General features: G+C 49.4%; 235 protein-coding genes, 3 tRNA genes, 1 other RNA gene and 2 pseudogenes (1 of these 241 only partly in view). 135 read left to right on the top strand and 106 right to left on the bottom strand.

Annotated features, from left to right (window positions below; genetic code table 11):
• The 4 genes from hprK to ylqF form a co-directional block, all read left to right on the top strand.
• Positions 1-278: the 3' portion of an HPr(Ser) kinase/phosphatase gene (hprK, locus tag ACTHUF_RS07165; RefSeq protein ID WP_440407402.1), read on the top strand. Its footprint begins 685 nt before the window's first position; the window shows 278 of its 963 coding nt (coding positions 686-963); its start codon lies off the left edge, out of view; it ends in the stop codon at positions 276-278.
• Positions 259-1113 (top strand): RNase adapter RapZ, encoded by an 855-nt coding sequence (gene rapZ, locus ACTHUF_RS07160; protein WP_440407401.1) that lies wholly within the window; start codon positions 259-261, stop codon positions 1111-1113. Before hprK ends, rapZ begins: the two co-directional genes overlap by 20 nt.
• Positions 1114-1147: 34 nt before the next feature.
• On the top strand, positions 1148-1372 hold the full coding sequence (locus ACTHUF_RS07155; RefSeq protein WP_039862229.1) for a protocatechuate 3,4-dioxygenase: 225 nt from the start codon (positions 1148-1150) through the stop codon (positions 1370-1372).
• A 92-nt stretch (positions 1373-1464) separates the two neighbouring features.
• Complete coding sequence (gene ylqF, locus ACTHUF_RS07150) at positions 1465-2406, top strand: ribosome biogenesis GTPase YlqF (RefSeq protein ID WP_440407400.1); 942 nt, start codon at positions 1465-1467, stop codon at positions 2404-2406.
• A gap of 53 nt (positions 2407-2459) precedes the next feature.
• On the opposite strand, the gene ACTHUF_RS07145 is transcribed toward ylqF, so the two are convergent.
• The 8 genes from ACTHUF_RS07145 to ACTHUF_RS07110 form a co-directional block, all read right to left on the bottom strand.
• Entirely contained in the window at positions 2460-3053 is a 594-nt protein-coding gene (locus ACTHUF_RS07145; protein WP_070850692.1) for a LolA family protein, read from the bottom strand.
• Between the two features lie 58 nt (positions 3054-3111).
• Positions 3112-5334: an NADP-dependent isocitrate dehydrogenase gene (locus tag ACTHUF_RS07140; protein WP_315094627.1), complete on the bottom strand. Its 2223-nt coding sequence runs from the start codon at positions 5332-5334 to the stop codon at positions 3112-3114.
• Positions 5335-5506: 172 nt separating this feature from the next.
• Positions 5507-6709, bottom strand: coding sequence for a beta-ketoacyl-ACP synthase (locus ACTHUF_RS07135; protein ID WP_315094629.1), 1203 nt, complete (start codon positions 6707-6709; stop codon positions 5507-5509).
• A 3-nt stretch (positions 6710-6712) separates the two neighbouring features.
• On the bottom strand, positions 6713-7231 hold the full coding sequence (locus ACTHUF_RS07130; protein WP_315094631.1) for a hypothetical protein: 519 nt from the start codon (positions 7229-7231) through the stop codon (positions 6713-6715).
• A gap of 97 nt (positions 7232-7328) precedes the next feature.
• On the bottom strand, positions 7329-8567 hold the full coding sequence (locus ACTHUF_RS07125; protein ID WP_315094633.1) for an NAD(P)/FAD-dependent oxidoreductase: 1239 nt from the start codon (positions 8565-8567) through the stop codon (positions 7329-7331).
• A 133-nt stretch (positions 8568-8700) separates the two neighbouring features.
• Complete coding sequence (locus ACTHUF_RS07120; protein WP_440407399.1) at positions 8701-11019, bottom strand: MMPL family transporter; 2319 nt, start codon at positions 11017-11019, stop codon at positions 8701-8703.
• Positions 11020-11112: 93 nt separating this feature from the next.
• Positions 11113-11730, bottom strand: a complete 618-nt coding sequence (locus tag ACTHUF_RS07115) for a 4'-phosphopantetheinyl transferase superfamily protein (RefSeq protein WP_315094637.1) — start codon at positions 11728-11730, stop codon at positions 11113-11115.
• Between the two features lie 52 nt (positions 11731-11782).
• Positions 11783-12295, bottom strand: a complete 513-nt coding sequence (locus ACTHUF_RS07110; RefSeq protein WP_223168965.1) for a hypothetical protein — start codon at positions 12293-12295, stop codon at positions 11783-11785.
• Positions 12296-12494: 199 nt separating this feature from the next.
• On the opposite strand from ACTHUF_RS07110, the gene ACTHUF_RS07105 reads away from it, so the two are divergent.
• Together ACTHUF_RS07105 and ACTHUF_RS07100 are read left to right on the top strand one after the other, a co-directional pair.
• Positions 12495-12587, top strand: a tRNA-Ser gene (locus tag ACTHUF_RS07105).
• 80 nt (positions 12588-12667) lie between these two features.
• Positions 12668-13228: a pseudouridine synthase gene (locus ACTHUF_RS07100; protein WP_315094639.1), complete on the top strand. Its 561-nt coding sequence runs from the start codon at positions 12668-12670 to the stop codon at positions 13226-13228.
• Positions 13229-13283: 55 nt separating this feature from the next.
• Here the strand turns inward: ACTHUF_RS07100 and ACTHUF_RS07095 are convergent, their stop codons facing one another.
• Positions 13284-14090, bottom strand: a complete 807-nt coding sequence (locus ACTHUF_RS07095) for a DUF4198 domain-containing protein (protein WP_440407398.1) — start codon at positions 14088-14090, stop codon at positions 13284-13286.
• Positions 14091-14241: 151 nt separating this feature from the next.
• The gene (gene radA, locus ACTHUF_RS07090) at positions 14242-15618 is read right to left on the bottom strand and encodes a DNA repair protein RadA (RefSeq protein ID WP_003747343.1); all 1377 of its coding nucleotides are present in this window, start codon (positions 15616-15618) and stop codon (positions 14242-14244) included.
• A gap of 80 nt (positions 15619-15698) precedes the next feature.
• On the opposite strand from radA, the gene ACTHUF_RS07085 reads away from it, so the two are divergent.
• Genes ACTHUF_RS07085 through ACTHUF_RS07070 form a run of 4 tightly spaced genes read left to right on the top strand, consistent with a single transcriptional unit; the run spans position 15699 to position 20038 of the window.
• A complete protein-coding gene (locus tag ACTHUF_RS07085) occupies positions 15699-15941 on the top strand; it encodes a hypothetical protein (protein WP_172884820.1) in 243 nt (80 codons plus the stop codon).
• Positions 15942-15989: 48 nt separating this feature from the next.
• Positions 15990-17114: a DNA cytosine methyltransferase gene (locus ACTHUF_RS07080; RefSeq protein ID WP_315095132.1), complete on the top strand. Its 1125-nt coding sequence runs from the start codon at positions 15990-15992 to the stop codon at positions 17112-17114.
• A complete protein-coding gene (locus ACTHUF_RS07075; RefSeq protein ID WP_315095130.1) occupies positions 17111-18148 on the top strand; it encodes a restriction endonuclease PLD domain-containing protein in 1038 nt (345 codons plus the stop codon). Before ACTHUF_RS07080 ends, ACTHUF_RS07075 begins: the two co-directional genes overlap by 4 nt.
• The gene (locus ACTHUF_RS07070; protein ID WP_315095129.1) at positions 18149-20038 is read left to right on the top strand and encodes a Z1 domain-containing protein; all 1890 of its coding nucleotides are present in this window, start codon (positions 18149-18151) and stop codon (positions 20036-20038) included. It abuts the gene before it with no gap.
• Positions 20039-20107: 69 nt separating this feature from the next.
• On the opposite strand, the gene ACTHUF_RS07065 is transcribed toward ACTHUF_RS07070, so the two are convergent.
• Positions 20108-21580 (bottom strand): S41 family peptidase, encoded by a 1473-nt coding sequence (locus tag ACTHUF_RS07065; RefSeq protein WP_440407397.1) that lies wholly within the window; start codon positions 21578-21580, stop codon positions 20108-20110.
• 214 nt (positions 21581-21794) lie between these two features.
• Complete coding sequence (locus ACTHUF_RS07060) at positions 21795-23714, bottom strand: peptidoglycan DD-metalloendopeptidase family protein (protein ID WP_440407396.1); 1920 nt, start codon at positions 23712-23714, stop codon at positions 21795-21797.
• 173 nt (positions 23715-23887) lie between these two features.
• Here ACTHUF_RS07060 and ACTHUF_RS07055 point away from each other — a divergent pair, with 173 nt between their 5' ends.
• From ACTHUF_RS07055 to ACTHUF_RS07025, 7 genes are all read left to right on the top strand, one after another.
• Complete coding sequence (locus tag ACTHUF_RS07055; protein ID WP_440407395.1) at positions 23888-24433, top strand: CreA family protein; 546 nt, start codon at positions 23888-23890, stop codon at positions 24431-24433.
• 28 nt (positions 24434-24461) lie between these two features.
• Positions 24462-25010, top strand: a complete 549-nt coding sequence (locus tag ACTHUF_RS07050) for a YqgE/AlgH family protein (RefSeq protein ID WP_004520085.1) — start codon at positions 24462-24464, stop codon at positions 25008-25010.
• The gene (ruvX, locus tag ACTHUF_RS07045) at positions 25003-25458 is read left to right on the top strand and encodes a Holliday junction resolvase RuvX (protein WP_004520086.1); all 456 of its coding nucleotides are present in this window, start codon (positions 25003-25005) and stop codon (positions 25456-25458) included. Before ACTHUF_RS07050 ends, ruvX begins: the two co-directional genes overlap by 8 nt.
• A 163-nt stretch (positions 25459-25621) precedes the next feature.
• A complete protein-coding gene (locus ACTHUF_RS07040) occupies positions 25622-26044 on the top strand; it encodes a YidB family protein (RefSeq protein WP_440407394.1) in 423 nt (140 codons plus the stop codon).
• A 147-nt stretch (positions 26045-26191) separates the two neighbouring features.
• Entirely contained in the window at positions 26192-26740 is a 549-nt protein-coding gene (locus tag ACTHUF_RS07035; protein ID WP_003685141.1) for a carboxymuconolactone decarboxylase family protein, read from the top strand.
• A gap of 79 nt (positions 26741-26819) precedes the next feature.
• Positions 26820-27911 (top strand): acyl-CoA dehydrogenase family protein, encoded by a 1092-nt coding sequence (locus ACTHUF_RS07030; protein ID WP_440407393.1) that lies wholly within the window; start codon positions 26820-26822, stop codon positions 27909-27911.
• 84 nt (positions 27912-27995) lie between these two features.
• Complete coding sequence (locus ACTHUF_RS07025; protein WP_003747315.1) at positions 27996-28166, top strand: rubredoxin; 171 nt, start codon at positions 27996-27998, stop codon at positions 28164-28166.
• 63 nt (positions 28167-28229) lie between these two features.
• On the opposite strand, the gene dapC is transcribed toward ACTHUF_RS07025, so the two are convergent.
• The 4 genes from dapC to ACTHUF_RS07005 form a co-directional block, all read right to left on the bottom strand.
• The gene (gene dapC, locus ACTHUF_RS07020; RefSeq protein ID WP_315095118.1) at positions 28230-29417 is read right to left on the bottom strand and encodes a succinyldiaminopimelate transaminase; all 1188 of its coding nucleotides are present in this window, start codon (positions 29415-29417) and stop codon (positions 28230-28232) included.
• 120 nt (positions 29418-29537) lie between these two features.
• Positions 29538-30710, bottom strand: coding sequence for an NAD(P)H-dependent flavin oxidoreductase (locus tag ACTHUF_RS07015; protein ID WP_049348330.1), 1173 nt, complete (start codon positions 30708-30710; stop codon positions 29538-29540).
• A 340-nt stretch (positions 30711-31050) separates the two neighbouring features.
• Positions 31051-31731 (bottom strand): OmpA family protein, encoded by a 681-nt coding sequence (locus ACTHUF_RS07010; RefSeq protein WP_049348331.1) that lies wholly within the window; start codon positions 31729-31731, stop codon positions 31051-31053.
• A 218-nt stretch (positions 31732-31949) separates the two neighbouring features.
• Positions 31950-32825, bottom strand: a complete 876-nt coding sequence (locus ACTHUF_RS07005) for a YoaK family protein (RefSeq protein WP_003747306.1) — start codon at positions 32823-32825, stop codon at positions 31950-31952.
• A 160-nt stretch (positions 32826-32985) separates the two neighbouring features.
• Here ACTHUF_RS07005 and ACTHUF_RS07000 point away from each other — a divergent pair, with 160 nt between their 5' ends.
• The 4 genes from ACTHUF_RS07000 to ACTHUF_RS06985 all read left to right on the top strand — a co-directional run bounded on the left by ACTHUF_RS07000 (position 32986) and on the right by ACTHUF_RS06985 (position 38037).
• Positions 32986-33375 (top strand): hypothetical protein, encoded by a 390-nt coding sequence (locus ACTHUF_RS07000; protein WP_315095115.1) that lies wholly within the window; start codon positions 32986-32988, stop codon positions 33373-33375.
• Between the two features lie 123 nt (positions 33376-33498).
• Positions 33499-34425, top strand: coding sequence for a bifunctional riboflavin kinase/FAD synthetase (ribF, locus tag ACTHUF_RS06995; RefSeq protein ID WP_049348334.1), 927 nt, complete (start codon positions 33499-33501; stop codon positions 34423-34425).
• A 138-nt stretch (positions 34426-34563) separates the two neighbouring features.
• Positions 34564-37356 carry an isoleucine--tRNA ligase gene (gene ileS / locus ACTHUF_RS06990; protein WP_440407392.1) on the top strand — a complete coding sequence of 931 codons (2793 nt, stop codon included), beginning with the start codon at positions 34564-34566 and terminating at the stop codon, positions 37354-37356.
• A gap of 306 nt (positions 37357-37662) precedes the next feature.
• Positions 37663-38037 (top strand): DUF5071 domain-containing protein, encoded by a 375-nt coding sequence (locus tag ACTHUF_RS06985; RefSeq protein ID WP_315095110.1) that lies wholly within the window; start codon positions 37663-37665, stop codon positions 38035-38037.
• Between the two features lie 207 nt (positions 38038-38244).
• Here the strand turns inward: ACTHUF_RS06985 and ACTHUF_RS06980 are convergent, their stop codons facing one another.
• From ACTHUF_RS06980 to ACTHUF_RS06970, 3 genes are all read right to left on the bottom strand, one after another.
• Positions 38245-38637, bottom strand: coding sequence for an MliC family protein (locus ACTHUF_RS06980; protein ID WP_049348337.1), 393 nt, complete (start codon positions 38635-38637; stop codon positions 38245-38247).
• Between the two features lie 241 nt (positions 38638-38878).
• On the bottom strand, positions 38879-39004 hold the full coding sequence (gene ykgO / locus ACTHUF_RS06975; protein WP_003685279.1) for a type B 50S ribosomal protein L36: 126 nt from the start codon (positions 39002-39004) through the stop codon (positions 38879-38881).
• Positions 39004-39279, bottom strand: coding sequence for a type B 50S ribosomal protein L31 (locus ACTHUF_RS06970; protein WP_003747294.1), 276 nt, complete (start codon positions 39277-39279; stop codon positions 39004-39006). Before ACTHUF_RS06970 ends, ykgO begins: the two co-directional genes overlap by 1 nt.
• Positions 39280-39490: 211 nt before the next feature.
• Between ACTHUF_RS06970 and ACTHUF_RS06965 the strand changes: the two genes are divergently transcribed.
• Complete coding sequence (locus ACTHUF_RS06965; RefSeq protein WP_440407444.1) at positions 39491-40948, top strand: TrkH family potassium uptake protein; 1458 nt, start codon at positions 39491-39493, stop codon at positions 40946-40948.
• Positions 40949-41002: 54 nt separating this feature from the next.
• Here the strand turns inward: ACTHUF_RS06965 and galU are convergent, their stop codons facing one another.
• The 4 genes from galU to ampD form a co-directional block, all read right to left on the bottom strand.
• Positions 41003-41866 (bottom strand): UTP--glucose-1-phosphate uridylyltransferase GalU, encoded by an 864-nt coding sequence (gene galU, locus ACTHUF_RS06960; protein WP_315095102.1) that lies wholly within the window; start codon positions 41864-41866, stop codon positions 41003-41005.
• A 123-nt stretch (positions 41867-41989) separates the two neighbouring features.
• Positions 41990-44458, bottom strand: a complete 2469-nt coding sequence (gene ligA, locus ACTHUF_RS06955) for an NAD-dependent DNA ligase LigA (protein ID WP_315095100.1) — start codon at positions 44456-44458, stop codon at positions 41990-41992.
• A gap of 140 nt (positions 44459-44598) precedes the next feature.
• Positions 44599-45867, bottom strand: coding sequence for a cell division protein ZipA C-terminal FtsZ-binding domain-containing protein (locus ACTHUF_RS06950; RefSeq protein ID WP_188213858.1), 1269 nt, complete (start codon positions 45865-45867; stop codon positions 44599-44601).
• 177 nt (positions 45868-46044) lie between these two features.
• Entirely contained in the window at positions 46045-46611 is a 567-nt protein-coding gene (gene ampD, locus ACTHUF_RS06945; protein WP_315095097.1) for a 1,6-anhydro-N-acetylmuramyl-L-alanine amidase AmpD, read from the bottom strand.
• Between the two features lie 115 nt (positions 46612-46726).
• Here ampD and mltG point away from each other — a divergent pair, with 115 nt between their 5' ends.
• From mltG to ACTHUF_RS06930, 3 genes are all read left to right on the top strand, one after another.
• Complete coding sequence (mltG, locus tag ACTHUF_RS06940) at positions 46727-47722, top strand: endolytic transglycosylase MltG (protein WP_315095095.1); 996 nt, start codon at positions 46727-46729, stop codon at positions 47720-47722.
• 67 nt (positions 47723-47789) lie between these two features.
• Positions 47790-48416 carry a dTMP kinase gene (gene tmk, locus ACTHUF_RS06935; RefSeq protein ID WP_315095093.1) on the top strand — a complete coding sequence of 209 codons (627 nt, stop codon included), beginning with the start codon at positions 47790-47792 and terminating at the stop codon, positions 48414-48416.
• Between the two features lie 264 nt (positions 48417-48680).
• Positions 48681-49961 (top strand): malic enzyme-like NAD(P)-binding protein, encoded by a 1281-nt coding sequence (locus ACTHUF_RS06930; protein ID WP_003747281.1) that lies wholly within the window; start codon positions 48681-48683, stop codon positions 49959-49961.
• A gap of 301 nt (positions 49962-50262) precedes the next feature.
• Here the strand turns inward: ACTHUF_RS06930 and ACTHUF_RS06925 are convergent, their stop codons facing one another.
• The 7 genes from ACTHUF_RS06925 to ACTHUF_RS06895 form a co-directional block, all read right to left on the bottom strand.
• A complete protein-coding gene (locus ACTHUF_RS06925; protein WP_315095090.1) occupies positions 50263-51606 on the bottom strand; it encodes an aldehyde dehydrogenase family protein in 1344 nt (447 codons plus the stop codon).
• Positions 51607-51686: 80 nt separating this feature from the next.
• Positions 51687-52346, bottom strand: a complete 660-nt coding sequence (locus ACTHUF_RS06920; RefSeq protein WP_036490425.1) for a MarC family protein — start codon at positions 52344-52346, stop codon at positions 51687-51689.
• 1 nt (position 52347) lies between these two features.
• A complete protein-coding gene (rodA, locus tag ACTHUF_RS06915; RefSeq protein WP_315095088.1) occupies positions 52348-53499 on the bottom strand; it encodes a rod shape-determining protein RodA in 1152 nt (383 codons plus the stop codon).
• Positions 53492-55540 carry a penicillin-binding protein 2 gene (gene mrdA / locus ACTHUF_RS06910; protein WP_440407391.1) on the bottom strand — a complete coding sequence of 683 codons (2049 nt, stop codon included), beginning with the start codon at positions 55538-55540 and terminating at the stop codon, positions 53492-53494. Before mrdA ends, rodA begins: the two co-directional genes overlap by 8 nt.
• 4 nt (positions 55541-55544) lie before the next feature.
• Positions 55545-56045, bottom strand: a complete 501-nt coding sequence (gene mreD, locus ACTHUF_RS06905) for a rod shape-determining protein MreD (RefSeq protein WP_440407390.1) — start codon at positions 56043-56045, stop codon at positions 55545-55547.
• Positions 56046-56049: 4 nt separating this feature from the next.
• The gene (gene mreC, locus ACTHUF_RS06900; RefSeq protein WP_440407389.1) at positions 56050-56892 is read right to left on the bottom strand and encodes a rod shape-determining protein MreC; all 843 of its coding nucleotides are present in this window, start codon (positions 56890-56892) and stop codon (positions 56050-56052) included.
• 11 nt (positions 56893-56903) lie between these two features.
• The gene (locus ACTHUF_RS06895) at positions 56904-57941 is read right to left on the bottom strand and encodes a rod shape-determining protein (RefSeq protein ID WP_003747269.1); all 1038 of its coding nucleotides are present in this window, start codon (positions 57939-57941) and stop codon (positions 56904-56906) included.
• Positions 57942-58165: 224 nt separating this feature from the next.
• On the opposite strand from ACTHUF_RS06895, the gene gatC reads away from it, so the two are divergent.
• The 5 genes from gatC (at position 58166) to ACTHUF_RS06870 (ending at position 63388) form a co-directional block, all read left to right on the top strand.
• Entirely contained in the window at positions 58166-58456 is a 291-nt protein-coding gene (gene gatC, locus ACTHUF_RS06890; RefSeq protein WP_003685110.1) for an Asp-tRNA(Asn)/Glu-tRNA(Gln) amidotransferase subunit GatC, read from the top strand.
• Positions 58457-58606: 150 nt separating this feature from the next.
• Complete coding sequence (gatA, locus tag ACTHUF_RS06885) at positions 58607-60055, top strand: Asp-tRNA(Asn)/Glu-tRNA(Gln) amidotransferase subunit GatA (protein ID WP_440407388.1); 1449 nt, start codon at positions 58607-58609, stop codon at positions 60053-60055.
• 97 nt (positions 60056-60152) lie between these two features.
• Positions 60153-60773, top strand: a complete 621-nt coding sequence (locus ACTHUF_RS06880) for a trimeric intracellular cation channel family protein (RefSeq protein ID WP_188212171.1) — start codon at positions 60153-60155, stop codon at positions 60771-60773.
• A gap of 100 nt (positions 60774-60873) precedes the next feature.
• Positions 60874-62304 carry an Asp-tRNA(Asn)/Glu-tRNA(Gln) amidotransferase subunit GatB gene (gatB, locus tag ACTHUF_RS06875; protein ID WP_440407387.1) on the top strand — a complete coding sequence of 477 codons (1431 nt, stop codon included), beginning with the start codon at positions 60874-60876 and terminating at the stop codon, positions 62302-62304.
• A 79-nt stretch (positions 62305-62383) separates the two neighbouring features.
• Complete coding sequence (locus ACTHUF_RS06870) at positions 62384-63388, top strand: 2Fe-2S iron-sulfur cluster-binding protein (protein ID WP_315095074.1); 1005 nt, start codon at positions 62384-62386, stop codon at positions 63386-63388.
• A 243-nt stretch (positions 63389-63631) separates the two neighbouring features.
• On the opposite strand, the gene ACTHUF_RS06865 is transcribed toward ACTHUF_RS06870, so the two are convergent.
• Positions 63632-65743 (bottom strand): LysM peptidoglycan-binding domain-containing protein, encoded by a 2112-nt coding sequence (locus ACTHUF_RS06865; protein WP_315095072.1) that lies wholly within the window; start codon positions 65741-65743, stop codon positions 63632-63634.
• A 156-nt stretch (positions 65744-65899) separates the two neighbouring features.
• Here ACTHUF_RS06865 and ACTHUF_RS06860 point away from each other — a divergent pair, with 156 nt between their 5' ends.
• From ACTHUF_RS06860 to ACTHUF_RS06840, 5 genes are all read left to right on the top strand, one after another.
• Positions 65900-66559, top strand: coding sequence for a class I SAM-dependent methyltransferase (locus ACTHUF_RS06860; protein WP_315095070.1), 660 nt, complete (start codon positions 65900-65902; stop codon positions 66557-66559).
• Positions 66560-66603: 44 nt separating this feature from the next.
• Positions 66604-67431 carry a DNA-formamidopyrimidine glycosylase gene (gene mutM, locus ACTHUF_RS06855; protein WP_440407443.1) on the top strand — a complete coding sequence of 276 codons (828 nt, stop codon included), beginning with the start codon at positions 66604-66606 and terminating at the stop codon, positions 67429-67431.
• Positions 67432-67495: 64 nt separating this feature from the next.
• Complete coding sequence (locus ACTHUF_RS06850) at positions 67496-68281, top strand: 1-acylglycerol-3-phosphate O-acyltransferase (protein WP_440407386.1); 786 nt, start codon at positions 67496-67498, stop codon at positions 68279-68281.
• Positions 68282-68470: 189 nt separating this feature from the next.
• Positions 68471-69208 carry a redoxin family protein gene (locus ACTHUF_RS06845; protein ID WP_049348362.1) on the top strand — a complete coding sequence of 246 codons (738 nt, stop codon included), beginning with the start codon at positions 68471-68473 and terminating at the stop codon, positions 69206-69208.
• A gap of 252 nt (positions 69209-69460) precedes the next feature.
• Positions 69461-70867, top strand: coding sequence for a dihydrolipoyl dehydrogenase (locus ACTHUF_RS06840; protein WP_440407385.1), 1407 nt, complete (start codon positions 69461-69463; stop codon positions 70865-70867).
• 79 nt (positions 70868-70946) lie between these two features.
• On the opposite strand, the gene ACTHUF_RS06835 is transcribed toward ACTHUF_RS06840, so the two are convergent.
• Entirely contained in the window at positions 70947-72077 is a 1131-nt protein-coding gene (locus ACTHUF_RS06835) for a PilT/PilU family type 4a pilus ATPase (protein WP_036490451.1), read from the bottom strand.
• Between the two features lie 203 nt (positions 72078-72280).
• On the opposite strand from ACTHUF_RS06835, the gene ACTHUF_RS06830 reads away from it, so the two are divergent.
• The 3 genes from ACTHUF_RS06830 to lepB all read left to right on the top strand — a co-directional run bounded on the left by ACTHUF_RS06830 (position 72281) and on the right by lepB (position 75927).
• Positions 72281-72982: a 5'-methylthioadenosine/adenosylhomocysteine nucleosidase gene (locus ACTHUF_RS06830; protein ID WP_204788638.1), complete on the top strand. Its 702-nt coding sequence runs from the start codon at positions 72281-72283 to the stop codon at positions 72980-72982.
• A gap of 132 nt (positions 72983-73114) precedes the next feature.
• On the top strand, positions 73115-74908 hold the full coding sequence (gene lepA / locus ACTHUF_RS06825; RefSeq protein ID WP_036490455.1) for a translation elongation factor 4: 1794 nt from the start codon (positions 73115-73117) through the stop codon (positions 74906-74908).
• A complete protein-coding gene (gene lepB, locus ACTHUF_RS06820) occupies positions 74908-75927 on the top strand; it encodes a signal peptidase I (protein ID WP_036490457.1) in 1020 nt (339 codons plus the stop codon). The genes lepA and lepB overlap by 1 nt, the downstream gene beginning before the upstream one ends.
• Before the next feature lie 54 nt (positions 75928-75981).
• Here lepB and ACTHUF_RS06815 read toward each other — a convergent pair whose 3' ends face one another.
• Positions 75982-76860, bottom strand: coding sequence for a DMT family transporter (locus ACTHUF_RS06815; protein ID WP_152899923.1), 879 nt, complete (start codon positions 76858-76860; stop codon positions 75982-75984).
• Between the two features lie 236 nt (positions 76861-77096).
• On the opposite strand from ACTHUF_RS06815, the gene ACTHUF_RS06810 reads away from it, so the two are divergent.
• From ACTHUF_RS06810 to greB, 12 genes are all read left to right on the top strand, one after another.
• Positions 77097-77636 (top strand): gamma carbonic anhydrase family protein, encoded by a 540-nt coding sequence (locus ACTHUF_RS06810; protein WP_049348370.1) that lies wholly within the window; start codon positions 77097-77099, stop codon positions 77634-77636.
• Positions 77637-77650: 14 nt separating this feature from the next.
• Positions 77651-78250 (top strand): Maf family protein, encoded by a 600-nt coding sequence (locus ACTHUF_RS06805; RefSeq protein WP_315095059.1) that lies wholly within the window; start codon positions 77651-77653, stop codon positions 78248-78250.
• Positions 78251-78338: 88 nt separating this feature from the next.
• Positions 78339-79118 carry a 16S rRNA (adenine(1518)-N(6)/adenine(1519)-N(6))-dimethyltransferase RsmA gene (rsmA, locus tag ACTHUF_RS06800; protein WP_315095057.1) on the top strand — a complete coding sequence of 260 codons (780 nt, stop codon included), beginning with the start codon at positions 78339-78341 and terminating at the stop codon, positions 79116-79118.
• A gap of 7 nt (positions 79119-79125) precedes the next feature.
• The gene (locus tag ACTHUF_RS06795) at positions 79126-79449 is read left to right on the top strand and encodes a hypothetical protein (RefSeq protein ID WP_315095055.1); all 324 of its coding nucleotides are present in this window, start codon (positions 79126-79128) and stop codon (positions 79447-79449) included.
• The gene (locus ACTHUF_RS06790; RefSeq protein ID WP_003747231.1) at positions 79449-80177 is read left to right on the top strand and encodes an amino acid ABC transporter ATP-binding protein; all 729 of its coding nucleotides are present in this window, start codon (positions 79449-79451) and stop codon (positions 80175-80177) included. The genes ACTHUF_RS06795 and ACTHUF_RS06790 overlap by 1 nt, the downstream gene beginning before the upstream one ends.
• A 63-nt stretch (positions 80178-80240) precedes the next feature.
• Complete coding sequence (locus tag ACTHUF_RS06785; RefSeq protein WP_049322913.1) at positions 80241-80600, top strand: hypothetical protein; 360 nt, start codon at positions 80241-80243, stop codon at positions 80598-80600.
• A gap of 4 nt (positions 80601-80604) precedes the next feature.
• A complete protein-coding gene (locus ACTHUF_RS06780; RefSeq protein ID WP_315095053.1) occupies positions 80605-81057 on the top strand; it encodes a protein YgfX in 453 nt (150 codons plus the stop codon).
• 38 nt (positions 81058-81095) lie between these two features.
• Positions 81096-82379: a bifunctional tetrahydrofolate synthase/dihydrofolate synthase gene (gene folC, locus ACTHUF_RS06775; protein ID WP_315095051.1), complete on the top strand. Its 1284-nt coding sequence runs from the start codon at positions 81096-81098 to the stop codon at positions 82377-82379.
• 13 nt (positions 82380-82392) lie between these two features.
• The gene (ftsN, locus tag ACTHUF_RS06770; RefSeq protein ID WP_440407384.1) at positions 82393-83538 is read left to right on the top strand and encodes a cell division protein FtsN; all 1146 of its coding nucleotides are present in this window, start codon (positions 82393-82395) and stop codon (positions 83536-83538) included.
• The gene (locus ACTHUF_RS06765; protein ID WP_440407383.1) at positions 83531-84034 is read left to right on the top strand and encodes a CvpA family protein; all 504 of its coding nucleotides are present in this window, start codon (positions 83531-83533) and stop codon (positions 84032-84034) included. The genes ftsN and ACTHUF_RS06765 overlap by 8 nt, the downstream gene beginning before the upstream one ends.
• Positions 84035-84186: 152 nt before the next feature.
• Positions 84187-85731 carry an amidophosphoribosyltransferase gene (gene purF / locus ACTHUF_RS06760; protein WP_440407382.1) on the top strand — a complete coding sequence of 515 codons (1545 nt, stop codon included), beginning with the start codon at positions 84187-84189 and terminating at the stop codon, positions 85729-85731.
• Between the two features lie 74 nt (positions 85732-85805).
• Entirely contained in the window at positions 85806-86297 is a 492-nt protein-coding gene (greB, locus tag ACTHUF_RS06755; RefSeq protein ID WP_049322920.1) for a transcription elongation factor GreB, read from the top strand.
• Positions 86298-86374: 77 nt separating this feature from the next.
• Here greB and plsY read toward each other — a convergent pair whose 3' ends face one another.
• Entirely contained in the window at positions 86375-86986 is a 612-nt protein-coding gene (gene plsY / locus ACTHUF_RS06750) for a glycerol-3-phosphate 1-O-acyltransferase PlsY (protein ID WP_036490478.1), read from the bottom strand.
• Between the two features lie 57 nt (positions 86987-87043).
• Here plsY and folB point away from each other — a divergent pair, with 57 nt between their 5' ends.
• Positions 87044-87394 (top strand): dihydroneopterin aldolase, encoded by a 351-nt coding sequence (gene folB, locus ACTHUF_RS06745; protein WP_440407381.1) that lies wholly within the window; start codon positions 87044-87046, stop codon positions 87392-87394.
• Positions 87395-87467: 73 nt separating this feature from the next.
• A complete protein-coding gene (locus ACTHUF_RS06740; RefSeq protein WP_315095040.1) occupies positions 87468-88004 on the top strand; it encodes an NUDIX hydrolase in 537 nt (178 codons plus the stop codon).
• Positions 88005-88074: 70 nt separating this feature from the next.
• Here ACTHUF_RS06740 and ACTHUF_RS06735 read toward each other — a convergent pair whose 3' ends face one another.
• Positions 88075-88713: an alpha/beta hydrolase gene (locus ACTHUF_RS06735; RefSeq protein WP_315095038.1), complete on the bottom strand. Its 639-nt coding sequence runs from the start codon at positions 88711-88713 to the stop codon at positions 88075-88077.
• A 41-nt stretch (positions 88714-88754) separates the two neighbouring features.
• Complete coding sequence (locus ACTHUF_RS06730) at positions 88755-89549, bottom strand: polyamine aminopropyltransferase (protein WP_070695507.1); 795 nt, start codon at positions 89547-89549, stop codon at positions 88755-88757.
• Positions 89550-89765: 216 nt separating this feature from the next.
• Here ACTHUF_RS06730 and ACTHUF_RS06725 point away from each other — a divergent pair.
• The 7 genes from ACTHUF_RS06725 (at position 89766) to ACTHUF_RS06695 (ending at position 96428) form a co-directional block, all read left to right on the top strand.
• Positions 89766-89841: transfer RNA gene (locus ACTHUF_RS06725), tRNA-Thr, on the top strand.
• Between the two features lie 36 nt (positions 89842-89877).
• Positions 89878-89953: transfer RNA gene (locus ACTHUF_RS06720), tRNA-Thr, on the top strand.
• 127 nt (positions 89954-90080) lie between these two features.
• Entirely contained in the window at positions 90081-90872 is a 792-nt protein-coding gene (gene panB / locus ACTHUF_RS06715; RefSeq protein ID WP_004521070.1) for a 3-methyl-2-oxobutanoate hydroxymethyltransferase, read from the top strand.
• A gap of 119 nt (positions 90873-90991) precedes the next feature.
• Complete coding sequence (gene panC / locus ACTHUF_RS06710) at positions 90992-91828, top strand: pantoate--beta-alanine ligase (protein ID WP_004521071.1); 837 nt, start codon at positions 90992-90994, stop codon at positions 91826-91828.
• 68 nt (positions 91829-91896) lie between these two features.
• Positions 91897-92847 carry a DUF4424 family protein gene (locus tag ACTHUF_RS06705; protein ID WP_315093802.1) on the top strand — a complete coding sequence of 317 codons (951 nt, stop codon included), beginning with the start codon at positions 91897-91899 and terminating at the stop codon, positions 92845-92847.
• A gap of 97 nt (positions 92848-92944) precedes the next feature.
• Complete coding sequence (gene mutS, locus ACTHUF_RS06700) at positions 92945-95539, top strand: DNA mismatch repair protein MutS (protein ID WP_315093800.1); 2595 nt, start codon at positions 92945-92947, stop codon at positions 95537-95539.
• A gap of 37 nt (positions 95540-95576) precedes the next feature.
• Positions 95577-96428, top strand: coding sequence for a DUF5672 family protein (locus tag ACTHUF_RS06695; protein ID WP_315093798.1), 852 nt, complete (start codon positions 95577-95579; stop codon positions 96426-96428).
• A 43-nt stretch (positions 96429-96471) separates the two neighbouring features.
• On the opposite strand, the gene ACTHUF_RS06690 is transcribed toward ACTHUF_RS06695, so the two are convergent.
• Entirely contained in the window at positions 96472-97305 is an 834-nt protein-coding gene (locus tag ACTHUF_RS06690; protein ID WP_315093796.1) for a DUF4198 domain-containing protein, read from the bottom strand.
• 252 nt (positions 97306-97557) lie between these two features.
• Here ACTHUF_RS06690 and ACTHUF_RS06685 point away from each other — a divergent pair, with 252 nt between their 5' ends.
• From ACTHUF_RS06685 to ACTHUF_RS06675, 3 genes are all read left to right on the top strand, one after another.
• Positions 97558-98601, top strand: a complete 1044-nt coding sequence (locus ACTHUF_RS06685; RefSeq protein WP_210401072.1) for a sulfate ABC transporter substrate-binding protein — start codon at positions 97558-97560, stop codon at positions 98599-98601.
• Between the two features lie 77 nt (positions 98602-98678).
• Positions 98679-99737 (top strand): DNA polymerase IV, encoded by a 1059-nt coding sequence (dinB, locus tag ACTHUF_RS06680; RefSeq protein WP_440407380.1) that lies wholly within the window; start codon positions 98679-98681, stop codon positions 99735-99737.
• Positions 99738-99852: 115 nt separating this feature from the next.
• Positions 99853-100584: a phosphoadenylyl-sulfate reductase gene (locus ACTHUF_RS06675; RefSeq protein WP_440407379.1), complete on the top strand. Its 732-nt coding sequence runs from the start codon at positions 99853-99855 to the stop codon at positions 100582-100584.
• A gap of 59 nt (positions 100585-100643) precedes the next feature.
• Here the strand turns inward: ACTHUF_RS06675 and recB are convergent, their stop codons facing one another.
• From recB to ACTHUF_RS06655, 4 genes are all read right to left on the bottom strand, one after another.
• The gene (recB, locus tag ACTHUF_RS06670; protein WP_440407378.1) at positions 100644-104300 is read right to left on the bottom strand and encodes an exodeoxyribonuclease V subunit beta; all 3657 of its coding nucleotides are present in this window, start codon (positions 104298-104300) and stop codon (positions 100644-100646) included.
• Between the two features lie 144 nt (positions 104301-104444).
• Positions 104445-108203 (bottom strand): hemagglutinin repeat-containing protein, encoded by a 3759-nt coding sequence (locus tag ACTHUF_RS06665; RefSeq protein ID WP_440407377.1) that lies wholly within the window; start codon positions 108201-108203, stop codon positions 104445-104447.
• A 255-nt stretch (positions 108204-108458) separates the two neighbouring features.
• Positions 108459-110126 (bottom strand): ShlB/FhaC/HecB family hemolysin secretion/activation protein, encoded by a 1668-nt coding sequence (locus ACTHUF_RS06660; RefSeq protein WP_440407376.1) that lies wholly within the window; start codon positions 110124-110126, stop codon positions 108459-108461.
• 213 nt (positions 110127-110339) lie between these two features.
• Positions 110340-111248, bottom strand: coding sequence for a Dyp-type peroxidase (locus tag ACTHUF_RS06655; protein WP_315093785.1), 909 nt, complete (start codon positions 111246-111248; stop codon positions 110340-110342).
• A 103-nt stretch (positions 111249-111351) separates the two neighbouring features.
• Here ACTHUF_RS06655 and ACTHUF_RS06650 point away from each other — a divergent pair, with 103 nt between their 5' ends.
• Both ACTHUF_RS06650 and ACTHUF_RS06645 read left to right on the top strand, forming a co-directional pair.
• Positions 111352-112440 (top strand): metallophosphoesterase, encoded by a 1089-nt coding sequence (locus tag ACTHUF_RS06650; protein ID WP_440407375.1) that lies wholly within the window; start codon positions 111352-111354, stop codon positions 112438-112440.
• A 112-nt stretch (positions 112441-112552) separates the two neighbouring features.
• Entirely contained in the window at positions 112553-113173 is a 621-nt protein-coding gene (locus tag ACTHUF_RS06645; protein WP_440407374.1) for a LemA family protein, read from the top strand.
• A gap of 108 nt (positions 113174-113281) precedes the next feature.
• Here ACTHUF_RS06645 and ACTHUF_RS06640 read toward each other — a convergent pair whose 3' ends face one another.
• Genes ACTHUF_RS06640 through ACTHUF_RS06625 form a run of 4 tightly spaced genes read right to left on the bottom strand, consistent with a single transcriptional unit; the run spans position 113282 to position 117551 of the window.
• Positions 113282-114394, bottom strand: a complete 1113-nt coding sequence (locus ACTHUF_RS06640; RefSeq protein ID WP_440407373.1) for an SGNH/GDSL hydrolase family protein — start codon at positions 114392-114394, stop codon at positions 113282-113284.
• Positions 114391-115419 carry a peptidoglycan O-acetyltransferase PatB gene (gene patB, locus ACTHUF_RS06635; protein WP_315093781.1) on the bottom strand — a complete coding sequence of 343 codons (1029 nt, stop codon included), beginning with the start codon at positions 115417-115419 and terminating at the stop codon, positions 114391-114393. Before patB ends, ACTHUF_RS06640 begins: the two co-directional genes overlap by 4 nt.
• 10 nt (positions 115420-115429) lie before the next feature.
• Positions 115430-116866, bottom strand: coding sequence for an MBOAT family protein (locus ACTHUF_RS06630; protein ID WP_315093779.1), 1437 nt, complete (start codon positions 116864-116866; stop codon positions 115430-115432).
• A 46-nt stretch (positions 116867-116912) separates the two neighbouring features.
• Entirely contained in the window at positions 116913-117551 is a 639-nt protein-coding gene (locus tag ACTHUF_RS06625) for a DedA family protein (RefSeq protein ID WP_315093777.1), read from the bottom strand.
• 218 nt (positions 117552-117769) lie between these two features.
• Between ACTHUF_RS06625 and hda the strand changes: the two genes are divergently transcribed.
• From hda to ACTHUF_RS06605, 4 genes are all read left to right on the top strand, one after another.
• Positions 117770-118438, top strand: a complete 669-nt coding sequence (hda, locus tag ACTHUF_RS06620) for a DnaA regulatory inactivator Hda (protein WP_003682428.1) — start codon at positions 117770-117772, stop codon at positions 118436-118438.
• Positions 118435-119103, top strand: coding sequence for an HAD family hydrolase (locus ACTHUF_RS06615; protein ID WP_003747163.1), 669 nt, complete (start codon positions 118435-118437; stop codon positions 119101-119103). Before hda ends, ACTHUF_RS06615 begins: the two co-directional genes overlap by 4 nt.
• A gap of 59 nt (positions 119104-119162) precedes the next feature.
• Entirely contained in the window at positions 119163-119477 is a 315-nt protein-coding gene (locus ACTHUF_RS06610) for a TonB family protein (RefSeq protein ID WP_003747161.1), read from the top strand.
• Positions 119478-119634: 157 nt separating this feature from the next.
• Positions 119635-120420, top strand: coding sequence for an endonuclease/exonuclease/phosphatase family protein (locus tag ACTHUF_RS06605; RefSeq protein ID WP_049348663.1), 786 nt, complete (start codon positions 119635-119637; stop codon positions 120418-120420).
• A 167-nt stretch (positions 120421-120587) separates the two neighbouring features.
• Here ACTHUF_RS06605 and ssrA read toward each other — a convergent pair.
• From ssrA to ACTHUF_RS06590, 3 genes are all read right to left on the bottom strand, one after another.
• Positions 120588-120950, bottom strand: a transfer-messenger RNA (tmRNA) gene (ssrA, locus tag ACTHUF_RS06600).
• 112 nt (positions 120951-121062) lie between these two features.
• Complete coding sequence (locus tag ACTHUF_RS06595; protein WP_003747157.1) at positions 121063-122277, bottom strand: pyridoxal phosphate-dependent aminotransferase; 1215 nt, start codon at positions 122275-122277, stop codon at positions 121063-121065.
• 84 nt (positions 122278-122361) lie between these two features.
• Positions 122362-122577, bottom strand: coding sequence for a tautomerase family protein (locus tag ACTHUF_RS06590; RefSeq protein ID WP_003682441.1), 216 nt, complete (start codon positions 122575-122577; stop codon positions 122362-122364).
• A gap of 165 nt (positions 122578-122742) precedes the next feature.
• On the opposite strand from ACTHUF_RS06590, the gene ACTHUF_RS06585 reads away from it, so the two are divergent.
• Positions 122743-123342 carry an MlaC/ttg2D family ABC transporter substrate-binding protein gene (locus tag ACTHUF_RS06585; RefSeq protein ID WP_036491216.1) on the top strand — a complete coding sequence of 200 codons (600 nt, stop codon included), beginning with the start codon at positions 122743-122745 and terminating at the stop codon, positions 123340-123342.
• A 62-nt stretch (positions 123343-123404) separates the two neighbouring features.
• On the opposite strand, the gene efp is transcribed toward ACTHUF_RS06585, so the two are convergent.
• Genes efp through ACTHUF_RS06570 form a run of 3 tightly spaced genes read right to left on the bottom strand, consistent with a single transcriptional unit; the run spans position 123405 to position 125475 of the window.
• Positions 123405-123965 carry an elongation factor P gene (gene efp / locus ACTHUF_RS06580; RefSeq protein ID WP_036490530.1) on the bottom strand — a complete coding sequence of 187 codons (561 nt, stop codon included), beginning with the start codon at positions 123963-123965 and terminating at the stop codon, positions 123405-123407.
• 42 nt (positions 123966-124007) lie between these two features.
• Positions 124008-125165 carry an elongation factor P maturation arginine rhamnosyltransferase EarP gene (gene earP, locus ACTHUF_RS06575; RefSeq protein WP_315093770.1) on the bottom strand — a complete coding sequence of 386 codons (1158 nt, stop codon included), beginning with the start codon at positions 125163-125165 and terminating at the stop codon, positions 124008-124010.
• Between the two features lie 31 nt (positions 125166-125196).
• Positions 125197-125475, bottom strand: a complete 279-nt coding sequence (locus ACTHUF_RS06570; RefSeq protein WP_440407372.1) for a hypothetical protein — start codon at positions 125473-125475, stop codon at positions 125197-125199.
• A 102-nt stretch (positions 125476-125577) separates the two neighbouring features.
• Between ACTHUF_RS06570 and nadE the strand changes: the two genes are divergently transcribed.
• Positions 125578-126366 (top strand): NAD(+) synthase, encoded by a 789-nt coding sequence (nadE, locus tag ACTHUF_RS06565; protein ID WP_315093768.1) that lies wholly within the window; start codon positions 125578-125580, stop codon positions 126364-126366.
• Between the two features lie 68 nt (positions 126367-126434).
• Here nadE and ACTHUF_RS06560 read toward each other — a convergent pair whose 3' ends face one another.
• Positions 126435-126635, bottom strand: coding sequence for a protein MIGRI (locus ACTHUF_RS06560; protein ID WP_049348678.1), 201 nt, complete (start codon positions 126633-126635; stop codon positions 126435-126437).
• Between the two features lie 116 nt (positions 126636-126751).
• Between ACTHUF_RS06560 and metX the strand changes: the two genes are divergently transcribed.
• A complete protein-coding gene (metX, locus tag ACTHUF_RS06555; RefSeq protein ID WP_440407371.1) occupies positions 126752-127888 on the top strand; it encodes a homoserine O-succinyltransferase MetX in 1137 nt (378 codons plus the stop codon).
• The gene (gene metW / locus ACTHUF_RS06550; RefSeq protein ID WP_049322294.1) at positions 127888-128469 is read left to right on the top strand and encodes a methionine biosynthesis protein MetW; all 582 of its coding nucleotides are present in this window, start codon (positions 127888-127890) and stop codon (positions 128467-128469) included. The genes metX and metW overlap by 1 nt, the downstream gene beginning before the upstream one ends.
• A 92-nt stretch (positions 128470-128561) precedes the next feature.
• Here the strand turns inward: metW and ACTHUF_RS06545 are convergent, their stop codons facing one another.
• Entirely contained in the window at positions 128562-129026 is a 465-nt protein-coding gene (locus ACTHUF_RS06545; protein ID WP_036493856.1) for a low molecular weight protein-tyrosine-phosphatase, read from the bottom strand.
• Positions 129027-129111: 85 nt separating this feature from the next.
• Positions 129112-130212 (bottom strand): conjugal transfer protein, encoded by a 1101-nt coding sequence (locus ACTHUF_RS06540; protein WP_222571139.1) that lies wholly within the window; start codon positions 130210-130212, stop codon positions 129112-129114.
• 204 nt (positions 130213-130416) lie between these two features.
• On the opposite strand from ACTHUF_RS06540, the gene gloA reads away from it, so the two are divergent.
• On the top strand, positions 130417-130830 hold the full coding sequence (gene gloA / locus ACTHUF_RS06535) for a lactoylglutathione lyase (RefSeq protein WP_049348681.1): 414 nt from the start codon (positions 130417-130419) through the stop codon (positions 130828-130830).
• Between the two features lie 53 nt (positions 130831-130883).
• Here gloA and ACTHUF_RS06530 read toward each other — a convergent pair whose 3' ends face one another.
• Both ACTHUF_RS06530 and ACTHUF_RS06525 read right to left on the bottom strand, forming a co-directional pair.
• Positions 130884-131633 (bottom strand): lysophospholipid acyltransferase family protein, encoded by a 750-nt coding sequence (locus ACTHUF_RS06530; protein WP_063075462.1) that lies wholly within the window; start codon positions 131631-131633, stop codon positions 130884-130886.
• A 56-nt stretch (positions 131634-131689) separates the two neighbouring features.
• On the bottom strand, positions 131690-132445 hold the full coding sequence (locus ACTHUF_RS06525) for a GNAT family N-acetyltransferase (protein ID WP_004519852.1): 756 nt from the start codon (positions 132443-132445) through the stop codon (positions 131690-131692).
• A gap of 177 nt (positions 132446-132622) precedes the next feature.
• Here ACTHUF_RS06525 and ACTHUF_RS06520 point away from each other — a divergent pair, with 177 nt between their 5' ends.
• From ACTHUF_RS06520 to ACTHUF_RS06510, 3 genes are all read left to right on the top strand, one after another.
• On the top strand, positions 132623-133555 hold the full coding sequence (locus tag ACTHUF_RS06520) for an AEC family transporter (RefSeq protein WP_440407370.1): 933 nt from the start codon (positions 132623-132625) through the stop codon (positions 133553-133555).
• Between the two features lie 182 nt (positions 133556-133737).
• On the top strand, positions 133738-134211 hold the full coding sequence (gene dnrN, locus ACTHUF_RS06515) for an iron-sulfur cluster repair protein DnrN (RefSeq protein WP_049344701.1): 474 nt from the start codon (positions 133738-133740) through the stop codon (positions 134209-134211).
• A 157-nt stretch (positions 134212-134368) separates the two neighbouring features.
• A complete protein-coding gene (locus ACTHUF_RS06510) occupies positions 134369-135094 on the top strand; it encodes a hypothetical protein (RefSeq protein ID WP_440407369.1) in 726 nt (241 codons plus the stop codon).
• Between the two features lie 41 nt (positions 135095-135135).
• On the opposite strand, the gene ACTHUF_RS06505 is transcribed toward ACTHUF_RS06510, so the two are convergent.
• Positions 135136-136101 carry a tRNA dihydrouridine synthase gene (locus ACTHUF_RS06505; protein WP_049344699.1) on the bottom strand — a complete coding sequence of 322 codons (966 nt, stop codon included), beginning with the start codon at positions 136099-136101 and terminating at the stop codon, positions 135136-135138.
• An 83-nt stretch (positions 136102-136184) separates the two neighbouring features.
• Between ACTHUF_RS06505 and ACTHUF_RS06500 the strand changes: the two genes are divergently transcribed.
• Positions 136185-137759 carry a glycosyltransferase family 2 protein gene (locus ACTHUF_RS06500; RefSeq protein WP_440407368.1) on the top strand — a complete coding sequence of 525 codons (1575 nt, stop codon included), beginning with the start codon at positions 136185-136187 and terminating at the stop codon, positions 137757-137759.
• Positions 137760-137983: 224 nt separating this feature from the next.
• Positions 137984-139312: an anaerobic C4-dicarboxylate transporter family protein gene (locus ACTHUF_RS06495; protein ID WP_440407442.1), complete on the top strand. Its 1329-nt coding sequence runs from the start codon at positions 137984-137986 to the stop codon at positions 139310-139312.
• A gap of 69 nt (positions 139313-139381) precedes the next feature.
• Here ACTHUF_RS06495 and ACTHUF_RS06490 read toward each other — a convergent pair whose 3' ends face one another.
• Positions 139382-139807: a DUF4124 domain-containing protein gene (locus ACTHUF_RS06490; protein ID WP_219088671.1), complete on the bottom strand. Its 426-nt coding sequence runs from the start codon at positions 139805-139807 to the stop codon at positions 139382-139384.
• A gap of 189 nt (positions 139808-139996) precedes the next feature.
• Between ACTHUF_RS06490 and guaB the strand changes: the two genes are divergently transcribed.
• Positions 139997-141460 (top strand): IMP dehydrogenase, encoded by a 1464-nt coding sequence (guaB, locus tag ACTHUF_RS06485; RefSeq protein WP_036490563.1) that lies wholly within the window; start codon positions 139997-139999, stop codon positions 141458-141460.
• Between the two features lie 294 nt (positions 141461-141754).
• Positions 141755-142774, top strand: a complete 1020-nt coding sequence (waaF, locus tag ACTHUF_RS06480) for a lipopolysaccharide heptosyltransferase II (RefSeq protein ID WP_440407367.1) — start codon at positions 141755-141757, stop codon at positions 142772-142774.
• A gap of 140 nt (positions 142775-142914) precedes the next feature.
• Here waaF and ACTHUF_RS06475 read toward each other — a convergent pair whose 3' ends face one another.
• The 3 genes from ACTHUF_RS06475 to ACTHUF_RS06465 form a co-directional block, all read right to left on the bottom strand.
• Positions 142915-143889 carry a class 1 fructose-bisphosphatase gene (locus ACTHUF_RS06475; protein ID WP_440407366.1) on the bottom strand — a complete coding sequence of 325 codons (975 nt, stop codon included), beginning with the start codon at positions 143887-143889 and terminating at the stop codon, positions 142915-142917.
• 67 nt (positions 143890-143956) lie between these two features.
• Positions 143957-144310 carry a hypothetical protein gene (locus ACTHUF_RS06470; RefSeq protein WP_371460137.1) on the bottom strand — a complete coding sequence of 118 codons (354 nt, stop codon included), beginning with the start codon at positions 144308-144310 and terminating at the stop codon, positions 143957-143959.
• Between the two features lie 130 nt (positions 144311-144440).
• On the bottom strand, positions 144441-145286 hold the full coding sequence (locus ACTHUF_RS06465; RefSeq protein WP_315093740.1) for a 23S rRNA (adenine(2030)-N(6))-methyltransferase RlmJ: 846 nt from the start codon (positions 145284-145286) through the stop codon (positions 144441-144443).
• A 125-nt stretch (positions 145287-145411) separates the two neighbouring features.
• Between ACTHUF_RS06465 and ACTHUF_RS06460 the strand changes: the two genes are divergently transcribed.
• Both ACTHUF_RS06460 and ACTHUF_RS06455 read left to right on the top strand, forming a co-directional pair.
• Positions 145412-146026 (top strand): riboflavin synthase subunit alpha, encoded by a 615-nt coding sequence (locus tag ACTHUF_RS06460; protein ID WP_219088665.1) that lies wholly within the window; start codon positions 145412-145414, stop codon positions 146024-146026.
• A gap of 15 nt (positions 146027-146041) precedes the next feature.
• Positions 146042-146908, top strand: a complete 867-nt coding sequence (locus ACTHUF_RS06455; protein WP_315093737.1) for an ATP-binding protein — start codon at positions 146042-146044, stop codon at positions 146906-146908.
• Positions 146909-146972: 64 nt separating this feature from the next.
• Here the strand turns inward: ACTHUF_RS06455 and ACTHUF_RS06450 are convergent, their stop codons facing one another.
• The gene (locus tag ACTHUF_RS06450; RefSeq protein WP_440407365.1) at positions 146973-147401 is read right to left on the bottom strand and encodes a Spy/CpxP family protein refolding chaperone; all 429 of its coding nucleotides are present in this window, start codon (positions 147399-147401) and stop codon (positions 146973-146975) included.
• A gap of 278 nt (positions 147402-147679) precedes the next feature.
• On the opposite strand from ACTHUF_RS06450, the gene rpe reads away from it, so the two are divergent.
• Positions 147680-148360 carry a ribulose-phosphate 3-epimerase gene (rpe, locus tag ACTHUF_RS06445; RefSeq protein WP_049344691.1) on the top strand — a complete coding sequence of 227 codons (681 nt, stop codon included), beginning with the start codon at positions 147680-147682 and terminating at the stop codon, positions 148358-148360.
• Between the two features lie 104 nt (positions 148361-148464).
• On the opposite strand, the gene ACTHUF_RS06440 is transcribed toward rpe, so the two are convergent.
• Positions 148465-149847: a phosphomannomutase/phosphoglucomutase gene (locus ACTHUF_RS06440; protein WP_049344690.1), complete on the bottom strand. Its 1383-nt coding sequence runs from the start codon at positions 149845-149847 to the stop codon at positions 148465-148467.
• Between the two features lie 121 nt (positions 149848-149968).
• Complete coding sequence (gene ypfJ / locus ACTHUF_RS06435; protein WP_049344688.1) at positions 149969-150808, bottom strand: KPN_02809 family neutral zinc metallopeptidase; 840 nt, start codon at positions 150806-150808, stop codon at positions 149969-149971.
• A gap of 186 nt (positions 150809-150994) precedes the next feature.
• Between ypfJ and ACTHUF_RS06430 the strand changes: the two genes are divergently transcribed.
• On the top strand, positions 150995-151492 hold the full coding sequence (locus ACTHUF_RS06430) for a YbhB/YbcL family Raf kinase inhibitor-like protein (RefSeq protein WP_049344687.1): 498 nt from the start codon (positions 150995-150997) through the stop codon (positions 151490-151492).
• A gap of 79 nt (positions 151493-151571) precedes the next feature.
• Here the strand turns inward: ACTHUF_RS06430 and ACTHUF_RS06425 are convergent, their stop codons facing one another.
• From ACTHUF_RS06425 to ACTHUF_RS06415, 3 genes are all read right to left on the bottom strand, one after another.
• The gene (locus tag ACTHUF_RS06425; RefSeq protein WP_049344685.1) at positions 151572-152081 is read right to left on the bottom strand and encodes a peptidylprolyl isomerase; all 510 of its coding nucleotides are present in this window, start codon (positions 152079-152081) and stop codon (positions 151572-151574) included.
• Positions 152082-152197: 116 nt separating this feature from the next.
• Positions 152198-153616, bottom strand: coding sequence for an SLC13 family permease (locus ACTHUF_RS06420; RefSeq protein WP_049344683.1), 1419 nt, complete (start codon positions 153614-153616; stop codon positions 152198-152200).
• Positions 153617-153809: 193 nt separating this feature from the next.
• Entirely contained in the window at positions 153810-154982 is a 1173-nt protein-coding gene (locus ACTHUF_RS06415) for a sugar transporter (protein ID WP_049344681.1), read from the bottom strand.
• A 144-nt stretch (positions 154983-155126) separates the two neighbouring features.
• Here ACTHUF_RS06415 and ACTHUF_RS06410 point away from each other — a divergent pair, with 144 nt between their 5' ends.
• Positions 155127-155336 carry a heavy-metal-associated domain-containing protein gene (locus tag ACTHUF_RS06410; protein WP_049344680.1) on the top strand — a complete coding sequence of 70 codons (210 nt, stop codon included), beginning with the start codon at positions 155127-155129 and terminating at the stop codon, positions 155334-155336.
• Positions 155337-155582: 246 nt separating this feature from the next.
• Here the strand turns inward: ACTHUF_RS06410 and cueR are convergent, their stop codons facing one another.
• Entirely contained in the window at positions 155583-155975 is a 393-nt protein-coding gene (gene cueR, locus ACTHUF_RS06405) for a Cu(I)-responsive transcriptional regulator (RefSeq protein WP_070646861.1), read from the bottom strand.
• 147 nt (positions 155976-156122) lie between these two features.
• Between cueR and ACTHUF_RS06400 the strand changes: the two genes are divergently transcribed.
• From ACTHUF_RS06400 to ACTHUF_RS06375, 6 genes are all read left to right on the top strand, one after another.
• On the top strand, positions 156123-156332 hold the full coding sequence (locus tag ACTHUF_RS06400) for a heavy-metal-associated domain-containing protein (protein ID WP_003674677.1): 210 nt from the start codon (positions 156123-156125) through the stop codon (positions 156330-156332).
• Between the two features lie 99 nt (positions 156333-156431).
• The gene (locus tag ACTHUF_RS06395) at positions 156432-158594 is read left to right on the top strand and encodes a heavy metal translocating P-type ATPase (protein WP_440407364.1); all 2163 of its coding nucleotides are present in this window, start codon (positions 156432-156434) and stop codon (positions 158592-158594) included.
• 71 nt (positions 158595-158665) lie between these two features.
• On the top strand, positions 158666-159148 hold the full coding sequence (locus ACTHUF_RS06390) for a sel1 repeat family protein (protein ID WP_440407363.1): 483 nt from the start codon (positions 158666-158668) through the stop codon (positions 159146-159148).
• An 89-nt stretch (positions 159149-159237) separates the two neighbouring features.
• Positions 159238-159495: a hypothetical protein gene (locus ACTHUF_RS06385; RefSeq protein WP_049333330.1), complete on the top strand. Its 258-nt coding sequence runs from the start codon at positions 159238-159240 to the stop codon at positions 159493-159495.
• A 122-nt stretch (positions 159496-159617) separates the two neighbouring features.
• Positions 159618-160184: an SGNH/GDSL hydrolase family protein gene (locus ACTHUF_RS06380; protein ID WP_070460885.1), complete on the top strand. Its 567-nt coding sequence runs from the start codon at positions 159618-159620 to the stop codon at positions 160182-160184.
• Between the two features lie 116 nt (positions 160185-160300).
• Complete coding sequence (locus ACTHUF_RS06375; RefSeq protein WP_371460129.1) at positions 160301-160618, top strand: CsbD family protein; 318 nt, start codon at positions 160301-160303, stop codon at positions 160616-160618.
• A gap of 64 nt (positions 160619-160682) precedes the next feature.
• Here the strand turns inward: ACTHUF_RS06375 and trpD are convergent, their stop codons facing one another.
• Positions 160683-161711 (bottom strand): anthranilate phosphoribosyltransferase, encoded by a 1029-nt coding sequence (trpD, locus tag ACTHUF_RS06370; protein WP_107723128.1) that lies wholly within the window; start codon positions 161709-161711, stop codon positions 160683-160685.
• 86 nt (positions 161712-161797) lie between these two features.
• Positions 161798-162388 carry an aminodeoxychorismate/anthranilate synthase component II gene (locus ACTHUF_RS06365; protein WP_295848086.1) on the bottom strand — a complete coding sequence of 197 codons (591 nt, stop codon included), beginning with the start codon at positions 162386-162388 and terminating at the stop codon, positions 161798-161800.
• Positions 162389-162563: 175 nt separating this feature from the next.
• Here ACTHUF_RS06365 and ACTHUF_RS06360 point away from each other — a divergent pair, with 175 nt between their 5' ends.
• The 3 genes from ACTHUF_RS06360 to kdsA all read left to right on the top strand — a co-directional run bounded on the left by ACTHUF_RS06360 (position 162564) and on the right by kdsA (position 165484).
• Complete coding sequence (locus tag ACTHUF_RS06360) at positions 162564-164105, top strand: YdgA family protein (RefSeq protein ID WP_440407362.1); 1542 nt, start codon at positions 162564-162566, stop codon at positions 164103-164105.
• 78 nt (positions 164106-164183) lie between these two features.
• A complete protein-coding gene (gene panD / locus ACTHUF_RS06355; protein WP_003678944.1) occupies positions 164184-164567 on the top strand; it encodes an aspartate 1-decarboxylase in 384 nt (127 codons plus the stop codon).
• 74 nt (positions 164568-164641) lie between these two features.
• The gene (kdsA, locus tag ACTHUF_RS06350) at positions 164642-165484 is read left to right on the top strand and encodes a 3-deoxy-8-phosphooctulonate synthase (RefSeq protein WP_036472435.1); all 843 of its coding nucleotides are present in this window, start codon (positions 164642-164644) and stop codon (positions 165482-165484) included.
• Positions 165485-165541: 57 nt separating this feature from the next.
• On the opposite strand, the gene mutL is transcribed toward kdsA, so the two are convergent.
• The 10 genes from mutL to ACTHUF_RS06300 form a co-directional block, all read right to left on the bottom strand.
• Positions 165542-167518, bottom strand: coding sequence for a DNA mismatch repair endonuclease MutL (gene mutL, locus ACTHUF_RS06345; protein WP_440407361.1), 1977 nt, complete (start codon positions 167516-167518; stop codon positions 165542-165544).
• A 36-nt stretch (positions 167519-167554) separates the two neighbouring features.
• Complete coding sequence (locus tag ACTHUF_RS06340) at positions 167555-168037, bottom strand: GNAT family N-acetyltransferase (RefSeq protein WP_003747064.1); 483 nt, start codon at positions 168035-168037, stop codon at positions 167555-167557.
• Between the two features lie 72 nt (positions 168038-168109).
• Positions 168110-169246, bottom strand: a complete 1137-nt coding sequence (locus ACTHUF_RS06335; protein WP_440407360.1) for a 5-(carboxyamino)imidazole ribonucleotide synthase — start codon at positions 169244-169246, stop codon at positions 168110-168112.
• 82 nt (positions 169247-169328) lie between these two features.
• Positions 169329-169898, bottom strand: coding sequence for an RNA 2'-phosphotransferase (locus tag ACTHUF_RS06330; RefSeq protein ID WP_049322686.1), 570 nt, complete (start codon positions 169896-169898; stop codon positions 169329-169331).
• Between the two features lie 98 nt (positions 169899-169996).
• Entirely contained in the window at positions 169997-171409 is a 1413-nt protein-coding gene (locus ACTHUF_RS06325; protein ID WP_315093706.1) for a hypothetical protein, read from the bottom strand.
• Between the two features lie 3 nt (positions 171410-171412).
• Positions 171413-172036 carry a hypothetical protein gene (locus ACTHUF_RS06320; RefSeq protein WP_315093704.1) on the bottom strand — a complete coding sequence of 208 codons (624 nt, stop codon included), beginning with the start codon at positions 172034-172036 and terminating at the stop codon, positions 171413-171415.
• 9 nt (positions 172037-172045) lie between these two features.
• On the bottom strand, positions 172046-172234 hold the full coding sequence (locus ACTHUF_RS06315; RefSeq protein WP_440407359.1) for a hypothetical protein: 189 nt from the start codon (positions 172232-172234) through the stop codon (positions 172046-172048).
• Positions 172235-172372: 138 nt separating this feature from the next.
• Positions 172373-172996, bottom strand: coding sequence for a hypothetical protein (locus tag ACTHUF_RS06310; RefSeq protein WP_315093698.1), 624 nt, complete (start codon positions 172994-172996; stop codon positions 172373-172375).
• A 65-nt stretch (positions 172997-173061) separates the two neighbouring features.
• Positions 173062-174537, bottom strand: coding sequence for an anthranilate synthase component I (gene trpE, locus ACTHUF_RS06305; protein ID WP_315093696.1), 1476 nt, complete (start codon positions 174535-174537; stop codon positions 173062-173064).
• A gap of 135 nt (positions 174538-174672) precedes the next feature.
• Positions 174673-175050 (bottom strand): hypothetical protein, encoded by a 378-nt coding sequence (locus tag ACTHUF_RS06300; protein WP_315093694.1) that lies wholly within the window; start codon positions 175048-175050, stop codon positions 174673-174675.
• Positions 175051-175185: 135 nt separating this feature from the next.
• On the opposite strand from ACTHUF_RS06300, the gene ACTHUF_RS06295 reads away from it, so the two are divergent.
• Complete coding sequence (locus ACTHUF_RS06295) at positions 175186-175806, top strand: Smr/MutS family protein (RefSeq protein ID WP_036490614.1); 621 nt, start codon at positions 175186-175188, stop codon at positions 175804-175806.
• Between the two features lie 53 nt (positions 175807-175859).
• Here the strand turns inward: ACTHUF_RS06295 and ACTHUF_RS06290 are convergent, their stop codons facing one another.
• From ACTHUF_RS06290 to dnaB, 6 genes are all read right to left on the bottom strand, one after another.
• A complete protein-coding gene (locus ACTHUF_RS06290) occupies positions 175860-176348 on the bottom strand; it encodes a PilX family type IV pilin (RefSeq protein ID WP_315093692.1) in 489 nt (162 codons plus the stop codon).
• 4 nt (positions 176349-176352) lie between these two features.
• Positions 176353-176901, bottom strand: a complete 549-nt coding sequence (locus ACTHUF_RS06285) for a pilus assembly PilX family protein (protein WP_049322681.1) — start codon at positions 176899-176901, stop codon at positions 176353-176355.
• Positions 176880-177815 (bottom strand): PilW family protein, encoded by a 936-nt coding sequence (locus ACTHUF_RS06280; RefSeq protein WP_440407358.1) that lies wholly within the window; start codon positions 177813-177815, stop codon positions 176880-176882. Before ACTHUF_RS06280 ends, ACTHUF_RS06285 begins: the two co-directional genes overlap by 22 nt.
• A gap of 2 nt (positions 177816-177817) precedes the next feature.
• Positions 177818-178483 carry a type IV pilus modification protein PilV gene (gene pilV / locus ACTHUF_RS06275; protein ID WP_315093687.1) on the bottom strand — a complete coding sequence of 222 codons (666 nt, stop codon included), beginning with the start codon at positions 178481-178483 and terminating at the stop codon, positions 177818-177820.
• Positions 178484-178498: 15 nt separating this feature from the next.
• On the bottom strand, positions 178499-179164 hold the full coding sequence (locus ACTHUF_RS06270) for a GspH/FimT family pseudopilin (protein WP_315093685.1): 666 nt from the start codon (positions 179162-179164) through the stop codon (positions 178499-178501).
• 159 nt (positions 179165-179323) lie between these two features.
• Positions 179324-180730 (bottom strand): replicative DNA helicase, encoded by a 1407-nt coding sequence (gene dnaB, locus ACTHUF_RS06265; protein ID WP_036490624.1) that lies wholly within the window; start codon positions 180728-180730, stop codon positions 179324-179326.
• A 154-nt stretch (positions 180731-180884) separates the two neighbouring features.
• Between dnaB and ACTHUF_RS06260 the strand changes: the two genes are divergently transcribed.
• Complete coding sequence (locus tag ACTHUF_RS06260; RefSeq protein WP_003683473.1) at positions 180885-181466, top strand: superoxide dismutase; 582 nt, start codon at positions 180885-180887, stop codon at positions 181464-181466.
• A gap of 225 nt (positions 181467-181691) precedes the next feature.
• A complete protein-coding gene (locus ACTHUF_RS06255) occupies positions 181692-183233 on the top strand; it encodes an L-lactate MFS transporter (protein WP_440407357.1) in 1542 nt (513 codons plus the stop codon).
• A gap of 58 nt (positions 183234-183291) precedes the next feature.
• Here the strand turns inward: ACTHUF_RS06255 and ACTHUF_RS06250 are convergent, their stop codons facing one another.
• The 10 genes from ACTHUF_RS06250 to cmk form a co-directional block, all read right to left on the bottom strand.
• A complete protein-coding gene (locus ACTHUF_RS06250; protein ID WP_315093679.1) occupies positions 183292-184137 on the bottom strand; it encodes a DUF817 domain-containing protein in 846 nt (281 codons plus the stop codon).
• Between the two features lie 33 nt (positions 184138-184170).
• The gene (gene ispG / locus ACTHUF_RS06245) at positions 184171-185436 is read right to left on the bottom strand and encodes a flavodoxin-dependent (E)-4-hydroxy-3-methylbut-2-enyl-diphosphate synthase (protein ID WP_315093677.1); all 1266 of its coding nucleotides are present in this window, start codon (positions 185434-185436) and stop codon (positions 184171-184173) included.
• A gap of 1 nt (position 185437) precedes the next feature.
• Positions 185438-186322 carry a helix-turn-helix domain-containing protein gene (locus tag ACTHUF_RS06240; protein ID WP_315093675.1) on the bottom strand — a complete coding sequence of 295 codons (885 nt, stop codon included), beginning with the start codon at positions 186320-186322 and terminating at the stop codon, positions 185438-185440.
• The gene (gene pilW, locus ACTHUF_RS06235; RefSeq protein ID WP_003683469.1) at positions 186323-187078 is read right to left on the bottom strand and encodes a type IV pilus biogenesis/stability protein PilW; all 756 of its coding nucleotides are present in this window, start codon (positions 187076-187078) and stop codon (positions 186323-186325) included.
• Positions 187079-187086: 8 nt separating this feature from the next.
• On the bottom strand, positions 187087-188175 hold the full coding sequence (gene rlmN, locus ACTHUF_RS06230; protein ID WP_440407356.1) for a 23S rRNA (adenine(2503)-C(2))-methyltransferase RlmN: 1089 nt from the start codon (positions 188173-188175) through the stop codon (positions 187087-187089).
• Positions 188176-188347: 172 nt separating this feature from the next.
• On the bottom strand, positions 188348-188773 hold the full coding sequence (gene ndk, locus ACTHUF_RS06225) for a nucleoside-diphosphate kinase (protein ID WP_440407355.1): 426 nt from the start codon (positions 188771-188773) through the stop codon (positions 188348-188350).
• A 94-nt stretch (positions 188774-188867) separates the two neighbouring features.
• On the bottom strand, positions 188868-190004 hold the full coding sequence (gene zapE / locus ACTHUF_RS06220; RefSeq protein WP_440407354.1) for a cell division protein ZapE: 1137 nt from the start codon (positions 190002-190004) through the stop codon (positions 188868-188870).
• Positions 190005-190264: 260 nt separating this feature from the next.
• A complete protein-coding gene (locus ACTHUF_RS06215; protein WP_003678992.1) occupies positions 190265-190579 on the bottom strand; it encodes an integration host factor subunit beta in 315 nt (104 codons plus the stop codon).
• A 10-nt stretch (positions 190580-190589) separates the two neighbouring features.
• Positions 190590-192275: a 30S ribosomal protein S1 gene (gene rpsA / locus ACTHUF_RS06210; RefSeq protein WP_003678994.1), complete on the bottom strand. Its 1686-nt coding sequence runs from the start codon at positions 192273-192275 to the stop codon at positions 190590-190592.
• Positions 192276-192429: 154 nt separating this feature from the next.
• Positions 192430-193089 (bottom strand): (d)CMP kinase, encoded by a 660-nt coding sequence (gene cmk / locus ACTHUF_RS06205; RefSeq protein ID WP_440407353.1) that lies wholly within the window; start codon positions 193087-193089, stop codon positions 192430-192432.
• 216 nt (positions 193090-193305) lie between these two features.
• Here cmk and ruvB point away from each other — a divergent pair, with 216 nt between their 5' ends.
• The 7 genes from ruvB to ACTHUF_RS06170 all read left to right on the top strand — a co-directional run bounded on the left by ruvB (position 193306) and on the right by ACTHUF_RS06170 (position 198466).
• Positions 193306-194337, top strand: a complete 1032-nt coding sequence (gene ruvB / locus ACTHUF_RS06200; RefSeq protein ID WP_440407352.1) for a Holliday junction branch migration DNA helicase RuvB — start codon at positions 193306-193308, stop codon at positions 194335-194337.
• A 123-nt stretch (positions 194338-194460) separates the two neighbouring features.
• On the top strand, positions 194461-196368 hold the full coding sequence (locus tag ACTHUF_RS06195; RefSeq protein WP_315093664.1) for an ATP-binding cassette domain-containing protein: 1908 nt from the start codon (positions 194461-194463) through the stop codon (positions 196366-196368).
• 90 nt (positions 196369-196458) lie between these two features.
• Entirely contained in the window at positions 196459-196890 is a 432-nt protein-coding gene (locus ACTHUF_RS06190) for a type II toxin-antitoxin system RatA family toxin (RefSeq protein ID WP_003683270.1), read from the top strand.
• A complete protein-coding gene (locus ACTHUF_RS06185; RefSeq protein ID WP_049348046.1) occupies positions 196883-197155 on the top strand; it encodes an RnfH family protein in 273 nt (90 codons plus the stop codon). The genes ACTHUF_RS06190 and ACTHUF_RS06185 overlap by 8 nt, the downstream gene beginning before the upstream one ends.
• 54 nt (positions 197156-197209) lie before the next feature.
• Entirely contained in the window at positions 197210-197788 is a 579-nt protein-coding gene (gene pth / locus ACTHUF_RS06180) for an aminoacyl-tRNA hydrolase (RefSeq protein ID WP_003683307.1), read from the top strand.
• A 103-nt stretch (positions 197789-197891) separates the two neighbouring features.
• On the top strand, positions 197892-198101 hold the full coding sequence (locus ACTHUF_RS06175; RefSeq protein ID WP_070585485.1) for a dioxygenase: 210 nt from the start codon (positions 197892-197894) through the stop codon (positions 198099-198101).
• Positions 198098-198466 (top strand): VanZ family protein, encoded by a 369-nt coding sequence (locus ACTHUF_RS06170; RefSeq protein ID WP_440407351.1) that lies wholly within the window; start codon positions 198098-198100, stop codon positions 198464-198466. The genes ACTHUF_RS06175 and ACTHUF_RS06170 overlap by 4 nt, the downstream gene beginning before the upstream one ends.
• Positions 198467-198578: 112 nt before the next feature.
• On the opposite strand, the gene ACTHUF_RS06165 is transcribed toward ACTHUF_RS06170, so the two are convergent.
• The 7 genes from ACTHUF_RS06165 to dapA form a co-directional block, all read right to left on the bottom strand.
• Positions 198579-199163, bottom strand: a complete 585-nt coding sequence (locus ACTHUF_RS06165) for an opacity family porin (RefSeq protein WP_314575544.1) — start codon at positions 199161-199163, stop codon at positions 198579-198581.
• A gap of 135 nt (positions 199164-199298) precedes the next feature.
• Positions 199299-200474, bottom strand: coding sequence for a radical SAM family heme chaperone HemW (hemW, locus tag ACTHUF_RS06160; RefSeq protein ID WP_440407350.1), 1176 nt, complete (start codon positions 200472-200474; stop codon positions 199299-199301).
• Between the two features lie 94 nt (positions 200475-200568).
• Complete coding sequence (locus ACTHUF_RS06155) at positions 200569-200931, bottom strand: thioredoxin family protein (protein ID WP_440407349.1); 363 nt, start codon at positions 200929-200931, stop codon at positions 200569-200571.
• Positions 200932-200984: 53 nt separating this feature from the next.
• Positions 200985-201578 (bottom strand): RdgB/HAM1 family non-canonical purine NTP pyrophosphatase, encoded by a 594-nt coding sequence (gene rdgB, locus ACTHUF_RS06150; RefSeq protein WP_440407348.1) that lies wholly within the window; start codon positions 201576-201578, stop codon positions 200985-200987.
• Positions 201579-201587: 9 nt separating this feature from the next.
• Positions 201588-201818 (bottom strand): NGO_0222 family membrane protein, encoded by a 231-nt coding sequence (locus tag ACTHUF_RS06145; protein WP_036490655.1) that lies wholly within the window; start codon positions 201816-201818, stop codon positions 201588-201590.
• A gap of 120 nt (positions 201819-201938) precedes the next feature.
• Positions 201939-203069, bottom strand: a complete 1131-nt coding sequence (gene bamC, locus ACTHUF_RS06140) for an outer membrane protein assembly factor BamC (protein ID WP_003746991.1) — start codon at positions 203067-203069, stop codon at positions 201939-201941.
• A gap of 81 nt (positions 203070-203150) precedes the next feature.
• Entirely contained in the window at positions 203151-204026 is an 876-nt protein-coding gene (gene dapA, locus ACTHUF_RS06135; protein ID WP_440407347.1) for a 4-hydroxy-tetrahydrodipicolinate synthase, read from the bottom strand.
• Positions 204027-204361: 335 nt separating this feature from the next.
• On the opposite strand from dapA, the gene ACTHUF_RS06130 reads away from it, so the two are divergent.
• The 5 genes from ACTHUF_RS06130 (at position 204362) to ACTHUF_RS06110 (ending at position 210281) form a co-directional block, all read left to right on the top strand.
• Positions 204362-205753 carry a nucleobase:cation symporter-2 family protein gene (locus ACTHUF_RS06130; protein WP_440407346.1) on the top strand — a complete coding sequence of 464 codons (1392 nt, stop codon included), beginning with the start codon at positions 204362-204364 and terminating at the stop codon, positions 205751-205753.
• A 116-nt stretch (positions 205754-205869) separates the two neighbouring features.
• Entirely contained in the window at positions 205870-207012 is a 1143-nt protein-coding gene (locus ACTHUF_RS06125; protein WP_440407345.1) for a THUMP domain-containing class I SAM-dependent RNA methyltransferase, read from the top strand.
• A 288-nt stretch (positions 207013-207300) separates the two neighbouring features.
• Positions 207301-207810 (top strand): anaerobic ribonucleoside-triphosphate reductase activating protein, encoded by a 510-nt coding sequence (nrdG, locus tag ACTHUF_RS06120; protein ID WP_063075524.1) that lies wholly within the window; start codon positions 207301-207303, stop codon positions 207808-207810.
• 117 nt (positions 207811-207927) lie between these two features.
• Entirely contained in the window at positions 207928-209709 is a 1782-nt protein-coding gene (nrdD, locus tag ACTHUF_RS06115; protein WP_440407344.1) for an anaerobic ribonucleoside-triphosphate reductase, read from the top strand.
• 185 nt (positions 209710-209894) lie between these two features.
• The gene (locus ACTHUF_RS06110) at positions 209895-210281 is read left to right on the top strand and encodes a DUF5339 family protein (protein ID WP_440407343.1); all 387 of its coding nucleotides are present in this window, start codon (positions 209895-209897) and stop codon (positions 210279-210281) included.
• A gap of 284 nt (positions 210282-210565) precedes the next feature.
• Here the strand turns inward: ACTHUF_RS06110 and ACTHUF_RS06105 are convergent, their stop codons facing one another.
• From ACTHUF_RS06105 to ACTHUF_RS06095, 3 genes are all read right to left on the bottom strand, one after another.
• Entirely contained in the window at positions 210566-211018 is a 453-nt protein-coding gene (locus ACTHUF_RS06105; RefSeq protein ID WP_440407441.1) for an ATP-binding protein, read from the bottom strand.
• A 150-nt stretch (positions 211019-211168) separates the two neighbouring features.
• Positions 211169-211933, bottom strand: coding sequence for a S24 family peptidase (locus ACTHUF_RS06100; protein ID WP_239665344.1), 765 nt, complete (start codon positions 211931-211933; stop codon positions 211169-211171).
• 373 nt (positions 211934-212306) lie between these two features.
• Positions 212307-212765, bottom strand: coding sequence for a hypothetical protein (locus ACTHUF_RS06095; protein ID WP_049343900.1), 459 nt, complete (start codon positions 212763-212765; stop codon positions 212307-212309).
• A gap of 68 nt (positions 212766-212833) precedes the next feature.
• Between ACTHUF_RS06095 and ACTHUF_RS06090 the strand changes: the two genes are divergently transcribed.
• The 26 genes and pseudogenes from ACTHUF_RS06090 to ACTHUF_RS05965 form a co-directional block, all read left to right on the top strand.
• On the top strand, positions 212834-213091 hold the full coding sequence (locus tag ACTHUF_RS06090; protein WP_049226745.1) for a helix-turn-helix domain-containing protein: 258 nt from the start codon (positions 212834-212836) through the stop codon (positions 213089-213091).
• Positions 213088-215289, top strand: a complete 2202-nt coding sequence (locus tag ACTHUF_RS06085; protein WP_049343898.1) for a Mu transposase C-terminal domain-containing protein — start codon at positions 213088-213090, stop codon at positions 215287-215289. The genes ACTHUF_RS06090 and ACTHUF_RS06085 overlap by 4 nt, the downstream gene beginning before the upstream one ends.
• Positions 215290-215351: 62 nt before the next feature.
• Complete coding sequence (locus ACTHUF_RS06080; protein ID WP_049343896.1) at positions 215352-216071, top strand: AAA family ATPase; 720 nt, start codon at positions 215352-215354, stop codon at positions 216069-216071.
• Positions 216068-216637, top strand: a complete 570-nt coding sequence (locus tag ACTHUF_RS06075; protein ID WP_049343894.1) for a hypothetical protein — start codon at positions 216068-216070, stop codon at positions 216635-216637. The genes ACTHUF_RS06080 and ACTHUF_RS06075 overlap by 4 nt, the downstream gene beginning before the upstream one ends.
• On the top strand, positions 216630-216977 hold the full coding sequence (locus tag ACTHUF_RS06070) for a hypothetical protein (RefSeq protein ID WP_049343892.1): 348 nt from the start codon (positions 216630-216632) through the stop codon (positions 216975-216977). The genes ACTHUF_RS06075 and ACTHUF_RS06070 overlap by 8 nt, the downstream gene beginning before the upstream one ends.
• A gap of 1 nt (position 216978) precedes the next feature.
• Positions 216979-217221 carry a toxin PIN gene (locus tag ACTHUF_RS06065; protein WP_440407342.1) on the top strand — a complete coding sequence of 81 codons (243 nt, stop codon included), beginning with the start codon at positions 216979-216981 and terminating at the stop codon, positions 217219-217221.
• Between the two features lie 27 nt (positions 217222-217248).
• The gene (locus tag ACTHUF_RS06060) at positions 217249-217488 is read left to right on the top strand and encodes a hypothetical protein (RefSeq protein WP_049343822.1); all 240 of its coding nucleotides are present in this window, start codon (positions 217249-217251) and stop codon (positions 217486-217488) included.
• A 99-nt stretch (positions 217489-217587) separates the two neighbouring features.
• A complete protein-coding gene (locus ACTHUF_RS06055) occupies positions 217588-217743 on the top strand; it encodes a hypothetical protein (RefSeq protein WP_168162045.1) in 156 nt (51 codons plus the stop codon).
• On the top strand, positions 217740-217862 hold the full coding sequence (locus ACTHUF_RS06050; RefSeq protein WP_256388732.1) for a hypothetical protein: 123 nt from the start codon (positions 217740-217742) through the stop codon (positions 217860-217862). Before ACTHUF_RS06055 ends, ACTHUF_RS06050 begins: the two co-directional genes overlap by 4 nt.
• Positions 217863-217939: 77 nt before the next feature.
• Entirely contained in the window at positions 217940-218533 is a 594-nt protein-coding gene (locus ACTHUF_RS06045) for a DUF7168 domain-containing protein (protein ID WP_239665342.1), read from the top strand.
• An 85-nt stretch (positions 218534-218618) separates the two neighbouring features.
• The gene (locus tag ACTHUF_RS06040) at positions 218619-218786 is read left to right on the top strand and encodes a hypothetical protein (protein WP_168162675.1); all 168 of its coding nucleotides are present in this window, start codon (positions 218619-218621) and stop codon (positions 218784-218786) included.
• Positions 218786-219277 carry a methyltransferase domain-containing protein gene (locus ACTHUF_RS06035; RefSeq protein ID WP_049343824.1) on the top strand — a complete coding sequence of 164 codons (492 nt, stop codon included), beginning with the start codon at positions 218786-218788 and terminating at the stop codon, positions 219275-219277. Before ACTHUF_RS06040 ends, ACTHUF_RS06035 begins: the two co-directional genes overlap by 1 nt.
• Positions 219274-219471, top strand: coding sequence for a hypothetical protein (locus tag ACTHUF_RS06030; protein ID WP_049343825.1), 198 nt, complete (start codon positions 219274-219276; stop codon positions 219469-219471). Before ACTHUF_RS06035 ends, ACTHUF_RS06030 begins: the two co-directional genes overlap by 4 nt.
• Entirely contained in the window at positions 219468-219824 is a 357-nt protein-coding gene (locus tag ACTHUF_RS06025; RefSeq protein ID WP_049343826.1) for a hypothetical protein, read from the top strand. Before ACTHUF_RS06030 ends, ACTHUF_RS06025 begins: the two co-directional genes overlap by 4 nt.
• Positions 219821-220177 carry a hypothetical protein gene (locus tag ACTHUF_RS06020; protein ID WP_440407341.1) on the top strand — a complete coding sequence of 119 codons (357 nt, stop codon included), beginning with the start codon at positions 219821-219823 and terminating at the stop codon, positions 220175-220177. Before ACTHUF_RS06025 ends, ACTHUF_RS06020 begins: the two co-directional genes overlap by 4 nt.
• An 80-nt stretch (positions 220178-220257) precedes the next feature.
• Positions 220258-221085 carry a hypothetical protein gene (locus ACTHUF_RS06015; protein WP_049343829.1) on the top strand — a complete coding sequence of 276 codons (828 nt, stop codon included), beginning with the start codon at positions 220258-220260 and terminating at the stop codon, positions 221083-221085.
• 1 nt (position 221086) lies between these two features.
• The gene (locus ACTHUF_RS06010; protein ID WP_049343831.1) at positions 221087-221332 is read left to right on the top strand and encodes a hypothetical protein; all 246 of its coding nucleotides are present in this window, start codon (positions 221087-221089) and stop codon (positions 221330-221332) included.
• A gap of 15 nt (positions 221333-221347) precedes the next feature.
• A complete protein-coding gene (locus ACTHUF_RS06005) occupies positions 221348-221548 on the top strand; it encodes a hypothetical protein (RefSeq protein WP_049230751.1) in 201 nt (66 codons plus the stop codon).
• 11 nt (positions 221549-221559) lie between these two features.
• Positions 221560-221706, top strand: coding sequence for a hypothetical protein (locus ACTHUF_RS06000; protein WP_168162674.1), 147 nt, complete (start codon positions 221560-221562; stop codon positions 221704-221706).
• Positions 221699-222220: a host-nuclease inhibitor Gam family protein gene (locus ACTHUF_RS05995; RefSeq protein ID WP_049343832.1), complete on the top strand. Its 522-nt coding sequence runs from the start codon at positions 221699-221701 to the stop codon at positions 222218-222220. The genes ACTHUF_RS06000 and ACTHUF_RS05995 overlap by 8 nt, the downstream gene beginning before the upstream one ends.
• The gene (locus ACTHUF_RS05990; RefSeq protein ID WP_049343834.1) at positions 222220-222408 is read left to right on the top strand and encodes a hypothetical protein; all 189 of its coding nucleotides are present in this window, start codon (positions 222220-222222) and stop codon (positions 222406-222408) included. Before ACTHUF_RS05995 ends, ACTHUF_RS05990 begins: the two co-directional genes overlap by 1 nt.
• Positions 222408-222653 carry a hypothetical protein gene (locus ACTHUF_RS05985; protein WP_049343836.1) on the top strand — a complete coding sequence of 82 codons (246 nt, stop codon included), beginning with the start codon at positions 222408-222410 and terminating at the stop codon, positions 222651-222653. The genes ACTHUF_RS05990 and ACTHUF_RS05985 overlap by 1 nt, the downstream gene beginning before the upstream one ends.
• An 85-nt stretch (positions 222654-222738) precedes the next feature.
• Positions 222739-222990: pseudogene (locus tag ACTHUF_RS05980) on the top strand (HU family DNA-binding protein).
• A 223-nt stretch (positions 222991-223213) separates the two neighbouring features.
• Positions 223214-223612, top strand: coding sequence for a gp16 family protein (locus tag ACTHUF_RS05975; RefSeq protein WP_049343838.1), 399 nt, complete (start codon positions 223214-223216; stop codon positions 223610-223612).
• A 2-nt stretch (positions 223613-223614) separates the two neighbouring features.
• Positions 223615-224094, top strand: coding sequence for a Mor transcription activator family protein (locus ACTHUF_RS05970; protein ID WP_049343840.1), 480 nt, complete (start codon positions 223615-223617; stop codon positions 224092-224094).
• Positions 224095-224256: 162 nt separating this feature from the next.
• Positions 224257-224448, top strand: a pseudogene (locus tag ACTHUF_RS05965) (N-acetylmuramoyl-L-alanine amidase); the annotation flags it as partial.

Below are 224448 nucleotides of genomic sequence, written 5' to 3'. Positions count from 1 at the left end.
TCCAGCTGATTATCAATTTGGTTCCTGCCGACGACGGATACATGAAACAACTCGATCGATTGAGCATCCGTACCGAAACAGAATCTATCCTCAACGTCAGCGTCCGTTCCGTTACCCTGCCTGTTGCAATCGGTCGAAACTTAGCAGTATTGGTTGAAGCTGCGGTGCGCAATTACATCCTTCAATTGCGCGGCAAAGACAGCACCAAAGAATTCCTCGAACGCCATCAAACACAACTCAAAGAAAACGAACAAAACCATGAAAATCGTCCTGATTAGCGGCTTATCCGGCTCAGGAAAATCCGTAGCCCTCAAGCAGCTCGAAGATTTGGGCTATTACTGTGTCGATAACCTTCCTTTGGAAATGCTTCCGTCGTTGGTTTCGCTCCACATCGAACGTGCCGATGAAACCAAACTCGGTGTCAGCGTTGACATCCGTTCCGGTATCAATATTCAGGAAGCGCAAGAGCAAATCCAATATTTGCGTCAAGAAGGGCATCAAGTCGAAGTCCTCTTCATTGAAGCGGAAGAAGGCGTGTTGGTACGTCGCTTCTCGGAAACCCGTCGCTGCCATCCTTTGTCAGGCCATAATTTGACCTTGTTGGAAAGCCTGCAAAAAGAACGCGAATGGCTCTTTCCGCTGAAAGACATTGCATATTGCATCGATACGTCCAAAATGAACGCGCAGCAGCTGCGTTATGCCGTTCAACAATGGCTCAATATTGAACGTGTCGGTTTGCTGGTTATTCTTGAGTCCTTTGGTTTCAAATACGGCGTTCCCAATAATGCCGACTTTATGTTTGACATGCGCAGCCTGCCCAATCCGTATTACGATCCCGAGTTGCGCCCCTTTACCGGCATGGACAAACCCATTCAAGATTATTTGGACCAGCAGCCTTTGGTTCAAGAAATGGTTGATGATATTGAGCATTTCTTAAACCGCTGGCTGCCGCGCCTGCAGCAAGAGAGCCGCAGTTATGTCACAATCGCCATCGGTTGTACCGGCGGTCAGCACCGCTCCGTTTATGTTGTAGAAAAACTGGCCGAACGCCTCAAAGGCCGTTATGAACTCCTTGTCCGCCACCGTCAGGCACAAAGCTTGGCAGGACGCTAATTTGCCGTTTCAGACGGCCTCAAAGGAAGAAACCATGAAAAAAATCAGTCTGACTGCATTATCCCTGCTTATCTTGACCGCCTGCGCGACAGAGCCTGTTACTGCTTACCGTTGGCACCGTACCGGCGCGAGCGAAGCTGAAGTTTCCCGCCAAATCAATACCTGCAAATCGCAAGTCCAAAATGGAAATACATCCAAAACGTTTGAGCAATGTATGGATGAAGCAGGCTATTACAGCTACGAGCATGGCAATCTCTAAATCCTGATTGACCGATTATCCCAATACCGAGGCCGTCTGAAAAAAATGATTGTTCAGACGGCCTCAGATACGAATAGAAAGAATAAAAAGACATGGCTATCCAATGGTTTCCCGGCCACATGAACAAGGCAAAAAAAGCCATTGCCGAACGCATTAAAAGCGTTGATATGGTGATTGAGATGCTGGACGCGCGTATGCCTGCTTCCAGCGAAAACCCTTTGCTTGCCCAGTTGTCCAAAGGCAAGCCCAAACTGAAAATCTTAAACAAGCAAGACCTTGCCGATCCCGAGCGCACCAAAGTTTGGCTCGAACACTACAACAGCCGCCAAGATACCCGCGCCATTGCGCTGGATTCTTCCGAAACCGGCGCGCATGGCAAAATCACCCAAGCCTGCCGCTCTATGATTCCGCATCGCCAAGGTATCGAGAAGCCGTTGCGTGTCCTGATTTGCGGTATTCCTAACGTCGGCAAATCCACCTTGATTAACGGCATGATCGGCAAAAAATCTGCCAAAACCGGTAACGAACCCGGTATTACCAAAGCCGAACAGCGCCTTTTTCTTGCAGACGATTTCTGGCTTTACGATACACCAGGGATGTTGTGGCCAAAAATTATCGTTGAAGAAGGCGGCTACAACCTTGCAGCTGGCGGTGCAGTCGGACGCAACGCGCTGGACGAAGAAGAAGTGGCGCTTGAGCTTTTGGATTACCTCCGCCGCCATTATCTGGCCCTGTTGCAAGAGCGCTATCAAGCCGACAAAGATCCAAGCAGCCATTGGGACGATACTTCTTGGTTGGAGTGGATTGCCAAAAAACGCGGTGCGGTTTTGAGCGGCGGACGGATCAACTATCAAAAGGCTGCTGAAAATATCCTGACCGATTTCCGCGAAGGCAAAATCGGCAGAATCACGCTGGAAACGCCAAGCCAATGGGAAGCTTGGCTGAAAAAAGCCAGACAGAAAGAGGCTGAACTTAAGGCCATACGCGAAGCCAGAAAGGCGGAACGAAAAGGGCAGCAGCCTTCCGCCGATTAATACAAAAGGCCGTCTGAAATCTATTTTCAGACGGCCTTTTGTTGGGATGGCGATTAGAGGGCGGTACGGCTGAAGCTGTCCAGAGCTTTATCGGTTTGGATTTGGTTGAACTGCATGGTGGTTTTGTCGCCTTGCTTTTCGTCCAATTCGATTTTACGCACCAGCGTATCGCCGTTGATTTCGATACGGTTGAAGATTTGGCGGGTAATGGCGGTTTTCGGAGTCAGGGTCAACGTCCATTTTTTTTCGTTGCCGTTTAATTTCAAATCAAATTGTTTTTCCAAACCTTGGGTATTGCCGCCCAAAAGGTCGAGGAAAAGTTTGATTTGGCGGCTTTGGCCGTTGAGCTTGCTGGCATTTGGGTTGACCCATTGGTTGCCGTTCCATTGCATGATGCCGTCCGAACGCACGCGCAGGGTGGTTTCAAATGGTTTTTGCATTTTCCAGAGCAGGCCTTTTTGTGGGACAAGGGTAAAGCTGCCGCTGGTGGTCATGGGTTTGCTAAGGGATTTGAGCTGGCGTTGTTGGACAAAATTGCCTTGCACGTTTTGCGGCTTTTGCAGGGTTTGTGCCAATTCGGCAGGGGAAAATGCCCACAAAGCCGGAGCGCTGATGAGGAGAGTAAGAGAAAGAAAGGTTTTTTTCATTGTGTTTCCATAAGGTCTGAGGCCGTCTGAAAGTTCAGACGGCCTTTTATTGCTTTAATTATAAGGCTGACAATGCCTGATTAAAGGTTGCGCTCGGACGCATCGCTTGCGCGGCTTTTTCAGGATTGGCTGCGTAGTAGCCGCCGATGTCGACCGCTTTGCCTTGTACGGCAGAGAGTTCTTCAACGATTTTGGCTTCGTCGGCAGTCAAAGCGGCTGCCAATGGAGCAAATGCGGCTTTCAGTTCGGCATCTTTGTCTTGCGCTGCCAATTCTTGCGCCCAGTAGAGGGTGAGGTAGAAATGGCTGCCGCGGTTGTCGAGTTCGCCTGCTTTGCGTTTAGGCGATTTGTCGTTCAACAGCAGTTTTTCGGTGGCTGCATCCAAAGTGTCGGCGAGGACTTGGGCTTTGGTATTGCCGGTTTTTTGCGCCAGATGTTCAAACGATACGGCGAGCGCGAGGAATTCGCCCAAAGAGTCCCAGCGCAAGTGGTTTTCTTCGAGGAATTGTTGAACATGTTTCGGTGCGGAGCCGCCCGCGCCGGTCTCAAACATACCGCCGCCGTTCATCAATGGAACGATGGACAGCATTTTCGCGCTGGTACCCAGTTCCAAAATTGGGAACAAGTCGGTCAGGTAGTCGCGCAGGACGTTACCGGTTACGGAGATGGTGTCTTCGCCGTTTTTCAGACGACCCAAGCTGAATTTAGCGGCTTCTTCAGGAGCGAGGACGCGGATGTCGAGGCCGTCGGTATCCAGTTCGGCAAGGTAGGCTTTAACCTTGGCGAGCAGGCTCTTGTCGTGCGGACGGTTTTCGTCGAGCCAGAACACGGCTGGCGTGTTGCTCAGACGGGCGCGGTTGACGGCGAGTTGTACCCAGTCTTTAACCGGAGCGTCTTTGGTTTGGCACATACGCCAGATGTCGCCGGCTTCAACGTCGTGTTGCATCAGGACATTACCTGCTGCATCAATGACTTGAACTTGGCCGTCAGCTTCGATTTCAAAAGTTTTGTTGTGCGAACCGTATTCTTCGGCTGCTTGCGCCATCAGGCCGACGTTAGGAACGGTACCCATGGTTGTCGGGTCAAACGCGCCGTGTTCGCGGCAGAAGTCGATGGTTGCTTGATAAACGCCGGCGTAGCTGCTGTCGGGAATGACGGCTTTGGTGTCTTGCGCTTTGCCGTCTTTATCCCACATACGGCCGGAGTTGCGAATCATCGCAGGCATAGAAGCATCGACGATGACATCGCTAGGAACGTGCAGGTTGGTAATGCCTTTGTCGGAATCAACCATGGCCAAATCAGGGTTGGCAGCGTAAACGGCAGCGATTTCAGCTTCAACGGCGGCGCGGGTGTCCGCATCCAGTTTGTCCAGATTGGCCAGCAGGTTGCCGAAGCCGTTGTTGACGTTGACGCCGACGGCAGCCAGTTTGTCGCCGAATTTTTCAAAAACAGGCGCGAAGAATACTTTGACGGCGTGTCCGAAGATAATCGGGTCGGACACTTTCATCATGGTGGCTTTCATGTGCAGCGAGAACAATACGCCTTTTGCTTTTGCGTCTTTTACTTGCTCGGCAAGGAAGGCGAGCAGGGCTTTTTTGCTCATTACGGTTGCGTCGATGATTTCGCCGGCTTTCAGGGCAACAGGCTCGCGCAGCTCTTTTTTGTTGCCTTGTTTGTCGGTGAACACGACGGATACGGAAGTCGCTTCAGGTACGGTAACGGATTGTTCGTTATGGAAAAAGTCGCCGCTTTGCATGGTGGCAACGTGGGTTTTGGAGTCTTTTGTCCACGCGCCCATGCTGTGCGGATGTTTTTTGGCAAAGTTTTTCACTGCTTTAGGCGCGCGACGGTCGGAGTTGCCTTCACGCAGGACAGGGTTTACCGCGCTGCCTTTGATGCGGTCGTAGCGTTCGCGTACGGCTTTTTCTTCATCGGTTTGAGGGTCGGCAGGATAGTCGGGAACGGCAAAGCCTTTAGACTGCAATTCTTTAATCGCGGCAGTCAGTTGCGGTACGGACGCGCTGATGTTCGGCAGTTTGATCACGTTTGCATCGGGTTGTTTCACCAGTTCGCCCAATTCGGCAAGCGCATCAGGTACGCGTTGCGCTTCGGTCAGGTATTCTGGAAACGCCGCCAAAATACGGCCGGAGAGAGAGATGTCGCTGGTTTTGACATCAATATCGGCATGGCGGGTAAACGCCTGCACGATTGGCAACAGGGATTGAGTGGCCAATGCAGGAGCTTCGTCGGTGTAGGTATAGATAATGGTGGATTTAGTCATGGGATTATTCTCTATGTAGGTTAAGTTTTTCTTTTCGGGCACATCGCGAGAAGAAACGTGCTAAGCCTATTATGGCATATTTCGGCGGATTTGGTTGTTGTTTTGATGTTATTGTTTTTTAAGTTGCGGAAAAGAAAAAGGCCGTCTGAAAAGACGGCCTAAATATAAGGACTTATCCGATAATCAAAACAGCATTGCTGCCACCGAAGGCAAATGATGAGCTGGCGGCAATGCATTTTTCAAACGGCCAGCGGCTGTTTTCGTCGGTCAAAGCGATGTTGGGCAGCTCGGAATCGGGTACGTTGTCCCATTGTTGGGGCGGCAGTTTGCCTTCCGGATTGTATTGGCGGTTGGCCATCAACCAGGCAAACGCGGCTTCGATCGCACCGGCTGCACCCAAAGTATGACCGGTGGATGGCTTGGTTGAAGTGCAAAGGGTGTGGCTACCAAATACTTCGGCAACGGCTCGGCTTTCCATGCTGTCGTTGTGTTGCGTGCCGGTGCCGTGCAGATTGATCCAGCCGATGTCTTCCGCTTTCAAACCGGCTTTATCCAAAGCGGCCTGAAAAGATTGGGCTGCACCCAAACCGTCAGGGCGGGGCGAAGACATATGGTAGGCATCGCTGCTTGCGCCGTAGCCCAGCAACTGCATTTCGCCGTCAAAATCGGCATCGCGCGTCATCACGAAAAATGCGGCTGCTTCGCCGATATTGATGCCGTTGCGGTTGGCAGAAAAAGGCTTGGCGATGCCGTCTGAAAGCACTTCCAAAGAGGCAAAACCATTAATCGTCAGCGGAGAAAGCGTATCCGCGCCGCCGCAAATTACGGCATCACACAATCCGGCACGAAGCAATCGGGCTGCGCTGATGAGGGCGCGTGCGCCGGAAGTGCAGGCGGTGGAAACGGTATAGCGCAAGCCGTCCAAACCGTAAACTTGGGCGATAAATTCGGAGGGCGAAGCCATGGTGTGTTGCAGCTGTTTGAACGGAACATCCGTCCATGCACCACCTTGGACAACGTGTTGGAACAAAGGGATATTTTCGTCTGCGCCACTGGTGGACGTACCGGTAACGACAGCGACCCTTTCTTTGCCGTAACGGGCAATGGCCGTCTGAATCAGTCCGTCTATTTGCGAAAGCGCGTGCAGGATAAGCTGGTTGTTGCGGCTGCGGTGTGCTTCGGGGATGCTGTCGGGCAAGGGCATCAGGGTTTCTTTGACTGCACCGAAAGCATGCGTTTTGCCTTTTACCCATTGGTCTGAAAAAGTCAGGGGCGTGTTTTCAGACGGCGTGAGTAAGGCTTCGGCATGAACTTGCAAGCCGCTGCCCAATGCGCTGGTCAGTGCCGGACGGCTGAGATAAACAGGAGTATTCATGAATTAGTCTTCTGCAATCGGGCTGACCGTCCAGAAAGTTTGGTCGGGGAAGCCGATGAGGAATTGTTCGGAATGGTGGGCGACACACCACAAATCACGCTCGCGGTAGCTGAACACCGCGCCTTTGCCGTCAGGGCAGAAGCCTTGATGGGTGGCGTTTTGTTGGCGGGCTTCAGGATAAAGCGTGGCGGCGTGTTCAGCAGCCAAAAGCGGCAACAGGGCGGCAAACAGTCGGCGCGAAGTGGCACTGGGCATCACAAAGCCGTCATTTTTCCAACCTTTGGTGCTGACCGATTGACGTGATACCGGCGCGCCCAGTGCATCGGTTTGGACAAAGCGGATGCCGTCTGAATGAGGTTCGACTGCCAAGAGATTGGTTTGAACGGTTTGCCCCGCCGCATTGGTCTGCTCGAGTTTGAACCATTGGCCTTCTTTGGAAAGCGGCGGCAGCGTTTGCGGATGGGGGAGCGAAGTTGCGCATGCGGAAAGCAGTAGTGCGGCAAGCAAAGGGATAAATCGCATAAAGTTTTATCTATCGGTCAAAATATTTAATGATGAGGGTAGATTTTCAGACGGCCTGTTCCGTTTTCAGTCTAGGCCGTCTGAAAGGCATTTGTCCTTATTCTACCTTCAAATCGCCCACCAATGCGGCAAGCGTGGACAAGCGTTGCTCGGATTTTTCCACGAATGGATTGTTCGTGTCCCAAGCGTAGCCTGCCAAAATAGACGAAATCATGCGGCTGATTTCAGGGCTGCGGTTAGGCGCGTAGATGGCATTTTGAAAGCGGAAATCGTACCAACCGTTTACATAAGTGCGGAATGCGTTCACACCAATCATCAATTGGTCGGCAAATTCGGTTTGCCAATCGACGGCTTTGCCTTTGAGCTGTTTGCCCAACAAGTCGGCAGCCAGTTTGGCAGAGTGCAGGGCAATGGTTACGCCGGAGGAGAAGACGGGGTCGAGGAATTCGGCGGCGTTGCCCAAAAGGGCAAAATGTTTGCCGTACAAGGTTTTCACGTTGGCAGAGTAGCCTTGGATGGAGCGGAACGGGAAATCGTTTTCCCAAACGGCTTTATCTAAAATTTCCGCCAGCATCGGGCACTCGTATACAAATTTTTTCAACACGGCTTCTGATTCGCCGGCCAGTTTGTCGGGCGTGCCGACAACGCCGATGGAGCAGCGGTTGTCGCCGAAAGGAATCAGCCAAATCCAGACATCGCGATGTTCCGGATGCGTGTTGATCAGGATTTTGTTGCGGTCGAATTTCGGGCTGGTGATGTTGTCGTCGATATGCGTGAAGTGGGCTTGGCGCGAAGGCAGCTCGGACGGGCTTTCCAAGTCCAAAAGGCGGGGCAGGACGCGGCCGTAACCGCTGGCATCCAAAACGAATTTGGCGGTCAGTTCATAGTTTTCGCCTGTATCGGTCGCAACGCTCAAGCGTGCCACATCGCCGCTGTTGTCAAACGCGGTTACACCGTGTCCGAAGCGGACATCGACGCCTTGTTTTGCCGCTTCATCAATCAGGATTTTGTCGAAGATGCCGCGGCGCACTTGATAAATGGTGCCGGGGCCGTCTGAAAATTTTTCAGTAAAGTTGAAATCTGTGTAACGGCTGCCCCATGAAAACGCAGCGCCGTCTTTAAATTGAAAGCTGGGTTCGGCATGCACTGCGTCGGCAAAACCGGCTTCTTCCAACATTTCCATGCAATGCGGCAACAGGCTTTCGCCGATGACAAAGCGCGGGAAATGTTGTTTTTCCAATACGCAAACTTTAAAGCCTTGTTTGTTCAGCAAAGCAGAAGCAACCGAACCTGAAGGACCTGCGCCGATAACGGCAACGTCAAATTCTACGGACATTTGAAAATACCTTTGATTTTAATGATAAATAATGTTTAAACCAGTGTCTGAAGTTTTTCAGACGGCCTCTTACAACGTGATGATAGAAGTTGAAACAAAATATCGCCTTAATTTAATCGTCTTCATCTTATGTTTAATTTTTCAACAATGTGCCTGCCAGCCAAATATTGAATGCCACGCCGATGGTAACCGTCATGCCGAATGCGGCAACGGCGGGCGTGCTGCTGATGGCGAGCAGGGCAAAGGAAATGGCTGTCGTCGCGGCGGCAAGCAGCATACCGCCTAATTTTGCCGGCGCGCTGTGGTGTGCGGTGGCGGCATAGACGGCATAGTCCACGCCGATGGCGGATACTAAAAGCAGGCCGAACATGGCAAACAGGCTGACGGGAATGCCGGCCAAACCGAGTACGGCAACGGTGCAGATGGCGGCGGCCAGCGGCACGGCAAGGATTTTGCTGCCGCGTTTGAAACCGAACATTTTCCACAAAAGCAGCCATGCCAACGCATAGGAAGCCAGTTTCAACCATGCGGCCTGATTGCGCGTGTGGTGGAAAAGCTCGTTTAAGTGGGCGCGTTTGTCTGCCCAATGTACGCCGGAGACGTGTTGCACTGCGGCGCGTACGGCGGCTTCATCAGTCATGCCGTTCAAACGCACGACGGCAGCAAAACGGCCTGGTTCCACTTCGCCCAAATACAAGGAACGCCAAGCTTCTGCCAAATCGGTATTCAGGCCGTCCGAAAGCGACAATGGTTGCGTATCGGCAGCTTGAAGCAGGGCATCGCGCACGGTTTTGCGTGGAATACCGATTTCTGTGAGCGGTTTCCAGCTATCAGGCAACTTGGTCAATTCGCGCAGGCGGTTTTGCAGTTTTTGCTGTTCCGTTGTCGGCAGGATGAATTGGTCGGGCGATTGGATGCCGGAAAGTTTGCCTTGCGCGATTAAGGGCTGCAGGGCGTGGCCGAGTTCGGCGGTTTTCTTCAACAGGGCATCTTCGCTTTGTGCTTCGGCCACCAAATATTTGCCGCCAAAATCCGTGCCGCTCAACCGGCCGATTTGTTGTACTTCGGTCAACATCGCGGTCGGCATATTGACCCATTGACGGATGTCGTCACGCCAGTCGCTGCGCCACAGTCCGACTGCCAGCAAAATTCCGCCTACGATTAACCAGCCGCGTTTGTGCAGGCGGTTTTTCAGACGGCCTGACAAGGAATAGAGCTTTTCGGTTAATGCGGCAAAAGGCACGGTTTTGGCACGATAGCGGCGAAACAGCGGCGGCAGCCATAAAACGGTGGCACCAAACGCGCCAAATAAGGCAAAGCCTGAAAATACGGCGGTTTGGCGCAGTACAGGCAAAGGGGTAAACCACAGCAGCGCGTAGCCCAAGACGGTAATCGTCAGGCTGACGGCAAAGCTCGGCAAGACATGTTTTATTGCCGATTCGGCCTGCCAAACGGTCTTTTCAGACGGCCCGAATACCGAAGGAGCAAGCCAGTGCAACGGGAAATCCACCAACATACCCACCAAGCTGGTGCCGATGACGATGGTCAGGATATGCACTTCGCCGAAGGTTAATAATGCAACTGCCAATCCGGTCAACATGCCGGCTGCCAACGGCAAGGACAGCAAAAATACGCGGCCGCTGCGGAAGACCCACAACAGCAGCGCAAAGGTCAGCCCAAGTCCGACCATGCTCATCAGCCGGCTTTCTTTTTCTGCGGCTGCTTTGGATACGGCGGCGAACAATGCACCACCTGCGCTTAAGGTTTCTGCGCCATTTTCCGAAGCGATTTGACGGCTTTGCGCCATCAGCGGCAAGAGGGCATCGTTGCTGGAAAATTGATCTCCGCCGGCGATCCGTCCGCGTAAAAATACCCAAGTTTTGCCTTGGTCTTCGGCAAACAGCATGCCGTTGTCCATGTCCCACTGCAAACGGCTTTGCGGATTGGCTTTGTCGGCAACAAAGCGTCCAAAGCCCAGCCAGTCTTGTTCTAAAGACAAAGGGGAGGGGGCGGCAAAAGGATTGGCCGCGGCTTCTGCGCGCGCTTGAAAATAGGCTTTCGGCTGCTCAAACAGCAGGCGGATTTCGTCTTGCGGCAAAACGGCCAAGCCCAGTTTCTGCATATCCGCCCGCACTTTGTCCAAATTCGGCGTCATGCTGCTGTCGACTTGTTCAAATACGCCGCTCTTGCGCCATGCGTCGGCAATTTGTGAGGCCGTCTGAAAAGCAGTTTCGGCATCGGTACTGCCGGCAAGCAGGATGACTTGCGAATTGAGCTGCGCTTCTGCGGCTTTATTCGCAGCCGTCAGTAAGGCATCGGGTTGCTGCTCGCTTGGCAATAACGCGGTCAAATCGGTTTGAATGCGCGCTTGTGAAGCAAAGGCATAAACCAAAAACAGGGTAAGAAACAGGATAAGGGCAGTATAGAGGCGGTTTAGGAGGCGAAGATTCATCGTTCAGACGGCCTTTTGCAAATGCTGCTGTTGGTGTGTGGAATCAGTAAAAGTACAGTAAATTAAATCAGATTATTATTATTTTGTCAGTTATTAGATGGTTTGCCGGTTGGTTAAATCATTGGATTTGAGCGAACCGAAAAACTGCCATTGCAGGGCGACGGCTTTTCCCTGCCAAACGCAGGCAAGTGCCATCGTATCCGCCAAAATCGCGCTTGTGCCGTGCCAATCGGTTTGCTTTCCAGCGCGTAAACCGACGGGTTGTCCCAAATCGAAAATATAGCCGACCGATTTCATATCTGACGGGAAATCCAAATTTGCCGCTTTAATCAAGGCTTCTTTGAAACACCACAATCGGTAAAACGTTTCAGACGGCCAGTTTGCCGTTTCCAAAAAGTCTTGTTCTTCCTGCGTGCAGACCAAAGCCGACAGCGCTTTGAAATCGCGCGGGCGGATAAATTCGATATCGACACCGGCTGTTAAGGGATGAGGCGCACACAATAAAGCGGCAAAGCCTTGGCTGTGGCTCAGCGATACAGTCGGTAAATCGGTTTGCTGTTTTAATGCGCGGCTGACTTGCCAGTCTTGACGCTGCGCCAGTTGCGGCGTGGCAGCCAAACGTTGGCAATCGGCTGCGTTTAGAGAGGCATGGTCGTAGCAGGCGGCAAAAGACGGATCGGCCAGCAGGCAGTGAAGGGGTGTTGTATCCATAAAATAGAAAAATGCCAAACTTCATCTTGAAGTCCGGCATTTTTGACATTGCTTAGTGGAAGCTGCCTTTCAAGACCACACGGCTGTTGAATGTAGCGATGTGGCATTCGTACTCGTTACCGCCTTTGGTTACTTTGTCAAAGTAGCTAACCAGATGAACGGATTTGGCTTTTTTGCGATGTGCAGTGCTTTGGAAGCGTTTAACTGCGCTCAAGAACGCGCGTTGGCAGGTTTCATCAGGGGTTTTGCCGACTGAGTTGGAGATTTGACGGGAAGTCAAAGTCGCGCCGGATGTGCTGCCGTAGTGAACGCGGATGCTAGGATCCAAAGCGGATTTGGCTTCGGCAGAGTTCAAAGCGACATCGACTTTACACATATAAATATCGTTTTGACCTTTGCCATTGACTTTATGGCCTTCACCCATGCTGCGGCAGGCAGAACCGGCGGCAGTTGTTTTTTGAGTAGAAGTTTGAGAGGAGGAGGTAGATGGTTGGGAATTGCCGGATTGAGAGCAGGCGGCAAGCATCAGGGCGGATACGGCAACCAAAGCAGAAAAACGTAACATACGGACTCCTTTATAATAAGGGGTGTGAAAAAAGGTTTACAGAAAACAAAATCATTTTAACATATATGAAAGCCGTATAAAAATAGGATGATGCAAAAAATATTATATTTTTATTTAAATGATTTCATGGTGTTAAGAAAGTTTGGGGCGGTAATGCTTGACGGAGGAGGGCAGAGGGCGTATATTGCGGTCTTCCTTAGGAGTAATGGCTGAGAGGCTGAAGGCACTTCCCTGCTAAGGAAGCATGTGGGGTCAACCTGCATCGAGGGTTCGAATCCCTCTTACTCCGCCAAATATGAAAGACACCGTTTATACGGTGTCTTTTTTATTATCCGGGATTGCTTGAAATCTAAGGCCGTCTGAAAGTGTGAAATGAACGATTTGATTATTCTAAACAAGCCTTATGGCGTGATTTGCCAGTTTTCTGCACATGAAAAACATCCGTGCCTTAAGGATTTTGTCGAGAAACCGGGATTCTATCCGGCCGGACGATTGGATACGGACAGCGAGGGTTTGCTGCTGCTGACCAATAATGGCCGTTTGCAGGCGCAGATTGCCGACCCGAAATTCAAGCAGGTCAAAACTTATTGGGCGCAGGTGGAGGGTTCTCCTGATGAAGACAAATTGGATTTGTTGCGCCGTGGCGTAGATTTGGGCGATTTTGTCACCCGTCCGGCCGAGGTCAGGGTATTGGAAGAGGGCGAAGCGGATGTTTTATGGCCGCGCGTGCCGCCAATTCGCATGCGCAAATCCGTACCTGATTTTTGGGTGGAAATCAAAATTTCGGAAGGGAAAAACCGCCAAGTGCGAAGGATGACGGCGAAAGCAGGCTTTCCGTGTTTACGCTTGGTTCGCGTGGCAATAGGCCATCTGAATCTGTTTGATTTGAATTTGGAATTGGGACAATGGCAGTTTGCGCCGCATCGTCCTTAAATAGGATGAATAAAGGCCGTCTGAACTATTCAGACGGCCTTTTGTTATGGAAAAATCAATGATGTGAATGACCGATTTGGAAGGTCAAAGTAGTGTAGTTCGCCTGTTTTTGGCACACGCTTTGATCGGGGAAATCGGCTTTGTGTTCTACGCTGGCTTTCCAGAAACCTTGGCGCAATGGAATGATGCTGACTTCGCCTTTGTCATCGGTGGTGTAGGAGAAGGCTTGGGCTTCGGTTTTATGGGTTTTGCTGCGGTCGCTGGTGTCGAAGCCGTCAAATGTGGCGGTAACGGTGGCGTTCGGCAGCGGCTCGCCATTGAAGAGGACGCGGACTTTGAAGCGTTCGCCGACGTGGACGTTGGCAGGGTTGTCTAAAGGAACGATTTCCAAATGTTGGCCGACTTGTTTGGTGATGATGGCAGTATCTGCGCTTTCATGGCCGACATTGACGATGTTTTTACCAAACATACGGGTTTGTTCGCAATAGCTTGCATCAGGCATTTCTTTGATGCTTGCCTGCTTCCAGCCAGCGCTGTTTTTTGACCAGAAAGTCGGTTGGTATTCAGCGGTTACCAAGTAGCTGCCGTCTTTGACCGGCAATTTGCTGCGGTATTGGTAATTGTATGTGCCTTTTTGAATCATGTTTTCTTTGCCTTTTTCAGTCACCAGTTGCATGGGTTTGCTGAAAATGTGCAGGCGGTCTTTGGCGATCGGTTCAAGCTCCGGGAATTCGCCATAGCCCAATTCAGCTTCAAGGTATTCGCCGCCATGTGTGTGGGCGGTTTCAACCCAAACGCGGTGGGCGTGTGCGGTAGTGCTGAACAGGAAGGCGGATGCGATAAGCAAAGCAGTTTTTTTCAAGATTTCTCTCCGATTTTCGATGTGTAGAAAAGATAGAATAAAGTAGTTCGTTATAATATAACAAAATTATTTAAATTTAAAGAGAGGCCGTCTGAAAGTTTTCAGACGGCCTTTTAGATGATTGTTTTTTTAGGCGGATTATAGAAACGGTTTAGTCCCCGTCACGACAAACGTCAATCGCTTCCTGCAAACTGCTGACGCCGTAGATTTTTAGATTTGGAAACTCTTTGGCATTGCGCGGCATATTGGCTTTGGGGACGATGGCGCGTTTGAAGCCGAGTTTTTCCGCTTCTTTGAGCCGCTCTTGTCCGCGTGCGACAGGGCGGACTTCGCCGCTTAAGCCGATTTCGCCGAAAACCACGGTTTTTTCGGGCATGGGGCGGTTGCGGAAGCTGGAGAGCATGGCGAGGATGACGGCGAGGTCGGCGGCGGGTTCGCCGATTTTGACACCGCCGACGGCGTTGAGGAACACGTCTTGGTCGAAGCAGGCGATGCCACCGTGGCGGTTAAGGACGGCGAGCAGCATGGCGAGGCGGTTTTGTTCGAGGCCGACAGTGAGGCGTTTGGGGGTGAAGCCGTGCGCGTCATCGACCAATGCCTGAATTTCGACCAGAAGCGGGCGGCTGCCTTCTTGCGTGACCAAAACGCACGAGCCGGGCGTGTCGTCGCGGTAGCTGGCAAGGAAGATGGCGGACGGGTTGGACACGCCTTTCAAACCGTTTTCGGTCATGGCGAATACGCCCAGTTCGTTTGCCGCGCCGAAGCGGTTTTTGATGGCGCGTATCATGCGGTAGTTGGAATGTTGGTCGCCCTCGAAATACAGCACGGTATCGACCATGTGTTCCAGCACGCGCGGACCGGCAATCGCGCCGTCTTTGGTAACGTGTCCGACCAGTATCATGGCGATGCCCATTTGTTTCGCCATGCGCGTCAGTTGGGCGGCGCATTCGCGCACCTGCGACACGGAGCCGGGGGCGGAAGTGATTTGGTCGGAATACATGGTTTGGATGGAGTCGATAACGACGACTTCGGGCTGATGCTGTTTTAAGGCCGTCTGAATGGCTTCCATGCGGATTTCGGCAAGCAGGTTCACGCCTTCGGTGGGCAGTTCCAAACGTTGTGCGCGCAGGGCGACTTGTTGGGCGGATTCTTCGCCGGAAACGTACAGCACTTTACGGCTTTGCGCCATTTTGGCGATGGTTTGCAACAGTAATGTGGATTTGCCGATGCCGGGGTCGCCACCGAGCAGGATAACCGCTCCATCGACCAAACCGCCGCCCAATACGCGGTCAAGCTCGCCCATGCCGGTCGGATTGCGCGGCACTTCGGTGGCAGTAACGGCGGAGAGGGATTGGACGGTCGAAGTGTCCGCCGCCCAAGATTGGAAACGGGCGTTTTTCGGTTCGGGCGAAGCCAGGCTTTCCTGAAGCGTGTTCCACTCGCCGCAATGCGGGCATTTGCCCTGCCATTTCGGGGAAGTACCGCCGCATTCGGAACATTGGTAGATGGTTTTGGGGGCTTTTGCCATGGTGTTTTCCCTGTGGAATATTTGATGTGTGAAAAGGTCGTCTGAAAACAATCATATCGTTTTCAGACGACCTTGGGATTATGAATACTTTATTTATAATTTCAAGTATTCATCACTTGTTTAATGCAGCGGCATTTGCTGTTTTTTTGCGGCATAATAGGAAAAATTTACATGGAAGTTTTAGAAAAATGATTTTATTTCAAAATAACGATGGTAAGCTTGCCTTGCCTTGCCTTGCCTTGCCTTGCCTTGCCTTGCCTTGCCTTGCCTTGCCTTGCCTTGCCTTGCCTTGCCTTGCCTTGCCTTGCCTAGTTCTCTATTAAAATCCCTTCAAGGGTTTTTATCAAATCTATGCATAGGAGTGAAATCCTATGCCATCTAAACAAATCGCAAATTTTAATCCATCTGACAATAAACCCAGAATTCTATCTCTATTTTCAGGATGTGGAGGTTTGGATTTGGGTTTTCACCAAGCTGGTTATGAAACTGTTTGGGCGAACGATTTTTCCCATTGGGCTTGCGAAAGTTTCCGTAAAAATATCGGAGATGTCATCGTAGAAGGTGATATTGAACAAATTGATCCGAATGATCCAACTATTCCCGATTGCGACATCATTTTAGGCGGGTTCCCTTGTCAAGATTTTTCCATGATTTGGAAACAGCCGGGCTTAGAGGGTGAACGCGGCAATCTTTATAAAAGCTTTTTACGTTTTGTAAATGCAAAAAAACCGAAAGTTTTTGTTGCTGAGAATGTGAAAGGTTTGTTGACTGCCAACAAGAAAAAAGCCATCCAGCAAATTATTACCGACTTTGAAAATTGCGGTTATTACGTTCAGGCGAAGCTGTATAACTTTGCTGAATTTGGCGTACCTCAATTTCGTGAACGTGTGCTGATTGTCGGAGTACGTTTGGATACAGGATTTGATTTTCGCCATCCGGAACCGACACACAATGAAACTGGCGAAAATGGCTTAAAACCATATGTAACTGCTGGTCAAGCAATATCTAATATTCCACAAAATGTTAGTAATAATGAATTGCTGAAAATTAGTGATAAAACACGCCGTATGTTGGAATTAATTCCTGAAGGTGGAAATTTTACTGATATTCCTAAAGATCATCCTTTATATGTGAAAGGTATGATTAGCCACGTTTATCGTCGTATGCATCGGAACGAGCCATCAAAAACAATTATTGCAGCAGGTGGTGGTGGTACTTGGGGCTATCACTTCCCTGAACCGCGTGCTTTTACTAATAGAGAACGAGCAAGGCTTCAAAGTTTTCCTGATGATTTTGAGTTTGTCGGATCAACAACTGAAGTACGTCGCCAGATTGGTAATGCTGTTCCTCCTCAAGGTGTAGTTGAGCTAGCAAAGGCTATCTTACCAATTTTTTCAGGCAACTATAAAAAAGTAGATTTACATAAGAAATTGAAAGCAGAGAAGGATGTTTTATTTCATGACCGACTAAGCAAAATTCGAGGGGGAAAACAATGAATACAGTTTTTTCCAATATCGCCAATGCCAAAATTACTGAAAAATCGCTTAATGCAGTTTGGATGGATTTATTTAAATCAGCGGATGAAGTTTTGATGGTAACAGGTTATGTATCTAATGACGCAGTGGTTGAGCTACATAAAATTTTGGAGCTAAACGATCACATTCAAAAAATAGATTTATTGGTTGGAATGCATTATTTGGAAGGTTTTAGCCATTTGCAATATGACAGCTTATGTAAACTAAATGATTTTTTGCAACATGAGAAAAGAGGAGCTGTCTATGTTTCTCCTTTTGTGAAATTTCACGGAAAAATGTATTCCTTTAAAAATTATCAACAGATCAATGGGTTAATTGGTTCTGCTAACTTAACGTGTTTTTGGGATAGTACAGAACGTACTTATGAAACCATGTTACATTTGGACGGTAAGGTTGCACAGATGTTGCAGGCAGATATTCAAAATACCATTCATAAGTTAGGCAAAAATATCCAAGAAGTTGAGAGGCCGAGTACATTTATTGAACATAACAGTCATTTAGAAAATTGTTTGGGGGTACAAAAAATTGTACCAGAAAAGATTCGGCAACTATTTGCCCAAAAGTCAGAATATCATTTCTCAATTCCGGCTAAAACCGAAGAAAAAAGTAATTTGAATGTATTTTTTGGAGAAGGTCGACGAGATAAACGGGGGTTTGTCAAACCACGACCCTGGTATGAAGTAGAGTTGATTGTATCCAAAGACATCACTTCACAAGAAGGTTATCCGATTCTGAAGTCTTTTACAGTTATTACTGATGATGGTTGGCAATTTCAATGTAAGACATCGGGAGATTATTCCAAAAATTTCCGCTCAGAAAATGATTTGAAAACACTTGGCAAATGGATTAAAGGTCGTTTGGAAAATCGTGGTTGTCTGCAAAATAACGAGAAGATTACGCATGAAACCTTACGCCAATACGGTAACGATCATTTTGAGTTCCGTTCAACCGACAATCCTGATGTTTGGCTGCTCTCATTTAAGGGGAAAAACTAAATGTTGCAAACCTACTTGAATCAATTGACCCCACCTAAATTAGCTGATTCTGTTAAAAATACCGTTGATGGTTTTATGGGGAAATTATCACAAACCGAACCGAAAATTGCTCAAAATGTTTTATTGCTGGGCAATGTTCAAAGTGGCAAAACGGCACAGGTTTTGGGTGTATTAAGTGCGTTGGCTGATGATGGCGACCACAAAGTTTTTTTGTATCTTACTACTGACAGCGTAGATTTACAGGAACAAACAGTCAAGCGCGCCGAAGCTAATCTGAAAAATTTTATTGTGTTGTCTGAAAATGATGACCGAAGTTTTATGCAGGTAATGAAGGCAAATAATCCCATATTGGTCGTGATTAAAAAGAATGCCCGTGTATTGAAACGTTGGCGTAATTTGTTTGCCAGTCAAAGTAGCCTGAAAGGCTATCCTTTGGTTATTGTGGACGATGAAGCCGATGCAGCCAGCCTAAATACTAATGCTGATAAGCCGGATAAAGATGTCAGTACTATCAATAAACTGCTAAATGACATTAAGAATTCCTGTTGTCAAAGCTTATTTATTCAGTTGACCGCCACGCCTCAATCGCTTTTATTGCAACATGAAGAATCTGATTGGCAACCCGAATTTATCCATTTCTTTGAAGCCGGTGAAAAATACATCGGTGGCAACTTTGTCTTCTCTGATCCTCCAAGCTATATCGTTCGCTTCATTGACGGTGAATTGGACGATATGAAAGATGCGAGTGGTGAAATTGCCGAAGGGGTAAAACAGGCATTGCACAGTTTTCTGCTTACTTGTGCAGAGTTTGCTTTATGCGGTAAAACCAATTGTAATTTTGCTTTACATCCAAGTTATAAAATCCAAGACCATCAAGCCTTCTCTCAAAAAATCCAAGCCTTTTTGAATGATTTGGTACAAGCGATTAATAGCGGGGAGAATCTTGCAGACAGCTTTAAAGAAGACTATTTGGATTTACAAAAGACTAAGCCTGATATTCATCATTTTGAGGAAATTTATGAAAAACTAACAGAACTTTTAGAAAATAAGCAAATTTATACTCTCGTCGTTAACTCGCAGACAGAATCAGATTTTGATTTAGAAAGAGGCTTTAACATTATTATTGGTGGGAATGTGATTGGACGAGGCTTAACTATTCCAAAACTACAAACGGTTTATTATAGTCGCACTGCTAAAAAACCGAATGCAGATACTTTCTGGCAACATTCGCGTATTTTTGGATATGACCGTGATAAATCATTATTACGGCTTTATATTCCGTTTGATGTCTATTACTTCTTTGTACAACTCAATCAAGCAAATAATCTGATTATTGAGCAGGCAAAAAATTCAGACGGCAATATTCAGGTTATTTATCCGAAAAATATCAATCCGACTCGAAAAAATGTATTGAAATTCGACAGTATCAATCAAATTGTGGGTGGTGTGAATTATTTTCCACTTCACCCAAACGAGGATAATTTGTCGGAGATTAACAAGATTTTGCCTTCTATTTTGAAAGATGAAATTCAATCTGATTTATATCAAATAGATATAGAAGATTTATTCTTGGTTCTAGATAAATTGGGTCATTATGTCCCAGATGACTGGAATAAGGAAAAATTTATTGCTGGTGTAGAAGCATTAAAGGCACAACGTCCAAGTTTTAAAACTTACGTTTTGATCAAAACAGGACGTAAACTTTCTCGAGCAACTGGCACAATGCTTTCAGAAGACGACCGTAAATTAGGAGAAAAATATCCCAATGATTTATTCCTTACACTTTATCAAGTAGTAGGAAATAAAGACAAAGGTTGGCAGGGAGAAGATTTTTGGTTGCCTAACATTAAGTTGCCATATAAGGGACTGGTGTATTGGGGAGTGAAATAACATAGAAAAGGTCGTCTGAAAACAATCATATCGTTTTCAGACGACCTTTTTTATTGAGAAATAGCAGGTTTATTTCTTACTGTCTTTATCCGCATCTTTTTTCGGTGCAGGTTTTTTCGCTGCCAAACCCAAAGATTTTTGCCATTCGGCTGGATTTTTCACTAAGTCCAAGGCTTTACGGAGCTGATCGTCTTTGGCCGGATTGGGAATGCGGCGGCTGGAGATGTCTTCGTCTTTGTCTTTTTTGGACTTGTCTTTATCGGCTTTGGTTTCTGTGTTGGCAGGCGTTTCGTTGCTGCTGTTGACGTCTTGGCCGCCCAGCGGATTGCCGATATGGCCGACCAAGTCGGCTTCGCGGCTTTCAAAGGCGCGGTCTTTGTCTTTGACTTCAACGTCGGGGACAATGCCTTGCGCCTGAATCGAGCGGTCGTTCGGCGTGTAGTACAGCGCGGTGGTCAGTTTGACTGCGCTGCCGCCGGAAAGCGGAATCAGGGTTTGAACTGAGCCTTTGCCGAAACTTTGTGTGCCGACGACGACGGCGCGTTTGTGGTCTTGCAATGCGCCGGCAACGATTTCGGAAGCGGAGGCCGAGCCTGCGTTAATCAGGACGGTCATAGGAATGGTTTTCAGCTCGGCAGGTAATCCGGCCAACGGGTCTTTGCTGCTGGTGGTGATGTAGTCTTCGGCAGTTGCTTTGAGAACCATGCCTTCTTTTTTGTTGCGGCCTTTGGTGCTGACAACGGTTACGTCAGGTTGCAGGAAGGCTGCGGATACGCCGACTGCGCCATTGAGCAGGCCGCCCGGGTCGTCGCGCAAGTCGAGGATGATGCCTTTGAGCGGGCCTTTGTTTTCTTTGACAAGGGCTTGTGCGGCTTCGTTGAGCGCGGCAACGGTGCGCTCTTGGAATTGGGAGACGCGGATGTAGCCGTAGTCTTTTTCAAGCAGATGGTGGCGCACGCTTTTGACTTTGATGATGGCGCGGGTCAGGTTGACGACGATGGGTTTGTCGGCATTTTTGCGTGAAAGGGTCAGGGTAATTTTGGTACCCGGTTTGCCACGCATTTTTTTGACGGCTTCGCTGACGGTCAGGCCGCGCGTAGAGGTATTGTCGATTTTGACGATGAAGTCGCCGCTTTTCACGCCGGCGCGTTCTGCCGGCGTGTCTTCAATCGGGGCAACGACTTTGACGAAGCCGTCTTCTTGTCCGATTTCCATGCCCAGGCCGCCGAATTCGCCGCTGGTGGATTCTTTCATTTCGGCATAGCCTTTTTTGTCCATGTACTCGGAATGCGGATCGAGATCGGACACCATGCCTTTCATTGCGCCTTCAAAAAGCTCGGCGTCGGGTTTGTCTTGGTAATAGTTGGCTTTGATTTGGCCGTACACTTCTGCCATGGTGCGGATGGTCTGCACGGGCAGGGCCTCGTTGTCTTTTTTGTCTTTTTCGGCGGCAAAACTTTGTACACTCAGACTGAGGGCGATGCCGCTAAATGCGCCGAGAGTGTAGATTGCAACTTTTTTCAAAGTGGATTTTGTTGACATTCGTTTGACTTTCTTTTTGTGTACGGTAAGCAAAGTGTTTTTTGTTTTCTCTGAACCCGTTGACTTTATGTGATTTAAACGCTCGGAACAATAAGTTTAAGGTAAAAGTTTGTTGTTTAATGTGCTAAACAGGCGTGAAAATCGTGTTTTATTGTAGTTTATGATGAAAATTCAGACGGCCTGGAGGGAAAATTCACTCAGGCCGTCTGAAGCATCAGTTAATCCATGAAAGCGGATTCATGACTTGTCCGTTGTAGCGGACTTCAAGGTAAAGGCCGGTTTCGCCCGACGGCAAAGTGCCGCTGGTGCCAATCTTGCTGCCGGCATTGACGGCGTAGTTTTGGGCGATGTCAATTTCACTCAAACCAGAGTAAATGCTGACATAGCCGTCGCCGTGGTCGAGAACGACTACTTTGCCGTAGCCTTCAAGCTCGCCGGCAAAAGTAACTGTGCCTGAGGCAATGCTGCTGACCGGGGCCGGAACGGTATTGTAGAACACGCCTTTCCAAACTTCGCCATCGCCGCGGTCTTGACCGAACAGGCCTGCCAATGTGCCGTTGACCGGTTTTTTCAGACGGCCTTGCATACGGCTGAAGCTGTTGGCGTTGCTGACGGTCAAGCCTTGGGTATTTGGGGCTTGCAGTTTCATGTCTTCGTCAGTCAGCGTGGACATGGCGGCGCGTTCGGCCTCGGCTTTTTGTTGGGCGGCAGCCTGCTCTTTGCGGGCTTTTTCGGCGGCGGCCAAACGGGCTTCGGCGGCTTTTTTACGCGCTTCGGCTTCGGCTTTGCGTTGCTCGGCTTTGCGTTTTTCCAAATCTTTCAAGAGATTGTTGAGGCGCTGCTCGTTTTCTCTGTGGTTGATTTTCTTTTGCGCTTCTTTGGCCATCTGCGCGTTTTGACGGCGGCTTTCGGCTTGTTCGGCGGTATTAGTTACGCCTTGTTGACGCAATGAAGCTTGGATATTGGCTTGCAGTTTTTTCAGGTATGCCAATTCATTGTTGATTTTTTGCTCTTGCGCTGCCAGCTCTTTTTGTTGTTTTTCCAAGTCTCTCATGACTTGGTCGTTGGCGTTGTTGATATAACGCGTGTAACGCAGGAAGCGGGTTTTTTGACCGGCATCGGCGTTTTTCAGGAAGAGGGCGACCGCGTTGGGCTGGCTGTTTTTATAGTTGCCGGACACAAAGCGCGAAATTTGGGCGCGCGTGTTGGACACTTCGGCTTTCAACTGGTTGGCATCGGCATTGAGTTTTTGGAATTTTTCCCAAGCGTCGCGTTGTTTGCGGTTGATGCCGGAGAGGTTGTTGCGTGTTTGTTGCAGCTGTTTGAGCGTGGCATTGACATGGATAATGAAACCCTCGTTGCGTTTGGCAAAGGATTTCTTGCTTTCCATCTCGTTGGCGGCGGCAGTCACGGCTGCTTTGAAATCGTTGTCGGCTGAAGAGACGGCTTTAGGCTCAGCTTTAGGCTCATCTTTTTTGTTTTGCTCTTTGGCTTTTATGTCTTTTTTAGCGTCTTTTTTATCTTCAACAGCTTTTTTGGCAGGCTCTTTGGCTTTGGTTTCTTTGGTATCGGCCTTTTTGTCTTCGGCTGCTTTTTTTACTGGTTCTTTGGATTGACGCTCTTTTTTATCCTCAGCCGCTTTTTTAGTAGGCTCTTTGGTTTTGGTTTCTTTAGATTCTGCTTTTTTTACAGGTTCTTTGGCTTTACTGTCTTTTTTATCTTCAACAGGTTTTTTGTCTTGTTCTTTGGCTTTGCCGGGTTTTGCGGCTGCGGCTTTTTTGTCTTTGGCTGTTTCTTTAGGCTCTTCGGCTTTGCGGTTGGCCTTTTTATTGTCGGCAGCGGCTTCGGCGGCTTTAGCCGGTTTGTTTTTGGCTGAAGCGCGTTCGTTTTTGTCGGCGGTTTCCTTCTCTTTGGAGGCTTTGGCTTTAACCGCTTTTTTGTCTTCCTCTTTTTCTTTTACTGCTTGTTTTTTTGGGGTTTCTTTTTTGACATCCGCCTTGGCGGCTTCTTTCTCTTTTTTCACGGGCGCAGCTTTTTTGACGACGGCCGCTTTTTCTTTCGGCGCGTCTTTGGCAGCATAGGTTGGCAGGGAGAAGCTGAGCAACAGGGCGAGGATGAGGGGTTTGTAACGCATGGTTCGATCTTGCTATTAAAGTAGGAACAATAGGACGGATTATACTGTCTGTCAGGCCGTCTGAAAATAATATTGGGTTGCAATATGGACGAACGGTCTTATATAGTAATGATGGAGTAGGCGGATATGATTCCGCCTGTCTGGAAACTGACAGTCTGCATTGACAGGATATTATGAAAAAATATTTATTAGTAGTGTTGGGTGCCATGGTTTTGGCGGCTTGCGGTAACGATACCGATAAAATCGGACGCGCCAGTACGGTGTTTCATATGTTGGGTAAAAACGACCGTATTGAAGTGGAAGGCTTTGACGATCCTGATGTGCAGGGGGTTGCCTGCTATATTTCGTACGCGAAAAAAGGCGGTTTGAAAGAAACGGTCAATCTGGAAGAAGATGCCAGCGATGCATCGGTTTCCTGCGTGCAAAGTGCGGAAGTCATCCGTTATAACGAGTCTGAAGTTTTGAAACCGCGACAAGTGTTCAAACGCAGCGCCAGCATGGCATTTAAGAGCCAGCAGATTATCCGCTACTACGACCCGAAACGTAAGTCTTTCGCTTATTTGGTGTACAGCGATAAAATCGTTCAAGGCTCGCCGAAAAACTCTTTGAGCGCGGTATCGTGTTTTGCCCATGCGAAAACCGATACGCCGGTACCGGCAGGCGGCGCGGTTTACGGTGCGTGCGTGGTGGACGCGCCGGTTGCCGATGGACAAAAATAATAAAATCAGCTTAATAGATTAAAAGAATATGAATTTAGCCAACCATTTCCTGATTGCCATGCCTCATATGGATGATCCGTTTTTTACGGATACGGTCATTTATGTGTGCGAACACGATGAAGAAGGTGCGCTGGGCATCATCATCAACAAACCTTCGCCGATTACCATGGACATGATTTTCGCCGCCGCCGACCGCAATATCCCGTTGCGTCTGCAACATGAAAACGTGATGATGGGCGGGCCGGTTCAGATTGAGCGCGGCTATGTCGTGCATACGCCGATCGGCCGCTGGCAAAACAGCATGGTGGTAACCGATAACGTCGCGCTAACTTCTTCGCGCGATGTGATTGAAAACCTGTCTAAAGAAGGTGCGGTGGACAAGGCTTTGATCAGTATTGGTTATTCGAAATGGGGCAAAGGGCAGTTGGAGCGCGAGCTGGCAGAAAATGTTTGGCTGACCGTGCCTGCGGACGAGCATATTCTTTTTGATGTGCCTTACGAACTCCGTTATGCCGCCGCTTTTGAAAAATTGGGTATCAATCCGAACGCCTTGGTTTCAGGAGTCGGCCATGCCTGATGCACCAAAAGGTACGGTTTTGGCCTTTGACTTCGGCGAGGCGCGTATTGGCGTGGCGCAGGGCGATGCCGAGTTGGGTATGACCCATCCACTGGCGACGATAACCGGCAACAGCAATGATGAAAAATTCGAAGCCATTGCCAAGCTGGTCAAAGAATGGCAACCCAAGTATTTTGTGGTCGGTCTGCCGACGCATACCGACGGCACGGAGCATGAGCTGACCCGTTTGAGCCGCAAGTTTGGCCGCCGTTTGCACGGACGTTTTAACTTGCCGGTTTATTGGGTGGACGAAAGGATGTCTTCCCTATACGCTGAAAGTCTGCTTGCAGAAGCCCAAGTGTTTGGCCGAAAACAAAAATCCGTACTTGACCAAGTAGCGGCGCAGGCGATTTTGCAAGGATTTTTTGAAGGTGGGGCGGCCGAGTATTTCAATGGCCGCGAAGAATAGCATTATTCATTATAAAGGCCGTCTGAAACTTGGTTTCAGACGGCCTTTGTTTTGTTACGGCTTTGGGATAAAAGAAGTTTAGTTTGGTTAATCCTGATTTTTTTCGGCATAAATTTTGCTACACTCCGTTCTCTTTTTTAGACACAAATACAAGGAAAAAGTCATGGCACTCATGGACAATCTTTTGAATGCGGCTACTCAAATGTTGGGTGGCAACAGCGGAAACGGCGCACAAGGTTCTCTGACCGATATGGCGATGGATTTGGTGAAACAACAAGGCGGCGTGGGCAACCTGATCAACCAACTGCAACAAGGCGGTTTGGGCGATGCCCTGAGCAGTTGGGTTTCCAATCAATCCAGCAACCTGCCAGTGTCCGGCAGCGACCTGCAAAATGCTTTAGGCAGCGATACAGTAAACCAAATCGCGCAAAAATTCGGCGTAGATGCCGCTCAAGCAGGCGATTTGTTGGCAAAAGTATTGCCTGACTTGGTCGATAAAGCCACGCCTAACGGCACGGCTCAAGATGCGGATGGCTTCGGCTTGGACGACATCGCTTCTATGCTGCTGAAAAACTTTATGAAATAATGAGTTGAATCATTTGATAAGGCCGTCTGAATCCGTCAGACGGCCTTATAACTTTTGGTTCGCGGTAAATAACCAATAAGTCTTTTTCTGATGGAGACGGATGGCTTATCATGCCCACTTCGTTTTATTACAAAAAAGGTCATAAAGATGTCACGTTTAACCATACACACAGTTGAAACCGCTCCTGAAGCTGCTAAACCACGCATTGAAGCCGTATTGAAAAACAACGGCTTTATTCCTAACCTGATCGGCGTTTTGGCCAATGCGCCTGAAGCTTTGGCGTTTTATCAAGAAGTTGGCAAGCTGAATGCGGCCAACAGCCTGACTGACGGCGAAGTTGAAGTTGTCCAAATCATCGCCGCCCGTACTAATGAATGCGGTTTCTGCGTTGCCGGCCACACCAAACTGGCTACCCTGAAAAAACTGCTGTCCGAACAATCCATCAAAGCCGCACGCGCATTGGCTGCAGGCGAGTTTGACGATGCCAAACTGGGTGCTTTGGCGACATTCACCCAAGCCGTTATGGCGAAAAAAGGCGCGGTATCCGACGACGAGCTGAAAGCTTTCTTCGATGCAGGCTACAACCAACAGCAAGCCGTTGAAGTCGTCATGGGCGTTGCTTTGGCAACCTTGTGCAACTACGTCAACAACCTTGCCAAAACTGAAATCAACCCTGAATTGCAGGCATTTGCCTAATCTCATCAAAGGCCGTCTGAAAATTCAGACGGCCTTTCTTAAAAGAACTCAATATCGCCAAAATATCCAGAGGAAAAAAATGACACGCGAAGCTTTACTGAACAATGTTGCCGAACTCGTTAAAAGCAAATTAAAACCATTAGTGGACGACATCGACCGCAAGGGACTGTACCCAAAAGAATTTATGCTGGAATTGGGCAAAATCGGCGGTTTTGCCGCGGCCGGTACGGTTGAAGAAGGCGGCAACGGTTTGGGTTTGGCAACGCAAATCGCCGTATTGCGCGAAATCGGTAAAGAATGCGGCGCAACTTCGTTCAGCGCATGGTGTCAGGCGGCTTGCGCGTGGTATCTGCACCAATCTCCTAACCAAGCGGTCAAAGACAAATATTTGGCCGATATTCTGCAGGGCAAAGTTTTGGCCGGTACGGGCATGTCCAATACCGTCAAACACCTTGCCGGTATCGAAAAACACAACCTGCAAGCCGAACGTGTCGAAGGCGGCTACAAAATCAACGGCGCTTTGCCTTGGGTATCCAATATCGGCGAAGACCATATTTGGGCAAATACCGCCCAAATCGGCGACAGCTATGTGATGTTTATCACCGGCGGCCAATGGGAAGGCGTTACCCTGCAAAACTGCCCTGAGTTCTGCGGTTTGGAAGGCACGCGCACTTACAGCCTGAATTTTAAAGACGTGTTTATTCCCGATGAAGATGTGATTGCTACGACTGAGCAGTTCCAGTCTTATATCCCGACCATTAAAGCCGGTTTCATTCTGCTGCAAATGGGTATTGGCGCCGGTGTGATTGACGGTGCACTCGGCATTATCCGCATGGCCAATGTGGTGAACGCAGAAGTGAACTCATACCTCGACCACAGTTACGATGAATTGAAAGCCGCTTTGGACGGCGCATGGGCGGAAACCGAACGTCTTGCCGATGAAGCGTGGAACAACAAACCCGATACGCTGGCAACCTTGAAACTGCGTGAAGCGGCTGCCGTATTGGCACTGAACGCCACTCAATCTGCCGCATTGCATGCAGGCGCGAAAGGTTATCTGATGCGCAGTCCGGCGCAACGCCGCGTCCGCGAGGCCATGTTTGTCGCCATCGTAACACCGGCCATCAAACACCTGCGCAAAGAAATCGCCGCTTTGGAAGCAGCGCAATAAATTCAAAATATCAACAATAAGACACACGAAAGGCCGTCTGAAAATACGGTTTCAGACGGCCTTTAAAAATGGAAGGAACACCAAATGGCTCAATATATGTGCGGCCCTTGCGGCTGGATTTACGATGAAGATGTCGGCGACCCCGAACACGGCCTGCCGGCAGGTACCAAGTTCGAAGACATCCCCGACGACTGGAAATGCCCTGAATGCGGCGTAGGTAAAGAAGATTTCTACCTTCTGGACTTCACCATATAAATTATCCGATTATTTAATAAAAAGGCCGTCTGAAGTTTCAGACGGCCTTTGTTTGCTTAATCGTCAGCGGTAGAGCGAAACAATGGTTTCAGCCGCTTTGACACAGCTTTCCACGTCGGCAACCAAAGCGATGCGGACGTAGCCTTCGCCCGGATTGCCTTGCTCGGTATCGCGGGCGAGGAAGCGGCCGGGCAACACTTGGATGGCGGCTTTCTGCCACAGGTTGCGCGTGAATGCCAAGTCGTCGCCGTCGGGAACTTTCAGCCAAATGTAGAACGATGCGTCTGGCAGTTTGACATCGAATGCCTGTTGCAAAATCGGAATGACGCGGTCGAATTTTTCTTGGTAGAGGCGGCGGTTGGCAATGACGTGTTCTTCGTCGTTCCAGGCGGCAATGCTGGCGCGTTGGACCGGAATGCTCATTGCGCTGCCGTGGTAGGTGCGGTAGAGCAGGAAGTTTTTGAGCAACTCGGCATCGCCTGCGACAAAGCCGGAACGCAAACCGGGGACGTTGGAGCGTTTGGACAGGCTGGTGAACATAATAATGTTGTGCGTGCCGCGACCTAATTGCGCCGCAGCCTGTAAGCCGCCGATCGGTTTGTTGTCGTCAAAATAAATTTCGGAATAGCATTCGTCAGAGGCAATAACGAAGCCGTATTTGTCTTGCAAATCAAAAATTTCTTTCCAGTCTTCTAATTGCAGGACGCTGCCGCTCGGATTGTTGGGCGAGCAGACAATCAGGACTTTGGTGCGCTGCCATACGTCTTCAGACAGGCTGCTCCAATCGGGGTTGAAGCTGGGTGCCGGACAGTTGGCAAAATGGATTTCGCCGCCGCCCAAAATAGTCGCGCCTTCGTAAATTTGATAGAAAGGATTGGGACTGATAACGACCGGTTTGGGGCCGTCTGAAGCCGGATTTAAAACGGTTTGGATAAAAGAGAACAATGCTTCCCGGCTGCCCAATACGGGCAGGATTTCATTGTCGGGATTGAGGCTCAAACCATCATAACGGCGGGCAACCCATTCGGCGCAGGCTTGGCGCAGTTCGGGCAGGCCTACGGTCAGCGGATATTTTTCCAGTTCGTGCAGGGAGGCGGTCAGCGCGTCGGTGATGACTTTGGGCGTCGGGTGTTTCGGCTCGCCGATTTGCAGATGGATGGGCGTTACGCCTGCGGGTGCGTCAATGCCTTGCATGGCTTCACGCAAGCGGGCGAAAGGATAGGGTTTGAGATGGTTCAATAATGGGTTCATGATGTTTCTGCCGATAAATTCAGGCAATAATCTTAGCATTTTTTAGATGGATTGGGACAAAAAGGCCGTCTGAAAACAGGGTTGAATGCTTTTCAGACGGCCTTTTGAGTGTTGATACGTTTATTTGGCAGGGATGGCAGGCAAGGAACCGTTTAAGAGATATTGAATGGTTTCTTGAACCGTACGGATGGCGTTGCCAAAAGGCAGCGGGTCTTTACCGCGGAAAAACAGGCCTTTATCGACTTCGCCACGGAATGCGGCGGAAAGTTGGATGTCGATACAGAATTGACCGGCTTTGGCCAAACCGTCGCGCAAACCGCAGCTGGTCAGGCAGTTCAGGCCTTGGGTGCAACGGCGCGGATCGTTTTTGGCGTTGGCTTGCAATTTGGCTTCGCGTTTGATGTAGCTGTCGAGGAATTTGGTGCGCACGCCGCGTGCAGGCAAACCGGCGACAGACATGAATTCAACCACTTTTTCGGTTTCCGCACCAGCCAGGGTTTTTTTGAAGTTGATGTGGGCATCGCCTTCCTCGGTTACGGCAAATGCGGTACCGATTTGGACGGCGGATGCGCCCCAGTTTTTCAAGGCTGTTTTGACTTTTTCAAAGTTTGCCATACCGCCGGCGAGTACCAACGGGATTTTTTCGCTTTCCAAACCTAAGTTTTTGAATACTTCAAATGTCTCTTCAATGACGCGTTTGAACTCGAATTTGGCATCGTTCACGCCGTCAACGGTTGCCGCACCCAAGTGGCCGGCCGCGTGGGCAGGGTGTTCGATAACGATGGCATCGGGCAAAACGCCTTTTTTCATCCAACGTTTCAAAACGATATTGATACCGCGTGATTCGGACAAGATAGGGAAAAGGGCGACATCTTTGTGGTAGCCTTCGGCCATTTCCGGCAAGTCCAAAGGCAAACCTGCGCCCATTACAATCGCGTCCGCACCGGATTCGCAGGCCTGGCGGACATAGGCGGCATGGTCTTTAACCGCTTTCATGACGTTGACGGCAATCATGCCTTTGCCTTCTGAATCGGCTTTGGCTTTTTTGATTTCGCGGTCAAGCGCAATGCAGTTGAGGCGGGTGTATTTTTCTTCGCTGGAATTGATTTTCGATTCGGCCAGCAAATCTTCATGCAAGTGGCGCAAATCGACGCTGGCGATGGTACCTACGCCGTTTTCGCGTGCAACCGCGCTGGAGAGTTTTGATGCGGAAACGCCTACACCCATGCCACCCTGTACGACGGGAATCAGTGATTTGTCACGGATAATCAATGGGTCAAAGTTGTTTTGCATGAATGCTCCTTCATAGATTCTGGGTGGTGTCGTCTGAAATCCTATGAAATGAAAGGGATAACGGACTGATGTGTGTATAAATTCGGTGTGTTTTAGCCGCCGTTTTTCAGACGGCATGAGGCATGTTTTTAAAATTTTAGGAATTATACTCTAAGTTAATGTAAAAATTAGAGTATTAATACAGTTTTTTTAAAGAAAAAATTGAAAAGTCTTGTTAATAAAGGAATAAATTTTATGATGGATTGGATTGCGGAGGAGAAATTGCAAACAAAATCTACAAAGAAAAAGGCCGTCTGAAATTTCAGACGGCCTTAAGTATGGGAATCAGATAGAGGTCGGATTACATTTGTTTTTTAGCGGCATCGATGGCGCGTTGGTCAGGGTTGATCAAGATTTCAACGCGGCGGTTTTGTGCGCGGCCTTCAATAGTGGCGTTGGAAGCGATGGGTTGACGGGAACCGTAACCGAAAGTGCTCAAACGGGTGCTGCTTACGCCGCGGGATTGCAGGAAGGTGGCAACAGATTCGGCGCGGTTGCGAGACAATGGCTCGTTAATGGCGTCGTTACCAGTGTTGTCGGTGTGGCCGTTGATGGTCAAAGTCGTATCAGGATATTGAACCAAAGTTTGTGCAGCGGCAGACAAAGCGCTTTGAGCTTGGCCGCTCAGGGCCGCGCTGCCGGTGGCGAAGGTTACGTTTTCAGGCATAACCAGCTTGATTTGGTTGCCTTGGCGTTCGACTTCGATGTTGGTGTTGGCCAGGCTTTGACGCAGTTTTTTCTCTTGGTAGTCCATGTAACCGCCGATACCGGCACCTACTGCACCACAAGCCAATGCGGAGTTACGCGCGCCTTTGCCGCCGTGGGTCAGCGCACCGACGATGCCGCAAACGGCCGCACCGCCCAAGCCGTACATGGCGGTTTTGCTGGCGGATTGTTGGCCGGTAACAGGATCGGTCACACAGCCGGTGAGCGCCAAAGGAATTGCAGTGGCAATAACGGTCAGGGGTTTCAAGAATTTCATGTCGTATCCTCTTTTTAGATGACGGCTCGGGCCGTCTGAAAAAAATGAATAAAAACCGCGTGGGTCATTACGGATTTATGATACCCAATATCCGAAACGCAAAAGAATGGGTTTAACCCGATATTACGAAAATATTTGCCAGTTAACATAATTCTGAAGCATTTCTGCATTTTTCTAGTAGCTTGGCCGTTTTGCCGCGAAATAACAAGCAAAGTTTTTTACAGTTTCTTCCGTTTTTTCTGCTTGCGGCGATACCAGTTGACGAATGCCCATTTCAATCTGACCTTGACATCATATCCCACTGAACCTGCACCCAGTATAAGCAAAACGGCGGAAACGGGCAGGGCGAAATGATGGCCGACCAGATGATAACCCCATGCGCCAACCACGCCGCCCAGCAAAAACGACAGCATCAAGCCGCTTAAAAGCCACATTTTCGGTTTGTTGACGCGGACGTGCGGCAGGCGCGGATGATGCTGTTTGGAGTAATAAAGCGCGCGTGAGATTTCAATGCCCAAGTCGGTCGCCGTGCCGGTCATGTGGGTGGAACGGATGGCGCCGCCGGAAAGAAGCGTGATAACCGTATTGTGCATGCCCATAATAAAACACAATAAAAACAATGCTAAAGACGGCATAATAAAATCAGAGCCGCCAAAATCCCACTCCATCGCAGCAATACCGAACCAACCGAATATCAACAGATAAACTGCTTCCAGCCACATGGAAAACCCAAAGCTGCCACGGAAACGCATCTGTTGCGTCCATAAAATCACCCAACCCGAATGCGCGGCACCGGCAACAAAACACAACACGCTGATGAAAGTTACTGCGGCAGACCACCAGTCTTGGAGATACAGTACATCAGCCAAAAGAGACATGGAGCCGGTTACGTGGGAAATATAGCGCGCAAAAGCAAAGAATCCCCCCGCATTAATCGCACCGGCAAGAAAGGCCATGATGTAGCCCAGCCGTCTGAAACGGGCATCGGAAATATTGTGTTCGTGCAGATACGGGCGGTCCGCCTGCCAAAACGGAGGCGTGTGTTGCCTGTGGTGGCGCAATCTGTAGGAGTGGGGCGGTTTGTCAGCGTTCATTGAGTGGGTTTGGAGTTAAACATTCATACAGGGTGTATTTTATATGCAACTGTCTGCCGATAAGAACAAATAATCTAAAGTGTTCCCAAGTTGCCACACTTGCCCATTACACAATGAGGGCGTACATTAATAGAAAGATATAAACATAAGGAAACATCCGATGAATCCTATCCGTCTGACCTTATTGTTTGGCGCCGTTACATTGCTGGCCGCCTGCGCCACCACGCCCGAGCAAAAAGCCGCACGCGCCCAAGCGCAGAAACGCTATGAGCAGGATCTTCAAGTCAATCTTGCCGCACAATGCGATCAGGAAATAGCCGCGCTGATCCGCCGCAAATTTGACGAAGAAGGCAAACCCGGTGTGGCAACTGCGGAACAAAAAGCCTTCCGCCTCAAATATATCGACAAAGTTTCCGACCCGATGTTCCAAGCCTGCTACAAAATGGCATGGCAAAACTATATTTCCCAAGAGCAGCTGCGCGAAGCCCGCTACTATCGCTATTACGACGATTGGGGTTATCCGTTTGGCCGTTATCCTTGGTGGTGGTAAAGCATTAACAAACCTCAGGGCCGTCTGAAAGCATATATTTATTGGTTTCAGACGGCCTAAGGTTTATTGAAACGGCAATAACGTTTACAATAACCGCCTATTCAAACACACTACCCACCACCCATGAACATCTGGCTTGGACAGCGACACCCGCCCCAATTTCCGCAAGGAGCCGCCGTAACCATCGGCAACTTCGACGGCGTACACCTCGGGCACAAACATATCCTGCAAAAACTCAAACGAGAGGCAGACCGGCGCGGTCTGCCTGTTGTCGTTGTTATTTTTGAGCCTCAGCCCAAAGAGTTTTTTGCGCGTAAAGCCGGGAAAAAGCTGCCTTACCGCATTAGTCCGCTGCGTACCAAATTGCGCCTTTTGCGTGAAACCGGCTGCGTGGATGCTGTTTGGGTTTTGCGCTTTAACCAAACTTTCTCCGAGATGAGCGCACAAGTGTTTATCGACCGGCTTTTGCGAAAAACGCTCAATACGCGTTATCTGCTGATTGGCGATGATTTCCGTTTCGGTGCGGGTCGGGAAGGCTGTTTCGAACTTTTGGCACAACAGCCCGATATGCAAACCGAGTGCACACCGTCCGTTATCGTTGAAGACATCCGCACCAGCAGTACCGCCGTCCGCCAAGCCCTTTCAGACGGCAAGTTGGAATACGCCAAAAAACTGTTGGGGCACGATTACGTGTTAAGCGGCAAGGTCAAGCACGGGCAAAAGCTCGGCCGCACCATCAACGCGCCTACCGCCAACGTCCAGCTTCCCCCGTATCATTATGCGCTAAGCGGCGTATTTGTCGTCGAAGCAGACGGCGCATTCGGTACGCGCCGAGGCGTGGCCAGCTTTGGTTTTAACCCCACTGTCAGCAACAATCGTTCGCAAAAGTTGGAAGTCCACCTGTTCGATTTCAACGGCGATTTGTACGGCCAGCGCATCTTCGTCCGCTTCCTGCACAAACTGCGTGACGAGAAAAAATTTGAAAGTATCGAAGCATTGAAAACCCAAATTTTGCAAGATATGGAAGATGCAAAGGTTTGGAAACCATAGAAACGCTTCTATACGCTTATAAAATCAAGACAATTGGGCTACAATAAGTCCTTTGAATTCTTTCAGACGGCCTGTTCTTTTTAAAATGAGCAATCAGGCCGTCTGAAACCGAAATACCGCAACAATAGAGATTAGAAAATGACCGATTACAGTAAAACCGTAAACCTGCTCGAAAGCCCGTTTCCAATGCGCGGCAATCTTGCCAAGCGCGAGCCTGCATGGCTGAAAAGCTGGTACGAGCAAAAACGCTACCAAAAACTGCGCGAAATCGCCAAAGGCCGTCCGAAATTCATTCTGCACGACGGTCCTCCGTATGCCAACGGCGACATCCACATCGGTCATGCCGTCAACAAAATCCTCAAAGACATCATTATCCGCAGCAAAACCCAAGCCGGTTTTGATGCGCCTTATGTACCGGGTTGGGACTGCCATGGCCTGCCCATCGAAGTGATGGTAGAAAAGCTGCACGGCAAAGACATGCCCAAAGCCCGTTTCCGCGAATTGTGCCGTGAATACGCCGCCGAACAGATTGCCCGTCAGAAAAAAGACTTTATCCGCTTGGGCGTGTTGGGCGATTGGGACAATCCTTACCTGACCATGGATTTCAAGACCGAGGCCGATACCGTGCGTATGCTCGGTGAAATCTACAAATCGGGCTATCTATACCGTGGCGCGAAACCGGTTCAGTTCTGCTTGGACTGCGGTTCTTCACTGGCGGAAGCGGAAGTGGAATACAAAGACAAAGTATCGCCTGCGATTGACGTTGCCTATCCGTTTAAAGACACTGCCGCGCTTGCCGCCGCATTCGGTTTGCCAGGTATCGAAGGCACAGCGTTTGCCGTCATCTGGACAACCACGCCTTGGACGCTACCTGCGAGCCAAGCTGTTTCAGCCGGCGCAGACGTGGTGTATCAACTGATTGATACGCCTAAAGGCAAATTGGTATTGGCGAAAGATTTGGCAGAAGACGCGCTCAAACGCTACGATTTTGCTTCAGACGACCTCAACGTCCTTGCTGAAACCACCGGCGACAAGCTGGAAAACCTGCACATGAACCATCCGTTCCTCGAACGCGATATCCTCATGCTCAACGGCGAACACGTTACCACCGATGCCGGTACCGGCTTGGTGCACACCGCCCCCGCTCACGGTTTGGAGGACTACGCCGTCTGCAACAAATACGGCATCGAGCTTTACAACCCTGTCAACGCCGAAGGCCGATACATCAGCGAAACGCCGCGCGTCGCAGGCATGAGCGTTTGGGAAGCGAATCCCGTCATCCTGCAATGGCTGGAAGAAACCGGCAACCTTTTGGCAAGCAACAAAATCGAACACAGCTATGCCCACTGCTGGCGCCACAAAACCCCGCTGATTTACCGCGCGACGGGTCAATGGTTTGTCGGTATGGATAAAGCGGGAAGCGACGGCAAAACCCTGCGCGACAAAGCCATCAAAGCCGTGGACGACACCGAATTCTTCCCGTCTTGGGGTCGCGCGCGCTTGGAAGCCATGATCGAAGGCCGTCCTGACTGGGTGGTTTCGCGCCAACGCTATTGGGGTACACCGATGACTTTCTTCGTCCACAAAGAAACGGGCGAGCTGCATCCGAACTCTGCCGAGCTTTTGGAGAAAGTAGCACAACGCATCGAAGAAAAAGGCATCGAAGCATGGTTCTCACTCGATAAAAGCGAATTATTGAGCGCGGAAGATTGCGAAAACTACGACAAACTTTCCGACACGATGGACGTATGGTTCGACTCCGGCTCGACCCATTATTCTGTCTTGAAACAGCGTAAAGAATTAGACTGGCCTGCCGACCTCTACCTCGAAGGCAGCGACCAACACCGCGGCTGGTTCCAATCCTCCATGCTGACCGGCTGCGCCTCTTCAATGGGACGCGCCCCGTACAAACAGCTCCTGACCCACGGTTTTGTGGTTGACCAAAACGGCCGCAAAATGTCGAAATCCATCGGCAATGTTGTTGCACCGCAAGAAGTCTATAATGAGTTCGGCGCCGACATCCTGCGCCTGTGGGCGGCATCTACCGATTACAGCGGTGAATTGGCGATTTCCAAAGAAATCCTCAAACGCGTCACCGAAAGCTACCGCCGTATCCGCAACACTTTGAGCTTCCTGTTTGCCAACCTCAGCGACTTCAATCCTATTGAAGATGCCGTGCAACAGGCAGACATGGTGGAAATCGACCGCTATGCCTTGGTATTGGCACGTCAGCTGCAAGAGCGTCTGGCAGGCGACTTCTATCCGCGCTATGCCTTCCACTTTGCTGTAAAAGACATTGTTTCTTTCTGTTCGGAGGATTTGGGCGCGTTCTACCTTGACATCCTGAAAGACCGCCTCTATACCACCAAAGCCGACAGCCACGCCCGCCGCAGCGCGCAAACCGCCCTGTACCACATCACGCGCAGCCTGGTTCTCTTGATTGCACCGATTTTGTGCTTCACCGGCGAAGAAGCGTGGGACATCATCGGCGGCGGCGAAGAAGACAGCGTCCTCTTCCACACATGGCATGAGTTCCCACCAATCAACGAAAAAGCTGAAGCCGAACTGGTGAAAAAATGGACGGCAATCCGCGAAGCCCGCGAAGCCGTAACCGCCGCCATCGAGCCTTTGCGTACAGACAAAACCGTTGGCTCTTCATTGCAAGCAGAAGCCGAAATTACGGCTCCAGAAGAAATTGCCGACTATCTGAACACTTTGGGCGAAGAATTGCGTTTTGCTTTGCTGGTGTCTAAAGTCGAAGTGAAAGTAGGCGATGAACTTACCGTTACCGCCAAAGCCAGCGATGGTGAAAAATGCGAACGCTGCTGGCACTATACCCACGATGTGGGCGCAGTTGCAGGCCATGAAATCATCTGTAAACGTTGTGCCGACAACGTTGACGGTAAAGGCGAAGACAGACATTACGCTTAATTGTTTGGTCTAAGATAAAGGCCGTCTGAAAACTTTGGAAATAGGTTTTCAGACGGCCTTTGTTTATTGAATCTGTTTCGTATAGCGAATAGATTTTGAAGGGTAATTGGAATTTGTGATTTAGGTAAAATGCAGGATAGGGTTTCAAGTTATTGCAGGGTAGGAGTTTAATTGCACAAAATAACTCTTACGTCAGGGAGAATTTGTTGAGGATATAGGAATGACTCATAATCATGTGTCTATAATTAAGATCAATCATTACAATTCCTTTGTTTGAAAGTCTTTAATAAAACAATGAGGTATCATATGCGCCCTAAAGATAAGTTTGACATCAAGGCTTGCAAAAGGATCAAGGAGTGCAACGATGAGGAATTAATTGAGATGGGAGAATGGCTCTCTGGGTGGTTGGGAGATGCCAACTTTCCTATTTTTAGCGAAATTGTTGAAATCTTTGTAGAAAGACAAGATACATTACTTCCATTCGTTTCAAATATTTTTTACTCAAATGATAGTATATGCATTTATTGGGTTTTACTTGAACTTTATCCAAAATTATCCTATCAAAACCAAGTAACCTTAGCTATTGATTTGGAACATTGTCTTCATAATATTTCAGAAAAATTAACTTTGGATGAAGATGATGAGAACCTTAAAGAAATCTTGGAAAAAGTTTTAAATTAAGTTAGATACATATTTAATGATTTTGAAATAATGTTTTGTCGGAGAAGGTGCCTTTCAAAGGGTCTTACTTATTCGATGTATTTTGAACCTTCAAATAGCCTCATATTTACATTTTGTCCTTAAACGAACTTTCGTTTTATCCGATATAAAAAGCCGTCTGAAACAAGTTTTCAGACGGCCTTTAGCTATTCTATTTTTAAGTAGAAATTAGCGGGCAGAGCAAGAAGTTTCTACTTTGTTGCCGTATGGGTCAGTGAAGCCGAAGAATGCTTCGCTGCCTTTTTGATGCCATTCAGCGCCTTTGCCGAACAGGCCTTGGTTGGCAACATAGCGTTCGCCTGAACCTGCAACGGCAGAAGACAGGGTGGCAACTTTGTCGTCAAGGCGCAATTCAACTTGATCGGTGCTCAGGTTGCGGACTTGTACAGACAGGCCGTTTTCGCAGCTGAATGATTGAACACGGGCATCATGATCATGTGCACGGCCGTGGTCATGATTGTGTTCGTGACGGTGACCATGGTCATGTTGATGGGCTTCGGGTGCGGCGCAGGCAGCGAGGCTCATGGCGGCGGCAATTGCAAGCAGGGCTTTTACTTTCATTTTTGACTCCTATGGTCAGTGTTGAAGGGAGAATGTAGCGGCATGTTATAAATATCTTTATGGCTTCACAATAGGGATAACCATTATTTACTTTTTCTTCCTGTTTTTGGGAGTATGGCAGGATTTTTTGTAGTTTTGATATGAATGATTAATGCCGTTTGAAAAAAAGCCGCACTTGCGCTAGAGGTAAACGAAAGTGCGGAAAATTCAGAGAGTTACATTGAAATATGGGTTGGGCCGCCTAACGCTGGCGTGCTTTAAAGCGTGGGTTGCTCTTGCAAATAACGTACACTTTGCCTTTTCGGCGGACAATTTGGCAGTCGCGGTGTCGTTTTTTTGCAGTTTTCAGGGATGAGAGGACTTGCATCATTTATCCTTTCTGAAAGAAGACATCATGGATTGGTAACGTTGGTTGAACTTGCTGGCGCGGCCTTCGATATTGACATTGCGTTGTTTGCCTGTGTACACGGGGTGGGACGCGGAAGAAGTATCAAGCGAAAAGAGGGGGTACTCTATGCCGTCTTTCCAAACCATGGTTTTGCCGTGGGTATTGGCGCATGAACGGATGAGCCATCCTTGGTCTGCGCCGCTGTCGTAAAACAGGACGGTACGATAGTTGTCCGGGTGAATATCGGGTTTCATTTCTTTCTCCAGTGAATGTTATGGTATAACATTATACTCCTAGAAAAAGAGCAGACAAGTGTTTTTTGTTTTTCTTTATCACGGGATTGCGGCATTTTGATAAAATATGCGGTTTCAGACGGCCTTTTTTTATGAGGCCGTCTGAAACATTTTGTTTTCTGATGATAGGAATATGATGTATCTGCATAAGGGTTTCAGATTGGGTGGTGCGATAAGCAAGGTGATGCCGATTGTCCATGTATTGTCCAAGCTGGGGCTGTTGTTTTCATTGCTGTTGGCCGTGCCGACACTGATGTCGTATTTTTATCACGACAGCGCGTTTTTCGTATTTGCCTATACTGCTTTGACTGTGTTGCTGGTGTCGTGCGTAACGTGGGTGCTGACGCTGCGTTTCAACCGTGAATTGCGGCCGCGCGACGGATTTACCCTGGTACTGATGCTGTGGCTGGCTTTTGCTGTCGTGGCGGCGATGCCGATTTATTTCTATATGCCGTCCATAAGTTTTACCGATGCATTTTTTGAAGCGATGTCGGGGCTGACGACGACGGGTGCGACAGTGATTTCCGGCTTGGATACGCTGGCGCCGTCTGTAAACTTTTGGCGGCATATGCTCAACTGGCTCGGCGGCATGGGTATTATCGTGCTGGCTGTGGCGATTTTGCCGATGTTGGGCGTGGGGGGCACGCAGCTTTTCAAAGCCGAAATTCCGGGTATGGATAAAGAAAGCAAGATGGCTCCCCGTATTTCGCAAGTGGCCAAACGGCTATGGTTTGCTTATGCGCTGACAACTGCCGCTGCCTTTGTGTCCTTGCATATTGCCGGCATGGGCTGGTTTGACGCCTTATGCCATGCGATGTCGGCTGTGGCTTTAGGCGGTTTTTCAACGCATGATGACAGCGTTGCCTATTTTGATTCTGTAGCAGTCGAGTGGACGTTGATGTTTTTTACTGTCTGGGGCGGTATCAATTTTGCCAGCCATTTTACTGCGCTGGGCAACCGCTCTTGGCGGGTGTATTGGAAGGATGAAGAATGCCGCACCATGCTGCTGATTTTATCGGGCAGTATTTTGATTTCGGCATTGTATCTGTGGCAGCAGGACGTGTACCAAAGCCTTGGCGAAGCTTTGCGTTTTGTCAGCTTCAACTTTGTGTCCATCGGTTTGGCCAGCGGTTTCTCCAATGCTGACTTTGCACAATGGCCGCTGATTGTGTCGTTGTGGATGTTTTTCCTATCGAACGTCTTGGCAAGCTCAGGCTCTATGGGCGGCGGTATTAAAAATGTGCGCGCTTTGGTGTTGTTCAAATTCAGCTTGCGCGAGATGTTGATTTTGCTGCACCCGCGTGCGGTTCGTACGGTAAAGGTGAACAACAACTCCATTCCGGATCGTATGGCGCTGACCGTTATGTCGTTCATTTTTATTTACTTTATGACGGTCATCGTATTTAGCTTTTTACTGATGGCCGCAGGCTTGGACTTTTTATCCGCCTTCACGGCAGTCATCGCCTGTATTACCAATGCAGGGCCGGGCTTGGGTGCAGTCGGTCCGTCGCATAATTATGCCGCACTGAGCGATGTGCAGAAATGGCTGTGTGCGGCAGTGATGCTGTTGGGACGTTTGGAAATTTTTACTGTTTTAATTTTGTTTACTCCGGCATATTGGAAGAAATAAGTGTAGAAAAAGGCCGTCTGAAATTTCAGACGGCCTTTTTATAAATAGCTGAATTTAAGCGTATTGCTTGAGCAGTTCTTTAAATTGTTCGCCGGTTTCAGGGTGTTTCAAACCGTAAGCTACAGTCGCTTCAAGGTAACCCAATTTGCTGCCGCAGTCATAGCGCTTGCCTTCAAATGCGTGAGCCAAGACAAACTCATGATCAAGCAGGCGGGCGATACCGTCGGTCAGTTGGATTTCACCGCCGGCACCGCGCGGCAGGTTGGTCAACAAGTCAAAAATACGCGGGGTCAGGATGTAGCGGCCGACAACGGCGAGGTTGGAAGGCGCTTCTTCCGGTTTGGGTTTTTCAACGATGTTGATAATACGTTGATAGTTTTTCAGCTGCTCGACTTCGACGATACCGTAAGAACCGGTTTGGGAAGGATCGATGGTTTCAACGCCTAAAACGCTGTTGCCGCTTTGGTTGTACACGTCAACCATTTGTTTTAGCGCGCCTTTAGGCGTATCAATCAAATCGTCTGCCAAAATAACGGCAAAAGGCTCGTTACCAACGGCTGCCTGCGCGCACAATACGGCATGGCCCAAACCCAATGCTTCGGTTTGACGGATGTACATGCAGGTAATGTTGGAAGGCAGGATATCGCGAACATGCGCCAGCAGTTTGTCTTTTCGACGCAATTCCAATTCGGTTTCCAACTCGTATGCTTTGTCGAAGTGGTCTTCGATGCTGCGTTTGTTACGGCCGGTGATGAATACCATTTCGGTACAGCCGGCTTCAACCGCTTCTTCGACTGCATATTGAATCAGAGGTTTGTCCACGATAGGCAGCATTTCTTTGGGGCTGGCTTTGGTTGCAGGCAGGAAACGGGTGCCCATACCGGCAACAGGGAAGACGCATTTTTTAATGGGTTTCATATTATTATCCTATTTGATTAAGGGTTATACCCCAAAAGTGTAAAGGTGTAGTCGTATGTAGTAATAATACCACATGATAAAGTATCAGTCGGTTTAAAAGGCGGATTGCTCATAGATACTGTCTTATCTCAGCAACGTCAGTAATTCTTCTTCGCTCAATACGGCTATGCCCAGTGTTTGGGCTTTTTCCAATTTACTGCCTGCTGCTTCTCCGGCGACAACGTAGTCGGTTTTTTTGGATACGCTGCCGGAAACTTTACCGCCTGCGACTTCGATTATAGCTTGGGCTTGGTCGCGTTTGAGCGTGGGTAAAGTCCCTGTCAATACAAAGGTTTTACCTGCTACGGCCTCGTTAATGCCGTCTGAAATAGTTTCATCTTGAAGATTAGACAGTGTTTGTGCAAAGAAAGTTTTCATATTTTCAAGCAGGGCTGCGTTTTGCGGTTTGCTGCGCCAGGCTTGCCAATCGGCAGGCAACGCTTTGTCAGTTTGCAGACCTTCTATGCTTTGTCCGGCGAGTTCCCACAAGGCCAGTGCTTTGGTTTCGCTGATTTTAAAATCGGGCAGACGGGCAATCCAGCGTTGCGGCTCGGCATGGCGCAGCGGCGGGATGGTGACAGCCTGGCTTTGCGGGGCAACACCCACTTCCAGCAGCTCGTCTATCATCGCCTGTTGCGCTTCTTGGGCAAAAAAGTGGGCGATGGAGTGGGCAACCACCGTGCCGATATCGGGCAGGCAGGCGAGGATGGGTTCGGGTGCGCGGCGGACGTGTTCGAGCGTACCGAATGCCTGCGCCAGCGTTTTGGCGGTACGTTCGCCGACGTGACGGATGCCGAGGGCAAAGAGGAAGCGCGCAAGTTCGGGCGTTTTGCTGGCTTCTATGCCTGTAAGGATGTTTTCAGCCCATTTGGTCGGCTGTTTTTTATTGTTTTTGGCAAGCAGAGTATTGCCGGTCTCGCCTTCAAAGTCTCCAATCCCACTGTTTGATGGTTCTTCTTCACTAGCCGATGCTTTGTCCGCCATTTCCTTCATTTTTTGCAGGGTCGGAATATCGAGGTGGTAGAGGTCGGCGAAATGGCGGACGAGGTCTTGGGCGACAAGCTGCTCGATTTGTTTTTGACCGAGTCCGTCAATGTCCATGGCTTTGCGTGAGGCGAAGTGGATTAAACCTTGCGCGCGTTGTGCTTGGCAAAGCATACCTCCGCTGCACCGGGCAACCGCTTCGCCTTCTTCGCGTTCGATTTCGCTACGGCAGATAGGGCAATGGGTGGGCAGGCGGTAGGGTTTGTGAAGCGGTTTGACTTGGGTTTTAGAAGGTGTTTCGGCAAACAAATCGTCTTGCAGGCCGTCTGAAACGGAAATATTGGTTTCCTGCATTGGGCGGCGTTCGAAAATCACGCGGACTACCTCGGGAATCACGTCTCCGGCGCGGCGCACGACAACGGTATCGCCAACGCGTACGTCTTTTCGAGACACTTCATCTTGATTGTGCAGCGTAGCATTGGTAACGGTAACGCCGCCGACAAATACAGGTTGCAGGCGAGCAACCGGGGTTACTGCGCCGGTGCGCCCGATTTGTACATCAATGGCTTCGACAATGGTCAATGCTTCTTCGGCAGGGAATTTATGGGCAATGGCCCAGCGCGGCGCACGGGAGATGAAGCCGAGTTCGCGCTGTTGCGCCAAGCTGTTGACTTTGACGACCATGCCATCGATTTCGTATGGTAGAGTAGGGCGTTTTTGCTGCATTTGTTCGTAAAACGCCAATACTTCGCCGATATTTTTGAAACAGCCGAAATTGCCGTCGGGCAGGCTGAAGCTGAGTTCTTTACAATAGCTCAGCTCTTGCAGGTGTTCTTCCGCGACAAAACCGCCTTGTTGTCGGGCGATAGAATAGGGGAAGAAATGCAGTTTACGCTGTGCTGTAATGCGCGAATCGAGTTGGCGCAGGCTACCTGCGGCGGCATTGCGCGGATTGGCAAAAGGTTTTTGTCCGTTTTCAGCCTGTCGTGCGTTTAAGGCGGCAAAATCGGCTTTGAGCATCAGTACTTCGCCGCGTATTTCGATAAGCTCGGGAATATTTTCTCCATGCAGGCGCAGGGGAATGTTGGATACGGTTTTGACGTTTTGGGTAACGTCTTCGCCTGTGGTGCCGTCACCGCGCGTTGCCGCTTGAATCAATACGCCGTCGCGGTAGAGCAGGCTGATGGCCAGACCGTCAAATTTAGGTTCGATAACGTATTCCGGTTTTTCGCCGTTCAAACCGCCACGCACGCGCTCATCGAAAGCATACATTTCGGCATGGTCGAATACGCCGTTTTCATCTTGTGGCGAGAAGGCGTTGGTCAGCGACAGCATCGGTACTTCGTGGCGCACTTCGGCAAAGCCTGCCAAAGGCTCGCCGCCGACGCGCTGGGTCGGGCTGTCGGGCAGCTTGAGCTCGGGGTAGTTTCGTTCCAATGCTTCAAGCTCGCGGAACAATTTGTCGTATTCGGCGTCGGGTACGCTGGGCTCATCTAGGGTGTAGTATTCGTAGGCGTAGCGGTTGAGGAGGTCGGTCAGGTATTTGATACGTTGTGCGGTCGGATTCATGTGCAATCGAAATAGAGTTTTCAGACGGCCTGATGATAGAGAGGCCGTCTGAAAATCGATGAATATTGAAGATGAAGGGATTTTACCTGAAAAAAAGCGGATATGCCGTCATTGCATATCCGCTTTTTGATTGGGGAAATTTAGGAGAACAGGCGCAGGGCTTGTTTGCTGCCGGGTTTGAGGCCGACTTTAAGCATTTCTTCCTGACGGGCCAAAACGTAGTTGCGTACGTCTTTGAGCCATTGGGTGGAAACTTCTTCCATTTGGTCGTTAACCAAATCCAAGCTGAGTTGGCCGGAAAGTTTGACTGCCAAGTCCATGAATTTGTCGAAAGTTTTTTCGCCGGCCGGAACGTGCGGAATATCCAGCAGCATGCTGAAGCCACGGTAGGCTTGGTTGTCCAGCAAAGGATTGGTAAACGGTTTATTGTCCAAGGTATGGATGGAGAACAATTGAGGATTGTTGTTGTCGCCGAAGTGGAACGCGCCGTCTTCGCCCAATTTGAAACCGGTTTCTTCCACGGCGGCACGCAATTCTACGCCGCTGATATTGGAGTGGGAAACCAAGTGAATGGCGATGGTTTGGTCAACACGCGCACAGAATTGGTCGAGTGCTTGTGCGACTTCGGTGAACGCGTCCAAGTCGGTATGCAAAACTTTGCCGTCCATCAGTTGGGCAAAAGCATCAACCTGTTGGTCGAAGTGTTGCAACTCTTCACGCGCGGCCAAACCGTTGCGGCTGACAGCTTGCAGGCCCATGACGAAGCCTTGGTAGTAAACGCCCGGAATCGGCTCGGCAACACGGAAATGGTCGTCCATGGTGCAACCGATGATTTGGAAGCGGTGGGTAGCGGAAAGGCGCGGCAGGGCGTGCAATTCTTGGGCTTGTTTCAGGGAGATGTAGGCCATGTAGTCGAAGCGCGGGTCAAACCAAGGCAGCTCGACTTGAGACAATTCGTCCAGGCTGATCAATGGTACTTGTACTACAGGCTCGGCTGCGGTTTCTACTGGAGCAGAAGCGGCTTCGGCTGGGCTTACGGTAATTTCGTTGTTCAAGCCGATAACGGTGTGTTGGACTTTTTCTTCTGCGGAGAAGTCGTCTTCCACAGTCAGCTCGACATCGGTTTTAAGCTGGGCAGGGTGGGCCAGTTTGGCTTTGGCCGCGTAGATTTCATCTTGTTCCTGCAGGTTGCGCAATGCCTCTTCGTTTTTTTTGTTTTTCTTGATAAACAAACCTTGGCCGCCGGTTTCTTTGCTGTCGCGGACGTGTTTGGTTTTGCTGGTCAAAAGTGCGTCTTTATCGGAATGGCCGAATTGTTCGCGCACTTGTTTGCGGTATTGGTTTTCCTGGTACATGTTGTAACCGATGACCGCCAAAAGGGCGGCGAGGGCTAAGACGATGAAAATCATGGAGTAATCACTTTTTAAAAAGGCAGCATTCCGTCTTTTTCAGGGTGCGGAATCTTGCTGCGCGGGCAGTTCGTTGGAGCCGGACTTTATGCGTCCGAATGAATAGCTGAATTATAACGAAAATAAACGGTTGTGACAGCATTATGTCTGCCAATCAGTGTTCAGGCCGTCTGAAAGTTATCCGTGTCGGACGGGAAAACCTGCTTTTTGAAGACGAAACCAATCGAAGAAATGTCCGGGATCGGTTTTCCTGTCCGACGCGATGTCCTGATGACCGGTAACGGCCTGAATCGGATAATGTTCGGAAATGGCGGTCAACAAGGCTTGCAGGCTGGTGTATTGTGCTTCGGTAAAAAGCTCGAAATCGCAGCCTTCCAATTCAATACCGATGGAAAAGGCGTTGCATTTTTCTCTGCCTTGAAACGACGATATGCCTGCATGATAGGCCATGTCGTCGCAGGAAACGAATTGGACGGTTTCGCCTTCACGGCTGATGAAAAAATGGCTGGAGACGCGTAAGGTGTGGATGATGCTGAAGAAAGGATGCTCGTCAGGGTTGATTTGGTTGGTAAACAATTTTTCCACTGCCCCTGTGTTGTACTCAAAAGGAGGAAGGGAAATATTGTGGAGGACAACCAATGAGATGTCTTCATCCGGTTCGCGCGGGCTAAAATTGGGCGAATGAGTTTGGCGTGCATTCAGCCAACGGCCGTTTTGCCAAGTGTTTTTTGAAGGAGAATTCATGGTTTCAGACGGCCTTTCGGGATAGGAAAACATACGTTGGGGAATGCGGCAGGCTTAATATGCTTGTTTTCGGTTATACTGTCGCCCGACACGTTCACAAACCAAGAATCCTACCATGTTGAAAAAATTGTTGAAATGGCTGGCCGTATTTTTGACGGCATTTGCCGCCGTGGTTGCCGCATTGTTGTTTGTTCCGAAAAACAACGGCAAACCATACCGTATTACCGTTGCTAAGAATCAAGGTATCTCTTCTGTCAGCCGCAAACTGGCTCAAGACGGCATTGTTTATAACCGTTATGTGTTGGTAGCCGCCGCATATGTGATGGGCGTGCACAACCAACTCAATGCCGGCTCTTACCGCCTGTCTGCCAAAGTATCGGCTTGGGACATTTTAAAACGCATTAAAAAAGGCCGCCCTGATTCGGTCAGCGTGCAAATTCTAGAGGGCGCGCGGTTTGCCCAAATGCGCCGTATTATCGACAATACTGCCGATATTGCCCATGATACGCGCGGCTGGAGCGATGAAAAACTGATGGCCGAAGTAGCACCCGACGCTTTGAGCAGCAATCCCGAAGGACAGTTTTTCCCGGATAGTTACGAAATTGATGCCGGCGGCAGCGATCTTCAAATTTATAAAATCGCCTACCGTAAAATGCGGGAAAACCTGCAAGAAGCATGGGACGACCGTCAAAACGGCCTGCCTTATAAAAATCCGTACGAAATGCTGATTATGGCGAGTCTGATTGAAAAAGAAACCGCGCACGAAGACGACCGCGCCCATGTGGCCGCCGTATTCGTCAACCGCCTGAATATCGGCATGCGCCTGCAAACCGACCCGACTGTCATCTATGGTATGGGCGATGCGTATAAGGGCAGAATCCGCAAAGCCGACCTGCAACGCGATACGCCTTACAATACTTATACGCGCAGCGGTTTGACGCCGACGCCGATTGCGCTTCCCGGCAAGGCCGCGCTTGAGGCGGCGGGTCATCCATCTAATGAAAAATATCTGTATTTTGTCTCAAAAATGGATGGTACGGGCCTGAGCGAGTTCAGCCACAATCTTTCTGAACACAACGCCGCCGTACGCAAATATATTTTGAAGAAATAAACCGAATAGGCCGTCTGAAACATTTATAATTCCTGTTTCAGACGGCCTTTAGATTAACGATATCCATATGAAACCCAGATTTATTACCCTTGATGGCATAGACGGCGCAGGCAAATCCACCAACCTCGCCGTAATGAAAGCATGGTTTGAGAAACACAAGCTGCCCGTATTGTTTACGCGCGAACCGGGAGGCACGCCTGCCGGAGAGGCATTGCGCGAAATCCTGCTCAACCCTGCCACCCAAGTCAGCCTGCGCACCGAAACCCTGCTGATGTTTGCCGCCAGACAGCAACACTTGGAAACCGTCATTCTGCCTGCCCTGAAAAACGGCACGCATGTCGTTTCCGACCGCTTTACCGATGCAACGTTTGCCTATCAAGGCGGCGGGCGCGGCGTTCCCTTGCAAGATATTGCCACGCTTGAGCATTGGGTGCAGGGCGATTTCCGTCCCGATTTGACCTTGCTGTTGGATGTGCCTTTGGAAGTATCGATGGCGCGCATCAGCCAAACGCGCGAGAAAGACCGCTTCGAGCAAGAGGCAGCCGAGTTTTTCAATCGGGTGCGGGAAGTGTATTTGCAACGTGCTGCCAAACAGCCGGAACGATACGCCGTCATCGACAGCAGCCAAAGTCTGGACGCAGTCAAAACCCAGATTGAAACCGCGCTGGACAGTCATTTTGGATTGAATGTTTAAGTTTAAATAAAATGCCGTCTGAAAGAAGACTGATGTACCGAAGAAATATTATTACAGAAGTTTTTAGACATAAAACCGATTAAACCGAAACATCAAAACAAATGAAATAAATATAGGTATGCGCCACCGAAAGAACATGATAAAATTACGGCCTCTTACAAAGCCGGTCTGTTAACAAACCGACTTTAGAAGTTTAAATGTCTGAAGCAGCCCGTTTCAGACTTGTTCGCTGTAAAATCTCTCTCTCGCAAACAGGATCGACAAATGGAAAATTCATTAAAAGAAGCCGCCCTGCAGTTCCACGAATTCCCCGTGCCGGGCAAAATCTCCGTTACCCCAACCAAATCTCTGGCTACTTCTAAAGACTTGGCGTTGGCGTACTCTCCGGGCGTAGCCGCTCCTTGTATGGAAATCCATGCCGATCCTCAAAATGCCTACAAATACACCGCCAAAGGCAATTTGGTTGCCGTGATTTCCAACGGTACCGCAGTGTTGGGTTTGGGCAACATCGGCGCATTGGCCGGCAAACCTGTTATGGAAGGCAAAGGCGTATTGTTCAAAAAATTCGCTGGCGTTGACGTGTTTGACATCGAAATCGATGAAAAAGACCCGCAAAAACTGGTGGACATCATCGCTTCTTTGGAACCGACTTTCGGCGGTATCAACCTTGAAGACATTAAAGCGCCTGAGTGCTTCTACATCGAACGCGAATTGCGCAAACGTTGCAAAATCCCTGTATTCCACGACGACCAACACGGTACCGCCATCATTACCGCTGCCGCTGTACTGAACGCTTTGCGTTATACCGGCCGCAAAATCGAAGAAGCAACTTTGGTGTGCTCCGGCGCAGGTGCGGCCGCGATTGCCTGCTTGAACCAATTGCTGGATTTGGGTCTGAAACGCGAAAACGTGACCGTTTGCGACTCCAAAGGCGTGATTTACAAAACCCGCGAAGACAAAGACCGTATGGACGAGTCCAAACAGTTCTACGCCATTGAAGATAATGGCCAACGCGTATTGGCCGATGCCGTTAAAGGTAAAGACATCTTCTTGGGTCTGTCCGGCGCAAACCTGCTGACGCCTGAAATGCTGAACACCATGAACGAAAAACCAATCGTGTTCGCCATGGCAAACCCGAATCCGGAAATCCTGCCTCCGTTGGCAAAAGAAACCCGTCCGGATGTGGTCATCGGTACAGGCCGTTCAGACTTCCCGAACCAAGTGAACAACGTATTGTGCTTCCCATTCATCTTCCGTGGCGCATTGGATGTCGGCGCGACCACCATCAACGAAGAAATGAAACGCGCCTGCGTGTACGCTTTGGCTGATTTGGCGATGGAAGAGGTAACTGAAGAAGTGGTTGCCGCTTACGGTAAGAAATTTGAATTCGGTGCGGAATACCTGATTCCTACCCCATTCGATTCCCGCCTGTTGCCTCGCGTTGCTACAGCTACTGCTAAAGCAGCAATGGAAAGCGGCGTGGCTACCCGTCCAATCGCTGATTTGGATGCGTATGCTGCTAAACTGGCCGGTTTGAAATTGTAATCCGGTAAGTAGTATTTGATTGAAAATGCCGTCTGAAAGTTGTATTTCAGACGGCATTTTTGTTTATTGGGTATTTTATAGAGGGTTTAATGAAACGGCTGGAATGATGAACATGGTAAGCTGCCGATTCAAAATGGGTGTGGAAATATAAATTGCTTTCTAAGATAGGTTGCTTATTTTTGAGCTGCTTTGATTTTGCAGAATCGGTATGGGTTTTAAATACAACATTTTTGCCAGTCTTTAAAAAAACATCAGGCCGTCTGAAATTGGGTTTTCAGACGGCCTGAGTGAATGAAACGGTTTATTTTTGCCAATAGGTTTTAACGTTGACGAATTCGTACAGTCCGAATTCGGATAGCTCCCGTCCGTAGCCTGAAGCTTTGACGCCGCCAAAGGGGAGGCGCAAGTCGCTGCTGGTGTGGCGGTTGATAAAGACAGAGCCTGCTTGGATTTTTTCGGCGTATTTCCATGCATTTGCCGTGTTGGCTGTGTAGATGCAGGCGCCGAGGCCGAAGGGTGTGTCATTGGCAAGCGCAACGGCGTGATCCGGATTGTCGGCGCGTAAGATCATGGCAACCGGGCCGAAGACCTCTTCATGCCAAACGCGGCAGTTTGGATTGACTTGATCCAAGACGGTAGCCGGGTAAAACCAGCTTTGTCCATCAGGAATATAGCCGCCACTCAAGCATTGCGCGCCGTGTGCAACTGCATCTTGAACCTGCTCATGCACGTTTTGGCGCAGGTCTTGGCGGTGAAGCGGGGCAAGGGTGGTGTTTGGGTCTTTAGGGTTGCCGGTTTGCAGTTTGGCACACTCGGCAAGGAAGAGCGGGATAAATTGTTCGGCAATATCTTGGGTAACAATAATGCGTTTGGCGGCGTTGCAGGATTGTCCGGCATCGCGGAAGCGTGAATAGCAGGCGTCGATGGCGGCGCGTTGGAGATCGGCATCGGGCAGGATGATAAACGGATTGCTGCCGCCCAGTTCAAGGACGGTTTTTTTCAGATGTTTGCCTGCATGGGCGGCCAGCAGTCGGCCGGTATGGGTCGAACCGGTGAATGCCATGGCATCGGTATCTTCGATGGCTTTAAGCGTGTCTTCATGGTTTAACCATGCGCCGATAAGCGGCAAACCTTTGGGGACAAGGCTGAAGAGGGTTCCGCTGACGCGGGCGACACTGGGCGCAGGTTTGACCGCGCAGGCATTGCCGGCGCACAGGGCAGGGATGGCAAATCGTAAAATCTGCCAGACAGGATAGTTCCACGGCATGACTGCCAAAACAACGCCCAAAGGCTCGAAGCGGACTTGGCTGAGGCTGGCTTGGGTGGCGATGGTTTTATGGGAGAGCAGTTCGGGCGCGAGGCGGACGTAGTAGCGGATGAGCTCGATGGATTTGCTGATTTCGGCGCGGCATTCATGCAGGCAGCGGCCGACTTCTTCGCAAACCATTTCGGCGAGGCGTTCTTGGTTTTGGGTCAGGCTGTCGGCAAATTGCTGTAAGAGGGCGGTGCGATCGGTAATGCTTGATTGGGCGAAGGTTTGCTGAATGGCTTGGAGACGGTTTAATTCGTCGGTAAATTCGGTGTAGTTTTGTGCCGGTCGGTGGCAAATGGTTTCACCGGTAAAGACATGGGTGCTGTGAAACATGGTTGGGCTCCTTTGTTTTTATGTTTTTATGAGGCCGTCTGAAAATGTTTCAGACGGCCTTTTATTGTGATGATTGTACTTCAAGCGACCAGTTGGGGAAAAATAGATTTTAAGCCGGCAACAATAATCTCTACGGAAATGGCAGCAAGCATCATGCCCATGATGCGGTTGAGGATGGTCAGGCCGGTCGTGCCCAAGCGTTTGCTGATGCGTCCGGCAACGATCAGGATGAGATAGCAAATCAGGCTGACCAGAAAGCCGGAGATGATAATCAGGGCAATATCGCTGTAATTTTTGGCGGCAGAGGAGTAAATGATGACGGTAGAAATACCGCCGGGACCGATGGTAATCGGAATGGCAATGGGGACGACGGCAATGGCTTTTTCATTGCGGCGGACTTGTTGCGCATGGTGATGCTCTTCTGAATTGGGGTCGATTTTGGGCTTGGCCGGATTGTCGTTGCCGTTCATCAAGGAGATGGCAATCAGTAAAACCAAAATGCCGCCGCCGACTTGGAAAGAGCCTACGCTGATGCCGAGTACTTTCAATAAGATACCGCCGCTCAGTGCAAAGACGACAATCACGATGAAAACGGCTAATGCGGCAGTACGCGCAATTCTGCGTTTTTCTTTGGTGCTGTGGTCTTGCGTCAGGTCAAGATAAATCGAGAGTGCGCTGAAGGGGTTGATCAGTACAAGAAGTGCAACGAGAAGTTTGCCGATTTCTACACCTAATTCCATATTATTCCTTGCTTTCAGTCAGGTCGTCGTTGTCCATATTGCGACGGCGGAGGTTTTTATGTTCGTTGGCGATACCCATCAACAGGGCGAGCACCACCATGATGGAAAGCGTAGCCGTACCGCCGTAGCTGACCAAGGGGAGGGGGACGCCGACAACGGGCAAAATACCGCTGACCATGCCCATGTTTACAAAGGCGTAGCAGAAAAAGGTCATGGTCAATGCGCCTGCCAAAGTACGGCTGTAAAGGGATTGCGCTTGTGCGGCAATCCACAATCCGCGTGCCAAAATGATAAGGTAAACCAGCAGCAAAAGGACATTGCCGATCAGGCCGAACTCTTCGCCGAATACTGCGAAAATAAAGTCAGTCGTTGATTCGGGAATATAATCTAAATGTGTTTGCGTGCCGTTAAGCCAGCCCTTACCCCATACGCCGCCCGAGCCGATGGCAATCATGGATTGGATGATGTGGTAGCCTGCACCTAACGGGTCTTTGGTCGGGTCGAGCAGGGTGAGGACGCGGGTTTTCTGGTAGTCGTGCATGCCGTAGTTCCACAAGAGCGGCAGGGCGGCCACAAAGGCAATAATAGCGGCAAAAATGGCTTTCCAGGGCAATCCGGCAAAAAAGATGACAAAAATGCCCGAAGCCATAATCAGCGCGGCCGTACCGAGGTCGGGCTGCTTCAAAATCAGGGCGACAGGAACAAGAATCAGCACGAGGGCGACAATATAATGTATCCATTTCAGACGGCCTTCATAGCGTTGGAAATACCACGCGACAGTCATGGGAATACCGATTTTCATGATTTCGGAAGGTTGGATACGGGTAAAGCCAAGGCTCAGCCAACGGGTCGAACCGTTTACGGTAACGCCGGCAACTTCGACGCCAATCAGCAGCAATACGCCGACGATATAAACAGGCAGAGCAACTTTGGCAGCCGTTTGCGGCTTGAATACGGCAATAATCCATAAAAGGGCAAAGCCCAAAACGGTATGGATGGTTTTGTTTTCCAATTGGCCGAACTCTTGCCCGTCTGCAGAATAGAGCAGGAATAGGCTCATGATGTAGATGGCGAGCATGGCAAAAAACAGCCAAGGGTCAATCGGGGCTGCAATGGTGGATTTGAACGTTTTCCACGCTGATGTGTTATTCATGGTGAACCTCCGGCTGTGAGGCAGGGCTTGTCGGCGTCAGTCCGTAGGCAGATTGGAAAATACTGGTAATGGGCTGATGTTTATCAGTTTTTTCAGTTTTGGCCGAATCTGTTTCTAGGCCGTCTGAAAACTGTTGCGGCTTGACGTGAAGCATATAAAAATCAGTCATTTCACGGGCCAATGGCGCGGCATACGCACCCCAGCCGCCGTTTTCCAAAATAACGGCAATGGCGATTTCAGGTTTTTCCAATGGCGCAAACGAGATAAACCATGCGTGGTCGCGGTGTTGTTCGCGCAGGGCTGCGGCATTGTAGCGGCCGCCTTGTTTAATTTGTACGACTTGGGCCGTACCAGTTTTACCGCCCATTGTGTAAGCAAGTCCGCCACCGATACGGTGTGCCGTACCGCCCGGTTTCAATACCTTTTCCATTGCGCGTTTGACGTATTCGAAGTTGTCGGCTTTGAACGGAATTTGACGCTCAGGATTGGGGTTGATACGGGTAATTTTGCGCGCGCCGAAATCCAATATTTCTTTGACTAAATGCGGCTGATGGACAACACCGTTGTTGGCCAGAGATGCTGTCGCATGTGCCATTTGCAAAGGCGTGTAGGCATTGTAGCCTTGGCCGATACTGACGGAAACCATCTCGCCGGCACGCCATTCTTTGGCAGTCGGGTCGGAAGATTTGGCAAAGCGTTTGGCCTTCCATTCGCGGCTGGGCAAAACGCCTACATATTCACTAGGCAGGTCAATGCCGGTTTTTTGGCCGAAACCGAATTGCGCCAGATACGGAGAGGCTTTGTCGATACCCATTTCGTAACCCAAGCGGTAGAAGAAGGTATCTGAGGATACTTGAATGGCTTTGCTCAAGTTGGCAGAACCGTGACCGCTTCGGACAGAGTCGCGGAAAATATGGCGGCTGCCGGGTATGCTCCATGCGCCGGGAGCGGGGACGATGGTGTTTTGAGTGATTTTGCCGCTTTCCAACAAAGCCATGCCCATAAAGGGTTTGAATGTAGAGCCTGGCGGATAAAGGCCTTGGGTAACACGGTTGATCAAAGGCTTTTTCCAATCGTCATTCAGCATTTTCCAAGTATCGCTGTCGATGCCGTCAATAAAGAGGTTGGGATCGAAAGAAGGTTTGGAAACAAATGCCAAAACAGTACCGTCTTGCGGATTGATGGCCACCAATGCGCCACGGCGGTCGCCCAAGATTCGGTCGGCTTCCTGCTGCATACGGATATCCATCCCTAGGCGCAAGGTTTGCCCCATTTTGGACGGGACATTTTTCAATACACGGACGATATTGCCGTAAGCGTCTTTTTCGACTTCCTGATAGCCTGGAACGCCATGAAGCTGGTGCTCGTAATATTTTTCCAAGCCGGATTTACCGATATGCGTACTGCCGCGATAGAGGGCGGTCAGGCCTTCTTCTTCCAGCATTTCTTTGTCTTTATCGCTTATACGGCCGATATAGCCTAAGAAATGGGAGGTCAGCTTACCGTAAGGATATTCGCGGAATGTGCGTGAGTTGACCTCTACGCCTTTGAATTCGCGCAGATGTACAGACAAACGCGCAGCCTCTTCATCGGTCAGCCTGAGCTTGAGCGGGATGTTTTCAAATTTTCGATAGCTTTCGCGGTATTTTTTGAAGCGTTTTAAATCTGTCGGTGTGATATCGACGTATTTTTTCAATGCTTCAATGACATCTTCCATCTTGCCTTCGATGCGGCTAGGAATAACTTCAAGCGAAAAGACGGGATAGTTTTTGGCCAAAGGAACGCCGTTGATGTCGACGATTTCGCCGCGTACGGGCGGTGTTGGAATCAGGGTGATGCGGTTGCTCGATGCTTGGCCGGAAAACTCATTGTGTTGAGTCACTTGCAGGTAGAAGAACCGCGCCAGCAAAATGGAAAAGAAGATGACAATCAGGATAAAAGCAACGAGCAGGCGCAATAGGGCGTCGGCTTGTGCTGCCTGAGCGGAAGGTTTTTTGGTATGTTGACCACCGGAAAGACGGCGTGGAAGAATCGGTTTCATCTTTTCAGTGCGCGCGGTAAATACGGGTCACGATCAGCATCAGCTGGCTGAGTATCGGCCAAAGCAGTGCGCCGACAAATGGGGCAACAAAGCCTTGCAAAGTGATGACCTGATGATTGAGGAACAGACGGGCAGCAGTTAAAACGGCCTGATTGAGCAACAACGCAGCCAAGACAGCGGCCAATTGTATAATGTGGCCGTACAGCATGATTTGGCGGCGTCGGTTTAAGATGAAATAAGTCATCACGACGTAAGATAGGGCGTGCAAGCCCAAAGTCGCGGCGGTTGCGGCATCGACAATCAGACCGATGGCAAAAGCCAGTCCCATGCCTGCGCGTTGCGGCTGGTGCAATGCCCAATACAGCAGCATCAGTGCCGTCATTTCAGGCAGCCAGAAGAATCCGTCAAAGGAAAACGGCATAAAGTCCAGTATCATCATCACGATGAGACTGGCCGCCATGATGTGCAGCGGTACTGCACGGTAAGAATCGTCAAAATCGTTCATGAAATCAGCGTGGGGAAGAGGGGGCGGAAGAAAGTACCAAGACAAAACGGCTGCTGCGTAAAGCGGCCAAAGGCGTCAGTTGCGTATCGTAATAAGGCGTTCCCGATGCACGGACAACCTTGCTGACGGTTGCAACGGGAATCCCCGCCGGATAAGTACCGTCCAAACCGGAAGTCAGCAGAACATCGCCGGGTTTCAAGTCTGAGCCGGTTGGGAAATAGCGCAAATCCAAACCGTTGCCATTGCCGTATGCCAAATTGCGTTTGCCGGTGCGGCTGACGGCTACGGGGACAATGCTTTGTCCGCTTGAGATCAGCTCGATTTCCGCGCTTTGTGTATGGACTTGTGTCAACAGGCCGATCAAACCACTTTGATCGATGACCGCATCGCCAACTTTCAAGCCGTCTTGACTGCCTTTGCCGATAATCAGTCTTTCGGAAAGCGGATCTTTGCCATTGGAAATGACTTCTGCGCCGATAACATTGTGGATGCCTTTTTGTTGCAAATCGTACAGTTTTTTCAATTCGCGCAATTCATCGGTATTGACTTTATCCCGCTGCAAATCGATTTTCAGACGGCCATTTTCTTCCAAAAGCCGGCGGTTTTGTTCCAAAAGCTCGGATTTGGATTGGGAAAGATCGGCAAAATATTGATAAAGTTGAACGGGTTGATTGGCCAGCCATTGAGCAGGATAAAGCATGGGCATTACTGCCGCACGCACAGGCTGCATCAATGAAAAGCGATAATCAGCCACCATCAGACCGGCCGCCAGGGCGACATAAACGACAAAACGAGGCAACAGCTTAGGGCCTTTTGCCTCGTCAAAGCGCAAAGAAGAGCGTTCCATAGCCATCTACCTTATGGGTTTTCCGTAAACACGGTATCCCATTTGCCGATATAGTCCAAAGCCTTACCGGCGCCATAGGCGACGCAGTTCAGAGGCTGGTCGGCAATGCCGACGGGCAGTCCGGTTGCATCGGCCAAGACGGTATCGATACCGTGCAGAAGTGCACCGCCGCCGGTCAGCATAATGCCGCGGTCGGCGATGTCGCCGGCCAGTTCGGGCGGAGCTTGTTCCAAAGCCAGACGGACGGCGCGGATGATTTGATTTACCGTTTCACTCAATGCTTCACGGATTTCATTTGACGTAACCGCCAAGGATTTGGGCGTACCTTCGGCCAGATCACGGCCTTTAATGCGCATGGCTGTTTCGGTTTCAAAGCCCGAGGCCGAGCCGATTTGTTTCTTCAATTCTTCTGCCGTCGCTTCACCGATCAAGACACCGCGATGACGGCGCAGGTAATGGATGATGCTTTTATCGAATTCGTCGCCGGCTGCGCGGACAGAAGCGGAATAGGCCATACCGCCCAGTGAAAGAATACCGATCTCAGTCGTACCGCCGCCAATATCGACAATCATCGAACCTGCCGCATCTTCAATCGGCAAGCCCGCGCCCAAAGCGGCGGCCATCGGTTCTTCAATCAAATGCACGCTTGCCGCGCCGGCGGCAAATGCAGAATCCAAAATCGCTTTACGTTCCACTTGGGTAGAGCCGCCCGGAACACAGATAACCACACGGGGCGGAACCAAAGACCGTCCTTCGGTGGCTTTTTTAATCAACATACCCAGCATACGCTCGGTAATCACAAAATCGGCAATCACGCCGTCTTTCATCGGACGGACGATTTCGATATTGCGCGGCGCACGGCCCTGCATTTTTTTGGCTTCCGTACCAACCGCCATGATTTTACTTTTATTGCCCGCGCCGGATTGAATCGCAACCATGGACGGCTCATCCAAAACAATCCCTTTGCCGCGTACAAAAATCAACGTGTTGGCCGTGCCCAAGTCGATGGCAATATCATTAGAAAGAAAACGAGATAAAAGACGAAACATAGGATACCTGAAATTCCGGCCCAGCCCGGATGTGTTTAGCGTTATTTAAAATAAGAAAAACAGGTACACGGTTTAAGACGGATAAATACACCCTGAAAAGGCCGTCTGAATCAAAACACCATGCCAACCTGTTTGGTTTTCGGTTATAATTCTTCGCTTCATAGAAGACGAAATGCAATGATACCCCAAACCCAAGGTGCATTGCTATCAGACAAGGATTTTTTATGGCTTTAAGCTTAAATGATGTGGAAAAAATCGCAAAACTCTCGCGCCTCACTTTAACGGACGAAGAAAAAAACAAAACGCTTGCCGAGTTGAACGACATTTTCGCTATGGTTGAAAACATGCAAAGCGTCAATACCGACGGCATCGAACCCATGGCGCATCCGCACGAAGCCGCTTTGCGCCTGCGCGAAGATAAAGTGACTGAAACCGACCATGCCGCCGAATATCAGGCGGTTGCCCCCGAAGTGCGCAACCGTCTGTATATCGTTCCTCAAGTGATTGAAGAATAAGGTTTCAGACGGCCTTTGCTTATCGGCAAACCCCTATTGCAAGGCCGTCTGAAAGGATACTTTGTTCAGACGGCCCGATTTATTGATTTAAACGGATGTTTTCAATATCTGTTTTGAAAGCAAAAACTGTTTTATAGAAAGTACGGCACAATGACCGCTTACACGCTCAAACAAGCCAGCAGCCTGCTGCAATCCAAACAAATTTCCGCAGTCGAATTGGCGACCGAATATTTGGCCGCCATTGCTGCAAAAAACCCCGCCATCAACGGCTACGTTACCATCGATCAAGATAAGACCCTTGCTGAAGCCAAAGCAGCCGATGCGCGTATCGCGGCCGGTAATGCAACGGCTTTGACCGGTGTGCCGGTTGCTTACAAAGATATTTTCTGCCAAACAGGTTGGCGCAGTGCATGCAGTTCCAAAATGTTGGATAACTTTGTGTCTCCTTATACTGCCACTGTGGTGCAAAACCTGTTGGATGCCGGCATGGTTACTCTCGGCCGTACCAATATGGACGAATTTGCCATGGGCTCGACCAATGAGACTTCATTCTACGGCGCAACCAAAAACCCATGGAATTTTGAGCATGTTCCCGGCGGTTCGTCAGGCGGTTCGGCTGCCGTGATTGCGGCCCGTTTGGCACCGGCTGCCTTGGGTTCGGATACCGGCGGTTCTATCCGTCAGCCTGCATCGCATTGCGGTATTACCGGTATTAAGCCGACATACGGTACGGTTTCACGCTTCGGTATGGTTGCCTATGCTTCCAGCTTCGACCAAGCCGGCCCTATGGCGCAAACGGCCGAAGACTGTGCGATTTTGTTGAACGCCATGGCCAGCTTTGACGAGCGTGATTCCACCAGTTTGGAACGCGACAAAGAAGATTACACCCGTGATTTGGATAAGCCGCTCAAAGGTTTGAAAATCGGTTTGCCTAAAGAATATTTCGGCGAAGGCGCGGATGCCGATGTTCAGACGGCCTTGCAAAACGTGATCGATTTGCTTAAAGCCCAAGGCGCTGAGACTGTTGAAGTTTCGTTGCCGCAAACTTCATTGTCGATTCCTGCTTATTACGTTCTCGCCTCCGCTGAAGCAAGTACCAACTTGTCCCGTTTCGACGGCGTACGTTATGGTCATCGTGCAGCGCAATTCGGCGACTTGGAAGAAATGTACAGCAACACTCGTGCCGAAGGTTTCGGCAGCGAGGTCAAACGCCGTATCATGATCGGTACTTATGTATTGAGCCATGGTTACTACGATGCTTATTACCTGAAAGCGCAAAAACTGCGCCGTCTGGTTGCCAATGATTTTCAGACGGCCTTTGGTCAATGTGATTTCATTTTGGCACCGACTGCACCGACTGCTGCGCCGAAACTCGGCAGCGACATTCACGACCCTGTGCAAATGTACTTGTCCGATATTTACACCATCGCCGTGAACCTTGCCGGTTTACCTGCACTGACCCTGCCTGCCGGTTTCAGTACAAACGGTCTGCCGATTGGTGTGCAATTTATCGGTAATTATTTCTCCGAAGCCAAAATTTTGGGCGCCGCATATCAAGTTCAACTGAACAGCGATTGGCATACCAAAGCGCCGGAATAATGTTTTAGGGCTTTGATGGATTCAAGGCCGTCTGAAAATAAACCATAAAAAGCGCCTGAATCATTTAGGCGCTGCAAATTATAGATATTTAACAATCATGACAACCACCGACTTCATCCAAATCATTGGGACAGCCGCGTTTGCCATTTCCGGCTATTTGGTCGGCTACAACAAGCGATTGGATGTACTCGGTGTCGTCATTACTGCGTTACTGACGGCTGTCGGCGGCGGTATGATACGCGACGGCTTGGTCGGCCGGATTCCGCAGGTGTTTTTGCAAACCGATGCGCTGATTGTTGTGTTTGCCACACTGGCCATTGCATGGTTGGTAAGGGTGCAACGCTATCGCAGCACCTACTTGGCCGCTGCCTTTATTATTGCCGATGCCGTCGGTCTGGCTGCGTTCAGCATTACCGGCGCACAAATCGGCATGGCTTTGCAGCTTAATCTGTTCGGCGTTATTTCTTTGGCTTTTGTAACTGCTGTTGGAGGCGGTATTGCACGCGATATTTTGGTCAATGACGTGCCGATGATTTTGCGCACCGACCTTTACGGCAGCGTGGCCATTTTGATTGGCGGGCTGATTTATCTGTTCGGGCGTTTGGGCTGGATTAATATTTTTACGTTAAACCTGCTCTTTGCCGGCGGATTGTTGTTTCGCCTGACTGCATACCGGTTCCATTGGCAACTGCCCGGTTTCCAACGCCGCAGGAAATAAACTTATCTTACAGACGGCCTGTGATGGTTTTTTATTCAGGCCGCCTAAAAAACGAATCATTCATTTAACCGATTAACTTTTTTTCGACAGAAAGACCCTTATGACTTGGGAAACCGTAATCGGACTGGAAATCCACGTCCAACTCAACACCCAATCCAAAATCTTCAGCGGCGCATCCACTGCATTCGGTGCTGAACCTAATGCCCACGCCAGCGTGGTTGAGTGTGCGTTGCCAGGCGTATTGCCGGTAATGAACCGCGAAGTCGTCGAAAAAGCCATCAAACTCGGTTTGGCTTTGGATGCGAAAATCAATCAGAAAAACGTGTTCGACCGTAAAAACTATTTCTATCCTGATTTGCCGAAGGGCTATCAAATCAGTCAGTTGGATTTGCCGATTGTTGAGCATGGCAAATTGGAAATCGTAGTGGGCGACGAGGTCAAAACCATCAATGTTACCCGTGCGCACATGGAAGAAGATGCGGGTAAATCCGTACATGAAGGTTTGAACGGTGCAACCGGTATCGACTTAAACCGCGCCGGTACGCCTTTGTTGGAAGTTGTCTCCGAGCCTGAAATGCGCTCCGCAGCCGAAGCCGTGGCATACGCTAAAGCGTTGCACGGTTTGGTAACTTGGCTGGATATTTGCGACGGCAATATGGCGGAAGGCTCGTTCCGCGTCGATGCCAACGTTTCTGTACGTCCAAAAGGCCAGGCCGAGTTCGGTACGCGCCGTGAAATCAAAAACCTCAATTCTTTCCGCTTCTTGGAGCAAGCCATCAATTATGAAGTGGAAGCGCAAATCGAAATTTTGGAAGACGGCGGTAAAGTACAGCAGGCAACCATGCTGTTTGACCCTGAAAAAGGCGAAACCCGTGTGATGCGTTTGAAAGAAGATGCGCACGATTACCGCTATTTCCCAGATCCGGATTTGCTGCCGGTCATTATTTCAGACGGTCAATTGCAAAAGGCCAAAGAGCAAATGCCTGAGTTGCCGCATGAAATGGCGGCGCGTTTTGTTGCCGATTACGGCGTGTCCGACTATGATGCGCGCCTGTTGACTGCCAGCCGTGCTCAAGCTGCCTATTTTGAAGAAGCTGCCAAAGCCTGCGGCCAAGGTAAATTAACGGCGAACTGGATGAACGGCGAGCTTGCCGCTACCTTGAACAAAGAAGGTTTGGAATTGGCTGAAAGCCCGATTACGGCTTCACGTCTTGCCGAGTTGGTTGCTAAAGTCGCAGACGGAACATTGAGCAGCAAACTGGCGAAAAAAGCTTTTGAAGCGATGTGGGCTGAGCCTGAAGCAGGTATTGCCGAAATCATCGAAAAACACGGTTTGCAACAGATTACTGACACTGGCGCAATTGAAGCGATGGTGGATGAAGTGTTGGCAAACAATGCGAAAGCCATTGAGCAATTCCGTTCCGGTAATGAAAAAGCCTTAAATGCGATTGTCGGCCAAGTGATGAAAGCAAGTAAAGGCAAGGCTAATCCGGCTCAGGTTCAAGAGTTGATTAAAGCCAAATTGACTTGATAGATAGGATAGGCCGTCTGAAAACAGGTTTTATTTTCAGACGGCCTTTGTTTTTGATAATAAATTTATTCTAAATACCATGACACATACCATTACCTTACCAGACCAAACTACATTTACGGCGAATGAGGACGAAACTGTTCTTGCTGCCGCAACCCGTCAGAATTTAAATTTGCCTCATTCTTGCAAAAGCGGTGCCTGCGGGCAGTGTAAGGCCGAGTTGATTAGTGGCGAATTTGAAATGGGCAAGCATATTGATAAAGCCATCAGTGAAGAAGAAAAAGCGCAGGGCAAAGTGTTATTGTGCTGTACCACTGCGAAGAGCGACCTCAAAATCAATGTGCCGGGTTTTAATCAAAATGCTTTGCCGGTACGCACATTGCCGGCACGTATTGAAAGCATTGAAATCAAACACGATGTTGCTTTGCTCAAACTGGCTTTGCCTAAAGCGCCGCCATTTGCATTTTATGCCGGGCAATATATTGATTTGCTGCTTCCCGGCAATATCAGCCGCAGCTATTCAATCGCCAATTCGCCTGATCAAGAAGGCGTTTTGGAACTGCATATCCGCAAACGTGAAAACGGCGTATGCTCAGAAATGATTTTTGGGGCAGAGCCTAAAATCAAAGAAAAAGGCATTGTCCGTGTCAAAGGGCCATTGGGTGCATTCACTTTGCAACAAGACAGCAATAAACCGATGATTTTGTTGGCAACGGGTACAGGTTATGCCCCTATTCGCAGTATTTTGCTTGATTTGATTCGTCAGAATAGCGAGCGTCAGGTTCATTTTTACTGGGGAGCACGTCAACAGGCGGATCTGTATGCATTGGAAGAAGCTGAAGCATTAATAGGCCGTCTGAAAAATGCGAAATTCTCGCCGGTTCTTTCTAAGCCTGATTCCGAGTGGAAAGGGGAGAATGGCTATGTGCAAGATGTTGCTGCACAAAATTATCCTGATTTGGGCCAATATGAAGTTTATGCTTGCGGATCACCAGAGATGACCGAAAGTGCGCATGGTTTACTGACTCAAAAATGCGCTTTACCGGAAGATGCCTTTTTCTGTGATGCTTTTTCACCGGCATAGGAATATATTTTTTACGGAATTTATATGTTTGGATAAGGGTATTAAGCATAGAGTTTGACGACAATTCGTTTGAAGAAGAGAGTGTGTTTTTACACACTCTTTTTTTTATACAGTAATTTTCAAAAAATATTTTTATCTTAAAGAGAAGGCTATTCTGTTTGTCATCAAACATTAACTTGATTATCTATCATCAAGAAAAAGGCCGTCTGAATCTTTCAGACGGCCTTTGTTTTAAAGCTAATATTAGCTACCAATCAGTTTCAAACGTTGACCGGGAGATACAGTACGGGTATTGCGGTTCCAACGGCGGATATCGTTAATATCAACATTGAAACGGCTGGCGATGGTGTTCAGGGTATCGCCTTTGCGTACAGTGTAGGAAACGTTTTGAACCGGGTTGCTGCGGACTTTTGCCGGAGCGGCTGTAACACGGAGGATTTGGCCTTTTTTGATATTATTGCCTTTGATGTTGTTGGCAATAATCAAATCGGCTACGCTCAGGTTATAGCGTTTGGAGATGTTAAACAACGTATCGCCATCTGCCACACGGTGGGTACCCGCTGCAAGTGCTGCAGTTTGTGTGTTTTGCTGACCGCTTACACGGGCAAGGCGCGCATTGATACGGCGTTGTTGTTTAGCCATATTGGCTGCGATGCGTGCCGTGCGTGCGCTTTCGGCAGTAACAACAGTTTGAACTTGTTTATTTTCAGGAGTCGCTTCAGCAACAGTCGCTGCAGATTCCTCTACAGGTCGGCTTTGTACCAATGCCATCAGGTCGTCATGCTCTTCTTGCGCCGGCGCAGCGGCAACAGTTTCAGCTTCAGCAGTAAGGGCGACATTGTTTGAGGAGGCTACAGTCGGTGCGGTCAAGTCTGCAGGGATGGCTGATTTGGGCGCTTCTGCAACATTTTTAGCAACGGTCTCGGTAGTCGCATGGGTCATGGCTGTAACTGGGGCGGCCACTTCCACATTTGCAACTTGAGGTTGGGCTTTAGTTTCTGTTACCGCTACGGAATTAACGTTTTCAGCTTTGCTGCGTGCAATAAAGTCAACCGGTTTGCTGGATTGTGGAACAACAGGTGCAACAATATTGGTCACGGTATTTTGAGCGACTTTAACCGGTTCTACTGCGTTGGAAGCAATAATCGGAGACATGGCCGGCATATTGGATTGGTAAGTATCCGGCGTATTGTCTTTATCGATGAAGTTAATGATGTCCTGGCTTTGGCTTGCTGAATTTTTAGCCACCAAAATGCTGCGGCCTTCAGAAACGGCGTTACCGCTCAGGCCGTTGAGGCGTTTGAGTTCGGCAACGCTCATGCCGGTATCGTTAGCGATGGCATTCAGTTTTTTGTTGCCCAAAGAAGTATAAATATCCCAAGACATCAGGGTATCCGGGTTGGCATTGCGGTAGTTCTTTTCAAATGTGGAAACCGCAGCAACCGGCAACAACAGACGACGGTTGTTTTTAGGGATGAATACAGGCGCATTGAAACCCGGGTTGAGTGCCAACAATTCGCTTTCGCTGATGTTTGCAAAGCGGGCGATTGTGCTGTTATCAATAGGTTTGTCGATGCTGATAGATTTGAAATACGGCTGGTTGCTGATTTCGCTGATATTCATGCCGAAGGTCTGCGGATTGGCAACGATATTACGGACGGCCAAAAGTTTGGGAACGTAATTGCGTGTTTCGTTCGGCATACGCAGGTTTTCGTATGTCGGCTCCAAACCTTGCGCGCGGGCGCGGTTGACAGCGCGACCGACATTGCCTTCGCCCCAGTTGTAAGCGGCAAGCGCCAAAGACCAGTCGCCGAACATGCCGTGCAGGTATTGCAGGTAGTTCAATGCGGCATCGGTAGCGGCGTAAATATCGTGGCGGCCGTCATACAAAGGTGTTTTTTCCAAGCCAAAGTGGCGGCCGGTAGCCGGCATAAATTGCCACAGGCCGGATGCGCCGACGTGTGATTTGGCTTTGGTTACGAATGCGCTTTCAATGAAAGGCAGCAAAGCGATTTCGGCGGGCATATTGCGTTTTTTAACTTCATTGGCAATATGGTACATATAAGGTTTGCTGCGTGAGATGGTGCGGTCGAAATATGCGCTGTTTGCAGCAAATTTGTTTTCATGGCGGCGAACCAGTTCTGTGTTGACTTCGTTGATGCGGAAGTCTTTACGCAACGATGCCCATAAGCTGCCGGAGCCGAAGGTTTGTGCTTTGGCTTGGTCGAGCAGGGCGGAGTTGAGGCGCATCATGGCCATGCCGACTTGGTTGGGTGTAGCGTTTTGTGCGTAGGCTGTGGCGGAAACCGCCGACAGGCTTGAAACGGTCAGAGCGATGGTTTTTAGTTTTGCCATAGTAAATAAAGTTATCAAATATATAATAAAATTTCGTCTTTTTGATAGTATCGTTTCAGCATTTAAACGTCAAGTCGAGCAGGGAATTTGCTTGTGTGATGTGGCCGTGGTGTTAAAATTCTGTCACACAAGTCGGGATGCATAGGGGAGCCTTGAATGGAAGTTTTTTTTATGCAAACGCCAATGGGGCAATATCTTGCTCAAAAAGAGGCGGATTTTTTCAGACGGCATTTGCAGTATTTGAATAGGCAGGTGGCGGTTCAATTGGGCGGTGTATGGACTAGGCCGTCTGAAAACATGCTTGTAGTGCCGCGCGATGTGCGGATGGATGCTGAAATGTTGGCATTTGAAACGCATTCCGTGGATGTGTTATTGATGCCTCATCTTTTGGAAGTTTCATCTGCGGATTTGGTGTTGCAAGAGGCATTTAGGATATTAAAACCTGAGGGCAGGTTGATTTTGACGGGGTTCAACCCTAAATCTTTGTGGGGATTGAGCTCTTGGTTTGATGGGGAAAAGCTGCCTTTGAAATCTCAATGCTTGGCTTTGGCCGAGCTGAAACGAAAAATTGCGGATATTGGTTTTGAAATGGAATATGGGCAGTTTATGGATTATCTGCCTGCTGTGAATTCGCCTTCTGCTTTGAAGTTTTGGCGGTTTATGGAAAAGGCGGGGGATAGGTGGTGGCCGCAGTGTGCGGCGGTTTATGGGATGGTATTAACGAAACATTTGATTGGTGTCCATCCTTTGCCTGAATTGGAATCTGCATTTGATGGCAATACGGTTGCTTTAAGTACGGCACGTTTGGCCGAATAGTTTTCAGACGGCCTGTATATTAATGATAAATTTGGAGAATAATGATGCCTGAATTACCTGAGGTGGAAACGACTTTACGCGGGATAGAGCCGCATATTGATGGCAAAAAGATAGAAAAAGTCACTATCCGCCAGTTTAAATTGAGATGGCCTGTTCATCCCGACTTGGCGCAAATTTTGGCCGGCCGCAAAGTTTTGGCATGCAACCGGCGTGCGAAGTATTTGATTATTACTTTCGAAACGGGTATTTTACTTATTCATTTGGGCATGTCCGGCAGTTTGCGGATTTTTACTGCCGATGATGAACGTATTGCCACGCCGGATAAACACGATCATTTGGATTTTGTATTTGATGACGGTACTGTATTGCGTTATCACGACCCGCGTAAATTTGGTGCGGTATTGTGGTATGAGGGTATTGCCGAACATCATCCGCTTTTAGAAAAACTGGGGCCGGAGCCGCTCTCGGAGGCGTTTGATGCAAATTACCTGTATCAGAAATTGAAAACGCAGAAGCGTGCGGTCAAATTGGCGCTGATGGATAATGCGGTGGTGGTTGGCGTTGGCAATATTTATGCGAATGAAAGTCTGTTTAAGGCAGGTATTTCGCCATTGCGTCCGGCAAATAAGCTGACCAAGAAAGAATGTGCATTATTGGTGGAAACCATTAAAGCGATTCTGCTGAGGGCGATTGAAACGGGCGGCAGTACGCTGCGGGACTTTGTCAATAGCGATGGCAAAAGCGGCTATTTCCAGCAGGAATATACGGTCTATGGTCGCCACAATGAGCCTTGTGTCCAATGTGGCGGGTTGATTTTTAAAGAAACTTTGGGGCAGCGTGGAACATTTTATTGTCCAAATTGCCAGAAATAGTTTCAGATGGCCTTAAATGTCAGAGGCCGTCTGAAAATAATGAATACCATACAGAAGAAATTTTATGTCTAAACAAAAAGCTCCTTTTTTTAAACGACTGGGCAGGCTTTGCCGTTTGGCGGCTTGGTTGTTCCGAACCGGTCGGAATTTGCGTGCCATCGATGGCAATAATGCAGAGGAACGCAATCATGCGGTGGTTGTTTTGGGAAAAGGTGCGTTGGATGCTTTGGATATCGAATTGGAAATCGGTGTACCGCCTCAAGGAAATGTGAGCGGTACATTGGTAGTGGCCAACCATGTGTCTTGGTTGGATATTTTTGCCATGAGCGCCGTTTATCCGAGCAGTTTTATTGCCAAGCAGGAAATCAGCGGTTGGCCGGTTTTGGGAAAAATGGGTAAAAATGCCGGCACGGTGTTTATCAACCGCAATTCCCGCCGAGATATTGAGCCGATTAATCAGGCGATTTGCGCGGCATTGAAAGCAGGACAGAATGTCAGCTTTTTCCCTGAGGCGCGCACTTCTTCCGGCTTGGGTATTTTGCCGTTTAAAGCAGCCCTGTTTCAATCGGCAATTGATGCGAAAGCGCCGATTCAGGCAGTAACCTTGCGCTATTATGATGATGACGGACAACGGACGGACTTGCCGTCTTATGCGGAGGTAAACCTGTTTCAGTCTTTGTGGCGTATTGTTTCTATGAAGAAAATCCGTATCCGTTTGGATTTCTCGCCTCAGTACAAACCGACAGATATGCCGGATAAAGACCGCTATGCTTTGAAGGATATTGCGGAAACAGCCATCGGCGAAATTGTGGCTTCGGATTCGCCCGTTCAGCCTTTACCTAAAAAATAATTTCGGTCAGGTACTTGTTTTCTTTCAGATAGCCTTTATTTAATGATTCAGCTGTTTTCGGTTGGGTTAAATTGATAGTTTAATATAATTAATATTATTTGAACTATAAATTATACAAATCGATAGGCCTGCATTACAATACAAGCATTGATTTATTTCTCTAACCCGAATTTTTAAAGGAGCTTAAAAATGGCTTTGCAAGATCGTACCGGTCAAAAAGTACCTTCCGTAGTATTCCGCACTCGTGTCGGCGACACTTGGAAAGATGTTTCTACTGATGATTTGTTCAAAGGCAAAAAAGTAGTCGTGTTCTCTCTGCCTGGCGCATTTACTCCAACTTGCTCTTCTTCTCACCTGCCACGCTACAACGAATTGTTTGGCGCGTTCAAAGAAAACGGTGTTGACGCTATCTACTGCGTATCTGTAAACGACACTTTCGTTATGAACGCTTGGGCCGCTGAAGAAGAAGCTGACAACATCTACATGATCCCTGATGGCAACGGTGAATTCACTGAAGGCATGGGCATGTTGGTTGGCAAAGAAGACTTGGGCTTCGGCAAACGCTCTTGGCGTTACTCCATGCTGGTTAATGACGGCGTGATTGAAAAAATGTTTATCGAACCTGAAGAACCAGGCGATCCTTTCAAAGTGTCTGACGCTGACACTATGTTGAAATACATTGCTCCTGACTGGAAAGCTCAAGAATCTGTTGCCATCTTCACCAAACCTGGCTGCCAATTCTGTGCTAAAGCTAAAAAAGCTTTGCAAGACAAAGGCTTGTCTTACGAAGAAATCGTATTGGGTAAAGATGCAACTGTTACTTCCGTACGCGCTATTACCGGCAAGATGACTGCTCCTCAAGTATTCATCGGCGGCAAATACATCGGCGGCAGCGAAGACTTGGAAGCTTACTTGGCTAAAAACTAATTGCCTGTATGCTTGAGACGGTTTGAATAGGCCGTCTGAAAGATAAAATATAGAGTTATTCAGACGGCGTTTGCAAATCGGCGTTCTGAATAACTCTATATTTACAAGTAGAATTTGAGATTATTGTTTTAAATCGATATTTAGGTATTGACTATTGATTTTCAAATTTTGATAGTTTATGAAGTTTAGACCGTCTGAAAACGGATAACCTGATGGCAATATCGGTTTGGATAGAGACAGTAAGGATAAAATATGAAAAAGATTCAAGCAGATGTGGTGGTACTGGGCGGCGGTACAGCCGGTATGGGCGCATTTCGCAATGCCCGCCTTCATACAGACAATGTTTACCTGATTGAAAACAATGTATTCGGAACAACGTGTGCGCGTGTCGGCTGCATGCCGTCCAAATTGCTGATTGCGGCTGCAGAAGCGCGCCATCATGCTCTGCATACCGATCCGTTTGGCGTGCACTTGGATAAAGACAGCGTAACGGTAAACGGCGAAGAAGTCATGCACCGCGTGAAGTCCGAACGCGACCGTTTTGTCGGTTTTGTGGTCAGCGATGTAGAAGAGTGGCCTGCCGACAAGCGCATTATGGGTACGGCAAAATTTGTTGACGAACACACCGTCCAAATCGATGACCATACGCAAATTACTGCAAAAAGTTTTGTGATTGCCACCGGTTCGCGTCCTGTGATTTTCCCACAGTGGGAAGCTTTGGGCGATCGCTTGGTTGTAAACGATGATGTTTTCTCTTGGGATACTTTGCCTAAAAGCGTGGCCGTGTTCGGCCCCGGCGTTATCGGTTTAGAGTTGGGTCAGGCTTTGCACCGTTTGGGCGTGAAAGTTGAGATTTTCGGCGTAGGCGGAGCCATCGGCGGCATTTCCGACCCTGTTGTCGCTGAAGAAGCCAAAGCTGTGTTTGGCGAAGAGTTGGCTTTGCATCTGGATGCTAAAACCGAAGTCAAACTGGATGCGGAAGGCAATGTTGAAGTTCATTGGGAACAAGACGGCGAAAAAGGTGTGTTCGTTGCCGAATATATGCTGGCAGCCGTAGGCCGTCGTCCGAATGTGGATAATATCGGTTTGGAAAATCTGACTATCGAAAAAGATGCACGCGGCGTGCCTGTTGCTGATCCGCTGACCATGCAAACCAGCATTCCGCATATCTTTATCGCAGGCGATGCGTCCAATCAACTGCCTCTGCTGCACGAAGCTGCCGACCAAGGAAAAATTGCCGGCGACAATGCAGGCCGCTATCCGAATATCGGCGGTGGTTTGCGCCGCAGTGTAATCGGCGTGGTGTTCACCAATCCGCAAATTGCCTCTGTCGGCTTGAAATACGCGCAAGTTGCGGCGAAATATCAACCCGAAGAGTTTGTAATCGGCGAAGTTTCCTTCCGAAACCAAGGCCGCAGTCGCGTTATGTTGGTAAACAAAGGCCATATGCGTTTGTATGCCGAAAAAGCAACCGGTCGTTTCATTGGTGCGGAAGTTGTCGGCCCTGCTGCCGAACATTTGGCACACTTGATGGCTTGGGCGCATCAAATGAAAATGACGATTCCGCAAATGTTGGATATGCCGTTCTACCATCCGGTTATCGAGGAAGGTCTGCGCACTGCATTGCGTGATGCCGATGCAAAACTGAAACAGGCTTGATTATTTGATGGAATAAAGGCCGTCTGAAACCCGTAATGAGGTTTCAGACGGCCTTTTTTATACTTTGAAGCTTTTACTTTTAAATCAATTCTAAATCCGGGCCGGCATTTTGTGCGCGGCGGCTTCGTAATTGAATGTCTAGGCGCAAATCGTGTGCGGAGTCGGCATTTTTAATAGCGTCTTGATAGCTGATATCGCCGTTTTCATACAAATCATACAAGGCTTGGTCAAAAGTAATCATGCCCATGCCGGTTGATTTTTTCATCATTTCTTTGATGTTGTGGACTTCGCCTTTTCGAATCAAGTCGGCAATAATGGGCGAATTGAGCAAAACCTCGACAGCCGCTACGCGCCCCCGTCCGCCTTCACGGGGAATCAGGCGTTGTGAAATAAAGGCTTGCAGGTTGAGCGATAAATCGGTTAGCAATTGGTTACGGCGCTCTTCGGGGAAGAAGTTGATGATGCGGTCGAGCGCTTGGTTGGTACTGTTGGCGTGTAGCGTTGCCATACACAAATGGCCGGTTTCCGCGAAGGAAATGGCGTAGTCCATGGTCTCGCGGTCGCGGATTTCGCCAATCAGGATAACATCCGGCGCTTGGCGCAGGGTATTTTTCAGCGCAATCGGCCAATTTTCGGTATCTACGCCGATTTCGCGTTGGGTAATAATGCAGTTTTTGTGTTGGTGGATAAATTCAATCGGATCTTCGATAGTAATAATGTGGTCGAAGCTGTTTTCGTTTCGATAGTCGATAAGGGAAGCGAGGGAAGTGGACTTGCCCGAACCTGTACCGCCGACAAAAATAACCAGACCGCGTTTTCTGAGGGCGATGTCTTTCAGAATCGGCGGCAGATTGAGTGTTTCAAATTTCGGGATATTGCTGGTAATGGAGCGGAACACCAAAGCAGTTGCGCCGCGTTGAACCATGGCATTGACACGGAAGCGGCTGGTATCGGGCAGGCTGATGGCGAAATTGCATTCGTTGGTGGTAGAAAATTCTTCGATTTGTTTGGAAGACATAATCGAAAAAGCGATTTCCATACATTTTTCAGCGCTTAACGGCTCATCGGTTAGCCGCATGATTTTGCCATCCACTTTCATGGCCGGCGGGAAATTGGTGGTAATGAAAAGGTCGGAGCCTTTGTATTTGTTCATGTGGCGTAGCCAAGTGAACAATTCTTCTTTTGCGCCCGGAGTATTTTCGTCAAACATAAGAATTTAGATAGTTAATGTTAAGTTATTTTATTGAAAATAATTATAACAGAAGCAATCATTATTTGCTGTTTTGCCGCTAGAGCGGCTATCTGTTTTAAATTGAGTGTCGCGCTGGGAATATAGCAGATTTTTCAGCATCCCTGTGATTTTAAATTCTGCTGTTATAATGTTGCCCGATTAGTGAACGGAAAGGTAATGAGATGTCAGTACAAACAATTGCCGTGGTCGGCGCAATGGAACAGGAAATCGAGCTTTTGCGTGAAAGCATGGCAGATGTCAAGCATGTGTCCTTCGGTAAATTTTCGGCTTATGAAGGCGAATTGGCCGGAAAACGCATGGTTTTGGTTTTGAGCGGTATCGGTAAGGTCAATGCGGCGGTTTCGACTTCTTGGGTTATTCATCAGTTTGCACCGGATTGCGTCATCAATACCGGCAGCGCAGGCGGTTTGGGCAAAGGCCTGAAGGTTGGCGATGTGGTCATCGGCGAAACTGTGGCGCATCATGATGTTGATGTAACGGCTTTTGGTTATGTTTGGGGGCAAGTGCCGCAACTTCCTGCCGTGTTTGCATCGGATGCAAACTTGATTCGCCAAGCAGAAAAGGCGGCGCAAGTGTTTGAAGGTGCGGCCGTAACGCAAGGCCTGGTCGTCAGTGGCGACCGTTTTGTACACAGCAGCGAAGGTGTTGCGGAAATCCGCAGTCATTTCCCAGAAGTCAAAGCAGTGGAAATGGAAGCTGCGGCGATTGCGCAAACCTGTCATCAATTGGAAGTGCCTTTTGTGATTATTCGCGCGGTATCTGATTCGGCAGATGAGAAAGCGGACATCAGCTTTGAAGAGTTTTTGAAAACGGCTGCCGTCAGTTCGGCGAAGATGGTGACCGAGATTGTCAAATCGCTATAAAATCATGCAGAAGCGTTGAATTTCCGTTAGAATACGGAACGATTCAACCTTATTCTAAGGCCGTCTGAAAACCGAATCCCTGTTTTTTCAGACGGCCTTTCAGCCTTTAATTGCATTTATCTTAATAACAATATGAAAAACATACGGAATTTTTCCATCATTGCCCACATCGACCACGGTAAATCGACGCTTGCCGACCGTTTTATCCAATACTGCGGCGGCTTGGATTTGCGCGAAATGAGTACGCAGGTACTCGATTCCATGGACATCGAAAAAGAGCGCGGCATCACCATCAAAGCGCAGACCGCCGCGCTCAACTACAAAGCACGCGACGGGCAGGTATATCAACTCAACCTGATTGACACGCCGGGACACGTCGACTTCTCTTACGAAGTCTCCCGCTCGCTGTCCGCATGCGAAGGCGCGCTTTTGGTTGTTGACGCGTCGCAAGGCGTGGAAGCGCAAACCGTGGCGAACTGCTACACCGCGATTGATTTGGGCGTGGAAGTCGTGCCTGTCTTGAACAAAATCGATCTGCCCGCTGCCGACCCCGAACGCGTGGAACAGGAAATCGAAGACATCATCGGCATCGATGCCGTTGGTGCGGTGCAATGTTCAGCCAAAAGCGGCATCGGCGTGGAAGACGTTTTGGAAGAAATCGTTGCCAAAATCCCCGCACCGACCGGCGATGAAAACGCGCCGCTGCAAGCCGTTATCGTCGATTCGTGGTTTGACAACTACGTCGGCGTGGTCATGTTGATTCGTGTGAAAAACGGTACCATCAAGCTGAAAGACAAAGTGCGCTTTATGAGTACCAAGGCGGAAACTCAGGTTGAGCAACTGGGCGTATTCACGCCCAAATCGGTTCAGAAACAAGAACTCAAAGCCGGCGAAGTAGGCTTTTTGATTACCGGCGTGAAAGAATTGGGACAGGCAAAAGTCGGCGACACGGTTACATTGGTTGCCAACCCCGCTTCTGAGCCGCTGCCCGGTTTCCAAGAAGTGCAAAGCCAAGTATTTGCAGGCCTCTACCCCGTGGAAAGCCACGACTACGAAGCTCTGCGCGATGCTTTGGAAAAATTGCAGCTTAACGATGCTTCGTTGAAATTCGAGCCTGAAGTTTCCCAAGCATTGGGATTCGGCTTCCGCTGCGGTTTCTTGGGCTTGCTGCACTTGGAAATCGTGCAGGAACGCTTGGAGCGCGAGTTCGACATGGATTTGATTACCACCGCGCCGACGGTGGTTTATGAAGTCGTGTTGAAGAGCGGCGAAAAAATCGAAGTCGAAAACCCGTCTAAACTGCCCGACATCGGCAGCATCGAAACCATTCTCGAGCCGATTATTACCGCGACCATCCTCGTGCCGCAGGAATACGTCGGCAACGTCATGACTTTGTGTAACCAAAAGCGCGGCGTTCAGGTCAATATGCAGTATATGGGCCGTCAAGTCATGCTGACTTACGATTTGCCCATGAACGAAGTTGTGATGGACTTCTTTGACAAACTCAAATCCACTTCGCGCGGCTATGCCTCGTTGGACTACCATTTCAAAGAGTTCCAACCGTCTGATTTGATTAAGCTCGACATCATGGTCAACGGCGAAAAAGTCGATGCCCTGAGCCTGATTGTGCACCGTCAAAGCGCGGTTCACCGAGGCCGCGAACTGGCAGCGAAAATGCGCGAGCTGATTCCGCGCCAGATGTTCGACATCGCCGTCCAAGCCGCCATCGGCAGCCAGATTATCGCCCGCGAAAACGTCAAAGCCCTGCGTAAAAACGTTTTGGCGAAATGTTACGGCGGCGATATTACGCGTAAGAAAAAACTTCTCGAAAAACAAAAAGCAGGCAAACGCCGCATGAAACAAGTGGGCAACGTGGAAATCCCGCAAAGCGCATTCTTGGCGATTCTGCAAGTGAGTGATAAATAATGAGTATAAATCTGACTTTAGGCGCAATTGTTGTACTGTTGGCCGGCTTGGTTCTCAACTTCAAAAGCAGCAAAGAGCGTCAGGAAAACGGCGAATGGAGCTCCGGCCTGCAATGGAGTTATCTCCTGTGCATGGTCGGCGTATTCGGCATTTTGTCTGAATTTATGAGCTTTACCGCCGTATTGCTGGTGTTTGTCGTGTTTACCGGCATGGTTTGGGCAATCCATAAAGGCCGTCTGAAAAAAAGCGAGACCGGCGAAGACAATGCACATTTTACCGACTATATGGGCGGCTTTTTTCCCATCATCTTGGTTATCTTTGTATTGCGCAGCTTTATTGCCGAGCCGTTTCAAATTCCGTCCAGCTCCATGCGTCCGGGCTTGGTCAAAGGCGATTTTATCTTGGTAAACAAATTCTCTTACGGTATCCGCCTGCCAATTTTGAATAAGGTCATTATTCCTGTCGGCAATATTGCCCGAGGCGATGTCGTGGTGTTCAATTATCCGCTTCAGCCAGAGATGAATTACATCAAACGTATCGTCGGTATTCCGGGTGACGTTGTGGAATATCGTGATAAGGTTTTGACTGTTAACGGTGAAATTATTCCCGAAAAACCAAATGGTAATTATCAATACGCAGATGATACCGATCCGTCTATGATTCATACGCTTGAGCGTTTTCAGACGGCCTTGAACGGCAAAAACTTTGACGTGGTCAAAGAAGCCGGTCAGCCTTCCGTATCCATTGCCGTATTGAACAAATACACCTCCGAAGTGATGCCTGAAAGCAATTACTCGCTTGAAACAAGCGGTTTGGAAAATTGCGAATACGCAGAAGACGGCAATGGCTTTATCTGTAAAGTCCCAGAAGGCCGTTATTTCGCGATGGGTGACAACCGCGACAACAGCGCCGATTCTCGTTACTGGGGATTTGTTGATGACAAACTGATCGTCGGTAAAGCCTTCTTTGTTTGGATGAACTTTGGCGAACTCAGCCGTATCGGTACCAGCATCCAATAAGCAATAAACAGATTAAAAGGCCGTCTGAAATTTTTTAGACGGCCTTTTTTGTATCTATTTTTTGTCTTTTAACGAACCTAAATAAATTGCCAATAAAGTCAAAGTAGCGCCACTCCATTGGACGGTATTAATCGGTTTATCCAGCCAGAAATAATCGATTAACATAGCGGCGACTGGTTCGGAGAGCAGTAGGAGGCCGGTCAGTGACAAGGATAAAAGCGGGATGGCGTAAGCAATCAATGCCCAAGCGAAGCATTGCATAACGATGCCGTAGATGGAGACTAGAATCACATCGTTTAAAGTTTTGGGGTAAAGATGGGCGGCATCGAATAGCAATGATGGGATGACCAGTGCCATTGCTCCGCCTAAGCTTAAAATCATCATCAGTGGAAACAAACCGACTTTTTCCTGCTCATGGGTTTTGCGTACGAAAACCATAGACAGGGCCAGCATGGCGCCGGACACTACGCCGCTGACAAATCCCCATGCGGCGTTGTCGTTATGACCGAACTCCGGGCTGCCGATTAAGGCGACGCCTATGGTGGCCAATATCAAACTTAAAATTTGCAGGGCGCTTAGACGTTCCGAATAAAAGAAGAAGCCGATGGCGGCTAAAAAGAAAATCTGCAGGCTGTTGAGCAAGGTGGAAATGCCGGGGCCTACGGAGTGAATGCTTTCGTGCCAAAGGGCGAGGTCGAATGCGAGGAAAACGCCGGATAAGATTGCGTAGCCAACTGTTTTTCTTTTCGTGGGCATTTTTTGCCTGAAAAAACGCCCGAGCAAGAAGAATATAGGGGCGGCAATCAGCAAACGCCAGAATGCGATGGCGTAAGAGCCGACATCGACAAATTTGACGATCAAACTGCCCAAGCCGAAGACGACGCAGCCGACGACCAATAGGGGCGCTGCATAATTTCCCGAACGTGTCTCCATCGGCTTCTCCATCAATCAAATGAAGACGATTATTCCATAAAAGATGGATGAGGCGCTAATGATAAATAATGGTGAGCCAAGATAAATGTTTATGATGAAAGGCCGTCTGAAAGCTGTTTCAGACGGCCTTTTGATGATTTTCTGGATTGATTTAGTATGGTTATAGTATAAAATCGTTTTACGCCGTGTTTTCAGACGGCCTGATCAGTTTTGGTTTTGAGAAAAGGATATTGGAAATGGCAAACCCTATTCGTGCGTTTTTGGATTATGTGCCGTCGGTTGATGAGTCTTGTTTTATAGATGAGACTTCGGTTGTGATTGGCGAAGTGTCGCTGGCGGAAGATGTATCCGTTTGGCCTTATGCCGTATTACGCGGAGATGTGAACAGCATTTCTATCGGCAAGCGCAGTAATGTGCAGGACGGCAGCGTTTTGCATGTGTCGCATAAGAATGCGGCGAAGCCTGACGGTTCGCCTTTGATTATCGGCGATGATGTGACGATTGGGCATAAGGTCATGCTGCATGGCTGCCGAATTGGGAATCGTGTGTTGGTGGGCATGGGTTCGATTATTTTGGACGATACGGTTGTCGAAGATGATGTGATGATAGGCGCGGGTAGTTTGGTGCCGCCGCGCAAGCGTTTGGAAAGCGGTTTTTTATACGTCGGCTCGCCTGTGAAACAAGTGCGTCCGCTGACTGATGAGGAAAAGGCATTTTTGACGTATTCGGCTGCGCATTATGTCCGCCTGTCCGGACAGCATAAAATTTCAAAATAAGGAAAACCAATACAATGAACGCAATTTATCTGGCTTCAGGCAGTCCGCGCCGTCGTGAGATTTTGGAAAATTTGGGTTTCACGGTACACCGCCTCCCAGCGGATATTGATGAAACCCCTAAAGAAGGCGAAGCCGCGCTAGAGTATGTGCGCCGTATGGCCTGCGAGAAAAATCAGGCGGCGGTGGCGCAATGGTTTGCAGCTCATGATCAAGAGCCTGAGTTTGCTGTATTGACGGCGGATACGACGGTGGCGGATGGTGCAGTTATTTTGGGTAAACCGGAATCCGAGGCGGATGCGGTCGATATGCTGGAACGCTTGTCCGGACGGACGCATCAAGTGCTGACGGCTGTATGCGTTTACTGGCAAGGCGTGCGCCATGATGTGGTGCAGACGAGCGAAGTACGCTTTAAAACGTTGACGGCTGAGGAGATTGCAGCCTATGTTGCCAGCGGCGAGCCGATGGATAAGGCTGGTGCGTATGGGATTCAGGGTTTGAGCGGCGTATTTGTCGAGCATTTGCAGGGCAGTTTTACGGGCGTGATGGGTTTGCCGGTTTATGAGACCGCTCAGCTACTAAAATCTTTGGGTTTGGAAGCGCCGCCGTTTGCTTAAAATTAGGCAAATGCCGTCTGAAAGCGTGCCGACAAAAACGCCTGTTTCAGTTACAATACTGCCTTAAACAGCTTGCTTGAAGAAAGATATGAAAGAACATAAGGCCCGGAAACGCTTCGGGCAGAATTTTTTGCAGGATACGCGGATTATTAGCGACATTGTCAACGCGGTCAGACCGCAGCTCGATGATATTGTGATTGAAATCGGCCCGGGCTTGGCCGCCATTACCGAGCCTTTGGCGAAAAAACTCAATCGCCTGCATGTTTGCGAAATCGACCGCGACATCGTACGACGTCTGAAAACCTTGCCGTTTGCAGATAAATTGGTGATACACGAAGGCGATGTATTGCAGTTTGATTTCAACAGCATTGAAGGCAAGAAAAAAATTGTCGGCAACCTGCCGTACAATATTTCCACGCCGCTTTTGTTCCGATTGAGCGAAGTGGCAGACGATGTGATCGATATGCACTTTATGCTGCAAAAAGAAGTGGTCGAACGCATGGTGGCGCAGCCGAAAACCAACGACTATGGCCGTCTGGGCGTGATGCTGCAATATTTCTTCGATATGGAAATGTTGATTGAAGTACCGCCTGAGTCCTTTGATCCTGCGCCGAAAGTAGATTCGGCCGTCGTGCGCATGATTCCGGTGAAACACCGCATCGGTAAAGCGGAAGATTTTGAACACTTCGCCAAACTGGTGAAACTCGCTTTCCACCAACGCCGCAAAACCATACGCAATAATTTAAAGGAACTTGCCGGCGATGATGACTTGCAGGCAGTCGGTATCAATCCGCAGGACAGGGCAGAACACATTGCCGCTGAGAAATATGTGGAATTGAGCAATTATCTGGTTCAAAAGGCCGTCTGAAACAGTGATGGCAATTTTTAAGCAACCTCCTATTCAATGGGGGTTTCTAGGTGATTCATATTTGTGGCGCGAGTTGGCGCAGTATTTTTCCGGTAAGGATATGCCGACTGAGCGACATCGTTTTGAAGCAGCAATTATCGGCGCAGTTTGGGTATTGACCGGGCATCGTCTCGATAGGGAAGAGCAATTTAAAGTCAATCGGTACAATAAAGGCGGAACCTCCGGCGGCATAGTCAGTTGCCGCTTTTGGCTGGAAACGGCTATTCCTTTGCTTTGGCAGCGGCAAGCGCAACTCAAGCCCCGGAAATTTTGGCAGTTTGGAAAGAAATAATGATTAAATTCAAAAATGTACACAAACATTTTAAAGATTTGCACGTTATCAACGGCGTGAATCTGGAAGTCAAGCAAGGCGAAGTGGTCGTTGTATGCGGCCCTTCGGGCAGTGGCAAATCGACGCTGATTCGTACGGTAAACCAACTCGAGCGCATTGAAAGTGGCGAGATTTGGGTGGACGGCATCAATGTTGCCGATCCGAAAACCGATTTGAACAAAGTGCGCGAAGAAGTGGGCTTTGTGTTCCAAGGGTTCAATCTGTATCCGCATTTGACTGTCTTGGAAAACATTATTCTTTCTCCGATGAAAGTGAAAAACCAAAGCCGTGAAGAGGCGGAAAAGAAAGCAATGGAGCTTTTGGAACGCGTCGGCTTGGCGCATAAAAAAGACGCGCTGCCCGGCCAGCTTTCCGGCGGTCAACAGCAGCGTGTGGCGATTGCACGCGGTTTGGCGATGGAGCCGCGCGTGATGTTGTTTGACGAGCCGACTTCCGCTCTTGACCCTGAAATGGTCGGCGAAGTATTAAAAGTGATGAAAGACTTGGCGGAAAGCGGCATGACCATGATGTGTGTGACCCATGAGATGGGTTTTGCACGCGAAGTTGCCGACCGTGTGATTTTTGTCGATAAAGGCCAGATTCTGGAAGATGAAACGCCGGAAGAATTTTTTACCAATCCGAAACACGAGCGTGCCAAACAATTCCTGCAACAGGTGATGACACATTAAACTTAGGCCGTCTGAAATTTCAGACGGCATGATCGGTTTGAATGATTTTGAAAGTTGAAGATAATGTATTTTGTTGACCGTACTGCTGTCGTGCTGAAGCCGACCGCCCGTTTTTTGGAATGGTTGAAATCCTCCGATGAGAATATGCCCGATTTGACCATCGAGCAACTGCGCACCAACTGCTCCGTATTCCTGGTGCCGCAATTTGACGAACCCGAATCTGTCATTTCCTATTTTGACGAACGCTACCAGCAGATTTTTGAAGCCGAATTGGCAGGCTGGGACATCGATAAAAGCAAATGGCCGCAAGACATGAGCCTGAAGGCTTTTTGGGAATTTTTCGATACCGAAATCCATGATATGGTTTTGGATATGGAAGAGGCGGAATTGAACATTACGCCTGTTTTCGACAATATGATGTAAAGCCGTGCGAAGTTTTCAGACGGCCTTAAAGCCCTCGCGTTCTTTGAAAATTCTGATTGTCTTCTTACACTTTTCGGCGTTGGCCTTATGCCTTGCAGAGTTTTACGGCTGGATGATGTGGCTGGGTTTGGCGGCGTTGGCCGGCTGTTTTGCCTATGCTTGGCGCAGCGTTAATTTTCACACTCGAAATGCGGTCAGAAAAATCATTATCGACCGCCAATACCGTGCGACGGTTTACTTGAATGACGAGGAAGAGGGAAGAAGCGCGGTTTTGCAAGACAGCAGTATGTTGACGGTTTACGCTTTGTTTTTGCAATGGAATGTTGACGGAAAAATGATCAAACACTGCATCTTGCCCGATATGGCCGACCGCGATGCCTACCGCCGTCTGAAAGTATGGGCGCGCTGGTGTCGGGAAAAAGAAGACAAAGCAGAACTTGCGGCAGATATGGATTAAACGGCTGTTTCAGACGGCCTTTTGAAGCGATCAAAACAATGAAAACATTACAAGACTGGCTTTCTCATTTGGAGACTGCCCATAGTTCCGGCCTGATCGATATGGGTTTGGAACGCGTGGGAGAAGTGAAAAAACGCATGAATTTGGTGCCGCAGTGTCCTGTCGTCGTGGTGGCGGGTACCAATGGCAAAGGCTCCGTATGCGCTTATTTGTCGCATATTTATAAAGAAGCCGGTTTCAAAGTCGGTACGCTGACCAGTCCGCACCTTCTGCGTTACAACGAACGAATCGCCATCAACACTCAGCCTGTTTCAGACGACCAGATTGTTTCCTCATTTGAGCGCATCGAAGCGGCACGCGGTGAAATTTCGCTGACGTATTTTGAGTTTAATGCTTTGGCCGCCGTCGATATTTTCATGCGTGAAAATGTGGACGTAATGATTTTGGAAGTCGGTTTGGGCGGACGATTGGATGCCGTGAATGTATTCGATGGCGACTGTTCGGTCGTTACCAGCGTGGATTTGGATCATCAGGCATTTTTGGGCGATACCGTCGAGCAGGTCGGTTTTGAGAAAGCCGGGGTGTTCCGTAGCGGCAAACCAGCCGTGTGCGGCCAAAACCCTGCGCCTGAATCATTGGTCAAACACGCAGAAGAAATTGGCGCAAAACTGTTGATGGTCCAGCGAGATTTTGATTTTGCGTCAATGGAAAGCGTGCAGTGGAATTACCGCTTCCATCCGCAATCTTCAGACGGCCAAAGCCGTAACCGCAATTCCTTGCCGTTTCCTGCTTTGCGCGGTGCCTATCAGTTGTCCAATGCCGCGTGCGCACTGACTGTTTTAGAGTGTCTGAACAATCAGCTGCCCGTTGACATCGGCGCGATTAAACGCGGTTTGCTGTTGGTTGAGAATCCTGGACGTTTCCAAGTTTTGCCCGGCCGTCCGCTGGTGGTCTTGGATGTCGGTCACAATCCGCACGCAGCCCGTGCTTTGCGCCGCAGTCTGATTAACCTTGCCTTTGCCCAAAAACGGACCGCCGTATTCAGTATGTTGTCCGACAAAGATATTGACGGCGTGCTGGAAATCGTTAAAGACCAGTTTGACGAGTGGAATATCGCGCCTTTAGATGTACCGCGCGGCATGATGGTGGAGGCTTTGCAGGCCAAATTGGCTGAACACGGCATCGACAATGTAAATGTTTTTGAAACTGTCGCCGCAGCCTACCGCGCTGCTTTGGCGAAAGCAACCGAAAATGATAGAATCGTTGTTTTCGGCTCATTCCATACTGTTGCCGATGTAATGGCTGTTTTGAAAGAACACTAACGAGGAAATTATCATGTCCGACAATAAACAAAAAGAAACTCCAAACGGATACGATTTAGACGGTTACGAACAACTTAAACGCCGCAACCGCCGCCGCTTGGTTTTGGCCTCCGGCTTGGTGGTGGCTTCAGGTATGCTGTTCGGTCTGGCGCTGACATCGGGCGACGATAAAAATTCACCGTTTAAGGAAGCCCCTGTCGGTCAGACTCAAGTCAAAACGGCGGATGAGCCCAGCAAGGCTGTTGTCCTAGAGCCGAATAAAGAGGATGTCGCGATGGCTGAAGAAGCAGCCCGCCATGCGGATGCAGAAGCGCAAAGCAAACCTCAAAATGCCGGCGATGAAGAAGACAATGCGCCGGTCGAAGTGCTGAAGCCGAGCCGTGAATCCGCTCCCGAAGATGTCGGCGAGCCGTTGGTTTTGATTAACGATACTTTGGATGACGGCAATATTAAAGGCTTGGAAGAGTCCGAGCGTATTCAACGCGCTGAGGCCGCCAAACGCGAAGCTGCCGAACGCCGAGCCGAAGAACGCCGCCAACGCCAGGCAGAACAACGTGCTGCGGCACGCAAGGCACAAGCCCAACAGGAAGCGGATGAAAAAGAAAACGCATTGGCTGCTAAAAAACGCGCACTTCAAGCGCGTGCTGAAAAAGCAGAGCGTGAAGCCGCTGCCGAGCGCAATAAATTGGCTCAATTGGAAAAGGCAGAGAAAGCCATTGCCGAGCGTAAATCTGCCAAAAACAGCAAAGACAGCGTAAAAGACAAGGCCGAACCAGCCAAGAAAGCAGAAGCCAAAGTTGAAAAAACAAAAAATGAAAAAGCTAAACCAGAAACGGCCAAAGCAGAAAAAGCCGATAAGGTAAAAACTGCCGAGAAGCCGTCTGAAAAAGCCAAACCTAAAGCTGAAAAAGAAACAGCAGAAGCCAAGCCTGCGAAAAAAGCCGCTATTCAGGCTGGTTATGCTGAAAAAGAACGCGCACAAAGCCTGCAACGTAAAATGAAAGCCGCAGGTATCGATTCGACCATTACTGAGGTGATGACCGATAAAGGTAAGGTGTATCGCGTGAAATCAGCCAGTTATAAAAATGCACGCGATGCCGAGCGTGATTTGAACAAATTGCGTGTACATGGCATTGCCGGTCAGGTGACCAGTGAGTAATTTGCCTGTTGCCGATTTGTTGGCTGCCGCCGTCATCGTCATCTGCATCATTATCTCGCTGACGCGGGGGATTATTGCCGAAGCAGGGGCGATGGTGGCGTGGATTGTATCGTTTATTGCTGCCAGAGCGCTTGCCGTGCCGTTTGCCGATGTGGTCTTTAAATCGGTTGAGCCGCATGCTTTGGCGGTTGCCATGGGTTTTGCCGCTGTGTTTTTTCTGGCGTGGCTGTTGCAAAAACTGGCACGGTCGCTGTTAAGCAGTTTGGTGTCTGCCGTTGGTCTGGGAAGCATCAATCGTTTGCTTGGCGGCGTATTCGGTGCAGTAAAAGGTGTGATTTTGGTAACACTGGCTGTGATGGTTTTTTCGCATACCGATTTGCCGAAGACGGAAGAGTGGCAAAGTTCCCATACGATTCCGTATTTTGAATCGCTTGCCGATGCCGCAATGCCGTATCTGCCGGGAAAAGAAGATACGCATGAGGAAGCGGATGATTGATGTTAACGGATTCAGACGGCCTATGGGCCGTCTGAATCCGTTTTTATTTGCGTAAATTTGACATCATATTGTCAACAATTTGAGCAAACTCATCTAAATTATTTTATAATGACAGCTTACCCATTTAATCTTCAAATTCGGAGAAGCACGATATGTGTGGTGTATTAGGTTTGGTTAGTCATGAGCCGGTCAATCAGATGTTGTATGACGGTTTGCAGATGTTGCAACACCGTGGTCAGGACGCAGCAGGTATTGTTACTGCCGAAGGCAATATATTTCATATGCACAAGGGCAAAGGCATGGTGCGCGAAGTGTTCCGTACCCGTAATATGCGCGACTTGGTCGGTAATGCTGGCATCGCGCATGTCCGCTATCCGACTGCAGGTAATGCGGGCAGCAGCGCAGAAGCACAGCCGTTTTATGTCAGCTCCCCATTCGGCATTGTTTTGGCACACAATGGTAATCTGACTAATACTGAAGAGCTCTATGAAAACGTATGCAACAAACACCTGCGCCACGTTAATACCAGCTCCGATTCTGAAGTCCTACTCAATGTATTCGCGCACGAATTACGCCGTGAAGTCTCTAAAAATACAGCCCCTTATCAACTTACCATCGACAATATTTTCAACGCCGTTTCCGAAGTACACCGCTTGGTGCGTGGCGCATACGGTGTCGTAGCCATGATTGCCGGATACGGCATGCTGGCTTTCCGAGATCCTTTCGGTATCCGTCCGTTGGTTTTGGGTTCGCAAATTGACGAATCCGGCAAAAAATCTTATGCTGTTGCCTCCGAATCCGTTGCCTTTAATGCACTTGCCTATGATTTGGAACGCGATATCCATCCGGGCGAAGCCGTATTTATTGGTTTTGACGGCACGATTATTTCCCGTCAATGCAGCTATAAAGCCAAATTAAGCCCTTGTCTTTTCGAATATGTTTATTTTGCCCGCCCGGATTCCGTCATCGATGGCGTTTCCGTTTATCAGTCCCGTATGGATATGGGCGTATCTTTGGCAGAAAAAATCAAACGCGAGCTGCCTGTCGACGATATCGATGTTGTTATGCCTATTCCCGATACCAGTCGGCCCAGCGCGATGGAGCTTGCCGTCCATCTCGAAAAACCTTACCGCGAAGGTCTGATTAAAAACCGCTACATCGGCCGCACCTTTATTATGCCCGGCCAGGCAACACGCAAAAAATCAGTACGCCAAAAACTCAGCCCGATGGAAACTGAGTTTAACGGCAAGAGTGTTTTATTGGTGGATGATTCCATCGTACGCGGTACGACCAGCCGTGAAATCGTTGAAATGGTACGCGCGGCAGGTGCACGCAAAGTCTACATTGCTTCTGCAGCTCCCGAAGTGCGCTATCCAAATGTGTATGGTATCGATATGCCGACCCGTGAAGAACTGATTGCAAACGGCCGCAGCGCAGCAGAAATCGCAACCGAGATTGGCGCAGACGGCATCGTCTTCCAAAACTTAGAAGATTTGGAAGCAGTAGTCAAAGCACTCAATCCGAAAATCGAATCCTTTGATTCTTCATGCTTCAACGGTGTTTATCAAACCGGCGATATCGACGAAGCATATCTAAACCGCCTCTCCGCCGAAAAATCAGGTTGCGGCGGCTTGAAAGTACATCCAAGCAAAATGGAACACAGCATCAGTATCAGCGATAGCGATGATGAAGAATAAAGTAAATTGACTTACAATAAAGGCCGTCTGAAAATTAACGTTCAGACGGCCTTTAATTATGTTTTAGACACATCATGAGTACCGAAACCAAAAATTACATCACGCCTACCGGCTGGCAGGCATTGAAAGACGAACTTTATCATCTGGTCAACAAAGAACGCCCGGAAATCGTCCAAATCGTTAACTGGGCGGCAAGCAATGGCGACCGCAGCGAAAACGGCGACTATCTTTACGGCAAACGCCGCATGCGCGAAATCGACCGCCGTATCCGCTTCCTAACCAAACGCTTGGAAGCCGCCGTCGTCGTCGATCCAGAAGCGCGCGAAGCCACGGACCAGATTTTCTTCGGCGCAACCGTTGGCTTACTGCGCGGAGACGGTCGAGAACAAACCGTCAAAATCGTCGGCGTAGATGAAATCGATACCGCTAAAAACAAAATCTCATGGATTTCCCCTTTGGCACGCAGCCTGATTAAAGCACGCGAAGGCGACGAAGTTGTCTTGAATACGCCGGAAGGACAGGAGGTTATAGAGATTTTGTCGGTGGAGTATATTAAGATTGAATGATTATGTATGAATAAAAGCTATTAAGGCCGTCTGAAAAATAGACTTCAGACGGCCTTTTATTGATTGTATCTACACTTTTAAGATTTTCCGGCTTTATCCCCGATTTTGCTTTCTTTGCCTTGAAGCAGGTTTTGAATATTGCTTTTATGGCGGTATAACACCAATGCGGCAATGAATACGGTTGCCCATGCCCAAGAGGCGTGCGGCATCATGAAGAAGGCGAAGATGGGTGCGCAGACGGTGGCGACCAGTGCGGCGAGGGAGGAAACTTTGAAACCGAATGCCATGACCAGCCAAATCAAGGCGCAGAGCAGGGCGGTTGCGGGGGAGAGGGCGAGCAAGACGCCCAATGCGGTGGCTACGCCTTTGCCGCCTTTAAAATTGAAAAATATTGGCCACATATGGCCGACCAATGCGGCAATGGCGACCAGGGCTATTGTTGCATCCGACAAATCTAAAGCATCTTGCAGGCAGCGCGCCAAGATGACGGCAACCAAGCCTTTTACTGCATCGCCGAGCAGGGTCAGTGCGGCCGCTTTTTTCTTGCCGCTGCGCAAGACGTTGGTGGCACCGGGATTGCCGGAGCCGTAAGTGCGCGGATCGTCCATGCCGTAATATTTTGATACGATGACGGCAAAAGACAGGGAGCCGATAAGATAGGCGGCAATAATGGCGAGTACATTGAACATTTTGGGTGCTTTACTTAAAATGGGAATGGTTATTCTATCAAAAAAACGGACAGGCAAATGGATAAAATCTTTTTGTACGGCATGAAGGCCGATACTTTAATCGGCGTATATGATTGGGAACGTGAGCGTAAACAGACTTTGATTTTGGATTTAGAAATCAGTGTTCCCGAGCGTACGGGCACAAGCGACGATATCGGCGACACCATCCATTATGGCGAAGTATGTGAAGTCGTACGCCGCAACCTTGCCGAACAGGATTTTTTACTGCTGGAAACGTTGGCGGAACATATCGCCCAATTGATTTTAAATGATTTTGGTGCGGTCAAAGTGCGCGTCCGTATTGTGAAACCGGGCATCTTGCCTGATGTGGCGCAGGTTGGTATTGAAATTGAACGCGCTCGGGAATAGGGCTTATCTATGCCGTCTGAAAAAGGATTTCAGACGGCCTTTAATATTTAATAATTTGGAAATGAGGTAAAAAATGGATTTGAAAGAAACTAAATTAAGCAGCGAGCCAATCTATGAAGGTTCTTTTGTTACCATCAGCCGCGATCGGGTGCGCTTGCCCAACGGCAATGAAAGCCAACGGGTTGTGATCCGTCATCCGGGTGCTGCGTGTGTGTTGGCGGAAACGGAAGACGGCAAAGTTGTTTTGGTTCGCCAATGGCGTTATGCCGCTGATCAGGCGACGTTGGAATTGCCGGCGGGTAAATTGGATATTGCAGGCGAAGATCCTGCCGAATGCGCTTTGCGTGAGTTGGCGGAAGAAACGCCATACGTTGCCGACAGTGTTAAATTGTTGTACAGCTTTTACACAGCAGTCGGTTTTTGTGATGAGAAAATGTATCTCTACCAAGCGCAAGGCGTGCGTTTGGGCAGCGAGTTGAGCAATGATGAAGATGAAATTACTGAAACTGTCTTGATGAGCAAGGAAGAGGTGTGCGCTGCATTGGCAAACGATGAAATCAAAGATGGTAAGACTTTGATTGGTTTGCAGTATTGGTTGACTCAGAATTGATATGTTAAGAGACAAACAAGGCCGTCTGAAAAAGCTTTCAGACGGCCTTGTTTTATTTTGTAGCCGGATTTTAACCTAATAAGGCTGGTGCGAACCGTGTAATCGTATCGCGTAAAACGATGAGTTTGCCGTGGAAGAAATGGGACGAACCGGCAATGGTCACAACAGGCAGGCCTTGGGGTTCTGCCCATGTCAGGGCTTTGTTGATTTCGACGACTTCGTCTTCCGCGCCATGAATCATCAATGTTTTGGCGACATCGGGAACGTCGGATGGTTCCGGGCGGTCTTTGTAGTGATGGACGGCTGCACCCATCAGCAACAGCAAATCAGGTGTGCGTTCTTGGGCGGCAAAGGTGGAAACGTAGCCGCCGAATGAGAAGCCTGCCAGGGCGAATTGCGGTGCGTCTGGATGTTGCGCGCGGGCGTAGTCGATAACGGCAATGCAGTCTTGCGTTTCGCCGCGGCCGTAGTCGTGTTCGCCTTCGCTGTTGCCTACGCCGCGCAGGTTCGGTAGATAGCAGTGAAAACCGAGTTGCGATAAGGCTTTGGCGGCGGTTTGGATGACTTTGTTGGTGTTGGTGCCGCCTTGCAGGGGATTGGGGTGGTTGATGACGGCGACGCCGCGGGCGGACTCTTGTGTGCCTGGCAGGTAGATGGTTTCCAGCAAACCGGCCGGGCCGGGGATTTGAATGATGTCGGGTTTGAGCATGGGTGTGTCCTTGTTTGTTTTTTCAGACGGCCTGAAACGGTTTACAGATAAAAATTCTTGCCGTTGTTTTGATTGTTGGCTTTCAAATCTGCAAGCATCCGTTTGAAGTCCAAGCCGTATTTTTCGCTTAATTTTTCGGCGCGTTTTTTTAAGTTGTCGAGATTTTGTTCTTTGGGGCTGCTTTGGAACGCCATGACTGCTACGTTGCCGTGGCTCTCGGCCGGAAGCTCGAGTACGCGGCCGTCAAAGACGTTGAGCAGGCGTTCGACAAAACGTTGGTAACGCTGATCGCCGCTCCACCAGTTGGTCACAAATACGCCGTCTGGAGAGAGGGCGTTGCGGCAGTCTTGGAAGAAGGGCTCTTCCACCAAAGCATCGATAATCTGTTCGCCGTCAAAACCATCTACCAAAATCACATCGGTATTGTGGCGGAACACTTTAATATATTCCGCGCCATCCGCCTCTATAATTTCAAAATTTTCGCCTTCGTGCGGCAATTCAAACAGGCTGCGCGCCACGGCGATGACTTGCGGATTGATGTCCACGGCGGTTTGCTTGGTATCGGGCAGGTAGCTGTCTATCCAACGGGCAAACGAGCCGCCGCCCAAGCCGATTTGGGTGATGTGTTTGGGCGGGGTTTCTGCAAACAGCAGCCAACCCATCATGGCGCGGCTGTATGACAACACCAGCTCGGACGGATGATCGACATTCATGGAGCTTTGAATGGTGTCGCTGCCCAAGTGCAGGGAACGGATATTGCCTTCTTCGGAAATGCCAACTTCGGGCAGATGGGATTTAGCAGGGCGCAGGCGGCGGTAAGGATGGCGGGGGGGCATGGGCAAAGATGGAAAGATGTAGAAGGCGTTATTTTAACAGAAACCATGATGTTTTGCGCTGGAGCGGTTTTCAGACGGCCTTTGAGTGTGTTGGATAGAAAGATAATGCATGTATTTAATTTTCTTTAAAATCATTGGTTTTTATAATTTCGTGAGTAACTTTGTTTTAAAATGCTTGCCAAGATGGGAACTTATCGGCATAATGCCGACTTCCTTGCCGGTATAGCTCAGTTGGTAGAGCACCTGACTTGTAATCAGGGGGTCCCGAGTTCGACTCTTGGTGCCGGCACCAGTTAAAGACTGATGGTGCTGCAAGGCATTTCAGTAAGCCGGTATAGCTCAGTTGGTAGAGCACCTGACTTGTAATCAGGGGGTCCCGAGTTCGACTCTTGGTGCCGGCACCAATTAAAAGCCCGATTGTGAAAGCAGTCGGGCTTTTTGCTTATGCTTTGATATTTTAAAAGCAGACCTTATAATACCGCGTTTCCATTTATAACAAAGGGCTGCCCACCGGGCAGAACACACAACACCATGATTACCGTAAACACTTTGCAAAAAATGAAAGCAGAGGGCGAGAAAATCGCTATGCTGACCGCTTATGAATCCAGCTTTGCCGCGCTGATGGACAATGCCGGCGTAGATGTATTGCTGGTCGGCGATTCTTTGGGCATGGCGGTACAAGGTCGTCAGTCCACTTTGCCGGTGAGCTTGCAGGATATGTGCTACCACACTGAATGCGTGGCTCGCGGCACTCAAAATGCCATGATTGTCAGCGATTTGCCGTTTGGCGCGTATCAGCAGAGCAAAGAGCAGGCATTTGCGGCGGCGGCCGAATTGATGGCGGCCGGCGCGCATATGGTCAAACTCGAAGGCGGCGTCTGGATGGCGGAGACCACTGAATTTCTGCAAATGCGCGGTATCCCTGTTTGCGCGCACATCGGCCTGACCCCGCAATCCGTGTTTGCATTCGGCGGCTATAAAGTTCAAGGCCGAGGCGATAAGGCGGAAGCGTTGCTCAACGACGCTAAAGCACATGATGCGGCAGGTGCGGCAATCGTATTGATGGAATGCGTTCCTGCGGAATTGGCGAAAAAAGTGACCGAGACCGTTTCTTGCCCGACCATCGGTATTGGCGCAGGCGTGGATTGCGACGGTCAGGTTTTGGTGATGCACGATATGCTCGGCATTTTCCCCGGTAAAACCGCCAAATTCGTGAAGAACTTTATGCAGGGCAAAGACAGCGTTCAAGCTGCGGTCAAAGCCTATGTGGACGAAGTCAAAGCAAAAACGTTCCCTTCTGTCGAACATACGTTTGCCGGATAAAATAAACTCCAGGCCGTCTGAAACTTATTTCAGACGGCCTTTTTAATGAATAAAAGCGTATAATCGGCGCGTGATTTCCGTTGATGAAATGGCGGAAAAGATAAAGGATTTTTCAAACCATGCAAATCATTCATACGATTAAAGAATTGCGCGAGTGGCGCAAAACTGCCGGAAAAGTGGCATTTGTGCCGACCATGGGCAATCTGCACGAAGGCCATCTTGCGCTGGTGCGCGAAGCGAAAAAACGTGCCGATAACGTTGTAGTCAGTATTTTTGTCAACCGCCTGCAATTCGGACAAGGCGAAGATTTCGACAAATATCCGCGCACTTTGCAGCAAGATGCCGACAAATTGGCAGGCGAGGGCGTTGCCGTCGTGTTCGCGCCTGATGAAAAAGAGCTGTATCCGAATGTGGAACAACGTTTCAATGTCGAGCCTCCGCACCTGCAAAACGAATTGTGCGGCAAATTCCGCCCGGGACATTTCCGCGGCGTTGCGACCGTTGTGACCAAGTTGTTCAACATTGTTCAACCCGATACCGCCTGTTTCGGCAAAAAAGACTATCAGCAGCTGGCGATTATCAAAGGCTTTGTCGAAGACTTGAATTTCAATATCGAAATCGTCCCGGTCGATACCGGCCGCGCTTCAGACGGCCTGGCACTTTCCAGCCGCAACCAATATTTGAGCGAAGCAGAGCGCGCAGAAGCACCCCGCCTCTATCAAGAATTGCAAAACATTGCCGCCGCCCTGAAAAACGGCAATCTGGATTACGCCCAGCTCGAGGCCGAATGTATCCGCCGTTTGAGCGATGCCGGCTGGGTGGTTGATTACGTCGAAATCCGCCATGCACACAGCTTGGCAGTGGCTCATGTCGGCGATAAAGAATTGGTGGTGCTTGCCGCCGCCCGTTTGGGTACCACGCGCCTGATTGATAATTTGGAAGTGGCTTTGGCTTAAAACCAAGCTGCTGGTAAAGGCCGTCTGAAACCTGTTTTTCAGACGGCCTGTTTCAAAGGGGTTAAATCATGAAACAAAAATCTTTAATCTTGCTTTTTTTGCTGGCTGGGGCTGCTCATGCCAATGACAGTATGGGTACGGTCAGCACAAGCGGCATCAAATATCTGAAAAATCCGCATATCGATATGCAGAGCGAAGATTTGTACATCAGCGAACACCAGATTCGCGTGCATTACCGGTTTAAAAACACCTCCTCGCAAGACATTACCGAAACCGTCCTTTTCCCTTTGCCGATTGTTCCTGCTTTCACCGATTCCGACTTTGCCGACACCAAAGGCTTGGTTGACAGCTTCCGAATTTACGCCGACGGCAAACCTGTCCGCCCGCAAACCCACGTCCGCGCCTATTTTGAACGGAGTAACGGCTCGTTGGTGGATGTGACCTCCGACTTGAAAAAATGTGGTTTGAGCGATCAGGAGTTGATGCACCCGTGGACACAAAACAAAGATGCCGAAAAGCTTAATAAGAAAATTCGTACTTGCAGCTCGCCTAAAATCAAATCCTTGCTTCCAGCCAGCGAATCAAACATAGTGGGCTGGACATCTTGGTCGTCGCAGATTATTTACAGCTGGAAGCAAACCTTCAAAGCCGGCAGCGTCACCGAAATCAAACACCAATACACCCCGCTGGTCGGCGGCAGCTTCCTGCCTTCGCTTAAAGCCAAAGACAGCAAAGCATTCATAGATGAGTACTGCATGGATGAAAACTTCCTTAAAAACTTTAAAACTGTGGAAGGAGGTTCAAAGGTTTATCACTATTTGGGCTATGTCTTGACCACAGGTGCCAACTGGGCAAAACCCATCGGTAAATTCACGTTGACCATAGACCGCGAGCCTAATACCGTAATTTCGCTTTGTTGGGACAAATCCTTGCGCAAAGTAGGGCCGAACCGCTTCCAAGCAGTCAAAGAAAATTTCCTGCCGAAGAAAGACTTGGACATTATTTTCGTTTATGACTAATCTTATTCGGCATATATAAAAGGTCGTCTGAAAGCTTATTTAGGTTTTCAGACGGCCTTTTGTTACAATAACGCTTTTGCGTTTCTAAGGTTTTTCCATGTCCAAACCCACTGTTTCCCCGATGATGCAGCAGTATCTCGACATCAAATCGCAACACGCCGACAAGCTGGTGTTTTACCGCATGGGCGATTTTTACGAGCTGTTTTTGGATGACGCGGTGGAAGCGGCGAAGCTGTTGGACATCACCCTGACCACGCGCGGGCAGATGGACGGCGTGCCGATTAAGATGGCAGGCGTGCCGTTTCACGCGGCGGAGCAGTATCTGGCGCGGCTGGTGAAGATGGGCAAAAGCGTGGCGGTGTGCGAGCAGGTGGGCGAAGTCGGCGCGGGCAAAGGGCCGGTGGAGCGCAAAGTCGTGCGCATTGTGACGCCCGGCACGCTGACCGACGCGGCGTTTTTGGAAGACAAGGAAACCAACCGCATCGCGGCGGTGAACGCGGATAAAAAACACATCGCCATCGCGTGGGCATCTTTGCAAAGCGGCGAATTCAAAACCAAGCTGACGACGGCGGACAAGCTCACAGACGAGCTGGCGCGTTTGCAGGCGGCGGAAATCCTGTTGCCCGAAGGCAAAAGCCTGCCTGACGGTTTTCATGCAACTTCTGCCAACATCACGCGCCTGAACTCATGGCAGTTTGCCGCCGACGCGGGTGCGAAATTGTTGACAGAATACTTCGGCTGCCAAGACCTGCACGGCTTCGGTTTGGACGGCAAAGAACACGAAGCCGCCGTCGGCGCGGCGGGCGCGCTGCTGAACTACATCCGCCTGACGCAAAACCTGATGCCGCAACACCTCGACGGCATTTCGCTCGAAACCGACAGCCAATATATCGGCATGGACGCCGCCACGCGCCGCAATCTCGAAATCACGCAAACCCTCTCCGGCAAAAAATCGCCGACTCTGTTTTCCATACTCGACGGCTGCGCCACCCACATGGGTAGCCGCCTGTTGGCACTCTGGCTGCACCACCCCTTACGTAGCCGCGCCCACATCCGCGCCCGCCAAGAAGCCGTTGCCGCGTTGGGTTCGCAATACGAAACCTTGCAAGGCCGTCTGAAAAACATCGCGGACATCGAACGCATCGCTGCCCGCATCGCCGTCGGCAACGCCCGCCCGCGCGACCTCGCTGCCCTGCGCGACAGCCTGTTTGCCCTGTCCGAAATCGAATTGTCCGCCGAGGGCAGCAGTCTCTTAGAAACCCTCAAAGCCGTTTTCCCCGAAACCCTACCCGTCGCCGAAACCCTCAAAGCTGCCGTGATGCCCGAACCCGCCGTCTGGCTCAAAGACGGCGGCGTCATCAACCAAGGCTATTGCGCAGAACTCGACGAGTTGCGCCACATCCAAAACCACGGCGACGAATTCCTGCTCGACCTCGAAGCGCGCGAACGCGAACGCACCGGCCTTTCCACCCTCAAAGTCGAGTTCAACCGCGTCCACGGTTTCTACATTGAGCTATCCAAAGTCCAAGCCGAACAAGCGCCTGCCGACTACCAACGCCGCCAGACCCTCAAAAACGCCGAACGCTTCATCACCCCTGAACTCAAAACCTTCGAAGACAAAGTCCTGACCGCGCAAGAGCAAGCATTGGCATTGGAAAAACGCCTATTTGAAGCCTTACTGAAAGAAGTTCAGACGGCCTTGCCGCAGCTTCAAAAAGCCGCCAAAGCCGCTGCTGCCCTCGACGTACTTTCTACGTTTGCCGCGATTGCCGCCGAACGCGGCTTCGTCTGCCCGGAGTTCGCCGACTATCCGGTCATCCATATCGAAAACGGCCGTCATCCCGTCGTCGAGCAACAAGTGCGCCACTTTACCGCTAACCACACCCGCCTCGACCACAAACACCGCCTTATGCTTTTAACCGGCCCCAATATGGGCGGTAAATCCACTTATATGCGCCAAGTTGCCCACATCGTCCTCATGGCGCACACCGGCAGCTTCGTCCCTGCCGATTCAGCTCAAATCGGCCCCATCGACCAAATCTTCACCCGCATCGGCGCATCGGACGACCTAGCTTCCAACCGCTCCACCTTCATGGTTGAAATGAGCGAAACCGCCTACATCCTCCACCACGCCACCGAGCAATCCCTCGTCCTTATGGACGAAGTCGGTCGAGGAACTTCAACTTTTGACGGCCTCGCCCTTGCGCAAGCCATTGCTGAACACCTGCTGCAAAAAAACAAATCCTTCAGCTTTTTTGCCACCCATTATTTCGAGCTGACCAAACTGCCCGAAGCCCACGCAACCGCAGTCAATATGCACCTTTCCGCACTCGAACAAGGCCAAGACATCGTCTTCCTCCACCACATCGAGCCCGGCCCCGCCAGCAAAAGCTACGGCATCGCCGTCGCCAAACTCGCCGGTCTGCCCAACCGCGCCCTCAAAGCCGCCCAAAAACATCTGGACGAACTCGAAGCCCAAGCCGCTGCCAACCGTCCGCAGTTGGATATTTTCAGCGCCATGCCGTCTGAAAATAGGGCGGATGAGGAAGAGCCGGACATTGAACCGGTTTGCCATGCCCAGACCGATGAGTTGGCCGAAGCGTTGGCGCAAATCCAACCCGACAACCTCACGCCGCGCGAAGCCTTGGATGCCTTGTACCGTTTGAAAGAAATCTGCAACAAGGTGTCGTAAACAAGGCAAAGGCCGTCTGAAACAGGGGAAACATATAATGAGTTTTGCTGACATTACCGTAGTGGGTATTACCGGCGCAGATTCTTATACCGAGGGCACGATGTACGCCGTTGCCCGCAGTTGCGCCGAATTGCCCGGAAGCAGCGGATTGCTGATCAGCCCGAGCCGTCCGCAAGGTTTGCCGGAAAATATCCTGCATCAGCCTTGCCGGCCATTCGGTTATCTGGAATACAATCTGTTTGTTTTGTACCAACTGATGTATTACATCGAAACCGATTATTGTTTGATTGTTCAGAATGACGGCTGGGTGTTGAACGGTCAAAACTGGCAGGATGCCTATCGGGAATATGACTACATCGGCGCACCTTTGCCGATTTTGTTGGAAACCGAAGCCGACGGGCAGTTTTTCCTGAAGGGGACCGACCAATATTTGGCCAAACAGCATCTGATTCAGACTTCCCCGAATTTGGACGAGCCGCAGAACGGCGGTTTCAGCCTGCGCAGCAAGCGGCTTTTAACCATGCCGCGGCAACTGGGCTTAAATGTAGAAATCCGGCCGCCTTTGCCGCCGAAAGACGGAAAAATTGCCGGTATGGAATGGCTGGTGCGGCTGCACCACGAGGATATGTTTTTGACGGCGCAACACCGTTATAGATTGCAGGACTTGGGTCTGAAATTCGCTCCTCCGAATATTGCGACGCAATTTTCTTCAGAAGTACCGTTTATCAATCGAATGAGGAATGTCCCCTTAGAGCACGTCTTTGGGGCGCACTGGATGGGCAGTGTAGTCTTGACCGGCTGCAACCGTGTCCGTTTTGTCCAATTAAATGGTGATGAGTTGGAAACATTATCCCGTTTTTTTAGAAATTTAGGTTATGAATTAGAATAAATAAAGGCCGTCTGAAAGTTCAGACGGCTTTTTTTAATGGCTGTTAATGATGATGGTGGGCATGGCGTGCGGCCGCGCGTTTGGTACCGACAGGCACAATCAGCGTTGCGTAAGTATTGTCTTTCTGACATACGCTTTTATCGCTGTAATCGGTCTCGTTCACCACTTTGATTTTCCACAAGCCGTCAATCAGCGTAATCACATTGACCACGCCGTTTTTATCGGTTTTGCCGGAGAAGCCTTGAGGTTCGCGGTGGTCATGGGTTGATTCCAAGTCCATTTCGGCCAAAGTGTCGGAGCTGGCGGTAACGGTGGCTTTAACCAAAGGTTCGCCTTTGTACAGGACTCTGACTGGCAAAATACCGCCGGCTTTGACTGCGTTCGGATTTTTCAGCGGAACCAGTTCCAGCTCTTGGCCGATAGGGCGGGTCAATACCGCCTCATCGACTGCGCCGTTGCCCACGTGGACGAAACTCTTGCCGAACATTTGCGATTGTTCGCAATAGGTGGCACCGGCCAGCTGTTTCAAGGTTTGCTGTTTCCAGCCGTCTTGGTTTTTCGACCAGAAAGTCGGTTGGTAGGTCGCGCTGACCCAGTAGGAGCCTGCGGGCAGGGCGGCTTTGGAAACGTATTGATAGTTTTCGCCCTTATTCACCAAATCAACGGTTTTCTTTGAGCTGTCGGTCAATTGCAGCGGTTTGAAAATATGCACGCGGTTGTCGGCGATTTTTTCGACATTGGGGAAGTCGTGGCTGTAACCCAAATCCGCATGCAGGATTTTGCCGGCAGGCTGATGTGCCGGTGCGGCCACCCAAACATCGTGCGCCTGCGCCGCTGCGCCTAATCCCAGCAATCCTAAAAGCATCCACTGTTTCATCGTTTCTACACTCCATCTTTCTATTATTGAACAAAACGCCTAATGATTCGGCAAATACGAACGGTACTCTTTTTTATTAACTTTGTAAATAATATGGTTTAGATTTTATAGTTATAAATAATTATTTTTTGATTTCAGACGGCCTCGGTTCATATAACCAAAACTGATAAACCCAAAAGCAAACATTATTTCCCGTTTGCCTCCGAACCCGATAAAGTATCGCCATACTTTTAATAGGAGCCGACCATGAATATCCGTACCCTTTCTTTTGCCGCATTGACCGCCGCGCTGGCGTTGAGTGCCTGCTCTCCCAAAAACGAACAGTCTGCCGACAATGCCGCTTCCGCAGGCAAGGCCGGTAATGTGAAGCTGTTGAACGTCTCTTATGATGTCGCACGAGATTTTTATAAAGAATACAATCCTTTGTTTGTCAAAGAATATGCTGCGAAAAACGGCGGTGCAACGGTTGAAATCCAACAGTCGCACGGCGGCTCCAGCAAGCAGGCTTTGGCCGTGGCCAACGGTTTGGCCGCCGATGTGGTGACCATGAACCAGACTTCCGATATCGAGCTTTTGGTGAAAAAAGGCCTGATTAAAGACGATTGGAACACGCGCCTGCCGGACAATGCCGTGCCTTATACCAGCAACGTCGTTTTCTTGGTGCGTAAAGGCAATCCGAAACACATCCAAGACTGGGGCGATTTGGCCAAAGACGGCGTGCAAATCGTTTTGGCCAACCCGAAAACCACCGGCAACGGCCGCTATGCCTTTTTGGGCGCGTACGGTTATGGCTTGAAAGTCAACAACGGCGATGAAGGCAAAACCCAAGATTTTGTGGCCGCATTGCTGAAAAATACGCCTGTGTTTGAAAACGGCGGCCGCGCGGCAACGACGACATTCAGCCAACGCAATATCGGCGATGTCTTGGTTACCTTTGAAAACGAGGCCAACTACGTCAGCAAAAAACTGACTCAAGACCAATTTGAAATCGTCTATCCGAGCTACACCATTATTTCAGAAGCGCCGGTTGCCGTTGTGGACAGCGTGGTCGATAAAAAAGGCACGCGCGCCGCTGCCGAAGCTTACTTGAAAAACCTCTGGAGCGAACCGGCTCAAGAATTGGCCGCCAATCTTTATCTGCGTCCGCGCAATGCCGAAGTGTTGGCCAAACACAAAGCCGACTTCCCCGATATTGAAACCTTCAATCCGAATGAGAAGTTCGGCGCTTGGTCGGACATCATGAAAAAATTCTTTGCCGACGGCGGATTGTTTGATCAGCTTTCTGGTAAAAAATAAGGTTTGAACATAGAGGCCGTCTGAAATTTCAGACGGCCTTTTGTTACAATAAGCCTTTTCCTTATCCACCTTTTCCCATGTCCCAACGCAAAATCATCCATATCGATATGGACGCATTCTACGCTTCGGTAGAACTGCGCGAGCAGCCGCATTTGAAAGGGCTGCCCGTCGTTGTGGCATGGGATGGTGCGCGCTCGGTCATTTGTGCCGCGTCTTATGAAGCGCGCAAATTCGGTTTGCACTCGGCCATGTCGGTGGCGACGGCAAAAAGGCTGTGTCCGCAGGCGGTGTTTGTGCCGCCGCATTTCTATTTGTATCGCCAAGTATCGGCGCAGATTCATGCCGTGTTTCGGCGTTATACCGATTTGATCGAGCCTTTGTCTTTGGACGAAGCCTATTTGGATGTTACCCGAAATTTTAAAAATATCCCGTACGCCAGCGAGGTGGCCAAACGCATTCGCGCCGAAATTTTTGAAGAAACCGGTTTAACGGCCTCCGCAGGCATCGCGCCCAATAAGTTTTTGGCCAAAATCGCGTCCGACTGGCGCAAGCCAAACGGACAGTTTGTGTTGCCGCCGCAAAAAATCATGGCGTTTTTGGAGAGCCTGCCGTTGGGTAAGATTCCCGGTGTCGGCAAAGTCACGCTGAAAAAGATGAATGCCCTCGGTATGCAAACTGCCGGCGATTTGCGCCGTTTTGAGCGCGGCGAACTTTTAAACCATTTCGGCCGCTACGGCTACCGCCTTTATGATTTGGCACGCGGTATTGACGAGCGGCCTGTCAAAGCCGAACGTGAACGCCTGCAAATCTCAACCGAAATTACCTTGCCCGAAGATTTGTCTTTGGCGCAGGCTTCAAGTCATTTGCCGCACCTTGCCGAAGACCTCTGGCGGCAAATCGAACGCAAAAACGTCGAAGCCAAAGGCGTTACCCTCAAACTCAAAACCCATGATTTCCGCATTATTACGCGTTCGCTGACGTATTCTTCCGTCCTTCCCGACAGCGCCTCGCTGCTTCAGGCGGCGCATACTTTGTTGCAACGCATACCGCCGCAACGCGAAGACGCCTTCCGCCTGATCGGTATCGGTGTGAGTCATTTGCTGCCGAAAAACCAGCAGCAGACGCTTTGGTTATAAAGAAATAGAAAAGCATTCTTTCCGTTTGAAGATAGGGCGCAGGACAATATTGTTCCATAACCATATCGGCAGCCGTTTCAACAGGCCGTCTGAAAATTATTAGGAACAACCAGCCATGTCTTTATTCCGTCCACAACTCTGGAAAATCCCCGAAATCAGCGATGCCGAACGCCGCCGCCTGCCTGAGTTGGCGGCTGCTTTGGAGCGCCGTTTGCAAGACATTGCCGCGCGTTATCCGCAAGCCGTGTTCGCATCCAGCCTTGCGGTTGAAGATATGGTCATTACCGATGCCGTGTGCCGTCTGAAACTGCCCATCCGCATCATTACGCTCAATACGGGCAAACTCAATCCCGAGACCGCCGCGCTGATTGCCGAAACCAATGCGCGTTATCAAACCGAATTGGAAGTGTTTTATCCCAACCAGCAAACCGCCGATGAATTTGAAGCTGAATTCGGCACGACCGCCATGTACGACAGCGTCGAGTTGCGCCGCCGTTGCTGCCATATCCGCAAAATCGAACCGCTCAACCGCGCTTTGCATAACGCGCCTGCATGGCTGACCGGACAACGCCGCAGCCAGTCCGAAACGCGCAGCGAATTGAATTTTGAAGAGCGGGATACAGGCCGCAACATCGCCAAATTCAATCCTATTTTCGATTGGGAAGAGCAGGATGTTTGGGCATATGCGCACGAGCACCAAGTTCCGCTTAATGCGCTGTATCATCAGGGCTATCCCAGCATCGGGTGCGAACCCTGCACGCGTCCGGTCAAGCTGGGCGAAAATATCCGCGCCGGACGATGGTGGTGGGAAAGCAAAGACAGTAAGGAATGCGGTTTGCACAAATAATCAAAGGCCGTCTGAAAACGTTTCAGACGGCCTTTTTGACGGTTTAACAAAATGATTTATTAAGAATTTGTTTTTCGCTCGACAAAAGTGGAAAGCAGGGCGGTATCGATGTCCCATTTCCAGATGCCTTGATCCGAGCCGTCCATGCCGCGCAGGAAGAGGTAGCGGATGGCGATTTTGGGCAAGGGCTTGCCGCGCAGGGCATAGTAGCGCGCGATGGCAACGGTGTAGATCAGGGCTTGCAGGTAGTAGTGATGATGCGCCACGGCTTCGTTCATCGCCTGTTGCGTATACGCGCTTGCATCGTTGCCCAAATGGTTGGATTTGTAGTCGATTAAAACGACATGGCCGTCTGAATCTTGGCAAACCATATCGATGAAGCCGTTCAAATAACCTTGTAAATCATAGAAATCAAGCAGTTGCACGGCTTGGACGCATTCGGGCGGCAGGTTTGCTTCGCTTGAGGCAAACCAACGGCGTAAGTCGTCCAGTTTGAAATCGTCCATGTACAGGGTGAACCCCATTTCGGGCAGGCGTCGGCTCGGCGGAATCTGCGACAGGCTTTCACTGATTAAAGGCGTCAGGCGGCAGGTGTCGAGCATGGCGCTTACCGTCGGCAGCCATTTGTCTTCAAAGCTGTGGCGTTGCAAAACTTCGGCAATCATTTCGGATTGGCTCTCGGCAGAGGCGGCGAAGTCGAGTTTTTCCAACATTTCATGCAAACATACGCCGGCATTGGTGCCGCGGGGGAAATGGTGGATATCGAGGCCGTCTGAAAGTGGGGACGGCAGGTTTTCAGACGGCATGGCACGGTCTGCGCTTTCTGCCGGATCGATGGCAGGTTGCAAAGGCTCGTGTTGTTCGTCGGTTGACTTGGTATGCCGGCTCAAACCGGTAAAGCTGGTGTGGCGGATAAAGTCAAAATTGCGGCGTTTAATGCTATGTGCGCTCAAGGCTTGGTCTTGCTGGTGGCTGTATTGGTAGACGGTTTCCGGCGGGGTTTCTTCCGTAAATGCAAACTCCGTATTTTTCGGCGCGTTTTTGATAAAGCGTTGCCAGTTGGTTTTGAGCATTTCCACAACGTCTGTCGCGCTTTGATAGCTTTGGCTGACGCTTTCGCGGCCGGCATCCGGCAAACCTTCGAGCAGATAGGCAAAAGGATTGTTCGGCGTACAGTTTTTGTTGGCGGCGGCGTAGATGTTGAGCTGTTCTTCGGCGCGGGTAAGGGCGACATAAAGCAGGCGTAAATCTTCTGCCGTCTTTTCGTCGGCCAGATGGCTTAGTTCTGCTTCCGAGGTTTGCGATTTGGCCAGCAGCTCGGTTTCGTGGTTTTCGGTATGTAGGATTTTCCAGTTTTCTTTGGAATTGTCTTTGGTATCCCACGCGAAGGGGCAGTAAACCAAAGGATATTGCAAACCTTTCGACGCGTGCATGGTAACGATTTTGACCAATTTTTCGTCGCTTTCAAGACGGATGGTTTGCGCGTCTGACGGGAAATGGCCGCTGCGCGCACGGCTGATTTGCTCGTTTAACCATTTATGCAGGGCGGCAGGGTTGCGGCTTTGGCTGTCTTCTTCGGCCAAAAGTTCCAAAATCTGGTAGTAATTGGTCAGACTGCGTTCGTTGCCGCCTTTGAGTAGGCGCGTTTCGATGTCATGTCGGGCGGCAAACTGCTGCACGGCGGCAAAAATGCTACCTTTCCGCCATTTTTCCATGGCTTGGGCGGATGACTCCAGCCATTTGAGCAGCTGGTGTTCGTTGTGGTTGAGTTCGTAAATCTCTTTAGCGGTATAGCCGAACAAAACGCCGGTCAAGACAAAGCGCAGCCAGTCGGTTTGCCTTGGGTTGAGCCAAAAGCCGATCAGCGCGGACAGCGAGTCTGCCTCGGCAGAATCGAAAACGGACTGGCGCGACAGCAACACGCTTTGGATACGGCGCTGTTTCAGTTTTCCGGCAATCATCGCCGCTTCGTTGTTGGTGCGCACCAAGACGGCAATGTCGCCAGATTCCAACGCGCGGCCTTTGAAATTCAGACGGCCTTCGGCTGCTTCATTGAGCGCAAAGGCAATTTCATCGGCGCAATATTCGGCGGCTCGGCTGCGCAAAATCTCTTTGCCGGTTTGATCGTCCGTATTGAGCCAGCGCACTTGGATGGCGGGGCGGTGTGGTGACAGCCGGCTTTCGGCACGGCTGGCGGAGACCTCGCTATAATCGATGTTTTCCAACACGAAGGGGTGTTTTTTTTGTTTGAACAAAGCGCTGATGCCGTTGATCAGTTTGGCATGGCTTCGGTAGTTGACGGCGAGGGTGTAATGCATGTCCGCATCTTGCGCGGCTTGCAGATAGGCGTAAATGTCCGCACCGCGAAAGCTGTAAATCGCCTGTTTGGGGTCGCCAACGAGAAACAGCGGGCAGCCTTGTTCGATAAAAATTTGGCGGAAAATTTCGTATTGCAGCGGGTCGGTATCTTGGAATTCGTCAATCAGCGCAATTTCCCAGTTTGCCGCCGCCGCTTTTGCCAACGCATTGCCATGTTCATTTGTGGTCAATGCCTGATGGACGTCCAGCAGCAAATCGTCAAACACGCGCTCGCGGCGTGATTTTTTTTGTTCGGCAATGGATTGGTTGATGTGGGAAAGGAGGTCGAGTTGCAGGCAGATGAAGACTGCTTCTTCCGCGCTTTTCATTGCCTGCAAATCACGGCCAAGATTAGCCAAGGCTTGCAGCTGAATAATTTCCGGTGCATCGGCATCGGCTTTATATTCTTTTTTCAGTTTGCTGTTGAGCGTATCGATACTGAAGAGGCTTAATTTTTCTAGCGTTTGTTTGCTCAAGCAGGGCAGACGGTTGGATTCGGCGTTTGTTTTTAAATCGGCAAAAACATTTTCAAAGGTTTTTCTTCTGTAGGTTTGGCCGTTCAGTTTGGGAAAAATTGCCCAAAACGCTTTTTCCAAGTCTTCCAAGTGGACGCAAATTTTTTGCCATGTTTCTTGAAGGTTGGCTTGAGCTTCTTTCAAATCGCCTTCAGGCCGTCTGAATTTCAGATAGGGGCGGCCGGTATAGCTTTTGATTTCGGCAAGCATTTCTTCGGGCGTGCATTTCCGGTCAAAAACCAATTGTGCCAATGTGGCATCGGTTGCCACTTTCTGCCGCCAAAAGTCTTGCGCTGGAATCAGCAGCCTCTCGCGTGAGTCGTCCGACAGCTCGACATCCAAAGGTGCGCCGCACAAAAACGCGTAATCGCGCAAGACGCGCTGACAGAAGCCGTGGATGGTGTAAATCGAGGCGTTGTCAAACTGGCTCAGCGCTGCTTTGAGGCGGAGAATCAGGCGATGGCAGCTTTCCTGTCCGTCTTGCTCGCCTAAAGCCAAAGGAATCAAGCGATTGAGAAAGTCATCGGGGGATTTTTTCTCTTTTTCATAATATTTGTTCAGGCCGTCTGAAATATGTTCCGGCTCGCCGCCCAAGGTTTGGATTTCGTTTAAAACCTGCAACACTTCGTCCAAACGCGCGCGCAAACGGGTTTTCAGCTCTGCCGTCGCCGCTTTGGTAAAGGTAACGACCAGAATTTTCTCAATGTCTTTTTTTTCTAAAACAATCAGTCGGGTAAAGAGTGCGGCAATGCCGTAGGTTTTACCCGTACCGGCGGAGGCTTCGATGAGGTTGGTGCCGTCGATGGAAAGGGTGAGCGCGTCAAAAGGAAGGGCGGAAGACATGGTTGGAACGGAATAATATTAGCGAGGCATTATCATAACAGAGATAGTGTGTGGTTTTGCATTGATGATAAAAATGCCGTCTGAAAACTTTCTGTTTTCAGACGGCATGTCTTAATGGCTATTCAATGACTTCAATAGCGCATCTTAGTAACGCAAACGGCGTTTGGCGTAGCTTGGTTGGCGAGGACGGTAGGTATAACGGTTCGCCGCAGAAGCTTTACTGTTGTCATAGTAGTGCACAACATTATTACCGTTGATGGCCGTATTGTTGACGCTCAAACCGGTTGGAGAGCCGGTAGTAATAACAACATTGTCGCTTTGGATGACGTTTGCCGTATTGGTTACGTTGGCGTCGTTTTTACCTTTGGCGTTGATGCCACCGTTTGGTTTGCCTGAAGCGTAGCTGCCGTTGACATTGACGGTCAGATTTTTTTCGTTAACGCTGCTGATCGCGCCGGAAGTATTGACTTTGTTGCCTTCTACTTCAACGGAGTTGTTGGATACCAAGTTGGTACCGTGCAGGTTGACGTCGCCGTTGTTGGCATTGATTTTAATATCGTTACCGGCTGCTACATTTGCGCCTGTGGCGGTAGAAGAAGCGTTATCGGTTTTGTTGACGCCGACAGAGCCGTTGACGTGAGGAACGGCCACACCGGTTTCAACATTGATTGTCGCACCAGCGCCGATACCGACATTAACGGCTGTACCTTGGTTGGAGGCAGTATTGGCTGACTCGGTGAAGGTAACGTCGTTGCCTGCGGTAATGTTGACGTTGTTGTTGGCGGTAATATTGGATGCGATTTCAGCAGAGTCTTTGGCGTTGATGACAACATTGGTCGCATTCATATCGCCTTTGACGGCGGTAGATTCTTTTTTGTTTTCATCAGCGTAGTTGACGTTCAGGTTGGCATTCACATCAACGTTTGAACCGTCTTTGGTGTATGCGCCGACAGTCAAAGACGCGCCGCCTTGTTTGCTGCTGCTGTTGCTGGTGTTGTGAGCGGCAGTGTTGTGGTATGAACCTGCATCAATGTTGATTGCACCGGTTACATCGTATTTTGTACCTTCATCAGACACTTTGTCATTTGCCAAAACGATGGCATTGCCTGCGTTGATGGTGGTGACGGTTGCAGTGGATTCATTGTGGGTCGAAGAGTTGCCTTGACCTTGCGCAGTGATTTCACCGCCGATGCCTTTGTTGGTGCTGATGCCGGCAGAAACGACCAAACCGCCGCCGTTTTGTTTCACATCGGATTTTGCGCCGCTGTGTGCCGCTGCATGGGTAACGTTTTTGGCAGACTCAATCACATTGCCGGTCGCATTAATCACGGTACCTTCTTGATTAATATTGCCGTTGGCAGTGATGGTGGTGTTGCCGCCGGTGTTGATGTTGGATACATGAGATGTGTCCGTTACGGTCGTTGCATCCGTTTTGGTGCTGGTAATGCCGACAGATACGCCGACGCCTGCGGCGTTATTTTTTCCGTATGCAGTGGCAGATACGCCCAAATCGGTTACGCGGCCGGATTCGGTCACAGTGCTGCTGCCTTTAGAGGCAACAATATTGACGTCATTGGCTGCGGAAATGTTGACGGATTCTTCGCCGTTGACTTGGCTGCCGCTGACGGTAACGTTTGAGTTGGAAGACAACTGGGTGTTTTTACCGGTCAAAATGCTGCCGCTCAGGCCGACAGAATGGGTGTCGGTGTGGGTATCGGTGAATTTGATACCGGCTTTGGCAGTCACGCTGCCGTTTTCTTTATTGGTTTCAGTACCGGAGTAGCCTTTGATGGAATACTCGTTGACCTGTTTGTTTTCTACCGCTTTGGCAGCATCGATGGTCAAATCGCCTGCGGAAGCCAGTTGCAGTTTTTGTGCCGCAAACAATGCAGAGCCGATCACATTGATGTCTTTGTTGGAAACAACGGTCAGGTCGGCATTGGAAACCAGGGTAGAACCGGTTACTTTTTCAATGCTGCTGTTGCTGCTGGTTTTAGAGGTCGTGATATTGAAAATCGTACCTTTACGCGCGCTTTGTGCGGAAGTATCGGTGCTGGTGGCGTTTTTAATATCGACATTGCCTGCTTTGGAGCTAACGAATGTACCGGCTTGGCCTTCAACGGTACTGCCGTAAACGTTGACGCCGTTTTTTGCACCCAAGACTACGTTTGAGTTGGCAGTAATGCTGCTGCCGTGCAGGTTTTCTGTACGGTTGTTTTGAACTTGGCTTTCACCGCCAAACAGGCCGCCCCAGTATTTTTTCTGGTCGTCGAGGCTGTTGGTATTGATGGTTGTTTGAGTACCCAAGTTGATCTTGTTGACATCGGTAACGATATTGCCGTTTGCCGCGATGCTTGCGCCGTAAGTGCTCAAATCGCCTTCGGAAATCAAACCGATATCACCGGCTGCGGAAATTTTGGTTTGATGGGCGGTAGAGTTTTTGGAAGATTTGGTAGCGATACCGGTTTTCAGCGCGGCAGTTTCATTTTTGAAGCTGACATAAGTCGAGCTGCTGTCGGTTTCGCTGTTGCTACTCAATACGATGCCTTGTTGGGCGGCAATGCGTGCATCTGCAGCCGAGTTCAGTTCGGTTGCGTCCAATTGGACTTTGCCGGTGGTGGCGATATTGACAGAACCGGCATTGATTTTGGTTTGATGCAGGCTTTCGTCAGTAGAAGAACTCAGGTTGTTGTTGTACCAAAGGCCTTTGCTTTGAGTGTGGTCGGATTCTGTACGGTTGGTGGTTTTTACCGCGTTAGAATTGATGTTGCCTGTGGCAGAGGCAGTCAGCGCGCCGGCATTGATGTTGGCTGCGCTCAGGTTGAGGCTGCCACTGTTGTTCAGAGTCAATGACTCGGATGCATTGATATTGCTGGCGGTAAAGGTTTCCGTTCTGTTACGGTCTGAACGGAAGTGCTGAACATTTTGCGCTTCTTTGCCGCTGGAAGATTTGTTGGCGGAATGGCTGGTAACCGTGCCTTTGATGTCGGTATCGCGGGCAAACAATTCCATTTGTGCGCCGGTCAGATTGGCGGACTGGATGCTCAGGTTGCCTTTGCTGTCGATATTCAGGTAGCGGGTGCCGGTAATGGCGGCATTTTGAATGTTTTGTTTGGCGCGTTTGTCGGTCGCGTGGATGCGGATGGTACCGGCGCGCATGCTGCCGAAGATATGGCCGTCAAGAACCGGCGCATTTGAAGCTGCGTCCAAGGCTTCGATTTGTGCGGTTTTGTAGTCGAAGTTGCTTTTGCCTGAAGAAACGTTGATGGCGTCGGCGGCATTGACGTTGGCTGATTTGCCGACCACAACTTGCGGCGCGAGCAGGTCAACCACGCGATTGCCGCTCAAATTGCCGTTTACTTGCAGTTGTTTGCCATTGTCGCTGATATGGAAAGATTTCAAGGCGCCGTCTGAAACGGTTGGCGTACCGACAACCAAGGATGCGCGGTTGGCATTCAGGATGTTGCCGCCGCTGTGGGTAATGCCGTTAGGGTTTGCCAAAACATAGTCTGCGGCAATACCGAAGATCTCTTGTTGACCTAAAATCAGGGAAGGGTTTTTGCTGACTACTTCGTTCAAGATCACAGATGCGGCCTGACCTTGGAAGTTTTTGTTGGCAGACAGGTTTCCGGCCAGTTGGGATTTACCGGCAGACAGGGCGTTATTCAAAACGGCACCGTGTTGGGAAACGTTGTACTTGTTGTATTGGTTGTGAGAAAGACCTTGGGCCGTCGGTGCGGCAATGTTGACGATGTCGACATTGTTCTGCTGCTGTACCGAAGTTTGGCCGATGGCTTCGATATTGGCGGCTACCGCTGCATTTCCCAGGAATGCAAAGCACACGGCGACAGTCACTTTGCCGGAAGCTGAGAGCTTAGGCTGATATAAAGTGTCGATTTTCATGGATTTTAATCCTTATTTATCGTGATGGAGAGTGAATCAGAAATCCCATATCGGGTATCGGATTTCTGTTGAGAAAACTTTTGAATGTATTAACATTGGTATGGAAATTTTTACAATCATACCACCAGTATGACCTTGTGTGCACTATTTCAAATGCAAATAAAAGCCGCTCATCCTATTGATATTAATAGAAAATTAATAACGTTAAGATGAGCGGTTTATATATTGGATAAAAGGATATATATTTACATAATTTTAAAATGGAATGCGTAAAGAAACGGTTACATGATCCTGTTTTTCGCTGTTTGATTGGTTGGGCATGCGCGCAAAACCTTTGCCGTAGTCGGCAGAAAGCTGCCATTTGTCCGACTTGCCCAAATTCAAACCTGCCACTAAGCCCATGGCGCGTTGCGAACCTTCGTAATGATTTTTGGCAACGCCGATGTCTGCGCCCAGATAAGGTTCGATATAGATGCCGTGAGGCGTATTGCGGCGGAAATAAACGGTATTGCTCAACAGGACTGCGCTGCTTGCGCTCAAAGAAGTCGAACGGAAACCGCGTACATTTTGATAACCAACGATGTCCATTTCTTTGGCGGCAAACAAATCATGCGGGCTATATTGGGCATCGATTTGGTGATGGTTGCGCATGATCCATTTGCCCAATGGGCGGTTTTGAATCAAATTGCTTTGCAAGGATACAGAGGTATAGCGTTTGTCGAACGGTGTGTGTTCGGTATTTTTCGCAAACCCTTGTTCCACGCCGATATTGTTGAGCCAAATGCCGTTTGGCAGGATGGCCGTGTGCGACAGGCCGACTTGTGCCGAATAAATTTCCGGGCTTTGCAATTCCAGTTTGCTGTCGGCAAATTTTGCAGTCTGTTTCACATAGTCGATGCCGGCATAGGCGGAGGCAATGTGTTTTTGACTGCGTGAGAATACTCGGTCTGCTTTGATTCCTGCTGCTTTGGATTGGGAGCGGTAGGCGTAGCGCGTTACGCTGGGCGTTAAGATGCTTTGCGATTGCGACGCGGCGGCGTAAGTGCTGAATGTCCATGCGCCATAAGGAACTTGGTAGAACAGGCTGCCGCCGCGACTGTAATGGCTGTCGTGGTTGTTTAGATTGGTGTAGCCGTTTAGATAAAGGGAATCGCTCAATCCCAACGGGCTGCCGATATTCAGGCTGCCGCGCAGTGTCGTGGTATTGGGTTTGCTGCCTTTATTGTCGAAGGTGATGCTGCCGCCCCAATGTTTTTCGGCATCGTTGTTGAGTTGGATGGAGGCGGTGCCGTCATCATACGGATAAACATCGATGCTGACGTTGTTGCCGACAACATGGTTTGCCTGTTCGATACCTTGGTCAAGGTATTGGATGTTTAGCGGTTTGCCTTGATGATTGGGGAAGAGGGTATCAACATTGACCGTACGGGAGCCGCCGGTAATCTCACGGATTTTGCCTTCGATGACTGTCAATTTCAGGACGCGTTCAGGCGTGGTTTCAAATTTGATTTGCGTATGCGGATAGCCTTGAGCGATATATTCGGCAACGATATCCCGGTTCAGTTGGTTGATGCTGTTTTGATTGATGCATTTGGGTAACTTGGCTTCAATCTTTTTGGAATTGATGAGCGTAATGCCGGAAAGTTCGATACCAGTGTAATCCAAGCATTCAGTATTATTTTCAGACGGCCCTTCTTGTGCAACCGCGTCGTTATCTTGTTTTTTCTGTAAATCCCATGCCGACTGCTCGCGTTTTTGGATTTCGACCGAATGAATCTGGTCGAGGTTGTCGCGGAAGTCTTTGTCGAATTGGTTGGATACGTTTTTATCGATTTGATCAAGCGGATTTGGCGTATTGGCCGCATAGGTGTTCAGCGCGGAAAGAATCAATACGGGCAGGGGAAGAAGGCGGGATTTATACATGGTGTCGTAATTTTATAGGGATAATAATCGGGTTTATTTTATCGAAAATAGCTGTCTGGGGGCGTATCGGTTTTTATCCTTGTCTGCAATCAGGGTTAATGAAGCAATAATGAGATCAATTTCTATGATGATACCATAAAAAATATTAATGGGATTTAAATAACAAAAACCTGCCTTTGAAAAGGCAGGTTTTTTCAGACGGCCTTTGAGCCATTAAAGATTTTGCAAACGCTCGACAGAAGGCGCGTAGTAGTAGGCGCCTGATACGGCTTTAGACAAATATTTCAGCAGTAAGTCGGTTTTGCCATCTGCATCGCCGAACATATTGAGCAGTTGAACTTCAATATTGTGCAGCGTGTTGCAATAGGAAGTGAACATCAAACCATGTTCGCCGCTGATTTTGCCGAAGGGCAGGCTGCGGCGGACAATTTTCAAACCAACGCCGTTTTCTTTGACATTGACGCGGCCAAGATGGGAGTCGGGCAGACGCACGTCTTTGCTGAATTCGTCATTGGCTTCTTTGCTGCGGCCAACGCTGGCTTCTTGTTCGGCAGTTGGAACGGCATCCCATTTTTTCAAATCATGCAGGTATTTTTGCAGCAAAACATAGCTGCCGCCGGCATCCGGCTTGCCTTCGGGAATAATGGCGACATTGCGTACATTGTCATCGCCCTGCGGATTTTCCGTGCCATCGACAAAACCGTCCAAACCGCGGTCTTCATACAGGCGCAGGCCGTGTTCTTCAGTGGCTACGCGGATGCTGTCGCCGAATGCGCTTAATACGGATTGAGCTAAGGCATAGGCGGCTTTTTGCTCGGTGGCTTGGATGTGGATATAGAGGTCGTGTTGGGTGGAAGGGGCGAGGCCGTTGCCCAATTCGGGGAAAGGTTTGATTTCGCTGCCTTCTTCAGTATGGCCGAACGATTGCCATGCGCGGCTGCCGAAAGCAATGGTCAAACCTAAAATATCATTTGGAAAACGGGTTTTCAGTTTGGCCAAGGATTCCAAAGAAAGGCGGCAGGCGGATTTGATGTCTTCGTTGCGGCCGTTTGAAATGTCTGCTTCGATAAAAATACCGGCTTGTGCGTGATCAGGAATAATGGCTGATTGAGGGTGGCTCATGATGATTCCTTTCAAAATATTATGGGTTTTTACGCGGTGGATTATACACTGAAAGTTTCAGACGGCCTAAAATCTGCCTGGTGATTTTTTAGGGCGGAAAGGCATGTTTGGCAAGATGTTTTTTGTGAGCGTCATTCTGTTGCAAGTGTTTACGTTCGGGCTTGGGCGTTCGCTGCAATGGCTGTTTGTGCCTTGGATCGGGAAAGTCGGCAGGCGTTGGCTGATGGGTGTTTCCTATTTCATTACAAACGGCTTGTTGGTCGGTTTGCTGCTGGAATTGGGGCATATGATGTTCCGCGTGGTGGCGTTTTGGATGGTAATCTTGCTATTTGTGATGTATGCCGCGTTGGCGACATTTATCCTGTATCTTTTACTGCGCCGTTTTGTGGCACGCCAACCGCTTTCTCGAAGCCTGAGGCTGTTTGCGCCTTTGTTTGTGATCGGTTTGCTCGGTTTGGGGATGTATAACGCCTATACGCCCGTGGTCCGCTATCAGACTGTATTCATCAATAAGAAAATGGATAAGCCGCTGCGTATCGGCGTGGCCAGCGATTTGCACTTGGGGATTTTGTTCGGCGCGCGTCAATTGGACAAGCTGACGGACATCATGAAGCGGGAGCAAGTCGATATGGTGTTGCTGCCGGGCGATTTGATGGATGATACCGTCGATGCGTACTTGAAAGAAAACATGAAACCGCATTTGCAGAAGCTGACCGCACCGATGGGCGTTTACGCCACTTTGGGCAATCATGATTGGTTCCGTGATCAGAAACGCATCAAACATGAATTGGAAGCGACAGGTTTGACGGTTTTGGCCAATCAGGTTTTGGAAGTGAATGGTGTGTTGCTGGTGGGGCGGAGCGATGATTTGGATCACAAACGCCCCAGTGCGGAGCAGCTCTTAGAAGGTCAAAATACCCAATTACCGGTTTTATTGATGGACCACCGTCCTACTTCAATCGAAACCCATGCCCGGCTGCCGATTGATGTGCAGGTTTCCGGCCATGTCCACAACGGCCAAGTCGCACCTGCCAACCTTATCGTCCGTACGCTTTATCGTCTTGCTTACGGCTATGAGGCAATCGGTAACGGTCATTCCTTCACTACTTCGGGCTACGGCTTCTGGGGCATTCCCCTGCGTTTGGGTTCGCAATCAGAAGTGTGGGTGATTGACATCAAGTCAAAGCATTGAAATAGAAATAGAAACTTCAGGCCGTCTGAATTTCAGACGGCCTTTTTTATGAAAATTGGGAAAAAATATTGAAATTAGATTATAATCGATGTTAATAAAATCAGCCACCGATATGAGTGGCATCATAACTAGGGAACTCACTATGGGCATTATCAGTCTTGCACTTATCTTCGTATCAATCGCCGCCGTCTTATTGTATTTCAAACAACAGTTGAAAGACCGCAAAAAAGACTGTCGCGAATCCTTTGTCTCTTTGCGCATTGCGCTCGACTGCCGACATCAGGCCGTCCGTCATGTATTGGATGCATACAGCAAACACCTGCAAGAGCAGGGCATTGCATCGGATCAAAACGTTCAGCAGATGTGTACTGAAGTCGAAACCGCTTTGGCGCAAACTGCCAAAACATTTTCCGAATCCAAGATCAAACATCTGTGCGAAATCGAAACAGCATTGAATCATGCGCTGAAAAAATTACAAACCGCCGGCAACAGCCTTTTGAAACAACATCCTGATGAGAAATTGGCCGGTTTGATGGAAATGCTGGATGTAGCAGAGGCAGAAGTTGCATCGGCACGCCGCACTTACAACCGTAGAGCCGGAAGCTACAACCACCATTTAAACAAATTGCCCAACCGCCTTGTCGCCAAGCCATTAGGCTTTGACAAGCAGGCAAGTTTGGTTCGTTTTACAGAAAATCAAACGCAACGAATAAGCAGCAATATATTGGCTTAAAAATAAAGCAGTTTATTGAATAAGCCATAAACAAAAGGCCGTCTGAAATATGAATTTCAGACGGCCTTTTTTGTATTGTTAATGAAAAATACTCAGGCCTTGGCCAATTTATTGGGCAAAGCGGATCAGGCTGTCGGCAAGCTTATCGGCTGCAGTTTCATAGCCTTGTGCAGAGAAGTGAACGCCGTCTTTGGCTGCCAAGCCTTGCGCCATCCAGTTTTTCATGCTGCATGCGCCGCCCATTGCATCTTGCCAAGACCAGAACATGATTTTTTCATCACGGGCAACACGTTGCTGCATTTGTTGTACTTCGCTGAGCAAGACAGGGCGGTTGCCGCAGCTGCCGTAGGCGGTTTTCAAAGATTCCGGCGCACCGAGGATCAGGATGCCTGCGTTGGGCAGGGTGTTTTTGATTTGATGGATGTAATTGCGCCATGTCCGCTCGGTAGAGGAAATATCGAGGTTGCCGGAAAAGGCTTCATTGGTACCGTAGGCAAGGATGATTAAATCGGCTTTGGTTTGTGCCAAATCTTCCCACATACCCGGCCGCCATTTTGACCATTGGGACAACTGCGCCCCGTTGATGCCCATGGCGGAAACGGTTACGCCGCGTCCGGGACGTTCGATATTAATGAAACCGATTTGCCAAGGCATGCTGCTGCTGAGGGTCATCGGTAGGGAGGCATTGGTACGCACCAGTTGCCAACCGTTTTGTGTGGCCGGGATTTCGCGGCCGTTGACGGTCAGGGTTTGTTCGGACCAAACAGGTTTGCCGAAAATGGAGATTTGTTGCATATCCATGCTGCCGTCGGCCGCGCTTAAGGTAACGCTGCCGCCGTCGGCGCGTGCTTCAATGCCGCCGAAAGAGAAATCGCTGTGTGATTTGCGGCTGCTGATGGTGTTCCAACCGCTGCCGCTGTAACGGACGGTTGCCATGCGCTGGCCTTTGACGGTGTTAGGGTAAACCCAACCGATGCCGCCGTTGCCCCATTTTTGTTGCAAACGGCGGCGCAGGCGGTCGGTGAAATAGTCGCCGGCGGTGTGTGAGTCGCCGACTTGGATAATGCGGAATTTGCCGTCTGAAGTATTGTTGAGCTGTTGCAGTTTGTTCAGCCAGGCAGGGCGGTTGGAGCCGTAGTTGCTTAACAGGCCGTCATCGGCGGCACAGGCTGTCATAGGGAGTGCAAGAAGCGTGAGGAGTAAGGTTTTATTCAATTTCATGGTTGTGTATCGTGTGTAAAATTAATTTTTTCCATAATTTTTTCGGCCAATAGTTTTTGGCCTTCTGCGGAAAAGTGAATGCCGTCCTTGCTGCGGTAACGGATGATTTTTCCGTTGACTTTGACAGAGTCGGCATATTCTTCTGCGCCGTTGCTCAACAGTTTGTCGGTCGGCAGCCAGATGGCTTGAGGCGATACTGTACCCGACAGGATTTTGTCGAGGTAGCGCATCTGTTCGTTGAGCTTGGCTTTTTTCATGTAAGGAATGCCCAGCCAAATGACTTGGACATCATGTGTGGAGGCTGCATCAAGAATACGGCGGACGCGGTTGAGGTATTCCGCTTCCCATTCGGGGGTGGCGAACTTCAGGTATTTTTTACCCATCGGGAAATCCCATGGGTCGTTAGGGCCTAAGAATACAACCAAAACGCGGATGTCGGGTTCTTTTTGCAAAGTTTGTTCGATGGTTTTCGGCCAGTCGAAGAAGTTGGGGTAGGACAAGCCGGTGCTTTGTTTGCTGAGGTTGACCGATTGTACGCCATATTCTTGCTTGAGGTGTTTTTGTACGAAAGGTGCAACGCCCTGCATCAGCGAGTCGCCGGCAAAGAAAACTTTGTTGCCTTTTTTCAATACAACCTGCGTTGCCGACTGATCAGCCTGATTGCTTGGCTCGCTGGCGGCGGTATCCGTATTGTTAGCCGCATCAGAAGCGGCAGTTTCTTTTTGATTGTCCGATGTTTCAATGTTTTCCGTATTTTCAGACGGCCCTGTTGTTTCAATGCCAGAGTCTTCCGAAGCTAAAGCGTCTTCTGCTTCCAGCGAAGCTTTCAGGCCGTCTGAAAATTCGTAGGCTTTTTGTTGCCAATCCGCACCGATACGCCACCAAGCGTATTCGGATAAAGGCTCAAGCGGACTGTTCTCATGATAAGTCTGCTGCCAATAGGCATTGATGGAGTTTTGGGCAAACCACGTCAGTGCAACTGCACTGAGCAGAATCGAAACAAACAGGGAGATAAAGCGTTTCATGTTCTGCTCCTTAGAAGTTGGCGTAAATAAAGCCGGGAATGCCGGACGGGGCGAAGACGATAATCAGGGCGAGGATCAGTGTGATGGGGATAAACCACAGCCATGCAGGCAGTTTGTCCAAGCCCTTTACCGATGCTTCAAATAAGCGAAGCAAATACGGGTACAGCAAAAGCATCAGTGCAAAGGCACCCAGCAACATGAGGTCGGTCGGCAGAGGCGCGTTCCAACCTTTATCATTGGCAAATAAGGCGCTGAACAGCATTTCCGTATCGGCAAGCGTTGCGCTGTTGAACACGACAAACGCGAAACAAACGAAATGGAAGGTAAACAGCCAGGCGAGCGGTTTGCCGATTTTCAGACGGCCTAAGGCATTGCGGCCGACGATTTTATCGCCGCAGTTAAGCAATACCAAGGCCACACCGTGCAGCGCGCCCCAAATCAAAAAGCTCCAGCCGTAGCCATGCCAAATGCCGGAAAGCAACATGGCAATCATCAGATTGAGCTGGGTGCGTCCGAAGCCTTTTTTGCTGCCGCCCAAAGGGATATAGATATAGTCGCGAATCCAAGTGGACAGGCTGATGTGCCATCTGTCCCAGAAGTCGCGGATGTTGATGGCGCGAAGCGGCGCGGCGAAGTTTTTCGGCAGTTGGAAGCCGAGCAGCATGGCCAAGCCGATGACCAAATCCGAGTAGCCGGAAAAGTCGAAAAAGAGTTGGAAGGTGTAGCCATAAATTGCAGACAACACGCCCCAGCCGTCGAACTGGGCCGGGTTTTCAAAAACAGGCGATACCCAGCCTTCCGCCAATACGCCGGCAAGCCACCATTTTTTAGCAATGCCCAACACAATCAGGCCGACCGCCAACGCCGGATAAATCAGTTGGCGTGCCTGTTTGGTGCGGATTTGCGCCAATGCCCCCGCCTGTTCGCCGTCTATGCTTTTAAAAGCGGCCGCGCGGATAATTGGGCCGGATGTGATGGTGGGGAAGAAGCTCAGATGCAGTAGGAGTTCGTGCCATTCAAAACGCTCTCCCTTAGGCTCGCGGTAGCAATACACCAAGTAAGCCAGCGATTGGAAAGTGTAATAAGACAAGCCCAAAGGCAAAAGGATGTCGATGACGGCGCTTTGCCCTGTATATTGCTGAATAATCGGGCGGAAAAAGTCGAAATATTTGAAGAAACACAAAACAGTCAATGCCGCTGAAATACCGCAACCTAGCCAAAATTTGCGGATATTCTCGTTTTCAGAAAACATCAGCACGCTGATCAGGTAAACCACAGACGAGTAAACCAAAATCAGCGCGGCAAAAATGGGGTCGATACGGTAAAGCCAGCCCAGACCGGCAACCAAAAGTAAAACGTTTTGAACTTGCGGCAAACGTGCAAATGCCCAGTACAAGGGCAAAAATACGATAAAGAATACCGCAAATTCAATAGACAGCAACGGCATGACAATTCCTTGATGTGTTTAAACTTTCAAACTTTTCGATTGATTGTTATTTTTTGGCGTTAAGTTTGGCACGGATAATTTCGACTACCGCGGGTAAAATCGAAATCACGATGATTGCCGCCATGACTAAGCCCAGATTGTTTTTGACGACGGGGATATTGGCGAAGAAGTAGCCTGCATAGGAAAACAACAATACCCACAACACTGCGCCGATAATGTTGTAACGGATAAACGTCCCGTAGTGCATATCGCCCATACCAGCGACAAATGGTGCAAACGTCCGCACAATCGGCACAAAGCGCGCAATGATGATGGTTTTGCCGCCGTGTTTTTCATAGAACGCATGGGTTTTTTCCAAATACGAACGGCGGAAAATTTTGGAATCAGGATTGGCAAACAGTTTTTGTCCAAAATACTTGCCAATCATAAAATTGGCCGCATCGCCTAAAATGGCGGCTGCTAAGAGTAGCAATACCATGACGTGGATGTTCATGCCGCCGATGGCCGCAATACCGCCGGCGGCAAACAGCAGCGAGTCGCCGGGCAAAAATGGCGTTACGACCAAACCGGTTTCGCAGAAAATCACAACAAACAAAATCGCGTAAATCCACGGGCCGTATTGGGCGGAGAGGTGGACAAGGTGTTGGTCGATATGGAGGATGAAATCGATAATGGTAGAAATCACTAGGGTTCCCAAATAAAAAGGCCGTCTGAAAAAGAACAGACAAATGTTTCGGCAAGAAGTTCGACATTGTAAAACCAAAGCGGAATAAAACCAATGCCGTAAGCTGTTTAGAAGTGCAGATATGTTGCAGGTATAGGCTTCAGACGGCCTTTATCCTTGATGGTGGACGGCAAAACAACGTAAAATAAGGCCGATTTCAATCTAACCGGTGCGCCTTTGTGAATCAGCTCATCTTCGATTTTGCCAGCCATGATTATCCCGGCTTCGACAAATTTCTGGGAACAGAAAATGCCGAGCTGGTGTATGTGTTGCAGCACAAACATGGGCAATTTATCTATGTGTGGGGCGAAGAGGGCGCAGGCAAAAGCCATCTCTTGCAGGCATGGGTCGCCCAGGCGCTTGATGCCGGGCGAAATGCCCTCTATATTGATGCCGCTGCCACGCCGCTGACAGAAGCCGCGTTGGATGCGGAATATCTTGCCATTGACCAAATCGAAAAGCTTAATAATGAAGAACAGGCTTTACTGTTTGCCATCTTCAACCGCTTCCGCAACAGCGGCAAAGGCTTTTTGCTTTTGAGTTCCGAATATACGCCGCAACAACTCGTTATCCGCGAAGACCTGCGCACACGCATGGCGTATTGCTTGGTTTACGAAGTCAAACCGCTGACCGACCGGGAAAAAATCGATGCGCTTGTCAGCATGGCAGCCGCCCGTCAGGTAACCATCGATCCGGAAATCTTCGAATACCTGCTGAACCATTGGCGGCGCGATATGGACAGCCTGATGCAAATGCTCGATACCCTCGACAACTACGCCGTTATGATGGGCAAGCGCATTACTTTGCCGCTTTTGCGCCAGCTTTTAAAACAACAGGAAACCCAATGAAAAACCTTGCCATTTTCGACCTCGACAATACCTTAATCAATACCGATTCGGATCACTCCTGGCCGCAATACCTGATTAAAAAAGGCATAGTCGATGCGGCTGAAACCGAGGCGCAAAATGAAAAGTTTTACCAAGACTATCAAAACGGTTGTCTTGATATCGATGCCTTCCTCAAATTCCATCTCGCGCCTTTGGCCCGTTTCAGCAAGGAAGAATTGGCTGAGTTTCATCGCGAGTTTATGGCTGAATATATTGTTCCGTATATTTCTCCGATGCAGCGTATGTTGGTGCAAAGCCATCAAATGGCGGGCGACGAAATGCTGGTTATTTCTTCGACCAACGAATTTATCATTACCCCAATCTGTCATCTTTTCGGTATTCACAATGTTATCGGCACACAGCTTGAAACCGGCGAAGACGGCCGATATACCGGCAACTATGTCGGTACGCCCAGCCTGAAAGAGGGCAAAATTACCCGATTGAACCAATGGCTTGCCGAGCGTGGCGAGACCTTTGAAAGCTACGGCAAGGTTTATTTTTACAGCGACTCCAAAAACGACTTGCCGCTGCTGCGTATCGTGGACGAACCTGTCGCCGTCAATCCGGATGCCGAGCTGGAAAAAGAAGCTAAAGCAAAAGGTTGGCCGATTTTGAATTTCAAATAAAGACGAATCAGGCCGTCTGAAATATTTAACTTAACCACAACCCTAATAAGGACTAAAACATGAAAACGACTAAACTCCTCGCCTCAGCCCTGTTGTTTGCTGCTGTATTCGGTACTGCACAAGCAGCCGATACCGAAACTCTGGAGGCCATGAAAGCGCAAAACGGCAGCGTTAAAACCGTTTTGATGGATGTTTTCACGACTCCTGCCGGCAATGTTGACCGCGTGAATATCATTCAATCCAGCGGCAATCCTGAAATGGACGAACGCGCAGTGAAAAGCGTTTCCAAATATCCTTATCCTAAACGCAAAACCGCATCTAAATACCAACACACCGTTACTTTTGAAACCAATGTTGAAGTAATCAACAACTGATTCGGACGCGAGGCCGTCTGAAAAACAAAAGGCGTTTTGATTGGGAAATTCCCTGTCAAAACGCCGTTTTATTCGTTAAACAAGTATAACCAAAATTGCCGTAAAACCACACGCTCCGGTGCTATACTAAAACAAATAAACCGCTTCATCACACATCATGTCTCCCCGTCCAGTTACCATTACTTCTTACAATATGCACAAAGGCATGTCTGCGCTCAACCGCAAAGTGCAGGTCAACCGCATGGCTGATGCGCTGGGTGCATTGGGTTCGGATGTTTTGTTTTTACAAGAAGTTCAAGGACAACATCTCAACAGAAGCCGCCGTACCGACTTTCCTGATGCGCCGCATTACGACATCATCGGCGACAGCCTCGATTATCATCGCAGCTACGGCAAAAATGCCGTCTATCCCAAACGACACCACGGCAACGCCATTCTCAGCCGCCTGCCGCTGAAAACGGAAAACAACCTCAACATCAGCGTCAATAAACTCGAACAGCGCGGCCTGTTGCATTGCGAGGTCGTACCCGAAGGCTGGGAAGATCCGCTGGTGTGTCTGTGTGTCCACCTCAATCTGCGCGAACCTGACCGCCTCAAACAATACCGCGCCATCAGCGACTATGTTGACCGCCATATCAACCCTGACAGCCCCTTGATTATTGCCGGCGATTTCAATGACTGGCGGCAAAAATCAGCACGTGAGCTGGGCAGGGCATTAGATTTGAACGAAGTATTTGTCGATAATACAGGCAAACGACCCAAAACCTTCCCCTCGCGTCTGCCCATCCTCAGCCTCGACCGCATTTACACGCGCAACCTTGATGTCATCGATTCTGAAATTCACAACAGTAAAGACTGGCAGCATTTGTCAGATCATCTGCCATTGAGTGTAACAGTTAGACCACATCGTAAAATGGATATGAAGTCCGATAGGAAAATGTAAGGCTGAAATTTTTTAAAGCAAAGCACTATTGGTAATGTATCGAAAGAAAAAGTTTTTCACTCAGATATTTGAGACAAAACAGGCCGTCTGAAACGTTTCAGACGGCCTGTTTTAAGTTTATAAAAAAAGCGCAAACCTTTTTAAATCAAAAGTTTGCGCTTTAAATCTGGTGGAGGCGGGGGGAATCGAACCCCCGTCCGAAAGTCCTCTACAGAGCGTTCTACATACTTAGTTGTGTCTATTTAGAATCTCGTCCCCATCATGCCGACCAACAGGCCTTCAGGGAACCAGTTACCTTAAATCTCGTTTCCTGCCAAGTAACCCGACAGAAAACCAGTCAATGTAGAATGACGTTGCGGTAGCTTGCGCTACACAGCCCATTGACTAACTGCTGCAACGGCAGGCCTTAAGCGGCCAGTGCGTAAGTTTCGTCGTTTGCGACTATTTAAATTCAGTGTTTAACGGGAAATCTGAGACCCCGGTATGCCCGCATCTGCTTTGCAACCCCCGTCGAAACCAAGATCGCCCCCAGATAGGAAGGGTTGATTATACGCATGTCGGCGGGCTTTGCCAAGTTGCTGTTTGATTAAAAAGGCCGTCTGAACAGCGGTTTGCTTTTTCAGACGGCCTCTTTGTTTAGGTTTATTGACGGTAGTTTTGCAGGAAGCGTTCGAGTTTGCCCATGGCCTCTTCAATTTGATGAACGGGCGGCAGGGTAACGATACGGAAGTGGTCGGGGCGTATCCAGTTGAAGCCTGTGCCTTGGACGAACAGGACTTTTTCACGTACGAGTAAGTCGTAGATGAATTTCATGTCATCGTGGATGCTGTACATTTCAGTATCGATTTTAGGGAACATATACAATGCGCCCATGGGTTTGACGCAGGATATGCCGGGAATCTGGTTGACCAGTTCCCATGCTTTGTTGCGTTGCTCGAGCAGGCGGCCGCCGGGGAGGAGGAATTCGTTGATGCTTTGGTATCCGCCCAAGGCTGTCTGAATGGCGTGTTGCATGGGTGTGGTGGCACAAAGGCGCATAGACGAGAGCATGTCCAAGCCTTCGATATAGCCTTTTGCATGATGTTTCGGGCCGTTGAGTATCATCCAGCCTTGACGGAAACCGGCAACGCGGTAGGCTTTTGAGAGGCCGTTGAATGTCACGGTCAGGAGGTCGGGGGCGAGCGCGGCGATATGGTGGTGTACTGCGTCGTCGTAGAGGATTTTGTCGTAAATTTCGTCGGCAAAAATAATCAGGCCGTGTTTGCGTGCCAATTCGGCGATTTCAAGCAGGATTTCTTTGCTGTACACCGCGCCTGTCGGGTTGTTGGGGTTGATGACGACGATGGCTTTGGTTTTAGGCGTAATTTTGGCTTCCATGTCGGCCAGGTTGGGAAACCAGTTGTTTTCTTCGTCGCATAGATAATGGCGGACGGTACCGCCAGCCAGTGTCGCGGCGGCGGTCCACAAAGGATAGTCCGGTGCGGGAATCAGGATTTCGTCGCCGTCGTTGAGCAGCGCCTGCATGGACATGGTAATCAATTCGGAGACGCCGTTGCCGATGTAAACGTCGTTGACGGTAACGTCGAGCAGTCCTTTGGTTTGGTAGTAGTGGACGATGGCTTTGCGTGCGGAGTAAAGGCCTTTGGAGTCGCAATAGCCTTGAGAAGTGGGCAGGTTACGGATGACGTCAACCAAGATTTCGTCAGGCGCTTCAAAGCCGAACGGAGCCGGATTGCCGATATTGAGCTTGAGGATTTTGTTGCCTTCTTCTTCCAGTTGCAGGGCTTTTTTGTGAACCGGGCCGCGGATGTCGTAGCAAACGTGGTCCAGTTTGGATGATTTGGGGAATTTCTCCATGATGTGTGTTCCGTAAAATTGTTAACAATGGGATAAATGTACTCTTTTTGCGGGTAAATTAAAAGGGTTTCAGACGGCCAAGGCTTACTTATTGCGCGCTTCGGCACGGCGAACCGTCACGCTTTTGCCGCCTATGCCCCAGTTGTCCATATCGATTTCGTCGATGACGACGACAGTTGTCTCAGGATTTTTGTTGAGAACGCGTGAGAGTAATTCGGTGACGCCGCGGATTAATTCGGCTTTTTGTTCTGCGCTCGGGGCTTCGCTGCCGCCGGTTACTTTAATGTTGACGTAGGGCATGGCTTCCTCCTTTGAAAATAACGTTTATATGTTATCTTATTTTTATCAGGCCGTCTGAAATTTAATTGCAGGATTTTTCATTGCTCATGACTGCTTTTACAAAGAATTAAGTTTTTTGGGATGGATTGTTTTTACAATGCGGTTTTATTTTGGATGGATATCATCATGAACCGTTTTCTTCAGACTTTGATTGTGGCCGCTCCGATGGTGATTGCCGCGCCTTATGTGGCGGCGGAAACGCATCCTGCGCAAAAGCAGATGCAGCAGAACATTGATTCTGTGTTGAAAATCGCACGTAATACGTCTTTGACAGAGGCGCAACGCGTGAAACAGGTTGAGCAGTATGCCAACCGTTATTTGGATTATGAGCGTATTTCGGCTTTGGCGGTCGGTGCGCCATGGCGTGAATTTTCTGCCAAACAGAAAACCGATTTTATCCGTGCATTCAAAGACATGGTCATTGCGATGTACTCGCATTCCGCGTTAATTGGCGCGGCGGATGCAAATGTGCGCCTGTTGCCGAAGATGACGGCAAACGGCAATAAGTTTGACGTTTTCTCAGAAATTCAAACCAAAAAAGGCACGAAGTATGAGGTGGCTTACCAACTTTACCAAAGCGGCGGTGTGTATAAGATTTACAACATCCGCGTGGACGGTACCAGCTTGGTAACGGTATACCGCAATCAATTTGGCGAGCTGATTAAGAGCAAAGGCATTGACGGTACGATTGCCACTGTCGAAGCCAAGGGCTTGAAGAAACAATAAGGCAGATTGATAAAAGGCCGACTGAAACTTGTTTCAGACGGCCTTTTTGTATTACGGGCTGATTAGGCGCGTTTGCGGAATTCGCCGGTACGGGTATCGATTTCGATTTTGTCGCCGTTTTCGATGTAAGACATCACTTGGATTTCAGTGCCGCCGACCAGACGTGCGGTTTTCATCACTTTGCCGGAAGTATCGCCTTTAACGGCAGGCTCGGTGTATTCAACTTCGCGAACGATGATGGTAGGCAATTCTACGGAGATTGGGTTGCCTTCGTAGAAAGTAACTTCGCATTGGTCTTCCATGCCGTCAACGATGAATTTCAACGCGTCGCCGATGTTGTCGGCTTCGATTTCGTATTGGTTGAATTCTTCGTCCATGAAGACGTACATTGGGTCGGCAAAGTAGCTGTAAGTACAGTTTTTGCGGGACAGGATCACGACGTCGAATTTGTCGTCGGCTTTGTAAATGGTTTCAGTAGCGGCACCGGTCAGCAGGTTTTTCAGTTTCATGCTGACTTTGGCGGAAGAGCGGCCGCCTTTGATGTATTCGGTTTTTTGAACGACCATAGGATCGTTGCCGACCATGAATACGTTGCCGGCGCGCAGTTCTTGTGCTGTTTTCATTGTGGTTTTCCAATCAAATCGGTTGTAATAAAACGCGCTATTTTAGCGTATTTTTTTGTGCTTTGAAATAAAGGCGGCAAGTTTTTCAACGGCACTTTTTTGGGCAAAAAGTCCGTCCCGCCATTTTGCTGCGCTTTGGCGCCATTCGTTTTGGTGTGCTATCAGGGTTTGCCATGCCTGCAGGCGTTGGTTGTCGCTGAGTGCTTCGCCGTTGTTGAGTTCGTCGGAAAGGAGGCGGTGTGCCGTGGCGACAACATCCGGATAAACCTGATGCGCTTTGTCCCAAAAAGCGTGCAGCTTGTCGAGATGGATATTTTCTTCTTGCGGATAGATGTGCCAAAAGAAAGGTTTTCCGGCGAGCTGGGCGCGAACAAAGCTGTCTTCGCCGCGTATGACGGCGCCGTCGGCAAGATTGAGCAGTTTGTCGAAATCCTGTTGGGCAACGAAAGGGATTTTGATTAGGTTAACATGTTCGCTCTGATACATATCGCTGTCTTCAAGCAGGGCATTTTGCGGTACTAGACCGCTGTCTTTCAGACTGGCAATGATTTGTGTACCTGCAAGCAGCAAGGTAATGGGTTGGCCGGTCTGTTGCCACATGGTCAGCCATTTTGCCCAAATATCGCTTTGATAGCCGAAAAGCAGCCATTCGGACTCGTTTTTTGCGGGAAGTTTGAGTTGTCGGCGTAAGGTTTCCGTATCAAAGCGGGCAGATTCGGCGTAATCGCGTTCGCGCAGCAGGCCGCCGCTTTTTTCGCTGAAACCCATAAACCAAAAGTATTTCTGTATGCCGCCGGCTTGGGGCGAGGGCATTAAGTGCAGCCTTTCGTTGCTGTCTTCCGCGCTGAGGTATTCCCAGTTGAGCCAAAGCGGTTGGTGTTGGCGGATGATGGATTGAACGTTGTCGGGCAGTTCGCAGGCGAAGGTTTCGATGACGATGTCGGGGGTAGGGGCGGTATCGGTATCTTCGGCATGGTCGGCTTGCCAGGCATGAACGCCGATGCCTTGATGGATATTGGGAATCGAGGCCAAATCAGGGCAGAGTGCTTGAAGGGACGGGAAATCGTCTGTCCACAAATGCACTTGCCAGCCGAGTTCGCGTTGCAAAACACGCGCCAGCCGCCATGAAACGCCGATGTCGCCGAAGTTGTCGATGACGTTGCAAAAAATCCAGCAGGTATAAGGTAGGGGGGTGTTCATGGAAAAATATGCCCAAGGCCGTCTGAAAACATCAGAATGCGCCGAAATAGTGGAACAAATAAACAATCAGCAAAACAATCGGGATAAACATCCATATGCTTTGCCGTTTCAATTCGGGCTCTTGTTTGAGGTGGTGTTTGATGACGTCAAAGAGGACGAATTTAAATAGGAACGTGGCTTCGCAGGCAAGGATAATGCCGTTGATGAGGTGTTGCGTTTTGTCTTCGGGCGGGTTGAGGGCAAACCATAAAAGGGTGACAAGCGGAATCAGGCAGACGGCGAGCCAGCGCAAAAGAATGGGTTTGGACATGGTGTGTGTGCAAGAAATAAAAGAAACATTATACCCTGTCGTCTTTCAGACAAGTGCAAATCAGGCTATCATTCGGTTTATTTGAAGCGAACATTTATCCCTATGCAAACCCAAGCCATCATCCGCCATATCGTTCAATGGCTCAAAGATTACGCCGAGCAGGCGCGTGCCAAAGGTTTTGTCGTCGGTGTATCCGGCGGCATCGATTCTGCCGTGGTTTCCACCCTTGCCGCGCAAACCGGTTTGTCGGTTTTGTTGTTGGAAATGCCGATTCGTCAGAAATCCGACCAAGTCAACCGCGCACAAGAACACATGGCCCGTCTGAAACAGCGTTATCCCAATGTAAAAGCGCGAAGCGTTGATTTGACTCCGGCGTTCGATACGTTTGCCGATACCGTTGACGTCAGCGAAACCGAATTTCCCAACAAACAGCTGGCACTGGCCAATGCACGCAGCCGCCTGCGCATGACGACGCTTTATTATTACGGTCAGTTGCATGGTTTGCTGGTGGCGGGGACGGGCAACAAAATTGAAGATTTCGGCGTCGGTTTCTTCACCAAATACGGCGACGGCGGCGTGGACATCAGCCCGATTGCCGATTTGACCAAGACTCAAGTGTACGCGCTGGCAGCCGAGCTGGACGTATCGGAAGACATTCAAAAAGCCGTGCCGACAGACGGCCTTTGGGATACCGAGCGTACCGATGAAGAGCAGATGGGCGCATCTTATCCCGAACTCGAATGGGCGATGAGCGTGTACGGCAGCCACAAGCCTGAAGATTTTGAGGGCAGGCAGCGCGAAGTTTTGGCAATCTATACCCGATTGCACAAAGCCATGCAGCACAAAGTCAATCCGATTCCGGTTTGCAAGATTCCGGAAGAATTGTTTTAAGTTTGAATATCAAAAGGTCGTCTGAAAACGCTGGATTAAGGTTTTCAGACGGCCTTTTATATTTTATTTCAATAAGAATTGGGAATATGCTTGAAAAACAGCATCATCAAATACCAGAACAGCGTAGCGACTGCCGCGCCCAGCAATACCCACGCGCTGATTTTGGCGATTTCCCGAATGGTGCGCTTTTGTTGGCGGCTGAACAGACGGTTCACAATCAATGCCGCGATGGCGCAAAAGAAAAAGAATCGCAAAAGCCTGCCTATCATTCTACATCCTCCCAAAAATATTGCCTCTAATTAGGGCAGGCCGTCTGAAGCCTCATGCACAAAACAAAAACGAAACGTTATAATACCCCTTTTGCCGCATCACTTGGAAATTACAAATGACAACAAATGCCTCAGTGGGCATTGTAACGCCCCGGAAAATTCCGTTTGACACACCGCTTGCTCTGGAAAACGGCAAAACCTTACCCCGTTTCGACCTGATGATTGAAACCTACGGCACGCTCAATGCCGACAAAAGCAATGCCGTCCTTATCTGCCACGCCTTATCAGGCAATCATCACGTTGCCGGCAAGCACAGTGCGGAGGATAAATACGCCGGTTGGTGGGACAATATGGTCGGCCCCGGCAAACCCATTGATACCGAACGCTTTTTTGTGGTCGGTTTGAACAACTTGGGCGGCTGCGACGGCAGCACCGGCCCTTTGTCCGAGAATCCTGAAACCGGCCACGAATATGGTGCGGATTTTCCGGTTGTAACCGTCAAAGACTGGGTGAAGTCCCAAGCCATGCTTGCCGATTATCTCGGTATCCAAAAATGGGCGGCCGTTGTTGGTGGCAGCTTGGGCGGCATGCAAGCATTGCAATGGACGATTTCTTTGCCCGAACGGGTTGCCCACGCACTCGTTATTGCTTCCGCGCCTAAACTTTCCACCCAAAACATCGCGTTTAACGATGTTGCCCGTCAGGCGATTTTGACCGATCCCGATTTCCACGAAGGTAATTACCGCAGCCATCATACCGTTCCTTCACGCGGTTTGCGTATCGCGCGCATGATGGGACACATCACCTATCTTGCCGAAGACGGTTTGGGTAAAAAATTCGGCCGCATTTTAAAATCAGACGGCTATCAGTACGGCTACGGCGTTGAATTTGAAGTGGAATCTTATCTGCGCTATCAAGGCGACAAGTTTGTCGGCCGTTTTGATGCCAACACTTATCTGCTGATGACCAAGGCGCTCGACTACTTCGACCCGGCCGCTGATTACGGCCACAACCTCACGCGCGCCGTGGAAAATGTCCAGGCCAAATTCTTCGTTGCCAGCTTTAGCACCGACTGGCGCTTCTCGCCGCAACGTTCGCATGAATTGGTCAAGGCATTAATCGCCGCGCAAAAATCTGTGCAGTACATTGAAGTCAAATCTAATCACGGCCACGATGCCTTCTTGATGGAAGACGAAGCCTATATCCGCGCGGTTGCCGCTTACATGAACAACGTTTACAAGGACTGCCAATAATGAATCTGCGCGACGATTTGCAACTCATTTACGATTGGATACCCGAAGGCAGCCGCGTACTCGATTTAGGTTGCGGTGACGGCGAGCTACTGGCCGCGTTGGTAGCGCATAAAAACTGTGCCGGTTACGGTATTGAAATCGATACCGACAGCGTGATTGCCGCCATGACCCGCGGTGTAAATGTTATTCAGGCCGACTTGGAAGAGGGTTTGGCGGCGTTTGGCGATCAAAGCTTTGATGTGATTGTTTTGAGCCAAACCATTCAAGCCATGCAGAACACGGAAAAAATTCTGCGCTGCCTGATGCGCGTGGCCAAACAGGCCATCGTCAGCTTCCCTAACTTCGGCTATTGGCGCAACCGCTTTCAAATCGCCGTCGGCGGCCATATGCCGGTTTCCGAGCGCATGCCGTATCATTGGTATGATACGCCCAATATCCATTGGTGTACCCTCAAAGACTTTGATTTGCTGTGTGCCAAAAACAAAATCCGCGTGCTTGAGCGTGCGGTCATGACGGGCAACCGACAGGTCAAACATCTGCCGAATTTATTGGGCAGCCTGGCGTTTTACCGCGTGGGTTGATACGGCAATCAATAAAGGCCGTCTGAACAGGTCATCATGAAGCATGGCTTTTGCGGATACCTGTTCGACGGCCTTTTATTGTTCCAGCCGGTTTAAGCCTGTTTCAATTTTTCCAATAAGGCCAAACTGCCGGCATCGACCAGGCGGTAGGTTTCGTCAAAGTCGCCTGTGTACCACGGATCGGGAACGTGGTTGTAGCCTGAATCTGGGATAAGGTCGGTCAGTTTGAAGATTTTGCCGGGGTGAAAACCGAGCTGTTTTTCGGTTTCTCTGAGGTTGTTGTCATCCATCACGATGATGTAGTCGAAATGTTCGGCATCGCTGGGTTTGATTTTGCTGCTGGTAAAGCCTGACGGGTCGATGCCGTGTTGTTTGAGCACGCGGCGCGTGCCTTCGTGCATGTTTTCGCCGTCGTGCCAGCCTGATGTGCCTGCGCTGGCTGTGATAACGGCATTGCCCATGCCTGCTTCGCGGGCGCGGTGGCGCAGGACGTATTCGGCCATGGGGGAGCGGCAGATGTTGCCGAGGCAGACAAAAAGAATTTTGTGGGTTTTCATGTTTATGAAAATGAGCGGTAAGGTTTGAAAATCAATGCAACACGCTGAACCGTTTTCAGACGGCCTTGCGTGTCGCATTTTCAATTTAGTTTACATTGCTGAAGAAAGGATTGTGGCCTTCCAGTTTCAACGCTTGGGCATAAGTAGGGATGTTCTCGTTTTCGCCCAATGGGTTGTGTAGCAGGTAGAGGTGCTCGATTCGGCATTCAGCCATCAGGTCGAGGAAGTTTTGCTGAACGATGGCGATATTGTCGGTTGAAGCCAGCTCCCAAGTGAAGGTCTGCGGAACGATTTCAAACGCGCTGTCTGTCGCGTTGAAGCTGAACTGGAGCTTGCCGTCCGCCTTGGCTGCGGCAACAACGCCGACGCGCGGGCTTTGCATACGGATGGCGCGGATGGCGTTGGTGGCAAAAACGTCCATGGCCATGCGTTGGCGGGTGTGGCTGCCGTCGGTCAGGGCGTCAAGCGGCGTATTGGGCGAGAGCGGGTTGGTAAAGAGGGTAACGCCGTCGAGGGCGAGATGCTCTTGCCAAACCTGCATCAATGGCAGGCCTGCCTGTTGCAGGTTGAGGCCCAAGGCCGTCTGAATGTCTTTATTGCCGTAGCCCAGCGCGTAAACAACATGGACGGATTGGCCTTCGGGCAGCGTCAATGGTTTGTATTCGAATTTTTGCAGGAATGCGCCTGCCGCTTCATCGTTTTGCTTGGCTTGGAACCATTCGCCCGGGGTAACGCTGCTCAAGTCGGTCGATTGGACGAGGTAGGGCAGCCATTGCGTGTTTTGCGTGAGGGCGCGCAGGTTGGGGTAGTTTTGCAGGCATGCGAAGAGGGCTTCGGTAGGCAGCGTGAGCGGCAGGGTTTGTTCTTTTTTGCAACCGGCAACCAAAACCACAGGCAGGGCAAACCATTGGGCTTCGTTATCGTTTTCTGCCTTCAGGACTTCGCCCACGCTTTGAATCAGGCTGGTGTAAGTGCCGACATCGGGCGCCATGGTCATCGCCAATGAAAGGTTGATGTAATGGTTTTGGCTGAGCATGGTGCGGATTTCGGTTTGCAGTTGGCCGGCTGAAAGCTTGCGTGATGCGGAGGAGGAGTTGTGCGCCAGCTGATAGGCATTGAGCAGAAGGTGGTTTTTGATAGGGCTTTGCGGATAAGGGCGGGTATCGGGAAGAACAAAGGTTTTCATGGCGGTTTGAAGTGTTGTGTTGTAAGTGTGGCGATTATAGCAATTTAGTCGGTTGGTGTGCTTGTTAATACATGAAATTCAAATGACGGCAGGATGTACGCTTCATTTTTATGCAGTTTCAGTGTCGGTATTTTGAGGCTGAAGAGGATGGGGCCCGATGTGTTATAATTCATGACCAAACATAATTCAGAAAGGAACAAAATCATGCGCTTGCTTCATACTATGCTGCGTGTCGGCAATCTCGAACGCTCTTTGGATTTCTATCAAAACGTATTGAATATGCAACTGCTGCGCCGCCGCGATTATCCTGAAGGCCGTTTTACTTTGGCTTTTGTTGGTTATGGCGATGAAGCGGACCATACTGTTTTGGAACTGACCCACAATTGGGATACCGAGTCTTACGACTTGGGCGATGCTTACGGCCATATCGCGATTGAAGTCGATGATGCTTACGCTGCGTGTGAACGTGTCAAAGAAAAGGGCGGCAAAGTGGTACGCGAAGCTGGTCCGATGAAACATGGCACGACTGTGATTGCGTTTGTCGAAGATCCGGACGGCTACAAAATCGAATTTATTCAAAAGAAAAGCGGTAGCGATTCGGTACAATATTCATCTTAAGACATAAGATAATGGGAAAGGCCGTCTGAACATTCAGACGGCCTTTTGTTTGATCAGCCCAACTGTTTTTGCTTTTCGCTCAACAGGGCGTGTACTTGAAGCGCGGTGGCGTAGCGGTCTTCTCCCGCTTCAATCGGATCAAGGAAATGCAGCTCGACCGTGCTGGAAGGCTGGCTGATGACCATGCAGATGGATTGCCAGAGGCTGATATCGCCGTAGTAGGCGGTGTGCGGATTGGGGCTGCTGCCGTCCGGGTTCGGATAGCGGCAGAGTGCCGGAATAATCGGTACGCCTGCATCGTAGGCCGTCTGAAAAAAGCTCGGTTTGAACGGCAGGATTTCACGGCCTTCGGTACTGGTGCCTTCGGGAAAAATGGTGACGGTATCGCCGTTTTTCAGCGCTTCGGTTACGCCGGCGATTTTGGCAGAATTGCCTTTGATGCCGCGGTTGCGCGAGACGTAAACCGTTTGAGCCTGTGTGGCAAGATAACCGACCACAGGCCATTTGGCCACATCGTCTTTAGCCACAAAACGGCCGGGGAAAGCACCGTTGACCGCCATAATGTCCAACCATGAAATATGGTTGCTGATAATCAGCTGACCGCGATCTTCTTGCGGCGGCGTGCCGAAAGTTTGCAGTTTCATGCCGCAGGAAGCGAGCACGCGCAGCGACCATAATTGGATCGCGCGCAGTTTGCGTTTGCTGCTGTAAAAGGGAAACAGAAAAAACATTTCGGCCATGCCGTATAAAAGGCAGCCGGCAATGCAGAGAAGACGGAAGATAAAACGGATTTTGGCGGTCATTGTGTGTGTTTTTATAAAGATTAGGCAGGCCGTCTGAAGTTTCAGACGGCCTTTTATTATGAATCGGCTTTAGGGGCAAAACGCTGCAAGTAGCGGTCGGAAAGGTGGTTGATGTCCATCATGATCAGCACATCCGCGCAGTTGAACGCTTCATCGACGCAAGGCTCGCCGCAGAACCACGCGCCTGCTTTGAGATAGCCTTTGATCAGGGCAGGTACAGGCGGATTTTCAGACGGCGTGATGCTGTCCCATTTGAGCGGGTTGAGCGGTTTGACACACCATTGTGCCGGAGCGAGGTATTTGTCTTTCAAAGCATGATACAGGCCGGCCGCATCGTTGCCGCCGTCACGCATTTCGATACTGCCGCAACCAATCATAAAGCGCAGGTTTTCGTCTTTCATGAATTTGACCAAACCGGTCCACAACAGCATGACCAAGCCGCCGTTGCGGTAGTCCGGGTGGGTACAGGCGCGGCCGAGTTCGACGGTTTGCGGCAGGATGTCTTTCAAAGGCTCAAGATCAAATTCATGCTCGCTGTACCAGCCACCGACTTTTTTTGCGGTTTCTTCGGTAATCAGGCGGTAGCAGCCGATTACCTCGCCGGTTGCATCGTCAAAGGCGAGCAGGTGGTGGCAATGTTCATCATAAGGATCGACATCGCGGCCGTCATCGCTTTCGATTTCCGCACCTAACTCTTGGGCAAAAACCTGATAGCGCAATCTTTGGGCGGCTTCGATTTCAGCTTGGGTTTCTGCAAGGCGTACGCTCAGGCCGATTTTGGGGCCCGTTTGATTGAAACGGCTGGGGGACATGATGTTTCCTGTTTGAAGAAAATGGCTGATTATAGCGGATATACGGACAGATTTATATTGATTTGCTTTGCGGTAGGGCAAATTATGTCGGGTTGTTGGAAAAAGGCTTCAGGCCGTCTGAATTTGGCATGCCAAGCGGTAGAAGCGTAAAATCAACGTTTTTGCCGCTTTTTTATTATGGAAACCTCTTTCCTGCTTGCCGGAAAAATTACCGAGCTGACGCTGATTGTTTTGATGGGCGTGGCTTTGGTGAAGGCCGGGCTGTTGAAATCGGAAAACAGCTACACGCTCTCGGTCATCGCGCTTTACTTGATCAGCCCGTCTGTCATGATTCATGCCTTTCAGATGGACAATACGCCGCAGATTATCGAAGGGCTGAAGCTTTCCGTCACGCTGGCGGTGTTTTTCCATGTGGTGCTGATTGTTTTGGGCAGGTTGTTTAAACACTTGTTCAAACTCGATGCGCTCGAACACGCGGCAACGGTGTACAGCAATTCGGGCAACCTGATTATCCCTTTGGTGATGTCGGTATTTGGGCCGGAATGGGTGATTTACACCACCGGTTTTATCTTGGTGCAGACGTTTTTGTTTTGGACGCATCTGCGCCTGTTGATTTGCGGTCGCGGCAATGTGGCTTGGAAAACCATTTTCACCAATATCAACATCTTATCCATGCTGGTCGGGCTGCTGATGTTTGCCTTTCAAATCAAGCTGCCGCACATTGTCGATAATACTTTGGCGACGGTGGGCAGTATGATTGGCCCAGTTGCCATGTTGGTGGCGGGTATGCTTTTGGCTTCTTTGCCGCTACGCTCGATTATGTGGACGCCGAGGCTTTATCTCGTTGCTTTTTTAAGGCTGATTTTGATTCCGATATTATTGCTTTTTGCCGTCAAAGTTTGCGGTTTTGCCCATCATGATGTGCATACGGATACGGTTGTTTTAATCAGCTTTTTGGCAACGACTTCGCCTGCCGCTGCGACAGTTACCCAAATGGCGGTTGTTTACGGCAAAAATGCCCAAAAAGCCAGCGCGATTTATGGGCTGACAACCTTGCTGTGTATGGTAACCATGCCGGTCATGATTGCGTTATATCGTTGGATTATTTAAGAAAAGGGCAGGCCGTCTGAAACTTTGACTTTATGTTTCAGACGGCCTGTTTGTTATTTTAAATTTGAAAATAACTTTTATTATCAATTAATTAAACAATTAAAAAGCTATACAAAGACGGTAGCTGCGTGTATCCTTATGTCTAACATTCATTCAATATAAATCTTTAAAGGAACACAGCCATGACCGACTTTACCCTTTGGGAAACCGCGCCTTTCAATTCCACCATTGACCATATTTTGCAGCGTTACCACAATGTCCACCGTGCCCAGTTTGAAGAGTTGGTTCCGCTGGCGCAAAAAGTAGCGCAGGTTCATGCCGATACTTTTCCTGCCGAAGTTCCTGATTTGTTGGCCTATATGCAAAACGAGCTGTTGATGCACATGATGAAAGAGGAGCGCATGTTGTTCCCGATGATTAATCAGGGCGTGGGCCGTGGTGCGGCCATGCCCATCAGCGTGATGATGCACGAGCATGAAGAACACGACCAAGCCATCGCGCGTTTGGAAGAATTGACCAATAATTTTGAGCTTCCCGAAGGTGCTTGCGGCAGCTGGACCCGTTTGTACGCATTGGCCAAAGAGATGGTGGACGATTTGAAAGACCACATCCACTTGGAAAATGAGATTTTGTTCCCCCGCGTTTTAGCTTCTTAAGAATTGATGTTAATCAAGGCCGTCTGAATGTTCAGACGGCCTGTTCTTTAATCCCTTGCTAAGTTAGTACAATAGTTCTAAAATTTTAATAAAGAAACAAAAATAAGCAGTAAAGGCACACATCCGTTTTTTTGTTTACTTGAGAAGGAGTTTATGAATGAAACATTCTAAAGTTTTACTATCGGGTATTCTGTTTGCTGCTGTGACTGCATGCGCCCAAGCGACGGACGGTAGCTGGAGTGCCCTGCAGGATACGAAAACAGGCGTGCAGTCGCGACCTTATTATGAATTTGGCAATGTGGTTCAGAAGATTTCTTTTAAGAAAACCGGTAATCCGGAAAATGGTCTGAAAAAGCCTGTCTTGACGGTGTATCGCCAGGGCAAGCTGTTGGGCGAAGCATATAATTTGGAAGCCTCTCATGGCAGCTCCTTGTTGCCAACCCTGTTTCTGGTAAACGGCAAGTCATTAAATGTAAATGACGGCAACGATAAAAAACAATTGGCTTCTGCGAAGAGAATCGATTTTTACGATTTCGGTCACGGCCGTATCGGCCATGCAGTCTTTACCGCGCCTAACGGTATCTGTCAGGATATGAAACACGGCAAAGGCGTTTCTTATAAATTGATTACCAACTATATTGATTTTCCGGATTATCCTTCGCCTGAAAATATCTTGATTATCACTGCGCAAGGCAAATATGAGCAAGACGGGTTTATATTGGATGCCACTGAGTCAAGAGTGACCAGTGCCAATAAAGAGTTTGCCAAAAAATATGGCGAAGCCCTGAAATCCAAGAATGGCCCTGAGACCAGGCATGTGAATATGGCCAATGCAGCCAGTGCGGAAAAAGGCAGACTGTTGGCTGATTATATCTGTCAGTAATCATATTAAAGGCCGTCTGAAATTCAGACGGCCTTTTAAAATCATGAATGCATCTCTTGTTCAAACGACAGCAGAATCTGTTTTACTTCATCCGCTTCTTTGACGGCACGGATACGGTCGAACAATATCTGTGCCTGTTCAAACTCTTTTTTCATCATGCCCAGCCACTGTTTCAAACGGGCAACCGGATATTTGTTGTTGGCCTCTTTGGCAAGGCATAAGTCGAAGAATTGGACTATCCATGAGGAGACTTCGGCAAAGTCGGTGTCTTTCACTGTTTCGCCGTTTTCATATTGCTTGATTTGCCGCGCCAAGTCTGGACGGATAACCGCGCCGCGCCCGAGCATCACGCTGTCGCAGCCGCTGACGGTTTTAATGTCGAGATAGTCTTGAAGGCTGAACACATCGCCGTTGGCAGTAACGGGAATACTGACTGCATCGCGGATTTTGCGCACCCATTCCCAATGTGCCGGCGGCTCGTAGCCTTCGACTTTGGTGCGCGCGTGGACGGTCAACGCGCATGCGCCGCCGTTTTCAATCGCGGAAGCGCATTCCAATGCCAGACTTTTGTCTTCATAACCGAGCCGCATCTTGGCAGTCAGCGGAATGTGTTGTGGCAGGCGTTGGCGCAGGGTGTGGACGATGTGGTAAATCAAGTCGGGCTCTTTGAGTAAGACCGCGCCGCCTTTGTGTTTGTTGACCGTCGGCGCGGGGCAGCCGAAGTTGAGGTCGATTTTGTCCGCGCCGAAACGCACGGCTTCCAAAGCATTGACGGCCATGTTTTCCGCATCGCTGCCCAAAAGTTGGACAGTACAGGGTGTGCCGGCCGGCGTGCGGTTGGCATGGGCGATTTCGGGAACATATTTAAGCCAAGTGGCGCGTGAGTGGACCGTGTGTGTAATGCGGACAAATTCGCTGACGCATTCGTCAAATCCGCCGATGCGCGTCAACAGGTCGCGCATCACATCGTCCACCAGCCCCTGCATGGGGGCAAGAATAAGCTGCATGAGTCAGGCCGTCTGAAAAAAGGAGGACATATTGTAGCGGTATATCGGTTAAAATACAGCTTCCTTTTTCAGACGGCCTTTTTATGATGCACACAATTCCGGCAACCGCCGCCATGTTGGTAAAAAATTCAGAACGTTATCTTTCAGAAGTTTTGAGTGCGTTGAAAGACTTTGACGAAGTCCTGCTGTTGGACAACGGCTCGACCGACCGTACTTTTGAAATTGCTAAGGGCTTTCCCAATGTCAGCTATTACAAGCATGACTTTATCGGGTTTGGCCCGATGAAAAATCTGGCGGCCAGACTGGCGCAAAATGATTGGATTTTCAGCATAGACAGCGATGAAGTGGCGGATGAAGCTTTAATTGAATCCATTCGTGCGGCCGTTTTGGAAAATGAGAAGGAACACATCTTTTCGCTTTCCCGTTTGAACCATTACCACGGCAGACTGATTAAAGGCTGCGGCTGGTATCCGGATATTATTCCGCGCCTTTACCATCGCAGATTTACCTGTTTTTCCGACCGTCAGGTGCATGAGTCTTTGGTGTTGCCGCAGGAAGCCAAGGTTAGACAACTCGATGGCCGTCTGAAACATTATTCTTTTGAAAACGCCGAAGGGCTGATTCAGAAAATGCAGCAGTACAGCTCGCTGTATGCGGAAGAAAACCGCTTCAAGAAAGACAGTTCGCCGTTTAAGGCTTTACTGCATGGCGGCGTATCGTTTGTGAAAAATTACCTGCTCAAGCGCGGTTTTGCCTATGGTGCGGATGGCCTGACGATTTCGGTGTCCAACGCGCAAGGTTCGTATTACAAATATGTCAAACTCTACGAGCGCAACCGCACGATAACCGTCTCCCTCATCATCACCACCTACAACCGCCCCGATGCTTTGGAGCTGGTGTTGAAATCGGCTTTATCGCAAACCCGTCTGCCGGATGAGATTATTGTCGCGGATGACGGCTCAAGGCAGGAAACCGCCGAAGTGGTTGATTTTATCCGCCGTAGGACAAGCATTCCTGTTAAACATTCATGGCAGCCGGATAGAGGCTTTCGTGCTGCCGAATCGCGCAACCGTGCGCTGGCGCAGGCGAAAAGCGATTATATTGTGTTGATTGACGGCGATATGGTTTTGGATCCGTCTTTTATTGCCGATCATTTGAAGATTGCCCGAAAGGGCCGTCTGATACAGGGTTCCCGCGTGATTTTGACTGAGGATAAAACGCAGGATATTTTAGACGAAGGCGATTTGCCTGCTTTGTCCATGTTCAGCTCGGGAATAGAAAAACGGCTTTCCGCCCTGCGCTGTCGTTGTTTGGCCAAACTGGCAGGCCGAAAAGGTAACCGCAAACACAAAGGCATCAAAACCTGCAATATGGGCTTTTTCCGCAGCGATGCGCTTGCCGTTAACGGGTTTGACAATAGCTTTGTCGGCTGGGGCAGGGAAGACAGCGAATTTGTCGCCCGTTGCTATCATAACGGTATGAAACGCCATAATTTGAAATTTGCCGGCATTGCGTACCACCTCTGGCACAATGAGGCAGAACGCGATTCCTTGCCGCAAAACGACGCCTTGTTGGAGGCAACCTTGTCGGAACGCAAAATCCGCTGTGTTCATGGCGTATCGGATTTTATAAAAGATGAAGAAGTAGCTGGAAAATAGCTTTATCATTTCATCTGAATCATAGAGGCCGTCTGAAAATCTTCAGACGGCCTTTTTTGTGCTTTTGATGAGTCTATTGGTTAAATGAGAATATTATTTATTTGATGTAGATCAGTATGTATAATTAGGTAAAGTATGGTTAGGGAAGAGGGTTTACTCTATAATCCAATCGTTTGTAATTTTATTTCGGCGAAGGCCGGATTTTGGGAGTTGTGATGTCAACTATGTTTTTTATCCAGTTTGCCGTTGTGCTGCTGTGTATCCTGATTGGCGCGCAGGTTGGCGGTATTGGTTTGGGCGTGCTCGGCGGTATCGGCTTGGCCGTATTGTCTTTTGGTTTCCATCTTCAGCCGACCAGCCCGCCGATTGATGTGATGCTGATGATTATGGCGGTAGTGTCTGCTGCGGCGGCCATGCAGGCCAGCGGCGGTTTGGACTATATGATTAAAATTGCTACGCGCGTGTTGCACCGCAATCCGAAATACATCACCTTTATCGCGCCGGCGGTAACGTACACCTTTACCGTGTTGGCGGGTACGGGCCATGTGGCTTACTCGGTCTTGCCCGTGATTGCCGAAGTCAGCCGCCGCAATGGCATCCGTCCTTCCCGTCCGTTGACAATGGCGGTTATCGCTTCCCAATTTGCGATTGTTGCCAGCCCGATTGCCGCCGCCGTTGTTGCCTGCGTCTCCATGCTTGAGCCGCAGCACATCACGATGGCGGATGTGTTGAAAGTCACCGTTCCGTCCACGATTTTGGGTATCGGTTTGGCTTGCGTGTTCGTAAACAAACTGGGTAAAGAGTTGAAAGACGATCCGCATTATCAGGCTTTGTTGAAAGACCCGAACTATGTGAAAGAATACATCGATGTGGAGGAGCAAAAAACCGATGTCGTCATTTCGCCGAAAGCCAAATTGTCGGTCGGTATTTTCTTGACTGCGGCATTGCTGGTGGTTGTGATGGGTGCGCTGCCTGAGTTGCGTCCGGCTTTTGAACACGATGGCGCGATCAAGCCTATGGGCATGGCGCATACGATTGAAATCGTGATGCTGTCTGCTTCTGCGCTGATTATTTTGGCGTGTAAGCCCAATGGCGATGCGATTACCCGAGGTTCGGTATTCCACGCCGGTATGCGTGCCGTGATTGCGGTGTTTGGCGTGGCTTGGTTGGGCGATACCTTGATGAACGGCCACTTAACAGAAGTGGAATCGACCGTCAGTCATTTGGTTGAATCTGCACCATGGACCTTTGCCTTTGCCTTGTTTATCTTGTCGGTATTGGTCAACAGCCAAGGCGCGACAGTGGCAACGCTGTTCCCAATCGCTATCAAACTGGGTATTCCTGCGCCCATCATTATTGGCACATTTGTCGCGGTAAACGGCTATTTCTTCATTCCAAACTACGGTCCGATTATTGCCGCTATCGACTTCGATACAACCGGCTCAACCAAAATCGGCAAATTCATCTTCAACCACAGCTTCATGATTCCGGGCTTGTTGAGTATGGCATTTAGTCTAGTTTTCGGTTTGTTGTTGGTTCAACTGTATTATTGATGGACTGAACAATGAAGGCCGTCTGAAATTAAATTTCAGACGGCCTTTTTGATATTGTTATTTAGCAGGTTAATTGCAGTATTTATTGACGTCGTTTTGGTATTGCTTAATCAGGCTGTCGCGATTGGCCAAGCGTGCGCTTTCGGCGACTTGGCGGTTGATTTTGGCGATTTTGCAGTTTTCCAGCTTGTTTTGGTGGTTTTGCTCTTCGATTTTTTTATTGCGTTCTTCGATTTGTTTGTTTTGTTCCGCGACCTGTTCGTTGGGCTGCTCGGCAACCGGTTCAGATGCCGCAACAGCAGGTGCAACGGCAGGTTTAACGTTGTGCGTGCGGATGTTGACCACGCCGGAACGCTTCGGTTGCAGGCGGTTTGGCGTATCGGAATAGCTGTTGCCCGATGAGCCTTTCCAAGTGTAAACCTCGGCCGCGTCGGTCAGGGCGGCGGAAGAGAGAAGGGCTGCTATCAGACAGGTTTTGAGTACGGAAGATTTCATGGGTTTCCCTTATGTAAATGATGTTCTCATGCGGCTTATTTTACTTGAAACTGCAATGCGTTGGCATATTTTTGTACGCTAGATCAAATCATGTAAAAAAATAACGTTAAAACATGTATTGCCAATGTTAGCATCAAGCCGGTGTGATATAATGCCGTGCATCTTGCACAAACTGAAAGACCGAGCATCATGCGTATTGTAGAAAAAGCCTATACTTTCGACGACGTTTTGTTGGTTCCAGCGCACTCAAACGTGCTGCCTCGAGATGTCAAACTTCAAACCAAACTCACCCGCGATATCACGCTTAACCTCCCCCTACTTTCTGCTGCAATGGATACCGTTACCGAAGCGCGTCTGGCCATCTCTATGGCTCAAGAAGGCGGCATCGGCATTATCCATAAAAACATGACGCCGGAGTTGCAAGCGCGTGCCGTTTCCAAAGTGAAGCGCCATGAGAGCGGCGTGGTGAAAGATCCCGTTACCGTTGCGCCGACCGCATTGATCCGCGACGTATTGGAAATGCGCGCACAACGCAAACGCAAAATGTCCGGTCTGCCTGTTGTTGAAAACGGCAAAGTGGTCGGTATCGTGACCAACCGCGACCTGCGTTTTGAAAACCGTGTCGATCTGCCGGTTTCTGCCATCATGACCCCCCGCGACCGTTTGGTTACCGTTCCTGAAGGTACCAGCATCGATGAAGCACGCGAAATCATGCATGCGCACAAAGTAGAGCGCGTTTTGGTATTGAACGACCAAGACGAACTCAAAGGTCTGATTACCGTTAAAGATATTCTGAAAACAACCGAATTCCCTAATGCCAGCAAAGATGCCGAAGGCCGTCTGCGTGTCGGTGCCGCTGTGGGTACCGGCGGCGATACCGAAGAGCGCGTCAAAGCATTGGTAGAAGCAGGCGTGGACGTGATTGTGGTCGATACTGCCCACGGCCATAGCCAAGGTGTTATCGATCGCGTGCGCTGGGTCAAAGAAACTTACCCGCACATCCAAGTCATCGGCGGCAATATCGCGACTGCCCAAGCAGCTTTGGATTTGGTGGCCGCCGGTGCGGATGCCGTTAAAGTCGGTATCGGCCCGGGCTCGATTTGTACGACCCGTATCGTGGCCGGCGTGGGCGTGCCTCAACTGACTGCGATTCACAATGTTTCCGAAGCCTTGAAAGGTACAGGCGTTCCCCTGATTGCCGACGGCGGTATCCGCTTCTCCGGCGATATTGCCAAAGCTCTGGCAGCAGGTGCATACAGCGTCATGCTCGGCGGTATGTTTGCCGGTACGGAAGAAGCACCAGGCGAAATCGAACTCTACCAAGGCCGCTCTTACAAGTCTTACCGCGGCATGGGTTCGTTGGGTGCGATGAGCCAAGGTTCTGCCGACCGCTACTTCCAAGACAAAACCGACAGCACAGACAAATATGTTCCTGAAGGCATTGAAGGTCGCGTGCCTTACAAAGGCCCGATTGTGAACATCATCCACCAATTGACCGGCGGTCTGCGCTCCAGCATGGGTTATCTGGGTTGCGCCAATATTGCTGAAATGCACGAGAAAGCAGAATTTGTGGAAATCACTTCTGCCGGTATGAGCGAATCCCACGTTCACGACGTACAAATCACCAAAGAAGCGCCTAACTACCATCGTTAAACCACTATAAAAAGGTCGTCTGAAAATATTTCAGACGGCCTTTCTGTTTTTATAAGGTTTTAAAAATGAATCAAATATTGCTTGCCGCCGTTCGGTCTGTTGTCTCAGGTTGGGTATTTGTAGAATTTACCAGATAAATTGGGAAGACAAACGCTTCATGCGCTCAAACCAGAGTGCATCTGTTGAAATGAAATGTATCAAATAGTACGTTCTGCTCAGGGCGATTAAACCGAGTTTCAGACGGCCTTTTAAAAATCGTATTACAATAAGCCAAAATTAAAAACACATCCCATTATGTCCAAAAAAATCCTGATTATTACCCCAAGCTGGATTGGCGACTGCGTCATGACCCAACCGCTTTATCGCCGTTTGCATGAGCTGTATCCCGGCTGCATCATTGATGCTTTTGCCCCCAAATGGTCGATGGCTGTATTTGAGCGTATGCCTGAAATCAACCGTGTGATGGAAAATCCGTTTGGACATGGTGCGTTGGAATTGAAAAAACGCTGGCGTATCGGGTGTGAATTGGGAAAAGAAGGTTATGATCAAGTGATTGTTTTGCCCGGTTCGCTCAAATCCGCCATTATTGCCTTGGCTACGGGCATTAAACAGCGTACTGGCTACGTCGGCGAGTCGCGCTATTTTTTGCTGAACGATATCCGCAAGTTGGATAAGGCCGCGTTGCCCTTGATGGTTGATCGCTATACTGCGCTGGCGCATCCGACACAAGCGGATTTTAATGGGCATTCTGATAATCCGTGTTTCGCGATTGATCCAGAAAGCCGTCAAACCGCTTTGGCAAAACATGGTTTGACGACGGATAAACCGATTTTGGCATTTTGTCCCGGTGCGGAATATGGCCCGGCCAAGCGTTGGCCTGCGCGTCATTTTGCCGAACTTGGCCGCCGCTATTTGGCTGAAGGTTGGCAGGTTTGGCTGTTTGGTTCGCAAAAAGATTTTGATATTGCAGATGAAATCAACCGGCTTTCAGACGGCCTGTGTACCAATCTTTGCGGCAAAACCAATCTTTCGGAGGCGATTGATTTGTTGTCTTGTGCCGATACGGTCGTGTGCAACGACAGCGGTCTGATGCACCTTGCGGCCGCGCTTGATCGGAAATTGGTTGCGGTTTATGGCTCATCCAGCCCTGACCATACGCCGCCTCTAAGCCAAAAGGCAAAAATCGTCAGCTTGAATTTGGATTGCTCGCCTTGTTTCAAACGTGAATGTCCGTTGGGGCATACGGATTGTTTGAACAAACTGACGCCGGATATAGTGCAAAAAGCGGCGGAAGAGCTGGCTCGTTCGGCGTAATCCAATAAAGATTAGATGGAAAGCAGCAAAGGGCAGATTTGAGTCTGCCTTTTTGATTTTTTGTTTTTTCTATTTTTTAACGAAAGGCCGTCTGAAAATCATATTTCAGACGGCCTTTGGTTTGAAATCAATACATCTGATTATTTTTGATGCAGATTGTAAACGTATTCGACTTCTTCGCGGCTGCCCATGAATACGGCAACACGTTGGTGCAGGCCGGTAGGTTGGATGTCGAGCATGGCTTCGATGGCATTATTTGATGCGCCGCCGGCTTGTTTCATAATCAGGCTCATCGGGTTGGCTTCGTACATCAGGCGCAGTTTGCCCGGTTTGGATGGGTCGCGTTTGTCTTGCGGATACATGAATACGCCGCCGCGCATCAGGATGCGGTGGATTTCGGCAACCATGCTGGCTACCCAGCGCATATTGTAGTTTTTGCCGCGTACGCCGGTTTCACCTGCCAGCAGTTCGTCAATGTATTGTTGAACAGGGGCGAACCAATGTCTTTGGTTGGACATATTGATGGCGAATTCTTTAGTGGACTCGGGAACGCGCGGATTTTCTTTGGTCAGCAGGAATTGGTTGGCATCGTCCAGAGTGAAGACAAATACGCCGTGACCGACAGTCAGCACCAGTTGGGTTTGCGGACCGTATAAAACATAACCTGCAGCCACTTGGTCGCGGCCTTTCTGCAGGAAGGATTCGGTAGTCAATGCGCCTTCTGGTTTCGCCAAGACGGAGAAGATGGTGCCGACGGAGATGTTGACGTCGATATTGGAAGAGCCGTCCAGCGGATCAAACAATACTAAATAGCCGCCGTTTTCGTGTGTGGCGACATAGGTGTCTTCTTCTTCGCTGGCAAGGCCTGCGATGTTGGCATTGGCTTTTAAAACATCAATCATGATGTTGTTGGCGATGACATCGAGTTTCTTTTGGTCTTCGCCTTGGATGTTGCCGGTACCGGCCATGCCTAAAACGCCGGAAAGCGCGCCGAGGCGGACTTTGGCGTTGATGTCCAAACAGGCGGCGGCTACGGATTCCAGTACGCCGGCCAGCTCTTGCGGCAGTTTGTGTTCGGGCAGGTGTTGGGCTAAGAATTGGTTCAATGTCTTCATGGTTTCACTCTTTTCCTAAGTTTGAATCGGGTATTTTTCAATTTCAGGCCGTCTGAAAACGGCGTGTTCATTTGGTTTTGCTCTCGGCCATGCCTAAAACTTCTTTAGTGCAGGCGATGCTGGCGTCCTTGATGCGTTTTTTCAGCTCGTCACTCATGGTGTTGCTGCCGCCCAAAAGTGAGGTCGCTTCTTCGGGGCTGATTTTATCAACTGTTTTTTCACCGATACAGCGGCAGATTTTTTCAGTGGTCGCGGAATCAAACGGGCTTTTCCCTGCGGCTTTTTCTACGCAGGCTTCGGTTGCCGAGCGGACAAATTCGGTGCGGAAACTTTGGGTAAATTCTTCTTTAAATTCGTTTTTTGCAGATTCGCTGCACGCGCAAAGCAGGAGCGTGCAGGCTAGGGGTGTGCGTATATTCATGAGTGGACGGCCGTTAATTGTTATGTTGTGAATTGTAGTGGAAAAAGGCTTAAGTATAAAGGGTTAAGGCCGTCTGAACAGGTATGGCGGCAAAATCGAAGCGCTTGGATATACGTTCAGACGGCAGCGTTTATTTCGTTTTGCTTTCCAATACATAATGCGCGCCGGCATCTTGAGCCAAAATTTTGGAAAGTTCGGGCAGATTGTTTTGCAACTGTTCGGCAAGCATATAGGGCGGGTTGATGACGAACATACCGCTGCCGTGCATGCCGAAGCCGTCGCTGCGCGGCGTATGGACATGAAGCTCGGCGTGCAGATAATTGTCGGGAGCGATTTTTTTGAGTTCGTCCGGCAGTTTGCGGCTTTCTTCGCGGCTTAAACAGGGATACCAAACCATGTAGCAGCCGGTTTCAAAGCGTTTCAAGGCATCTTTCAAGACTTGGATGACGCGGCGGTAGTCTTGTTTTTCTTCGTAGGGCGGATCAATCAAGACGGCGGCGCGGCGGGGCGGAGGAGGCAAGAGCGAAATCAGGCCTTGATAACCGTCCGCTTGGCTGACTTGCACTTTGCGCGTCGGTCGGACTTCACGCATATTGTTTTGCAAATGGACAAAATCGGCAGGGTGCAGCTCAAAGAGGCGCATTTTGTCGCTGTCGCGCGTGAGCGCCTGTGCCAGCCAAGGCGAGCCGCAGTAAAGGTTGTCTTGCGGCAGGATTTGTTTCAGACGGCCTATAAATTCGGCCAATTCGGCAGGCAGCTTGTCAGCTTGTTCCAAGAGCGCAATGCCTTGTTTGTATTCGCCGACTTTTTGTGCTTCATCGCCGCTCAAATCATACAAACCGGCACCACTGTGCGTATCGATATACCAATAAGGCTTGTCTTTGCGGTTGAAATATTCGAGGACGAGGAAGAGGGTAAAGTGCTTGAGCATATCGGCATGGTTGCCGGCATGGAAGGCGTGGCGGTAGCTGAGCATGATCGGGCGGCGGAAATAAAAATCCGATTATACCCCAAACCATCGCCACCACCGCTTTCAGACGGCCTTTGTGCCTGGAAAATGCTACAATATCCGCCTTATCGTACCATCGGAAAGAAGACATCATGTTTACAGGCATCGTACAAGGCATGGGCAAAATTACAGACATCGTCCAACCTTCGCCCAACTTTCGTACCCACATTGTCGAGCTGCCCCTCGAAATCGCCGACAATCTGCAAACCGGCGCCTCTGTCGCCAACAACGGCTGCTGCCTGACCATTACCCGAATTGACGGCAACAAAGTCAGCTTTGATTTGATGGACGAGACTTTACGTAAAACCAATCTCGGCAGCTTGAAAGTCGGCGACAGTGTCAACTTGGAACGCGCGGCGCGGTTTGGCGATGAAATCGGCGGCCATGTGATGAGCGGCCATGTGATAGCGGTTACCCGAATTTCCCGTATCGAATCCAGCGAGTTCAACCGCACCGTTTGGTTTGAGCTGCCGGAAAACCTCAAGCCCTACATCCTGACCAAAGGCTTTGTCGGTTTGGACGGTTGCAGCCTGACCATAGGCGAAGTCGGCGACAGCGAATTTTGCGTACACCTGATTCCGGAGACTTTGGAGCGCACCCTGTTTGGCAGCCGCAAAGAAGGCGACCTCATCAATATTGAAATCGATCCGCAAACCCAAGCCGTTGTCGATACCGTGATGCGTGTGTTGGCGCAAAAGGCCGTCTGAAAGAAGAAAGTAAAAATGAAATTATCCGAATTTTTAAAAAAAGCCTATTCCGTTTTAAACCGTTTGGATTTAATTCTGCCTGACGAGCCGGGAAAAACCGACTGGCAGGCACTTGCCTACCGTTGGCACAGCGTGGGCAAAAAAGGCATTTTAGAAAGCCTGCCGCGTCCGCACACGTTTCCTTTGAGCCGATTGGCGGCAGTCGGTTCGCAAACCGACAGGCTGAAACGCAATACCGAGCAATTTTTGGCAGGCCGTCCGGCCAATAATGTTTTGATGACCGGCGCGCGCGGTACGGGTAAATCTTCCTTGGTTAAAGCGTTGTTGCACGAATACGCCGAGCGCGGCCTGCGACTGATTGAAGTGGATAAAAGCGATTTGGTCAGCTTGCCGGCTTTGTTGACGCTGTTATCCGGCCGTACTGAGAAATTTATCGTCTTCTGCGATGATTTGTCGTTTGAAACCGGCGATGAAACCTATAAAGCCTTGAAAACCGCTTTAGACGGCGGACTGTCGCAACGTTGCTCTAATGTTTTGGTTTATGCCACGTCCAACCGCCGCCACCTGATTCCAGAATACATGGATGAAAACGGCGGTACTACGGGCACTCGCGGCGAAATCCATCAGAAGGAAGCCGTCGAGGAGAAAATTTCCCTTTCCGACCGCTTCGGCTTATGGCTGAGTTTTTATCCTTTCGACCAAAACGATTATTTGACCGCCGTAGCCAACTGGTTGGATGATTTCAATGTGCCTTTTGACGATACCGCACGCCAAGCCGCGTTGCAATGGGCGCAAATGCGCGGCAGCCGTTCAGGCCGCTCGGCATGGCAGTTTGCCTGCGACTGGGCAGGACGGTTGCCGGAAGAAAGAGTGCTAGATTAAGGCTGAAAAAGTAAAGGCCGTCTGAATATGGTTTCAGACGGCCTTTTGTATTTTTATTTATCCATCAGTGCAAGCATGAAGACAACCATTGTTGGCGTTGGCGCGGATTGAGCAGATGATAGAGGCGGTATTGGATTTCCATTTCATCCACCGCATAGTCCATGCTGGAGAGGTAGCGGTTTTCAACATAATCGCGGGCGGCGTTTGAATCGAATGAGTCGCCGGAGAGGATTTTGATGATGGTTTGACGGCGGTTGCGGTCGGAGCGTACGGTTTTGCGGTAGGCTTTATCGTTGATTTGTTTGAAGTCGGTACGCAGGCGGCGCAGGGCGGCGTGTTGGTCGGCGGATAGATTAAGCTGTCGGATGTCGCAATTTGGATGGAAGTCGTCCAAAGTGGCCAGAAACGGGCCGGCATGGGCAGGCAGGCTGGAACAGAGTAGGGCGAGTGCTAAGAAAATAAAAGTCGGATAGCGGGAAAGTGCGACAGACACGGTGTTTTCCTAATATTTCATCAGGTTTGGAAATATAACCGATTAGCGTGTGAAAGGCAGTATCAAAGCAGTTAACTTTTGTTAATGATGTTAGATTTTTTCTGCATATGTATGTATTCAAATAATTTATTTTCAAAGCCTTACAATTTGATTTTAAGTTTCATTAATGTATGTGAAATGTAAATTCATAAAAATGACGGTAGAGACGTTGTCGGCAGCATACAACATAGGGGCAAAAATGCGATAATGACAAAGGAACACACTTTAGGAGAACAAACATGACCGACTACCGTATCGCCCCCAGTATTTTGTCTGCCGATTTTGCCCGTTTGGGCGAAGAGGTTGCCGAAGTTATCCGCGCGGGTGCGGATTTGATTCATTTTGACGTGATGGACAATCATTATGTGCCGAATCTGACTTTCGGCCCTATGGTTTGTGCGGCTTTGAAACCGTATGCAACCGTGCCGGTCGATGTGCATTTGATGGTTGAGCCGGTGGACGATTTGATTCATGCGTTTGCCAAATCCGGTGCCAATATCATTACCTTTCATCCCGAAGCCAGCCGCCATGTCGACCGCAGCTTGGGTTTGATTAAAGAATACGGCTGTCAGGCAGGCTTGGTATTGAATCCTGCTACGCCGGTTAATATTCTGGAAAACGTTTTGGACAAACTGGATATGGTGTTGCTGATGTCGGTCAACCCGGGCTTTGGCGGACAAAGCTTTATCCCGAATACGCTGGTGAAAGTCCGCAAAGTGCGCGAGATGTTGGACGAGTATGAACGGCAAAGCGGCCGCCATATTGCATTGGAAGTCGATGGCGGCGTGAAGACAGACAATATTGCAGAAATTGCGGCGGCAGGTGCGGATACGTTTGTGGCCGGTTCGGCGATTTTTGGCAAACCGGATTATAAAGCCGTTATCGATGAAATGCGTCAACAGTTGGCGCAAGTCGGATAACGAAGCCGGGATATTCTTGGTTTCCAAATTTTAAATAATCAATGTTTAATATTAAAGGCCGTCTGAAATAATTTTCAGACGGCCTTTTGTTTTAGCCTAAACCCTTACAGCGGCCATTTCAATGCAGGATTGCTTTCAATGACTGCTTTGAATTGGTTTTGAATGCGCTCAATCGCTTCTTGCGTATCCGCTTCAAAACGCAACACCAAAATCGGCGTGGTATTGGAAGCACGCATCAGGCCGAAGCCGTCAGGGAATTCAACGCGCAAGCCGTCGATGGTGATGATTTCGGTCGCACCTTCAAACTTGGCATTGGCAGCCAGCTCTTCAATCACTTTGTGGCCGTTGCTGCCTTCGGGCAGGTCGATGTTGAGTTCGGGCGTGGAAATGCTTTGCGGCAGCTTGTTCAACACTTCGGACGGATTGTCGAAGGCAGACAGGATTTCCAAGAGGCGTGCGCCGGCATACATACCGTCGTCGAAGCCGAACCAGCGTTCTTTAAAGAAAATGTGTCCGCTCATTTCGCCGGCCACCAGTGCGCCGGTTTTTTTCATGGTGGACTTGATGAAGCTGTGGCCGGTTTTTTCCATCACAGGATCACCGCCGTGTTCTTTAATCCAAGGTGCGAGCAGGCGGGTGGATTTGACGTCGAAAATCACTTTGGCTTTAGGATTGCGGCTCAACACGTCTTGCGCGAAAAGCATCAGTTGGCGGTCCGGATAGATGATGTTGCCGTCTTTGGTAACCACGCCCAAGCGGTCGGCATCGCCGTCAAATGCCAAGCCGATTTCGGCATCGCCATTTTTGAGCTCGACGATGAGGTCTTGCAGGTTTTTCGGTTTGGAAGGGTCGGGGTGGTGGTTAGGGAAGTTGCCGTCCACTTCGCAGAAAAGTTCGGTTACTTCGTTGCCCAAGCCTTTGTAGAGTTTGCCCGCGAATGCGCCGCCGACACCGTTGCCCGCGTCGATGGCGATTTTCATCGGGCGTTTGAGCTTGATGTGGCCGACGATATTGTTGTGGTATTCGCCGGAGATGTCTTTTTCGGTTACGCTGCCTTGTTTGTCAGCGGCAACAAAACCGTCTTTTTCAATAATGGCTAAAAGTTCTTGAATGGCTTCGCCTGCGAGCGTGTCGCCGCCGAGCATCATTTTGAAACCGTTGTAATCGGGCGGATTGTGGCTGCCGGTAATCATCACGCCGCTACCGCCGCATTCGTTGATGGCCGCGAAGTAGAGCATAGGGGTGGCAACCATGCCGACATTGAGGACGTCGATGCCGCTGTCTGTGAAACCGCGTTGAATCTGCGCCATCAGGCCGGGGCCGCTCAAGCGTCCGTCGCGGCCGAGTGCGATACGGGTAATGCTTTTTTCTGCGGCTTTGGTGGCAATGGCTTTGCCGATTAAGTAGGCTGCTTCGTCAGTCAGGGTTTTGCCGACGATGCCTCGGATGTCGTAGGCTTTGAAAATGTCGCGGGCGATATTTGCCATGTGGATTTCCTTTAAATTTAAGGGGAAATAATGAGGCTTATTCTAACACGGCTAAAAGGCCGTCTGAAAAAATCAGACGGCCTTTTGTTGTTACATCAAAGAACAGTGTTGTTTGGACGAATCAATTGTTGAAAGTGTTGCACTGGTTGATGTCGCCGCTTTCCAAGCCGCGCTTGAGCCAAGTCATGCGTTCTTCGGACGAGCCGTGGGTAAAGCTGTCGGGAACGACATAGCCCTGAGCTTGTTTCTGCAAGCGGTCGTCGCCGACGGATTCGGCGGCAAGCATCGCTTTTTTAATATCTTCGGCTTTGAAGATATTGTTGTTGACGGCGTAGTGTCCCCAAATACCGGCGAAACAGTCGGCCTGCAATTCGAGTTTGACGGAAAGGGCGTTGGCCTCTTTCTTGCCGACTTGCTGTTGCATTTTGTGGACTTTAGGCAGAATGCCGAGCAGGTTTTGAACGTGATGGCCGACTTCATGGGCAATAACGTAGGCAAACGCGGCATCGCTGGCGGATTCGAGCTTGGTGCGCATGTCTTCGTAGAAGCTCAAATCCAAATAAACTTTTTGGTCGCCCGGGCAGTAAAACGGACCCATGGCAGATTGGCCTGTACCGCAGGCGGTGGATGTACCGCCTTCATACAACACCATGGTTGTCGGTGTGTAGCGTTGGCCGTGTTGTTGGAAATATTTGCTCCATGCTTTTTCCGTCTCGGCAAGGACGACACGGGACATTTCGTTCAATTCGGCTTCTTGTTGGCTGTCGAGTCGGGTAGCTTGCTGGGTAGGAATGCCCATTGAAGATGAGCCGCCGACCAAACCGCTCAAATCCACGCCGTAATATGCGCCGACCAAAACCACAATAATGCCGAGTATGCCCGGCGTTTTGCCGCCACCGCCGCCACGGCTTCCGCGGCGATCTTCGACGTTTTGGCTTTGTTCACGGCCTTTCCAATCCATAATGCGTATCCTGTGTAGTTTTCATGCGGCGGATTATACTATGGAATGTCAAATGTGTTTGATCGAATTGTGAATATTGCTGGAGGCCGTCTGAAAATGCGACATCGGGAAAGTGAAAACGGCAGTATCTTTCAGACGGCCTTGGTGTTTGTTAGAATGAACAAACCTACTATTGGGAGATATAAGATGAAAGTCAGCAGTAAAGCTATTGTCAACGGCGAATTTGAAGACAAATACGGCAAGCGCGGCAGCCAGTTCAGTCCGAGCGGTATGCCTTCTTATTCGATTCCTTTTGAAATCGAAGATGCGCCTGAAGGAACAAAATCGTTTGCCGTGGTATTGGAAGACAAAGATGCCATTTCAGCATCGGGTTTTGTATGGACGCATTGGTTGATTTCGGATTTGAAACGCACTTCCGTGGCAGAAAATGAGAGTATTTCTGCAACAGATTTTACGCAGGGCGCGAATACTTGGGCGAGCGCGTTGGGTAAGTTTGAAATCGAAGAGGCTTCGTTTTACGGCGGTATGGCGCCACCGAACAACCGCCATCGTTACGAGCTGATTGTGTATGCGCTGGATACCGTTTTGGATTTGCCGCGCGGTTTCCGCTTTAATGAGCTGCATTTTGCCATGCAGGGCCATATGTTGGATTCGGCATGCGTGGTCGGTACTTATGATGTGTGAAGGTATCGTCATTAATGATTGAAAAACAGCCTGTCCGTTTTGAATTCGGACAGGCTGTTTTTATGGGAAATCAAATCAATTAAACCACTTCGGCTTTGGTGATGATCACAGGCTCGGTCGGTACATCGTCGTGGTAGCCGTGGCGTTTGGTAGAAACGCCTTCGATGGCATCGACAACGTCAAAACCGTCAACGACTTTACCGAATACGGCATAGCCCCAGTCTTGGACGACGGTTTTGCCGTACAATTCTTTAGAGCGGAAGTTCAGGAAAGCGTTGTCGGCAGTGTTGATGAAAAATTGCGTGCTGGCAGAGTGCGGATCGGAAGTACGCGCCATGGCGATGGTGTATTTTTCGTTAGGCAAACCGTTGGACGCTTCGTTTTGAATCGGATCGCGGGTTTCTTTTTCGTTCATGTTTTCATCCATGCCGCCGCCTTGAATCATGAAGCCTTTGATGACGCGGTGGAAGATTACGCCGTCGTAGAAGCCGTCTTTAACGTATTGCTCGAAGTTTTTAGCAGTAACGGGGGCTTTGTCGAAATCGAGTTCGATTTTGATGTCGCCTTTGTTGGTGTGCAGGATAATCATGGGTTTCCTTTCGTTAGAATCCGGTTTTGAATCATTTGTTAAATTGTGTCTGAACGACAAACTTCAAGGCCGTCTGAAAAATATTCTTTCAGACGGCCTGGACTATGTTTACGGGTTTACGGCATCAGGACGAAATAAGCCCACAGCGCAACCAATACGATACAGAGGACGTTCAGCAATAAGCCGACGTTCATCATTTCGCGTTGCTTAATCAAGCCCGTACCGAACACAATCGCGTTAGGCGGCGTAGCAACCGGCAGCATGAACGCGCAAGACGCGCCGATGCCGATGACGAATACTAAGACTTGTTCGGGCAGCCCCATTTGTGTGGCGATGCTGGCGAAAATAGGCACGAGCAGCGCGGCGGAGGCGGTGTTACTGGTGAACTCGGTCAGGAAGATGATGAAGGCGGCAACCACGAAAATTACCAGCAATGCAGGAGAATGGGAGAAGGTGGAGGCAACCTGTTGACCCAATGCTTCAGACGCGCCGGAAGATTGCAGCAACGCGCTCAAGCTGATACCGCCGCCGAAGAGCATCAATACACCCCAGTCGGTATTGCGCGCGACTTCTTTCCATTGCGCCACGCCGAATACGACGACGGCAACGGCGGCAATCAGGGCGATGACGGTGTCTGGGTTGGAAATACCGAATGCAGCTTTGATTTTGGAGCTGAATACCCAAGCAACGGCGGCAGCCAAGAAAATCAACAGCGCGATCACGCGGTGTAGCGTCCAAGGAATAGACTCCTCTTTAACTTCCACACGTTCGTTCAAATTAGGTTTGAGGATGACATACATGGAGAACAGCATCAGCGGCAGAATCAACAGCATCATCGGCAGGCCGAGCTTCATCCAGCCGACGAAGTCCAAGTTCAGCGCTTTGGCGGCAATCATGTTTGGCGGTGAACCGACCACGGTACCCAAACCGCCGATACTGGCGCAGTAGGCGATGCCGAGCAGGACGAAAACGTAGGTTTTGCGCTCTTTTTCTTGGTCGAGGTGGCTCATCATACCCATGGCTAAAGGTAGCATCATGGCGGCGGTCGCAGTATTGCTGATCCACATGGACAGGAAGGCGGTAACGGCAAACAGCATCAACACAGCCACTTTCATATTGCCGCGCGACAGGCGCAACAGGCTGACGGCGATTTTACGGTCGAGGCGCTGCATGTGCAGGGCGGTGGCAAGCGCGAAGCCGCCGAAGAAGATGTAAATCGTCGGATCGGCAAAGCCCGCCATCGCTTTTTTGATGTCCATGTCGGGGAAGCCGAGTACGACGGCGAGAATCGGTACCATTAATGCGGTTACCGTGATGTGGACGGCTTCGGTAAACCAAAGCGCGGCTACGAAAATCAATAGCGCGATGCCTTTGTTGGCGTCGGGGCTGTAAGGCAGGATGCTGTAAATGCCGAAACAGACGACGGCGGAGATGATGGTGGTCAGCAGGCCTTTAAAGTCGGTAATCGGCTTTTGTGCACTGAGCAGCTCGACGTTTTCCGGATGCTGGGTTTTGTCCTTTGCGTGCAGATCCATAGAATGTTCCTCTGAAGTTTGCTGGTTTTTCTTTTACGCTTGTGCCGGCCGTTTTCAGACGGCCTGACAGCGACAGTATATTTGTAATTTAATGTAGTGTAAATAAATTGTAAATTATTTTTTAAAATAAAATAAAAAACGGACAAGCAGCAGGAAGGCTGTTTGTCCGTTCGATTAGGAAAGTGATTGGATTTTAAACGTTTTGTGGCGGGTTGCCTTGTGCTTTAACCAGCAGGCTGCACACGGCCAAAGCGGCCGCAGCCAAGAGCGCGCCTGCAATGCCGATATTGGAAAGGCCGAACCAAGTGGTCACGTAATGCCCCAAAAGCGCACCGCCGCCGATACCGACATTGTACAAACCTGAATAAATCGAGTTGGCCACATCTGTCGCATCGGAAGCAAACGTTAATACTTTGGAGACCATGCCCAAGCTGACGATGACGATGGCCACGCCCCAAATAAACACCAGCGCATATACCGCATACGGGAAAGAGGCAAGCGGCAGAAGCAGCAGGGCGGAGAGCAGGATGACCGTCACTGCGCCGAGCATAAACAAACGTTGCGCTTTGGCAAACCATTTGCCGAACAGATAAGATGCGGCAAATCCTGCCAAACCGTACAGGCTCAAGACTATTGTTACTTGTTCGGCTTTAAAGTGGCCGATTTGCAAAACGAAAGGCTCGATATAGCTGTATGCCGTGAAATGGGCTGTAATAATCAACACCGTCATGGCATAGAGCAGCATCAGGTTGCGGCGTTTGAACAAACTCGGCAGGCTGCTTAAAGAGCCGGTATTTTGGCTGGGTAAAGCAGGCAGGTTTTTAGCCAACACCAGCATTACGCCGGCGGCGCAGACACCAATCAGCAGGAAACTGAGCTGCCAGCTGAAATATTGCCCGACCACGCGTCCGAGCGGAATACCCAACACCATCGCCAAAACCGTACCCGTGCTGAGCAGGCCCAAAGCCTGATTGGTCTTACCGTCCGGAGCAAGCCGTACCGCCAAAGAAGCCGTAATCGACCAAAATACTGCGTGTGTCAGCGCAATCCCGATACGGCTGACTAAAAGGATGTTGAAGTTCCAAGAAAAGAACGACAGCGCGTGAAACAGCGCAAACAGTGCAAACAGCATCAGCAATAATTTGCGCCGTTCGATGTTTTTCGTCATCAGCATCAGCGGCAGCGATAGGAGCGCAACAATCCACGCATACACCGTAATCATCATGCCCACTTCCGTTGCCGGTTTGCCAAAGCTCTGACCGATGTCGCTCAAAAGCGCAATCGGAATGTATTCGGTGGTATTGAAAATAAACGCCCCCACCGCCAGCGCGCATACGCTAACCCATTGTTTGAATGTTGAAGTCATTATTATGTCCGTTTGATGAAGCAAAAGGCGTTATTGTACGCCTATCTGCATTTTTCAGACGGCCTTAATGAAGAATTTGCAAGCTGTTTGCGTAAGGAGTAAAGTGTTCGGCAACCATATTTGTGTGAATGAAAGGAAATACAAATGCAAACTGTTACCCTCAACATCGACGGCATGACCTGCGGTGGCTGCGTGAAAAGCGTAACCCGTCTTTTGGAAGGCGTAGAAGGCGTAGAAAAAGCAGAAGTCAGCTTGGAAAACAAAAATGCAGTGATTACTTTCGATGAAAGCAAAACAGATGCCGACGCGCTGATTGATGCCGTAGAAGACGGCGGCTACGATGTGGCTTTGTAACCGATAAGTGTATTTTGAAAAGGCCGTCTGAAACGCTTCAGACGGCCTCTGTCTCTTGATAACTTACTTTTTGCCATTATTTGGATTACACCGCCACACGGGTAAACAAAAGTTTTCGCGCATATCTGAAGCAAAGCGGCGGCAAGTGGCTGCCGTATTACGACGAGGCCTGTACCAAACCGTTAGCGGCCGACTAAGGCTACCTGAAACTTTTCAGGTAGCCTGTTTCTATTCTGCCAAAGCCGCCTAACGCTCCTCCAGCCCGGCCAAAATCGCACAATCCGGGAAGTCGTCTCCCGTGCAGGCATCGTGCCAACGTTGCAGCTCGGCCACCATGCCCTGCAAGCGTTCGATTTTGGCTTCCAGCTCGGCGATGTGCCGCGCAGTGAGCGTTTTCACTTCGCGGCTGGTACGCTGCGGGTTGTGTTGCAGGCTCAAAAGCTGCCCGATCTGCGGCAGCGAAAAGCCCACTTCCCGCGCATGGCGGATAAAGCGCAGCCGGACAAGGTCGGCCTGTCCGTAGCGGCGGTAGCCCGCTTCGCTGCGCGCGGCCGGGGCGATTAGGCCGTGCTTTTCGTAGTCGCGGATTTGTTTGGCGGAAAGGCCGCTCTCGGCCGCGGCCTGGCTGATGTTCATCATGATGCTTGACCTTTACTTCGGGTGAAGCTTTATAGTGGCGGCACTTAGCAGGAAAGCAAGAGCAGACCCATCATTTCAGGCTACCTGAAAGCTTTGGCTGCAACGGGCTTTAAAACCTCAGCCTCATTCCAACAGAAAGGAAACCCTATGCAAACCATCACATTAAACATCGAAGGCATGACCTGCGGCGGCTGCGTGAAAAGCGTTACCAGCATCCTCGAAGGCGTAAACGGCGTGGACAAGGCCGAAGTGAGCCTGGAAAACAAGAACGCCGTCGTGGAATTCGACCCCGCCCAAACCAACCCCGCCGCGCTGATAGAAGCGGTGGAAGACGGCGGCTTTGATGCGGCTTTGTAAATCGAATCGCAACAAATCGACTGCAACACCCCAAAGGCTACCTGAAAACCCTGCTCCGCTTTTTTCAGGTAGCCCAACCACATTCAGAAGGAAGAAACCATGCAACAAAAAGTCCGTTTCCAAATCGAAGGCATGACCTGTCAGGCCTGCGCTTCGCGCATTGAAAAAGTGTTGAACAAAAAAGATTTTGTCGAATCGGCAGGGGTAAACTTTGCCAGCGAGGAGGCGCAGGTTACGTTTGACGACAGCAAAACTTCCGCTGCCGACATCGCCAAAATCATTGAGAAAACCGGTTACGGCGCAAAGGAAAAAACGGAAGATACATTGCCGCAACCTGAAGCAGAACACCATATCGGCTGGAGGCTGTGGCTTTTGCTGGCCATTAATATTCCGTTTTTAATCGGCATGGCAGGCATGATGATCGGGCGGCACGATTGGATGATTCCGCCTGTATGGCAGTTTGTGCTGGCAAGCGTGGTGCAGCTTTGGCTGGCCATCCCGTTTTACAAAAGCGCGTGGGCGAGCATTAAGGGTGGGCTGGCGAACATGGACGTGCTGGTTACCATCGGCACGGTATCGATTTACCTGTATTCCGTTTATATGCTGTTTTTCAGCCCGCACGCGGCGCACGGCATGGCACACGTGTATTTTGAAGTAGGCGTGATGGTGATCGGTTTTGTGTCGCTGGGCAAATTTTTGGAACACCGCACCAAAAAATCCAGCCTGAACAGCTTGGGCTTGCTGCTCAAACTCACGCCGACCCAAGTCAACGTGCAACGCGATGGCGAATGGAAACAGCTTCCCATCGACCAAGTGCAAATCGGCGACCTTATCCGCGCCAACCACGGCGAACGTATTGCTGCCGACGGCATCATCGAAAGCGGCAGCGGCTGGGCGGATGAGAGCCATCTTACCGGCGAATCCAACCCCGAAGAGAAAAAGGCGAGCAGCAAAGTGTTGGCAGGCGCGCTGATGACCGAAGGCAGCGTGGTGTACCGCGCCACACAACTCGGCAGCCAAACCCTGCTTGGCGACATGATGAACGCGCTGTCCGAAGCGCAGGGCAGTAAAGCGCCGATTGCGCGCGTGGCAGACAAGGCGGCGGCGGTGTTTGTGCCTGCCGTCGTGGGCATCGCGCTTCTGACTTTTATCGCCACTTGGCTGGTAAAAGGCGATTGGACGGTTGCTCTGATGCACGCCGTTGCCGTTTTGGTAATTGCCTGCCCGTGCGCGCTCGGTCTGGCAACCCCTGCCGCGATTATGGTCGGCATGGGCAAAGCGGTGAAACACGGTATTTGGTTTAAAGACGCGGCGGCAATGGAAGAAGCCGCCCACGTCGATGCCGTCGTGCTGGACAAAACCGGCACGCTGACCGAAGGCAGGCCGCAGGTTGCCGCCGTTTATTGCGTTCCCGACAGCGGCTTTGACGAAGACGCTTTGTACCGCATCGCCGCCGCCGTCGAACAAAACGCCGCTCATCCGCTTGCCCGCGCCATCGTTTCCGCCGCCCAAGCGCGCGGTTTGGACATTCCCGCCGCACAAAACGCGCAAACCGTTGTCGGCGCAGGCATTACCGCCGAAGTGGAAGGCGTGGGTTTGGTGAAAGCAGGCAAAGCCGAATTTGCCGAATTGACCTTGCCGAAGTTTTCAGACGGCGTTTGGGACATTGCAAGCATTGTTGCAGTCTCAGTCGATAACAAACCTATCGGCGCATTCGCACTTGCAGACGCGTTGAAAGCCGATACCGCCGAAGCCGTAGGCCGTCTGAAAAAACACAATATCGATGTCTATATTATGAGCGGCGACAACCAAGGCACGGTCGAATATGTCGCCAAACAACTGGGCATCGCACACGCCTTTGGTAATATGAGTCCGCGCGATAAAGCCGCTGAAGTGCAGAAACTCAAAGCCGCCGGCAAAACCGTGGCGATGGTCGGCGACGGCATCAACGACGCACCCGCGCTCGCCGCCGCCAACGTCAGCTTCGCCATGAAAGGCGGTGCGGACGTTGCCGAACACACCGCATCCGCCACACTGATGCAGCATTCGGTCAACCAGCTCGCCGATGCCCTGCTGGTGTCGCAGGCAACTTTGAAAAACATCAAGCAAAACCTGTTTTTCGCCTTCTTCTACAATATTTTGGGCATTCCGCTCGCCGCGCTCGGCTTTTTAAACCCCGTTATCGCAGGCGCGGCAATGGCGGCAAGCTCGGTTTCCGTGTTGAGCAATGCCTTGCGCCTGAAACGGGTGAACATTGAGTGATAATATAAAGGCCGTCTGAAGATTGTTTTTTCAGACGGCCTGTCATCAAATATTTTTGGAGAAATAATCAGATGAAAACACTTCGTTTATTGTTTGGTTTAGCATTGGTTGCCACTGCATTTAGCGTGCAGGCTGAGGATTACAGCGAGAAGCAGCACGATAAGCTGATACGGGAATGCAATCGGAACAATCTGGAGAGTTGCGTCACTGCGGCCATTTGGATGCGCGATTATCTTGAAGCGCCTGCTCATGCGTATCCGTTTCTGAAAAAAGCCTGCGATGGCGGCAATATGCGCGGCTGCAATGTTTTGGGTAATCTGTATCTCAATCCGTCCAGCGGTTTGGGCATGGATTATGCCGCCGCAGTCAAGCTCTACGAGCGAGCCTGTAAAGGCGGTTATGAAAATACCTGTACCAATTTTGAAGAAACTAAAGCAGAGATGGCGCAAGGCAATACACCAGACCGCGACAGCCGTTTAAACCAACTGAGCGAATCTTGTGCTTTGGAAAACGAATCCGCTTGTCAGGCGTTAATGATGGAAATGCAACGTTGAGCGTCACGCTGAGGCCGTTTGAAGATTGTTTTTCAGACGGCCTTTAATCCATATTTTCTGATTTCGAGACTTAAGCGGGAGTATGTCGTATGGACATGATGTTGTTTACCAATATTGTATTGATTGTTTTATGTATTTTTACCATGTTGCTGGTGTGGTCGCGTAACTGGAAACGCAAGCAGGCGTATTTTGAGAAAATCAAAAGCAATCCGGAAAACCTCAAATGGGTTGGGCAGAATCTGACTGGTCAGGAATGGAAGGATTTGAAAGCCGTGAGCGACCGTTTTGGGCTGCCCATGTTGCAGGCCAAGCAATTAATTGATTTTTATAAAAACAGTCAGCTCTAATTGATGATTTAACGATAGAACTTGACTGAAGTTAAGGCCGTCTGAAATAGCACTCTTATAATAATATAAGTGATATTTCAGACGGCCTTGCTGTTGATTCAAATAAAGGGAGGAGAACAAAAATGACCGTTTACTTAATCGGCGACTCCGTTCGGCTTGCTTCGGAGCCTTACACGCGCGCCGCTTTGCCTGAGGTGGATATTGTTTCTCCATCGGAAAACTGCCGTTCGTCGCATGATGTGTTAGAGCATATCAGGCAATGGACAGAGGGCGCGACTGTGGGAGACATTATCCACATCAATTGCGGTTTGCACGACATCCGCCATAATCAAGGCTGTAATGAGCCGGTGGCCGATATAAAAACCTATCGCAGCAACCTGATTCAAATTTTCGATTATCTGAAACAGACAGGGGCAAAAATTATTTGGGCGAGCAGTACGCCGTTTTTGGAAAGCGTACACAATATCGTCAAACCCTCGCGCCGCTATCTGGCCGACTTGAAGGCCTATAACCGTGTGGCGGAGGATTTGGCAAGGCAATATGGTTTTACCGTCAATGATTTATACAGTCTGATGTTTGAGCAGGATTTGACCGATGTGATGCTGTGCGATGGACTTCATTTCAATGAGTTCGGCAGCAAGATGATAGGCGAGGCAGTAGCCGAAGCGATATTGAAACAGTTGTGCTAACTTGACGTAATCCATTTTTATTATGTTTTTAATATTGAGACAGACTTTAAGTTGCAACCCAATATCTATTGGGGTATAGTGATTACTCTTATCAACATGAAACTAAGAAGGAATAAATGATGACTGGCAAATTAGATCAAATCAGCGGTGAAGTAAAAGAGAAAGCCGGCGAAGTTCTTGACGATTCCAAACTCAAAGCTGAAGGCGTAGTTCAACAAGGCGTCGGTAAGACAAAAGAAGTTGCTGCGGATGCTAAAGAAAAAGCAGAAAACTTTGCAGGCGAGGCTAAAGAAAAAGTAGAAAACTTTGCAGGTGAAGCTAAAGAAAAAGCAGCTCATTTAGCCGGTGAAGCCAAAGAGAAAGTAGCACACTTGGCTGAAGAAGCCAAAGAAAAAGCTGAAGGCTTGATTAATGATATTAAAAGCAAATTTTAATATTTAAAGAATAAAAGGCCGTCTGAAAGATTTTTCAGACGGCCTTTGTTTATGGTTTTAAAGTTTAGGCAAACTGTTTGCCAAATTCGATAAACTCGTCTTTTTTGGCTTTGGCTTTGCCGGAGTCGATGGCTTCTTGCGCGGCTTTGACACCGTCCGCCAGCGATGCGACCACATTTCCTGCGTAGAGCGCGGCGGCTGCATTGAGGACGACGATGTCGCGTGCGGCACCGACTTTGCCATCCAGCACTTCGTTCATTTTTTGCAGGGATTCTTGCGCGTTTTCGACTTTGATTTCGTCCAAATTGCGGCGGATTTCCATGCCGAAATCGGCCGGGCTGATATCGTATTCGGTGATTTTGCCGTCTTTCAGTTCGGCAACGCGGGTTTTGCCGGTCAGCGTGATTTCATCCAAACCGCCTTCGCCGCACACAACCAAAACATGTTTGGAACCAAGCTGTTGCAATACGCGGGAAAGAATGCCGCACAAGTCGATGTGGAACACGCCCAAGAGTTGGTTTGCCGCGCCGGCAGGATTGGTCAGTGGGCCCAAGATATTGAAGATGCTGCGGAATCCGAGCGAACGGCGGACAGGGGCAACATAGCGCATGGCGCTGTGATGGTTGGGCGCGAACATAAAGCCGATGCCGGTTTGCTGAATGCTTTGGGCAACCTGTTCGGGGTTGAGATTGAGGTTGGCGCCCATTTGTTCCATGACATCGGCAGCGCCGCTGGATGAAGAAACGGAGCGACCGCCGTGTTTGGCAACTTGCGCGCCTGCCGCAGCCGCGACAAACATAGAAGTCGTGGAAATATTGAAAGTTTTGGCACCATCGCCGCCCGTGCCGACAATATCGACCAAGTCATCGGCGTTTTCCAGCGGCACTTTAGTGGCAAATTCGCGCATCACGCTGGCTGCGGCGGTAATCTCGGAAACGGTTTCAACTTTAATCCGCAGGCCGGTCAGGATGGCGGCGATTTGCTCGGGCGGAACTTGGCCGCTCATGATTTGGCGCATGAGGTCGGTCATTTCATCGTAGAAAAGTTCGTTATTGCTGATGAGGCGTTCAATCGCTTGTTGAGGGGTAATCATGATTTTTCCTTTATTCGTGTCCGATGTGATTCAGGCCGTCTGAAAGGAGTTTGAACACTGTCAAACTCCTTTCAGACGGCCTTTCATTAAGATTTTTGCGGGCGATAGTCTTTGAATTCTTCCAAGAAGTTTTTCAGCATATCGTGGCCGTGTTCGGTCAGTAGGGCTTCGGGGTGGAACTGTACGCCTTCGACAGCATATTCTTTGTGGCGTACTCCCATGATTTCTCCGTCTTCCGTCCATGCGGTAATTTCGAGGCAGTCGGGCAGGGTGGCGCGGTCGATGGCCAGGCTGTGGTAGCGCGTGCAGTTAACCGGATTGGGCAGGCCTTTAAACATGCCTGTGCCGTGATGGAAAACGGGGGAGACTTTGCCGTGCATCATCGTTTGCGCGCGCACGACATTGCCGCCGAACGCTTCGCCCATGGTTTGATGGCCGAGGCACACGCCCATGACGGGCAGCCTGCCGGCAAAGTGCTGCATGGCTGCAACAGAAATACCTGCTTCTTTAGGGGAACAAGGGCCGGGGCCGATGACCAGATATTGCGGTTTTAGGGCTTCGATTTCTTCGATGGTGATTTCATCGTTGCAGCGTACCAAAACTTCCTGCCCTAATTCGGCAAAGTATTGGACGATGTTATAGGTGAAGCTGTCGTAATTATCAATGAATAAAAGCATTTGCAAACCTTTAATGACATCTTGGCAGACAGGGTAAGGCCTGCCAAAAGTGTAAAAATCGTTTATGTTTGCATAATATCACAATCTTTACCTAAAGGCCGTTTGAAACGGCGGATAAGACAAAACAGCTAAAAAATGCTATGCTTTACGCTTTGAACCTAATCTGTTTGAAGTGATGAAAAAGTATCTTATCCCGACTGCCGCCGTCGTTGTCGCCGCTGCGCTCGGCACACCTTATTATCTTGGTGTCAAAGCGGAAGAAAGCCTGACCGAGCAACAAAAGCTGTTGCAGGACTCCGGTTTCCTGACCGTTGAGTCCCACCAATACGATCGCGGCTGGTTCAGTTCAACCGAGACGACCGTCATCCGCCTCAAGCCGACCCTGCTTCAAAATACGCAAAAATACCTGCCGGACAATTTGAAAACTGTCCTGCAAGAGCCGATTACGGTCATCAATCATGTGACACACGGCCCATTCGCAGGCGGCTTCGGTACGCGTGCGCACGTGGAAACCGAGTTCCAATACCATCCGGAAACCAAAAAAGTTTTGGACCGCTTCTTCGGCCAGCAAACGCCGTTGACCATGACCAATACGGTTTATCTTTCCGGCGACGGCAAACTCAGCCTCAATATCCCCGCCTTCGACTATGAAGAGCTTTCCGGTATCAAGCTTAACTGGAAAGGCTTTGGCGGCAATACCGATTACAGCCAAGGCTTCAAAAGCTATCGCCACGATTACCTTGCGCCGTCTTTGCAAGTCAAATTGGCCGACAAAGGCGATGTGTCTTTGGAAAACCTGCGCTTCCAATCCGAAACGGAAGACGGCCTGACCAAACTTGCTTTGGGTAAGAGCAGCATTACGCTGGATAAATTCCTGCTGCAATGGAAAGAAAATATCGATTACAACGTTAAGTTGAACGAATTGGTCAACCTTGTGACCAACCTGCAAATCGGTGCGTTTATCAATCCGACCGGCACGATTGCTCCGTCTAAAATCGAAGTCAACAAACTGCGTTTCGATACCCAGACCGGCGAAGTCGATAAATTCATCAACAGTGAAGGCCGCTTCCAATTTGAAAGCCTGACTTATGGCGAAGACAAATACGGCCCTCTGGACATCAATGTCGCTGCCGAGCATTTGGATGCGGCATCACTTTTGGCATTGAAAAACAAAATTGCCGAAGTGTCCGTGAAGAAAATGAGCGAAGAAGAAATTCAGGCTTCCTTGATTCAGACGGCCAAAAACGAGGCTTCGGGCCTGTTTACCAATAATCCGGTTTTGAACGTCAAAACCTTCAAATTCACCATGCCTCATGGCGATGTCGATGTCAGCGGAAAACTCGCGTTTAAAGGTTTAGCAGCCAAAGACCTCAACAACTTGGGCGATATGCTGAAGAAAACCGAAGCCGACTTCAACATGAGCGTACCGCAAAAATTGTTGGAACAACTCGCCGTCAACCAAGCAAGCAACCTGTTTAGCGTCAATGCCGAAGATGAAGCCGCAGGCCGTGCCAGCATCGACGATATCAACGAGACCTTGCGCCTGATGGTAGACAGCACCATCAAAAGTATGGCAAGAGAAAAATATTTGACCTTAGAAGACGATAATGTCAAAACCCATCTGACTCTGCAAAACAGCGAGTTGAAATTAAACGGAAAAGTTCTTCAAAGCGACCCGGAACCCGAGTTTGACGAAGCAGACTTTCCCAATAACTAATCCTCAATCACACAAACAGCGGTTTTAACTTCTCTGAAGTTAAAACCGCAAATCAACCCACAATCAAAAAGGAAACCCATGTTCCGTACCATGCTCGGCGGCAAAATCCACCGTGCCACCGTTACCGAAGCCGACCTCAACTACGTCGGCAGCATTACCGTTGACCAAGACCTGCTGGATGCGGCAGGTATTTGCGTGAACGAAAAAGTCGCTATCGTCAACAATAACAACGGCGAACGTCTTGAAACCTACACCATCCCCGGCGAACGCGGCAGCGGTGTCGTTTGCCTCAATGGTGCGGCCGCGCGTTTGGTTCAAAAAGGCGACATTGTGATTATCATGTCTTACGTTATGTTGTCCGAACCTGAAATTGCAGCGCATGAGCCGAAAGTCGTCCTCGTCGATGAGAACAATAAAATCCGCGACGTGATTTCTTATGAGCCGCCGCACACCGTGTTGTAATATTCAAACAAAGGCCGTCTGAAACGTTTCAGACGGCCTGTTTCCCAAATTCAACTTATCTGAAAGGCTTTGCCGTGAATATCCAAATCAACAACATCACCGTCAGCAACGATGCGCCCTTTACCCTTTTCGGCGGCATCAATGTCCTTGAAGACCTCGACTCTACGCTGAAAGCCTGTGAGCAATACGTTAAAGTAACCGATAAACTCGGCATTCCTTACGTGTTCAAAGCCTCTTTCGACAAGGCAAACCGCTCTTCCATCCACTCTTTCCGCGGTGTGGGTTTGGACGAAGGTATGAAGATTTTTCAAGCGGTGAAACGCGAGTTTAACGTTCCCGTGATTACCGACGTTCACGAGCCTTACCAATGCCAGCCGGTTGCCGAAGTCTGCGATGTCATCCAGCTGCCAGCATTCTTGGCGCGCCAAACCGATTTGGTGGTGGCAATGGCGAAAACCGGCAATGTCATCAACATCAAAAAGCCGCAATTTCTCAGCCCATCTCAAATGAAAAACATCGTCGAGAAATTCCAAGAAGCAGGCAACGAACAAATCATTTTGTGCGAACGCGGCGCAAACTTCGGCTACGATAACTTGGTGGTCGATATGCTCGGCTTTGGCGTGATGAAAAAAACGTGTAACAACCTGCCCGTTATTTTTGATGTAACCCATTCCCTGCAAACGCGCGAATCCGGCGCTGCTGCGTCAGGCGGCCGGCGCGCCCAAGTATTGGACTTGGCGCTTGCCGGTATGGCAACCCGATTGGCCGGTTTGTTCCTCGAATCCCATGCCAATCCCGACCAAGCCAAATGCGATGGCCCAAGCGCATTGCCGCTTGCGCAATTGGAAGATTTCCTGACCCGTGTTAAAGCAATCGATGAAACCGTGAAATCGTTTGCACCTATGGATATTCGTTAAGGGCAAATAAGTTAAAAGGCCGTCTGAAAGCATTTTCAGACGGCCTTTTTATTAGCGTTACTGTCCGCGTAAAAACAACGCATCCAATTCTTTTAATGTCAGTTTGACCCAAGTCGGACGGCCGTGGTTGCACTGGTTGCTGCGGGGGGTGTTTTCCATGTCGCGCAGGAGGGCGTTCATTTCCGGCAGGGTAAGTTGGCGGCCGGCGCGGACTGAGCCGTGGCAGGACATGGTGGCGAGGATGTGGTTTTCGTGTTCCTCGATGGTTTGGCTGCTGCCGACTTGGGCAAGTTCGCCCAATACATCTTTGGCCAGCGAAACGACGTCGGCTTTACCGAGCATGGCGGGGACGGCGCGGACGGCAAGGGTATTGCCGCCCATGTCGGACAATTCCAAGCCAAAGCCTGCCAGTGTTTCGGCATGATCTGCAAGGACGGCACATTCTTCGTGGGACGCGGCAAAGGTTACGGGAATAAGCAGGCGCTGGCTTTGCAGGTTGCCGTTTTCCTGACGTTGGCGTTTCATTTTCTCGTAGTTGACGCGTTCGGCAGCGGCGTGCATATCGATGAGCAACAGGCTGTCTTCGGCTTGGGCAAGGATGTAGATGCCTAATAATTGGGCAATGGCAAAGCCGAGCGGCGGCAGTTCGGATTGGGATGGAAGGCCGTCTGAAAGCGGCGTATCTGTTTTTTGGGTAGGGATTTCAGACGGCATATTGCCAAAACGTGCCTGCTCGAATTGTCTCAACTCAAGGTCGATGTCGTAAGTTTTTTTGTAGAGTTCGGCGTAAGTATTCATGGCTACGCGGCTTTCGCGCAGAGACAGGCTGCGTTGTTGCGGCGCGCGCGCGGCTTGGTAAGGCATGGGCGCGGTTTTGCCTGACGAAACAAAGGCATTGCGTGTATCGGGTTTGTTGCCTGTCGGGTAGTTGGATGCGTTATCAAACAGATTTTCGCTGTTGTTTTCAGACAGCATTGGTGCAGGTGTAATGCCGGTAATGTCATGCAACACTTCGCCTGCGTTGCTGACGCTTTCGGTCAAGTCGGCGCGCGTGTCGGCAAGGGCTTTATTGAGCGTGTGGAACACGAGTTGGTGTACTTGCTGACTGTCGCGGAAGCGGATTTCGGTTTTGGTCGGGTGGACGTTGACATCCACGGCTTCGGGCGGCAGGTCGAGAAAGAGGACGAAAGCAGGCGTCAGCGCGTTGTGCAATACGTCGCGGTATGCCTGCTTGACGGCATGGAGCATGACTTTGTCGCGGACAAAACGATGGTTGACGAAGCAGTATTGTTTGTCGGTTTTGCCTTTGGCGAAAGTCGGCTTGGCAATCGCGCCATAGAGCCTTAGCGCACCATTGCTGCTGTCAATTTCCAATGAGGCCGTCTGAAAATCATCGCCGACAATGGCGGCAATACGTTCGTGCAGGCTTTGTGCAGGCAGTTTGAATACTGGTTTGCCGTCGCGTTTGAGTGAGAAGGCAATGTGCGGATGCGCCAGCGCGAGGCGTTCGAGCATGGTGGCGCAATGGGCGTATTCGGTGTTTTCGGATTTGAGGAACTTGCGTCTTGCCGGTGTGTTGAAGAAGAGTTCGGCGGCTTCGATGGTGGTGCCGACGGGATGGGCGGCGGCGGTGGGGCTGCTGAGTTTGCCGTCTTCGGCTTTGACTTGGGTAGCGTGCGCGCTGCCGTCTTGATGGCTGGTCAGGGTCAGGCGGCTGACGGAGGCGATACTGGCCAAGCCTTCGCCGCGAAAGCCCATGCTGGCAACGTGTTCCAAATCGTTTAAGGTTTTGATTTTGCTGGTGGCGTGGCGGTGGAGTGCAAGCTCGATGTCGTCCGGATGGATACCGCTGCCGTTGTCGCTGACACGAATCAGGCGGATACCGCCGCCTGCCAGCTCGACATCAATCGCTGTCGCGCCTGCATCGATACTGTTTTCAACGATTTCTTTTAAGGCGTTGGCAGGGCGTTCGACCACTTCGCCGGCGGCGATTTGGTTGACAAGATGGTCGGGCAGGGCGGCAATTCGGGACATCGGTTTCTTTCAAAAAAGCAACGGCGGAAGGGGAATTTACAGGTATTTGCGCATCAATTCGCATTCGACGCGGACGGTTTTGTTCAGTTGCAATACGGCAGTACCGAGCGATTCATAACGGTTGAGCCGATAGAAAGGCACGGAATTGAGCGAGGCATACAGTTTGAGAAAGCTGAGGCCTGCATTTCGGGCCATTTCTTCGGCGCGGCTGAGCAGGGCCGTACCCAAGCCGAGATTGTGGAAGAGCGGATGGACGTATAAGGCGTCCAGTTGCGCTTCTTTGAAATCGACTTGGAAGAAGCCTTGAATCAGCCCCTTGTATTCGACCACCCACAAGGCTTTGTTTTTATCGGAGATGGTTTCCAAATAGCTGTTGATGTCGAGCAGACTTTCCCATGCGTGCATAATGGTTTCGTCGTAACTGCGGATGCAGGCGTATTGAACGGCATGCAGATGGGCATTGTGTATGGCTTGGCAGTCTTTTTCGGTTGCCGGACGGAGGATGGTCAGAAGGCTCATGGCGGATGGTCGGAAAAATTGATTTCAGACGGCCTTTAGCAATCAAAGGCCGTCTGAAAAAAGTGGGTAGGGTTACAGGCTTTGATGCAAGGTTTGTGCGGTTTGGAACGCGTTGTCCGCATCGTTGGCCAAGACGGTAAAGTGGCCCATTTTTCGGCCTTTGCGCGCGGCTTTTTTACCGTAAAGATGTAGATGTGCGTTCGGGTTGCTTTGCAGCGGCAGCCATTCGGGTTCGCCGCCGTCTTTCTTCCAAACGTCGCCCAAAATATTCGCCATACAGCAAGAACTCAGCAGTTTAGTGTCAGCCGGAGGCAGGTTGCACATCAGGCGGACCTGTTGCTGGAATTGGTCTGCCGCGCAGGCGTCGATGGTATGGTGGCCGGAATTGTGCGGACGCGGTGCGATTTCGTTGACGACCAATTCATGCGTATCGCCGACAACAAACATTTCTACCGCCAATACGCCGACGTAGTTCAATTCATCGGCCAAACGCTGCGCCATCTGCCGCGCCTGTTGCTGAATGTCAGCACTCAGTCGGGCTGGGACGATGGAGTAGGCGAGGATGCCGTTTTCGTGAATGTTTTCGGCAGGGTCGAAGGTTTGCACGTTATCATTGTTCAGACGGCATACGATAACGGAAATCTCGCCGCGCAAATCCACCATTTTTTCCAAAACGCAATCCACGCCGCCGTGTTCGGCAAATGCGGCTTTGAGTTCATTCAATGTTTTGACGCGGATTTGGCCTTTGCCGTCGTAGCCCAGAGTAGCCGTTTTCAGGATGCCGGGCAGAAATTGTACGCTTTCTTCAGTGATGTCTTCGGCTTTGCAAACTGCTTGATACGGCGCGGTTTGCAGGCCTGCTTTGCGTATCCATGCTTTTTCCTGAATGCGGTTTTGCGCGATGGCAACGCAGTCGCCGCTGGGGGAAACATTGGTGTGTTTGGCGAGAAAACGCATTGCATCGGCATTGACGTTTTCAAACTCGGTCGTAACAGCCGCACATTTTGCCAACTCTTCCAAAGCGGCCGGGTCATCAAACGGCGCGCACAAATGGCGGTCGGCAAATTCCGCTGCCGGCGCGTTCGGGTCGGGATCGAGTACGGTTACTTTGTAGCCCATGGTTTTGGCAGCAACAGTAAACATTCTGCCTAATTGTCCGCCGCCAAGAATGCCGAGCATAGCAGGAGGGAGGATGGGGGATGTGTTCATGGATAATCGCTTTATGAAGAAATTGGGTAGGGTGTTTGCAGGTCGTCTGAACATGGTTTACGGCTTCAGACGGCCTGATGTTTTAAAGCTTGCCAATAAATTGCGGCGGAACGTTTTCAGTTAACCATACGCCGTTGTCCGCCAAATAAAATTGATGTCCTGCCGCAAGCATGGCGACAGTGTCGATGGTCAATACAACCGGCTTGCCGTGTCGGGAACCGACTTTAACGGCTGTTTCAGCATCGGCAGACAGATGGACAAAATGGCGCGAGGCAGAATGCAGGCCTTGCTCCAAAATAGACGGAACAGAGCGCTCAGCCGTACCGTGATACAAAATTTGAGGAGGCGTTGCCACTTTGTGTTCGACCTGAACTTGTGCCGTCGAATGACCTTGCGCAGCGCGGATGCGTTTGCCGTCTTCAGAAAGGGTAAACCGTTTTTTATCGTTGTTTTCGACCACTTCCAACAATATTTCGTAGGTCAGCGGATTGCCCGTAAAGCCGCGCTCAGGATGGTTTGCCTGCGTCAGTAGGGTATCAATATCCACCCAGCCGTCTTTATCCAAAGTAATACCGATTTGTTCGGGATGATGACGCAAGATAAAGCTGAGGAATTTGCTGATGGATTTTAGTTGTTTTTCGTTGAGTATCATTATGCCCATTTTAGACTGATATAGTTTAGAAGATCAGTATTTAATTTTTATAGTAGCCTAAAAATTTCTAGAGATTATAGGCTTTATTTTTGACAGTATTAACGAACTATTCCCATACTTTGTGAATGATTCATCTGTTTTTCCATTTCACGTTGTTCAGCTTCTAACTGAAAGTTTTGTTCAGTTTTCAGTATATCTTTAAAGCTTTCTCTAGAATCAATGTTCATTGCTTCATTGACATCGACTTTAGCGATTCGGAGAAAAGCATTATCCTTATGCATGACGCCCAGACAGTTATCTTTTGTGATGTTGAATGCCATAATTTCAGGAAGTTTTTTAGCATAGGCTTCAGCGGTTAAGGCCGTAATACTGTTCTGAATACTGTCTTCTGAATAAGGCAGATGATGTTTTTTTATAAATTCAGTAAATTTGTCTGTAATTTGCGCGTGAAGTTTTTGCGCCTGCTCTGGCATATTTTTGAGAGAGTAAGGATAGTTCTGCTCTTCGGTTTCAGATTTAGGGTTAGTAATCGGAACATACTTAAATTGATTGTCACCATTGATGGTATGATCAAAGTATTGCGGTGTTTTCGGGTGAGATTTGTCGTAATACACTCTGCGGCGGTCTTCATCACCCAAGTCCAGGCCGTTGATCTCGAGCTGACGCTCTTCCAGTCCCAGCCCCTTCATATCGATGACCAGCTTGGCTTTTGGGTCGTGTGCGTAATGCTTGCGCACGATGTAGCCAATGACGTGCGCCGCATAGATGTTGCGGTAGTCCGATTCGCCGTGTGGCCCCAGTTGTGCCTTTTCGGGCGACTGGTCGTAATAGGTATGGGCAAGGATTTCTTTTTGGCTGTCGGAGACAGTCATATCGGGATTGAATTTCAATCCTCGGGTAGGGATAATCTTTTTATTTCTAAGTGCAGTTTCATCTAAAAAATGCTGCTCGTATCCGAATCCTTTACCGACAACCTCTTGCAGGCTGAGCTTGGTTTTCCCCTGCTGTTTCTGTTCGTAGCTGACGACAGCATTCCAGCCCGCAATCATTGCCAACGCCTCATTGTTGCGGTCGGCATCCAGCAAATCTTTCAGTGGTTTGGTATAGTCTTTGCGCTTGGCATCGCTTTCCACAATTGTGTTGATTTCGGCAAGTACCCGGTTTTCCGTTTCTTTATGTCCCTGTTCGTAGTAAAAGAAACCGTGCTGGATTTCATGACCGAGCTGGAAGATAAGGGACTTTTGCTTTGTCAGCTTTTTCAGTTGCGACAAATTAATAGAAATCCGGGTTTCCGCCGCATTGTAGCTGGCGCCGGCATGCGGATTTTTATTGACCGCCAGTTTGTCCAAATAGCCCTTTTCCGCTGCGGTATTGAGGCGTTCGGTCAATACGGGTGATGCCGTTACGGTGGCAATCAGATTGCGGTATTCGTTCGAGTTTTTGCCGTTGGGGAGCGAATTTTGGGCAAAGTCGTCCAATATCTTTTGCAGTTGAGGATTGATCTGACTCATGTTTTATGACCCCGGCTTGAAAATATCGAAAGTAATTTCATTGATGCATTTATGCCGTACTTTTTCTGCACTTTCCCCCTGATAAAAGACTTGGAGATCTGCTTCGTAGCCATTCGGATATTTTTTTTCATAGCCGTTGAAAGGCTTACCCAAACGTCCCTTCCCTGTATAGGTAAACCCCGCCTGCACCAACAGAGGATGGAACTGATCCAAATCCATCTGGCAAATCGGTGTGGCAGGAGGATCCCCCCCTCCATCACCGAAATATAAACGCATTGTCCCACTTTTATCCAAATCGAAATTAATCCACCAGCTCCAGCCGGTATTTCCAAAATTATTGCCTGCATAAAAATCCCATGGCGATTTTTCTTCTTTACTGTATGGGGCGAATTTTATCTTCATCACTTTCCCTGCCGTTTCAATCTCAAAATCCTCAGGCGATTGGGCATAGCGGAGGAAATCCAAAACCTTGGTCAATACTTCGGGTGCGGTCAGATCCGGTTTTCCGGCAATCTGCTGTGTATCTTGATTCATAATGTTACCCTCCTTTTTGAGTATGGGGTTTGCGGTGGAGCAGGCTGAAAGCAGCAGCCCGACGGTCAATGCGGTTGCGATTGTGTATTTCATGGGGTTCTTTCAAAACTGGGAAGCTGATCTTTCAGACGGCCTTTTGTCAAGAAACGTCGTCTGAAACAGCAGCCTCGTTTTCAGCTGCGACAGATTAATGGAGATCCGGGTTTTACTCGCATTGTAGCTGGCGCCAGCATTCGGATTTTTATTGACCGCCAGTTTTTCCAAATAGCCTTTTTCTGCTGTGGTATTCAATCTTCCGTTCAGCACGGGTGATGCCGTTATGGCGGCAATCAGGTTGTGGTATGCATCTGACTTTTTGCCGTTTGGCAGAGAGTTTTGGGTAAAGTTGTCTAAAACAGTTTACAGATTAGGATTGATTTTATTCATTTTCTACAAACCTTTTTTAAAAACAAGAAAGGTAATTTCATTGATACAATCATGCAATACTTTTTCTTTGCTTTCCCCTTGGTAGAACACATTAAGATGAGATTTATATCCATTCGGATATGTTTTTATGTAACCATTAAAAGGTCTGCCCATATGTCCTTTACCTGTGTAAATAAATCCCGCCTGATCCAGCATCGGATGGAAATGATCCAAATCCATCTGGCAAATCGGTGTGGCAGGGGGATACTCCCCTCCGTTACCGAAATATAAGTGTACTTTCCCGCTTTTCTCTTTTGAATTGAAATTAATCCACCAGCCCCAGCCGGTATTTCCAAAGTCATTGCCTGCATAAAAATCCCATGCCGATTTTTCTTCTTTGCTATATGGGGCAAATTTCATTTTCATTACTTTTTCCACCGTTTCAATCCGGAAGTCCTCGGGCGATTGGGCATAGCGCAGGAAATCCAATACTTTGGTTAGCACTTCGGGGGCGGTCAGGTTTGGTCTTCCAGGCGTGGGTTGTATATTTTGATTTATGGTTTTACTTTCTTTTTCGGGTGTTGTTTTGACGGAAGAACAGGCTGAAAGCAGTCCGACAGTTAATATAATTGCGATTCCGTATTTCATGGTTTCTTTCTTTAGAAATAAGCTTTTCTTTTAGATGAGCTTCAGTCAAAAAGGCCGTCTGAAAATTATTTATCCAACCCTTCTTGCACCATTTGCGCTGCGCGGATTACTGCCCGGGCTTTGTTTTGGGTTTCCTGCCATTCGGATGTCGGGTCGGAGTCGGCAACTACGCCTGCGCCGCTTTGGACGAAGAGGGTATTGTTTTTAATCACGGCGGTGCGGATGGCAATGGCCAAGTCCATGTCGTTGTTGAAACTCCATACGCCGACTGCGCCGCCGTAGATGCCGCGTTTGCTCGGTTCGACTTCTTCGATGATCTCCATAGCGCGGACTTTGGGGGCGCCGGAGAGTGTGCCGGCGGGGAACGTGGCGGCGAGGATGTCCATGTTGGTGATGCCCTCTTTCAGACGGCCTTCGACGTTGGAAACGATGTGCATTACATGGGAGTATTTTTCAATTACCATTTTGTCGGTGACTTTGACTTCGCCGGTTTTGCTGATGCGGCCGACGTCGTTGCGTCCTAGGTCAATCAACATGACGTGTTCGGCAATTTCTTTGGCATCGCTCAGCAGGTCTTGTTCGTTGGCAAGGTCTTCGGCTGGTGTTTTGCCGCGCAGGCGCGTGCCGGCGATAGGGCGGACGATGACGTCGTCGCGTTCGCGGCGGACGAGGATTTCGGGCGAAGAGCCGACAATATGGAAATCGCCGAAATCGTAGTAGAACATATATGGTGATGGGTTCAGCGTACGCAGGGCGCGGTAGAGGGCAAGCGGATTGTCGGTAAATTCCATGCTCATACGTTGGCTGGGGACAACCTGCATGCAGTCGCCTGCAAAGATGTAGTCTTTGATTTTATTGACACAGGCTTTGAAAGGTTCTTCGCCAAATTCGCTGACTGCTTGGGTTTGTTTGCTGCCGAGCGAGAGCGGGATGGCGCAACTTTGGCGTAGCTGGGTACGGATGTCTTCGAGACGTTCGCGCGCGCGTTCGTAGCCGTCGGCTTGAGACGGATCGGCATAAACAATCAGGTAGATTTTGCCGCTTAGGTTATCCACTACGGCAAGCTCTTGCGAGAGCATCAGGAGGATGTCGGGCGTACCGAGCGGATCGGCTTTAGCCGTATGTTTCAGGCGGTGGGCAAAATGTTCGAAATTATAGATGGTTTCATAACCGAAGTAGCCAACCAGGCCGCCGGTAAAGCGCGGCAGGCTTGTGATTTCGGGAGTTTTGAAGCGGTTGTGGAAGGCTTCGATAAAGGGCAGGGGATTGCCGTCGTGTTGTTCGATGATTTCGCCGTTTTGATACACATCGACATGTTTGCCGCTGGTTTTGAGATAGTGGCTGCAAGGCAGACCGATAAAGGAATAGCGGCCGAAGCGTTCGCCACCGACAACGGATTCGAGCAGGTAGGTGAAAGGCTTGTTGGCAAGTTTGAGGTAGATTGAGAGCGGTGTATCCAAATCGGCAAGCAGCTCTTGAACGAGTGGAATGCGGTTGTAACCTTGTGCGGCTTGGGCTTGGTATTCTTGTTTGCTGATCATCTTGATAAGTCTTTCAGACGGCCTGTTTTAGGGTGTTAAATCGTGTGAAGAGTATAGCATTTTATTGGAATTGTTGACAGTCTGAGCGCTATGTCAGATATGGAAAACGCCGTCTGAAAAAGACGGCGTAAGGTATCAGGCAAGGGTGTTGGAAATTTTGTTTTTCCGGCTTCGCTTCCACTTGAAGACATAGGCGACTACAACGGGAATCAGGGCGATAATGGATTTGAATGTCCAGCCCGAATACCATGTGCCTTCGGGAACGTCGCTTGCAAGCCAAGTGAAGTAGGGCCACCAGCAGGCAACCAGGCTGCCGAGAAACAGCGGCCAAATATGGCGGCTTAAGTTGCGTTGCCACAAGAAGAAGCATGCAATCGCCCAAATAAAGGTCAATACGGTAATTAGGAGGATGGTGTAGGCATCTGAAATCAGGATGGCGGCGAAGTAGTAGCTGAGTGCGACCCATAATAGGGCAAGTACCAAAACAATAATTTCTTCCGGGCGTTTAAACATGATTTTTCTCTTTGTAAGACTGACAAGGCGACAATACTATACCCTAAACAAGGTGCGATGATAAGAGTCTTTCAGACGGCCTTGCAATCGGGTTTGCTATAATGTACGCAATCAATTTTTTGGAAAGGACAAACCATGACGGCAAACTTTCAAGAAACGCTGAAGGCTTTGGGTAAACAGGCGAAAAAGGAAGCTGCGGAGCGGGAGGCGGAAGCGAAGGCTAAAAAGCAGGCGGAAGATGTGGATTTCAGCAAGGCGGTTGGCAAGGTTACGCCGTTGAAAAATGCCGGCAACTATTATGAACAGCCCCGCGATAAATCGCCTATCAAACCGCGACCTAAAGAAATGGCGACTTTGGAACAGGAAGATTATTTTTATGTGGGCAGCGGCGGCTGGGAAGAACCGCCGGCTTCGTTCAGTAAAAACGGACAGGGGAAAAATGATTTGATGCGTTTGCGAAACGGCCATTATCCCGTGGTGGCGGATGTGGATTTGCACGGCTATACGCAGGAAGAAGCGCAGCAGGTATTGAACGAATTTATTGAGTTTACGAAAAAACGCGGCGTTTGCGGCGAGATTGTCCACGGCAGCGGCTTGGGTTCTGCGGGCTATAAACCAGTTTTGAAAAATATGACGCGCCGCTGGTTGATGCAACATCCTGATGTATTGGCTTATGTCGAGCCTCGACAAGGCAATGATGGCGCAGTCAGGATTTTGTTGAAACGCCAACGCCGAGACGATGATTGGAAGCAGTAAAATATAAAAAGCAGTGTCAGTAAGATGACACTGCTTTTTTTATGGTTGTCAGTTTAAGAAGATTTCTTTTTGGAAACCGATTCGCAACCTTTTCCATTGGTCATTGCAGTTTTGAAATTATTGGCGGAATCCATATCAGTGCATTTGTAAGCATTGCCCAAACTATCCATCCAAACGGAAAGGGTATAGCCTGTTTTTGTGGGAATAGCTTTCAGACGATAGGCACGGCTTTTATTGGCATCAATCATTTCGGCAGAGTATTGGTATTTGTCTGCCAAATCTTTATGGCCTTTATATGAGGAAATAAAGTCATCCAACTTGGTTTTAATCTCATCAGTTTTCCACTTTGGATTTTTAACCATCTGGTTTTTAAAAGCAGAATTGATGGCGACTAACTCGGCATGCGCTTGTGATTGGTAGCCGCGTTCAATGTAGCGGTTGTAAGACGGAATGGCAATGACGCTCAGGATGGCTAAGATGGCGACGGTAATCATCATCTCAACCAGCGTAAAGCCTAGTTGTTGGGTAGAGGTGGTATTCATTTTATTATTCGCTGGCAACGTAAGACTGAAGAACGACTTGGGTATTGGCATTTTTACCCCATGCTTTGGCGGTAACGCGGTAGGTAATTCGACCCTCAGTAGTTTTACCTAAATATTCGATAATGTAGCGTGGATTTTTTGCGATGCCGCTATTCTTACCTAGGGAGTATTCTTTACCGTTGGTATCGATGCAAAGATTTTGATTTTTATCACATTTTCTTTTCCAGGCATCTTCAGTAGCGGTTTCTTCGATGGCTTCGCTGTCAGATTTCACGTTAGGTGTGGCGCAAAAACCATCTTTACACTCTTTGGTAAAATTAGTCTTTTTCCCTTCAATATCAAAAATTTGATTTTCACCTTCACGCAATGCGGCTTCGGCCAAGGTGGTTGCCAGTTTGCGGTCGGCATCATTGGTGCTGATACGCTGTTCGGTATTGTAGGACTGGGTGGCTGTAACCACGAGCAGGGCGATGACGATCATCATCATTAAGACGATAAACAAAGCATAGCCTTGTTGCCGGTCAGGTTTTATTAGAGTGATCGGTCGGCGCATACGTTTCCTCCGCGGATGGTGGCATTAATATTGTAGATATCGACTTTATTGTCTTGTTCTTTCGATGAGTCGATACTGCCGTTATTCAGTACGATTTGGATTGAGGCCGGAGACTTGGCTTCAGCTGAGCTATCCAATGCGGTTTTGTAATCAAAGGATTCTGTATTTACGCCGCTGGCAGAGGCATTTTCAGAATGAGGGCATTCTGCATAGATATAGTGAATATCCATAGTAGTGATGCCTTTAATCAGGAGCTGCGGATTACTCCATGAGCCATCATTTGATAATTGGAAACGGAACAAACCGCTCTCTTCGCCAAGTTTACCGACAGCGTAGGCAATCATTTCATGCTTCATAATGGCGATACTGCCGTTTTGATCAGAGTCGGTCATTTTCAAAGCCGTTTTTGCCGCATCCAAATCTTTAATTTCTGTTTGAGGTTTGGCAATACCGAAACAGCTGCTGACAATGGCAGTTTTTGCAGCAGGGTTTGCTTTGTCGATTCCATATTGAAACAGCAGGGCTTTGCCGGTTTGAGCAAAGCCTGCATAGCCTAATTTATTGATTTCTTTAATCGGTAACAGATTATTCACACCCGTCGTTTTCAATGTATATTCATCTGAGCTTTTGTCTTCTATCACTGCAGAGGCAGGAAAATTAGACATATTGAAGCAGCCGAAATTGCCTGCCATACGTGCATCACGGACGATCATATTGGCGGCGTTGCGCAAATCTTGTTGGATACCGATACGGGTGTTGGCAGATTTGTTCAATCCGCGTGCAGTAAAGTAGGTGGAGCTGACAGCCATTAAGACAATCATGCTGAGCAGGCTGGCAACCAGAAATTCAAGGATGCTGAAACCGCGCATCGTGGTTTTATTGGGAATATGGTTGAGTAAGCGTTTATTGTTCATTGTTAGTCTCTTACGCGTGATTGGTAGGTATAGACAACGTGATGCCCCGATGTATTGAGATTTTTTGCGGTATTTTCTTCTTCAACATCTTGCAACCATAAAACTTTCACGATGGTTGTGTCGCCTTTGCCATCGCATTTTGCGTTAAACCCCTTTTCGTAAGTCGGCTCTGCACCGGAAGAATCTTTGCAGATAGTCGAGAAGACTTGGGCTTCGGGAAGGGCTTTGGCTAAATCGGCTTTAAACTGGGCAATTTGAGCTTGTGCAAGTTGCGCTTTTGTCATTTTTTCTTTAAATTCATTGGTTTGCTTTGAGTCTTTCAGCTGTTCAGAGCTTGATGTGATGTAAGCATCGTAGGATTTTTTATAACGGGAGGTTTTGTCGCCTGCAGTATCGGTTTCTTCAGAGAGCGTCGGGTTAATGAGCATGCCTTCGATTAGATTTTGTGTAATTTGGGCGACTGTGGTTTGATTTTCAGACTCACGCACGTTGGATACGGTACGTAGTTGGACAGCCAGAAGAGCCAGCACACCGATGGCAAGGACAAACATGGCAATCAAAACTTCAATCAGGGTCATACCCGATTGAAGTTTTGGGGTAAAGCTTGTTGAGTTCGTTTTCAGACGGCCTTTAAATGATCTAAGATGAGTAGAATTTGTAATGTTCATAAGATACCGTTGTTATTATTTGGAAGAGTATTCGCACATTTTGCGCTCATCGTTTTTAGCACAGATTTCGACATGCCCATTGCCATTGATTAAAAGTACGGTGGCAAGGGCTTTTTTGGTTTCAGCATCGGTAGCAGATTTATCCGTCAGGCTGATTTTGATGTGGCCGTCTGAAAATTGATAATTCTTTCCATCGGTTGAATGGCCAAATGTACCATTGGGCAGGAATCTCCACCAGACTTCTTTTGAAGCTGAGGTCGAGAGGGCGGAACGGTCATTGCCGATAGGGATATAGTTGAAGCTGTATTCCACTTTGTCGGTATCCCCATTAAGGATAATGGAGCGGACGGATAAATCGACTGTATCGTTTTTATAGTTGGAATCTCCGTTTTTATCGGCGTAGGCCAACATACCATTACCGGCATATTTGGAATCGCAACCATTATTGGGCGAGCCATCGGATTTGATTTTGACCGGGCAGATGTAAACGGGAAGATTGAGACGGACGGCCTCATTTCGCGCGAAGCGCAGCAGGTTGGCAATTTGCTCTGCTTGCGATGCCGCACGTCTGGAGGCAATCCATTGATTCATATTTGGAAATGCGATGACGGCCATTACTGCGGCAATAGCAATGACGATCAGCAACTCGATTAGAGTGAAGCCTTTTTGTGTCTGATACATGAGTGATTTTTGGGTAGTAATGTGTTGGGGTAACCGACGTTTTCTCTTTTTGCATTTGCTTGTGGCAATGCTTTTGCTTTTATTGGATTTATTCTAAACGATTTTGGAATGCGTGACTAATAAAATATGAAATTCGGTTAGTTTTTCAGATAACCTGTCTCAATCTTCCATCAACATGGATTCTGGAACATAGGCAGCATTATCAAATTTGGTAAATTGACCCATCCAAGTGAGGAATACTTTCCCGACGGGACCGTTACGGTGTTTGCCGATAATACATTCCGCCAAGCCTTTTGCGGGTGATTCTGAGTTGTAGTATTCATCACGATACATGAACATAATCAAGTCGGCATCTTGTTCGATTGCGCCGGATTCACGCAAATCGGACATCATCGGGCGTTTGTCGGTACGCTGTTCAACGGTACGGCTCAACTGCGACAGGGCAATGACGGGAACTTGCAATTCTTTGGCCAATGCTTTGAGGGAGCGGGAAATTTCGCCAAGCTCGGAAGCGCGGTTGTCAGAACGGCCGGAGCCTGACATCAATTGCAGGTAGTCGATGACGATCAAACCCAATTTGCCGTTGAACTGGCGCGCAAGACGACGGGCACGGGCGCGCAGCTCGAGCGCGGTCAAACCCGGAGTTTCATCGATATACATGGGCGCATCGGAGAGTTTAACGACCGCTTCGTTCAGACGGCCCCAGTGTTCGTCTTGCAATCTGCCGGTTTTTAAAACGCTTTGATCCAAACGTCCGACTGAACCCAGCATACGCATAACCAGCTGCGCACCGCCCATCTCCATCGAGAATACGGCGACAGGCAGCTTGCCCTCTACGGCAACGTGTTCGGCAATGTTGATCGAAAAGGCGGTTTTACCCATAGACGGACGGCCTGCGACGATGATCAAATCGCCCGGTTGGAGGCCTGATGTTTTTTTGTCGAGGTCGATAAAACCAGTTGATATGCCGGTTACTTCGTCAGGATTATCGCGCGAATAAAGCATATCGATGCGCTCGACCACTTCTTTCAAAAGATCGGGCATCTCAAGAAAGCCTTGTTTGGATTTGGCGGTACTTTCGGCAATTTGGAATACTTTATTTTCCGCCTCGTCCAAAAGCTGGCCTGCATCGCGCCCTTGCGGATTGTAGGCGCTGCGTGCAATTTCCGTGCCGACTTCGGCAAGCTGGCGCATGATGGAACGTTCGCGCACGATTTCGGCGTAGCGGCGGATATTGGCAGCGGATGGCGTGTTTTGCGCCAGCGTAATCAGATAGTTGAATCCGCCTGCCGCTTCCAATTCTTCATTGCGTTCCAAACTTTCTTGAACAGTAATGACGTCGGCAGGGCGGCTTTCGTTAATCAGGTTGGCAATGGCACGAAAAATCAGGCGGTGTTCATGGCGGTAGAAATCTTCGCCGGAAACGACATCGGCAATACGGTCCCAAGCCGAATTTTCCAGCATCAGGCCGCCCAAAACGGATTGCTCCGCTTCTGTGGAATGCGGCGGCAGTGATAATGCGCTGATTTCACGGTCTTCAGACGGCATGTCGGAATAATTGCTCATGACGGGCATCTCTGGCTGGAAAATTGTAATCCGCTATTATAACGCAGTGTAAGTTCAATTGGTTTGTTTAGGCTAAAGCAGGTAAAATAGTCATGTTGTCAATATGACGACGCACACTACCAAAATATAAATATCAACAATCAGGAGCACAAAAATGGAACATAAGCTGCCACAACTGCCTTATGAACTGGACGCATTGTCCCCACATCTGACCAAAGAAACTTTGGAGTTCCACTACGGCAAACACCATCAAACCTACATCACCAACTTGAACAATCAAATCAAAGGCACGGAGTTTGAAGAAATGCCTTTGGAAGAAATCGTGAAAAAATCTTCCGGCGGTATGTTCAACAACGCTGCCCAAACTTGGAACCACACTTTCTACTGGCTGGGCTTTACCCCTAAAGGCCAAGGCAAACCTGCCGGTGAATTGGCTGCGGCCATCGACGCCAAATGGGGCAGCTTCGAGAAATTCCAAGAAGCGTTCAATGCCTGTGCGGCCGGTACTTTCGGTTCCGGTTGGGCATGGTTGGTGAAAACGCCTGCCGGCGAATTGGATCTGGTTTCTACTTCCAATGCAGGTACTCCGCTGACTACTGAAAATACTCCGCTGTTGACTTGTGACGTATGGGAACACGCCTACTACATCGACTACCGCAACAGCCGTCCTAACTACCTGAAAGGTTTTTGGGAAATCGTTAACTGGGATGAAGTTGCCAAACGCTTCGCCGCATAAAACGATATGAATGAAAAGGCCGTCTGAAAATTTTTCAGACGGCCTTTTTGTTGATATTGGATGAGAAAAATGGTTTAGATGAATGTTTTTTCTGTCTGATGCGCAAAATTATCATGGAGAGGACAAAAAGGAAAATGGGAGATTAATGTTACAATATTGTTAACAATTTTTCGATTCCATATGATATGGAATCAGCGTTTGACATACATAAGATAAGAGGATTTTATGAAGTTTTTAGACCGTGAGGCGACCATTGCCAAACCCGGCTTTAATCGTTGGCTGGTACCGCCTGCCGCTTTGGCTGTGCATCTTGCCATCGGGCAGATATACGCTTATTCCGTGTTTAATGCGCCTTTAACCAAGCTTATCGGTATCACTGAGTCGGCTGCCGGAGATTGGAAGCTGACCACGGTGGGTTGGATTTTCAGTATCGCTTTGGCGATGTTGGGCGCGTCTGCGGCCATGTTCGGTACATGGATGGAACGCGTTGGGCCGCGTAAGGCGATGTTTGTTGCCGCCTGCTGTTTTAGTTTGGGCTTTTTTGTGTCGGCAATCGGCGTCCATACGCACAATCTGTTTTTGCTTTATTTGGGCAACGGCGTGATTGGCGGGATTGGTTTGGGATTGGGCTATATCGGGCCTGTATCGACATTGATGAAATGGTTTCCCGATAAACCAGGCATGGCGACAGGTTTGGCGATTATGGGTTTTGGCGGCGGCGCGATGTTGGCCTCGCCTTTGTCGGTATCGCTGATGAGTTTTTTCTCCAGTGAAACTTCAGTTGGCGTCGCGCAGACTTTTGTGGTTTTAGGATTGTTTTATTTGGTATTGATGATGTTTGGCGCGTTTACGATCCGTGTACCTGCCGATGGCTGGAAACCTAAAGGTTATGTTGCGCCGAAAACCAAAAGCAAATTGGTCAGCAGCAATCATGTCAATGTTTCACAAGCCATGAAAACGCCGCAATTCTGGCTCTTGTTTTGGGTGTTGTGTTTGAATGTAACGGCCGGTATTGGTGTGTTGGGACAGGCTTCCGTCATGATTCAGGAGCTTTTTTCCGAGGCATCTGTAGGAAAACAAGCGGCAATTGGTGCGGGCGCGGCGGCAGGTTTTGTGAGCCTGTTGAGCCTGTTTAATATGGGCGGCCGATTTTTGTGGTCCAGCGTGTCCGATAAAATCGGCCGTAAAAACACTTATACCATTTTCTTCGTGCTCGGCTCGCTGTTGTATTTTGCCATTCCATCTATTGGCGGGAGCGGTAACAAGGCTTTGTTTGTCATTGGTTTCTGCGTCATCATTTCCATGTATGGCGGCGGTTTTGCAGCGATTCCGGCGTATTTGAAGGATTTGTTCGGCACTTATCAAGTCGGTGCAATCCACGGCAGGATTTTGCTGGCATGGTCAACTGCGGCCGTTATTGGCCCGGTATTGGTTAACTATATCCGCCAAAGTCAAATTGAAAGCGACGTTCCGGCTGCCGAGGCTTATAGCATTACCATGTACATCATGGCGGGTTTGTTGATTGTCGGTTTGCTGTGTAACCTGAGTGTCCGTTCGGTTCATGAAAAGCATCACGAGAAAGACATTAAAGTAGCGGCCCATAGCCGTAATCCCGATGATGAAACCGCTGTATCCGATGCCTATCTGATTAGCAAAAAAGTCTCAGCGGGCGGTATCGGGGTGTGGTGGCGCTGGGCTTTGGTCTGCATTCCTTTGGGCTACGGTGTCATTATGGTGTTTGTGAAAGCCTTAAGTTTGTTTAATTGATTGTTGAAAATGAAAGGCCGTCTGAAAGTTTCAGACGGCCTTTTTAAATGTTAAACAACTAATCTTTCGATACGTTGATGGTATGCTTGATATGTTTTAAATTCGCAACGATGGTAAAAGTCATCATCACCAGTAAAGCCCATGAGCTCCATTTGCTGATGTGTACCGATGCCCACGCGCCGATTTGGTTGGGATAGCGCCAAACGCCGAATAAAGTTCCTAAATTTTCCGCCAGCCAAATGAAAAATCCAATCAGGACGAAAGCGAGCAGGAGCGGCATTTTGCGAGTGGTGTCATAGGGCGTGTACAAGACTGTCGTCCGGGCGTATAGGCCGAGAGCAAAGGCTGCGAGATACCAGCGATAGTCGCCGATATAGTGATGGGTAAAGAAATTGATATAAATCGCCAGCGCGCACAAAGTGCCCAACCAATATGGCGGATGGCTTTTGATTTTGAGGTCAAACAGCCGCCATGCTTGGATAATATAGCTGCCGACCGCGGCATACATAAAGCCCGCAAACAGCGGTACGCCGCCGATTTTGGTATATGCTTCTTCCGGATAGCTCCAGGATTGGATACCGCCCGATGTTTTGAACCATTCTAAAGCAAAGCCCACAAAGTGAAACAGCGTAATCGATTTCACTTCATCCCAAGTTTCCAGCTTGAAATACAGCATGGCTGCTTGTACGGAGACGGCAAAAATCAGCAGCAGGTCATAGCGCGAAATTCCCAGCCAACCTGTTTTCGGAATAAGAAACATAGCAATGAAAAACAAGCCTGCAAATAAGCAGGCTCGTGCTTCTTTCAAACCGAAAAACCAAAATTCAACGATAAAGCGTCGCCAACCATGCAAATCCTTGCGTTTGGGATGCTCAGTCAGCCAAGTATCCAGTTTGCCCAACATATTTTCAGACGGCCTCTTTAGCTTGATAATGTTTTAGGCAGACTGAATTGGAATGACACGGTTTTGCTTACGTTTTGCGCCACCTTCACAATAGTTGGTTTTGACATAATCTTCAACGATTTGCAAAAACTCGGCAGCGATATTGTCGCCTTTGAGGGTCACTTTGCGTTCGCCGTCTACATAAACCGGCGCAACCGGAGTTTCGCCTGTACCTGGCAGGCTGATACCGATATCGGCAAGCTTGCTCTCGCCCGGGCCATTAACTACGCAACCCATTACGGCAACGTTCAATGATTCAACGCCTGGATACTCAGTGCGCCAAACAGTCATTTTTTGGCGTAAATAGTTTTGTACGTCTTGCGCCAATTCTTGGAATACGGTACTGGTGGTACGGCCGCAGCCCGGGCAGGCTGTAACCATTGGTGTGAAGGAACGCAAGCCCATGGTTTGCAGGATTTCCTGACCGACAATGACTTCCTGAGTGCGCGAACTGCCGGGCTCGGGGGTTAGGGAGATTCGAATGGTGTCGCCGATGCCTTCTTGCAGCAATACAGCCAAGGCAGCGGTAGATGCCACAATACCTTTGCTGCCCATGCCAGCCTCGGTCAGACCGAGATGGAGCGGATAGCGGCAACGGCTGCCCAATTCGCGGTAAACCTGAATCAAGTCTTGTACGGCGCTGACCTTGCACGACAAAATGATTTTGTCTTCAGGCAAGCCCAAAGCCACGGCTTTTTCTGCCGATTCCAGCGCAGAAACAATCAAAGCCTCTTTCATGATTTCTTCAGGCGGCTTCGGTGTAGCAGAAGCTAAGTTGGCATCCATCATGCGCTTGGCAAGGCTTTGATCAAGCGAACCCCAGTTCACACCGATGCGTACGGCTTTATTGTTTTCTGCGGCAGTACGAATCATAAAGGCAAATTTTTCATCGCCTTTTGCACCTTTGCCGACATTGCCCGGGTTAATCCGATATTTGGCCAAGGCTTTGCCACACTCAGGAAATTCGGCCAATAAGCGTTCGCCATTAAAATGGAAATCACCAATCAAAGGAGTGGTGTAGCCCATATCGTCTAAGCGGCTGCGGATTTCGGCTACTTTGGAAGCTGCTTCAGGAGTATTGACCGTGATGCGGACCATTTCCGAGCCGGCATCGCTCAATTCTTTGACCTGTTTGGCAGTTGCTGCGGCATCTGCCGTATCCGTATTGGTCATGGATTGGACAAGAACGGGCGCCTCGGAGCCGATGATGAGGTGGTCAATTTTGACTTGATGTGTCTGACGGCGTTTAGGTGTGGTCATTTTAGTTTTTTCCTGCAACAAAAGAGGCGGATTTCTCACCGGCAACACGGTATTTCAAAGGTTCGATAGGTGTGCCGCCGTAATTGGCTTCAGAGCCGGCTGCAATACCGAGCCAAACATTGTAAGGCGCGCCGCCTCTCAGACGTTGTTCGCTTCCGGCTGGAACAATACGGCTGAATACTACTTTTCCATCTTTGTCTGTAATAATCAGATTGCTTCGGTATTGGACTTTAATCCAAAGTTCGTCTTTTTCAACTTTGACGGCAGGCTTCTCTTCTTGTACGACGGCGGAAGCTGCTGAGGCAGCTTGATCATTAGTCACTTTAGGCTTATTGGTTATTTCTTTTTTGCCGTCTTCCGTCATTTCGCTAACGGCAACATTATCCGTTTTTAAGGCAGGCGTTTTCATCGTATCAGCAACATCTTTGCTGTTTTGAATATTTGCCTGTTCGTTTTCAAAACTGGATTTACTTTGCCAAAAGTAAACGCCGCCTACAGCCAAAGCCAGTGCGGCTATCCTCAATATCCATTTTGGGAAACCTTGTTTTTCAGTGTCTGTGTAGCTTAAGCCAGCGTTGGTGCTGCGTGTTACCGCGTATACATGGTCTTCAAGTTGCGGAGTAATGGAGAGCAAATGTTTGGCGATGGTTTGTTCGTCGATTTTCAGAAATCGTGCATATGAACGCAGATAGCCTGAAACAAAGACTAAACCGGGAAAGCCGGAATATTCCCCTTTTTCCAAAGCATCAATTTGTTCGGCAGACAGTTTCAAACGTGAAGCAACATCTTGAATATCGATTTTGGCATCAGTTCTGTGTTTGCGTAATTCATCCCCCAATGTTTTGGCGGCTTGTGTGTCGTAGTTGATTTTATCGTTATTTTCCATTTAGTGGCCTGTTGTGACGGTTTGTAGTTCGTCTGAATAAGGGAAGTTTGCCCTAAGTTGGGCTTCGTATTCGTATGCGGCGTGTTTATTACCCAAGGCGGTAGCCAAACGCCAGCCTAAAAGCAAATCGTCAGCCTGCAGGACATCGACTTTGCTTTGGTATTGACGGAAATAATAGTCGGCATCGTTCAGATTGCCTGCCATCATTTTGGTTCGGGCAAGCTCTTTGAAAGCAGGGAAGAATTGTGGATTGGCCGCCAAAGACCTTTCCAAATAGGCTTGAGCCAAAGAGTATTGGCCTAATCTTGCGCTGCAAATGCCTTTATTCATATTGGCGATAAAGGGGCTCGGGTAGGTCGGATCGGCCAGTGCTTTATCAAAATAAGCCATGGATTCGGCAGGTGCATTCATTTGATTGCATAAGAACCAACCGTAATTGTTGTTAACTTCCGCACTATCCGGTTTTAAAGATAATGCTTTAAGAAAGCTTTCCTGAGCTTTATCGCGGACCTTCAGATATTGATAAATTTCAGCGCGTACCAACCAAGCAATATCGTTTTTTGAATTGAATTTAAGCGCCTCTTCGATACTTTCAGTAGCTTGGCGGTAGTTTTGGCCGCGCATATATTCTACGGCAAGCTGGGTTTTGATATTGGAAACCTGAATGGCACGTTCTTTGGGGCTTGGTCCGGAAGAGGATGCGCAGGCAGAAAGAGTCAGTGCGGTAAGTAAAGCGAATCCGAACTTGATTTTCATAATTAACCTTATTGTTCGACCAAAATTTGTTGCCATTTTTGTTGGCGGCGTGTTTTATCTTGTACTTGTCCGGCCAATTGTCCGCAAGCGGCATCAATATCGTCGCCGCGGGTTTTGCGGACAGTAACGACAAAGCCGGCTTGTTGCAGAATATCGCGGAAGATGCGGATATTCTCGTTGGTAGAACGTTCGTAGCCGGAATTGGGGAAAGGGTTGAACGGAATCAGATTGAATTTGCACGGTACATCTTTAACCAATTCAATCAATTCGCGCGCGTGTTGGGCCTTGTCGTTGATGCCATCGAGCATAACGTATTCAAAGGTAATAAAGTCGCGGGGGGCTTTGACCAGATAACGTTGACAGGCCGCCATCAATTCTTTCAATGGATATTTCTTATTCAGCGGAACGATTTGATCGCGCACTTCGTCGTTGGAGGCGTGTAAAGATACGGCTAAAGCAACAGGCATTGTATCGCGCAGTCTGTCCATTTGCGGAACCATACCCGAAGTGGAAACGGTCACGCGGCGGCGACTTAAACCATAGCCGTGATCATCCAGCATAATGCTCAAAGCGGTAACAACATTATCAAAGTTTGCCATGGGTTCGCCCATACCCATCATCACCACGTTGGAGATAACGCGTTCATTTTTAGGGGTAACGCCCATGGCTTTATTGGCCCACCAAAGCTGACCGATAATTTCGGCGGCAGTCAGGTTGCGGTTGAAACCTTGTCGTCCGGTAGAGCAGAAGGTGCATTCCAATGCGCAACCTACTTGGGAAGAGATGCATAAGGTACCGCGTTCGGCTTCGGGAATGAAGACGGTTTCTACACCGTTACCCGTGCCGACATCCAGCAACCATTTGCGTGTGCCATCAGTGGATTCTTGTGCCATCATTAATTTAGGCACTTCGATTGTGGCTTGTTCATTCAGCTTGGCGCGCAATGATTTGGCCAAGTCAGTCATTTCTTCAAAGTTTTGTGCACCGGCTTGATGCATCCAACGCATGACTTGCTTGGCGCGGAAAGGTTTCTCACCCATTTCGGCAAAGTGTTGCGTCAGTCCGTTTAAATCGTAATTCAGTAGATTGGTTTTCATGTATTTTTATGTTTCTCAATAAAGCTTTTAAAGTAAAGAGGCTTATCGGTCAGCTTTGCTTTAAAAGCCTTTAGGGGGTTTCAGACGGCCTGTCATTTGCAGGGCATACAAAGCACTTTTGCCGTCCGATATGGAATCGGACGGCCGTAAAGCGGCTACAGGCTTTTTGCTTTTATCGTGGGCAGATTTCGCTTTGGCTGAAGAAGTAGGCAATTTCAATCGCAGCGTTTTCCACACTGTCAGAACCGTGCACAGCATTGATGCTGACAGATTCTGCAAAGTCGGCGCGGATTGTGCCTGGAGCGGCATCAGCCGGATTGGTTGCGCCCATCAATTCACGATTTTTAGCAACGGCGTTTTCACCTTCCAATACTTGAATCATGACGGGATTGCGTGTCATGAATTTAACTAAGTCTTCGTAAAAAGGGCGGCCTTTATGTACGGCATAAAACTCTTTTGCTTCGCGCTCAGACAGCTGTTTCATTTTTGCCGCAATAATGCGCAGGCCGTTTTCTTCAAAGCGGCTATAAATCTTGCCGATGACGTTTTTTTCTACCGCATCGGGTTTGATGATGGAAATCGTACGTTCGATGGCCATATTATGTCCTTGTTTTTATTGAAAGGTAAGTTGTCGTAACCCAAAGGCAAGGGGAGTGTATTTTACCAAATTTCGCCCTTTTTTGGGAAAGGCATTATTTGCTTAAAGTCAGGTGCGGTTGCTCCAAATAGACTTCGGACTGCATTTCGACCATACGGCTGGCTGTACGGGTAAATTCTTCGGCAAAATCGCCTTCGATATAAATATCGTTTACGCCAACGGCACTGGTGGCGCACAATTTCACGCGGAAGTCATATAAAACGTCAATCAACCATGTCAGACGGCGTGCTTCTGCTTTTTCTTGAGGGGTCAGGCGTTCCAATCCTGATAGAAAAACCATCTCGTAATGTTCGGCCAAATAAAGATAGTCGGCTTGTGAGCGCGGACCGAAACACAATGCACGGAAATCAAACCAGATGGCGCGTTCCGACTGGGCTTTATGAGGAATTTCCCGTCCATGAATAATGCTGATTCCTGGATTCAATTCAGAGATTCCGCTCATTTCTTTAAATAAAGTAGCCAGTTTTTGCTCGTTTTCTTCATTATTGGGCACAAAGAAAATTTCGGCAGGGCGCAATGTGCGCAATCGGTAATCTTCTCCGCCATCTACATTTAAAACGGTCAGGTTAGATTCGATAAGGGCGATGGTTGGCAGAAAGCTGCTGCGGTTTTGGCCTTGAGGATAGAGTTCGGATGGGGCGTAGTTGGAAGTGGCCACCAAAACAACACCTTCGCTCAGCAGGTTTTCCAATAAACGGCCTAAAATCATCGCATCGGCAATGTCGCTGACGTGAAATTCATCAAAGCATAATACGCGTGTTTCTTTGGCAATTTCTGCTGCAACGGCTTTTAAAGGATTTGCTTCACTCTTTAAAGCTTTCAGCCGTTGATGAATTTCGGCCATAAAGGCATGGAAATGCACGCGGCGCTTACGGCGATAAGGGAGACAGCCAAAAAAAGCGTCCATCAGGAAACTTTTACCACGTCCTACGCCGCCATAAAAATAGAGTCCTTTAGGTACTTGAGGGGAACGCAGGCTGCGGCCGAGAAAACGGTTGCGTTTGCGTTTGAACATCATCAGCTCGGTCCACAAGCGATCCAAATATTCAATGGCTCGTGCTTGTGCTTCGTCACGGATGAAGTTGGGTTGTTCGGCGGCGGCCTGATACCAAGTTAATGGGCTGTGGTTTTCAAATGGCGGTGGCGTAAATAGTTGGTCTCTATTGCTCATGTATAACCTTTATTATGTTTTGCTGGCGATAGTCGAAACATCTTCCGCAATAATTTGGACAGTAGTCGGAATGATGTTCTCATTACGGAATGGTCGGTCTATTATAAATGATTTCAGACGGCCTGCGTTTTTTGCAAAGGCTTTGTTGTCAATATAGTTGGAAAAGTGTGCGATTAAGGTGCAAGCAAAAAGGGCTGGCTTTAGTATTTTTTGAAAAAACAAAAAAACGCCGCATTTCTGCGGCGTTTTGCTACTAAGTATTAATGAGCACTTTCTTGCAATGCCAAGTCTACACGCTCACGCAACTCTTTACCCGGTTTGAAGTGGGGAACATGTTTTTCAGGCACTTCCACACGTTCGCCGGTTTTAGGGTTGCGCCCGATACGGGCAGGGCGGTGGTTCAAGTCGAAGCTGCCGAAGCCGCGGATTTCGATACGTTGTCCACGAGCCAGTGAGCGGGTCATGGTATCAACCAAGACTTTTACACTGTATTCGACATCTTTAGCCAGCAGTTGGTTGCCATTTTTTTCGGCAAACACTTCTGCGAGGCGAACCATCAATTCAGACTTCGTCATGTCTGCAACCTTATTCTTGGTCGCCGGACAGTTTGGCTTTCAGCAAGTCGCCCAAGCTGGTAGTACCGGCATTGGCAGTTGCAGCGGCATTAACTGAATTCAGCGCTTCGCGGTTTTCTTTAGCGTCTTTCGCTTTAACAGACAGACGGATGCTGCGGTTTTTGCGGTCAACGGTAACGATAACGGCTTCAACTTCGTCGCCTTCTTTCAGTTTGGTAGTCAGGTCTTCAACGCGGTCAGCGGCGAATTCAGAAGCAGGCAGGTAGCCTTCAACTTCTTCAGACAGAGCAACTACGGCACCTTTGGCGTCAACAGATTTCACAGAACCTTTAACCAAAGAACCTTTGTCGTTTACGCTGATGAAGTTGCCGAACGGATCACCTTCCAGTTGTTTGATGCCCAAAGAGATGCGTTCTTTTTCAACGTCGATGGCCAATACAACGGCTTCAACTTCTTCGCCTTTTTTGTATTTGCGTACTGCTTCTTCGCCGGCTTCAGTCCAAGATAGGTCGGACAAGTGAACCAGGCCGTCGATGCCGCCAGGCAGACCTACGAATACGCCGAAGTCGGTGATAGATTTAACTGCGCCGGAGATTTTGTCGCCTTTGTTGTGGTTGGCGGCAAATTCTTCCCAAGGGTTAGCTTGGCATTGTTTCATACCCAAAGAGATACGGCGGCGGTCTTCGTCGATTTCCAGAATCATGACTTCAACTTCGTCACCCAGTTGAACAACTTTGCTTGGGTGTACGTTTTTGTTGGTCCAATCCATTTCGGAAACGTGTACCAAACCTTCAATGCCTTGTTCGATTTCAACGAATGCACCGTAGTCGGTCAGGTTGGATACTTTACCGAACAGGCGGGTACCTTGTGGGTAACGACGGGTCAGGCCGCTCCAAGGATCTTCGCCCAGTTGTTTCATACCCAGGGAAACGCGTTGTTTGTCTTGGTCGAATTTCAGGACTTTGGCTTCTACTTCTTGACCAACTTCCAAAACTTCGCTTGGGTGTTTCACACGGCGCCATGCCAAGTCGGTAATGTGCAACAGACCGTCGATGCCGCCCAAGTCAACGAATGCACCGTAATCGGTGATGTTTTTAACGATACCTTTGATAACTGAACCTTCTTGCAGGTTTTCCAGCAAGGCTTTGCGTTCTTCGCCCAAAGTAGCTTCCAGAACAGCGCGGCGGGACACAACAACGTTGTTGCGTTTTTTGTCCAGTTTGATCACTTTGAATTCAATTTCTTTGCCTTCGAAGTGAGAAGTGTCTTTTACAGGACGTACGTCAACCAAAGAACCCGGCAGGAATGCGCGGATGCTGTTGATCATAACAGTCAGGCCGCCTTTGACTTTGCCATTGATAACGCCGGACAGGATGTCGCCGTTTTCCATAGCTTCTTCCAAAGCGATCCAGTCGGCAGCGCGTTTGGCTTTTTCGCGGGACAGTTTGGTTTCGCCGAAGCCGTTCTCAACAGATTCGATGGTAACGGTAACGAAATCACCAACTTTAACTTCAATCTCGCCCTGAGCGTTTTTGAATTCAGCAACATCAATCAGAGATTCTGATTTCAGACCTGCGTTAACGGTAACGAAGTTTTGATCGATGCCGACTACTTCGGCAGTAATCACTTCACCTGGGTTCATCTCTTGCAGGGTAAAGCTTTCTTCCAGCAGCTGGGCAAAATTTTCCATAGTCATATATACTCTTTTCGGTACACCGCCAAGGGGTGCGGGTTAGGTTTGAAATGACCTGCCGTCCTTGGCGCGGCAGGTTGGGAAATGTTTTCAGACGGCCTGGTTATACGGTTAACAGGCCGTCTGAAATGGAAACTTCGCGATTATACTCCAAATTTTAAACTTTATGATACCAATCAAGCACTTTTTTTACAGTTTCTTCGATAGAAAGGTTATCAGTGTCTAAAAGCAGGGCGTCGGGCAGCTGTTTCAATGGGGCAACAGGGCGGCGGCGGTCTGCTTCGTCGCGCGCCTCAATGTCTGACAAAATGCGCTCGAATGCAACGCCTTCGCATGGAATACCGAGTTGTTTGGCGCGACGTTGGGCGCGAACATTGGCACTTGCAGTCAGGAAGATTTTTAATGCGGCATCAGGGAAAATAACCGAGCCGATATCGCGGCCGTCGGCGACCAAACCTTTTTCAGTCAGGAAATCGCGTTGGCGCTGCAAAAGGGCAGTACGCACTTTAGGCAACTGCGCGACGGCAGATGCACCCATGCCGATGGCTTCGGTACGGATTTGTTCGGACACATCTTCGCCGTTTAATAACACGACGCTGCCTTCAAATTGTGCGGGCAAGGTTTCTGCCAGTGTGCTGACGGCATCTTCATCTGTCCAGGCAACATTTTGTTTTTGTGCGTAAAGCGCCGTCAGGCGGTAAAGCGCACCGGAGTCGAGGTAAACAAAACCCAAGGCTTCGGCTACGCGTGAGGCAACCGTCCCTTTGCCGGATGCGCTGGGGCCGTCGATGGCGATGACTTTTTGCTTGAGGCTCATGTGTTCTCCTGAATGCGATAGTTAATTGAATTAACCGTTTATTATACGTTGCTTTGGCCGTCTGAAAACGAAAATTTTTGTGTGATTTAAATTTGAAGGAAAAGTGGTTCGGCCTTATCGGGTATAATGGCCAAAATCATAATTTAACCGCTTTATCTGATTGTTCGGGCCGTCTGAAACAACGGGCCGGGAATGATCTTCGAATTTAGAAACATTATGTTACAAACCGATAATCTTACTTCTGCACAATCTCAGCGCATTATCACTGCTCAAAATATTTCAGCTCAGGAAGAATTGCTTGAACGCGCTTTACGTCCGAAAACTTTGGACGACTATATCGGGCAGGATAAGGCCAAAGAGCAGCTGGCTATTTTTATTCAGGCGGCGAAAAAACGTGGCGAAGCGCTTGACCACACTTTGTTGTTTGGCCCTCCGGGTTTGGGTAAAACTACTTTGGCGCATATTATCGCTAAAGAGTTGGGCGTTAATTTGCGCCAAACCAGCGGCCCGGTTTTGGAGCGCGCCGGCGACCTTGCAGCGTTATTGACCAACCTCGAGCCGCATGATGTGCTGTTTATTGATGAAATCCACCGTTTAAGCCCCGTGGTTGAAGAAATCCTTTATCCTGCGCTTGAAGATTATCAGTTGGACATCATGATTGGAGAGGGGCCGGCCGCACGTTCGGTCAAAATCGATTTGCCGCCGTTTACATTGGTGGGCGCGACGACCCGTGCCGGTATGTTGACCAATCCGTTGCGCGACCGTTTCGGTATTGTGTCTCGATTGGAGTTTTATCAAAACAAAGACTTGGCGACTATTGTTGCCCGTTCTGCTCAATTGTTGCAGTTGGAAATGGGCGAAGAGGGTGCGATGGAAGTGGCCAAGCGCAGCCGCGGTACGCCGCGTATTGCCAACCGCCTTTTGCGACGTGTGCGCGATTATGCCGATGTAAAAAACAACGGCGTGATTGATGCGGAAATTGCCGATGCGGCTTTGAGTATGCTGGATGTGGACGGGCAGGGTTTGGATGTGATGGACAGGAAATTCCTTGAGGCGATTCTGCACAAATTCAGCGGCGGTCCTGTCGGTTTGGAAAACGTGGCCGCTGCGATTGGCGAATCGACCGATACCATCGAAGATGTGATTGAACCTTATCTGATTCAGCAGGGCTTTTTACAGCGTACACCGCGTGGACGCGTGGCAACCGAAAGAGCTTATCTGCATTTCGGTTTAAAGATCCAAGAATAATAATGAAGGCCGTCTGAAAACTGCTTTCAGACGGCCTGATACTTTCAATTTCATATGATTGTCGGTAAATATCTGCCGATAATCGGTTAAAATGTTCCCCTTTTTCTTTTTTGAAGTTTCCCCATGAATATCTTATCCGTAGAAAATGCTTCTTTTGCCGTCGGCCATGTCGCCTTGCTCGACAAAACTTCTTTTCAACTCGACAGCGGCGAGAAAATCGGTTTAATCGGCCGCAACGGTGCGGGTAAGTCTTCGTTTTTAAAAATCCTTGCAGGCGTACAAAAGCTCGATGACGGGCAGATTATTGTTCAAAACAACCTCAAAATCGTTTATGTGCCGCAGGAGTCCTTTTTTGATAAGGACGCAACCGTATTTGATACCGTCGCCGAAGGTTTGGGTGAAATCCGTGATTTATTACGCCGTTATCATTATGTCAGCCATGAGTTGGAAAATGGTTCGAGTGAGGCTTTGTTGAAAGAACTCAACGAATTGCAACTTGAAATCGAAGCGAAAGACGGCTGGAAGCTGGATGCGGCGGTGAAGCAGACTTTGGGCGAACTCGGTTTGCCGGAAAACGAAAAAATCGGCAACCTTTCCGGCGGACAGAAAAAGCGTGTTGCCTTAGCGCAGGCTTGGGTGCAGAAGCCCGACATATTGCTGCTGGACGAGCCGACCAACCATTTGGACATCGACGCGATTATCTGGCTGGAAAACCTGCTCAAGGCGTTTGAAGGCAGTTTGGTTGTGATTACCCACGACCGCCGTTTTCTGGACAACATCGCCACGCGCATCGTCGAACTCGACCGTGGCATTCTACGTTCCTATCCTGGCTCGTTCTCCAAATACAGCGAGAAAAAAGCGCAGGAATTGGCGATTGAAGCGGAACACAACCGCCTCTTCGACAAATTCCATGCGCAGGAAGAAGCATGGATACGAAAAGGAATTGAAGCGCGCCGCACCCGTAATGAAGGCCGCGTGCGCCGTTTGGAAGAATTGCGCCGCCAGCGTGCCGAACGCCGCAACGTGCAGGGGCAGGTCAATTTCAAGCTCGACAGCGGCGAGAAAAGCGGCAAAATCATTGCCGAATTGGAACATGCTTCGTTTGCCTATGGCGACAAAGTCATCATGGACAAATTCTCCGCCATCTTGCAGCGCGGCGACAAAATCGGCTTAATCGGTCCAAACGGTATCGGCAAAACTACCTTCCTCAAGCTGATTTTGGGCGAATTGCAGCCGACTTACGGCAGAATCCGCATCGGCAGCAAGCAGGAAGTTGCTTATTTCGACCAGTTCCGCAGCGCGTTGAACGAAAACGATACCGTGTTTTACACGCTCGGCCAAGGCAACGATTACGTCGAAGTCGGCGGCAAGAAAAAACATGTGATGAGCTATCTGGAAGATTTCTTGTTCCACCCCGCCCGCGCGCAAAGCCCTGTTTCATCGCTCTCCGGCGGCGAACGCAACCGCCTCCTGCTGGCAAAACTCTTCACCCGTCCCGCCAATATTTTGGTCTTGGACGAACCGACCAATGACTTGGACATCGACACCCAAGAGCTGCTCGAAGACTTGCTGCGCGATTATCAAGGCACGGTATTCCTCGTCTCGCACGACCGTATGTTCTTGGATAATGTGATTACCCAAAGCATTGTTTTCGAAGGACAAGGCCGTCTGAAAGAATACATCGGCGGCTATCAGGATTATATCGACGCAAAATCGCGGGAAGAGAAAATTCAGACGGCCTCTGCGCCCAAAGTGGTTGCCGAGCCTGAGAAAGTCAAACCCAAAGCCAACCGCACTGTCAAACTTTCCTATAAAGAACAGCGCGAACTCGACGCCCTGCCTGATGAAATCGCTGCTTTGGAAACCGAGCAGGCTGAAATCAATACCCAGCTTTCCGATCCTGAAATTTTTAAAGATTACGAAAAAGCAGGTGCATTGCAAAGCAGGGCTGACGAAATCGAGATGTCGCTTTTGGAAAAGCTCGAACGCTGGGAATGGCTGGAAGCGAAACAAAACGGAGAAGCGGTTTAAATTGGGAATTTTGTCCCAAAGTAGGGCGGATATTTTTCTACATCATGCCGTCTGAACCCCGAATATTTAAAAACAAGGTCTACAACCAACATGAAAAAAGTCGAGAAAAATGTATTGGTGCTGCATAGCGCTAAGGAAATGTTTGAGCTGGTTGACAAGGTCGAGGACTATCCGAAATTTTTGCCGTGGTACAGCAAGACCGAAGTCATCGAACGCAAAGGCAACGAGCTCAAAGCGCGCCTGTTTATGGACTATATGCGCGTCAAACAGTCGTTTGCAACGCACAACCACAATATCCCGGGGCAGGAAATCCGCATGGATTTGCTCGAAGGGCCGTTTAAAACCCTGCGCGGCACTTGGAAATTTATCGATTTGGGCGATGATATGTGTAAAGTCGAATTCAGATTAGAATACGATTTCTCCAATGCCGTACTCTCTGCCATGATTTCCCCAGTATTCGGCCATCTTGCCGGTACGCTGGTGGATGCTTTTATTAAAGAGGCCGACCGCCGCTATGCTTGAGATTGAAATTGTTTACGGACTAGCCGATAGGCAAGTGTTGAAGAACATGACCGTTGCCGAAGGGACAACCGTACGCGAAGCCGCCCTGCAAAGCGGTTTGGAGGTAGAGTTTCCAGAGTTGGATTTGCAACAAGCGCCTTTGGGTATTTTCGGCAAGGCAGTGAAAGACGAGACGGTGTTGCGCGATGGCGATCGGATTGAGGTTTATCGTCCATTGTTGATTGATCCGAAAGAAGCGCGACGTAAACGCGCCGGACAAGAGTAAATCGAAGGCCGTCTGAAACTTTTTCAGACGGCCTGTCAAACTGAAAGAACAGTAATGAGCTTGAAAATTAAATTAATCGTCGGTTTGGGCAATCCCGGCCAAGAATACGAACAAACGCGCCACAATGTCGGCTTTTGGCTGTTGGACGAACTGGCGTGGAAATGGAAAGTCAATTTTAAAGACGAAAAGAAATTTTACGGCGAAGTAGCGCGCGCCACTACACCTGATGGCGATGTTTGGCTGCTCAAACCCATGACATTTATGAACCGCTCCGGTCAGGCTGTTGCCGCTTTGGCTCAGTTTTACAAAATCAAGCCGGAGGAAATCTTAGTGGTTCATGACGAGCTGGATATTCCATGCGGCCGTATCAAATTCAAACTTGGCGGCGGCAACGGCGGACACAACGGTCTCAAAGATATTCAGGCTCGTTTGGGTACGCCTAATTTCTACCGCCTGCGCTTGGGTATTGATCATCCGGGCGACCGTAATCTGGTTGTCGGTTATGTGTTGAATAAACCGTCGGCGGAACACAGACAGCAAATTGATGATTCCATCGCCAAATCCCTGCAAGGATTGCCGGCCGTGTTAAATGGCGAATGGGAAGAGGCAACGCGTTTTTTACACAGTAAGTAAGTGTGCCCAAATCAAACGGGCAGCCTTGCACATCATGTTCAGACGGCCTGAAAACAGATGGCGCGGTCTGGTTAGCGATAAACCAATCAAAGAAACAGTAAATATGAACGAACTGACCAACCTGATGCAGACCGAAGCCCCAGGCATTGTTGGCGAAACATTAGACTTCTGCCTTTACGAATGCAGTATTGAAGATGCCCCGGATGCAGAAGAAGTAGCACAATGGCGTGATATTTTGAAGGCACGGGGTGGGAAATTTGTCCGCTTGGCAGACATCTGTCAAACATGGCTGGATGAAGAGGCCGAAAAATGAAAGCCTTACCATTAAACAAATTTACTGCCGCTGCCTTAATCTGGTTTGCCGCCGCCATTTATGCCTTACTTTTCAAAGAGGGCGGCAATAGCGCTCCGCCATTTCCCCATTTTGATAAAGTCGGCCATTTCGGACTGTTTTTCGGTCAGGCATGGTTGTGTGCAAAAATATTTATTCAAGACAATAGGAATATTCCCTATAAAGGCATTCTGTTTGCCGCTTTATTATTCGCAGTAGGCAGCGAGCTGGCTCAGGCATTTCTGACTGCTACGCGCCAAGGTTCGATCGTGGATGGCATTGCCGATATGGCAGGTACGGCTGCGGCGCTATGGTTTGCAGCAAAAGTAAAAGCAGCAAAAAGTTAGATATATTTAAAAAAACTTGAAGGCCGTCTGAAATCCTGAGAAACAGGTTTCAGACGGCCTTTTGTTACTTGATGTATGAAGCAATGATTGCTTCATGCCAAGTATTTAAAAATTAGAATTTTACGCGTACACCGGCAGATACTTCGTGAGAGTGTACTCTGTCATCTTCAAATTTGCCCCAGTAGTTGTAGCGGTAGCCAGCATCTAAAGCAATATTAGGCGTTACTTCGTAGCTTACACCAGCCAATGCTCCGATACCGGTTTGAGTTTTGCGATAGCTTTCTTCGTAATAAGCATTACTTACTTTGCTAGTTGCACTTTCATCTGCAGATACACGGTTAATTCCTAAGCGTGCTCCGACATAGGGTTTAACAGGTGCGTTAATGTCAAAATCGTAAATTGCTGACACACCAACACTTTGGAATTTAACTTTGTCTTTGTAAATGGTAGTTGGAGTTTCAGAATCTGATTTAAAAGATTTATAGTGAGTATAATCAGCTGCAACACGAAAATTGCCGAAATCGTAACCGGCAGAAATGCGTGGGCTAAAGCCTTTAACTGATCCACTTGCATCATCATTTCTTGCTTTTACAGTAGCATGACCAGCATCAGCTTGAACATAAAAACCTTTGGTTGCATCAGCCAATGCAAATGTAGGCAGGGAAAGAGCAATCAGTGTTACCAGAACTTTTTTCATGATTTTGTCCTTAATGTAGGATTAGAAGTAGTGGATAATCGCCGGGGTTGGTCGTTCCCAACAATTATTCTGATTGTATTTTCTTGTCGTAAATTAAGCAAATCTAAAAATGTTTCAACTGTTGTAAAACCGCACTTATAAAAAACACTGTAACAAGTCGTTTAAGAACAAACGGCCTTGTTCGGTCGGTCGGAACGCGGTCGGGTCTGATTCAAGCAGGCCTTTTCGTCTGGCGGTTTCGATTTGTGTCATGATTTTTGCAGTGGGTACGCCAGTACGTTCCTGCAACGTTGCAGCAGGTACGCCGTCAGTCAGGCGCAGGGCGTTCATCATGAATTCGAATGGAAGGTCTTCGGCAGCAACGATTTTGCGTTCAACTGCTTCATGCGGATTGCCCTGCATAGCGGCAAGATAGTCGTTGGGATGACGGCGGCGGACGGTACGTTCGATACGGTCGGGATAGGAAATTTTGCCGTGCGCGCCTGCTCCTATGCCTAAGTAATCGCCGAACTGCCAGTAGTTCAAATTATGGCGGCACTGCATGGCAGGTTTTGCAAAAGCCGATGTTTCGTAGTGGATAAAGCCTGCGCTTTCTAATGCGCCGTGTACGGCATCTTCAATATCCAATGCTGCTTCATCTTGCGGCAAACCTTTTGGCGGCGTATGACCGAAAGGCGTGTTCGGCTCCATGGTCAGATGATATGCGCTGATGTGCGATACGCCTGTTGCGATAGCGGTTTGCACATCGGTTAAGGCCGTCTGAACGGTCTGGTTTGGCAGGGCATACATCAAATCGATATTGACTTTATCAAATAATTTCAAGGCAGTATCAATGGCTGTCAGGGCTTCTTTGCCGTTGTGAACGCGTCCTAATCGAGCAAGCATATCGTCATTAAAACTTTGTATGCCGATAGACAGACGCGTAATGCCTGCGTCTTTAAATCCTTGAAACTTCTCAATTTCAAATGTGCCCGGATTGGCTTCTAAAGTAATTTCCGCTTCCGGCTGCAAACGCAACAGCGAGCGCACGCCGCTTAACAAACGGTCAATCGATTTCGCTTGAAACAGGCTGGGCGTACCGCCGCCGAAGAATATGGTTTCCACCGGTCTGCCCCAAATATTGGGCAATTCAAGCTGCAAGTCGGTTAGTAGGGCATCGATATAGGCTTCTTCCGGCAGGCCGTTTTTCAGGCTGTGTGAATTAAAGTCGCAATACGGGCATTTTTTGATGCACCACGGAATGTGGATATAGAGTGATAAAGGAGGTAGGGCGGTTAACTGGCCGGGGCGTTGGAAGGTGATTTGGGTCATGATGTGTTGAGGCTCGAGGCCGTCTGAAATTTTTAGGCCGTTATTTTAACTGAAATGTCGGCTGGGAAAGTAATCAGTAGGAAATTTGCGCAGTCTAAGCGCTCAAAAAAGCTTCAATTTCTTCTTCTGATAATTTGGAATTGCAGACGGATTTTATTTTGCCTTGTGAGATTTTGAGTAATGCGGGAACAGTTTTGATGCCGTGTTGCTCACGAAAAGTTTTTAAAGCTGCTTTATTGCTGCTGTCCGTAAAGCGGATGGTAAGCTGCTTGTTTAAGGAAACGGTAAGCAGTTTTGCAACAAAACGGCGACAGTATGAACAGCTTGGTTTGCCTAAAAAGACGATAGCAGTTTTTTGACTGTCAATGAGTTGCAGAAGTTCGTCAGGTGTGGTTGGGATGAAGGCAGCAACGTGTTTTGCAAAGGCTGCCAATTCTTCAGATGTGGGCTTGGGCATGGGAATGAATGTGAGGTAGGCCGTCTGAAAGCAGTTTTCAGACGGCCTTTGGTTTATAAGGATTCGATTTTTCTTAACAATTCACGCAATGCTTGGGCGCGGTGGCTTTCGGCATTTTTGATTTCAGGGTCAAGCTCGGCGGTGGTGCAACTGTGTTCGGCCAGATAGAAATGCGGGTCGTAGCCGAAGCCGTTTGTGCCGGCTGCTTCGGCCTGCCATTGGCCGCGCCAGATGCCTTCGGCGATGATGGGTTGCGGGTCGTTTTCGTGGCGGATGAGGACGAGCACGCAGACGTAGTAGCAGCTTTTGTCGTCTTTATCGGCAAGATCGGCAGACAGTTTGGCGTTGTTTGCGGCATCGGATTTGGGGTTTTCGCCTGCATAACGTGCGGAGAAAATGCCGGGTGCGCCGTTTAAGGCGTTGGTGCAGATGCCGGAGTCGTCGGCAAGTGCCGGTAAGCCGCTGTATTTGGCGGCATGGCGTGCTTTGGCCAGGGCATTTTCAACAAAGGTATGGTACGGCTCGGGACATTCGGGCGTATTGAACTGCGATTGCGGCAGGATTTCGATGTTTAAGTCGGTAAAGAGGCGGGAAAATTCTTTGAGTTTGCCTGCGTTGCCACTGGCAAGGACGATTTTTTCAAACATGGTTTTTCCTTAATGGGTTTCGGTTTGCTGCATACGGGCCATTTGCGCGCGTGCTTTGTGGCGGATGTAAAGGGCAAGGCTGCCGATTTGGGCGAAAACGGCGGCAAAGGCAAACAGAAAGGCGGCAACGGCGAATTGTTTGCTGTGAATACTCAGAAGATAAGCGCCCAACAGAATCAGTACGATAAACATCAGGGTAAACAGGGCGGTCAGGAGCAGATAGGCTTTTTGTCGGGTCATGGCAGCTTGGGTAAGGGGAAAATGTTTTGATTATAACGTCAGATTGAGAATTTGAAACCATGCCGGATTCGTTAAAAAGGCCGTCTGAATATTTCAGACGGCCTTGAGTTGAATAACGGATTAACGCAATTCTGTGTGCAGGCGGCTCAACAATGTGGAGGCATCGCTGCCTTTGTATGGGCTGCCGTCTTTGTTCAACAGATGGAGGCGTGCGCCATTGTTGATTGGCTCAACATAGACGATGATTTCAGGATAAGTTTTTGGCGCTTCTGCTTTGCCTTTGCCAAATACGCGTTTGAACAGGCCGGGTTTTTTATTGGCAACTGCTTCGCCTTCGGTTGGCGCTTGTTGAACCAAGAAAGCGCGACGTTCGGCATTTTGACCGATAACAGTCAGGCCGATACGGTCAAGCGCAAGGGCGGTACGGCGCCAGTTGCGGCCGTAATCGCCTGCCAGCAGCAGGGTGCCGTTGTCCACACGGGCCAACTCGGAGGCATTGCTGCGGGCGGCAACGCTTTGGGTCAGGGCCTGTTCGGCTTGCTGACCGTCAACGCCCAAGTATTGCATAAAGCGCGCGAGGAATGCGGCTTCGAGGTTAGGGTCGCTCTCGCTTGGCTGCCACATGGTGGTGTCTTTTTTACGGTCGGCATAAACTTCTTTCATGCCTTTATGGGCGAAGAAGATGTCGGTCGAACCGTTTTTGCCTTGTTCGATGCGGATGATGAACTTGTCGCGTTCGCTGGTGGAGTAGATGCCGCCCAAGCCGACTTTGTCCAACAGGCGGCGCAGGCTGTCTTGAGGGATTTTGGCTCGGTTTTCAGCCCACTCGGTCTCCATTTGGCCGATGGCTGGTTCTTCGGATTTGATGTCGAAACCGTTTTCTTGCCAGAATACTTTCAGCAACGGCCAAATTTCGCGAGGAGATTTGCCATCGACAACCAACCAGCGTTGGTTGCCGTCACGCTCAAGGCGTACGCCTTTAACGGATTTCAAAACTTCTGCATTGGCAGGTTGTTGTACGGCTTGAGTGCGGCGTTTGTTGAAGTCGCTGGCGCGGACGGCTCCGCTGCCTGCCGGTAATTGATAGAGGTTGCCTTGGTCCGGGTTGTTCAAATCAGGTGGTACTTCCAGTTTGACCAAGCGGTGCGATTGACTTTGATAGTCGAGTTTGGGTTGTTCTTTTTTGCTGCCCGAACAGGCAGTCATGCTAATCAGGGCGAGGGCTACTACGATGGGTTTGATATAGGTCATCTTGTTTTCCTGTGGATGAAGTTCTTAACAGGGAGGCCGTCTGAAAAGGGTGTTTGGGATTCAGACGGCCTTATTTCCGGATCAGATTTGTCCTGATTTTTCCAGAGCGGCTCGGACTTTGGCTTGACCGGCTTCGGTCAGTGCTACCAAAGGCAGACGAACATGGGGTTCGCATTTGCCCAATAAGCTCAGGCCCCATTTGGGCGCGGCCGGGCTGGGCTCGCAGAACATGGTGTTATAAATTGGGATAAGTTGCTCGTTTAGACGACGGGCGGTCGCAATATCGCCCTCAAGGGCGGCTCGGCACATATCGGCGAAGAGTTTCGGTGCAACGTTGGCTGCGACGGTTACCACGCCGTGGCCGCCACACAGCATGAAAGGCAGGCCGGTAGGATCATCGCCGGATAAAACGGCAAAACCTTCGGGAACGCTGTTGATCAATTCGATGTTGCTGCCGATTTTGCCGCTGGCTTCTTTGACACCCACGATATTGGGAATTTCGGCCAAGCGCAAAATAGTGTCGTTGCTCATGCTGACAACGGTGCGGCCGGGAACATTGTAGATAACCATCGGAATCGAAGTGGCTTCGGCGATGGCTTTGAAATGTTGGTAAATGCCTTCTTGCGAAGGTTTGTTGTAGTAGGGAACAACAGATAAGGTGTAGTCCGCGCCGGCTTGCTCGGCGGCTTGGGAAAGGGCGATGGCTTCGACAGTATTGTTGGCGCCTGTGCCGGCGATAACGGGAATGCGCTTGTTGACGTGTTTGACGGTGGCTTCAATAACGGCCAAATGTTCTTCGACAGGCAGGGTGGCTGACTCGCCGGTGGTGCCGACTGCGACGATGCCGTCGGTGCCGTTTTCAATGTGCCAGTCGATTAAGTCGCGAAGTTGTTCGTAGTTGATGCTGCCGTTTTGATTCATCGGGGTAATCAGGGCAACCAGACTGCCTTTTAACATACGGAAACCTTTAATTTTATAATGTGGGTGGATTATTCATCGGATTGTAGCTTACTTTGTTGTTTGTGTGAAACATATCCGCTATGAGGCCGGGCCGTTTAATCGTGATTTGTCATTATCTTAATGAATAATACATTTTTAAATCATTAGTTTGTTTGTTTTAAGATGGAAAAATACTGTCAAGGATTAAAATGTGTTAAGGCTGTTTGAGGCCGTCTGAAAATGATCGGGCAAAACTTTCAGACGGCCTGATAATTTTGAATTTGCTGATACATTTTAAATTAGTTAAAATGCGCATCTTAATATTTTTTAACGATTCTTAAGAAAGGGTCATTATGGCCGAAATGACAGATAAACAGGCCGGTTCGCCTGATTTGGTTTACGGTTTGGAAGACAAGCCGCCGTTTGGGAATGCGTTGTTGAGTGCGGTTACGCACCTTTTGGCTATTTTTGTCCCGATGATTACGCCTGCGCTGATTGTCGGCGGGGCGTTGGAACTGCCGGTTGAAATGACGGCTTATTTGGTGTCGATGGCGATGGTGGCTTCCGGTGTCGGTACTTATTTGCAGGTCAACCGTTTCGGGCCGGTCGGTTCGGGCATGTTGTCGATTCAGTCGGTCAATTTCTCTTTTGTAACCGTGATGATTGCACTCGGTACCGGCATGAAAGAGGGCGGTTTGACTGAAGATGCGATGATTTCAACGCTTTTGGGCGTATCATTTGTCGGCGCGTTTTTGGTGTGCTTCTCCGCTTGGCTTTTGCCTTATTTGAAAAAAGTGATTACGCCGACTGTAAGCGGCGTGGTCGTCATGCTGATTGGCCTGAGCTTGGTGCATGTCGGCATTACCGATTTCGGCGGCGGCTTCGGTGCGAAAGCAGACGGTACGTTCGGCTCGATGGAAAACTTGGGTCTGGCATCGCTGGTGTTGCTGATTGTTTTGGTTTTCAACTGCTTGAAAAATCCGTTGCTGCGCATGAGCGGCATCGCGGTGGGTTTGATTGTCGGTTATATCGTTGCGCTGTTTTTGGGCAAAGTGGATTTTTCCGCCCTACAAAACCTGCCGCTGATTACCTTGCCGGTTCCGTTTAAATATGGTTTCGCATTTGATTGGCACGCGTTTATTGTCGCCGGTGCGATTTTCTTGTTGAGCGTATTTGAAGCAGTGGGCGACTTGACGGCGACTGCGATGGTCTCCGAGCAGCCGATCGAGGGTGAAGAATATACCAAACGTCTGCGCGGCGGTGTGTTGGCGGATGGTTTGGTGTCTGTGATTGCGACTGCGTTGGGCTCTTTGCCTTTGACCACTTTTGCACAAAACAACGGCGTGATTCAAATGACCGGCGTGGCTTCGCGCCATGTGGGCAAATATATTGCGGCGATTTTGGTATTGTTGAGCTTGTTCCCTGTTATCGGCCGCGCGTTTACCACAATTCCAAGTCCGGTTTTGGGTGGCGCGATGGTATTGATGTTTGGCCTGATTGCGATTGCCGGCGTGCGGATTTTGGTCAGCCACGGTATTCGCCGCCGTGAAGCGGTTATCGCGGCAACTTCTGTCGGTTTGGGTTTGGGCGTGGCGTTTGAGCCGGAAGTGTTTAAAAACCTGCCGGTATTGTTCCAAAACTCAATTTCCGCAGGCGGTATTATGGCGGTATTGTTGAACCTGGTTTTGCCGGAAGACAAAACTGATAAAGCGGTTAAGGTGGAAACCGATAGTTTGGATCACTAAGCAAGCGTTATTCAAAGGCCGTCTGAAGTTTCAGACGGCCTTTTGGTTTTCAGCTATAATATTGTTTTTATTTGTTATCCGAGTGGTTCGGATAGCCCTACCCGGAAAGGTTTTATATGACGGTTTATTCACTTTTTATCACTTGTCCTCGCGGTTTGGAAGGGCCTTTGACGCAGGAACTCGACAGCATGGCATGTCAGGATATCCGCGCTGTTGACGGCGGTGTCGCATGTAAAGGCACGATGGAGCAGGTGTACCGCATCAACCTGCATTCGCGCGTTGCCAGCCGTGTTTTGCTGCGCTTGACCAAAGGCGGTTATCGCAACGAACACGATATCTACAAATTGGCACGAAATCTGCATTGGACAGGCTGGTTTAAGCTGGAGCAGACCTTTAAAGTCAAAGTCGAAGGCAAGCGCGCCAATGTGAAAAGCTTGGATTTTGTCGGTTTGAAAATCAAAGATGCCGTCTGCGATGCCTTCCGCGATATTTATGATGCGCGTCCGAGCGTGGGTAAAATCAACCCCGATATCCGCATTCATGCCTTTATCGATGAGCGCAATGTGGAAATCTTTATCGATACTTCCGGCGAAGCACTCTTTAAACGCGGCTATCGTCAGGATACCGGCGAAGCGCCATTGAGAGAGAACTTGGCGGCAGGTTTGCTGCTTTTGGCAGGTTACGACGGTACGCAGCCTTTCCAAGACCCGTTTTGCGGCAGCGGCACGATTGCCATTGAGGCTGCATGGATTGCGACACATCGTGCGCCGGGTTTGATGCGCCGTTTCGGTTTTGAAAAACTGCAAAACTTCGACAAAGAAAAATGGCAAGCGCTGCGCCGTGAGGCTGAAAAACAAATCAAACCGGCCGCCGCGCCCATTTCCGGCAGCGATAACGACCGTTATATGATTCGCGCCGCATTGGCCAATGCCCAAGCCGCCGAAGTGGATAATTTCATCCGCTTTGACGTGCAAGATGCGCAGGCCGCGCGCCCAAACGGCGAACACGGCATTATGATTTCCAATCCGCCTTATGGCGTGCGCCTTGCGGAAGTTCAAGCTTTGCAGGCTTTATATCCGCAACTCGGTACATGGTTGAAACAATATTACGCCGGCTGGCTGGTAGGAATGTTTACCGGCGATCGCGATATGCCGAAATTTATGCGCCTTTCTCCGAAGCGGAAAATTCCTTTGTTTAACGGTAATTTGGATTGCCGATTGTTTTTGATGGATATGGTTAAAGGTTCGAATCGGGGTTAAAACCTGAAATTAAGGCCGTCTGAAAGATGATTTCAGACGGCCTTTTTTGGATTTGTTAAAACCGTTTTTGTTATAACGGAGTTTGCTTTTCTTTTTTTATATTAATGCACTGAAATTGTTTTCAGACGGCCTTCATCAAAGGAGCCGTATAGATGTAATTATTGAAATTTACAATCTGTCAAATTATAAAAACCTATTACAAAGTAAAGACGGATTGTTAAATAAAATACCATATCTAGTAGTATTGTGTTTTAATGCACACCATATCTTGTGTTTTATGGCGTTGCAATGAGCGGTTTGAAATTCACAATTGAGCAAATTGTATGGCAGGAAGTGCCGGGCGAAGTGTCGCTGGCGTTTCTGTTTTCCGGTTGTCCGCTGCGTTGCAAAGGTTGCCATAGTGCCGATACATGGAAAGAGGGCATCGGCACGGAATTGACCGAGGATTATTTAAAAGGCCGTCTGAAACGCTATCGCGGATTGATTACGTGCGTGTTGTTTATGGGCGGAGAATGGCAGCCGGAAGCCTTGCAGAAAATGCTGGCCATCGTGACGCAGGCGGGTTTGAAAGCCTGTTTGTACACCGGCCTGGAGCGTGAAGAGCTGGAGGCGGTTTCAGACGGCATCCTGCCTTATCTGACGTATCTGAAAACCGGCCGCTGGCAGATGGAGTTGGGCGGTTTGGAAAGTCCGGCCACCAATCAGAAGTTTATCGATTTACGCACGGGCGAAGTGTTGAACCGATTGTTTATCAAAGACAAACCTGCGCCTAAAGTTTTTCCAGTGGCTTCAATTTAGCCCGGTGCTGTATTGCACTGATTTAAATTGAATTTATTGTATTCGCTGACAGCGATGTTTCAGACGGCCTGACCGTCATTGTTTAATAAATCAACCAAACCATACAGGAGAATTAACATGATTCGGCTGCATCCCGAACAGTTAAACGGAAAACTACAATTCATGCGTGACTACATCAGCGCGCAAAACGCGGCGGACGGCTCGAAAATGGACGCCAACGCCAACGTTACCCAGAAAAACATCGCTACGATGGAAGCGGAAATCATGAAAGACTTTTTCGTGCAGATTAACCGCGCCCAAGTGTCGCGCAAAATCGCCGAAATTTTCGACCAATCCGTTGCCGACGAATACATCCGCCAGATTGAGGCACACGAGATTTATGTGCACGATGAAACCAGCCTCAAGCCTTATTGTGTGTCGGTTACGCTGTATCCCTTCCTGCTCGACGGCTTAAGCAAACTCGGTGGCGAATCCAAGGCGCCGCAACATTTGGCTTCGTTTTGCGGCTCGTTTATCAACCTTGTGTTTGCCATCAGCGCGCAGTTTGCCGGCGCGGTGGCGACAGTGGAATTTCTGACTTATTTCGACTACTTCGCCCGCAAAGACTACGGCGACGATTATTTGGAAACCCACGGCAAAGAAATCGCCAACCATATGCAGCAGGTGGTGTACAGCATCAACCAGCCTGCCGCCGCACGTGGTTATCAGAGCGTATTCTGGAATATTTCCGTTTACGATCAATACTATTTTGACGCGATGTTCGGCGATTTCGTCTTCCCCGATTTCAGCAAACCAGTGTGGCCAAGCGTGGCGAAGTTGCAAAACTTCTTCCTCAAATGGTTTAACCAAGAGCGCACCAAAGCCATTTTGACCTTCCCTGTTGTAACCGCTGCGATGCTGACCGACGGCGGCAAATGCAAAGACACCGTGTTTGCCGACGAAATGGCGAAAGAGTTGGCGGAAGGCAATTCCTTCTTCGTCTATCTTTCCGACAATCCCGACTCCTTGGCTTCCTGCTGCCGCCTGCGCAACGCCATTGAAGACCGTACCTTCAGCTACACACTCGGCGCGGGTGGCGTGGCGACCGGTTCCATCAACGTCATCACCATCAACATGAACCGGCTGGAGCAAGACGGGCGCGACCTTGCCGCCGAAGTGGCCAAAATCCACAAATACCAATACGCCTACCGCAAACTGATGGAAGAATACCAAGCCGCCGGAATGCTGCCCGTTTACGATGCAGGCTTCATCACGCTGGACAAACAATTCCTCACCATCGGCATCAACGGCATGGCGGAAGCAGCCGAATCGCAAGGCATCAAAGTCGGCTATAACGACGATTACATCAACTTCGTCCAAGGCCGTCTGAAAACCATATTCGAAGCCAACCAAATCGCCAGCAAACACTACGGCGTGAAATTCAATACCGAGTTTGTCCCCGCCGAAAACCTCGGCGTGAAAAACGCCAAATGGGACAAAGCCGACGGCTACAAAGTCAGCCGCGAATGCTACAACTCCTATTTCTACGTCGTTGAAGACGAAGAAATCAACGCGCTCGACAAATTCCTGCTGCACGGCAAAGAACTGGTGGACTGGCTCGACGGCGGTTCCGCGCTGCACCTGAACCTTGACGAAGCCCTGCCCGAATCCGGCTACCGATCGCTCTTGGACATCGCCGCGCAAACCGGCTGCAACTACTTCTGCGTGAACGTGCGCATCACCATCTGCAACGAATGCGATCATATCGACAAACGCACCCTGCACGCCTGTTCCGCCTGCGGTTCGCACGACATCGACTACGGCACCCGCGTCATCGGCTATCTGAAACGCGTATCCGCCTTCTCCAGCGGTCGTCGCAAAGAGCATGCGCTCAGACATTATCACCGTAAAGCGGCGTAATCGTTGAAAAAGATTGCTTCAAACCTAAGGCCGTCTGAAATTTCAGACGGCCTTGATCATGTTGAGATAAGCAGGCTCTTTCAATGATATAGTTTTGATTAAATTAAACAAAAACTCTTGACACCTTCATATAATGAATTAACATATAACATCCTTTAACCTAAATTTAAAAAAGTGAGAGACACATGAAAACATCAGCTTTATTGGCGGCTTTGTTGGCAGCCCTGTCCCTGTCAGCATGCGGCGGTTCAGGCTCATCTTCTTCTGCCGTTTGTGACGAGTATGAAAAAGCATTTGCCGAAGCAACTAAAGACGTAGATGCCGCAACCAAAGACATGATGCAAAAATCTTTCGAACAAACCAAAGAAGCGTTGAAAAACCTGCCAGCAGACCAACGCGATGCAACCTGTAAAACTTCTTTGGACGCTTTGAAAGGCGTACCTGCTGCCGAAACTCCTGAAGAGAAAGCCGAAGAAGCCAAAGATACCGCTGAAGAGGCTAAAGAAGACGCAAAAGACGCAGCGGAAGAAGCCAAAGAAGCTGCTGAAGACGCTAAAGAAGAAGCCAAATAATTCGGATAGCTTTAGAGAAAAACGGATTCCAATGATTTGGAATCCGTTTTTTGTTGTATGAACTAGAGTGTTTGGGATAAAGCATTTTCAGTTTTCAGACGGCCATTTTTTATGCCGTCTGAAAGCGTTAGTTTCGACTAAATTAAAATGTACAACAGCAAACAGTTAATCAAACTAACTGCGTGCGTACCGCACACACCCTACGCGTAGGTTTTCAATTCCGCATGATTCACAGGTAGGGTGTGTGGCGCAGCCACGCACGCGGTGGGGGAGGGGTATGCAGGCTACGGCCTGTTCTTAGTCCATGCAACAATTCGCGTTCCTGTTTTACTCATAACGGGCTCAATTAGCCCCTTATTTCTCAAAGCATAAAATACCCGTTTCATAACATTTTCTGAACGTATTCCCGTAATTGCTCGAGCTTCCCTATTTCTAATTTTCTCGTTTTTTTCCAGAAATTCAATAACTTGTTCTTCTGGTGAGGCCAGGGGAGTATGAGGAATTGTAACAATTACATAATTACCTTCCTCCTTAATAACTGGAGGACGTAATCGAAATTCTTCCATTTTTTGAAATGCGGTATTTAATCCTTCCCCCATGTCTTTATTCACTGGATTTTTATACTTATTTAGAATTCTCACAATTTTTGAGTTTCTTGAGAAACGAGAATCCAAAATATTATCAACTGTAACAAGTCCAGGTAGTTTTTGTGGGGTGGTGTTAGTTTTGTCATAGATATATAACGTGGAAAAAATGCAGAAATTATTGAGAACATGAAGATATTTAAAAAATAGGGGAAAATTTTAGAATTGCGAAAAAAGCGCGAAATCTGACAGTTTTTTGTCAGTTTCGCGCTTTTTTTGTCATGGGAATTATCGGGAAGTTGTTTATTTTGATATGCCGCAGCTCCAGAGGTATTTGCCGAGGATTTGGAAGTCGGCGGGGGTGGAGGCAGACAGGGTTAGTTGGGTTGTCGGGTAGATGGATTTATTTGGGTTGTCGCTGATGATGTTGAGTGTATCGGCGGTCAGGCGTTGCAGGCGTTTGACTCGGAGTTCGTCTTGTTGTCGAAACAGGTAGATTCCTTCACGGGTGTAGCGCGTGGCGGTTTGCCATAGGACGGTGCCTTGGTCGATTAGGGTTGGAAACATGCTGTCCCCGTCGATACGGGTACAGAAGCAGTCTGCCGGCGAGAGTTGCAGGTGTTTGAAGAAGGCGGTTCGGAACCACATGGCTTCGGGGTCGGTGTCCCACGGTATTGCGCCGCTGCCTGCGCTGGCGAAGACTTCTTTGTAATAGCGGACGGGTACGATGTCGCGCGTATCCTGACGTGCCGCCCAGTCTGCGTAATCCATATTTTCGATATGCGCTACATCGGGTTGAGTGTTGCGGACTTCAAGCGGTGTGTCTGTTTCCGCGCCATCTATCAAATGGAGCAAGCCTTTTTGTTCCAATTCATCAATAACATAAGGAGGAAGAGGGTAGATTCTTTTAACACCTTTCTTCCCACCTTGTGAAGGTGCTTCTTCATATTCCCAATGTTCTCTTTCTGCCCTGTATTGAATGGCGCGTGTTGTATTCGGCAGGCTTATCAGATTCAACTGGGTAATCAAATTCTGAATTTCAGAGATGCTGAATTTTGGCTCTTTCATTTCCATGCTCCAATTAAAAACATGGAAAAAATCTTAGAAATTATTTTCATATTTAAAACAATCACTTGTCAAAACAACATAGGAAAGCATGGAAATTTTAGTTGCGAAATAATTTCCAAGTTATATAATTTTAAAAACAGCGAAACGGCAACTTTAAAACAGTATAACCGATTTTGCAGTGTTCTTTAACAATTTGGAAATAGCCAAAAAAATGACGGGTATTCGGCCCGTCAGGAAGGAGACTGTTTAACAGGTCGTCTGAAACGGTTCGGACGACCGATTAAACGGTTTTGGTTGAATTTTGTGGGCAAAGCCCACGCTACACACTTTTATATAGAAAGGAAATGAAAGATGAAATACGAAAAACCAGGCATCACCCCTTTTGCGAATGACGGTTTAGGGCTGCCATTTCCGCACCCGCATCAAATGCGGTGGGCGGGAAGAGATTCAAACGGGCGGCTTCGTCCATCAGAAGCTCAAAGAAATCTGCTGAAGGCTCAAGCGCGCCTTTTTTCGAGCAGGCGTCTGCATAACCGTATCGCAACAGCAGGGTATGCAGCAGCAAACCGTCTTGCAGCCGCAGCCATTGGGCATAAACAAATAGCGGGTAGTGTTCGGGGTAGGCTGCTATGGTTTCTTGCCGTGATTTGCCGCCAGCCTTATAAGCTGCAAATGGCACGCTATGTTCGTCAAGCCATGATTGGTAAGTGTCCCAATCACTGATGAAACCACTGACGAAACGGTGCTGCTCGGGGTCGAGCCGCCACCAGTCGTCAGCCAGATCGTAGAGCTGGGCAATGCTTAAATACTTGGACGTTTTATATTCGGACATGACGTTATCCTCAATGTTAATGGGAACGTCATTTTTATATATAAGATGATGAAAGGCAATAAAAAGAGATGAACGGTATGCATCCTGAAATGATACGGGCGGAAATCAAAATGAAGGGACTGTCGCTTGCCGATGTGGCTGCGATGGCAGGTATAGGCGAAAGCACAGTGCGTCAGGCTTTGAGAAAGCCGTCGACTGCCGGCGAGATGGCGATTGCGAAAGTGTTGGGCAAGCCCTTGTATGAGCTGTGGCCTGAACGGTGGACGAAAGACGGGCGGCGCATCCGCCCCCGCTATGCTTATTTATATAAAGAGGCGGCAGCATGAAAACGCATTATTCGATTTCCGAGTTATTGGAAATGAACTTGGAAAAATTTCCTAAGACGAACAGAGCAATCTTATATAAGGTTGAACGAGAGAAGTGGTCTTTTATTGAAGCCTCTTGTCAGGGTGGGAAAAACGGCAAACGCCGCGAATATGCACCGCCCCCAGAGGTGTTGAAACTGATTCAGGCGAAGAAGCTGAACGAGGTTTTGGGCGGTTTGTCAGATTTGCCCGCCCCCCTGTCTTCTTATGAAGAAAAAGGCGGCGAGGAGGCGGGGCTGCCCTCTCCCGATGTGCGAGGGGGACAGCTTACCATCGGCGTTGCGGACGGCTCGACGGAGCAACAACGGCTGTGCGAATCGGCACGACGCGGGGTTTTGTCTGCGGTCGAGCTGGTAATGGCGGAATCGGGTGTGTCGAAGGAGGCGGCGATGACGACTGTTTTGACGCAGGCGAAGATGCCTGGCTTCGAGCATATTGCGAAGCTGTTTTCTTTGGCTGCCGACGGGCGCGGCGGCGGTGGGAAGCTGCCGAGCGTACGGACCATCAAGCGGTGGTTTGCGGCGCGGGAATCTAACAGCCTCGCGCCGAAATCTAGAACCGAGGATATGAACGTCCCGTCTTGGCTGCCTGTGTTTTTGGAATGCTACCGGCTGCCGATGAAGCCTTCTGTTTCTGAAGCTTACCGCTTGTTTGTGAACAGGCTGGAGGCTTTGCCCTCTCCCCAACCCTCTCCCACGGGGAGAGGGGGCGATGTGCCGAGTATCCATCAGGTGCGCCGGTGGTTGGGCAAGCTTGGCAATGTGGAGCGTGAACGCGGACGACGCGGCGCGCGGGATTTGAAAAATATCCTGCCGCACAAACGGCGCGATTTCCTGCACTTGAAACCTGCCGCCATCTACACCGCCGACGGTCATACGTTTGATGCGGAGGTGTTGAATCCGTTATCGGGGCTGCCGTTCAGACCTGAAATTACGACGGTTTTGGACGTTGGCACAAGACGGTGTATGGGCTGGAGCGTGGGGCTGGCGGAAAGCCGGTTTACCGTGCTTGAGGCTTTAAGCCACGCGAGCCGCGCGGCCATCGGTGCGCTTTGGTATGTGGACTGGGGTCGTGGCTTTGAAAACTTGATGATGACGGATGAGGCAACGGGTCTGATGGGCAGGCTGGGTATGACGATGACGCATTCGCGGGCTTATAACTCGCAAGCGAAGGGCGCGTCGGAACGCAGCCATAATATTTTCACACGGGCGGCGGCGAACCTGCCGTCTTTTGTGGGAAAAAATATGGACGACGAGGCGCGGCAGAAGCTGTTTAAGTTGTCGCGTAAGGAAGTCCGCCTGCACGGGAAGATTTTGAATTCGCCGATTCCTACTTGGGATGAGTTTAAGGGCTATATCGAACGGGTGGTGGACGAATATAACGACCGACCGCACCGTTCGCTGCCTAAGTTTACCGACCGCGATGGCAAACGCCGGCATATGTCGCCTAATGAGTTTTGGGCTTTGAAGGTAGCGGAGTTTGGCGAGCCGCCGAGGGTGTCGCCGGAGGAGGAAGGGTATTTGTTCCGACCGCAGGTAATGCGCACGGTACGGCGCGGGGAGGTATCGCTGTTCGGCAATACTTATTATTCCGCCGAATTGATGGAGTTCAACGGTGAAACGGTCAGGGTCGGCTACGACGTGCAGGACGCGCTTTGGGTTTGGATATACGACGATGTCGGACGCCTTATCTGCAAAGCGGAATGGCATGGCAACTCGACGGATTATATGCCTGTCAGCGTCTTGGAACGCGCGGAAGACAAACGCAACGACGAGCGTCTGAAACGCAACGAGCTGCAACAGCAAAACATCCTGAAAGAACGCCGCGTACCGACCATCGAACATCAGGACTCGGTCAATATCGGGGGAATGGTGTTGGGTATGGCGGAAGTCAAGAAGAAGGCTGCTTTACTTTCGCAACTCCGAAGCCGTGAGGATGATTTAACGGTCGAGGCTGTGGAAGTGAAGGCGGTTGCGATGCCGTCTGAACCGGAAACGGCTGCGGGCTGGTCGGTACCGTCCGAAGCATCGGAGCGGTTTGCGCTGTATCAGCGGATTTGCGGTCAGGCGGATTTGCCGCCGCAGGCGCAAAGATGGCTGGAGCGGTATCCGCAAAGCAATGAGTATAAGGCGTTGTCCAAACGGGCGATGCTGGCTTGATTTCAGACGACCTTTCGGGGTTTAAAACAAGGTTTATTCACTACTTTAAAAGGATTTTAAAAATGAAAATTGCAAATATCAACAATCTGTCTTTGGTCTCCGTTGCAATGGAGCGTTTGGTCAACCGTCAGGACGGTTTGCCGGGTTTGGGTGTGTTGTACGGCCCTTCGGGTTTCGGTAAGACGACGGCGACGGTGGCGGTGGCGAATGAGACACGCGCTTACTATGTCCAGCTGCGCAGCGCATGGAGCAAAAAGACGCTTTTGGAAAAAATCTGCTTCGAGATGGGCTTGCCGCCTGCACGGACGGCGGCGGGTTGTTTGGATGTGATCTGCGAACAGTTGGCCGCCAGTCAGCGTCCGTTGATTTTGGATGAGGCGGACTATTTGGTTACGCATAAGGGATTGGTCGAGCTGGTGCGCGACATCTACGAGGGCAGCCAAGCCCCGCTGATGTTGGTGGGCGAGGAGATGTTGCCGACCAAGCTGAAGAAATTCGAGCGTTTCCACGGTCGCGTGCTGGCTTGGGTACCTGCGCAGCCTGTCGATTTGGCAGACGCGGAAGAGTTGGCGAAGGTTTACGCGCCTGATTTGACGTTTGAAAAAGATGCGCTGTCTTATTTGGTGGATTTGGCGCACGGCTCGGTACGCCGCGTAACGGTCAATTTGGTCAATCTGTTGGAGCTTGCCAACCAGCAAGGCTTGGATACGGTAACGCGCGAGATTTGTGCGAAAGCCGACCTGTACAAGGGCGAAGCACCTAAACGCGGGGTCAAATTATGAGCATGACGACATTGACGAAGCCCCGCAACCGCCGACAAGAGATTTGGAACTGTCTGCGGGGCAATAAGGACAGGCTTCAGACGGTCTCTGAAATCGCCAAAGCCTGCCAACTGAGCGGGAATACGGTGTACGCGTATCTGAAAGCTCTTAATAAAGGCGGGTTTGTGTCGATACAGAAGGGTTCGGACTTTTGCAGACCGTACGGATACCGACTGGAGCGGGATGCGGGTGTTGATGCGCCCCGCTTGTCTGATGACGGTCAGCCGTTGAAATGTCCGGTAACGGAAGCCTTGTGGCGGACGATGCGGATTTTGAAAACCTTTGACTTGGACAGCCTGACGGCCCACGTCAATATGACACACCCTGTCAGCCGCAGTATGGCCAAGGTTTATGCTCAACACCTTGAAGCGGCGGGTTATCTGAAAAATACGGGCAACGCTCGGAAAAAATCGTTTGTCCTTTTGAAGAATACAGGGTCGAAAGCACCGCAGCTTCTGGCTGTCAGAGAGGTGTATGACCCAAATATAAACGAAATTGTATTAAGGGAGGTTCCTGATTATGAATGAAAAAGATTATATGAAAGAAGATTGGTACGCGGTTTTGAAGGAAGAGGTCGAGAAAGACGGACTGATGAAGACTGCGGCAAAACTCCGATACAGCGCGACAAGCATCAGTCTGATTTTGAACGGTAAATACAACGGCAAGCCAGACAAAGTTGCTGCGAAAGTGGCGGATGTATTTCGCAAGGTGATGTGTCCGTTTGAAGGTCGGCGGATGGAACGAGCCGAATGTATTGAAATCTCTCTCTCCCCCGCTCCGACGCATAACCCTATCAAAATGCAGCACTGGCGGGCATGTCAAAAGTGTGAAATTAAACCATGCGAAAAGCGTAAAAAGGTTGGCTGAAATGAGACACGAATATGCGGTACACGCCGGAGTCGATGAGGACACTTGGCACGATTATGAAACCCATAAACGGCGGAAGATTTGGCGGGCTGATGTACGCGGCAAGCGGAAAGAAGGCTTCGCATGGTTGCAAATTCGCCGACTGCGGAAACGCTTCGAGAGCAAAGAGGAAGCCAAGGAATGGGCGGCGCAGGTTAAGGCGGATTGGGTACGCAATAATTTTTTTGCCTTGAGAAAATATTAAGTAATTGATTTATAAGGAAATAGGAAAATGTCTAATTTGTTTTGCGAACGAAAAACCAAGTGGATCGGTTTGGCTTTTTGGTTGTTGTTTTGGGCGGTTTTGGTGGGAACGATGCTGCACAGCTGCTCTAAGCCGGTGGTGTCGGCGGCAAAGTTGGAAATGTCGCGCCGCGAGCGTCTGGCGGATTTGGAGGCAAAAGCCTTGGGCGAGCAATACGAGTCGATGAGTACGGAAGAAAAAATGAAAGGTATTGTTTATGAGCGATAAGCCATTGAGCCCTACGGCGAAACAAGAGGCTTTGGAACGTGCGCTTAAGGAAATCCGCGCGAAATATGGCGATAAGGCGATTGTGAAAGGATGTGTGAAATGAGTTTCGGACGACGTAATACGGATTGGCAGGCTTGGGGACAACACCGCAGGCGTGCGACGGCGCGAATGGCGCAAAAAAATAGAGAGCGTGAAATCGAGGAATATCAGGCGCGTTTTAAACGGCCTGCCGAGAAGAAGGAGGAGAAAAAATGATTTGGTTTGTTGTCGGATTGGCTGTGTTGGTGTTGCTGGGGATTTGGCTTGAAATGCTGGCCCGAATCGTTGTGTTGCACATGATAGGCAAATGCCATGACGGGTATGACGACAATTAAAACGGTAAGGCGTTGATGTTGCTCTATATTTTTTTGCCTTATTGAAAATGTAAGGTATTGATTTAAAAGGATTTAAGATGAATAAAGAGAAAGTCTTAGACAAAATCAAGAAATGCTTGGCTTTGAGTAAGTCGGCAAATGAACACGAGGCCGCACAGGCGTTAAAGCAAGCGCAGGCTTTAATGGAGAGGCATGAAGTCAATGCTGTGGATATTGCTTTATCTGAAGTCTCTGAACAAAGAGCTGATCGGAGAATGGCCTTTAAATTAGCAGATTGGCAATGGGGCGTTGCAAATATGATTGCCGATATATTTGGGTGCCAATCTTACCAACGTGGGAAGACGATGATGTTTTACGGCATTGGAAATAGAGCAGAAATCTCAGCCTATGCCTTTGATGTAGTTTATCGGCAGATTTCTGCCGAACGCCGCAAATTTTTAAAAAACTGCCGAGCAAGAAAGCAAGCACATAGAACTTATCTTGCCGACCAATTTTGCAATGGTTGGATTATGGGTGCTTGGAAGATAGTCAAAAAATTTGAGATGTCCGATGAAGAAAAAGCCGTTATGGACGGATACAAAAAAAAGAACTTCCGGACATGGTCGAAGCGAAAACAAGGGATGCGAAATCATCAATTCTCCAAGGGTCAAAGATGGAATATGGGGCATTAGCTCAAGGAATGGAATCGGGTAAACAAGTGCAGTTACATCATGCCATGAATGGTACAGACGGCGTGAAACAAATTGGAGAGCAAAAATGAATCAAAAAGAAATTGCAGAATGGGTCGAAGACCGTGGCGAGCTGATGATCATGAAGAAGGACGGTGAAGGCTTTGTAATCGTTGCGCGTGCGCCGGACGGGATGTGGAAAACGGCGGAGGCGGAAACTTTGGCTCAGGCGATAACTTTATGGGAGGAAGCGTGATGAAGGTATTAGACCCGTGTTGCGGCAGCCGGATGATGTGGTTCAATAAAAATAACCCTGAAGCTGTTTTCGGCGATAAACGCAAAGAAATCCATCTACTGAAAGACCGGAAATATCTGCGCAAACTGGAAATTAATCCCGATGTGGTTATGGATTTTACAAATATCCCTTTTCCTGACAACACGTTCGCAGTAGTGGTTTTCGATCCGCCTCATTTACAAAGAGCGGGAGAAAAATCTTGGCTTGCAAAAAAATACGGGGTGTTGGGCAATGAGTGGAGAGAAGATTTTCGTAAAGGGTTTGCTGAGTGTTTCCGGGTATTGCGTCCTGACGGCATATTGATTTTTAAGTGGAGTGAAAATCAAATCCCTGTGAAAGAGATTCTTGCTCTGACTAACGTAGAACCACTTATTGGGCACGTTAGCATGAAGCATAAGCAAAACCAAACACAGACACATTGGATAACGTTTTTGAAGGAAGAAGCGTCATGAGCATTGGAATGATGATTTATCTCTTGATCTGCGGGCTGATTGGTTTGGCACTGGTGGTTTTGGCACTGATGAGCCTGATTGAAAACTGGTTTAAGCAGCGGACTAAAGCTGTTGTTTTGGATGCCTGCGGTATGTTTTTTGGGTTGATTGTTGTCCTTGTGGCGTTTTTGGCGATTCTTGGGGTGGTTAAATGATTGAAATCAGAAGTAAAAACTTTATCGCGTACAACGCAAGTGAAAGTGTTTTGGAAAGCATCATCAAGGATGTTTTCACGGGGTTGATGTTGAGTTTTTGTGTGTATATCAGCCATTGGTCAGCCTCAGTGTTTTGGACATTTATCAGCGGTTTGATGTTTTTGTCTTATCTGGGCATTAAGTTGGGCAGGTTGATTCGTGACAAGCGAACTAAGTTTGAAACTTGGTCAGAGCTTAAAGCATGGATCGATAAACAAGCTGAACTTGAAAATCACTTGGCAGGTAATGTTCAGATTGTAAAAGGCAATGGAAATGTACAGGCTGGTGGTGATGTTTGGAAGGATAAACAATGAACATCAAAAAATTCAACCCGAAAAAAGACCCTAAATACATTGACTATATTTTTCGATTTTTGAAGAAAAAATCCAAACTGATTGAAACTTTAGGAGCTTATCCACGAATTGTTAAGTTTAAAGATGGATTTGACTGGTATATCGGCTGGTTTATTGATGACGGTCTTGAAGATTTTATTGGCAGCAGGATTTGTTACGGCTCCGAAAAAGTTGAGACTTTTTGTTTTGTTAGAACCACTGAAGCGGAGGTTGTCGCTGAAGTCAAATGGAATGAATACGAACGTGTCGGAGTGTGTGCATTAACTAAATGGCATCACAAATGGGTCTATGCCAATAAACAATCACGCAAATGACGACACTGCGGAAGATGGGAACGGAAAGTCGTCAAGACCGTTAAGACGGTTGAACGTCGAACATTATGGGAGAGCGAGTCATGAACATCAAATGCCCGAACTGCGGGGCGGTGCATAGCCTGGACAGCTTAATCAATGACGCAGACGCATCAGCGGTATTAAAGGCTGTGTTGGAGATGGATGTGGAATTGGGCAAGGCGGCGATACGGTATATCGGTTTGTTCCGCCCCGCCAAGTCCCAGCTCTCTTGGGCGCGTACCGCGAAACTGCTGAATGAGTTGCTGCCGATGATTAAGGCACAGGAGGCGGCACGCGACGGGGTTTGTTTCCCCGCTCCTACCGAGGCTTGGATTCACGGTTTTAATGAAACCGTTAATGCCCGCGACCAAGGCCGTCTGAAACTGCCCTTAAAGTCGCATGGTTATTTGCTGGAGATTATCAGCCAGTGGCAGGGTTCGGGGGTGCCCTCTCCCCAGCCCTCTCCCACGGGGAGAGGGGGCGAAGGCGGCGCACCGTCCAAGCTGCGGCAGGGTGTGGCAGCCTTGGGCGAATGGGCAGGAGAAGATTGGGCGAAACGAGAAATCGCTTCAGGTTTTACATTGCTTGCCGCGCTCAATCTACCCAACCGACCGGCAGCGCAGGATATGCCGGTAGTTGCGGAAATTTGGTATCGGAAACTGATGGAGAAAAAAGAAATCGTCTCGCCGGAGTATGACCCGATACGGATTCAGACGGGGTTTAAGGTATTGCAGGCGGCGGAAACATGGCCGCACCCCGCCGAACTGCTCCGCAACCTGCCGCCACGGTTGATACCAAGGGCGATGCTGGCAAAGCCCGCGCCGGATAAGGAAAAAGGCCGTCAGAAAATGGCGGAAGTGAAAGATGTTTTAAACAAGAAAGGTAAGTGAAATGAAAGAGTATGTTTTTAAAATCATTGCGGAAAATGGGAAGTGTCGCGTCGAGTTGCCCGAAATCAAGATAAACGGTGAGTATCAAGCTCCCGACCTGATGGCTGCGTTGACAACGGAATTTTTAGACAGCGTATGCAGTGATGCCGCCCGAGATACGGAAGGATTTATCAAGGCTGCTGTCACTAATTTAAAAGCATTGCAACTGGCAAGACAGTTGAGAGATGCAGACCGAAAAGTAAACTAAGAAAGGAAAAAGAAAATGGCTAAAGTCATTATTACTATTAAAGATAGTACCAAAAGCTTATTTGATTTTGAAATCAAAGGATTGGGAGATGATAGTGAAAAAACTCCTGCAATCTTTGCCGGACATGCTGCAGCAGGCTATCTGAGAAAAAGGCAAACAGCACTCCACGAGAATTTTTTAAGTCAAATTTTACGAGACTTATCAGATCAAGATTAAAGGAAAACATCATGATTGAACCGCACGAGTACCGTCTATTGGACGAATATTTAGAGCAAGACTGGGATGCCTTTATCAGTTTTGCTGAAACTAAAGGATTTGAAGCAAGCGAAGTATATCAACTACTCAACAAACTGGAGGAAAAAGCAAATGGCTAAAACCCGAATCAAACAGCCCGCTATCGAAGCGGCACAAGACAAAGCGGAAGTTACTGCGTTTATCCGCAAAATTGGTGATTTGCAGCGCGAAGTCAAACGCCTGGAAACCGAAGCCGGAGACAAAAAAGCGGTCATCGAAGAAGAATATGCCGCCAAAGCCGCGCCGATGTGTGCCGAAATCATGAGCCTGACCGAACGTGTGGCCGCATACTGCGAAGCGCATAAGGACGAGCTGACGGAAAACGGTAAAACCAAAACAGTGGACTTTACTACCGGCCTGATTAAATGGCGCATCCGTCCGCCATCCGTCAAGGTAACGGGCGTGGCTGCCGTCTTGGCGTGGCTCTCGGAGAAATCCGCCTTTGCCGAGTTTGTCCGCACAAAAAAGGAAATCGACAAAGATGCCATCCTGAATCAAAAAGAGCGTTTTTCAGACGGCCAAGTGCCGGGGATTAAGATTGTGTCGGGGCTTGAGGATTTTGTGATTGAGCCTACTGAGCAGGAGTTGGCGTGATGGCGAAAATTGTGATTGAAATTGAAGATTTGCCTAATGGTAAAGTTAGCTATGTACCTCATGGAGATCTCCTTATCCGAGATGGCGGCACTCCTGCTCAATTAACTTGGATTGCTGTGCAAGATGTTATTGATATGCTTGGAAAGATTGGGGCTATACAAGGTATGTCAAAGCGGGAGATGTCGTGATGGAAAACGGAAATTTAAATACCGATGAGCTGGAATTTTTAAGAACTGCCGCACGCGATTCCTTCTACATCCACGCTCAAGTCGAAAACGCCAACCGAAAATTAGAAACCGCTTTTCTCGTGTGGGAAAAAGTGAAAGAAGGAGAAAAAGAGGCTATGCGCGCCCGAAAAAAAGCCTTTATTTATTACTGCTTCGGGGTGGTTTGGTTTTTTCTTGCGTTGATTTTATTTTTCTTTGGCGTTTAAAGCTTGATTAAAGGCCGTCTGAAATTGCAAATTCATAACCCGCGCGGCACGGTCTGCCGCATTTAAATCTAAATAGGAGTCAAAAGTGAATAAATCCGAATTAATCCAAGCCATCGCCGACGAGGCGGAATTGAGCAAACGCGATGCAGCGGAGTTTGTTGATGCGTTTGTCAGCGTGGTAACGCAAGAATTGAAAGATGGAAAAGACGTTACGCTGGTCGGCTTCGGCACGTTTCACGCCGCCTAATCCGCCGAGTGTCAGGGACACAATCCGAAAACGGGCGAACCGCTGACCATCGCGGCGCGCAAAACGCCAAAGTTCCGCAATGAATCATGAAGCAATATAATCAGGAGTGGTTAGTATGTTGGCAGGAATGATGGAAGGCTGGGACTTTTAAAGATGGATTAAAGGCCGTCTGAAATAGGGTTTAAAACCTGTTTCAGACGGCCTTTTTTTGTGCTGTCAGTTTCGCAAAAAAAAACAGCGGCTTAATACTATATATTGTATTTTATTGGTATAATATGCGCTAATTTATACTATATGTTGTATTGGAGGAATAATGCGCCGTGCGTTGATTGCTAAAATTAAAATCGCTCAAAAGGAGCTGGGCTTGGATGACGGTACCTATCGCGCGGTGTTGGAGCGTGTGACGGGCAAGCGGTCGTGTACGGAGTGCAGTATTCCTGAGTTGGAACGCGTGGTCGAGGATTTACGCCAACATGGGTTTACGCCGAAGAAAACGGCAGGCCGTCGTCCGAACCGCCGAAGCTCTGCCGATCCGATGATGCGGAAAATCGAAGCCCTGCTGCTGGATAACGGCTGGACTTGGAATTATGCGCACGGTACGGCGAAAAAGATGTTTAAAGTTGACCGCGTGGAATGGTTGTCCGACGGCAATATGCACAAGCTGGTGGCGGCTTTGCAGATTGCGGCGAACCGAAAGAAGAAGGAGGAATAGGAATGAGTGTAAGTTGGGAAATGACAGAGCAGGATTTTGAGGATGTGAAACATCTTCTGCCGCAGAGCGTGGTGGCGATGATTACGGTCATCGGGCTGGAAGCGGCGTTTCACATGGTCAAGGTTTGGGGCGGGACGAATTACCCGATTTCCAACCGCCGGCGCAATACGCGCCAGAGCCGAATCTTACACGCTCAACTGGTCGAGGACATCGGCGAGGAGGCTGCGGGACGATTGGAGCGAGCCTATGCCGGTCAGCCTTTCTTAGCCATTCCTCGCTGCTGGGACGCGATGCGCGAGCTGCGCAATCGATTTATCCGCCGGCAGTATGATGCGATGAGCGCGGAGGGTTTGAGCGATTTGGTTATTGTGCGCGAGCTGGTGTTGGCTCATCGGCTGTCTACGCGCAATATCCGATACATTTTGAAAGAGGCCGACCGCGAGGCGGCGGCAAGAGCGCAGACGGATTTATTTGCGGCGTAATTGTGTTGTGTGTTTCTTGTGAGTGGACCTTTGCCCTGCTTTTTGCAGGGCTTTTTTTTGTCTGCGGAACAGTAAGTGCATTTGTGCCGACCGTCTTATGCCGTCTGAAAAGGTTAAATAAGGTTTTGAAAATAAATTGTGATTTGATTTTCGGAGATGTTTATGGGCAAAACTGTAACTTTAACCGCCGGCCACAGCAACACCGACCCGGGCGCGGTCAACGGCTCCGACCGTGAGGCGGACTTGGCGCAGGATATGCGCAATATCGTGGCATCTATCCTGCGTAACGATTACGGCCTGACCGTACGCACCGACGGCGAAGGCAAAGGCAATATGCCGCTGCGCGAAGCGGTC

The sequence above is a fragment of the Neisseria sp. P0024.S006 genome, assembly GCF_051956595.1.
Lineage (GTDB): Bacteria > Pseudomonadota > Gammaproteobacteria > Burkholderiales > Neisseriaceae > Neisseria.
The sequence above is the reverse complement of the archived record's forward strand: the minus strand, read 5'-3'. Positions and strand labels throughout refer to the sequence as shown.

Coding starts and splice junctions, on each gene's coding strand:
- rapZ (WP_440407401.1), top strand. CDS start 259: ATGAAAATCGTCCTGATTAGCGGCTTATCCGGCTCAGGAAAATCCGTA.
- ACTHUF_RS07155 (WP_039862229.1), top strand. CDS start 1,148: ATGAAAAAAATCAGTCTGACTGCATTATCCCTGCTTATCTTGACCGCC.
- ylqF (WP_440407400.1), top strand. CDS start 1,465: ATGGCTATCCAATGGTTTCCCGGCCACATGAACAAGGCAAAAAAAGCC.
- ACTHUF_RS07145 (WP_070850692.1), bottom strand. CDS start 3,053: ATGAAAAAAACCTTTCTTTCTCTTACTCTCCTCATCAGCGCTCCGGCT.
- ACTHUF_RS07140 (WP_315094627.1), bottom strand. CDS start 5,334: ATGACTAAATCCACCATTATCTATACCTACACCGACGAAGCTCCTGCA.
- ACTHUF_RS07135 (WP_315094629.1), bottom strand. CDS start 6,709: ATGAATACTCCTGTTTATCTCAGCCGTCCGGCACTGACCAGCGCATTG.
- ACTHUF_RS07130 (WP_315094631.1), bottom strand. CDS start 7,231: ATGCGATTTATCCCTTTGCTTGCCGCACTACTGCTTTCCGCATGCGCA.
- ACTHUF_RS07125 (WP_315094633.1), bottom strand. CDS start 8,567: ATGTCCGTAGAATTTGACGTTGCCGTTATCGGCGCAGGTCCTTCAGGT.
- ACTHUF_RS07120 (WP_440407399.1), bottom strand. CDS start 11,019: ATGAATCTTCGCCTCCTAAACCGCCTCTATACTGCCCTTATCCTGTTT.
- ACTHUF_RS07115 (WP_315094637.1), bottom strand. CDS start 11,730: ATGGATACAACACCCCTTCACTGCCTGCTGGCCGATCCGTCTTTTGCC.
- ACTHUF_RS07110 (WP_223168965.1), bottom strand. CDS start 12,295: ATGTTACGTTTTTCTGCTTTGGTTGCCGTATCCGCCCTGATGCTTGCC.
- ACTHUF_RS07100 (WP_315094639.1), top strand. CDS start 12,668: ATGAACGATTTGATTATTCTAAACAAGCCTTATGGCGTGATTTGCCAG.
- radA (WP_003747343.1), bottom strand. CDS start 15,618: ATGGCAAAAGCCCCCAAAACCATCTACCAATGTTCCGAATGCGGCGGT.
- ACTHUF_RS07085 (WP_172884820.1), top strand. CDS start 15,699: ATGAATACTTTATTTATAATTTCAAGTATTCATCACTTGTTTAATGCA.
- ACTHUF_RS07080 (WP_315095132.1), top strand. CDS start 15,990: ATGCCATCTAAACAAATCGCAAATTTTAATCCATCTGACAATAAACCC.
- ACTHUF_RS07075 (WP_315095130.1), top strand. CDS start 17,111: ATGAATACAGTTTTTTCCAATATCGCCAATGCCAAAATTACTGAAAAA.
- ACTHUF_RS07070 (WP_315095129.1), top strand. CDS start 18,149: ATGTTGCAAACCTACTTGAATCAATTGACCCCACCTAAATTAGCTGAT.
- ACTHUF_RS07065 (WP_440407397.1), bottom strand. CDS start 21,580: ATGTCAACAAAATCCACTTTGAAAAAAGTTGCAATCTACACTCTCGGC.
- ACTHUF_RS07060 (WP_440407396.1), bottom strand. CDS start 23,714: ATGCGTTACAAACCCCTCATCCTCGCCCTGTTGCTCAGCTTCTCCCTG.
- ACTHUF_RS07055 (WP_440407395.1), top strand. CDS start 23,888: ATGAAAAAATATTTATTAGTAGTGTTGGGTGCCATGGTTTTGGCGGCT.
- ACTHUF_RS07050 (WP_004520085.1), top strand. CDS start 24,462: ATGAATTTAGCCAACCATTTCCTGATTGCCATGCCTCATATGGATGAT.
- ruvX (WP_004520086.1), top strand. CDS start 25,003: ATGCCTGATGCACCAAAAGGTACGGTTTTGGCCTTTGACTTCGGCGAG.
- ACTHUF_RS07040 (WP_440407394.1), top strand. CDS start 25,622: ATGGCACTCATGGACAATCTTTTGAATGCGGCTACTCAAATGTTGGGT.
- ACTHUF_RS07035 (WP_003685141.1), top strand. CDS start 26,192: ATGTCACGTTTAACCATACACACAGTTGAAACCGCTCCTGAAGCTGCT.
- ACTHUF_RS07030 (WP_440407393.1), top strand. CDS start 26,820: ATGACACGCGAAGCTTTACTGAACAATGTTGCCGAACTCGTTAAAAGC.
- ACTHUF_RS07025 (WP_003747315.1), top strand. CDS start 27,996: ATGGCTCAATATATGTGCGGCCCTTGCGGCTGGATTTACGATGAAGAT.
- dapC (WP_315095118.1), bottom strand. CDS start 29,417: ATGAACCCATTATTGAACCATCTCAAACCCTATCCTTTCGCCCGCTTG.
- ACTHUF_RS07015 (WP_049348330.1), bottom strand. CDS start 30,710: ATGCAAAACAACTTTGACCCATTGATTATCCGTGACAAATCACTGATT.
- ACTHUF_RS07010 (WP_049348331.1), bottom strand. CDS start 31,731: ATGAAATTCTTGAAACCCCTGACCGTTATTGCCACTGCAATTCCTTTG.
- ACTHUF_RS07005 (WP_003747306.1), bottom strand. CDS start 32,825: ATGAACGCTGACAAACCGCCCCACTCCTACAGATTGCGCCACCACAGG.
- ACTHUF_RS07000 (WP_315095115.1), top strand. CDS start 32,986: ATGAATCCTATCCGTCTGACCTTATTGTTTGGCGCCGTTACATTGCTG.
- ribF (WP_049348334.1), top strand. CDS start 33,499: ATGAACATCTGGCTTGGACAGCGACACCCGCCCCAATTTCCGCAAGGA.
- ileS (WP_440407392.1), top strand. CDS start 34,564: ATGACCGATTACAGTAAAACCGTAAACCTGCTCGAAAGCCCGTTTCCA.
- ACTHUF_RS06985 (WP_315095110.1), top strand. CDS start 37,663: ATGCGCCCTAAAGATAAGTTTGACATCAAGGCTTGCAAAAGGATCAAG.
- ACTHUF_RS06980 (WP_049348337.1), bottom strand. CDS start 38,637: ATGAAAGTAAAAGCCCTGCTTGCAATTGCCGCCGCCATGAGCCTCGCT.
- ykgO (WP_003685279.1), bottom strand. CDS start 39,004: ATGCAAGTCCTCTCATCCCTGAAAACTGCAAAAAAACGACACCGCGAC.
- ACTHUF_RS06970 (WP_003747294.1), bottom strand. CDS start 39,279: ATGAAACCCGATATTCACCCGGACAACTATCGTACCGTCCTGTTTTAC.
- galU (WP_315095102.1), bottom strand. CDS start 41,866: ATGAAACCCATTAAAAAATGCGTCTTCCCTGTTGCCGGTATGGGCACC.
- ligA (WP_315095100.1), bottom strand. CDS start 44,458: ATGAATCCGACCGCACAACGTATCAAATACCTGACCGACCTCCTCAAC.
- ACTHUF_RS06950 (WP_188213858.1), bottom strand. CDS start 45,867: ATGATTTTCATCGTCTTAGCCCTCGCCGCCCTTTTGGCGGTCATCGGT.
- ampD (WP_315095097.1), bottom strand. CDS start 46,611: ATGAATTCTCCTTCAAAAAACACTTGGCAAAACGGCCGTTGGCTGAAT.
- mltG (WP_315095095.1), top strand. CDS start 46,727: ATGTTGAAAAAATTGTTGAAATGGCTGGCCGTATTTTTGACGGCATTT.
- tmk (WP_315095093.1), top strand. CDS start 47,790: ATGAAACCCAGATTTATTACCCTTGATGGCATAGACGGCGCAGGCAAA.
- ACTHUF_RS06930 (WP_003747281.1), top strand. CDS start 48,681: ATGGAAAATTCATTAAAAGAAGCCGCCCTGCAGTTCCACGAATTCCCC.
- ACTHUF_RS06925 (WP_315095090.1), bottom strand. CDS start 51,606: ATGTTTCACAGCACCCATGTCTTTACCGGTGAAACCATTTGCCACCGA.
- ACTHUF_RS06920 (WP_036490425.1), bottom strand. CDS start 52,346: ATGGAATTAGGTGTAGAAATCGGCAAACTTCTCGTTGCACTTCTTGTA.
- rodA (WP_315095088.1), bottom strand. CDS start 53,499: ATGAATAACACATCAGCGTGGAAAACGTTCAAATCCACCATTGCAGCC.
- mrdA (WP_440407391.1), bottom strand. CDS start 55,540: ATGAAACCGATTCTTCCACGCCGTCTTTCCGGTGGTCAACATACCAAA.
- mreD (WP_440407390.1), bottom strand. CDS start 56,045: ATGAACGATTTTGACGATTCTTACCGTGCAGTACCGCTGCACATCATG.
- mreC (WP_440407389.1), bottom strand. CDS start 56,892: ATGGAACGCTCTTCTTTGCGCTTTGACGAGGCAAAAGGCCCTAAGCTG.
- ACTHUF_RS06895 (WP_003747269.1), bottom strand. CDS start 57,941: ATGTTTCGTCTTTTATCTCGTTTTCTTTCTAATGATATTGCCATCGAC.
- gatC (WP_003685110.1), top strand. CDS start 58,166: ATGGCTTTAAGCTTAAATGATGTGGAAAAAATCGCAAAACTCTCGCGC.
- gatA (WP_440407388.1), top strand. CDS start 58,607: ATGACCGCTTACACGCTCAAACAAGCCAGCAGCCTGCTGCAATCCAAA.
- ACTHUF_RS06880 (WP_188212171.1), top strand. CDS start 60,153: ATGACAACCACCGACTTCATCCAAATCATTGGGACAGCCGCGTTTGCC.
- gatB (WP_440407387.1), top strand. CDS start 60,874: ATGACTTGGGAAACCGTAATCGGACTGGAAATCCACGTCCAACTCAAC.
- ACTHUF_RS06870 (WP_315095074.1), top strand. CDS start 62,384: ATGACACATACCATTACCTTACCAGACCAAACTACATTTACGGCGAAT.
- ACTHUF_RS06865 (WP_315095072.1), bottom strand. CDS start 65,743: ATGGCAAAACTAAAAACCATCGCTCTGACCGTTTCAAGCCTGTCGGCG.
- ACTHUF_RS06860 (WP_315095070.1), top strand. CDS start 65,900: ATGGAAGTTTTTTTTATGCAAACGCCAATGGGGCAATATCTTGCTCAA.
- mutM (WP_440407443.1), top strand. CDS start 66,604: ATGCCTGAATTACCTGAGGTGGAAACGACTTTACGCGGGATAGAGCCG.
- ACTHUF_RS06850 (WP_440407386.1), top strand. CDS start 67,496: ATGTCTAAACAAAAAGCTCCTTTTTTTAAACGACTGGGCAGGCTTTGC.
- ACTHUF_RS06845 (WP_049348362.1), top strand. CDS start 68,471: ATGGCTTTGCAAGATCGTACCGGTCAAAAAGTACCTTCCGTAGTATTC.
- ACTHUF_RS06840 (WP_440407385.1), top strand. CDS start 69,461: ATGAAAAAGATTCAAGCAGATGTGGTGGTACTGGGCGGCGGTACAGCC.
- ACTHUF_RS06835 (WP_036490451.1), bottom strand. CDS start 72,077: ATGTTTGACGAAAATACTCCGGGCGCAAAAGAAGAATTGTTCACTTGG.
- ACTHUF_RS06830 (WP_204788638.1), top strand. CDS start 72,281: ATGTCAGTACAAACAATTGCCGTGGTCGGCGCAATGGAACAGGAAATC.
- lepA (WP_036490455.1), top strand. CDS start 73,115: ATGAAAAACATACGGAATTTTTCCATCATTGCCCACATCGACCACGGT.
- lepB (WP_036490457.1), top strand. CDS start 74,908: ATGAGTATAAATCTGACTTTAGGCGCAATTGTTGTACTGTTGGCCGGC.
- ACTHUF_RS06815 (WP_152899923.1), bottom strand. CDS start 76,860: ATGGAGACACGTTCGGGAAATTATGCAGCGCCCCTATTGGTCGTCGGC.
- ACTHUF_RS06810 (WP_049348370.1), top strand. CDS start 77,097: ATGGCAAACCCTATTCGTGCGTTTTTGGATTATGTGCCGTCGGTTGAT.
- ACTHUF_RS06805 (WP_315095059.1), top strand. CDS start 77,651: ATGAACGCAATTTATCTGGCTTCAGGCAGTCCGCGCCGTCGTGAGATT.
- rsmA (WP_315095057.1), top strand. CDS start 78,339: ATGAAAGAACATAAGGCCCGGAAACGCTTCGGGCAGAATTTTTTGCAG.
- ACTHUF_RS06795 (WP_315095055.1), top strand. CDS start 79,126: ATGGCAATTTTTAAGCAACCTCCTATTCAATGGGGGTTTCTAGGTGAT.
- ACTHUF_RS06790 (WP_003747231.1), top strand. CDS start 79,449: ATGATTAAATTCAAAAATGTACACAAACATTTTAAAGATTTGCACGTT.
- ACTHUF_RS06785 (WP_049322913.1), top strand. CDS start 80,241: ATGTATTTTGTTGACCGTACTGCTGTCGTGCTGAAGCCGACCGCCCGT.
- folC (WP_315095051.1), top strand. CDS start 81,096: ATGAAAACATTACAAGACTGGCTTTCTCATTTGGAGACTGCCCATAGT.
- ftsN (WP_440407384.1), top strand. CDS start 82,393: ATGTCCGACAATAAACAAAAAGAAACTCCAAACGGATACGATTTAGAC.
- purF (WP_440407382.1), top strand. CDS start 84,187: ATGTGTGGTGTATTAGGTTTGGTTAGTCATGAGCCGGTCAATCAGATG.
- greB (WP_049322920.1), top strand. CDS start 85,806: ATGAGTACCGAAACCAAAAATTACATCACGCCTACCGGCTGGCAGGCA.
- plsY (WP_036490478.1), bottom strand. CDS start 86,986: ATGTTCAATGTACTCGCCATTATTGCCGCCTATCTTATCGGCTCCCTG.
- folB (WP_440407381.1), top strand. CDS start 87,044: ATGGATAAAATCTTTTTGTACGGCATGAAGGCCGATACTTTAATCGGC.
- ACTHUF_RS06740 (WP_315095040.1), top strand. CDS start 87,468: ATGGATTTGAAAGAAACTAAATTAAGCAGCGAGCCAATCTATGAAGGT.
- ACTHUF_RS06735 (WP_315095038.1), bottom strand. CDS start 88,713: ATGCTCAAACCCGACATCATTCAAATCCCCGGCCCGGCCGGTTTGCTG.
- ACTHUF_RS06730 (WP_070695507.1), bottom strand. CDS start 89,549: ATGCCCCCCCGCCATCCTTACCGCCGCCTGCGCCCTGCTAAATCCCAT.
- panB (WP_004521070.1), top strand. CDS start 90,081: ATGATTACCGTAAACACTTTGCAAAAAATGAAAGCAGAGGGCGAGAAA.
- panC (WP_004521071.1), top strand. CDS start 90,992: ATGCAAATCATTCATACGATTAAAGAATTGCGCGAGTGGCGCAAAACT.
- ACTHUF_RS06705 (WP_315093802.1), top strand. CDS start 91,897: ATGAAACAAAAATCTTTAATCTTGCTTTTTTTGCTGGCTGGGGCTGCT.
- mutS (WP_315093800.1), top strand. CDS start 92,945: ATGTCCAAACCCACTGTTTCCCCGATGATGCAGCAGTATCTCGACATC.
- ACTHUF_RS06695 (WP_315093798.1), top strand. CDS start 95,577: ATGAGTTTTGCTGACATTACCGTAGTGGGTATTACCGGCGCAGATTCT.
- ACTHUF_RS06690 (WP_315093796.1), bottom strand. CDS start 97,305: ATGAAACAGTGGATGCTTTTAGGATTGCTGGGATTAGGCGCAGCGGCG.
- dinB (WP_440407380.1), top strand. CDS start 98,679: ATGTCCCAACGCAAAATCATCCATATCGATATGGACGCATTCTACGCT.
- ACTHUF_RS06675 (WP_440407379.1), top strand. CDS start 99,853: ATGTCTTTATTCCGTCCACAACTCTGGAAAATCCCCGAAATCAGCGAT.
- recB (WP_440407378.1), bottom strand. CDS start 104,300: ATGTCTTCCGCCCTTCCTTTTGACGCGCTCACCCTTTCCATCGACGGC.
- ACTHUF_RS06665 (WP_440407377.1), bottom strand. CDS start 108,203: ATGAAAATCGACACTTTATATCAGCCTAAGCTCTCAGCTTCCGGCAAA.
- ACTHUF_RS06660 (WP_440407376.1), bottom strand. CDS start 110,126: ATGTATAAATCCCGCCTTCTTCCCCTGCCCGTATTGATTCTTTCCGCG.
- ACTHUF_RS06655 (WP_315093785.1), bottom strand. CDS start 111,248: ATGAGCCACCCTCAATCAGCCATTATTCCTGATCACGCACAAGCCGGT.
- ACTHUF_RS06650 (WP_440407375.1), top strand. CDS start 111,352: ATGTTTGGCAAGATGTTTTTTGTGAGCGTCATTCTGTTGCAAGTGTTT.
- ACTHUF_RS06645 (WP_440407374.1), top strand. CDS start 112,553: ATGAGTGGCATCATAACTAGGGAACTCACTATGGGCATTATCAGTCTT.
- ACTHUF_RS06640 (WP_440407373.1), bottom strand. CDS start 114,394: ATGAAATTGAATAAAACCTTACTCCTCACGCTTCTTGCACTCCCTATG.
- patB (WP_315093781.1), bottom strand. CDS start 115,419: ATGAAACGCTTTATCTCCCTGTTTGTTTCGATTCTGCTCAGTGCAGTT.
- ACTHUF_RS06630 (WP_315093779.1), bottom strand. CDS start 116,866: ATGCCGTTGCTGTCTATTGAATTTGCGGTATTCTTTATCGTATTTTTG.
- ACTHUF_RS06615 (WP_003747163.1), top strand. CDS start 118,435: ATGAAAAACCTTGCCATTTTCGACCTCGACAATACCTTAATCAATACC.
- ACTHUF_RS06610 (WP_003747161.1), top strand. CDS start 119,163: ATGAAAACGACTAAACTCCTCGCCTCAGCCCTGTTGTTTGCTGCTGTA.
- ACTHUF_RS06605 (WP_049348663.1), top strand. CDS start 119,635: ATGTCTCCCCGTCCAGTTACCATTACTTCTTACAATATGCACAAAGGC.
- ACTHUF_RS06595 (WP_003747157.1), bottom strand. CDS start 122,277: ATGGAGAAATTCCCCAAATCATCCAAACTGGACCACGTTTGCTACGAC.
- ACTHUF_RS06590 (WP_003682441.1), bottom strand. CDS start 122,577: ATGCCCTACGTCAACATTAAAGTAACCGGCGGCAGCGAAGCCCCGAGC.
- ACTHUF_RS06585 (WP_036491216.1), top strand. CDS start 122,743: ATGAACCGTTTTCTTCAGACTTTGATTGTGGCCGCTCCGATGGTGATT.
- efp (WP_036490530.1), bottom strand. CDS start 123,965: ATGAAAACAGCACAAGAACTGCGCGCCGGCAACGTATTCATGGTCGGC.
- earP (WP_315093770.1), bottom strand. CDS start 125,165: ATGAACACCCCCCTACCTTATACCTGCTGGATTTTTTGCAACGTCATC.
- ACTHUF_RS06570 (WP_440407372.1), bottom strand. CDS start 125,475: ATGTCCAAACCCATTCTTTTGCGCTGGCTCGCCGTCTGCCTGATTCCG.
- nadE (WP_315093768.1), top strand. CDS start 125,578: ATGCAAACCCAAGCCATCATCCGCCATATCGTTCAATGGCTCAAAGAT.
- ACTHUF_RS06560 (WP_049348678.1), bottom strand. CDS start 126,635: ATGATAGGCAGGCTTTTGCGATTCTTTTTCTTTTGCGCCATCGCGGCA.
- metX (WP_440407371.1), top strand. CDS start 126,752: ATGACAACAAATGCCTCAGTGGGCATTGTAACGCCCCGGAAAATTCCG.
- metW (WP_049322294.1), top strand. CDS start 127,888: ATGAATCTGCGCGACGATTTGCAACTCATTTACGATTGGATACCCGAA.
- ACTHUF_RS06545 (WP_036493856.1), bottom strand. CDS start 129,026: ATGAAAACCCACAAAATTCTTTTTGTCTGCCTCGGCAACATCTGCCGC.
- ACTHUF_RS06540 (WP_222571139.1), bottom strand. CDS start 130,212: ATGAAAACCTTTGTTCTTCCCGATACCCGCCCTTATCCGCAAAGCCCT.
- gloA (WP_049348681.1), top strand. CDS start 130,417: ATGCGCTTGCTTCATACTATGCTGCGTGTCGGCAATCTCGAACGCTCT.
- ACTHUF_RS06530 (WP_063075462.1), bottom strand. CDS start 131,633: ATGACCGCCAAAATCCGTTTTATCTTCCGTCTTCTCTGCATTGCCGGC.
- ACTHUF_RS06525 (WP_004519852.1), bottom strand. CDS start 132,445: ATGTCCCCCAGCCGTTTCAATCAAACGGGCCCCAAAATCGGCCTGAGC.
- ACTHUF_RS06520 (WP_440407370.1), top strand. CDS start 132,623: ATGGAAACCTCTTTCCTGCTTGCCGGAAAAATTACCGAGCTGACGCTG.
- dnrN (WP_049344701.1), top strand. CDS start 133,738: ATGACCGACTTTACCCTTTGGGAAACCGCGCCTTTCAATTCCACCATT.
- ACTHUF_RS06510 (WP_440407369.1), top strand. CDS start 134,369: ATGAAACATTCTAAAGTTTTACTATCGGGTATTCTGTTTGCTGCTGTG.
- ACTHUF_RS06505 (WP_049344699.1), bottom strand. CDS start 136,101: ATGCAGCTTATTCTTGCCCCCATGCAGGGGCTGGTGGACGATGTGATG.
- ACTHUF_RS06500 (WP_440407368.1), top strand. CDS start 136,185: ATGATGCACACAATTCCGGCAACCGCCGCCATGTTGGTAAAAAATTCA.
- ACTHUF_RS06495 (WP_440407442.1), top strand. CDS start 137,984: ATGTTTTTTATCCAGTTTGCCGTTGTGCTGCTGTGTATCCTGATTGGC.
- ACTHUF_RS06490 (WP_219088671.1), bottom strand. CDS start 139,807: ATGAAATCTTCCGTACTCAAAACCTGTCTGATAGCAGCCCTTCTCTCT.
- guaB (WP_036490563.1), top strand. CDS start 139,997: ATGCGTATTGTAGAAAAAGCCTATACTTTCGACGACGTTTTGTTGGTT.
- waaF (WP_440407367.1), top strand. CDS start 141,755: ATGTCCAAAAAAATCCTGATTATTACCCCAAGCTGGATTGGCGACTGC.
- ACTHUF_RS06475 (WP_440407366.1), bottom strand. CDS start 143,889: ATGAAGACATTGAACCAATTCTTAGCCCAACACCTGCCCGAACACAAA.
- ACTHUF_RS06470 (WP_371460137.1), bottom strand. CDS start 144,310: ATGAATATACGCACACCCCTAGCCTGCACGCTCCTGCTTTGCGCGTGC.
- ACTHUF_RS06465 (WP_315093740.1), bottom strand. CDS start 145,286: ATGCTCAGCTACCGCCACGCCTTCCATGCCGGCAACCATGCCGATATG.
- ACTHUF_RS06460 (WP_219088665.1), top strand. CDS start 145,412: ATGTTTACAGGCATCGTACAAGGCATGGGCAAAATTACAGACATCGTC.
- ACTHUF_RS06455 (WP_315093737.1), top strand. CDS start 146,042: ATGAAATTATCCGAATTTTTAAAAAAAGCCTATTCCGTTTTAAACCGT.
- rpe (WP_049344691.1), top strand. CDS start 147,680: ATGACCGACTACCGTATCGCCCCCAGTATTTTGTCTGCCGATTTTGCC.
- ACTHUF_RS06440 (WP_049344690.1), bottom strand. CDS start 149,847: ATGGCAAATATCGCCCGCGACATTTTCAAAGCCTACGACATCCGAGGC.
- ypfJ (WP_049344688.1), bottom strand. CDS start 150,808: ATGGATTGGAAAGGCCGTGAACAAAGCCAAAACGTCGAAGATCGCCGC.
- ACTHUF_RS06430 (WP_049344687.1), top strand. CDS start 150,995: ATGAAAGTCAGCAGTAAAGCTATTGTCAACGGCGAATTTGAAGACAAA.
- ACTHUF_RS06425 (WP_049344685.1), bottom strand. CDS start 152,081: ATGATTATCCTGCACACCAACAAAGGCGACATCAAAATCGAACTCGAT.
- ACTHUF_RS06420 (WP_049344683.1), bottom strand. CDS start 153,616: ATGGATCTGCACGCAAAGGACAAAACCCAGCATCCGGAAAACGTCGAG.
- ACTHUF_RS06415 (WP_049344681.1), bottom strand. CDS start 154,982: ATGACTTCAACATTCAAACAATGGGTTAGCGTATGCGCGCTGGCGGTG.
- ACTHUF_RS06410 (WP_049344680.1), top strand. CDS start 155,127: ATGCAAACTGTTACCCTCAACATCGACGGCATGACCTGCGGTGGCTGC.
- cueR (WP_070646861.1), bottom strand. CDS start 155,975: ATGATGAACATCAGCCAGGCCGCGGCCGAGAGCGGCCTTTCCGCCAAA.
- ACTHUF_RS06400 (WP_003674677.1), top strand. CDS start 156,123: ATGCAAACCATCACATTAAACATCGAAGGCATGACCTGCGGCGGCTGC.
- ACTHUF_RS06395 (WP_440407364.1), top strand. CDS start 156,432: ATGCAACAAAAAGTCCGTTTCCAAATCGAAGGCATGACCTGTCAGGCC.
- ACTHUF_RS06390 (WP_440407363.1), top strand. CDS start 158,666: ATGAAAACACTTCGTTTATTGTTTGGTTTAGCATTGGTTGCCACTGCA.
- ACTHUF_RS06385 (WP_049333330.1), top strand. CDS start 159,238: ATGGACATGATGTTGTTTACCAATATTGTATTGATTGTTTTATGTATT.
- ACTHUF_RS06380 (WP_070460885.1), top strand. CDS start 159,618: ATGACCGTTTACTTAATCGGCGACTCCGTTCGGCTTGCTTCGGAGCCT.
- ACTHUF_RS06375 (WP_371460129.1), top strand. CDS start 160,301: ATGATGACTGGCAAATTAGATCAAATCAGCGGTGAAGTAAAAGAGAAA.
- trpD (WP_107723128.1), bottom strand. CDS start 161,711: ATGATTACCCCTCAACAAGCGATTGAACGCCTCATCAGCAATAACGAA.
- ACTHUF_RS06365 (WP_295848086.1), bottom strand. CDS start 162,388: ATGCTTTTATTCATTGATAATTACGACAGCTTCACCTATAACATCGTC.
- ACTHUF_RS06360 (WP_440407362.1), top strand. CDS start 162,564: ATGAAAAAGTATCTTATCCCGACTGCCGCCGTCGTTGTCGCCGCTGCG.
- panD (WP_003678944.1), top strand. CDS start 164,184: ATGTTCCGTACCATGCTCGGCGGCAAAATCCACCGTGCCACCGTTACC.
- mutL (WP_440407361.1), bottom strand. CDS start 167,518: ATGTCCCGAATTGCCGCCCTGCCCGACCATCTTGTCAACCAAATCGCC.
- ACTHUF_RS06340 (WP_003747064.1), bottom strand. CDS start 168,037: ATGAGCCTTCTGACCATCCTCCGTCCGGCAACCGAAAAAGACTGCCAA.
- ACTHUF_RS06335 (WP_440407360.1), bottom strand. CDS start 169,246: ATGAACACATCCCCCATCCTCCCTCCTGCTATGCTCGGCATTCTTGGC.
- ACTHUF_RS06330 (WP_049322686.1), bottom strand. CDS start 169,898: ATGATACTCAACGAAAAACAACTAAAATCCATCAGCAAATTCCTCAGC.
- ACTHUF_RS06325 (WP_315093706.1), bottom strand. CDS start 171,409: ATGAGTCAGATCAATCCTCAACTGCAAAAGATATTGGACGACTTTGCC.
- ACTHUF_RS06320 (WP_315093704.1), bottom strand. CDS start 172,036: ATGAAATACACAATCGCAACCGCATTGACCGTCGGGCTGCTGCTTTCA.
- ACTHUF_RS06310 (WP_315093698.1), bottom strand. CDS start 172,996: ATGAAATACGGAATCGCAATTATATTAACTGTCGGACTGCTTTCAGCC.
- trpE (WP_315093696.1), bottom strand. CDS start 174,537: ATGATCAGCAAACAAGAATACCAAGCCCAAGCCGCACAAGGTTACAAC.
- ACTHUF_RS06300 (WP_315093694.1), bottom strand. CDS start 175,050: ATGTTTAAACGCCCGGAAGAAATTATTGTTTTGGTACTTGCCCTATTA.
- ACTHUF_RS06295 (WP_036490614.1), top strand. CDS start 175,186: ATGACGGCAAACTTTCAAGAAACGCTGAAGGCTTTGGGTAAACAGGCG.
- ACTHUF_RS06290 (WP_315093692.1), bottom strand. CDS start 176,348: ATGAATACCACCTCTACCCAACAACTAGGCTTTACGCTGGTTGAGATG.
- ACTHUF_RS06285 (WP_049322681.1), bottom strand. CDS start 176,901: ATGCGCCGACCGATCACTCTAATAAAACCTGACCGGCAACAAGGCTAT.
- ACTHUF_RS06280 (WP_440407358.1), bottom strand. CDS start 177,815: ATGAACAATAAACGCTTACTCAACCATATTCCCAATAAAACCACGATG.
- pilV (WP_315093687.1), bottom strand. CDS start 178,483: ATGAACATTACAAATTCTACTCATCTTAGATCATTTAAAGGCCGTCTG.
- ACTHUF_RS06270 (WP_315093685.1), bottom strand. CDS start 179,164: ATGTATCAGACACAAAAAGGCTTCACTCTAATCGAGTTGCTGATCGTC.
- dnaB (WP_036490624.1), bottom strand. CDS start 180,730: ATGAGCAATTATTCCGACATGCCGTCTGAAGACCGTGAAATCAGCGCA.
- ACTHUF_RS06260 (WP_003683473.1), top strand. CDS start 180,885: ATGGAACATAAGCTGCCACAACTGCCTTATGAACTGGACGCATTGTCC.
- ACTHUF_RS06255 (WP_440407357.1), top strand. CDS start 181,692: ATGAAGTTTTTAGACCGTGAGGCGACCATTGCCAAACCCGGCTTTAAT.
- ACTHUF_RS06250 (WP_315093679.1), bottom strand. CDS start 184,137: ATGTTGGGCAAACTGGATACTTGGCTGACTGAGCATCCCAAACGCAAG.
- ispG (WP_315093677.1), bottom strand. CDS start 185,436: ATGACCACACCTAAACGCCGTCAGACACATCAAGTCAAAATTGACCAC.
- ACTHUF_RS06240 (WP_315093675.1), bottom strand. CDS start 186,322: ATGGAAAATAACGATAAAATCAACTACGACACACAAGCCGCCAAAACA.
- pilW (WP_003683469.1), bottom strand. CDS start 187,078: ATGAAAATCAAGTTCGGATTCGCTTTACTTACCGCACTGACTCTTTCT.
- rlmN (WP_440407356.1), bottom strand. CDS start 188,175: ATGAAAACCAATCTACTGAATTACGATTTAAACGGACTGACGCAACAC.
- ndk (WP_440407355.1), bottom strand. CDS start 188,773: ATGGCCATCGAACGTACGATTTCCATCATCAAACCCGATGCGGTAGAA.
- zapE (WP_440407354.1), bottom strand. CDS start 190,004: ATGAGCAATAGAGACCAACTATTTACGCCACCGCCATTTGAAAACCAC.
- ACTHUF_RS06215 (WP_003678992.1), bottom strand. CDS start 190,579: ATGACGAAGTCTGAATTGATGGTTCGCCTCGCAGAAGTGTTTGCCGAA.
- rpsA (WP_003678994.1), bottom strand. CDS start 192,275: ATGACTATGGAAAATTTTGCCCAGCTGCTGGAAGAAAGCTTTACCCTG.
- cmk (WP_440407353.1), bottom strand. CDS start 193,089: ATGAGCCTCAAGCAAAAAGTCATCGCCATCGACGGCCCCAGCGCATCC.
- ruvB (WP_440407352.1), top strand. CDS start 193,306: ATGTTACAAACCGATAATCTTACTTCTGCACAATCTCAGCGCATTATC.
- ACTHUF_RS06195 (WP_315093664.1), top strand. CDS start 194,461: ATGAATATCTTATCCGTAGAAAATGCTTCTTTTGCCGTCGGCCATGTC.
- ACTHUF_RS06190 (WP_003683270.1), top strand. CDS start 196,459: ATGAAAAAAGTCGAGAAAAATGTATTGGTGCTGCATAGCGCTAAGGAA.
- ACTHUF_RS06185 (WP_049348046.1), top strand. CDS start 196,883: ATGCTTGAGATTGAAATTGTTTACGGACTAGCCGATAGGCAAGTGTTG.
- pth (WP_003683307.1), top strand. CDS start 197,210: ATGAGCTTGAAAATTAAATTAATCGTCGGTTTGGGCAATCCCGGCCAA.
- ACTHUF_RS06175 (WP_070585485.1), top strand. CDS start 197,892: ATGAACGAACTGACCAACCTGATGCAGACCGAAGCCCCAGGCATTGTT.
- ACTHUF_RS06170 (WP_440407351.1), top strand. CDS start 198,098: ATGAAAGCCTTACCATTAAACAAATTTACTGCCGCTGCCTTAATCTGG.
- ACTHUF_RS06165 (WP_314575544.1), bottom strand. CDS start 199,163: ATGAAAAAAGTTCTGGTAACACTGATTGCTCTTTCCCTGCCTACATTT.
- hemW (WP_440407350.1), bottom strand. CDS start 200,474: ATGACCCAAATCACCTTCCAACGCCCCGGCCAGTTAACCGCCCTACCT.
- ACTHUF_RS06155 (WP_440407349.1), bottom strand. CDS start 200,931: ATGCCCAAGCCCACATCTGAAGAATTGGCAGCCTTTGCAAAACACGTT.
- rdgB (WP_440407348.1), bottom strand. CDS start 201,578: ATGTTTGAAAAAATCGTCCTTGCCAGTGGCAACGCAGGCAAACTCAAA.
- ACTHUF_RS06145 (WP_036490655.1), bottom strand. CDS start 201,818: ATGACCCGACAAAAAGCCTATCTGCTCCTGACCGCCCTGTTTACCCTG.
- bamC (WP_003746991.1), bottom strand. CDS start 203,069: ATGACCTATATCAAACCCATCGTAGTAGCCCTCGCCCTGATTAGCATG.
- dapA (WP_440407347.1), bottom strand. CDS start 204,026: ATGTTAAAAGGCAGTCTGGTTGCCCTGATTACCCCGATGAATCAAAAC.
- ACTHUF_RS06130 (WP_440407346.1), top strand. CDS start 204,362: ATGGCCGAAATGACAGATAAACAGGCCGGTTCGCCTGATTTGGTTTAC.
- ACTHUF_RS06125 (WP_440407345.1), top strand. CDS start 205,870: ATGACGGTTTATTCACTTTTTATCACTTGTCCTCGCGGTTTGGAAGGG.
- nrdG (WP_063075524.1), top strand. CDS start 207,301: ATGAGCGGTTTGAAATTCACAATTGAGCAAATTGTATGGCAGGAAGTG.
- nrdD (WP_440407344.1), top strand. CDS start 207,928: ATGATTCGGCTGCATCCCGAACAGTTAAACGGAAAACTACAATTCATG.
- ACTHUF_RS06110 (WP_440407343.1), top strand. CDS start 209,895: ATGAAAACATCAGCTTTATTGGCGGCTTTGTTGGCAGCCCTGTCCCTG.
- ACTHUF_RS06100 (WP_239665344.1), bottom strand. CDS start 211,933: ATGAAAGAGCCAAAATTCAGCATCTCTGAAATTCAGAATTTGATTACC.
- ACTHUF_RS06095 (WP_049343900.1), bottom strand. CDS start 212,765: ATGTCCGAATATAAAACGTCCAAGTATTTAAGCATTGCCCAGCTCTAC.
- ACTHUF_RS06090 (WP_049226745.1), top strand. CDS start 212,834: ATGAACGGTATGCATCCTGAAATGATACGGGCGGAAATCAAAATGAAG.
- ACTHUF_RS06085 (WP_049343898.1), top strand. CDS start 213,088: ATGAAAACGCATTATTCGATTTCCGAGTTATTGGAAATGAACTTGGAA.
- ACTHUF_RS06080 (WP_049343896.1), top strand. CDS start 215,352: ATGAAAATTGCAAATATCAACAATCTGTCTTTGGTCTCCGTTGCAATG.
- ACTHUF_RS06075 (WP_049343894.1), top strand. CDS start 216,068: ATGAGCATGACGACATTGACGAAGCCCCGCAACCGCCGACAAGAGATT.
- ACTHUF_RS06070 (WP_049343892.1), top strand. CDS start 216,630: ATGAATGAAAAAGATTATATGAAAGAAGATTGGTACGCGGTTTTGAAG.
- ACTHUF_RS06065 (WP_440407342.1), top strand. CDS start 216,979: ATGAGACACGAATATGCGGTACACGCCGGAGTCGATGAGGACACTTGG.
- ACTHUF_RS06060 (WP_049343822.1), top strand. CDS start 217,249: ATGTCTAATTTGTTTTGCGAACGAAAAACCAAGTGGATCGGTTTGGCT.
- ACTHUF_RS06055 (WP_168162045.1), top strand. CDS start 217,588: ATGAGTTTCGGACGACGTAATACGGATTGGCAGGCTTGGGGACAACAC.
- ACTHUF_RS06050 (WP_256388732.1), top strand. CDS start 217,740: ATGATTTGGTTTGTTGTCGGATTGGCTGTGTTGGTGTTGCTGGGGATT.
- ACTHUF_RS06045 (WP_239665342.1), top strand. CDS start 217,940: ATGAATAAAGAGAAAGTCTTAGACAAAATCAAGAAATGCTTGGCTTTG.
- ACTHUF_RS06040 (WP_168162675.1), top strand. CDS start 218,619: ATGAATCAAAAAGAAATTGCAGAATGGGTCGAAGACCGTGGCGAGCTG.
- ACTHUF_RS06035 (WP_049343824.1), top strand. CDS start 218,786: ATGAAGGTATTAGACCCGTGTTGCGGCAGCCGGATGATGTGGTTCAAT.
- ACTHUF_RS06030 (WP_049343825.1), top strand. CDS start 219,274: ATGAGCATTGGAATGATGATTTATCTCTTGATCTGCGGGCTGATTGGT.
- ACTHUF_RS06025 (WP_049343826.1), top strand. CDS start 219,468: ATGATTGAAATCAGAAGTAAAAACTTTATCGCGTACAACGCAAGTGAA.
- ACTHUF_RS06020 (WP_440407341.1), top strand. CDS start 219,821: ATGAACATCAAAAAATTCAACCCGAAAAAAGACCCTAAATACATTGAC.
- ACTHUF_RS06015 (WP_049343829.1), top strand. CDS start 220,258: ATGAACATCAAATGCCCGAACTGCGGGGCGGTGCATAGCCTGGACAGC.
- ACTHUF_RS06010 (WP_049343831.1), top strand. CDS start 221,087: ATGAAAGAGTATGTTTTTAAAATCATTGCGGAAAATGGGAAGTGTCGC.
- ACTHUF_RS06005 (WP_049230751.1), top strand. CDS start 221,348: ATGGCTAAAGTCATTATTACTATTAAAGATAGTACCAAAAGCTTATTT.
- ACTHUF_RS06000 (WP_168162674.1), top strand. CDS start 221,560: ATGATTGAACCGCACGAGTACCGTCTATTGGACGAATATTTAGAGCAA.
- ACTHUF_RS05995 (WP_049343832.1), top strand. CDS start 221,699: ATGGCTAAAACCCGAATCAAACAGCCCGCTATCGAAGCGGCACAAGAC.
- ACTHUF_RS05990 (WP_049343834.1), top strand. CDS start 222,220: ATGGCGAAAATTGTGATTGAAATTGAAGATTTGCCTAATGGTAAAGTT.
- ACTHUF_RS05985 (WP_049343836.1), top strand. CDS start 222,408: ATGGAAAACGGAAATTTAAATACCGATGAGCTGGAATTTTTAAGAACT.
- ACTHUF_RS05975 (WP_049343838.1), top strand. CDS start 223,214: ATGCGCCGTGCGTTGATTGCTAAAATTAAAATCGCTCAAAAGGAGCTG.
- ACTHUF_RS05970 (WP_049343840.1), top strand. CDS start 223,615: ATGAGTGTAAGTTGGGAAATGACAGAGCAGGATTTTGAGGATGTGAAA.